We start from the raw sequence: 212,520 nt of genomic DNA, 5'->3' as shown, positions 1-212,520 counted from the left end.
GCGGCGATGGCGTCACCCACGCGACCCGAGTCGCGGTAGACGTGCGTGGTGGTGCCCGGGCCCACCACGAACGGCGGGTTGCTCACCACCAGGTCGAACCGCCGGCCGGCCACCGGCGCGACCATGTCGCCGCGCAGCAGCTCCCAGTCCTGGCCGTTGAGGGCGGCGTTGGTGGCGGCGAAGCGTAGGGCCCGCTCGGAGAGGTCCGTGGCGGTCACCGTGTCGGCATGGGTGGCCAGGTGCAGGGCCTGGACGCCGGAGCCGGTGCCCAGGTCCAGTGCGGCACCGACCGGCCGGCGTACGGTCGCCCCGATCAGGGTGTGGGTGGCGCCGCCGATGCCGAGCACGTGCTCGGCGTGCAGGGGTCGGCCCGGTCGGGCGGAGGCCGGCACGTCGGCGAGTACCCACCAGTCGTCGCCGTACGGTTCCAGGTCGACTCCGGCGCGCAGACCGTCGCCGTGCCGCTCGACGAGCCCGCCGGCCAGTGCGTCCGCCACGCCCAGCGGGGCCAGCGCGGCGGCGACGTTCGCCTCCGACTCGGTCTGGTCGCAGATGAACACCCGGATCAGCGTGGCGAGGGGATCGCGGTCCTCGGTGGCGCGCAGCGCGGCCCGATAGTCGTTGCGCCCGACCGAGGCGGTGGCCTGTGGGCCGAGCCGTTCGGCGATGCCGTTGCTGGTGAACCCGGCCCGGGTCAGCGCGGTCCGCAGCGCGTCGACGCCGGCGGGGGAGAGCAGCATGTCGTGTTCGTCCACCCCGACATCCTGCCCCGCGTCGCGTCCCCGGGTCGGCGGCACCCGCCGGTAGACGTCGGAGCGTCGGTGTCCGGCCGGGTCGGTGCGCGGGGCAGGATGGTGGCCATGACGCTCGTGCTCCCCATCGACCCCGAGGCCAACCGGCTGCTGGAGCGCAGCCCGCTGGCCCTGCTCATCGGCATGACCCTGGACCAACAGGTGCCGATGGAGAAGGCGTTCTCCTCGCCGTACGTGCTGGCGCAGCGGCTGGGCCACGACCTGGACGCGGCCGAGTTGGCCGGCTACGACACCGAGGCGCTGGTCGCGCTCTTCGCCCAGCCGCCGGCGCTGCACCGGTTCCCGAAGGCGATGGCGGCCCGGGTGCAGGAGGTCTGCCGGGCGCTGGTGGAGCGCTACGACGGCGACGCGGCGCTGCTGTGGTCGGACGTCGCCGACGGGCCGGAGCTGCTGCGCCGGGTCGCCGCGCTGCCCGGCTTCGGCAAGCAGAAGGCGCAGATCTTCGTGGCGCTGCTGGGCAAGCGTTTCGGGGTGACCCCGCAGGACTGGCGGACGGCGGCCGGCGGGTACGGCGATCCCGGCGCGTACCGGTCGGTGGCCGACGTCACCGACGCCGACTCGCTGCGCCGGGTGCGGGATTACAAGCAGCAGATGAAGGCGGCGGCGAAGGCCGAGAAGGGCTGACGCTCAGGCGGCGGTGGGGTGCGCCAGGGAGGCCAGCGCGCGCCGGACGTCGGCCAGCGAGACGGTGGCCGAGTCGTCCAGGTCGGCGAGGCCGGCCTCGATCCACTGCCGCATGAGCGTGGTGACGCCGATGCCCCGGGCGTCGGCGGCGGCGCGGACCCGCTCGTAGGTCTCCAGCGGCAGCCGGACCGACCGGCTCACCATGGGCACGTCGGTGTCGGGTGTCGGCAGGTCCACCGCCGGGCTCTCGTCGATCAGCTCGGCGAGCCGGTCGTCGCCGCTGTGGAACTGCTTCGTCGCGTCGTTGCGGTGCATCGTCACGGCTCCCCTCATCGGCGATCCCTCCGCACGGCCTCGTCGTAGCGCTTGGACTCGACGTCGCTCAGCTCGCGGGCGGAGAGGATGTCCCAGTCGTTGTCGGTGCCATCGGCCTCGGCGAGCAGCACCGCCAGGCGGCGACCCCGGCGGGCGGCGGCGTAGACCACCATCACGTCGTCGCCCAGGTGGCGGATGACCCGTCGTGCGCTGTGCAACGCCTCCCAGACTTCCCCGGGCGTGACGTCGTAGACCCTCAGGTTGGCCAACGCCTCGTCGGTGAAGCTGAACCTGCTGCCCACGACGCGCAGCGTACCACGCGCGTAACACGTACCGGGATGAGTCGATTTTCGCTGATCACGGCTTCGTGGTGACAGGATGGGGCGTAATCCCCTCGAGGAGGTCCATGGTGAAGCGTCAGGCGTACCAGCCGATTCTGATCACCGATGCCTCGCGCAGCCAGAACGATCAGCTCACCAGCCGTCAGCGCCGCTACGTCCTCATGATGGGCATCCGGGTGGCCTGCATCGTCGTCGGAGCGATCCTGGTCGGCGTGCAGGCTCCACTGCTCGGGCTCTGGCTGCCGCTGTGCGCCCTCGGCATGGTGCTCATCCCGTGGCTGGCCGTGCTGCTGGCCAACGACCGGCCACCCAAGGAGGAGCACCGGCTGGCCAACCGGTTCCACCCTCGGCAGCGGGACGACACCCCGCCGATGAGCCTCACCGCCGACGAGCGCCCGCACAAGGTCATCGACGTCGAGCCCTGACCCGCGCCGTGCGGGTCAGGGCTCGATCGGTCAGGCCGGTGGTCGGGCGCCGACGTTGGAGACGGCCAGCGCCCCCAACTCGGTCGCGCGGTCCAGGGCCGCGGTCGGGGTGGCCCCGCCGAGCCAGGCGGTCAGCAGGCCGGCCGCGAACGCGTCACCAGCTCCGGTGACGTCCACCACCGCCACCCGCCGGGCCGCCGCCACGCTGACCGTTGCCGTGCGTCCCTCGACCCAGACCGCGCCGGCCGCGCCACGTTTGACCACCACCCGCCGGGCCGTCGCCGACAACACCCGCCCCTGCGCCGCCGGGTCCAGACCGCCGGCCAGCACCGTGGCCTCGTCCGCGTTGACCAGGAGCAGGTCGACATCGCGTACCCAACCCAGGAAGGTCCGCGCGCCCTCCCGCCGCAGCGGCGCCGCGGAGGCCGCGTCGACGCTGGTGGTGAGCCCGCGCTCGCGGGCGGCGGCCAACGCCCGCAACCCCGCGTCGCGCGACGAGGCGTCCAACAGGGTGTACGCGGACAGGTGCAGATGCCCCGCGTCGGGCGCGGCCGCGACGGCCTTCTCGACGTGCTCGGCGCTCAACCGCAGGTTCGCTCCCCGCGACGTGACCATGGTCCGCTCGCCGTCGGCGGCCAGCACGATCACCGTTCCGGTGGGCGCGCCCGGCACCCGCTCGACGGCGCAGTCCACGCCCGCCCGGGTCAGCTCGGCCACCCGGTCGCGCCCCGCGTCGTCGTCGCCGACCGCGCCGACGAGCGTGACGGCGACCCCCTGCGCGGCCACCCAGGCGGCGGTGTTGGCCGCCTGACCGCCGCCGCCCAGGGTGATCTCGGCAGCGGTGTCCGTGCCGGCCGCGAGTGGACCGGAGAGCACCGCGACCACGTCGGTGATCACGTCTCCGACGACGACCACACGGGTCGGACGGGTCATGCCGGGACGGCGGAGGCGCGGGCTACCGCGGCTACCGCGATGCGGGCGGCCAGGTCGGCGTTGCGCAGGATGATCCGGACGTTCACCGTGAGGCTCGCGCCCTCGGTGGCCGAGTGGAAGTGCGCCAGCAGGTACGGCGTCACCGCCTTGCCGGTCACCCCGTCCCGTTCCAGCAGCGCCAGGCCCTCGGTCAGGGTCCGGTCGTGCAGCTCGGGGTCGAGCTGCTCGTCGACCGGTAGCGGGTTGGCGACGAGCAGGCCGCCGGTGTGCACGGCGTGCTCGTCCCGGGCGGCGAGCACGGCCGCGACCTCTTCCGGCGAGTCCACCGACCAGTCCAGGTCGAAGCCGGCGTCGGTGAGATAGAAGCCGGGGAACCGACGGGTGCGGTAACCGAGCACGGCGACCCCGAGGGTCTCGAGACGCTCCAGCGTCGCGCCCACGTCGAGGATCGACTTGACCCCGGCGCAGACCACGGTGATCGGCGTCTGGGCCAGGGTGACCAGGTCCGCCGACTCGTCGAAGGTGTGCGCCGCCTCCCGGTGCACACCGCCGAGCCCGCCGGTCGCGAACACGCCGATCCCGGCCGCGGCGGCGACCGCGCTGGTCGCGGCCACGGTGGTCGCGCCGTCCGCGCCGGTCGCCGCCGCCACGGCCAGGTCGCGCACGGAGAGCTTCGTCACACCATCGACGGTGGCGAGTCGGGTCAGCTGCGCGTCGTCCAGACCGACCACCAGCTCGCCGCCGATCATGCCGATCGTCGCCGGCACCGCCCCGGCGTCCCGGACCGCCTGCTCGATCTCCCGCGCCACCCGCAGGTTCTGTGGGCGAGGCAGGCCGTGCGAGACGATGGTGCTCTCCAGGGCGACGACCGGTCGGCCGTCGCGCAGGGCTTCGGCGACCTCGGTGCCGTAGCTGATGCGAAAGTCAGTCACACGGGCACCGTACGGGGTCCGGCCCCGGCCGGCCTCAAGTGGACCCGGCCGTGATGACCTGCCAAACTTGTCCGTTGGAGGTGCAGACGTGAGCACAGAGGTTCTCGAGCGTCCGGAGCTGAAGGACGCCGACACCGGTCCGGAAATGTTCCACTACGTCCGCAAGGAGAAGATCGCCGAGAGTGCCGTCATGGGCACCTTCGTCGTCGCCCTCTGCGGCGAGACCTTCCCGGTCACCAAGGCGGCCAAGCCGGGCTCCCCGGTCTGCCCCAAGTGCAAGGAGATCTACGACTCGTACCGCGAGTGAACGCGGTTCGGCCCTCCGGCCGGCGACGTAGCCTGCGGCGGTGACCACCTCCACCGCCCTGCTCCTCGCCGACCTGACCGGGGTCGCGGTGTTCGCCGCCTCCGGGGCCTCGGCCGCGGTGGCCAAACGGCTCGACCTCTTCGGCGTCGCGTTCGTCGGCTTCGTGGCCGCGCTCGGCGGCGGCATCTTGCGCGACCTGGTCATCGACGAGGTGCCGCCGCTGGCCTTCGCCGACTGGCGGTACGCCACGACCGCCGCGGTCACCGCGCTCGCCGTCTTCTGGCTGCACCCCCAACTCGCCCGGTTGCGCACCACAGTGCTGGTGCTCGACGCGGCGGGTCTCGCGCTGTTCACCGTCACCGGCACGCTCAAGGCGCTCGACGCCCGGGTGCCGGCCGTCGGCGCCTGCCTGATCGGCATGCTGACCGCGATCGGGGGCGGTCTCGGCCGGGACCTGCTGACCGCGGAGATCCCGGTGGTGCTGCGCCGGGAGATCTACGCGGTGGCGGCGCTGGCCGGCTCGGTCCTGGTGGTGCTGCTGTACGTCACCGGCCAGACCGGCCCGGTGCCGCTCACCGCCGCCGCCGTCCTGGTCTTCGGGCTGCGCCTGATCGCGCTGCGGCGACGCTGGTCCGCGCCGGTGGCGACGCTGCGGCCGCCACACAGCGGCGAACCGTGGTGAGAACCGCCGTGCCGAGGTGGCGGATGTGACAGGCGTGGCGTCGCCTGGGCCCACGGGCGCGCGCTGGTTATGCTGAGTCGGCCTTCGCGGCAGCTTCTGCGCGAGGGCGTTTTCATGGGCGGCGGTACTCGTGGCCCTCGCCCGGTGTCCGCCGTCGTGCGGTCGGAGAGGAGCTTTCGCGTGGCAGCCCGGACGCCGGTGCTCGAGACGTTCCCGGCACTGCGTGCGTGGCAGCGCAAAGCCCTGGTGGAGTACCTGCGCCGACGTACCGACGACTTCACCGCGGTCGCCACGCCGGGCGCCGGCAAGACCACCTTCGCCCTGCGCATCGCGGCCGAACTGCTCGCCGACGGGACCATCGAGGCGGTCACCGTTGTCGCGCCGACCGAGCACCTGAAGACCCAGTGGGCCGAGGCCGCGGCCCGGGTGGGCATCCAGCTCGACGCCGCGTTCCGCAACGCCGACGTGCACTCGGCCGCCGACTTCCACGGTGCGGTGATCACGTACGCCCAGGTGGGCATGGCGCCGCAGGTGCACCGTCGACGCACCATGATCCGTCGCACCCTGGTCATCCTCGACGAGATCCACCACGCCGGCGACTCCCGTACCTGGGGTGACGGGGTCAAGGCGGCCTTCGAGCCGGCCGTACGACGGCTGATGCTCACCGGGACGCCGTTCCGCTCCGACGACAACCCGATCCCGTTCGTCAGCTACGAGCGGGGCGGTGACGGGCTGCTGCGCTCCCACGCCGACTCGGTGTACGGCTACGCCGACGCGCTCCGCGACGGGGTCGTCCGGCCGGTGCTCTTCCTGGCGTACTCGGGGGAGACCCGGTGGCGCACCAACGCGGGGGACGAGTTGGCGGCACGCCTCGGCGAGCCGATGACCCAGGATCTGGTGGCGCAGGCGTGGCGTACCGCCCTGGACCCGGCGGGGGACTGGATGCCGCAGGTGCTGCGCGCCGCCGACGCCCGTCTCACCGTGCTGCGCAACGCCGGGATGCCCGACGCCGGTGGTCTGATCATCGCCACCGACCAGCAGACCGCCCGCTCGTACGCCAAGCTGATCGAGCAGGTGACCGGTGAGAAGGCCGCCGTGGTCCTCTCCGACGACCAGGGCGCGTCCGCGCGGATTGCGACGTTCGGGGCGTCCGACCAGCGGTGGCTGGTCGCGGTGCGGATGGTGTCCGAGGGCGTCGACATCCCCCGACTGGCGGTGGGTGTCTACGCCACCAGCGCCAGCACGCCGCTCTACTTCGCCCAGGCGATCGGCCGGTTCGTGCGGGCCCGCCGCCCCGGCGAGACCGCCTCGGTCTTCCTGCCCAGCGTGCCCCACCTGCTCGGGCTGGCCAGCGAGATGGAGAACGAGCGGGACCACGTCCTGGGCAAACCCAAGGACTCCGACGGCCTCGACGACGACCTGCTGGAACGCGCGCAGCGCGACGAGCAGGCCAGCGGGGAGTTGGAGAAGCGCTTCGCCGCCCTCTCCGCCACCGCCGAACTGGATCAGGTGATCTTCGACGGCGCATCCTTCGGGACCGCCGCCCAGGCCGGCACCCCCGAGGAGGAGGAATACCTCGGACTGCCCGGTCTGCTCACCGCCGACCAGGTTTCCCTACTGCTCACCAAGCGGCAGGCCGACCAACTCGCCGCCCAGCGGCGCCGTACCGCCGAGCGGGCCGCTCAGCCGGCCGCTGCGCCCTCGGCAGCGCCGCCGGTACCCATGAGCGCCGCCCAGCGCCGTGTGGCGCTCCGGCGCCAACTCAACGCTCTGGTGGCCGCCCGGCACCACCGCTCCGGCCAACCGCACGGCAAGATCCACGCCGAGCTGCGCCGGCTCTGTGGCGGACCGCCGAGCGCCCAGGCCACCATCGAGCAGCTCGAGGAACGCATCGCCACCATCCAGACCCTCTAGCCCCACGCGCCCCAGGGCCCCCGGGAGATCTTGGGGGCGGCGGGTTGGAGATCCGCACAACTTCGGGGATGTTGCTGCTTCCGGAGCACGGGGAGGCAGCGACATCCCCGAAGATGCGCGGATCTTGCCGGCCCCTCCGAGGGCAGGTGGGCGCGGCGCAGGCCGGGCAGGAAAAAGCCGACCGGAGGCACCCCGTGGGGTACCTCCGGTCGGCTATGTCGGTTTGCGGACTTAGTTCGCCATCAGATCGGCGCCACGCCAGCTGAACTCGGGGTCCGTCGCGAACCGAACGGTGATCTTCACGAGATCCTCCGCGTACTTGTTCGCGTGGTGCCCACAGAACACCAACTCGCTCCCACCCGAGAGAGTGATCCGGAGCTTGCCGGCAGCATTGCAGCGGTCGCACCGTTCATCGGCGGCTGGGGGAGCCACCGTCTCGGGCGGCGGCGTGAGGGTCGGGGTCATCGCCTTCCTCCTCTGGTCGTCACCGATGAACAATCTCTTCGGTCGTTGCTCACCTATCGTGCAACACCCGTGCTGGGCCTTGCCTTCCCTGTGTGCCCGCGGGGGACCGAGGTCACACCTGGCAGGGACAGTGTGCCGTGAACCCAGGGTGCCACGTCAACGATCACATTCGTGCATCCGGACGATCACCATCTGGCGTTGCACACCAGGTGGTCAAAACGACACGCTCGGTTGACGAAACAGGCTCAGTCCAGGTAATCCCGGAGAACCTGTGACCGCGACGGGTGCCGCAGCTTCGACATCGTCTTGGACTCGATCTGGCGGATCCGCTCCCGGGTCACCCCGTAGACCTGACCGATCTCGTCCAGCGTCCGCGGCTGACCGTCGGTCAGGCCGAAGCGCAGGCGTACGACGCCCGCCTCCCGCTCGGAGAGCGTCTGCAGCACCTGCTGGAGCTGGTCCTGCAGGAGCGAGAACGAGACGGCGTCGACGGCGACAACAGCCTCGGAGTCCTCGATGAAGTCACCGAGCTGGCTGTCACCCTCGTCACCGATGGTCTGGTCCAGCGAGATGGGCTCCCGAGCGTACTGCTGGATCTCCAGCACCTTCTCGGGTGTGATGTCCATCTCCTTGGCCAGCTCCTCGGGAGTGGGCTCGCGGCCCAGGTCCTGGAGCAGCTCACGCTGTATGCGGCCGAGCTTGTTGATGACCTCCACCATGTGCACCGGGATGCGGATGGTGCGGGCCTGGTCGGCCATGGCGCGGGTGATGGCCTGCCGGATCCACCAGGTGGCGTACGTGGAGAACTTGTAGCCCTTGGTGTAGTCGAACTTCTCGACCGCCCGGATGAGGCCGAGGTTGCCCTCCTGGATCAGGTCGAGGAAGGCCATGCCGCGCCCGGTGTACCGCTTGGCCAGGGACACGACGAGACGGAGGTTCGCCTCGAGCAGGTGGTTCTTGGCGCGCTCGCCGTCGCGGGAGATCCAGCCCAGGTCGCGGACCATCTCCCGGGCGAGCTTGTCCTCGCTCTCGTCGGCCGCGCGCAGCTGCTCGGCGGCGTAGAGCCCGGCCTCGATCCGCTTGGCCAGCTCCACCTCCTGCTCGGCGTTGAGCAGCGGGACCTTGCCGATCTGCTTCAGGTACGCCCGGACGGAGTCGGCGGAGGCCGTCAGCTCGGCGTCGCGCCGGGCCTGCTTGAGGGCCTCGGACTCCTCGTCGTCCCACTCGAAGTCGTTGTCGGTGGCCGACGCGGCGGCGTCCGTCTCGGCGGCCTGGGCCAGCTCGGCCGGCTCCTCCACCACCACGTCCTCGATGGTGGCGGCGAGTTCCTCCGGGTCGATCTCGCCGTCGGCGGCCTCGCCCTCACCCTTGGCCTTGCCGCCGGCCTTGACCGACTTGGCGCCGGCCGCCGCGGCGACCGTCGCCTTGGTCGCGCGGGTGGACTTCGTCGCCTTGGCCGGGGTGGCCGCGGCGGCGGCGACCTCGGCGGTGCTGCCGGCGGCCTTGCGGGCGGCCACCTTGCGGGGAGCCGGCGTCGACGGCGCGTCGTCGGAGGCGGGCGCCTGCTTCGGGGCGGGAGCGGCGGCCTTCTTGGTCGTCTTGGCGGTGGTGGCTCGGGACGCGGGGGTCGTCGAGCGAGCCGCGGCGACCCGGCGGCGGGTGCTCGCCGAGCCGTCCACCACCACGGTCACTCCCGCCTCGGAGAGCGCCCGCAGGATCTTCTTGGCCTGGGCCGGAGTCACCTCGGCGGTCTCGACGGTGCGCGCGAGCTGAGCCGACGTGAGCTGACCGCCAGCGCTCTGCGCGTGGGCGATCAGGGTGTCGGTGAGCGAGCGAACGTCGGCGCCGGGCTGGCGGGGTTCTGTCACGAATGACCTTCCGGAGGCGAAGAGCGGGCACGGCCGGGTCGTCCGGCATGGCGTGGGGCAGCCGGGCCGGGCGATGTGGTTGAGGAACCCCCGTGTCCCGGGCCGGCCGGTGTCTCGGCGGCCCGTGGCGCGTGGGCAGGGGTGAATTGTAACGCCGTCTGCGGCGATCATCCTGCGCCGCACGGCGTAACGGCGGCGGGACCGCCGATTCGACGTAGATGTGGACTTTGTAAGGATGATACTCGCGCATGGCCCGCAACGCCTCGGTCGTGCGGGAAGGGGACCCTGGAATGGACCGTTCGGCACCGCCTTCGCGGGAATTGTTGTCGATCGCGATCGAGGTGGCGCGGGACGCCGCGGCGACCGCGTACCGGATGCGGGTCGAGGGCGTCTCGGTGGCAGCGACCAAGAGCACGGTCACCGACGTGGTCACGGCCGCGGACCGGGCCGTCGAGCGGCAGGTCCTCGACGCGCTGCGCCGGCTCCGACCAGGGGACGCCGTCCTGGGCGAGGAGTACGGCACCAGCGACACCGGTCCGGTGGCGCCGGGCGGCGTGCGATGGATCGTCGACCCGATCGACGGCACCGTGAACTACCTCTACGGGTTGCCGTACAGCGCGGTGTCGCTGGCCGCCGAGGTGGACGGGGTGGTGGTCGCCGGCGTGGTGCGCAACGTGCACACCGGTGAGGAGTGGACCGCCACGGCCGGTGGCGGGGCGTGGCGCGACGGCGTCCGGCTGCGCTGTTCCGGGGAGACCGACCTGGGGCAGGCGCTGGTCGGCACCGGCTTCGGCTATGACGCCGGCCGGCGAGCCCACCAGGCGTCGGTGGTGGCCGGGCTGATCGCGTCGGTACGCGACATCCGCCGCCTCGGGGCCGCCGCCCTGGACCTCTGCATGGTGGCGGAGGGGCGACTGGACGCGTACTTCGAGAAGGGGCTGTCGGCCTGGGACCAGGCCGCCGGCGGGCTGGTCGCCGCCGAGGCGGGCGCGCGGGTCGCCGGCCTGGCCGGTCGCCCGGCCGGTCCGGACCTGGTCATCGCGGCCCCACCGGCCCTCTTCGCCGGGCTGCACGACCGGCTGGCCGCCCTGGACGCCTCCGGCGGCCCCTGACCCCGCAGGGCAGGAGCCGCCGGTCAGGCCGTCACTTCTTGGCGGCGGGGGACGGGCAGGAGCCGGCTGGCGCGACCGGCGGGCCCAGGTCACCGAGGGACTGGTTGACCTCGGTGGTGGTGGCGAGCTGCTGGAAGCCGTTGCCCAGCACGACGTCCACGGTGTCGTCGGTCCGCTTCTCGTCGTAGACCGGCTCGGCGTTGTTGAGGAAGTACGCCTTCAGCAGGTGGGCGGAGCTGACGCCCTTCGGGCCGAACTTCAGCACGGCGACGTCGTCGATGCCCTTGGGTGCGTTGCCGACCTTCTTGACCTGGAACTTGCGGTTGCGGAAGTCGTCGGCGACAGCGCCCGCCCGGCCCGGCTCGTCGGTCGCGTTCAACACGTTGATCTTGACGTCCTTGGGTTCGTGCAGGGTGACGTCGGCCAGCGGCCAACCGTCCGGGCAGCCGCCCGCGGCGCCGGCCTCGCCCTGGGTGTCACGGACGATCGCGGTGATCACGAACGCCAGCGCCAGGACCCCCAGCAGGCCGACGACGACGAGTGCTCGCACTCGCGCAAAACTCATCTGGGCGCTCCCGGGACTTCAGGTGGGTGGTGGCGGCCGCCAACGATCGCACTGACCGCCGGCCGTCGAATACGCCGCTGAGGTTAACGGTTGTCCGGCCGTCGCGTGGAAACAGTCCGACATGCCGGCGCGCCGACCGGGAACCGGGTACTACTACCCCTATCTTCGTGTCGCCTGAATCACATTGGGAACAACTTCGCGTGCGGGGGCGTACATCTCAGCCGCAAGGGCGGTATACATGCCTCGCCCAAGGGGGGGTAAGGTTCCGCGCTCGCAGGGGAGTGGCCCCAGCGGTCCCGACCCGTACGGTCCCGCGGGTCGGGTGCCCGACACAAGTGGTTGCCGGCCAGCGGAACCGAAACAGCGTCGTCCGGCGTTACAACCGGAAGCGACAACATCGATATGGGAGAGTGACATCCGATGGCCACCGACTACGACGCCCCGCGTCGCGACGAGGTCGACCTCGGCGAGGACAGCCTGGAAGAGCTCAAGGCCCGACGCGTCGACTCACAGTCGGGCGCGGTGGACGTCGACGAGGCCGAGGTCGCCGAGAGCTTCGAGCTGCCCGGTGCCGACCTGGCCGACGAGGAGCTCACTGTCAAGGTGCTACCGATGCAGCAGGACGAGTTCCGGTGCGCCCGCTGCTTCCTGGTCCACCATCGCAGCCAGCTGGCGGTCGAGCGCAACGGCGAGCTGATCTGCCGAGAGTGCGTCTGACACTCGCGACACCGGCGGCGGCCTCCTGATCGGGGCCGCCGCTACCGGTGTAGGCGTGCGACGCCGGTGGGTACCTGCTTGACTCGTAGCGGGTAAACCACAGCACCGGGAGGTTCCACCCATGAGCGATCGAGGCGACACCACCGACGGCGGCGCGGACGACCTCGGCGCTACCGTCGCGGCGTTGACCGAGGACGACATCGCGCCGGCCCGGCGACGCCAACTGCTCACCCGGATGGTGTCCCAGGCCCGCAGCCGGGGCATCTCCGACCTGTTCAAGCCCCGTGCCGCCGTGCGCTGGATGGTCGACACGGTGGCCGAGATAGCTCCGCACGTGCCGGTGCGGGACCTGGCCACGCTGCGCCGACACTTCCCCGGCCTGGACGACGCCGCCCTGGCCGAGCGACTGATCCGCAACGCCTCCCGCACCACGGCCGGGATCGGCGCGGCCGGCGGGGGAGTCGCCGCCGTCGAGTGGGCGGTCACGCCCACCCTGCTCACCGCGCCCGTGCTGCTCGCCGCCGAGACCGTCGCCGTCGTGGCGGTGGAGCTGAAGCTGATCGGCGAGCTGCACGAGATCCACGGCGTGGCGCTGCCCGACACCGGTGGCCAGCGGGCGGCGGCCCTGGTGCATGCCTGGGCCACTCAGCGCGGCGTCAACCCGATGGTGCCCGGCGTGGGCGTCGGCGCGGTGCTCGGCACCGCCGCCCGCAAGGAGATGCGGGACATGCTGCTGCGCCGTCTCGGGCGCAACCTCACCACCCTCGGACCGTTCCTCACCGGCGCGGCGGTGGCCAGCTTCCTCAACCGTCGGGCCACCCGGCAGATGGCCGACCAGCTCCAGACGGACCTGCGCCGTCGCGGCATCGCCCGCCCGGCGCCACCGACAGCCCTGCCCGGCCCGCCGACGGGCACCTGAGGCGGACCTCCGGCGTCGGTCAGCCCGGCTCGCCGGCCGTACGGTCGGTGGGTCGGGCGGCGTCCCGCGCGGTCAGCACCGCCTCGGCCAGCTCGACCGGATGCCTGCTGCTCACCACCCAGAACGGCGTGGGGTCGGCCGGGTCGTCGAGCACGACCTGCACGGCGCCGCCGACCCAGGGTCGCTGCACCACGAAGGCGAGCGGGTCCGCGCCGACCCCGAGCACCTCGCGGCGGCCGGACGAGTCCAACGGGACCACGTCGGCCACGAAGCGCGCCGGCAGCCGGGCGTCGTCCACCCGCAGCTCGCCGTCGACGACCGCCACCCGGATCCGACCCAGCCACCACAGCCCGACGGCGGTGACCGGGAGCAGCACCACGAAGGGCAGCCAGGCGCGGGCGCCGGGGCCGCCCATCCAGATCTCGACGGCCAGCAGCGCGGCGGCGACCAGCCCGGTCAGCCACAGCCACCAGGGCAGGTCCAGCCGTTCGGCGTACGCCGGACGGGCCGGGACCGGCGGCCGATCGGCAGACGGGGAGGGCGACATGCTCACTCCTGCGAGGGTACGGCGCACGGCGGGCCGGCCAACCGGCAGGATGGCAGGGTCACCGGAGACAACCGGACCGAAGAGGGGACCCGTGACCGACGTCGTACCCGTGCCCGTACGGCTGCTCGACACCGAGCTGCCGCTGCCCACGTACGCCCATCCTGGCGATGCCGGGGCCGACCTGGTGGCCGCCGCGGACGTGGAGCTGCCACCCGGCGGCCGGGCCCTGGTGCCCACCGGCGTCGCCGTCGCCCTGCCGGACGGGTACGTGGGCCTGGTCCACCCCCGGTCCGGCCTGGCGGCCAGGCTCGGCGTGACGGTGCTCAACGCGCCCGGTACGGTCGACGCCGGCTATCGGGGTGAGATCATGGTCAACCTGATCAACCATGATCGGGAAACGCCCGCGAAGATCTCCCGCGGCGACCGGATCGCCCAGCTCGTGGTCCAGCGGGTGGCGCGGGCGCGGTTCGAGCCGGTGGCCGAACTGCCCGGGTCCGCGCGCGGGACCGGCGGGCACGGCTCGACCGGCGGGCACGCTCAGCTGGTGCCGTCGCCGGTCGGCCAGGAGTGGGCCGACCAGCGACCGGACGAGCCGGGCCGCGGGCAGACGGAAGAGATGGCAGGGTGATTGTGAACAGCGGAGGGTGGGCGCAGTGATCTTCTCCCGAAAGCGGGCCGATGCCGGACGGCACACCCGCGACGAGCGGGCCACCGATGTCCTCGGCGAGGGCGCGGCGGCGCCGGCGCTGGTGCGTGGGCCGTACGACATCTCCGAGGTCGACGACGAGGTGCAGCGCCTCGACCTGGGCAGCCTGCACATCCCGGCGGTCGCCGAGGTGGAGGTGCGGGTGCAGGCCGACCCGCAGGGCGTGGTCCAGCAGGTCGTGCTGGTGCACGGGGACAACGCGTTGCAGCTCGGCGTCTTCGCGGCCCCCCGCTCCGAGGGCATCTGGGACGAGGTGCGCGAGGAGATCCGGCAGTCGCTGGTGAACGACGGCGCCTCCGCCCAGGAGGTCGACGGCGAGTACGGCCCGGAGCTGCACGCCCAGGTGCGGACCCCGGACGGCCCGACCAACCTGCGGTTCGTCGGCGTCGACGGGCCGCGCTGGATGGTCCGTGGCGTCTTCCAGGGCCCGGTGGCCATCGATCCGGCCAGCTCGGTCCCGCTCACCGAGTGCCTGGAAGGCCTGGTGGTCGACCGTGGCCAGGAGGCGAAGCCGGTCCGTGAGCCGCTGCCGCTGCGCCTGCCCCGGGAGATCGCCGACCAGGCCGGGGACGCGTCCGCCGACTCCGAGACCCGCCAGGTCTGACCGACCGCGCACCGGAGCGCCGGAACCGGCCCTGTCGGCGTACGCTGGCGGGACGGTTCCGGCGTCGCCGGAGCTGGGCCGGTCCCGGCGCGAGCCGGCGAGCGTGGAGAGGGTGACGCGGAGGTCATGACGACCGACGAGAGCAAGGTGTCGCTGCGGCGCATCCTGCAACGGTTCACCGCCAGCGAGGCCGAGATCGACGCGCAGGAGCTGCGCCAGGAGAGCGCCGAGTGCGGCGGAGTCCTGGCCCAGCAGTGCTCCCGGGGCCAGCTGGTCTCGGTCGCCGGTCGGCTGCGCACCGTCGTCTACACGCCCCGCACCAACCTGCCCACGCTGGAGGCCGACCTCTACGACGGCAGCGATGTCGTCACCCTGGTCTGGCTGGGTCGGCGGCACATCTCCGGTATCGAGCCGGGGCGGCACCTGACCGCGCGTGGCCGGGTGGCGGTGCGCGACGACCGCAAGGTCATCTACAACCCGTACTACGAGCTGGACTCGCCGAAGTGACGGCGCCGCAGACGGAAGGCCGGCCATGACGACGGGACAGCACCGGGCGGCACAGCCGGAGACGGGCCCGGAGGACGACGAGGCGCTGCCGACGATCGCCGAGCAGATGGCCGACCAGCTCGGCGGTTGGCGCGGGTTGGTCGAGTCCAGCATCCCGGTGGTCGTCTTCGTACTCGCCAACATCATCGGTGACCTGCGGCCCGCCGTGATCGCCTCGGTGGCCGTCGCGCTGGTGATCGCCGGGTTGCGGCTGGCCCAGCGCCGGCCGGTCCGGCACGCGGTCAACGGGCTGTTCGGCGTCGGCATCGGCGCCGCCATCGCGTGGCGCACCGGTGACGAGCGGGACTTCTACCTGCCCGGCATCCTCTACGGCATCGGCTACGGCATCGCGCTGCTGATCTCGGCGGTCGTCCGGCAGCCCCTCGTCGGGTGGATCTGGTCGGTGCTGGTCGCCAAGGGTCGCTCCGAGTGGCGGGCCGACCCGAAGCTGGTACGCGTCTTCACCCGGCTGACCGTGCTCTGGGGCGTGGTGTGGCTCGCCAAGGTGGGCGTACAGGCCGGGCTCTACCTGGCCCACCAGGACACGGCGCTGGGCGTGGCCCGGCTGGCCCTGGGCTATCCGCCATACGCGCTGCTGCTGCTCATCACCGTCTGGACGGTGCGCCGGGTCACCCGGGAGCCGCAACCCACCCCGCTGCCCGGCGCCTGAGAGTCCGCGCCGGGCGTACCGGCCCTCTCAGCGCGAGCCGCGGGTCCGCTCGACGCTGTCCGGGCCGAGGATGACAGCCCGGACCTGGTCCTCCACCTCGGCGGTGCACACGAAGATCAACTCGTCGCCGGCCTCGATCGGGTCGTCCGGGCTGGGCACCAGGACACGCTTGCCGCGCAGGATCGCCACCAGGGCGGAGTCGCGGGGCAGCGGCACGGCGTGCAGTGGCTGACCGACGTACGGGGCAGTCGGCGGGAGGGTGATCTCGACGAGGTTGGCCTCGCCCTGCCGGAAGGTCATCAGCCGGACCAGGTCGCCGACGGTGACCGCCTCCTCGACCAGGGCGGCCATCACCCGGGGCTTGCTCACCGCGACGTCGACGCCCCACTGCTCGGTGAAGAGCCACTCGTTCTCCGCCCGGTTGACCCGGGCGACCACGCGGGGCACCGCGAACTCGGTCTTGGCCAGCAGCGACAGCACCAGGTTGGTCTTGTCGTCGCCGGTGGCCGCGACCACCACGTCGCAGCCGGCGACGTTGGCCTCCTCCAGGCTGGCGACCTCGCACGCGTCGGCCAGCACCCACTCGGCGGCGGGCACCCGGTCCGGTCGGAGCATCTTCGGTTGACGCTCGATCAGCATCACCTGGTGGCCGTTCTCGATCAGCTCCTGGGCGATCGAGCGACCCACGTTGCCGGCGCCCGCGATGGCGATCCGCATGGCTCAGTGCCCTCCTTCCGGCGGCGTCGCCGCCACCGCCGTGACCGTCGCCACGATGTCGTCGCTGACCAGCATGAACACCTGGTCACCCTCCTGCACGAGGGTGGACGCGGTGGGCAGCGTGCCGATGCCGAAGCGGATCAGATAGGCCACCCGCGCACCCGACGCCTCCTCCAGCACACGCACCGGACGGCCGATCCACTCCTTGTGCACGGGGACCTCGACGATCGACACGGTGCTGGTCGGGTCGCGGAAGATCTCCACGTTGCCCTCGGGCACGAGGTGCCGCAGCATGCGGTCGGCCGTCCACCGCACCGTCGCCACGGTGGGGATGCCGAGACGCTCGTAGACCTGCGCCCGGCGCTGGTCGTAGATCCGGGCGGCCACCCGGGACACGCCGAAGGTCTCCCGGGCCAGTCGCGCCGAGATGATGTTGGAGTTGTCGCCGCTGGAGACGGCCGCGAAGGCGTCCGCCCGCTCGATGCCGGCCTGGCGCAGCACCTCGCCGTCGAAGCCCGCCCCGGTCACCGTGATCCCGGCGAAGTCGGGGCCGAGCCGGCGGAAGGCGTCGGCGTCCTGGTCGATCACCGCCACCGAGTGCCCCCGGGACTCCAGGCTGTGGGCGAGGGTCGATCCGACCCGCCCACAACCCATGATCACGACGTGCACGCTGTCCCTCCCAAGGTGCGTACCATCCCGCTGCCGGTGGCTTCGAGTGCGAGCCTGCCACGTCCCGATCGCGAGCGGGGACCGACCGTACCCCGCCGCCGCGAGACGCCGTGATCGCCCACCCCCGCGTTCTCACCGTGGTGGTCGTACTCTTGGCGTTCGTGGCCAGTCCCACCTCGCTGCTGAAGCGCCTGCTCCTCGGTCGACCGTTCCGGTCCGACCGCCTGCAGCACACCCTCCTGCCGAAGCGCATCGCGCTGCCCGTTTTCGCCTCCGACGCGCTGTCCAGCGTCGCGTACGCGCCTGACGAGATCCTGCTGACCCTGTCCATCGCCGGGGCGTCGGCGTTCCTGTTCTCCCCGTGGATCGCCTTCGCGGTCGTCGTGGTGATGCTCACGGTGGTCGCCAGCTACCGGCAGAACGTGCACGCCTACCCCTCCGGCGGCGGCGACTACGAGGTGGCCACGGTCAACCTCGGCCCGAAGTTCGGCGTCGGGGTGGCCAGCGCCCTGCTGGTCGACTACGTGCTCACGGTGGCCGTGTCGGTCTCCTCCGGCGTGGCCAACCTCGGCTCGGTGGTCCCGTTCGTGGCCACCCACAAGGTCATGATCGCGGTCGTCGCAGTGGTCCTGCTGACGGCGGTCAACCTGCGCGGGCTGCGCGAGTCGGGCACCGCGTTCGCCATCCCCACCTACGGCTTCGTGATCGTCATGGGCGGAATGCTGCTCACCGGTCTGTTCCGCGTCTTCGTCCTGGGTGACGACCTCCGTGCGCCCAGCGCCGACCTGGTCATCCAGGCCGAGCACAGCGTGACCGGCTTCGCGCTGGTCTTCCTGCTGCTGCGCACGTTCAGCTCAGGCGCCGCCGCGCTCACCGGCGTGGAGGCGATCTCCAACGGTGTACCCGCGTTCAAGGCGCCGAAGAGCCGCAACGCCGCCACCACGCTGCTGCTGCTGGGCGCGATCGCGGTGAGCCTGCTCGTCGGGATCATCTGGCTGGCCCGGCTGACGCACCTGCAGTTCGTCGAGGACCCGGCCCTGCAGATCGTCTCCGGCCCCGACGGGTACGTGCAGAAGACGGTCACCACCCAGCTCGGCGAGACGGTCTTCGGCGCCGGCTCGTTCCTGCTCTACGTGGTGGCCGGGATGACCGCGCTCATCCTCTTCCTGGCGGCGAACACCGCGTTCAACGGCTTCCCGGTGCTGGGCTCGATCCTCGCCCAGGACCGCTACCTGCCCCGCCAGTTCCACACCCGGGGCGACCGGCTGGCCTTCTCCAACGGCATCACCTTCCTCGCCCTCTTCGCGATCGTGTTGATCGTCGGGTTCCAGGCCGAGGTGACCCGGCTCATCCAGCTCTACATCGTCGGGGTGTTCGTCTCGTTCACCGTCTCCCAGGCTGGCATGATCCGGCACTGGAACCGGCGGCTGCGCACCGAGCGCGATCCGGAGGCCCGCAAGCGGATGCACCGCTCCCGGGCCATCAACACGTTCGGCATGGCGCTGACCGGCACGGTGCTGGTGATCGTCCTGATCACCAAGTTCCTGCTCGGCGCGTGGATCGCCATCGCCGCGATGGCGGTGATCTACGTGCTGATGCTGGCCATCCGCCGGCACTACGACCAGGTCGCCGCCGAGCTGACCCCGCCGGCCGAGAGCCGGGCCGTGCTGCCCGCGCGCAACCACGCGATCGTGCTGGTCAGCAAGCTGCACCAGCCGACGCTGCGGGCCATCGCGTACGCCCGGGCAACCCGCCCGGACACGCTGACCGCGGTGACCGTCAACGTGGACGAGAAGGACACCCGCGACCTACAGGCCGACTGGGAGCGGCGGGAGATGGCGATCCCGCTCACGGTTGTCGACTCGCCGTACCGGGAGATCACCCGGCCGATCCTGGACTTCGTCGCCTCCACCCGCCGTACGTCGCCGCGCGACGTGGTCACCGTCTTCATCCCCGAGTACGTGGTGGGGCGCTGGTGGGAGAACCTGCTGCACAACCAGAGCGCGCTGCGCCTCAAGGGCCGGCTGCTCTTCGAGCCGGGGGTGATGGTGGTCAGCGTGCCGTGGCAGCTCGCCTCGACCGCGAGCAAGAACCTGGACCGGCTGGACGCCACGCTCTCCAACACACCGGCGCGCGGGCCCCGGGGCACCGTGCCGGCGGCGGCGGCCGCGCCAGCGCCCGGCGAGGCCGGCCCGGTGGACAGCGAGACGGGGGGGAACGGCCGTGACTGAGCGTGCGGCTGCTGCGGCTGCTGCGTCGACGGCCTCGGCATCGGCGTTGGCGTTGGCCGCCGAACGTGGCCTCGGCGAGGCGGAGCGGGTCGAGCTGACCGTCGACGCGGTGGCACCCGGCGGGCACTGCGTCGCCCGGGTGGACGGGCAGGTGGTGTTCGTCCGCCACGCGCTGCCCGGAGAACGGGTGATCGCCGAGGTCACCGAGGTGCACCGGGGGTTCGTCCGCGCCGACGCCGTGACCGTGCTGGACCCCTCGCCGGACCGGGTGGAGCCACCCTGTCCGTACGCGAAGCCGGGCGCCTGCGGTGGCTGCGACCTGCAACACGTCGCCCCGGACGCGCAGCTGGCCTGGAAGACCACCGTGGTGCGCGAGCAGCTGACCCGCCTCGGCGGCCTCACCGACGCCGAACTGGACCGGCTCGGCGTCCGGGTCGAGGCGCTGCCGGGTGGGCTGCTCGGCTGGCGTACGCGGGTCCGCTACGCGGTCGACGCCGCCGACCGCGCCGGCCTGCTCAAGCACCGTTCGCACGAGGTCGTGCCGATCGACAGGTGCCGGATCGCGCACCCGGCCATCCAGCAGCTTGCGGTGCTCAGCCCGACCGGCGCGCGCTGGCCGGCGGCCGAGGCGGTGGAGACCGTCGCCAGCAGCGGCGCGGACGTGAGCGTCGCCGAGGTCCGCGACGGGGTCGCCACCCCGGTGAGCGGGCCGACCGAGGTGCGCGAGGTGGCCGCCGGGCGGGACTGGGCGCTGCCCGCGTCCGCCTTCTGGCAGGTGCACCCGGCCGCGGCCGACACACTGAACACGGCCGTGCTGGAGCTGCTCGACCCCCGACCGGGCGAGGTCGCCTGGGACCTCTACGGCGGTGCCGGACTGTTCGCCGCCGGGCTGGCCACCCGCGTTGGCGCAACCGGTCGGGTGACGCTGGTGGAGTCCTCCACGCAGGGCGTCGCCGCCGCCCGGGAGAACCTGGCCGACCTGCCCCGCGTCGAGGTGGTGTCGGCCCGGGTGGAGATCGCGCTGGCCCGTCGACGGATCACCGGCCCGGTCGACGTGGTGGTGCTCGATCCACCGCGCTCCGGCGCCGGCGCCCCGGTGGTGCGCGCGCTGGCCGCCGCCGGCCCGCGGGCGGTCGCGTACGTGGCGTGTGACCCGGCGGCGTTCGCCCGGGACGTGCGCACCTTCGCCGAGCTGGGCTGGCGCCTGGCTGCGCTGCGCGGTTTCGACCTGTTCCCGATGACGCAGCACGTGGAGCTTGTGGCACTGCTGGTCAGGGGGTCGGATTCGGCTTCTACCAGCACAGACACCTAATTGATGTTGGCCCGACGATCGCTGAAGAGCGGGGACGGCGCAAGATCATGACGCACGTGCGACGCATGCGTCACCGCGCCCGGTTCCACCCCTGCTGACTGCCGTTCACCTTCTGGTTCAACCGGCGGCCCAGCTCAATCACCTCGGGATCTAGGCCGCGAACGTCCCCGTCATCCACAAGCTCTCCGGCGAACGCCAAGCGCGTCACCTCACGGATCGCCTTCACCTGCCGCCGGTGCTGGTCTTCGCGGATGCGGTCCACTTCGGCCCGGTGCTGGGCGGCGTCCCGCTCCCGCAGCCACGACAGGAGGGTAGCGACCGCGGCGAGCGCGCACGCCCCGCCGAGAGCTAGGAACGACCCGTAAGCGCGGCCGATGTCGGCGCCGGGGTCGTCGAGGCAGTCAACGAGAATGATCGTCCAGACGACGATGGCGGCAGATCCGGTGAGCATGGCCAGGTATCGGTAGACGGCTGGCGCGGTGGCCTTCTGTCGCCTGCGGACGATCTTTTCCAGTTCGTCTTTCTCGGCGTCGGCGCGGCGGATGGCCTGACTGTCCTCTTGGCTTGGTGTGCACATGAGCGGCGGTGCTCCGTCTTCGTCTTGGGGAGGGGTTCGGAGACGCCGGCGTGTGGTGGTGGTGGCGTCTCCCCGCCGCGATCGTCCCGACCGGTGGGGTGCGGCGGTTGGCTCGTGCACGGTGAGGTTGCACGTGCCTGGGGGTGGGCTGTGGGTCAGCCTGGTGGTGCGGTGTGCAGCAGGAGGCGTGGCCTTCGTCTGGACTGCGGTGGTGGTGGCATGGCGTCCCCCCATGGATGCCGGTGGTGATGTCTCGTTCACATTGGCGAATAGTTGCGGCGGTAACTATCCGGTGACCGGGTGTGCGGTTTGCGTCGAAGATCGCGTTAGCGGCATCCGTTCGGTTGACCCCCAAAAGGGGGACACGGGCCGTCTGGGCTGCGACGTTGAGTAGTTGATGTTGCCCGGTTGAGTAGTCGATCGTCCCCGAATCGACGCAGCAGGCAACGTCCACGTGTACGGACATGCTCATGGTGAAAAGGTTGCGCGAACGCATATCCCGCCGACGGGACTACTCGTTAGCGTGGCTCACGAACCCTGCGCAGGTCCCGGCAACATCCACCGATCCCCCGGCAGCAACTCCGGCAAGTCCACACCCGAACGCCACACGACGAACACCGGGACGCCGTCGCCCATGCCGTCCGGCAGCACGTCGTCCAACTGTTCCCGCTCCGGCGCCGTCGGCATGCGCGTCTCAACCCGCACCACACCGGTGAGGTCAATCGGCTGCTTGTCGTACACGGGCCGCACCCTCGAAGTGTGGCCCTGACGGGTGACAACCAAGCCCTCATTGCGGAGGGTGGCGACAGCGAGGCGCACCAGGGCGCGGGACACGCTGTGGGTTTCGCGGAGCCACCGTTCGGAGGGGACACGAGCGCCGGGCGCTAGCTCGCCGGACAGGATCTGGTCACGCAGAGCCCCGGCCAGCTTCTCTGAGCTGATCTCCGGGGGCTCTTGCCGTGCCACGGCGCGATTGTTGGCTAACCACCCAGCGGGGCAGCGGCCGGGCATGTCCGGACAAGTTGCCGCAGCTCATCGGTCAGAAGTCAGCGTGCCGGGCGATCTGGTCACCCGGCACGGATCGCACGACGAGGTCGGTCACTCCCGTGCCTCGGTCAGCAACTCGACCTCTTCGGGAGTGAGCGGGTCCATGCCCGCCAAGGCGAACAGGAGCGCGGTGCGGATGTCGTCGCAGCCCCCGCCCGCTTCGACCTTCGCAACGGGCTGACCGTCGCTCTCGTCGATGTCGAACCGGATGAGGACGTAGGGCTCCATGCCCAACAGGTGCTGGGTGATGGTGATCGTCTGGGTGTGCGCCTCGTTGCCGGCAGTGGTCATCTCGATCTCCTTCGTTGTGATCGTCTCGGTGTCTGTGGACGTCGTTAAATGGGAGGCATTAGGTGCCGGCTTCGGCGCGGCGGTGTCCCTCGGCCACGAGGCCGAACAGCCTCTGCGCGGACTCCCTTGATGGAGTGGTCGTGTTGCCACTGGCGGGGCAGCCCCTCGCGGTGCAGTGCCACGACAGGTACCAGCCGCGCTTGCGCTGCTCGTCGCGGACGATCTCCATGGCGTGGTCGCCCGGCTGCGGCACGGCGGCGGGGGCGGTCACGGCTGGGTCGTCTCATGGCCGCAGTTGTGTTCGCAGGTGCGGTCGGTGCACTCACCGCAGTTGCCGGCCCAGCACGAGCCGGACAGGTAGCGGCGGGCATCGTCGCGGTCGGAGTCGACCGGGCAGTCGTGCCAGCAGGCACCGCCCTCGCATTCGTTGCAGCGCCACTGCTTGCACGGATCGCACGTCAAACCGTCATCTGGCTCGTCGACCGCAACTGACGGCACGTAGAGGGTGCCGTCCCAGTGGCAGATAGGGCACCATCCGGCCGGTTGTGTCGGATGGCCCGGAATCGTGCACGGCTCCCGGCCGACCATCAGCGCGGCAACGATGTGCGGCGGGTAGATGGTTGATGGCGCGTCGCACGGTGACGCCAACCCGAGCACGTCGTGCCGTGGGACGGAGCCGTCCGGCTGGATGACGTCAGGTCGACCGCACGAATGACAAGAGTTCGGACCTTGGCCCTGATCGTCGGAGATGGTGGTCACGCTGTCACCGCCGCGTGGGCGGCGTAGCAGGCGATCGTGTGCAGCCGGTGGGCGACACTGTCCACCTGCGCCCGCAGCGGGTCGCCGTGCCGGTACGGGCGGACGGCAGCCTGCCATGAGCCCTGCGCGTCCCGGGCGGCGTCAATGCCGGCCTGCGCTTCATGCCAGGTGATCACACCGGCCCGCCGGCATGCGGACAGGATCATCGGCTGCACGACTGTCACCGCAGCGGTGAGGCCAGCCACGTCAGTGATGGGAGGCAGGGCGCGAACGGCGTCGGCTTCGGCGCTCATGCCCGCCTTGTGTAGCCAGTCGGCGGTGATGTCGGCGAGTTGCAACAGGTGATGGGTGGTGTCCGGCTTCAGGGTGCTCACGGGGTGTCCTCGCTGTAGTCGATGCCCGGGTCTGATGGGGTCCGTGCCCACTTCGGATTGACGCGGGCCGGCTCCACAAGTTGGGCGTACACGGCGTCGTAGATCGGCTTCCCGGCGATCGGGTTGAAGCCCAAGGCCAGCACGATCGTGACATCGCCGAACGAGACGGTGTGGGCGCGGCGGACCTTCGCGGCGATGGCCGCGAACATGGCCCGGTCGTGGGCATTGCTCAGAGGGAGATGCCGGAGGGCGCGGGCGAGTGCGGTGTTGAGTAGCTTGCCGCCTTGCCAGATGACCCAGCCGCCGACGGCGAGAGCGGGGATCGTGGCAAGGCCGAACCAGTAGGCGGCGGTCACCGGCGTCGCCTCGGCCGGGTGGCGTACACGTGCATGGACAGGGCCGCACCGAACAGCACAGCGAACATGATCAGGGCGATGGCGTAGTCAGGCATCGGGACCTCCTTCCGTTGGTCTGAAGGGCTACCGCTCGCGTCGGAACCGCGTCCCGACACGGCGGTACGCCCCTCAGTTCAGGTCGGCGCGAACCTTCTCGAACTCGGCGGTGGGCATCCAGTCCTCGCCCTGACCGCCCGGGTCCATGAACTTGAACACCTCGCCCACCTCGTCGTCGTGGCCGAGTTCCAGGACGGTGACGGTGAACGGGACGCCGGGCATCTGCACCCGATCGTTGATCTCAAACTTGGGCATTGGGCTGCTCCTGTACGTGTTGGCAGGTCAGGGAAGTGGTGTGGCGCTGATCGTCTTGCCGGTCTTGCGCCACCTGTCGAGCAGCCCGATGGCCTGGTCAAGGGCGTCGCGCATGGCCTGCGCGTCCGGGTCGTCGACCTTCGGTTTGGCGAAGTCGATGTCGTCCTTGTCGCGGGGCTCGTCGCACAGTTGGTATTCGGTGGGCTGGTCGAGGCGGGCGCGGGCGGTCTCCGCGCGGGACAGGACGGTGCGGACCTCCGTCAACGCTTTCGACGCGTCGCGGCCACGACTGGTCATGCGGCGTTCCCGTTCGGCGAGGGCGTCTCGACCTCGGGTTGGTCCTTCGGCAGTACCGCCCCGTCCGCATTACGCGCTTCGAGAATCTTCCCGATCTTGATCAGGTCGTCCATTCCCGGACGAACCTTGACCTTGACCGTCAACCGGTTGACCTTGACGACCTCATGCCAGCCGATATCGGTACGGATGTACCGCACCCCGGCCAACGTCGACGCGTCGTGCTGAACTGCCGACTCGCGCGTCCGAGCGCCCTGGATGCGCAGGGCTTGCAACTCCCGCTCGATCCGCCGCACGTCAGCGCCGAGATTCGCCGCCCGCCTGATCTGCGCGTCGAGCCGAACCCCGAAACTCTTCCGCCGTGAAGACCCGCCCACCGGGCGGTCGCATTCGGCGGCGAACGCTTCCCGCGCCCGCGCTAGCTCAGCTTCCTTCGCGGCGATCTGCGCTGTCTGGTCGCTCCCGGCCAGTAGGGACTCCGTCATGGTCAGTCCCAGCTCTCGCCGTACACCTCGGCGGCAGCTTTGTGCCCGGCGACCTCGGCAGCGTGCACGTCCGGCGCGTCCACGACCCGCTCCCAGCGGTGCGTCAGCATCGACTCGTACCGGCCGTGCACCGTGTGCTCCCCGGCGACAACCGCACGCACGTCGTGGGTGGCGCAGACACCGTTGGTGGCGGTGCCGATGACCGTCCATCGGTCGGCGGCGATCGGCGAATCCATGGGGCCGCAGTTGGGGGCGATGTTGCCGGCGATGCGGAACGCCTCGCGGACCAAGTCGAACGCGGTGTCAGGCGTCTCGGCGTTGACGGTGGCGGTGTGGATGCCGAATCCGGCGACGTCGGCCCGGCCTTCGATGGCGGCAAACGGGTGGCCGGTGCAGGCGTCGTCGAGACCGCCGAGGCGTTCGACGGTGGAGATCACGGTCCAGGTGGGCATGGTCAGCGCTCTCCGTTCGAGACCAGCGCCTCTTTGAGCATGGTGAACGCACCCCGGGACTGCGGCATGGTCGCCATGTACGCCGCCCGATCCTCGTGCGACTTCAACGCCGCCTCGTACGAGCGGGGGTCAACGTCGGGGTTGCGGTTGATGGTGGCCGGGTCACGCCGGGCTGCGGCGGTGATGTGGCTGAGCCGGGGGTCGCCGTCGATCGCGGCGATGATCTCGGCGTCGGACATGTCGCGTGCCTGCTTCATGGATGTCTCCCGCTCGCGTCAGCTTCGTTTGTGTACACCAGTGTACACTGAGGGCCAACAGATAACATCCGTGCCATGGCAAAGAGGGCTAAGTTGACCGCCACCGAAAAGAGCGTCCGAGACACGCGAGAGCACCTAGCCGACGTGCTCTACGACGCCGCCGGGGGGAAGGTCACTTACGTCACCAGCAGGGGTCGGCGCATCGCCGCCGTCGTTCCCCTGACTGTTGCTGACGAGGCGGTTAATGAGCCCAGCGACGACGCTCAGTCGCCCACCTGACACCGCGACATCCGGTCGGCGGGTGCCCAAACACGCGCACCCCTCACCACCATGTGTCGGTGAGCAAACTCAACCAGAAGCAGAAGGTAGGCCTCGGGGCTGCCGCGATCGTCGCCCTGTGCTGCTGCGGCTCCGGCATCGGCAACGCCCTCGGCGGCAACGACCCAGGCGACCCGAAACCCTCGCCGACAGTGCAAGTCGACCAGGTCGTCGGCGACCCCACGGCGGCGGATGAGCAGAAGGACGAGCAGCCCGAGACGGTGGCGAAGCCGACGACAGCGGCACCGCGCAAACCCGCACCCAAGCCGTCACCGCCGAAAGAGCCGTACTACAAGAACTGCGACGCGGTACGCGATGCTGGCGCCGACCCCCTGTACCCGAGTGACCCGGGCTTCCGGCCCGAGCTGGACCGCGACGGGGATGGGGAGGCGTGCGAAACGGACGGCGGCAACGGCGACACCGGACCCGAACCCGAGGGTGACGTCTACTACGCGAACTGCACAGCGGTGAGGGCGGCCGGCGCGGCACCCATCCGCAAAGGCGACCCGGGCTATTCGCGCAAGCTGGACCGTGACGGCGACGGGGTGGGCTGCGAATAGCTCCACCGGATGTCGCCAAGCCACCGAGGCGAACGCTAGAATGTGCAGGTACACCCCCGGGCCGGCCTCTGCTGCACGCCGCCGGGGGTAAGCCTTTCTCCAGGGCGGCTAAGACACGACAGAGCCCCAGGCGGTCGAGTCGGTACGCCTGGGGCTCTACGGGATCAAACGACGGGCATTGCTCCCGAGGTGCGGAGTGCCGGCCGCAGATACGACGAAACCCCGACCTGATCGAGGTCGGGGTTTCGCTTCGCTCACATGCTGGTGGTTGGCTGCCCGCTACCCGGACACGTCGCCCGGCTGCGTTCCGGCTGATGCATCGGGCACGGCTTGCCCGGCATCACACCGACGCGGGCACCGCAATGGCTGCACTTGCTCTGTGGCGCCACTCTCGAACCTCCTGAGGGATCACGTACCCCGGGCACGGGTCTTCCTTCGGCTCAGCCGCACCACCACGAGGCCCGGACGCCGCGGTGGCCCTCAGATAGGCGACAGTGCCGTCGGCGCCGGTGATGCGGATCGCGGACGGGCTCACTCCGTGTTCGGGCCAGCCAACACCGCCGGCCGAGCACAGCTCCCAGCGGGTGAACTCGGCAGGCTGGGCGGCGTCGAGTAGCCGCAGGGTGAGCCGCAACGTGCGACCGGGCATGGAGGTGACCATCGCGTCGCTGGCGTCGGCCGGGCGGGCGTCGTGGGGCTGTTCGGCGGCCCACAGCATCGACCGGGAGCCGGACAGGTGGGTGGCGCTCACGCCGGCCGGGGACTGGCCGCCGGGCATGCTGTCGCGGCCGTAGCGGTAGACGTCGGTGTAGTCGGGGTGCTGGGCTGCGATGAGCAGGGCTTCGACCACGTCCAGAACGTGCGCGTTGGGCATCGGTTTCGCCATCACTCACCATCCCGTGCGCCGGGGCGGACATAACCGCCGTTGAACGTTTTCCTGAGCCCGGCGGTGATCACACCGGAGCGGGGGTGCCCGCTGGGGGTGCGGGTGTCAACCCCGCACGCCTCCGCGAACTCGTACACGTCCATGTTCGGGTCGTTGTATCCGAGCACCTGCGCGGCCACCCACATCACATTCATCCGGACCGTGTCCGTTTCCCGTGGTGCGAGTTGCGGCAGGTGCGGGTAGTTGCGGGCGTCGTCGGCCCGGTTGTGTCCTGCCCGGTCGGCCCGGTAGGGGGCGTCGGACCAGTCGTGTTGGCGGATTTCGTCGGCGAACTGCTGCGCCAACCTGCTCAACGGCATGCGGTGTTCTCCCTCCGATAGGGGTGTTGCGGTGCGCCGCCCCCGACGGGCGGGCATGGTGGCCAGCCTACCTTGCGGGCCTGACCTGGGCAGATTCGTGAGGGGGCGTGTTCAGCAGTGCTCCATCGGCAACTGGTCGTCGGTGTCTTGCGGCCAGACAAGGGTGACGTGAACCTCCGGCTCACCGTCGGCTCGCAGGCGCTTACGGCGGGCGGCGATCCGGGCGTTACGCAGCACGGTCGCCTTCTGCCGACCCCACACCCAACCGGACACGGTGTAGCTGAACTCGCGAGCTTCCGTCGTCGTCCCCATAGACAGATTGTGCCGTCACTCTGAGTCGCTTGTCTATTTCTTCACGGCGACAGCGGCAGGCTATTGAAGCGGTCAGGCGGTGATCCGCATGTGCCGCAGTTGCACGTCCGGTCGAATCAACGTCGTCTCCCCGACCTGGAACCAGCCGCCCCACAGGCCGCCGCCGTGGTGTTCACCCATGCAGGAGCAATCGCAGTCGGGGCCTTCCGCATTGCGGCAACGGGTGTCGCACTTCTGGGTCAGTGAGAACTCAACGGACACGTCCACCTGCCCGAACCGTTCCAGCAACGCGTCCACGAGAACGGTGAAGTGGTTGCGGGCGATCAACCACCGTCTGGACGGCTTGTCGTAGATGGGTTGGATGCGAACACCGAGGGTGTCGTGGAGCCAGGGCCGGTTGGAGCCGCCGTCGTAGGGCATCCACATGCGCATCCTGTCGGGTTGCAAGGGGCGGTAGACGTGAGGGCTGCGCGCGGTGGGGGTGGTCATGGTGGCCTCCATGCGTGAGGGGTGACGACTACCTAATGGGCCATCGGCGCCCACGGTGTTCAGGGTCTGCCGTGCCGGTCAGTCGTCAGCGGCGGGCACCTCAATGTCCCGCCACCGCTGGTGTTCGAGCACCAGGCCGAGAATCTGCACGGCCTTCCACACGCCGATGCCGGTGGCGGTGGCTGCTGCGGTAACGGGAATGGCCCAGTACACCCCGTGGAACGCGGGGTACAGGCCAGCGAGGATGACGACAACGCCACCACCCCACCCGATGCCGGTCTGAACTGGCTTGTCGGCGGCGCGGGCCATCAGGTGTCTCCTCACGTTGGGAAACGCTCCGGAGACACACCGTAGGTGGTGGGTGCTCGCGAACAGGTCAGCGACTTGGCCACGTCTCGCCGCCGCCGGGTTTGATCACGGCGTCGGGTGCGGTGCTGCCGGCTCGATCGGCCGGTGAAGGTCGGGCCGATCGCAGCACACATCCCATCCGGAGTGGGCGGGGCAGCATTCGGTCTGACCCGAGGTGGGGCAGTGATACGGGGTGCACGGCTTCCGGGTCAGGTCGCCAGCGGCGCGGATCGCGTCACCGATAGCAGTGACGGCCCGGCCGAGGGTGCTAGCGACGGCGGCGATGGCCAGGGCGTCGCGAGGGGATTCAGCCACGGCGCACCGGCTCGTGCGCCCGGTCGCCTCCGCAGGTTCGCCACAGCCATCGGTCCACCCATTTGCCCCACACGTCGGTGTAGATGCTCTCGCCGCATCGGCTGCATGTCGTCACTGGCCCCACCTCGCAACAGCCCGCATCGGCTCAGGTGCGCTCACGCCGTCCGGTCGCGGGCCCAGCCAGTCCGGCCAACGCGGCGGATCCCACTGGCTTAGAACGGCGTCCAGGCGGGGCGCGTGCTGGGCCAGGGTGAGTAGGTCGTGCGCGATCTGCGGTGCCGGGACACCCCGAGTCCGGCAGTCTTCGATGAGTTGTTTCAGTTGGTCGGCGGTGATGGGTCGCCGCTCCACGAGTCGCCGGTTGTCGTCGAAGAATTCGAGCACTGCGGCGGTGGGTTCGGTCATTGTGCGTCTCCGTTCGATTGGTCGTTGTGTGGTTCGCGGCGCAGGTCCCGCTTCAACTGCAACCTCACCTGCTTGTCGGATCGTTCCCGCGATGGACAGTCACGACCAGGCGGTTTGTGGCAGGTCGGGCACCACGGCGGGTGTGCCCTGCCGGGCATGCGCGCCAGGTTCGCCACGGTGTCTCCGATCGGTCAGGCGCGCTCGGCGGCGGGCGGTGTGATCGTGTACCCGGCGTCCCGCAGAGCGTCCAACGCGACGTGCGCAGCCACCCACGCCGTCGTGTGCCCCAACGACCCCGGCATCATCCCAGCGGCATCCCAGCCGTAGAACGCCGCCGCCAGCGGGCGGACACCCGGGCGGTCGTGGAAGCCTTCCGCCGGCTCCGACCAGCCGGGCAACACAGTCGGATGATGCTTGACGTGGCAGTCGGTGTCCTCGCAGGTGCTGCCCGGGTAGGTGACCCGGTGGTCGCCCCACGATTCGGTGCGGTCGGTGGGGGACAGGTAGGGGCCGCAACGTTGCCGGTCGATTTCGGGGCGCTCCTCGTGGGTGCGGCCCAGCTCGAAATCCCACCCGGTGGTTGACCGGTCGTAGGCGGCGGTCACCGCCGCGCCTCCGTCCGATCATGGGTGCGGTGGAACAGCAGAAACGTCTTCCGGTCTTCGATGAGTGTCGTGTACCGGCCCGGCGCCCGACACAGGCGGACCGGGGTTCGTGCCTCCCACCAACGGCGCAGCACGCTCACGCGCTCTTCCCAGTCGGCTGCGGTGGCGTCGGGCAGCCACGCTGTGATGGAAGCCGTGTTGGCGCGGGAATCGGGGTCGCCGGGCGGAGCCTCGTGCGCCGTGCCGGTGTCGTCGACGAACCGGCCGAACCCGTCGACCAGGTCCACGGTGAGGCTGCGGGTGTTCGCGTCCACCCCAACCCGGGTGACGGTGAGGCCGTCAACGTCTGCGTCAAGGTCGGGGTCGCCGGGCATCGCCAGCAGGGCGGTGGCAGGGTGGCGGGTCACGGTCGTGTCTCCGCGTACCGGCGCAACGCCAACTCGAACGGGACGTCGTCCTCTTCGCTGTCGTGGTCGGGAAAGTCCACGTCCGGGTGCCCGTCTGCTGTCAGTTCGATCGTCAACCCGGCTTTCTCCGCGACGGCCAGCGCCACCGACGCTGGCGCGGCCACCCGCTCAACACCCAGGTCGTACACGTGGCGGGAGTCCCGGCCGTGCGGGTCGTCGACCGTGTTGAGGAACCAGCCCCGGTCCTCAGTCCACCCGACGTTGACCTCGTCGTGCGACCAGATGGGCTGCCCGTCGATCGTGCCCTGCCGGTCCAGGTCCAACGAGATGTTGCCGTTGCGTGGGGCGTTCGGCTCGGCGTCCCACGATTCGACCGGGAAGCCGGCCGCTTCGAGGGTCTTCGCGACCGCCCGCATGTATGGCTCGTGCGCCTGGAACCAGGTCGGGCCTTCGCCGTACAGGTTGTTCATGGTCGGTAGTGCGTCGGTCATGGTCGTCTCCTTCGGGTCAGCCGTGCGAGACGGCGGGGGAAAGGTCGGCGATCTTTACGCAGGCACGGCAGCCCACCGCCACGGTGTCCCGCATGACCAGGATCAGATCCGGCCCACGAGTGCCGAGCACAACACCGCACAGGGCAGCGATCGGTGGTGCGACCACCCGGCAGTCGCACCCAAGCACTGACGCCGCACGAATGATCCCGCTGGGAACATCGGCGTAGTGGCTTCGACCGGAGCCGAGGTTGCGAACCTTCAGGCGGGCAACGTCGGTCACCGCTGTGCCCCCGTCCACGGGATTGCGGTACGCCCACCCAGCCACAGCGTGTCGCCCACCAACATTCGGCGGGGGCCATACACGCGCACCTTGCCGCTGCCGCCACTGGCGGTCATCTGCAACCAGGTGCCGTTCGTGGAGCCGAGGTCTTCCACCCACACCCCGCCGGCCTCATCGACGCTGACGCGTGCGTGACGGGATGAAACGTACGGGTCGTCGTGGACGCGCACGTCGCAGTCAGCGGCAGTGCCGACGGTGAACGTCTGCACGGGGGTCACCGCTGCACCTCCGCCCACTCCTGAAAGAGCAGCCGCGCCGACAGTCGCCGCACAACCGGAGGGTTGCCGGACAGGTTTTGCACCGTGTCAAAGGCACCCTCGCGGTCGTCGCACTCCCACACCGCGCCGGACTTGGAGTCCGGGTTGTGGAGGCGAACACCCCAGTCGCGGTCGGCTTCGAACAACACCTGAACAGCGTCGGCGAGCCGTCCGTAGTAGTCCCACTGCTCCGGCGGGTGCACCTCCGACTTGCAGCCGCAGTCCCCATCGTGAAGGCGCTTGATGATCAGGTTGTGCATCTCGGCTTCGGCGGCCTCGCGGTCGCGGCGGATCTCGTCCTCAACAGTGGTCATGGTGTTCTCCGTTCGTCGGTGCTGGCAGGTGCTGGCACTTGCTGTGGCGTTTGCTATCGGGTTGCTACGGGGTTGCTGTGCCCGGTTCAGATCGTCGGGCGGTACTCGGCGGACGGCCGGACCGTCACCTCGATCGTTCCGTCCTCATCGGTCAGCGTCAGCACGGCGGGCAGGTTCGGGTCCGCCCAGTCCTCAACCCCGGTCCACCCCCGGTCTTTGACCTTTTCCGCGAGGTAAGACAGCCACACTCGCGTTGCCGTCTTGCGGGTCGCACGCCAATCCTGCTCGGTCATGGTGATCTCCAATCCGGGTCAGCCGCGAGACACGGCGGGGGTGAGCAAGTCCATGCGGCCATGCTCGATCAGGTACGCCACCAGACGCTGGCGGGCCTCCGGGGTGTCGTTGTGCTGGTGGTTGAACAGGGGGCGGTGCTGCTCGATCGCGGACTTCTCGGCGGACTCCGCCTCGGGGCGCGACGGGAATCGGCGGATCTTCGAGTGGTCGGCAAACTCCGACCACGACGACTTCTTAGCGTGGCTGGATTGGCGGGTGGCCAAGTCGCCGGTGATGCCGATGTACAGAAGGACGTCGGCCGCGTCATACCAGAAGTAGAGGGCGGTCTCTTCGCGGCGAAGGTCAACAACGAAGTCCATCAGCAGGTCGAGCTGCATCCAAAGCGGGTCGGGGTCGCTGCCTCGCGATTGCTGAGCGTTGCGGCTGAGCTGATCCAGCAGAGCATCAAGGTCACCGTCGGTGTCCACCCCTTGCAGGCTGCTAGCCACGGACGAAGGCGTCACATCTACCTGTCCGGCCCGCAGCTTGACCATGGACTCGAAGATCGTGCGTCTGCCTCCATCGAAGTAGTGGGCACGGACGTTCGGGCCTGCTTCGTCCATCAAGGCGTTGCCGCCCCGGAGCAGTAGGGACAGGGCGCAGAACTCAAAGGTCTTGCGGAGTCTCTGATGCAACGGGTTCGCTGGGTCAAGCGGCACATCGGGAAGGACAAGCATCGGAGGCTCAGCGGTTAGCTCGGTCATCGGCGAATCTCCGATCGTGCCGCCGCTTCGCGAAGCGGAGCGGGAGAGGTCTTATGAGTGATCTCATGAGTGGTTCTATGAGTGTTGGGCGGAAGTGACTTCCGGTACCGCCGGAACTGACTTCCGGTACATGGCGGAACTGACTTCCGGTATACGCGGAACTGAGTTCCTATACCGGAAGTGACTTCCGGTATCTCGGCGACCGTCACCACTCGTCTGCCCTCGCTCGACGGAACAGCTTCCACGCATCGTTCGGGCCGTGCTCGCCGTACAACCTCTCACCGCAAGCGCGCTGCGAGGCATCCCACTCAAGGTGGCAGTCCACGGCGTCGCGTCCTCGCTTCGCCCGAGGGGCCGGACAGAACGAGAGCTTGCGCAAGTTGTAGGTCACTAGCTCCTGCCCGCCCTTGATGGTGACAGTGCAGTTGCCCTGCGGGGTGAACTGCTTCTCGCAGTACAGGCACCGGAAGTCCCGCACGTGAGGCCCGTAGGTGGGCAACCCCCGCCAGTTCTCGGGAATCATCAGGCGGTACTCGTCCGCCAGACGGCGGTGAGGCGAACCGAAGGCAACGCGCTCAGCCATGCCCATGCCCCGCAGCGCCTGCCATGCGGTGCGGACCGCCCGGTCACTCAGGCCCGTTTCTCGCTCGATGCGCTTGTTGCTGGGGTGACAGCTCGTCCCGTCGTCGAAGTCTCCGAAGTCCATGGCTGAGCGCGCCACGGTCTTCACGGATGGATCCACGAGCAGGACGCGGGTCAGCACGTTCCACCGGGCGATGAACGGCTTCTCATCGTCGTCGGGCGCGTGAAGGCGACTCACGGGCGGGCCTGCCGTGATCGCACACCAGTACGCCAAGTAGCTTGCATGTAGCGGGGTACCTCCCGTTAGGGGCTGGGGTTCAGGCGTTGGCGCGCCTCCCGGCCCCGACTTAGTTGCGGGTCCTGTTGGCCCGTCGATTCCGCAGGCGCTCGGCCTCGGCCCTCTTGAACGCTTCGCGCTGCTCATCGGTCATCGCGTCACGCCGCAGCATCTCCCGTGTGCGGTCGATGGCCGCTGCGATCTTCACTTGAGGCACCCCGTCAGCGATGGCGGCCCGCAGCGTCTCGCGGTACCGCTCCTCAGCTCGGGCGATGTCGTTCCACGCGTCGATCACATCTTGCAAGTTGGTCACCTCCCCATCGTCTTGCCTGCCTACTGTCGTTCGCAACTCTGGCTATGATCGTATGCCTGAATTACTTGACATGCAAGTCGGCAGCGACTACGTTCGTAGACATAAGGAACACGGCACCGGGAAGCGCGCCAACGCCGAACGGGGCCCCAATCGGGAGGTACCCCGAGATGAGCACCACTGTTCTCAGCACGCCCGGCCAGCAGGTCGTCTACACGACCCCGAACGGCCGAATCACCATCACGCTCCAGTACGTCCGCGAGAACGCCTACACCGTCACCACGATGCAGGGCACCCTCCGCATCACGGAGAACTGCGGCAGCTACGACAGCGAGACCACGGCCCGCCTGATCGCCCGGGGTTACGCGGAGATGTACCGCAACGAGAACCCCGCCGAGCCGACCACCACGGTCCGCCGCCGGCAGGTCCCCCCAACGATGGCCGGGGCGCACCTCACCAACCCGTCGGACGCCGGCAACCGTGTTCTGCGCGCCGCCGCCAACAACGGTGGCACCGTCAACCGGTCGGCTGCGGCGACGGTCGTGCAGCTCAAGTCGCTGGCCCGCAAGGGTCTGGTCACCCTCAACTACGCGTCGGGTACCGGCCTCCGCAAGGTCGTCGCGTCGGCGACGCTGACCGAGCGTGGCCGTAAGGCGGTGGCCTGAGATGGCCACGCTGACGCTGTCGAACCCGGAGGACCGGGACGCCGTCACCAACGCGGGTGACGTCGAGCAGGTGATGGCGACGCTGATTCGTCTCGCCAACGACTACCGGGGCCGCGCCGGCTACGAGGGTCGGGTTGCCGAGCTGGACGCCGCGATGGATGCGGTGGACACGGTCACGGCCGCCGACCTGAACGAGCTGACCACGCACGTGCGGACGGGGGCCTCTCGATGACCGGGCAGGCGAACGACAACACACCGAAGGCGCAGATCACTCGGGTGCGCCGCCGCAACAACACGCTGCGGGTGACGTACACGGACGGCCGGAAGGTGACTGTTCCGCAGGCGGTGAACGGCCCGTTCGCGTCGCGGGTGTCGTACGGGTTCGGCCCTGGCCGGGCGATCAACGTCCAGGCGGTGACCCGGTGACTCGGCTGCGCCGCATCTTCGGCACGCACGGTCAGCACCGGCCCGGTTTCGTCCGGCCGCTGTCGGACGCACATCCGGCGTCGGACCCGTGGGCGAAGGCTGAAGCGGACGATCCGCTGACCGACACGATGCAACTGGCGGTGATCTTGTGAGCTTCTTCGACAAGATCCGCCCCGGGCACGGCTCCCGCAACGACGGCCCCGCCTTCCACGACCTCAAGCCGCAGGCACTGCCCGCCGACTACGGGACGCACCCCGACTGGTGCCGTCAGGGCCACGACGGGCCGTGTTCCATCTCGTTCGCGGTCACCGACCCCAACGGGGTGCGGGTGAAGTTGACCGTCGGCTACAACGACGCCGACTGCGACACCACCCTGACCGTCGAAGTTGGGGGACGGGCGGCACGGCTGGACGGGGACAACGCCCGCCGCAGCCTTCTCCGGCTCACCGGCTGGCTGACCCCGACCACCCGCAGGCGACCCAAGGCGAAGCAGTGACCGCCCGGGTGGTTCGCCTGGACGACCGGCGGCCGGAGCAGCGCCGCCGCGACGACCAGGTGTTCAACACGGTCAACGAGGTGCGCGCCGACCTGAGCAAGCCGACGCAGCGCACGAGCAAGCAGCGCAACCGCAAGTAGCACCGCCGGCCCCGTCGAGGGGCGGGGGCGGCGCACCCATCCACGCCTGTTTCATCCTGATTCGAGGAGATCACCATGTACGCCAGCGCCACGATCGCCCACACCACCCGCGAGGTTCGCCGCCCCATCACCGTCGACTCCGGGGACGGGCAGCGCACCATCCGCGTTCGCACGGGTCGCAGCACCGCCCGCCGTGCCGCCATCAACGCCTCCTACGGGTACGGCCGCTGACCGCCTGCCGGTAAGCCTGCCGGGCTCGGCCACCCGTCCGAGCCCGCGCAGGGTCACCGCAGACCATCAGACGACAGCAGGAGAAGCCAATGACGAATCGCTCCGAGTCCGTGATCCCGTCCGTCACCGAAACCCTCCGCGCCCAGGACCGGGAGCAGCGAGACAAGCAGGCCGGCGTCGAAACACCGATCTCCCGCCGTACCGCGCGGAAGATCGCCGAGCAGAACAGCAAGCGCTGACCGTCCGGTTGGCCGACATCGAAGGAGCACCAATGCAGATCGCCGAAACGAAGACCACCCACCCCATCGACGGATCGCCCCGCTGGATCGTCGCCGGACCCGCCGGGCAGGTCATCTACGACGTCCTCGGTAACCACCTGGCGCTGATCTACCCCGACGGGGAGGTGGACGCGATGGGCAAGGAGTACGCCGATGAGGCCCGCAACGTCTCCGAGTACTTCGACGACAACACGGTGTTCCGGCTGCTCGGCGACCACTACGACAAGGTGCTGTCGCGGCGGGGCGAGAACCGCTGACCGCCTGCAAGTGAGCCTCCCGGGCTCGGCCATCACGTCCGAGCCCGGGTGCGGGGTCACCGCAGACCAGCCAACGCACACCGGAGGGCCAACATGCGCTACCGCTACTTCATCTCCTACGCCCATCAAAGCGGGTACGGCAACACCGAACTGCACCGCGACCAGCCCATCAGCAACCACGACGATGTCGCTGCTATCGGCACCCGGATCGCCGCCCGTAACAACCTCCCGTGGGCGTGCGTCCTCAACTTCCAGCGGTACGAGGAGCCCCGGACGGCGTTCAATGAGTGACACCGCCGACGACTACACGCAGCCCGCCGCGCGCCAACCCTACGACCTGGAAACCGACACCCTCGCGCAGGACTGCTGGACGAACAACCCGCCCGAGCTGGCCGTGCTCGAAGGCGCCTACTTCGGCTACCGGATGGGCGACCACATGACCGGTGAGCTGCTGGCCGCAACGAATCAGGCGTTCGCTGCCGGGCTGCTGCGGGAGAACCCTCATAGGCACGGATGGTTGGTCACCAAGCCGGGGGAGCTGCGTCTCGCCGAACTGTGGGGCGTCAACCGGGTGCCACCCGGCGGGGGTGGGCACGTGTCCTGCTGGGTGCACGGCACCTACGTGGTTGCACCGGGTGACCTGTGGACGTGCCCCGACTGCCCCACGACCGACGACAAGTCGCTGTCGCAGGTGCAAGCCGACGACGACCCGATCGTCGCCGGGGTGCTCGCCGAACTGCGGGCCGCCGACATTCGCCGCATCCACGACGGTGACCTGACCGCCGACGAAGCCGCGGTGCTCGCCTCCATCTACGACGGCGCTGTGGTGCGCCGCGATGGCCGGTGGGTGACATCAGTCAACTACACGGCCGGACTGCTGGCCGACGCCGGCATGGCGTGGGTGCAGGTCGACCCGGACGGTGTGGAGCATTTGACGCCCACCGTTGAGGGTGAGATCGCGCTACGGCAGCAACCCGACCAGCCCGACGTTCCGGTCGTGCGCGTGTGGCCTGCCTGGCTGCTGTGGCTGGCCGGCGCACTGTGTGTGCTCGGTGCCGTCTCTGGTGTGGCCTTGTGGATGGCGCGCTGATGGGCGCGCAGTGGTGGTCGTGGGCGTTGACCCTGATCGGCCTCACCGGATGGTGGCTCACCGGCCGCCGACTCTGGCAGGGCTGGGCTGTCAGCCTCGCCGTGCAGGCCCTCTGGTTGGCGTACGCGCTGACCACCCGGCAGTACGGGTTCATCGCCGCCAGCGTCGCCTACGGGGCGATGGCGTCACTCAACCTGCGGCGGTGGCGCAACGACGCGCGCACCGCACACCAGTCACCTGACGAAAGGAATCGACCATGAGTAAGCAGCAGAACACCCAGCAATCCAGCGTGTACGGGGACCTGTCCGTGCGCACCCGCCAGCAGGTGGCCGTGAGCAAGGCGACGGCAGCCAGCGAGATCAAGCCGAACAAGAAGTAGTTCCGCACGGGGGCGGCCCCAGCCCTAGACAAGCGTGGCCGCCCCCACCGATCCCGATCACGGAATCCACCCGGCCAAGGAGCACCCACTCAACGGCCGGGCCGACCAACCCATCCCGAAGGAGCGTCAGCCATGGCCAAGCCTAGTAAGCCGCAGTACGACATGCCGAACATGCAGGCGGTGCGTAACGAGACTCGCCGCCTCAACGACCCGAAGGCCACCTACCACCTCGCCGAGGTTGCCCGCCGCGCCCAAGCCGAGGGTGCCGCGAGGCGCGGCAAGTGACCGCCCCGCAGCGTGTCAACCCGGCGCGCATCCGCAAAGCCAACCAGGCGCGACTGGTTGCCGCAGTGGCCCTGTGCGTGAACCTCGCGGCGTCGTTCATGCTGCTTGCCGGACTGCTCGCCCACCTGGACGTCATCGCCGACCGGTGGCAGGTGCTCGCCCCGGCAGGCGTGATCGTGCTGATGGTCGCCTTCCCGATCAGTCTCGCCGCCGGGCAGCTCGCCGACCGGTACCGGCAGCCGGCGGGCGGCGACCAGTGAGCGCGCCGCAGCGTCCCGACCCGGTCGAGGTGAACCGCAAGGCGTCCGCCGTGTTCGGGGCGATGGCCGCGGGCGCGTCCGGACGCCGATCCACCTACGACGGGCGGGACGGCACGTGGACCACCGAGCACGGCCGCGACAGCGGCGAGACGGGCCGGACGTGAGCCGCGAGCAGGCGGGGGCGGACGTCAACGCCCGTCCCCGCGCCACCCGCCCCGTCGACTACGAGTCGACGACCACCATCTGCCCTGCGTGTCTCACCGACCAGCAGACCGACGTGTGCCCCACCGACTGCCCAACCCGAGAGGAACGCCGATGATCCCGCCCCTGCTCAACACGGTCCGACCCACCATCCACCGCCGGCGCTTGCCCGCCACCGTCGGCCGCGTGAAGCCTGCCCAGCCCACCACCGCTGCCACCGTCAAGGAGAACCGATGAGCGCGAACACCCTGACCCGGCTGCCCGTCGACCCGCGTGACGCGGCGTTCGGGGTGCAGGTCGGTGACCCGCTGATGGTGGACGTCGACGGGCACGGCTCCGGCTGGGCGATCATCGCCGTCCACTCGGACGCCTACGACCTGTACCGGGACGGCCGTGACCTGTACGCGGTGCCGCACCACCTCGTGCACCAGGTCCGCTAGGGAGGCGGCAGACGACGACGGCTGGCAGGGCGGGCATGCATCCCCCTGCCAGCCGTCTCTGCGTGCCGATCTAGCGCATTGGCTTGCCGAGGTGCCGGTAGACGGTCTTCCGCTGGACCTGGGCGGTGTCGGCGATCCAGGAAACGGGGATGCCTTGCCCGTCGGCCTTGGCCATGAGTTCGTCGGCTTCCCTGTCGAGCCGCTTGCGTCGTCGAGCAAGCCGGGCGAGCGCGTCGAGTGTGACGCGTTGCGCTTCGTCGGGAGTGAACGTGGGCCGTGGCATGAGGCAAGAGTAACTGTTCCCCTTGACACACTCAACCTGGGCCCGTTACTGTTTACATACACCCACTAACGAGGAGTCAGGATGCGCCGCACGATCACCGACACCGCCAACCGGCTCCGCAACACCGACACCCTGACGGTCGACGGCAAGCCGCAGCTCATCCTCGACATCGCCGACGCCCCGACCCGTGCCCGGCCCGCCCGGCTCGCCATCACCGTTTGCGACCCGAACGGCTCCCTCGCCGACATGGACGCCAGCCACGTCATCCACCTCAACGCGGGCGACACCGTCACCTTCGAGCCCGGCAGCATGCACCTCGCCGACGTGGCCGGGCGACGTCCCGGCGGCCCGACCGACAGCCAGATCGCCGGGATCCTCGCGTTTGAGGCCGCCAACCCGAACGGTCGGATCACCCCCTACACCCTGTTCTCCGGCGAGGCCATCGAGCAGCGGCGTGCGGAACTGTTCGCCGAGCGGGCCGCGAACCCGGTGACCAACGAGAGCATCCGCGCGATGCTCGCCAACCTGCACCGCTGACCACAACACCAGAGCGTGGCCCCGCTCCCGTAGGGATCGGCCGACTGAGAGGTCACAGCCTCGAAAGCGCCGGCAAGACTGCGGGCTTCCGAAGTTCCCTTGGGGAGCGGGGCCACCCAACGCACCGAGGGAGTCGAGATGCAGGCCATGCCGAAGCTTTCCAAAGCCGCCATCCGCGCACTTCAGGCCGCCGCAGACGGCACCCTCGGCCGCAACAACAGCGGCGACGTCACCATCAACCTCGGCGGCGCCACCGTCAAAGACCTCCACGTCCAGCAGCTCACCGACCTCGGCTACATCACCGACGGGGCCACCACCCGCTACCGGCAAATGTTTGCCATCACCACCGACGGCATCGCCGCGCTCCCCGCCGCCGACGTCGTCTGCCCCGGTTGCAACACCCCCCTGGGTGCCCCCGGCGTAACCCCCAGCCGCAAGCAGCAGGGCTGGTGCGACATGTGCGCCCCCGACCACACCACTCACCTGATGCTCGCCGGTGATTTCACGATGTTCTGCGGCACACCGATGCGCGACATCACCACGGACCCGGACGCCGACGCCACCGTCTACGACGCGCTGTTCGGCTCGAACACCACCAACTGCCTCGACTGCGCCCGCGTCCTGCGGGACCGCAACAAGCGCAACCGCTGACAGGAGAACCGAGATGAGCGAGGACGCCGCGTTGGGTGAGGCGGAAGTCAGCAAGGCCGACGCGCTGGCCGTGATCGGCAAGGTGTGGGCCGGCAACTGCGGCAACGAGCTGTGGCGAGCGTTCTGGGCTGGTGACTACGCGAAGGCGCGCGACATCGCCGCCCGCAAGGTCGCCGCGCAGGATGAGGCGAGCGCCAACAACTGAGCACCCCGCCGGTCGGCCGCAGGAGGCCGCAAGCCCGGACGTCATGTTCCGGACCGAATTAAGGAGCCGCACGTGAGCGATCTGATTCCCTACGGCGAAGTGCTCGACGGAGAAATTGTCGATGACACCTGCCAGCGGTGCGGCGACCCGGGGACATGGCAGATCGATCCGTACGCGGCCGAGATCGAGAACGAGGAAGTCATGATCTGCCTGTGCGGTGACTGCTTGCAGGAGCGGTACGACGCGATCTGAAGCCCTCGCCCGGCCGCGATGGTGCTGGTTCCAAACCAGCCGAGGGCACAACACCGAACCCCCAACCAGCAGCAGGGAGCAAGCCCATGTCGACGAACTACTATCTGCGGACCGCCGACACGGCCGCCGACTCGGAGGGCGTCCACCTCGGGCAGTACGCCGCCGGAGGATTCACGTTCCGCGCGCACCCCGACCGGGGCGTTACCGACTACTCGACGTGGCGAGCCCAGCTCGACAGCGGCGAGATCGTCAGCGAATCCGGCGGGACCATCACTCGCGGCGAGATGATCCTGATCGCCGCCGAGCAGAGTCGCATCCCGTCGTGGGTGGAGCGCGGCACCACCCATTCGGGCGGCGCTGGCTTCTACGACATGGACGGACGGCGCTGGCTGACCGTCGAGTTCTGCTGACCCCTTCCCCGACAACTCACCCGACCAGCAGCAGGGAGAGCCTGATGAGCAACCCGACCGCCACCGACGACCCGGCTATCGCCCTCCGCCCGCAGGCGGTCACCGCCGTACGGCAGGCGCAGGCCGAGCGGCCCGACAACTTCAAGATCTGGGCGACGAAGCTGCTCCGCGACGCCACCGGCTGCTACCTGGGCGACGGGGCGCGGGCCGTGGAGTGGGCCATCGACCACGTGGCGGCAATGCGCCTTGACGGGCACCGGGTGCCGACCACCAGTGGGTGGCGGTACGAGTTCCCCAACGGGCAGACCGCCAGCGTGGTCAACGAACTGACCATGTGCGGTTGCATCGGCCACACGGTCTGCGGCTACCACACGCAGGTCATCGCCGACCTCATCGAACGGCTCGACGAAGCCGAGGCCGACGGTGACACCCTCGCAGCGGCTGGGTCCGCCGCAATCTCACCGAGCGGAGCAACTGACATGACCAGAGTTACCGACAACAACGGCCGGGGTGCACGCGCCGCCGGCAGCAAGCGGAAGCCCGGCGGACTGGCCGCGCAACTGCTCGCCGCCGTGGAGTTGTTCGGGGTGGATGACACCCGGGCGGCGCTGCGTGAGATCCGCGACCGCGACGCAGCGAAGGAGAACTGAGATGCTGGCTCGACTTCGCACGATCGACACCGACCTCAAGCGCGCCGCGTTCGTCGTCGCCGGCATGTGCGCCCTCATGTTCGTCGCCGGCATCGTCCTGTTCGTTGTCACCGGGGACGCCGGTCTGATGGCTGCCGCCGTGGCGGTGTTCAGCCTGATCTTTGGTGGCGTGGCGATCCTCGCCGGGTTGTGGCAGGTATCCGTCCGCATCTTCCCCAGCCAGAAAGAGGACTGACCATGCCCACCCCGAAGCTGTCCCGCGAGTTGATCGCCGAGCTGCGGCGGTTCGCCGACGAGTACGAGCAGGCCCACCGGGAGGGGCCGTACACGGAGTCAACGGTTCGTTCGCGGGTGGGTCACGCGAACCGGTTCATTGACTTCTTGGAGGGCCGGTACGACCCGACGGCGGACTACGGGAAGCGGATCGTGCCGTGAGTGGCGGTGGGGCCCGGTCGCCTTCGGGTGGCCGGCTCTTTTTAGTGGTGGCACAAGTCGATGGTTGCTAGCGTGTGGCTAGTGCGCTAGCATATGGTTAGTAGACGTGATGTAGACGAAGGAGCGCCACCCATGACCGAGCGCACCGACCCCGTAGTCATCGAACTCAACTGCGAGGCGAACCCATCGACCGACACCGTCGAAATCGACCGGGCCGAGTGGGATGCGATGACGCCGAGCGATCGAGCCGTGATGCTCAACGACATGGTCGACGAGCACATCAGCACCTCAGGTGGCGGTGGGTGGTACATCGCCGACACTGACGACGAGGCGTCCGTCGGAACCACGCCGACCAAGGTCGCTCTGCCGCTCGCCGACAACGCAGCCGTGCTCGACGCCGTTGAGAAGTGGCTCATCGGTCGCGGTTTGGGCTACGAGGCCCGCGACCTGCTCGCCCGCATCGACGCCGCCATCACCGGCAAGGAGGCGTGATCTCCATGTCGAAGCTCAAGACGTACGCCGTCGGCATCAACACCCACGTGCACTCGGACATCTTCGCCATGCTCGACCAGCCCAGCCACATCCGGCAGGCGAGAGTCCTCGTCGTCGCCCCCACCAAGGCTGCGGCAATCAGCTACCCGAGCACGGTCCCCGGCCGCTGGGTCGGCACCCCGTTCACCTCGGAGGTGCGCGTAGCGTCCGGCAACGACGTGGATGCGCTGGCTGTTGCCGGCGTCCTCGACACCCCGGCCGTATTCGTCATCCCGCACGGTGGGTGGTCCGGCAACGGCGTGGTGCGAGTCGACGAAAACGGTCCGAAGTTGATCGGGCATTTCAACCGCGCCGACGGGACGGTGCAGTTCGAGCCGGTCGGTACGGTCACCGTCAAGTTCAGCCCCACCGCAGTGTCGGCCCTCGCCGCCCTGCTCGGGCTCGTGTACTACGACGACCTCGCGCAGTCGTGGCGGGACATGCTGCCTGGTGATCTGCTGGACGCAATGAAGTCTGTGGCGGAGGCCCAGTGACCGCGAAGGATAAGGCCTTGTCCGCTCTGGCCGCGCACCGGGACCGCGCCGCCAAGCTGCGCGCCCAACTCGATGACAAGGACGTGGAGATGGTGGCCGCGTGCCGGAACGCCGGGGTGACGTGGCGGGAGATCGGCGCAGTGTTCGGTGTCACCGAAGTGACCGTGATCAAGAAGTACAACAAGAAGCTGACCATCGAGACGCGAGTACGGCCCAAGACCAGCAGCAGCGAGGAGAAGCCATGACCACCTGCCCCGTGCACGCCATCACCATCGTCGGCTGCCCCCACCCCAACCCCGCCGACACCTACCGGGACAACACCCGCGACCGGGTGAACGCCTACCTCAACCATCTGCGGGACAGCCACCCGGACGCCACCGTCGACCAAGCCGTCCAGTGGCTGCCGGAGGGTGTGCGCAGCAACCTGGCCCAGCAGTACGTGCGCGGGCAGTTCGCCACCAGCAACCAGGAGACGTCATGACCGTTCAGCGCATGACCTTCGGGCGGGCCGTCCTGGCAGCCCTCGCCGACCCGGTCCGCTACCTTGGCGGCGGCCCCACCACCGGCACCACCAACACGTACACGGTCACCGACGCGCCCGCCATGCTGCTCTCCAACGGCGGCGGGAAACTCACCTTCCGCCCCACCAAGGTTGTCGTCGACTACCGCAACGGGCGCTTCCACCGGATGCGGATCTCCGGACCAGCCCCCGGACACGCCGGCTACAAGGTGGTCCGCCGGTTCGACCGAGAGCGGGACGTGCCCGAGTGGGCGCACAAGTACCTCGGCGAAAACATCTGACCGCAAGGGAGACATCGTGCCGACCCTCGAAGAGAACGCCCGCACCCGCGCCGCAGCCGTCGAAGCCGCCAAAAAGGCAATCCGTGACGACATCGGCAACCTCGATGCGACCGCCGTGGACGCCGCCGCGCAACACATCGTCGACCACCTGTACCAGCTGCGGCAGCGACGTGGCCTCGCCGCTGTCCGCACCCTCACCAACTCCGTCAAGGTGTCTAACTTCCGCCACAAGGAGGTGGAGCGTGCGCCGGGAAAGCCTTCCGCGCCGCTGGGGCATTACGCGTTCTTCAGTGCGGTATTTGCCGCTCGAACGGTGATCGTGGAAGCGAACGAGCGCGGTTGAGGCGGCGGCTTCGTCGTTTCCCGCTACTCGCACCCGTCGACCGCGCCCCGCCCATCGGCCTCGCAGCAGTCCGCCCGGTGCCCGTACACCGGCAACTCCTTGCCCCGGTGGTCTGCCTTCTGCCCGGTCCGCTCGTACAGGCACGCGCCGCGCACCACCGTTTCACCGCCGCCATTGATCACACGACCATCGGCGGGACCACCCCTGAGCAGCACCTTCACGTGGGTGAGGGTAGCTCGCTGGCGGCAGGCGTCACCCAGGCCGGTCGACCTTGAGGTAAACCATCGGCTCCCCGTCGGGTAGGCGCACCAGACCATCCGCGTCGGCAGTCACGACGGCCGCAGGCTCTGTTTCGCCGGGGTCCGAGTACAGAAGCACTCGCGTGCCCTCCGGGACCGGCGTGCCGATCGGCTCTGGTCGCGGCGGTTCTGGTGCCTCGGCGGCAGTGACCGCATCCCGCAGCGCGTCCCGCACCTCATCCCACGCCTCGCCGGGGAGGTTGGTGGCATCGGTGAGCATCGAGCGAAGAGTGCCAGCTTCGAACCGGGACTCGAACGCGGCGGCAAGGTCGTTGAGCCGGTCGCGTGGATGGTGCGGCGTGGGCGTGTAGACGGTGCCATCAAAATTCACTCGGGTCATGCCTTCATCCTGCCTGCTCCGGCAGGCTGAACCCCTCGCGCAGCAGCCAGTTGTCCAACGCGTCCCCACCTTGCTTGTCGAGCAGCGACGCGACATAGCTCCCTGGGCGGTCGATCGGGTTCTCTTGCCGTTGGCGCAGTGCGTCGTAGACAGCGTTGGTGGGGAATGTGCCTCGGTTCCAGTTCTTGACGCCCTGCGACATGATCCGTTCGCCGAGGGTGGCTCGGAAGTCGTCGCGGTCGTTGAGGTACCAGTTGCCTCGTTGCTGCGGGATCGAAGGTTGATCGTCAACGGCAGCAGGTTGTGAATCGAAGTCACCCGCCCCGGAGGGAGCGAAGCGAGTGGAGGGGGAGCGATTCTCTTCTGTGCAGGGTCGATCTAGTTCACCTTGATCTAGTTGTGGTTCTTCTAGTTCGTGTGCGCTCTGGCTCACTAGGGTGGTGTGCTCTGGCATACCAGGGGTGGTGTGCTGTGGAGCACTACCCCTGGCGCTGTTCTTCTCCGGCCAAGACACGAGCAGCAGCGTGTACCGGTTGGTGTCGTTAACGTTGCGTAGCTCGTTGCGGCGGCACTCTTTCTCAACCAACCCGTTGCCGATCAACTCCGCGATGTACCGGTCAACCGCGCGGGCGTTCTTGAGGCTCATCCGCTTCGCCAGGTTGGACCGGGACGGCCATACGTGTGCGCCGCCCCGCTGATAGTTGATGTGCGTCAACAGCAGCGCGTAGAGGTAGGCGGCATTGACGGTCAGTTTGCCGGCCGCAACGAGGTCGAGCAGTTCAACGGGGAGCCGGACGTGTAGGTCCGGGGGAGAGGTGGCGGTCATCGCACACCACCGGGTCGCACAGACGTGCGGGCAAGGTAGACTTGTACCTTGAGCATCGGGTCGCCTCCACGGGGCGATCAAGGGTCCGGCCAGCGCTCCAACGCTGCGATTCCGGACCCGCTTTTATTTGTCGTCCTTGATCCTACCTTGTGTCCGGATCTTGCTGACCTGGGCCGATGCCTGATCTGACGGCCGGTATGATCGATGTGCAGGGCGCTCCCGGGATGTGCGCTCCGCAACGCCTTAGGGCCTCGCCACGAGCGGGGCCCTTCGTGCATCCCCGGGCAGCAACTCGATTTGGCATTCGGCTCGGCTTGCCAAGGGTGACCCTCGCCGTGTTGGCAAAGAAAGCCCCGGCCGTCTGCCAAGGTTCGACATCCCGGCAACCTTCAACCCAGAGTTGAGAGTTGGCCGCTGAGCAGCACGTCCCCACCGTCAAGCAGGCTGAGGCGGCTCGCCCGATGGTTGTCGCGTCTTGCCTTTGCGCCAACCGTGGCCCGGCCGCTCCCTGAGCCAGGCGTCCACGCTCGCCACCGCCCATAGCGGGGTTCGACCCACGTATTGGTCGGGCTCAGGAATGTCGCCACGTGTGCGGTAGCGGTGCACGCTGCTGCGCTGGATGCCGAGGCGGGCCGCGAGTTCGTCGCTGGTGAGGAAGCCTTCCATGCCACTCAAGATACGTTGTCCTGTTGGGCTTGACAAGCAACTCCGGACCGGCTTAACGTTGTCCATGTCAACGCGACAACAACCCCGGAGGCAGCAATGGCCGACACCACGCTCACCCTGCCCGCCATCGGCACCCCCACCCGACTCACCGTCCGCTACGGCGACAACCAGACCGCGCACCACACCGGCACCCTCGCCGACGTCAGCGACACGGACGTGACCCTGACCATCGACAACGGACCCCGCCGCCGCCCCGGTGCCGGCTACTTCCGCCTCGCCGACGTCGTGAACGTCGAGACGATCTGACCCCGCCCGCACCTGACACGACGAAGCCCCGGCCGTCACCGGTCCGGGGCTTCGCTCACCAGCGGTACTTCGGAAGGCGTCCAGTCTAGGGCGGCAGTGGGTGTCACTGGCCGCGTGGATCGGATCAAGCCGCCTGTGGCCACTGTCCCCACTGCTCGCCTGGAGGCGGGCCGAACACTTCGTCGAATGGCCGTGGCATCCCGGCGGGGAAGGACACGTAACCGCCAGCCTCACCCACCGACGGCAGGCGGCAGAACTGCAACACCTCCGCCGGAGTCGCGACCCCCATGTTGGCGAACACGTAGTAGATCGGCAGGTCCCGCTCGGCCCACATCCGCACGTGCGCCCGCAGCGCCTTTCGGGACACCGTGAAGGTGTGGGCGGCCTCGCCCCGCATGGAGCACTTCCCGTCGATCAGTACCAGCGTAGAGCCCTGGCAGGCCACAAGGTCGGGATCCCATCGCATCTGCGAATCGGTGGTGCCGAGCGCCCGCCGGATCGACTCGGGCAGCACGCCTTGCCCGTAAGGGGCAACGGTCCACAGTCGTAGCTCCAGCTCACGAGCGATGCGGTGTTCGTGGTCGTCGCCGACGGCCTTGCGCGCTGCCCATTGGTTACTGCCGTTGCCCATCGTCATCTTCACACCTACCGTGTAGTACGTTCGACACTGCCCGACGTACTACACGGTAGGAGAATGGCACCCATGGACCTAGTCCCAGACCCGTACCAATTTCGTCCCACGCTGTGGCCGGGCGGTCTGGTGGATCCGTTCCCGCTCTGGCCGGTTCAGGACGTGGTGGTCGACGGCGATTGGATTCGGTGGCCAGAGCAGAGTGGCTGGCCCGACGAAGACGAGCCGGTGCACCTGCCGGTCGACTTCTGCATCCGAGAGTTCCTGGAGGCGGATCCGGACGACCTCCACGTCGTTGCCGAGTGGATGCGTCAGTACGGACGCCTGATGTCGTTGCAGCGGGATGACCTGCCGTTTATGACCGCCTTCGACATCGCAAGAGTTCCAGCCGATCCGCCGCTTATCCGTGGCAGCGAACCTGCGGCCAGCTTGCCGCTGCCACGGATGACGGTACTTCACGGCGGTGGCGGTTTCCACCGCGACGTTGTCAAGGCATGGCTATCTAACGCTCAGCAGAGCGTGCGCATCTGGCTCGTGTCTCGCCATCCATGCGGGCTCGAAGCCCTGGCGTTTGCCAAGACGGAAGATGTCGGACTGATCGACCACCAGGTTCCGATTGACATCGACGACCTTGTTTTGACGATGAACGCTGCCCTTCGGCCGATGAGCGTCCGAATCAGCGCTGATTTCGAATCAGACATGCCCGTCCTGGGCACAATCAATACCAACGTATTCGTGCAGATATACAACTATATGTCAGAGGAAGTCTCACTGAAGCGCTGCGCCAACCAAAACTGCGGAAGGGCGTTCATTCGGCAGCGGGGTCGCGCCAAGTACGGGCAGCATCGTGCAAACGGAGTGGTCTACTGCTCGCGAGAGTGCGCGCGGGCTCAGGCGCAGCGCGAGTTGCGTCGCCGCCGGACGCCTTAGCTGCTCCCGTCGCTCGGCAGCAGCACGTGTCGCCACTGCCACGCCAGTTCAAGGCACCCGGCCCCGGCAGGCGCGACCTTCCCCGAGTCCAACAGCGACCGCACCCCGTCCTCTGTGAACGGGAACCGCTCGGCCACCACCTGGCCCTCATCGTTGCGATCAACGAAGTCAGCAGCGAGGGAGTCGAACACGTCGGCATCCACAACAAGCACGGTCAGGATCTCGCCGACGAGGGTCAGCGCATCCAACGCCACCCCCAGGCAGTGCACCCGCAACCGACCCGACGCCCGCGCCTCATCCAGCACCGCGAACGGACCCGATCCGTAGTCGACCGGTTGGCCGTGCCCGTCCGCCTCCGCCAACCCCAACAGTTCCTCCGAGAACTCGCGTTGGATGTTGCGCCACAAGTCGAAGTCGGCGGCACGCGCGGCAGGCAGCAGCGACGACGGTTGGAAAATCCCCGACGGAATGACCTGCAACATGCCGCCGGCGGCAGTGACAGCCCGAGGATCACGCCGGTGCATCAGGAACTCGGCCCGGTCCCCATCCCGGCGGATCGTCAGCGTGGAGATCGCGGGCATGACCGGGCGACGCGACAAGTCGAACGGGGAACCCACCAGCCGCCGGTACGGCAAATCCCGCAACGCTGGTGCCGACGCCGGCAAGCCGTCCGCGTCCAGGGCCACGTACGCCAGCTCGTGGGCGACCGCCTCGAAAACGTCGGCGCACCCGAAGTACGTGGTGTCGCCGAACCCGATTCGTTGCTGCGACCAGTCGACGTCCAACAGCCGCCACGCGTGCCGGTCCTCGAACAGCCGCGGTGGCATCAGATCCCGGATCGCCCGCGTGTACCTCGGATACGTGCGCATCAGCGTCTCGTCCGGCAACACCCGGGCCGCCTCACGCTCCGAGCCGTCACACAGGGGTGGCGCCGCATCCGGTAGTTCCGCGATCGTGACGTCCGCCAGGTCGACGGGCGCGTCGGGAATCCATCCCGGACCGGCGATCAGGCCCGTGGAGGTGACCGCGGTCGACCCGTACAAACCGGCGGACGTCTGCGCCAACGCGTGCCGGTTGGCGTTCAACAGGCGGCGCACCCGACGCCACTCATCCTGCGACGCCTGCACCCGGGGATCCTGCTCATCGCCCATGAACCACTCGTCCTCTGCGCTCGACCGCTGACGGGGAAGCGGCGCCGACGGAATCCCGAGCTGGGCGACCTTCACCCCGAACACGTCCGCCAGCGCACGCCGAAACAGTGGCAGCGGAGCCACACCGCGCTCCCACCGCGACACCGTCCCCGCCGTCGTCGATACCTGTCCGCCGGAGCGGGTGGTGATGGCGTCGGCGACTTCCTGCTGAGACATGCCGGCGGCTTCGCGTAGCTCACGGAGCCGGTTCGGTGGTGCTGCCTGACTCATGGTGCCCGCCCCTGGGTGCGCATCGGTACGGCTTCCACTGGTCAGCGTATGGGCCGTGGTGTGGCGACGCCCAGCGGCAGCCCAGTCGCGGCCGGATAGGAGCCGTTCCATGCGGCTGCGCGGCGGAACACGCTGGGGTCATGAACGCGGCAGGCGGTCATCGGGAGGTGGGGGAGTGCGTCAGGTCGGATCTTCGGAGTCGCCGCGGAAGGCGCGGCGCCGCTCGTCGAATAGCCGGAGCACGTCAACCGGGTTGCATTCGCGCTGCGGCTTCTGCGGTGCGCCGGGGATCTTGCGGTGCCCGATGACGCCCGACTTCACCAGCGTGTGGACCTTCGTGCGGCCCATGCCGAGCAGCGTGGCAACGGAACCGGTTTTCAACCACTCACCGGCGCGTGCCCGGCGTTCAAGGTCGGCGACCTCGTCCTCTGGGTGCTTGGCCCGCTGCTCGTCCCCCATCACCACTGCTCTCAGCCGCTGGAATTTGCGGTGAGCGTACCCACTGTTCCAGGTGTTCGCGATCACCGCCGTGGCCATTGATGCCCTTCCGCTTCGATCGTGCTAGTGTTCAATCTGTTCGCACTGGTCTAACTGTTCGCAAGTCTGACACAGGAAAGCCCGGAACGCGAACAGCCGAAACGCCAACCAGAGGAGGTGCCGCCGGTGATCGCCAACGCCGCCACGTTCATTCCCGACCCGGGGGAGTCGGTCTCCACGACCGTGCCCAGCACCCCGGCGCCGGAGGCGAACGGCTGGCTCGGCCACATCACCGCCTGGACCGACACCATCCCCAGCAGCACCTGGGCGATCACCCTCGCCGCACTCACCCTCTTCACCCTCGTGTCCCTGCCCTGGGCGCGCGCCCAGTCCTACAAGGCCGGGCAGCGGGCCAGTGGCAGCAACACCACCCGCAAGGGAACCGCCCTGTTCGTGGCCGCGATGGTGCCCGCCGCGTTCTTCTGGCTCGCTGTCCTCGCCGGCTCCTTCCGTGGCCTCGCCGGGTTCGGCACCGACACCCTCAAGTGGAAAGACGGCTGGGAATACCTGGTCCCGCTGACCCTCGACGGCATCGCCATCAGCTTCGGTTTCCTGGCGTTCCGTGCGGTCAGCGCCAGCCGCTCCCCGGAGCGCGCCAACCGGGTTGTCATGGCCACCGCCGCCGCGTCTGCGCTCATCAATTACGGGCACGAGGTGTCCAACGGCGGGTCGAAGCTCGGCGGCGGCTACCTCGCGCTGCTGTCCGTCCTCGGGATGCTGATCTTCCACGAGTTCCTGGACCAGTTCACCGAGGGCACCGCCTACATCCAGCGGGTCAACCCCAAGTTCGGGCTGCGGTGGATCACGTGGCCGTCGAACACGGTGTGCGCGTGGATCGCGTGGCGGAACTACCCGCCGACGCCGCTCGCCGCGAACCCTTCTGATGGGCAGAAGCGGTGGTGGGGTTCTGTCAATCATGCGGTCGCCCACCTGAACACGGTTCGCCGCGCGAAGCGGGTCGCCCAGTTCGACACCGACCGGCAAACCCGGCTCGTTGACGCGCCCGCCTGGCTGGTGAAGGTCCCGGCGGTCCGGAAGCTCACCGCCACCCTCACCGTCCATCGGGCGGAGACGGCGGAGATGGCCGCGCGCCTCGACAAGGTGGCCGCCGACTTCGCTGCCGAACAGACCCGCGCCGAAGCGGCGGTGCAGCGCGCGGAGGATCAGGCCCGCAACGCCGCTCGCGCCCTGTCGGAGAAGGCCACCGCCGACGGCAGGGCGGCTGACGCGCTCCGCCAGGCAGAGAAGGCGCGAACCGACGCCGCCGCGACCGTGCACCGCACGGAGAGCATCGCCGACCGTCGGGTCACCGCTGCGCAGGCGGAGCTGGCGCACACCGCCGCCCGACTCGACCGGATGGAGCAGCAGTGGATCGCCGCGAAGCAGGAAGCCGCGGTTCTCGCCGGCAAGCTCGCCGACGCGCAGTCGGATGCGCATACCGCCCGGCTCTCCGCTGACCGGGCGGAGAAGACGGCGGCGGCTCTCCGGTCGGCTCTCACCGACGCGGCGGAGAAGCACACCGCTGAACTCGCCGACACGACGAACCGGCTCCGCGCCCAGATGGCGGAGAACGAAGCTCGCATTCGGGCGGAGGTGAGCACGGTGAACCTCACCGAATACCGCACCGGAGAGCGGAGGAAGTCCGCCGCCGGGCAGCGGAGCAAGGCTGCGGAGAAGAACACCGCCCCGTCGAACGCGGCGCGGATGAGCGACGACGAGGCAGTTCAGGCGCTGTTCTCCGCCGACATGAACCCGGGCCGCGTCTGGAAGCAGGACGAGGTTCGCAGCGTCACCGGTGCGGGCTTCGGGCGCATCCCCCGTCTCCTCGCCGCGCTCGCGGAGTTCCACCGCACCGACGAGGCGGAGCGCCTGCGGAGCGCCGCGAGGCGGTCGACGGCGGAGAGCGCGGAGATGCCCGCAGAGAACGCGAGTGGAGAGGGGGCGGAGATTGCTCGATCCGTCGCACATGCCGGATGAGATTCGCCGGGACGCGCTCGCCTATCTGCGGTCGCTGTGACCGGAGTACCCGAAGACGATGCCCCACCTGATCACCGAACCGGAGGAGGAACCCGATGACCATTGAGACCCTGCCCGCCGTCATCCGACGCGCGGCCACCGCAACGCCCGCCGCTGCGCCTGCGCCCCGCCACGCCGTTCACACCGTCAGCAAGGGCGACACCAGCCTCAGCAAAGTGTTGGGCGTGTTCGCCGCCGCGAACGCGGTCGCCGGTGCCGCCGGCTACGCGCTGATGCAAATCACCACCTGACCTGCGCAAACACCGAAGGAGACAGTCAGATGCCGTCGAAGTTTTACGAGCTGCGAGTGTTCAAGGGGGACCGGCCGGTCCGCACCGCGCAGCGCCTGCTGGAACCCCTCGACCTCGCCGACCCCGACGGCACGAAAGACCTGCTCACCCGGCACCTGTACGCCGCCGCCGAGCGCGACGGACGCAGCCGACGCGAGGCGCACCTATACCACTTCGACGTGCACGAGGTGCGTGGCGAGCACGTGCAGCGGGAGTGGATGTTCCAGTTCAGCATCCCGGTGGGTGCCTGATGCTCAACCTTCCCAGTGCCGAACAGGTCCGGGAGCAGCGCAAACAGCGCGCCACGGCTGCGCGTCGCCGGGAGCACTACACGGGTCGGATCGCCGCCGCGTCGACCGTGAGGCAGCGGCTCAACGAGGCGATCGACTACCTGCGGGCGACGTTGGCCCGGCAGCCCGAAGACAAGACGAACGAGGCGGTCGCTGAGCTGATCGCGATGGCCGATGAGGCGGGAGGTGTCCGATGACGGCGATGACGGAACGTGTTGTGGCACTGCCACATGGCAGTGCATCTGCGGGGGTCGACAGCCCGCCTGCACGTCGCACGCGTGTGCGCGCGATGGTAGCTGCTACTCCGCGTAGTCACAAGGCGCGTGCTGTGGCGGGCCGCGCGCGGCGTGGTTTTCGGTCTGCGGTGGAGGTCGTGTACCTCGACGCGGCCGATTCGTTCCTGCTGAACGAGCGGTCACAGACGGTCCGGCAGGTGTGGAACACCAACTACGCGGACGCCTCCCCGATCGACTCGCCGACGTACCGGGCGTGGTGCCGGGTGTGGAAGCCCGTTGCCGTTGCGTCGGCGTCGGCGTGCGACTCGGCCAAGTTCTTTCTGATCCATCCGGTGCGCGGCCCCCTGGCTGTCACCGCCACGGTCGTCGGCATCGCCGTCGCCACCCACTAGCCCCTTGAGGAGGGCCGAATCATGATGAAACTTCTTGCCTGGGTCGGGTTCTTCGTTGCGATCATCGGCGGCACCGGCCTGGTGGGCGAAGGACTCGCCTCCGCTGTGCTGATCATCGCCGCGCTCGGCGCGTTCGTGCTGATTTGCATCGACTGCGCCAAGAACCGCCTTCCCGACATGTACGCGTACGTGGGCGCATTCGTGCTCCCATCGCTGATCGTCAAGATCGGCGGACCGTTCCCCGCGTGGATCGACCGGCAGCTCAACCGGCTGTGGGATTGGGCGTCGGGTCACATGGGCGACTGGGTGGCGACTAGCACCGTCGGCCTGGCCCTCGCCGCTGTTGTCATCTCGTTCCTGGTGGCTTCGCGGACGTCTCCGTCGTCGCGGATCGGTATCCGATGATCGAGATGATGCTCGGGGCGATGATCCTCGCCCTGTGGGTGAAGGTCGGCGCGGAGACTGCCGGCGACCTGGTGACCACGTTGCGGGCGTCGAAGGCCGGCGAATGGTCGCTGATCGACAAGCAGCGTGACCGTAAGGCCGCCAAGTCGCAGTCGCGCCGTGAGGCCATGTCGAAGGCGTGGCAGGCCACCCGGTCGGCCCGAAACCGGAAGGCGGGTGGCACCGGTCAGTACCGGCCGGGTATGGCCGCGTACCTGGGCGACGTGTACCACGGCGTGTGGGAAGACCAGTTGGAGAAGCGGAAGGCGAAGCGCGCTGCCCGCCCGCAGGTCGGCCCGGACGGGAAGCGTCCCGCCCCGTCGCGGATGGACCGTGCGGTCGAGGGCAAGGTCGACGCCCAGCGGGCAAAGACCGGCTACACCGGTCGGATTAAGCAGGCGGGGCGGCTGCTGATCGACCCGGTGGGGGAGAACCGTCAGTCGTCGGGGGTCATGCCACCGCCGGCCAGCCCGCCGCCCGCACCCGCCGCTGACGGTCCGCGTACCGCTTGCCCCGTGTGCGGGGACAGCCTCACCGAACGCGACGGGTCATGGTCGCACCCGGCGGAGTCGACGTGCGAGACAGCCCGACGCTCCGATGGGGGCCACCACGTGCCGCAGCGGGTCGCCGAGCAGGCCACCGACCTGTACCGGCTCAACCGGGCCGAGGGTCGCAGCGGCGCCCTCGGTGAGACGCAGACCGCCCGGGACCTGCGGGGCATGTTCGGTGACACCTACCCGCAGCACGTGTACGACCAGGCCGCCGCCGACGCCACCAAGACCGAGCCGCTGAACGGTACGTGGATGCCGAATCACGACCTGATGGTCCAGATGGCCCTGGCGGCACTCGCCGAGGCGGACCCGGACCAGATGCGGCGCGCACGGAACATGGACGACGCCCATGAGGCGATGTACCGGAAGTTCCCGAACATCCATCCGGAAGCCATCAACGAGATCGTTGCGCTTGCCGACCGTGCGCCGGGCTGCAACTCGTGCGGTCAGCGGCGCGGCGCGAAGCCGCCGTGTGTGCACCAGCAGGCTGCCGCGAACCGGCTGCGGCAAGCGCGGGCTCGGGCGAACGCGGCCATGAGCGCGTCGAAGACCAGCACCACCAACGATTCGAGCAACACCAGTAATGGAGGAACCACCATGAGCACAGGAACCGTCGACCTGGTCGACTACAACACTGCCGTCGCCGAGCACGAGCGCGCCCTCGAAACCCTGCGGGAGCAGTACGCGCAGGCCGTCGCCTTCGAGCAGCACGCCGCCGCGGTGCTGGCCGCTGTGGAGGCCATGGACGGCATCCGGGGGGAGGTTGTCAACGCCCTCGCGCCTCTCGCCGAGGGGATGGAGGTCAGCCGGTTTGGGGCGGACTCCACCCAGGGTTCCGCCGAGGCGACGTCCACGCTGACCGCCGGGACGATCGCCGAGGTGCAGGAACACGTCGAGGCCGCGGCCGACCGGAATCAGCAGTGGAAGGCGGAGCTGGCGGCGTCTATTGAGGGTGTGCAGGGCTCGTTGCAGCACATCAAGTCGCAGTACGGGGAGCTGGCGGCCGGTGTGCAGGAGACGGGCATCGACCCGAACGCGTTGGCGGAGCACTGAGCTTCCGACGCCATCGGTGCGGGCTGGGCTGCGGCCCGGCCCGTGCCGTGAACGCCGGAGGTTCGGCCTTGAGGGGAGATGACGACCGTGACGTTGAAGACTGAGGTGAGGCCGACCCCACTGCCGAACCGTTCGGGGTTCGCTGTTGGTGGGCGTGTGCCGCCGCCAGAGGGTGCCGCTGGTTGGGCGAAGGTGTGGTTGGATGCGCGCAGCGTGCCGCAAGCCACTCATTATCCGGTCCCGGTTGACGCCGACAATCGGCGCACCGCTCATGAGAGGTACACCTGCTCTCGGGGAAAGATCGAGACAGTGGTTGATCCGGAGAACGGACTGCCGCCGATCAAGAAAGTGCTGCCCTGCGATCGGACGATGTGGCTGCTTCCCGGAGCCAAGACCCAATTCTGCCCCGACCACGGCTGCGAGATGACCGCCGACGAGGAATCGAAGCCCCGTGGCACGGCACCGTGGGGGCAGGTACTCAAAGCCGCCGATGAGCGCCTGCGGGTCGCTGCGGCCACGGCTGCCGTCGGTGTGGTTGGCGCGGTGGATGACGTCGCGGACCTGCCGTGGTGGGGTGACGCCGCCGAGTTCGCAGCCATGCCAGCGGTGGTGTGGTCGTCGTGGTGGCTGACCCGCTGGTGGCTGTTCCGTGTGGAGGCGAAGAAGCCCGGGTTCGACCCGGACGACCAGGTGGCGGGGGTGAGGCGGCGGCGGAAGATCGACCGCCGCGCCCGGATCGCCGCCTACGTGACGGGCGCTGCTGTCGGGTGGGAGCGCATCGCCGATCTGGTGGACTGGACGACCACGTCCGGTCGGGCCGTGGTCGGCATAGCTGCCCTCGCCGGCCTGGGTGTGGTGTGCTCCCGCCCCTACCGGGCGTACGTGGACGGCCACCGCGCAACCACACCGACCGTTGCGGAGACCCCCGCCGAGGAACCTGCGGCGCCGAGCACCCCGCCGGGAATCCGCGCGGCGGCACGGTGGGTTGCGGACGACCCGAATGGGGCGGTACCGAACACGATCCTGCTGCCCGAGTCGTACCGCAAGGTGGTCGGCGGGTGGGGGATCATCATCCGCGCCACCAAGCCGGGCGCGGTCGCCATTGACATGCTCACTGACCAGTCCGCGAAGGGCCGGCTGCGGGTCATCGCCGGCACGTTCGGCGTCAACCGCAAGTACTTCAACTTCGTGGAGCAGGACGATCCGAACGATGTGCTGATGCTGGTGCAGCCGAACCCGCCGCTCGCTCAGGCGAAGGTGTGGGCGGGGCCGGAGTCGATCGACGTCGACAAGGGTGTCGCCCTAACGGGTTACTACATCGACGGCAGCCCCATGTACGAGCCGTTCTACAAGTACGGGTGGGGTGCCCCGCCGAAAATCGTCACCGGCACCACCGGCTCAGGTAAGTCGGAGAACCTGCGCAAGCAACTCGTCATTGAACGCTACTTCGCGTACACCGACCCCGAGACGGGCGAGAAGCGCGGCCTGTACGCGAGCTTCCTGCACGACTTCAAGCAGTTCGAGTCGTACGGGGAGTTCCGGCGGGCGGTGCACGCCGCCGGGTCGACTGTCGAAGACGCGTACATCATGCGGGACGCCCTCATCCGGGAGATGAACCGCCGCTACGACATGCTGGCCTCGCACCAGTGGACCGACAAGAAGGGCCGCCAGCGCGAGGGCGGCATCAGTTGGGATCCGCGCGTCCACGGCCCGATCCTGTCGTGGACGATCGACGAGTTCCACGAGATCGCCAAGGACAAAGAGTTCATCGGCCCGCTGGAACTGTTGGCCCGCAAGATGCGTGCCTGCGGTATCCGTGTCGTCGTCGGCACACACATGGGCACCCTCGGGGACACCGGGTCGCGGGGGTTCCGGGACATGCTGGCCGGCGGGTACGCACTGTACGGCCGCACCACCGACGCCCTTACCTCCGTCGTCACCGGCGGCACCCTGACCGCCGATCCGCGGCAACTCCCGAAGCTGCCCGGCATGTGCCTGGTGGCCGACGGCGAGCAGCACACGATGCACGCCCGGCAGTCGTACATCCCGTCAGACGAGGACGCCTCGGTCAACGTGTATGACCTGCTCTTCGACGACAACAACGAGCCGATCGGCTTCCCGGCGGTGCTGCCGCCGGAGACGTTGGAGGCGTTCGGCCCGGAATGGGTGGCGTGGGCTGAGGCGGGCAAGCAGTTGGGTGGTCGCCCTGCCGGCAATTGGGCCTCCGGTGCCACGGCTGAGGCGGTGCAGACGGCCACGGCGGGTGACGCGGATGTGAAGGGCGCGAAGGAGGCGGTGGCGTCGATCCTGCTCGCCAACGGCGGCCCGATGGACATTGACGCAATCGACGAGGCTTTGAAGCCGATGCGGGCGCGGGGTGTGAAGTGTTCGACGTCGATGGCGCGGAAGGTGCTGCGGGAGCTGGTGGAGAAGGACAAGTACGCGTTCAAGCCGAAGCACGGCTCCTACCAGATCGTGGAGCACGTGCAGGAGGATCTGCTGTCGCAGGCTGCTGAGGCGGCTGAGGACGTCGAGCAGTGACCGCCCTGCCTTCGACGTCGGGCACGGATCAGCGCGACTGCGCCCTGTACCGCTTCTGGGTGCGTCACCCCACCACAGGCCGCATCGTGCTCGGATATGTGGGTGAGACGGTCAGGCTGCCGTTCACCCGGCTGATGGAACACATCTACGACCAGCCGTGGTCGGACACGATCGTCCGGTGGGAAGTCGACACGACCACGTATGCCGGTAAGCAGGCTGTACTGGCCGCCGAGAAGGCCGCGATCGAGTCGGAACGTCCGCTGTACAACGTCGAGTGGAACATGGGGAATCCGCTGCGGATCAAACCGTGGGAGGCGGTGGCTCAGCGGCAGGCCCGTGAGCCGGGCTGGCAGCCACCAGTTCGGGGCACGCGTGTTCCCCGGCAGCGCCGCACCGCCACGGCGGCGAGCCCCCCGACGGCTGCTGCGGGCTGGGCGTGGGAGTGGACACCGGAGCGGATCAAGGTCGCGGCGTGGGCGGCCGGGTGGCTGCTCATTGCCGTCGTGGTCGGCTGGCAGGCCGCATCCGGTCCGATAGCCACCGCCAGCGATGGCCTCGCCTACGGGGCTGGTGTCGCCACGATCGCGGTCGGCTTGCTGCTGCCGGGGAAGCGTCGACGGCGCCGCAGGTTCCGCCGGTGACGACGTGGCGGTGGGAGGCGTTCAGCCCCGACGGTGACCGGATGATCGCCGACACGCTGACCGACCCGTTCGCCGGCACCGTCGGTGAGGCCGCGGACATGGCGATGGCCCAGTTGGTGGTGCGCGCCTGGCCCGAGTTTCGGCGGCTGGCGGGGTGGCGGGTGCGGGCATGGTCGGGCGAGGTTGAGGCGTGGGCGGTCGCCGACGAGTGGCTGCCCGCCATGGTGGCTGCGGCGGGTTAGCCTGCGGTTATGCGAACGCCGCACCCGTTGACGCCCGGCGTGACATGGGTGATCACCCGGCACCTGGGGCCGTTCAAACGCTGCGCGTGGGGGATGGTCGACCTGGCGGATGCGGCGCGGCTGTCAGCGGCGCTCGACCGGCGGCAGTTGCGGTGAAACCCCGGCGAGGCTGGCGGCAGTCGCCCGCGACCCCGGGTAGCGTTGACTTCGGCGGGCCGTCGGGGTAGAGGCCGACTGCCCGCCCCCGATCTCTACCGGGAGCCTCCAATGACAGGCAGAAAAGCCGCCAAGCAGACCATCGGCGAGAAACTGAAGCGTCACCGCAAAGCCAACCGGCTCACCCAGCAACAGTTGGCCGAACGCGCGGACCTCAGCATCGAAATCGTGCGGAAGCTGGAACAGAACGTGCGCCGCTCAACCAGCCTCGCCACCCTCCACGCGCTCGCCCGTGCCCTCAACGTGCCCACCACCGCGCTCATGGGTGACGCCGCCGAAGCCGCCGCCCGCGCCGAACCGGACCACCGGCCGCTGTCCCTGGCGGCCATCCGCCGCGTCGTCGCCCCCGTACGCGGACTCAACGGCACACTGCTCACCGCGCCGGTCGGCGACCCACCCACCCTCGACGTGCTCACCGGCCGGCTACGCGCCGTCGACCGCACCTACCAGCGCAACAACTACGCCGAGGCGCTGTCGGTCCTGCCGCCGCTGCTCGCCGACGTGCGCGCCGCCGTCGACATCGCCAACGACCGGCACCGTCCGGACGCGTATACGCTGCTGGCCCGCACCCAACACCTGACCGGGAACCTGCTCATCCAACTGCGTGCGGGTGACCTCGCGCAGACCGCGCTGACCGGGGCGCTCGACGCCGCCCGCCAATCCGGCAATGAGGACGTCGCCGCGACCGTCGTGCAGGGCATGTGCTGGCTGCTGATGCGGCAGGGTCGACTGGCTGAAGCCGCCGAGCTGGCCACCGCCACCGCCGACCAGGTGGAGCCCCGGTTCTCCCGGGCCACCCCGGCGCAGTTGGCGGCGTGGGGGTGGCTGCTGGTGGCCGGTTCCGCCGCGTACGCCCGCGACAATCAGCCCGATGTGGCTGCGGACCTGGTCGACGCGGCGCAGGCCGCCGCCGTTCGGATCGGCGAGCGGGCACCGGAGGCGGGGCATCTGATGATGGTCGGCGGGTTCGACTCGGGCAGGGTGCAGATGGCGCGGGTGGAGAACGCGGCGGTGGCCGGCGACCCGGGCCGGGTGTTGGATTTGGCGCGGCTGGTTCCGTCGGGGCCAACACCGGTGGGGTCGAGTTGGCAGCGGCACCGTCTCGATGTGGCGTGGGCGTATGCGCAGCGCCGCGAGCACCAGGACGCGACGGGCGTGTTGGTGGAGTTGCGGCACCTTGCGCCGGCGTGGCTGCGGCAGCAGCGGTACGCGCGGGACATCGTGGACACGATCGCTGACGGGCGGCGCCGGGCCATGACGGAGGATTTGGCGGATCTCGCGTCGGTGGTCGGCTACACGCCTTGAGGTCGCACGCTGTGTACCACTCTGGCTGCTGAGGGTGGTTAGCGGTACGTGGGGTACCTCCCTTTTGCTCGGTCTGACGGTCATCATCAACATGTCAGTACATGTTGCTGACCGAATGGCGCAGCCGCCCGCAGACGTGTCGTCGGGGGTGGTTGTAGCCGACCCGAGGTGTGGCGGCCGGGGCAGACCCCCCAGCCTGACCGGCCGCCACCCCACCCATCAGGGGGCGTGTCGTGAACGTGTGGCGGATGCACAACGGCAGGGCGGTGCGCGGCACCGATCCGACGCCGAGAGGGCCGGGCGCGAACAGCCGCCTGGACGCCGAGCACCTGTTTGCGTCCGGCACGGCGTGGGTGGCACGCAACCGTGGGCACCGCTATCCGAGGCGGCTCCGGTGATCGTCGAAGCGGATGTGCCGCGCGGCACCCGACTGATTCTGCTCGCGCACGAGATCGAACCCAATCCGACGAACCGTGATGAGGTGGTGTGGGCTGTGGCCGTGCACCGCAGCACCGGAGGGTGGGCGACACTTCACGGGCACGTGTGCGGCCCGGACGGCGACTGCGCCGGGGGTTGGTGTTTCGAGGCGCAGGTGACAGTGGCGGCGATCCGCGCGAACCTCGATGGTGCCCGGTGAGCGCGCCCACCCGGGAGCAGATCGCCCGGTGGTGGCGGACCCTCACCGAACATCAGCAGCGGTACGGCAAGTGCCCAATCTGCGGCACCCGCTCCCGGTGTTGGCTGCGGGCGGACGCCTTCGGTCAGCTCGTCGCCTACGACTTGTTCTTCCTCGGCGCGTTCGATTCCACCCCCGTGGATGCGTCCGGCGGCAACCCGACCGTCGGCGAAGTTGAGGGAGCAGATCGTGAGACAACCCAAGGGTGTGTGGTTCAAGTCCAGCAAGTCCGGGCCGAACTGCGATAACTGTGTGGAGGTCCGTGACGGCCGGGTGGTCGACGTGCGGGACACGAAGGATCGTGGCGGTCCGGTGTTGACGTTCGCCCCGGCCTCGTTCGCGGCGTTCGCGTCGGCTGCCGCTGGGGGACAGTTCGGCCGCTGAGCTTTCATCTGCCACCCGACGGGCCGGCCTCACCTCATCCAGGGGTGGGGCCGGGCCTGTTTTTGGACTGTCCTGGAAAGCGCATTCCTAACTGTCGACGGTTGGTGCGTTGTTGCGGCGGCGGTGGGCGGTGATGCGGCGGCGGACTTCGTGGACGGTGACGCCTGCCGCTTCTGCGACTTCGTGTTCGCCGGTGGTGGCGCGGGCGTCGGCGATGGCGTGGTCTTGGGCTGCGGCGATGGCGGCTTTGAGTTGGGGGGCGAGGTCGCGGAGGGCTTGGTACTGGTTCAGGGGTGTGGGCAGGTGGGGGATGGCGGCGAGGCGGGCCGCGAGGTCCGTGAGGTCGTCCATGCGAAGAATTCTACACCAGACTATTGCCACAGATTCTAGGGCAGTGTAGAATTTAGATATAAGGGAGAGCGGCAGAAGGAGACAGAAAATGAACACCGAGACGATCGCCACCGAGATCCGCACCGCCTACGACACCTACACCACCCAGAACGGGCAGGGCGTCTGGATGCCGATCGCCGAACTGGTCAATCGGGTGGACCTCAACCCCGAGCAGATCGCCGCCGGCGTCAAGCACCTCAACCGCACCGACCGCGCCTTCGCCGCCGCCGGCAAGCCTGACCAATGGTCGATCACCGACATGGACCGCGCCTACGCCGTCACCCTCGGCGGGCAGGCCAACCACGTCATCACCTGGAGCTGACCCCGCAGGTCGGGGGCCGGGCAACTGACCCCCGACGTCGCCCGCCTGCTGCCAGGAAACCGCTTACCTCTCCCGCTCCCGACAACCGGCCCCCACCCTCAGAAGGAGAGCCCGACATGACCGCTCTGACGATCCTCCCGACAACCCTCACCCACACCACCCCGATCACCGACATCGACGCCACCGGATGGCTGATCTCCACCATCACGATCACCGTCACCGACGACCAGGACGGCAACATCACCTTCACGGCCGAGGTGACCGGCTACGACGTGGCCACCAAGAAAGACGAGACCCTGACTTTCACCACGTACGAGGCCATCGAGCAGTTCGGCGACGACCTGGCGGACGTTGTCAGCGACCTGGTGGGTGAACTGGCCGCCCAACTCTGACCCCAGACGCAACAAAGCGCCCCAGCCCGGCCCTAAGGCCAAGCAGGGGGCGCTTTGCGTAGTGCCTACCGCGACGACAATGGTTGCTCCGTCCGCAGGGCTCTCGGTTTGACTCGGGCACTGTTTCAGCCCGCACGCAGGAGTGTCCACCTGGCGACTCCACCACCGAAAGGGTGCCCACAGTCTACGTTGCGGCACCGATATCCGCCCCGACCCTGAACGCGAAAAAGGGGCCGCCCTCCCGCTCCGGCCCGCACGACGGCAGGCAAGGAGTGGGAGGGCGGCCGGTGGCGTCGCCTGCTGGGGAGGTAGGCAGGACGCCAGATCGTGGAAGCGGATGGTCAGACGCGGTCCGGCCAGTGCCAAGTGCCGCCCGCGTCGGGGTGGTCGATGTCCTGACAGCCGGGGCCCTGCTTGCATCCGCCGCCGTCGGCCAGCGGGTAGAAAAACAGGCCAGTCGGGTTCGCGACCATGAGGCCAACGCGGTTCAGGTCCGCGTCGGCACCGTCCGGGTCGCTGACCTCGGTGACAGTGGCGGCCCGGCACTTCTTCGGGAACCTGCCGTCCGCACTTCCCCGCGCCACGTAGTGGACCGCACGGTTCACACTCGGGCGCTGCATCAGACCACCGCATCCGGGCGCGGGTCCGCCTTCGGCGTCGACTGCGGGCGGATCACCAGCGCGGTCAGCAGCGCCACCGAAGCTGCGGCGATCGACCCCACCTGCGACTGGGACAGCTCGTACCCGTACGCGGCGAGTAGCGTCGCCCCCGTCGTGATCACACCGACGAGCAGGGTCGGGGCGACCGGGCGGACCTTCACCGCGATCCACACCGCAGCCAGCGCAGTCAGGAGCGCCTCCACCGCGCCGGCCTGCTTGGCGGTGAGGAAGTCGAATCCGAAGGCAACGAGCACGGCGGCGACGGACACGACACCGCCGATGATCACGGCGGGCTCGCGGCCAAGCACGGTGCCCTTGGTGGGCGTTGAGACGTCAGGCATGACCCCTCCCGGGGATCTCGAAGTGGTGGACGGGAAGCCGCCCTACGCTGGGCGGCATGACGGACGACGGCGAGCGCGTAGACCCGTGGCTGCTCGCCGGCCTGCGACGGCTACGCCGTTGGCAGCACGGGCACGCAGCCGGATACGGTGCCCGGCATGTCACGCTCGGGCAGATGGCTGATGGCCGGTGGCTGGTCGAAGACTCCGACACCGCGCGCGAATCCCGTGCCTACCCCAGCCGGGAGCGCGCCGAACGGCAGCTCACCGAACAGATGTGGGACGGCGACTGGCAGGAAGTGCCCGCCGTCATCGACGGCCGAGGGCACGCCGACGGGTGGGTCCGGCGCGGCGGCGCATGGATGCGCGACGATCAGCCGCAGCGTTGAGACGGCGGCGCCGGCAACGGGTTCGCCTGCCGAGTTGCGTTCGCCTGCTCGCGTGACTCGTTGTACTGCCGCAACGCGTCAATGCCCGACCGGGGCTGCTCCGCGATCGACCGGAACAGGATGTCCTGCGCCCGCCGGTCCTGCTCAGCCGCCGCATACCGGGCCGCCTGCGACCTGTTGTTGGCGTCGTTGTACTCGGCGAGGCACTGGGTGAACTGCCGCTGCTGCACACCGATGTACACCGACAGCGTCAACGCCACCACCGCGATGACCTTCACCGCCGTGTCGGCCGCCGAACTGTTGAGTGCGCGAACCACGGGACTCACCGATCATCACCGCCGATCTTGTTGAGTAGGGGTCGCAGGGCCAGGCCGAGGCCGGCTGCGACCGCGAGGGACAGCAGGACTTGCAGGCCGTAGCTCACGAGGTGGACTCCTCAACGGGGGTGGGTGTGGTGTCGGTGCCGCCGCGGCGGCCGGGCAGTTTCGGTGGGGCAAGGGCCAGCACCAGGAACGCGGGTACACCGAGCAGCGCCGCGTCGGGCAGTTTGCCCTGAGCCAGATAGGCGATGACCACACCAACCCATGTACCCAGCCCCACCAGCATTACCAGATTGCGGAGCCACGTCGACATGATGCACCCCGTTGGTGGTGTTGGTTGATCAGCCTTGCAGTCGCTTGGCCAGTTCGTCGGCGACGGCCTTCACCTGGGCAGGCGGGATCGCGGCGGCGATCTTCTCCGGCGTCAACGACGCCAGCACGCCCTGCACGATCGCCGCTTCGTCGGTGAAGTCTTTACCGGCCAGCCCCGTCAGCAGGGTTTGTACGGCGGTGAGTTGCTTGCCGAGCGCCGTCAGCGACGGGAACGTCTGCGCGTGCTTGCTGCCCAGCACCGCGTCCGTGCCGTCGGTGATCCGCGTGTACACCTGCCCGATCGGGTTCCGGCCGTCCATGACCGTCAGGTTCTTGTGCACCGTCTCAAGCCACTTGTGCTCTTCCGGGGTCATGTCGATGCCTCCTCGAATCCGGGCCACCGGGTCGTACCCGGCGCCGATCGTGCTGCTGTCGAAGCCTGTCAGCGCGGACAGGTGAATGTGCCCCCGGTCGGTGGACGACCGGCGGGCGTAGGTGGGCTTCCACGAGTCCTGGTGGCAGGTGCCGCCGTTGTTCCGCTGCGGCTCCCAGTTCATGTACTTCAACCAGCGAATGCCTGCCACACCGTCGTTGCGGTCGGTGAGTAGTTGCGCACCCAACTGTTGCAACGACGGCAGCGGCAGGCCGTCGACCTTGGAGCGGGCACCCGACGCGGGCGGCATGATGTCGATGGCGTAGCCGACGCCGTACGTCGCCTTCCCCGGGTAGCCGGTCTCCGAGTACGGGGTGTGGTCCTCCGGCGGTTCGTGTTCCATGTGGTCTTCGTTGCCGATGTCGTAGACGACGTAGCCGTGCGCCCGGAGCTTGGTCTTGAGGTCTTGCGCCGGGGTCATCAGGCGGAACGGTGCCCCGGCTTTCTTCCAGTTCGAATAAGCTTGGCGTCCCACGCGTCCCCCGTTCGAATAATGTGACGACGATCGCTGCTGGTAGTGCGTTTCTTTACCCGAATTTGCTAAATATTTGGGACAATGGAGTATGGTCGGATTGAATCCCGCAACTCGCAGGTCAGGGCCGCCGCCTCGGTCGCTTCGGGAACGTATCCTTAGCTCCGTCAAGATTGACGAGAATAGCTGCTGGCGCTGGCAGAAGTACGTCAAGCCGAATGGCTACGGGCAGATCGGAGTCCCTGGGCAGTCGTCCCAGTACGTTCACCGCGTCGCGTACCTGACCTTCGTGGGTCCGATACCGGACGGATTGCAGATTGACCACCTGTGCCGCGTTCGGGACTGCTGCAACCCCGACCATCTTGAGCCCGTAAAAGCGCGGACTAACGTGCTTCGTGGTGTGGGTTTCGCGGCGGAACACGCGCGGGTCGAGAGGTGTCCCGCTGGACATCCTTACGACAACGTCAACACGTACGTCCGCGCTGACCGTCAAGGTCGCGGCTGCCGAACGTGCAGACTCGAATCATCTCAGCGGTCACAGAGCCGAAGGGCTGAACAGTTCCGTCGCTCGCCTGAGGTGCCCGTGGACAAGCGGACACCGGTCGGGGGCAACGGAAAGACGCACTGCCCATCCGGCCACCCGTACGCAGGTGCCAACCTGTACGTGGACACCCACGGAAGGAGGCAATGTCGGACGTGCAGGCGGGCCGCTCAGGTGCGGGCAACTAAACGCCGCTCCGGGCTTGCCGTCTAACGAGTTCGCCCGGTGCGGCGGCACAGTTCGTCGCCGAGCCAGTCAATTTCGTCGGTGACGATCTCCCGCGTCCAGTACGACTCGGCCTGCAACTGGGCGTACGTGGCCATCGACGTCCCCTCTCAGCCGTTGATGTTCATCTGCTGGCAGGGCGTCCAGTTGGGCACGACACCGCCGGGCCGTCGTCCGGTCAGGCCGCACGGCAGCTTGGCGGTCGGCACGGTCACCAGGTAGGGGGCGATGGTGTTGTAGACGATGCGGCCCATCACGTCGTAGCCGCCCGGCGTCGGATGCACCCCGCACTCGTCGAGGTAGCCCTCGGGGATGGACTGGTAGTCGATCCAGCCCGGGATGCGCCGCCCGAACTCAGCATGGATCTTGATGCTGCGGTAGATGGCGTCGTCAACCTTCGCCTCGCTGGCCGGCAGCCATGACGGCGACGGACCTGGCGGGGTGGTGCATCCGGTCGACGGGCGGCCGGCGCTGTACTGCACCCAGGCGGGCCACGCGAGCACGTCCGGGTCGGAGTCCATCACCACGTCGAACAGCGACCGGTAGGTGGCCTCGAACCCGGCGATCGTGTCCGAGCTGGCGTTGTCGAGCCGGTTGTTCGTCCCACAGTTGATCAACACGACGTCGGGGTGGTGCGTGGACATCAGCCCTGCGATCCGCGACGACCAATACCCGCACGTCGTCCCACCGAGAGCGGCCGACACCATCTGATGCGGGATGCACGCCTCCGTCAGGAGCCGGCTCAACTCCGCACGGTACGACGGGCTCGCCGACCCCTGCATCGTCGCACCCTCAGTGATGCTGTCACCGATCGTCAGGATCGTCTTCGGGGCGGCGGACGGCTGCGGGCACTCGGCGGCAGCCTGCGCCCCACCCGCCGCCGTCGGCGCGAACAACACACTGCCAGCGAGGACCACGAGTAGCGCCACCACACCAGCCGCCGCCCAACGACGCATCACGGCACCTCCGGCAGGCGTGTAACCGTCGTCGCCTGCGCCAGCAACGACGGATGGGGATCGCCGGTACTTAGCGACCGATCCCAGCCCTCATCTCGCCGCTCCCACCAGTCCTCCGGCACACCGTGCTGGGCGCTGCCTTCGTCAACGGCTGCTGCCTGCGCGTCAGCGTCACCATCACCGAGTTGGTAGAGGTGCAGCTCGCCGGGCGTTCTGATGATCAGCCACCAGTGGTTCACGGACGCTCCCAGGTGATCGAGACTGTGGACATCTCGTCGTTCGTGACACGGGTATCGAGGTTGCCGCCGGACGACTGGTACACGCGCAACTCCAGGTAGTCGCCCTCGGCGAGGTAGATGAGGTCGCCACGGGCCGCCATGCGGGTCGTGTTGCCGGACACGGCGGTGGACAGCACGTCGGACCCGGCGACGTTCGTGCCATTGACCGCCCAACTCGCCAAGCGCACCCCGGTCGAGTTGGACACGAACGAGACTCCGCCGCCCACCCGGTACCAGCCTGGGTAGCGGGCCGTGTATCGGCTGGTGTTGCTGCTCGTTGAGTGCCCGCCGATCCCGTCCGGGTCGGTGTCCAAGTCCTCAACGTTGAGTGTCAGCGCGGTAGGTGTGTTGTTTGTCAGGGTCTGCGCGACGGTCTGCCGCAGCTTCGCCGCCGGGGCCTGCCCGAAGGCGAACACGATCCGTGGCACCGTTAGTCGGGAGCCGGCGGCGAGGGTGGCCACTGCTGGCACGGATGCCTCCTACAGGCTGCGGCAGAATTGGTTGCATGGGTGAGCAGACCGGCGAGCCGGCAAGGTGAGCGCCGTGGATGACTTCGTGATCTGGCTGCGCGTCCAGCTCGACGACGACGAGCGGGTGGCGAAGATCGCCGCCGACCGTTACCCGCATTGGGCCACTACCGACGAGGGGGACGTCGTCCAGGTCGGCACTGGCGGAAGTGGGTACCTCGCCAACGGGCCATGGGGCACTTCCCTCTTCGAGGTGGGAGAGCACATCGCCCGCCACGACCCGGCCCGCGTGCTGGCCGAGGTGGACGCCAAGCGGCGCATCCTCGACATCCACCACGACGACGGTCACGGCGACTGCGACGGGTGCGGGCTCGATGCGATCGGGTTACATGTGCACCAGCTCGACGAGTGCCCGACGCTGCTCGCGCTCGCCCTGGCGTACGCCGACCGGCCCGGCTACCGCGATGAGTGGCGGTCCTGACCAGAGAGGCCACTCCCTACAGGGGTGAGATCGCGGGAGACCAGACGTCCACCGTTGTTCCCGCAGGCCACGACCGGCTGACACCATTGACAGCGCGGGCAGAGACCGTCGCCGTTTGAGGGCTGCCTGTTCCGCTGATCGCCGACACCCGCACCTGCTCACCACCCACCACAAGGTCAAGCGGGAAGTCGGTCGGGTCGGTGGTGAACCCCACCCCCGACGATCTGCTGATAGACAGGCTGGTTGCGGACGCCGACACGGTCGACGTCAACGACGCCCCATCCGCGGCCGGGCGTTGCGCCGGGTCGTCGGCGACCGCGACATCCCACGGCACTGCCGGACCGGGCACCACCTGCACCAGCCACGAGCGGGGGCCGATCGTCTCCGACCAGCCCATGACGATCCGGTCCAACGGTCCCGGACGGTGCTGGGCGGGTGGGTTGATGCGGACGATCCGCGACCCCACCTGACACGACAGCCACCCGTCCAGCAAGGTCGGATTCGCGGCCAGATCGACCGGGAACGTGGACTCGCGTAGGTCCGGGTCAGCGTCCAGGTGCACCCGCCACGCCGCCTGATGCGGCAGTTGAGCATCCGAATCGAGGTTGAGGCGGATCGAGTCGTCGTACAGGCCGCGCCGCTGACTCGCCACATCATCGGCGACGGCGAACGACCCCTCGGCACGTTCGACGGTCCACCTGTTGCGTACGTCCTGGTCGTCGTAGATCGGGGTCAACGGGTCGTCGGCGTCGGACTCCGACACCGCGTATGTGGCGAGGTCGACGGTCAGGTCGGTAGGCCGGTTGTACCGTGCCGCCCGGGTCAGGTAGGCAAGGCGGAACCCTTGCTCTTGCAAGATGCCGCCGTCGGCGTCCTCACACTCGCGATACAAGTCGAGGGCGGTACCTACGGCCTGCCATCCCATGCGCTGAACGGCGTCGCCCGGGGGCAGGACCGTGTCGACGGTGATGCCGTCCTCTGCGGCCAGTCGGACCAGCCGCGCGACCGCCGTTTCACCCAGCCACGACCGTCGCGCCTCCCGCACAACGCCGCCGTAGCTGTCGATGAACGCCGCGCGGGTTACCGGTAGGGCACCTGTCGCCCATACGGCGATGTGCCCGGCGGGCATGTCCGACGTCGATGAGCTGCCGGTCGGGTTCACCGCAACCGACGTGACGCCGCCGATGCTGCCGGCGAACGTCGTTGAGGGTGCCGATGAGTCCCGATACAGCCGGACCGTGACTGTGCCCGCGGACACGCTCGCCGACACGGCGTAGTGCACGAACGCGGGTGTGGCTGACGCGTCGTCGATCAGCGTGGTGGCGGCACCTCCGGCGGTGATCGCAATGACTTGCGTGCGCAGGCTGGTGGTGACCTGTAGCCGCCATCGGGTGTAGGTGCCGCCATTGGTGGTCCACTCCAACACGACCACGTCACCGGACAGGACCGACAGGGTGTCGACCTGCGCGGTGGTACCCACCGTCCACACGGCCGCGGTCGCCGCTGTCGCGTCGGCGGTAAGGCGGGCGTGCAGGCTTCCCCCGGATTTCAGGTTTGCCAGCGCCGTGGTGCCGTACCGGGTGGTGTTAGATCCGGCGAACGCCGTGTAGTCCTGCACGGGCGTGAAGTCGACGACACCGTCCACAACTAGCGGTGCCGCCCCAGCGGTCGCCGATCCGGCTTGGCTTGACAGGATGCCGTCCTCGCCCGGCCAGTAGGCGACGGGCGATGAGCCGCCGATCGTACGGCGCAGGGCCGACTTGGAGGGTGGGGTGCCCTGCTGTAGGCGGCGAAGAATGCCCGACGCGGTGATCCGCATCGCGGATTCCATCTGCCCCACCTCGCCGGTCGGCAGGTAGGTGGGCTGCCACTGGTCAGCGGTACCGGAGAAGCGGTCGACGCGCAGCGTGTAGTTCTTGTGCAGTGCGGCCACGGGCAGCGTGTTCGTGTTTCCGCTGACCAGCCATGATTGGCAGCCGACCTGACCGGGTCGGATGATGGTGCCGTCGGTGGCGGTGAGGTGCCACCCCGGCGGTTCGGTGCCCGCCGCAGGCCACACCTTGAGGGCAAGGGTGGTGCCTTGAACGGACGCCCGCGCCCGCAGGTATGTGTTCGCCGCGTAGGTGAGCGCCGGCACTGACGGCATCGACGCAAGGTCGACCCACCCGCCGGACGGGGAGTATCGGCTGATCTTCAACGCGACTGTCGTAGCGGAGTGGTTGAACTCCACCCGCAGCCAGTAGAAGGCACCCCCGGAGTATCGGGCCACGAACCCTGTGACTAGCGCGCCGCCGGTCAGCAGCGCCGACGTGGCGATGTCGGCGACCTGCTCGCTGTCGGTCAACGACACGGGCAGGACCGACAGTCGCAGGTTGTTGACGTCGCTGTGGGAGTGCCGGGCGACACCGGCGGTGACCGATTGGCCTGTCCCGGCGACCGCCCACGTCTCGCCGGAGTCGGCTTTGCCCCACGTGTTGCCGCTGGTCGTGCGCCCGAACGCATCCTGGGCGCGGCGCAGACGTACCCGCAGGGGTGTGCCCAGCTCGACGTTCGGCCAGTACGGGGACATGGGGTGCAGGGGGGTGAGTGCCCCATCGGAGTTGCGCAGCGTCACCGTGCACGAGCCGGGGGACACTCGCCCGTCGGCGGACGACGCTCCCGCCCGCAGGGCGATGGCAGTGGATGTGAGCCGGTCGGACAGGTCCGTCCACGTCCACGTGCCCGGGTCGGCGGTGACATCTGCCCCGAATGCGGCTTCCACCTCCAACGGCAGGGTTTCGTCAGGCCACCGCACGGTCACCTCCCAGAGGCGAGTTGGGCGGTGGGCGCACGGCCGAACGCCTGGTTGGCGTCGCCGCCGTAGCTGATCCGCACGTTGTCCTTCACCCAGCGCATGAACGAGCCGGGTGCGTCGCCGACGAACTCCAACCTTGTGGTGTTGGCGGTTTGGGCCGGGGCGTTGAGGGTGGCACCTGCGGCCCCGTACGGGTCAACGACGGGGGTGATGTTCAACGCGTACGCGTCGGACACGTCGGGGATCGCGGCGGCGATCATCCGATCCCGCGCCGCCTCCACCGACCCGATCGCCTGATCCATGCCGTTGGCGAGGCCCGGGGGCAGCCAGCGGCCGACCTCATTGGCCATGCGCCGTGACGGCGAGTGCGAGTCGAACCCAATCTTGAAACTGTTGATGACCGATGACGCAAAGTTGTAGATCTTGCTGCGCAGCCACCCGCTCAGCGCGGCGATGCCATCCCACAGCCCGTAGACGACGTTCAGGCCGACGTTGTACATCTGCCCGCGCAGTCCGCCGAGGGTCGACGCGATCCGCGAGCCGAGCCCCGCCACGGCGGCGGCGCCGCGCGTCGGCAGCGTCGCCAGTGAGGTGATCGCCCGGCCGACGGACGTGTTCATCAGCCCCGACACAACCCCCGGCACCGACGACAACGCCTGCTGCACCCGACCACGCAGGGCAGCGAAGTGCTGCTGCACCCGACCACGCAGGGCAGCGAAGTGCTGCTGCACCACACCCAGCCCGGCCGACACGATCCGCCGCGCGTTGTCGAGCGCCGCCGTGAAGCCGAACGACACGACCGGACCGATCGCGCCGACCGCCCCGCCGATCTGGCCGGGCAGCGCGCCGAACTTCAACGCCGCGCCACCCACGAAATCGGACACTGCCCGCTTCACCGAGTCGAACGCACCGGTGATCGCATCACCGGCAGCGCGGACCTTGTCCGGTATCGACCCGAACCAGAACACGACCTTCGCGATCGGTGGGATCACGTCCTCGATGAGGATCCGGCCGAACTCCTTGAGTGACGCCACGAACTCGGCCAACTGCCGCCGGTTCTCCGGATCGTTGAGGTAGTCGGCCAGCGACTCCAAGGTGTCGACGACGCCCGAGTCTTTGCCGTTGTCCTCCGCCCCGAACAAGATCACCGTGAGGCTTTTGAAGATCGATGCGACAGCGCGGCCGACACGGAAGAAGTCGTGCAGGTAACCGCTCGTCTTCTCGAAGAACTCCTGCAACTTGCCCGACTCGTCGGCGGATTTCACCCACTGCGAGAAATCCCGCACAAGGTCGCTGAACTCGTCGCCGAACGCGTCCACGAACGGCTTCGCCGCCCGCGACAGCCGCCCAAAAGCGTCCACCAGTGGACCCGAAACCGCATCGCCGATCTTCTCCAACGCCTGGCGGCCCGTCTCGGCCGAGGCGGCGATGTCGTCGATGAACTTCGGCTTGGTGATGCTCGACCCGAGGTTGCGGAAGAACCCGTTGAACGTGTCCGCGTACGACCCGAGGGTCGTCTTCAACTGGGGCAGCCACGCCGTACCGACCTGCCGGACCGTCTTGTCCAGGCCGTTGAACAGGCGTTGCTGCACGTCAAGGCGCAGGTTCTCGAACGCCGGCTTCATGTCCTTGATCGCCTGCACGAACCGTTCCGCCGCCGGCGCAAGCTTGATCATTTCTTTGGCCGCGCCGCCCGCCGAAGCTCCCGTCTTCTCCTGCGCCGCAGCCAGGGACTCGTTCGCCGCCGTCAACGACTCCTGCGCCGACTTCAACCCGTCCGCTGCCGCCAACAACTGGTCGTTCGCGGCCCGCTGCCGGTCAAGAGCGGCGACGACCTCCTCAGAGCCTTCGATGCCACGCCGGTCCGCGTCAGCCTTCGCGACGGCGGCGTCCTTCGACGCCTGAATGGCGTCCTCGGCGGCGAGCTGGGCTTGCTCCAACTCGATCTGCGCCCGTTCCATCTCCAGCGGATTCCGGTCCCGGAACGCCTCCCGCAGCGCCAATTCCGCTTCCTTGACCCGCAGTGCGGCTTCCTTCTCGTTCACGGTCGCGCCGCGAACCGCCCGGCCAAGATCCTGGATCCGTCGAGCGGCGACCTTGCGGGCGTCGTCGATGGCACGCTGCGCGCGTAGCGACTCGGCCAGAGCGTTGCGGTAAGCCCGCTCGCTGGCAATCAGGCCGCGCTGTGCCTGCGCGATGCCCCGCTGCGCAGCGGCGATCTGCCGGGCACCCGCCGCCGCCGACTGCCCACCCCCACCAGCGGCCTTGCCGGTGGACTTGAACGCATCGCCCAGCCCACGCAGGCCCAACGCGAGGGCACCGATGACGGCGCCGCCGCCGACCGCGAACGCGGGGATCGACGCGATAGCACCTGCGAGAACACCGATCGCCCCCGCCGCCGCCGACGCGGCAGGGCCGATGAGCAGCAGCCCTGCGGCCGTCACACCAATCGCAGCCGCCGCCAGTACCGCCGGGTTGACCATGCTCGTCAACGCGGTAGCCGCGGCACCGATCGCCTGCGTGACCGTCGTGCCAGCAGTGTTCGCCGCGTCACCCAGACGCTGGAACGCCCCCGCCACACCGGGTGGCAGGCTCGACGCCAACCCGGCCACGGCACGCTGAAACCGGTTGTGATCCACATCGACCGGAATTGACACCCGGATCGTGCGGGACACCTCGGCGACCATCGCCCGCAACTTCGCCTCGTAGGCGAGCCGGCTGCCGGGCTCGGTGGGGATCTCCGCCTTCAACGTCCGCTGGATCGCCGCCAGCTCAACGGCGATGTCCTGGCGCACCCCGGCCGTGTCCGCGCGCACCGGGATTCGAGTGTTCGCCTGCCGGGACAGCGCGGACACCTGCCGCTGAATATCGGCCTGGAACTCCCGGGTCAGCGGATCCGCTTTCACCTTCACTGCGACCGGCGGGACACTGCGACCGACACGGGCGGTGACATCGGCGATCTGTGCCCTCAACGACCGCTCATAGTCGCCCCGGCCACCCGCCGTGGTTGGTACCTCCACCTTGACGGCGCGCTCCACCGCCGCGATACGGCCCGCCAGGTCGGCGCGCAAGCTGTCGCTGTCGGCGCTGACGGGGATGCGGATGGCTTGCCGGGACAGGTCACGGATCTGCCGCTGCACGTCGGCTTGGAAAGCACGCAGCACCGCGTCCGGGTCGGTGACCCGCTCCTTCGGCGTGCCCGTGCGGGGTGCTGGCGTGGGCAAGGTCTTCGGGAGCGACTTCTTGTCGAAGTCCGGCTCAACCGGCACCTTGATGGTGCGCTTGCCGATCGCGTCAGCGAGCGCCTTGTCGAACCCGGCGGACTTGAACTCGGCCACCACCGCTTCGCGGAGCTTCTTTGCGAAGCCGCGGGCGGACGCGGTGACCTCAACAGCGGCGTGACCGACAACGACGGGGGAGGTCATGGTTGACCTCCCCCGTCACGTGTTGTTGGCGTCGCCGGGTGGGATGAGCCCCAAGTTGCGCAAGCGTTGCGCCACCTCGCCGCCGTTCACCTGCTGCGGCTTGGTCGACACAGTCGGCGGGTCGCCGGGCAGGGGCACCGGTTCGGGGCGTTTGCCCTTACCGCCGCCGCGCTGCCAGTTCGCCCCCGACAGTCGCAGTTCGATGCGCCGCAGCAGGTATGTGTCGACGCTGACGTCCGCCGACGCGCCCAACACGGCCCGGCGGAACGCCGACCCGGGCGGAAGGTGCTCGATGTAGCAGATCAGCTCCGAGACCGGGACGCGCGCTTGCGGGGGGCCGAAGAGGGCTTCGCGGAGGCTGATCCGGTGGTAGTGGTGGAGGTCGGCGGCGATGGCTCCTCCGTGCTCTCGGAGGAGTCGTCGGAGCCCAGCGCTTCCCCCGGCATCATACCGGAATGCGCCAACCACTGGTCGTACAGCTTGAACATCGCCGGGACGGGTTGCGTCACCCGCTCCCACTCTTCGGCCCGCTCACCCATACCGGTGCGCAGCAGCTTCTGAATGGCGGGCAGGTCCATGCTGTCGGCGTCGGCAACCTGCCGCCAGTCGACGATCTCGCTCAGGTGTGGCACTTCCCAGCGCACGCCCGCCCAACGGAACCGGAACGGTTCGCGTCGCTCCTCAGCCCACGCGGCGTCAAGGTCGAACTCGTCGTCGATCGGCTGCTCAGCCACGACCGGCCTCCGACTCCAGCTCGGCGAAACCTTCGGGCAGCGCGACGTCAGGGTTCAGCGGCACAGCGACGCGTTCCTGCTTCACGCATGTCGGGCAGTGCTCACACAGCGGCCACCCGGGAAATGCCTGCCACGTGTGCAACCACATGCTGCCGTCGGCGTGTTCACGCACCTGGATCGAGTTCCCGACGACCGCCAACATCGGGTCGAGGCCCTGGCGTTGCAGGTAGCCACTGATCTTCTCCCGGGTGCTTTCGGCCCGGTGCATCTCCTCAGTGGTGTGCAGCTCGTAGACGAGCCGCCCCTCAGGCTGCTCAGGCATCGCGCACCTCCGGCGTGCCTTCCGGCTCCCAGCCGGGAAGGCCGTGGCGCGGGTCCACCGGCGCCGGCTGCCACACCTGACGGCGGCCGTTACGCGTCGCAGCGGCCGGTGATGCCGGCTGGGCTGCCCCCACCGTCACCGTGTCCGCCGCGAACGTCACCGTCACCTGCGGTCCCGTCTCGCCCGACGTCACCTCGTACGCCAGGACGTGCGCCTCCACTGGCACCCCCGCCACGGTTACGTCGAACCCCACCAGCATGTCAGCGGAAGGTCCACCCGCCGGAGGGTCGATCATTCCCAGGCCGGCGAGCCGGTCAACGGCTTCCGCCCGATCCTGCTGTACACCCGGCGGCGCCGGGACGCGGCGTTCCGTGATAGCGACGGTGACGCCCGTCGCAGCGTTCGTTGACATGCGGGTCTCCAATGCGGGTCTATGCGGGTCGACAGGTAGGGATGAGGTGCTGGCGGGCGACCCGCACGGACTCCCGCCAGCACCAGAACAGGGACCGATCAGGGCAGAGCCAAGGCGCTGTCTACGAAATAGCGGTAGGCCACGTTGCCGGAGCCGTCGATGAAACACTTCACCGTCCACTGGTAGACGGTGACGTCTTGCGACGACCACACCACGTCTCCGCGCTCGCTGATCTGGCCGAGCGGGATGACGATCCGCTGACCCTTCGTGCCGTCGAGACCGTGCAGAATCCACGTGCGCGGGTCACGCACCGGCGGCTTCTCGGCGACTGTCACACCCTCGGCCGTCTGGGTGATCGTCGAGCCGGGGAACTGCAACCCGAGGGTCACCAGCGACGTCTCCATCGCCGCGAACTGGAACGTCTTCGTGTAATCACCGGGCAGCGACGCAGCGAGCGCGTTGCCCTGCCACATGAAGATGTCGTTCGTGTCCTGCGAGGTGGCCTCGGTGATGCCGTCCGAGGTGATCGCGCCAACCTCGGTGTAGATGGCGGCGTTGAGGGTGGTGGTGCCGTTCGTGGGCAGCGTCGGGTTCGTGACGCCGTAGCCGCTGACCGCGACCAGGCCATTCTGGAAAGCCCGAATCGCGGCGGTGTTGACCCCCATGGGTCACTCCTTTGCGCATGGTGACGGCCCGGCCGACGGCCGGGTGCGGACGTGTGCGGGTCCGTGTGACCTGGGGGTTACGGCATGCGGATCGGGGTGAACTTGAGTTCCGCGTTGTCGCCTGACAACTGAAGCTGCGAGCCGTAGTTGACGACCTCGTACGGTCCGAGGATCTTGCTCGCGCCGGCCGGGATGCTGATGGCGCGGGCGGCGGGAGCGAAGCCGTCGATGGTGCCGACGAGGGTGATCGTCACCGTCCGCGCGGTGGAAGCGCCATTCGCGTTACGCGCTAACACGAGGGTTTTTCCGTCGTTGGGCACGTAGTTGCCGTTCGCGACGTCTGCGGCGACCTCGGCGGGCATCGTGGTCCCCGCCTTGCTCGTGTCAACGACGGGAATCAAGGTGCGAGCCATTGTTCCTCCGGGCATGCAGAGCAGCCCCCGGAGGAATCCGAGGGCTGCGTGTTGGTTAGGTCTGCGCGGTTTGCTAGCCGATCAGGAGAAGCTGCTCTCCCTGTGGGATGCAGCCGTTGTTCTTGCGGAGATTGCACACGAGGTGGGTCGCCTTCACGTTCGCGCGAACGTGTGCGCCGCCTCGGGAGACGGGGATGACGTGATCCAGGCTTGCGCTGCGCGGATGTGGCCAAGCAAGCCGGCGGTTGATCCGCGTACGGCACAGGTGGCAAATCCAACGGTCGCGTTCGAATATCTCCACGTCGGTGAAGTGCTCCACGTCGCGTGACTGGATTCGCGCTCGGCGCACATGTGCGCCCTTGCGGCCGATCTCCTTGCGTTTCTCAGGGTTGGCCGCCGCCCACTCCACCTTCTGCCTGTCGGTGTGTGCCTTCAAGCACGGTTTGCACCTCACCGGAGTGCCGCCGCTCGAACGGCGGCATCGAATCGGCTCACTACAGTCACGGCACGCTGTCCACCTGCCGTGGAGGGCGTACTCAGCGCGCTTCGCCGCGTCACGCTCGGCATTCTTGCGACGCATTTCGGCCCGATTGTGCGCCAGCGTGCAGGCCGGGCAGCGCCTGGGTGCGGCTCCCCGAACACCCGTGCGCTCGAAGGTGGCGCGACAATCCGCGCAGGTGGCACTGGCGGGCGGCTTGGGGGTTAGCCGCTGCGCAGCACGACGACGGCGGTCGCAGACCTTCTGCCTTCGTCGCCGGTCAAGAATTCGGCAGCCTGCACACCGCTTCGGCGGATGCCCCACCTTGCTGGTGCGATTAATGGGCGTCCCACACTCAAGGCAGCGCAACTCGGGCATGCTAGTTTCGGCCATGTCGGCTCCCGCTCAGATCGGGTTGTCGGCGGCCCCGGCGGTGTTAGCGCACCGGCCGGGGCATCTTCGTATGTGTGTCCGATTTTACCGTGATGCCGCAGCTCAACCGCCCTCAGGGCTAGCCGGGCAGCTTCCCGTGGAAGGTGATGTGCCAGGCATGAGCGGTCAGCGACACGTCTGGAGCCCGAAGCTCGTTGAGTGATACGGCGGCCAGGCCCGTCGCCGATAGCTGACCCGCACCCTCGGGGGGACTTCGTTCGTGCTGAACACCTACGAGCACACCACCGATCGACCGGATCGCTCCCGACAACCCGATCGCCCTTTTGACCGGACGCTGCGCGGATGGCTGCCCCTACTGCTGGCCGCGGGATGGATGCTGGCCACCTTCGGCATGTTCTGGACCGGGGGCATGGCGTCTGAAGTTCCCAACCCGCTGCGACTCACTGGATTTGTGCTCGCCGCAACTGGGGCGTTCGCCCTCGGCTACGCGATTCGGATCGGCAGGCGCAGGCGACCGCGCCAAGTGTCCGCGGTGGGCCGCACGGCAAGTCGGCGGCGGATCACGCGCCTCGTTGTCGCCGGGGCCATCTATCACATAGCGTTAGGTCTCGCGCTGCTCGGCGAATACGGGGCGACCGGCCCCGCCAGCATTTGGGCTAGCCTTCAAGACCCAGCTGGCGCGTATGTGAGCAAATTTGCCGTCTACGAACAGCAGCAAGACGCAGGCAGGGTGAACCCGGCAATCCAGATGCTGACCCTTCTGGGTGTGCTTGGGACGGTGCTAGTCCCACTGCTGGTTGTTCATTGGAGCCGCTTGTCCAGGGCTACCCGGTTCATAGGGGTCACCGGAATGGCAACCTATGGCCTGTTCTTCCTTTTCATCGGCACGTTGAAAGGCCTCGGCGACATTGCAATCATGGTCGGCGGTGGGCTGCTGGTCACCTCTGCGACCGTCGTGCGTCGAACCAGCCGCGTCGAACGAGCGAAACGTCGCCGGCTGCTGGCGTTAGCTGGCACGATCGGCATCCTGTTCTGCGGTTATATGGTGACCAGCCAAGCTGATCGCATCGACCGCTTCGGGATTCAGGACCGGGTTCCTCCGAATCGGACGGTGGAAGCGGTTGCTGGCACGCACCTCGCGACCGGCGTGGCCGCCCTCGTTCACTACCCGACACACGGCTATCTCGGGTTGGCGTACAACCTCGAAACTCCCTTCGAGTGGTCGCACGGCTTAGGAAGTACACCAGCCGTGGCCTCCTACGCCCAGCAGTACTTTGGCACGGACATCGCCGAATATCCGTCGTACCCTGTGCGCACCGAGAGCCGCACCGGCTGGCCCGCAGGCTTGTACTGGTCAACTATCTACCCGTGGCTGGCGTCGGACCTCACGTATCCGGGGGTGGTCGTCTTCATGGCCGCACTGGGCTGGCTGTTCGCTGCAACGTGGGTCGGTGCCGTACAGGCCCGCCGCACCTTGCCCCTTCTGCTGTTTGTGCAACTGTGCGTACTCGTCGCCTACATACCTGCGAACAACCAACTGGGGATGTCGCGTCCCTCGATGATCGGACTGGTTGCCCTGGCCGGCTGGTGGTTGGCGACTCAAGTCGCGGCGGTTGACGCGGGGCTACGCGACGTTGGTCCTCAACCGTGGGTGCTCACCCAGGCAGCAGGCCGTGCAGAACGACCCGGTAGGCCGCCGATCGGCGGTACACAGCCGGGTCCGGCGACCAAAACGGGGCCGCTACCGTGGTGACACCGCTGACGGTCACGCCCGACTCCCAGGTGTGTCCGGGTAGGTTCAGCCGCAGTTCGGTGCGGGCACGCTCGGCCGCCTGCCGGGCGTGGTCGGCGTTCTTGGCGTAGAAGTCGACGTCGAGCAACGCCACGTCGAGGGTGAGGACGCTGTCGCCCTCGCCCTGGCCGCGCTGCACATGACCGAGTGGGGCCGTGAACTCCCAATCCGAGGGCAGGCGAGGATCCGCCCACATCTTGCAGCTCATGCGCTCATGCAGCCAGTCCGCGACCAGCCGTTCCGGGTCCGCGTAGCCGCCCATCAGTCCCCAGCCCCGGCGATCAACGCGTTCCGCAGGATGTGCATGGCGGGCGTTCCAGGGTGGTGAACCCGCTTCACCGGGTGGGCTACTCCCGGCCACGCCAGCGCCTGTTTGCGGCGGGGCTCGATGATGTGCGGCCGGCTGCCTTGCTCCAAGATCAGGGAGTGGTCGGCGCGGGCCACCACACGAACAGTTGCGGTGCGGGCACTCTCCACCCGCTCCCGGCCGATCCTTGAGCGGTACTCGTACGAACGGACCGGCGCCGTGACCCTCGCCCGGACGATGACCCGGTCGGCGCGGCGCTCCAACTCCCGGTACATCCACTCCTGGCGGAGCATACGGGCGATGCCAGCCCGGTCGGCACGGAACTTCACTTTCACCGGCACGCGACCCACCCCCCAGTCACAGGTACGAGTCGCCCCACGCGACAGGAGCCGGGAACGAGTAGGCCAGCATCAGCTTGTCGGCGTCACCGGGCTCCCCATCGCCGCCGTTCGCCCGGTCATTTGCCGAGACCAGCGCAACCAGCATGTCCGCCATGCGCTTCTCCATGTCGTTGGCCCGCTGCAACGATTGATCATCGTTAGGCCAGCTTCGCTCGACTGCGGCAGCCGCATACAAGGTGGCGATCACCGCCGCTGTCGCCTGCAACGAGACGTGCAACGGTGACACCTGACCAGTGATGTAGGCGATGCCATCCCCGATCAGCCGATCAACAGCCCACCCGGTCGGCCGAGTGTCCGAATCGAACGTCAGGTAGTACACGTCCTCGCCCGCCGTGGTGGTGGATTCCCGACGGGCGAGGGTGCGGTGCGGCACGTAGTCGGCGACGTTCTCGCGCAGCGGCGCCCACTCCGGCGCTTCGCGGCTGGGTAGACCCCCAACACCGGGCACAACGCCTCCTCACGCATGGGTGTGGGCTTCGTCAGCTCATGAGCGCCAAAGGCACCTCGGCCGGACCTCAGTAGTAGCGCCGGAAAATGACCGCGTTCAGCGTCGTCGTCAGGCTGATCGGCGACGCGGTCAGGTTCGCAAAGACGACCATGATCGTGTTGGTGGCGCTGACATAGGCATGGGAAAGCGCAACGCCTGTTTGCAGAGGGCTCAGCGGTGTCACCAAGACGTGATCGTTGACAGCCGCGTCGGTGAGCGTGAACGTCGTCGCAGTGGTCGTGTTAGCCGCGCACGACAGCGATGTGACGCTGATCAAGCTCGGTGACCGGCGGGACGACGGAATCTCGAACACCAAGTCGCCGGGGCGCTGAACGGCCAACGCTCCGCCGGAGCTGAACAGCCTGCTCAGCTCCGTCCGCCCGGCCGCGAACAACACGCCCCGGTCCGACAGGGCCGATGTCCACCCATCGGGGTCCTCAACGGGGTTGACCGACGGTGGGTACGCCGCGAACCCGGGTCGGACGGTGCCGCTATATCGGTTACGCACCCGGTACTGCGGCAAGTCCTCTTCAAGGTAGTTGTCGTACACCTGCGACTGGCCAGAACGGATCGCGTTGCCGGAATGTTGAGCGCCGGTGATCTGCAAATCAAGATGCCGGTTCGGCACCCCAGGCTGGATGATCGTGTTATTGAAACTCGACGTTGCGCTCGCGTCGATCAGCACCCGCTGCGGCCTGAACCAGAGCACAGACGCGCCCGCCGAACTTGGTGTGAACGCCGGCCCGGCCTTGGCCCGTGACACCTGAAACGTGTCCGCTGTCGGAACAGCCACGACGTAGTAGGGGGACAGCACAGCCATTCCGCCCGGCATGGACCCTGACGAAAACAGCACGCAGTCGCCGACGTTCAGGCCATGCGCGGTCGAGGTGAACGTTGAACCCGAAACCGTCACGGACGCCCCGGCGGTGCCCTGCTCATGGCGGCAGCCCAAGAACGTGTTGTCGTAGGTGCCGCGCATCTCGATCACATACTCGGAGACGTCACCCTCAAACGACACGCCGACGAAGGTGTTGCCGTTCACGGTGTTGATGCTGGCGTAGTCCAGCAGCACATGCCGCCAACCAGCCAGTCGCAGTCCGCCAGCAAACCCGGCCGACTGCTGGATGCCGCCCGACACGAACGTGCACTGGTTGACCCAGCCGCCCGCCAACGGCCGCAACATGAGACCGACCTTCGTGTACGAGATCCAACCAATGTGAAACTCGCAGTAGGCGGTGCCCTGACCTAAGCCTGTGAAGTGCAAACCTGTCTCGAAGTAGGCGGTACGCCCGAACATCGCCTTCGAATTGGCCAAGTTCTGCACGCGCACGCCGACACTACCCGCCACCAGCGCAGTGCCGGTCGGCTTCACAACATCCGGCAGGTTGACGTTGGCGATCTGCAACAGCTTCCCGTCGCCAGCACCCACCAGCACGGCCACACCTGCGTAGGCGGCCGGGACGACGAAGGCGGCACCGCTGGATATCACATTGCAAGACACGACGATCGGCGTTGACAGCGTCGACAGCTTGTAGGTACCCCGCAGGATGACGGTAGCGCCAGGCACCAGCAGCGACGCGCTCAACCCTTGATTGACCAGAGCGTTCGCGGCGTCGAACGCCGCCCGCACCGCAGCAGTGTCGTCGGCGATGCCGTTCCCGACCGCGCCGTAGTCCTTCGGGTCGATCAGCTGCTCACCGCGGCCAACCTTGCCGTTCAGCGCCGTCTGCTGTGCGGTGGAGATGGGCTTATTCGCGTCGCTGGTGTTGTTGACATTGCCGAGCCCGACGGTTCCTGCCGTTACGGCACCGGGGGCGATGGCAGCGGAGGTAACGGAACCAACGGCCAGCGTTGGGGCGTCGGCGGTGCCGCTGAGCGCCCCGGTGAGCGCGATGATGCCCTTGCTGGCACCGGTCGCATCGGATGGCACTTCGGCTTGAATGCTGTCGAGCCGCCGGTTGTAGTCGGCTGACACCAGCGTTGCCACACCGTATACAACGATCCATAGTTGCGTCGCGCCGCTGACCGGCCCCCAGTAGTCGCGCTGCGCGCCGTAGGCGTCGAGCTGAAACGACACCCGCCCGTCGGCGTCGGGCTGAATCAAGGTGCCCTTGACACCGTCCGCGTCGTGGTACACCTCGGCGGGTTGGGTTAGCTCCCGGTCGGCGTACACGTAGGCGCGGGCGTTGACGGCGGGCTTGCCGGACAGCAGCACCACCACTCGGCTACCCGAGTCGGGGAACAGCAGGGATGTCATGACGCTCCCCTTCGATTGCCTGTGGCGGGCGGCCCGAGGCGACGAGCATTCGCAGTTGCGTGCAGTGCCGGCGCAGAGCGTTGACCTGCGCAATGTCCGACGCGCGCCAGCGCCACTTACGGCGAAGCCGGCCGTGCATCGTCAGGACATTCGTACGGCGATCTTCCAAACACAGGTTGTGAGAGAGATGTCCGTGTAGCTGGACGGCAGGTCGGAAAGCCCGATGAGTCGCCCCGACTGCCGCGGCGGCAGCGACAAGAAAGCCGCAGACACGGTGTTCCCGGAGTGAACAAGCCCCTGATGGGTGGGCATCGAACTGGCGCTCACCACCAGCAGCCCCACGGCGTAGCGACGCCGAGCAACCTTGTTAAAGGTCGCCGTGAGGGACTTCTGATATTCGGTGTTCGTCGCGGCGAACAGGGTGGTGTCGTTAGCGGTGGCGGCCACAAGCGTTCCAGCGCCGTCGGCGGCAATCTCGTAGACGCCGAAGCGGATCAGTGTGGGGGTCGCTGCTGCCGCCGCAGCGCCCGCCCAAGCGGTGACCGTGTTGATGGCCTCAGTTCTTTGAGCGGTGAAGTAGACGAGGCTGAGATTGCCGCTCGGTCCACCAGCGAGGGCGCTGATGATGTTTTCGCGGGCGGGAGTGATCTCACCTGCGGCGAGGGCTTCGGAGCCCGCTGCTGTGACGCCGCCGCCGTAGAACGCTCGGGTGGTCACCAGACACGCACCGACACGCGTGGGGTGCCCGCAGAGATGAGCCGCACGTTGGTGTCACCCGTCGACTCGTCGGCGACTTCGAGGCTGTTCACGACCGCTGGCAGTAGGTGGCAGTTCGTGCCGCCAACGGTGGGGTTGACCCCGTCGGCGCGGAAGTACACGTCGGCGGCGCCGTCGGCGTTCAACACTTCCACCCGTCCGCCGTTGGTGGCGAAGGTGAGGCTTGTGACGGTGTTGGCGACAAGCGTTGCGTGTTGCACGTTCGCCACGGCGGGCGCCTCCAATCGAAGGGGTGGGTCCGGCCGCCCGCGCCAAGGGTTCACGGGCGGCCGGGGTTCACGACCGGATCAGGACTGGCGGGACTTCGCGAGGTCGATCAGAACCTGCTTGTCCTGCTCTTTCGACACCTGGGCGTAGTCGTAGCCTTGGCCGACCAGGTACTCCACCCACACGTCGATGCCATGGCTGGACTTCGGGGCCGAACCGTCCGCCGGGAGCTTCGCCCGCGCGGCGGCGCGCTTCTGCTCCACCTCCGGGTCGACGCCCGGCGCGACCGCAGCCTTGTCGATGCTGCCCTCATCGATCGCCACGGCGGCGACCTGCTCGGACACGTCCGACGACGGACGCTCATCCTCGGCCGGCTTCTCGCCGCGCAGCACGTCCGGGGTCACCGAATCCGCGCCCGAACGGGGGTCCTGCTCAACCGCGGCGTTCGGGGCGACAGGCGTGTCGCCCTCTTCGGCGACGAACCCGCCGTCGAGAAGGAACGTCAGCCGCTCCGGTTCCACGTCGTCGGGCAGGAACGCGCCCTTGTACAGCAGCACCTGCGACCGCACGCCCGTCGTGGAGGTGGTGACGTGCGCGCATTCGGCCACAACCTGATAGCGCTTGGCCATGTCAGGTACCCGAAATCTTCCGACCGGCCAGCGGGTCTGTGACCACCGGGACGGTGATACGCCGCGCCCACATGTGCCACACGTCGCGCTCGGCGACACGGCGGGTCTGCACCTGCACACCGTTCTGCGATGTCGCGTACCCGGGGTCCACCTCGGTCTCGTCGGCCATGCCGCCGAGGGCCTGCGAGTCGAGCACGTACACGTCGTCGGCCTGGCCGGGCATGTTCGCCACCGGCGTGGTGATGACCTTCAGGCCGGCGATCGTCTCGATCTCACCCCCGTACACGGGGTTGTCGGAGGTTTCCCGCTTGCGCAGGGTGGCGATCTTGTCGTCGGACACCATGTACGCGTACTTGGTGTTCGTCATCAGGACCGTGTCGGCCTTGTAGCCCATCTCCTGGCCGTCCACGGCTGCCTTCGCCAGCTCGATGTCCCGCAGGATCGTCGCCGACGAACTCCACGCCGCACCAGCGGCGATCGGCGTCGAGTTGATCGCCGACGCGACGGCGGCGATGGCCAGACGGTCGATCTTCTGCACCACCGTGTTGATGACGATGCGCAGCGCCCAGTCCACCGCCGAACCCATCGGAACGGACCGCTTGATCCGCTCGTCGGTGAGTTCGGTGGCCTGACCCCACTTGGAGACGTTCGCCAGGGCGGCAGTGCCCGACTGCGGGAGGGCGCGCGGGTACTCGGAGCCCGGCGACACGGCCGTCACGGACCGGTTGGTGAACAGCGGCTGGTCGTTGATCTCGTAGGAAACCGCGCCACCCGACGTGCGGTACTTGGCGAGCAGCAGCCGGTCGGCGATGAACTGGATGTTCGACAGCTGCCGCAGCCGCCGCTGGATGACCGCCGGGTTGGCGAGCATCCGGTTGATGGTGACCAGGTCACCCGACAGGGTCGCCGGGGCCGGTGGGTACGTCTGGAGAGGCATCAGCCTGTCCCCTTTCGCCCTGCGTGGGCACGAAAAAACCCCGCACGCAGGGCGCCGGGGAGACTGTGGTGAGGGTGGTGTTGTTCAGGTGTTGCGGTGGGGTGCGGTTAGCACTCCATCCACGTGACGAGGGCCGTGTCGGCGGCGGTGGTGAGGGCGATGCCGATGTTCCCGACACCGGCGGTGGCCGAGGCGACGTTGCCGGACGCGGCCGAGTTCAGCCGGGCGGCGGCGGTGATCGCACCCGCGGCCACGGACACGTGCACCTGACCGCGAGCGTGGTAGGTGACGTTCGTGCCCGACGCGGCGTCGAACGCGGCGATACCGACGACAGCGTTGGAGTCGGCGGTGGCGGTGGAGATGGTGCCGTTGCCGTTGACCATGACGGCCTTGCCGCCGACGATGGCGCCGTTGGCGACACCGGTGATGATGTCGCCGGGCATGTAGAGCGGGGCGTAGTCAGCCATGATCAGGCACCAGCCTTCTCGCCGAAGAACTTGGCGTAGTCCTTGTCGAACGGGTCGGTGCCGGTGGCCTCGTTGTTGCCGGTGTAGCCGGACGCGTTGACCGGGACAGCAGTTCCGGGGGCGATGGACGCCAGCACGCGGGTGATCGGGCCGGGGGCCTCGTCGTAGTCCTTGGCCCACTGCTCACGGTCGGCGGGCGTGAACTTGCCGAGGCGCAGCGCCTCGTCGAGGACAGACGCCTTGACGGTGGCGTTCTGCTCGGCCTTCTTCGCGGCCAGCTCGGCGGAAATCGTCTCCACCTGAGAGGCGAGAACCTTGACCTGCTTGTCGAGCCCGTCGCGTTCCTCGGCGGACGCGGCGATCTGCTCGGGGGTGGGGGCGGTGTCGGCCTTCGACTTCAGCTCAACGAGCGCGGCCAGAACCGCGTTGTCCTTGGCGTCGTCCGCGAGGCCGAGCCACGAGCGCACATCAGTGCTCAGAGTGGACACAGGGTCCTCTCCTTCCGGTTCGGTTGATGGTGAGGGCTCCGGCTCGGCGGCCGGGAGTTCGGGGGTCGGCTCCGTGGGGGCCGGTTCGGTGGTCGCAGGCGCGGCCAGAACAGTCGGGTCACCGGCGGGCACCTCCGGGTCCACCTCGGGGGCGGGGGCTGCGGTTGGCGACGGATCGGCAGGGGGTGCGGTGAAAGGCCGGGACTCCTCGGCGGACGCGAACACCATCCGCGAAGCCGCCACCGGCTCATCAGCGGGCACGTACGCGGGACGCACCCGCTGCGGCTCACCGAAGCTGATCGTGTCGCCGTTGACCGTCACCGGCACCCGCGCAAGCGAGCGGTCGGTGTTGTCCATGACGATGACCTCATCGTCGGCGGCCTCAACGATCCACTGCTGCTGCGGCGGATTCGAGGCGTTCCACGCTGCGTGAATCCGCTCCGTGAGGCTCGGGTCGGGGTTAGGCATCTCATCTCCGTCCGTTGCGGCTTTCACGCCCCTGTGCTGCTTCGAGCCGGGCCAGAAACCGAACACGTCGTGGAACCATTCCGAGGCGATCCGCTTGGCGCGCTCATCGCCGACGTGCTTGCTCAGGTGGTGGTAGAGGGCCGTCCACGGGTGCGGCTTGTCCCGCCACTTCGCCAAACCCTCAGCAGTCTTCGTCCAGTAGTGCTTGAGCTGGTTGTCGTCGTCGGCGGCAACAACGGACGCGGCGATCCGCACCTCATCCGGGCCAGGCTGTCCCGACGACGCGGCCAGCCCGAACAGGGCCTTCACGTCGTCGAGTTTGTTCAGTGGGGTCAGAGTCGACACCCCAGGTGGGGTGACACCCAGCAGCGATACCGCTGTCAACACGAACGGGTGCGTGTGCCCGAGTCCACACCGCTTGTTGTAGGTGCCCTCCACCGACCGGTTCGGCCACGCTGCCGCCTGCACGTCAGTCAGCCACGAGGGGGCCACCTGATCGCCGACGAGGGTGTGCCCGCCGTCGGCGACACGCAGGTTGTCGTACCAGCCGATCGCCGGCTCCCCATCGCCGGGCGTGAACCGCTTGTCCGTGTGCCCGATCTTCACGATCGGCTTTTGGATGGCCGGGCACGACAAGGCAGCGACGGCGGCGGCCAGATCCTCACGGGCGGCGGTCCACTGCCCGGCGGAGATGTCCCATCGGCCGGTGCGGACCAGCTCGACGCCTTCGCGGCGGGCGAGCACGGCAGCGTCAGGCATTAGGCGCCCCCTTCCGCGATCGGATAGAAGAAGCCCCGGCATCGGTCCCGGCCTTCACACTTCGGGTGACGTCCGGTCGGTCGGGCTTTCAGCGCGGCTGCCAGCGACGGGAACTCGGCCCCGTCCGCGTCACGGCAGGGTCCGCACCGCGCTTGGTCGTTGATCTCGGACGTTCGGAAGCGGGTGCCTGCGGGTAGTCGGTAGAACACGTCCTCACGGCCCACACCCTGCGCGGTACCCACAGCGGCGGACACGTTCCCCGCCACCAGCCCGGCCGTCTTCGCCTGCGACAGGTCGGCGAGCGCATCCGCTACCGCCGACTTCACCTGCTTGGCGTTCCCGCCGGCCAAACCGAGCGCGACCCGCGATGCCGCCGACTGGTAGCCGGCGACGATCAGATCCGTCGTCGCGCGACCCAGGTCGGCGAGCCGGTCCCGGGCGTCGTTGCTGAGCTGATTCGCCACCAGTGCGATGCCGGCCGCTTCGACTGCGGCACGACGCGCCGCCTTCTCCGCGACGTCTATCAGCCCGGCCGTCACCACACCCGCGAGGGCTGACACCGCCGCAGCAGGCACCGCCAGCCCAGTGAGGCCGGCAAGCGCACCACCAGCGACCTCGGCGGCCACCGCAGCAGACAGGGCGGCAACCAGCGGGCCGGACGCGCCGGCCCAACCCTCGGTGACCTCGGTGACCGTGTCCGCCTGGTCGGCGGCAAGTCCTTGCGCGTCCACGCCCGCAGGCGGGGCCGCAGCGGCAGCGGCAACCTCGGATGGCTCCGGTTGGCGTGGCGAACCACCCCGGGCTGTCGGCGCCGGGGCCGGGGAGCCTTCACGCTCCGGTAGCCGGTATTCGCGGCGCACCCACGCCTCAAGCCCCGGATCCGCAGCGAGCGCGCCCGAGCTGAGCAGCAGTTGCAGCGACTCGGCTGTCACCTCACGCCGTGACCCGATCCCCGACACGACCACACGGGGGACAGGTTCGTTCTCGCCCCAGTTCCAGTCGACGATCCGCGCCGCGCCCTGCCGGGTGATCGTGTCCGCGATCGACTCGGCCTCCGACTCCAACGCCAAAGTCCACGAGTCGAGGAACACGGTTCCGAGCGCCCGCGACCCTGTCTCCGTGTTACCCAAGTCGAGGTGCGGCATCAGCGCCGACTGGGCGATCTCCTGGTTCAGGAACCGGATGAAACCCAACGTGTCGGGGATGCTGCCGGACAGGCCAACGATGTCCAGCCGGAACCCGGGCGGCATCGACGCGCCCGCCTGATCCCCGGCACGGGCCGCCGACGCGAGGCGCTGCGCTTCCTGCATCTGCCCCTGCGTCGGGTTCGTGCCCGGCAGCGCCTGCGCGACCGGCACGCCGGCACCCCACCGACGGTTCGAGATCGCGGCGACGCGCAGCATTTCACGCTTGAGTAGCCACGGGGCGTACGCGGCGCGGATCAGGGAGGTGCCCTGCCAGCCGTTACCCTCCCGGTTACGGGAGTAGAAAACCAGCCGGTCCGCCTCGATCTGCGGCGTCTTGTCCCGCGCGGTGATCAACTGGTCGATGCCGAGCAGCGCGCCCGTCTTCGGGTCCGCGTGGATCGTCGTGATCGTCGCCGGAATCCGTTCCGCCAGGGTGGTCAGGCGGGCACGGCCGCCGGAGTCGATGACGGCTTCCATCTCGAAGCCGTAATGCCCCCACACCTGGCTGAGGAGCGCAGAACGGAGGTGGTCATTCCACGACACGCCCCGACGGCGGGCACCCGACGCCTTGTCCACCCCGACCACGTTCAAGCCCAGGCAGTCCGCAACGAACTGGGTCACCTCAGGCCGGCAACCCGACCCGTCCAACTGCCACTGCGCCCGCCGCAACTGCAACCCGTAGCCGTCGAGGATCGCCGTCAGTCGAGAGTCACGGCGCATCTCCGCATACACCTGCACCGAATTCGGATACAGCAAGGCCGGAATGTGCTCGTACACGTCGGTGACGATCGACCCGAACTGGTAGTCGTTGACCGAACCGACAAGACTGGTGGGGGCAGTCATCATCCACCCCCGGCCAGCTACAGCGGCACCGACTCCAAGTCGACTTCATCGACATCGTGTGCAGGCGGCGGAGACGACAGCAGTGGCGCCGACTGTGTGATCGCCACCCGCACCGCCATCGACCCCGTATCCACGGTGTCATCGTGGGCGGCGGCCGGGAACGACGCGTGCTCACCTAGCCACACGTCTAGCCACATCGCACCAGCAGGCAGCCACACCCGGCCCGACGCCACCCACGCCGAATACGGCAGCGCCCGAGAGAACTTGTCCTGCTCGGCCTGGATCGCGGTGATCGGCACACCCGAGTTGGCGGCCTCACGCACGAGCGTCGTTCCGTACTGGGAACCCTCCACGAACACGGTGTCGAGCTTCCACCGCTCCACCAGCGGGCGGGCGTGGGCGAAATGCTGCTCCCCGCCGATCTTCGCCCGCACCATGTCCAACAGGACGAGGTCGCCAGAGATAGTGCGCGCCCACGCGGCAATCACCGTGAAGTCGGCAGACGTGCGTGTCGAGTTGGCGAGGTCGATGGTGGCGAAGCGCCAACAGTCCCGCAGGTCGTACGTGGAACTGCCGAGGGTGACGCGGTCACTGTGGCGGGTGAAATACCGCCACCAGAGCCGCTTGAACAGCCCACCCTCGGCGGGTGCTGGCCGCCCCTGGTAGAGGCTCGCCCACACGTACGGGCCGACGGACTTCTTGGTGCTTTCCCAGTCGCGGGCACCGCGTGCGGAAATCATGTACTCGCCGGGCTGCCGGCCGAGCGGGTCGGGCTCGCCCTGTTCGGCCTGGGCGGGGATGTTGATGACGGTCCAGCGTCCGCCGTTTTCCTTGCGGCCTTCGTGTTGCAGCAGCCAGCCGGCGGCATCTTCTTCATGCCAGCGTGTCTGCACCAACACCACGCGGGCTCCGGGGCCAAGGCGGGGAACGGCGACGCCCTGCCAGAACCGTTGGAAACGTTCGCGGTAGATCGGTGACTGCGCCTGCTCAAGATCCTTGATCGGATCATCGATGATGATCACCTCGGCGGGGCGTCCGGTCACGCTGCCTGCAACGCCGGATGCGAAGGCACCACCACGTCCGCCCTCAACCTGCCAACGTCCCGCCGCCCGCGAATCCGAACGCAGGCGCACGCCGAGGTCGACCGCCCCGTCCTCGCCATTGAACGTCTCAAAGTCCCGCTTGATCTCCGCGCCCCAGCGCCGCGCGATGTCATCGCTGTAGCTGATGATCAGAATGCGAAGATCCGAATCGACCTGCGACAACAGCCACTCCGGGTACCAGCGCGACACCGTCGTCGACTTGGCTTCCTGTGGGGGCATGCTCACCATCAGGCGGTCGATCCCGCCGTGGGCGAGTTCCACCAACGCGCTGTTGATCAGGTCGAGGGCGGGGGTGCGGACCACCGTGCGATCCAACACCTGCGCCATGTCCAGTGGCGAAGCCCACCGCCGAGGCCGGCTGGCCCGCTCCCGCCGGTCCGCCTCAGCCTTCAGGCTGTGCAGTTGCCTCAACTGACGAAGCTTCGCCAACTTCACCTGAGCCAAGCTCGGCGGTGAGCCGTCGGATTTCAGCATCGACGGCATCCAACGTCACCACCTCATGCCGCTGTGGCGCATCCAAGCCGAGGAACTTCGCCCGGCGCTCCTGAATCTTCAACACCCGGTCGATCGCCGCCAACACAGGGCCGTCATCAAGCAGCGGCTCATCGGTGCCCTCATCACGGATCACCCGGCCGTGCGACACGGTTACGTGCTGCCGGCGAAGCACACGCCACGCTTCTTCCATCAGCAGGTCGAGGCGTTGTAGTTCCTCTTCCCGGTATGCCTCAACGGCGCGGGTCTGTTCGGCGACGCTCGCCTCAAGCGCCCGACCCACGTCTTGGCATGCGGCTCCGCGCGAGTTGTAGCCGAGTTTGTCGGCGATCTGCTGGAAACTGGCCCCGGTGAGGCGCATGGCTACGGCGTCGGCGCGGCGTTTCGCGATGGCGACGCTTTGCGCTTTGGTTGGCCGGGCCATGGGTCACGTTCCTCCTGGGTTCACGTTGGCGTGTCGCCGCCTGTGGGGCGGAGAAGTGGCTCAGGCAGGTGAAGTGACCCGGTGGCCCCGGGTGGCGCGCTGGGGACGCTGCCTACTCGGGGCCGGTCTGCCGGTCAGCGGAAGGTGTCGGTGCCCGGCTCGGTGGGCGGGGTGTCGGAGCCGTCGGCGTCGCCCACGCGCTCGTCGGCGGAGGCGACGGCGGCCTTCAGCTCGTCGAAGACGACCTGAGCGTCCGGGGTCAGGTTGCCCTGCGCCTCCAGAAGCTGGTTGAGTTTGGCGTCAACATCCGAGCTGAAGTCGGTGAAGGCGGTCTTGAGTTCGGTGAGCTGGTCCTTGGCGGAAACCATGTGGTGCTCCAATCGGGTAATGCGGGCGGGGGCCTGAACCCAGTCGCGGGCCCAGGTGTTGAGGCGGGACAGCATCGGGTTGCCTCCCGGTCGGTTGGTGGGGCGGGCGGCGGCGGTGCGGCGCTTCCGGTTGGTCGTGGTCAGCTGACCCATGCGTCGGCGTGGGATGGCTTCCGGTCGAGGGCATCCCAGTCGCGGACAGCGCACGGTTTGCGGAATGAGCGCGGGGACTGACGGGTCGCGGCTTCCGCTTTGGCCCCGTCGAGGTACCGGAACAGGCGGTGGCCTTTCCAGTTGCGTCCCGCCTCGGGCAGGTAGACGCGCTCCCCGTTGGTGAGGTAGCCGTCGGTGTGCCACGTGTTGACGAGTTGCGGTGTCACGTTGAGCGCGAGGGCGAGTTGCGCGGCGGTGAGCTTCGCGTCGGGGTTGGCTCCGGGGCGCATTGTCACCCCCTGTCGGGTACACGGGAAAGCCCCGCGCCGTGTGGGCTGCGGGGCTTCCTGGGGTGCTTGTGGGCAGACTTCGCCGGCCCCAATGCTAAAGCCTGCCGATCAAGATGACCAGTGGGGGTGCATGACACGCCGGTCACACGACTGCGGACTGCCGCTGTCGCCTGGCGGTGGGGGCGATTTCTTTCAAATGGTCCCGGTATTGGCCCGGGGTGAGGATGCGCCGGCAGTCCGGGTTTTGGCATTCGATGTCACCGGTGCCGTCCTGGCGGCGGTACAGCATGCGCAGGGTGCAGGCGGGGCAGTCGACTCCATCGCACAGTTCGGCCTGGGGGTCGAAGTCGCCGAGCGCGCCCATGAGGGCGCCGCGGGTGCTGCTGAGCATGTCGGCGAACGCGTCGATGCCCGGATAGTTGTCGCACGCCCAGTCGAGGCGTTTGCCAAGCCAGTCGACGAGGCTGGGAATGGTGGGGGTGGGCCGGTGTTGACTGCCGGGTGCTCCGGCGTCCGCCCACGCCCGCATTTCTTGGTCGAGGATCTGCGCGACGGGGATGGCGCCGATCTGGTCCCCTGCGGGGATCATCACCTTGTAGCCGTTGGGGTCGCGGCGGGCCTGCCGGTCGATGACGGTGAGCTGTTCGCAGTGGTGGCGGAAGTCGCGGTGAAAGGTGACCGCGAGCGTGCCGTCTTCGCGTTCGGTTTCTTCGCGCCGCTCGGTGACTTCGAAGCGGGTGTGGTTGACGGGCACTGGGGTGAGTCTGCTGGCGGGAATCCAGTTGTCGCCGGTGACGTCGATGGGTCGGCCGCCGTCGCGGATGACGGGGCCGAGTAGGTCGTGAGCGTGTAGGTCGAGGGGTACGGGTGCTTCGTGTCCGCCGCCGGTGACGATGATGTCGGGGGCGATGGACGGGGCGGGGCCGGCGGTGCGGCGGATGAGGTGGCGTGCGGTCCAGCCGCCGTGCCATTTGCCGCTGGGGGAGTGGTCGTGTTCGGGGTGGCCGGGGTGTCGGGGGGTGTGGCCGGCGGGCACGGTGAGATGGCAGGTGCGGCAGACGAGCACGGCTGCGGTGGTGCTGTCGTCGGCGGGGATGAGCTGGTCTTGAAGCCGTCCGGCGAGTTCGAGCAAGCTGGCGAGGGCGACGGGTAGCCAGCGTCGGCAGGGTTCGCAGACCAGCCCGTATTCGGGGTCGCGTTTGTGGCAGGCGTTGCACGCGCCGTCGGCGGTATCGGTGTGGTCGTGCATGTGGTGGGTCTCCGATCGGCGCGGTTACGCTGGCGAAAGACCTCGTGGGATGTCGGGGTGGTGGGATTGGCGGCGGCCGGGTTGTGGGACCTGGCCGCCGCTGCCGTCAGAACCGGACTCGCTGCATTGCCTGTCGGGTGGCGGCCTCCATCGCGTTGGGGTCAACCATCCAAATCTGGTTGTCGGGCATGTACGGCGAAGCCTGTATCTCGTGGAAACCGCCCATGCCCAGCTCGACAAGTTTGCGGTTAACCGCGTCGACCATGGCGGGTGGGCAGATGAGGATGCGGCGCTGCTCCTCAATCACCGTGGCCCAGAAGCGAACGTCGTCGAGGATGCTCATGGTGCCTCCCGGTGGTCGGGTGCGGTGAGTTCGTCTACCTCGCTGCGCCAGTCAGCTTCCCGGCATCGGGGGCACGGCGGCACGAACCGTAGCCGCTGGCACTGGACGCGGGCGAACAACTGTTGGGCACCGCAGAACCCGCACCAGTGGGGGTGAGTGGTTCGCGGGTCGTCGCATCCGCCGCCGGGCTGGCCGCTCACACGTCACCATCCCGCAGCGTAGTGAGCAGGTTGTCGAACCGGTTGTAGCCCTCGAAGACGCGCACTTGCCACTGCCCGGCCCGCTCTGACAGGAAGAAGCCGTCTGCGGTGACGTCCGCCAAGTCTTGCGGGTTGAGTTCGGTTGCCTGCGTTGTGGGCGGTTCGAGCTGCGTCCACTCGCCGCCCTCCACAACGTCGATGACGACCGTGTACCAGGACGGTTCGCGTGTCACTTCCAGCCTCCGAACCGGCAGTCAGGCACTTCGCATCCGTCGTCCCGTAGATCCCGGGCAATCGCGGTGACGTGGGCGGCATAGCCGAAGTCGTGTGACTCCCACCCGCAGACGGCGGTGACATGCCAGTCGAGTTCGTGCGGGTCGACGCCCGTTGCGGCAGCGTTGGTGATGACGGCCAAGTCGAGGGGTTCGCCGTGGCACATGACGTCCGTCGCGGTGATGTTCGCCCATGGGTCCCCGACGCAGCAGCGGGTGGCGACGTTGCCGGCAGCACACCGGGCGGCATCGCTCACAGCGTCCCCCATTCAGGTCGGTAGCCGGGACGGTCGGCGTACTCGTCGAACATCAGCCGCACCGTCGAGCACGTGTCGCCTTTCAGCAGCCAAGCGCAGTTGAACACCTCGCCGTCGGGGCCGTCGAACACGGAGCATTCGTGGTCGCGGTCGTGCAGTTCGAGGGTGCGGCGGTCGCGCTCAATCCGGCGTAGCACGCGGGCCGGGTCGTGGCGGGCGATGTGATCTGCCTGATCCGACGTGGGTTCACCCTCGCCGTAGACGATCAGCTTGTTGTCGGCGTCCACGACGCAACTGATGCTGCCGTCACGCGTCCAGTGTCCATGCGGACCGTTCCGCCCACCGGCATCATGCGCCAACTGCTCGTCATCGTCGATTTGCGCGGTCAGCCACGCGATCCGGTCGTCGGTCACGATGGCTGCCCCTCGGTGATGCACTCAGGGCAGTCCACCTCACCCCGGCCGGGGATCTCGTTGCGGGCAGCAGGGCAACCGCGCTTGCCGCACCGCGTCAGCACCTGCGATAGGCTGCCGTGCCCGTCCGGCCAGATGACGTGCGTGTACTGGTCGTACCAGTTCCAAGCAGTCAACGGCGTGTTTGCGGGGCGCTCAACGATGCCGCCTTGGTAGTCGTACCACCGGCGGGGTTGCGCATCAGCGTCGGTCACGGCTTCCACTCTTCCCGGTAGTCGGGGTGGGCTGCGTCGGGGTCACCGAACCGTGGTGACCGCCATCCGGGGCCGATGGTGTCGGGGTGGTACGCGCCGCATGGCACGCACTGCGCCCGCCGTGACCAGCCGCCGTCGAGGGACACGGACATCCATCGTGGGGAGCCGCAACGCGGGCACGTCGGCTTCCCCGCAACGGGTGACAGTGCGTCACTTGTTACCGTCTGGTTCGGGTGCTGGGCCGGGGGATCGGCTGCCACTAGCCCTCCTCTGATGACGCTGCGTACATCATTCACGATCACCTGCACCACCGGCCGACCTGCCGTGCCCGCAGCCTGCGCCGGTACAGCCGCCGATGCCAGTTGACGATCACGGCGTGCCGCCACCGGGCCGCCTCGTCCCGCTCACCCACCGGTCAACCCCCGTCGCTGCTGGGCCGCCCGCACGGCTTCGTGTTCGTCGTCGGTGCGCTGCCGGCACACCACGTCCCCCGGTGACCCGATCACGGCACGTTCCTTCCGATGCGACTGGTTGAGGATGTCGAGCAGATTCGGCCCGTCCTGCCCGTCGTAGCCGGTCACTCGGGGCGTGGCGGGCGGAAGCAGGCCGACGTCCCGGGCGCACTTCTCCCCGAGCCCGTCGTAGAGGCGGCCGGTGGGGACCTTGTGCCCGCAGTTGCGGCACTCGGCGGGCGGTGCGTCCGGCAGCAGCGGCAGGGTCACGGCTCGACCGGCTCGATCTCGTGCTCGGGAATGCCGAGCATCGCCGCGATGTCCTCCCCAGCGGCTTCGATTCCGCGCGCGAACGCCCGATGCATGGCGGCGTGCCGTTCGTTTCGGGGGTCGCCTGACTTGGCGAGTTCCTGCGCCCGCTGGTAGGCGTTGGCGTTCCGGTATCCAGTGGCGTGCTCGCGCAGCTTCCAGTAGGCGGCGCGGAGGGTGGCGGTGTAGGCGGCATCAGTGGCAGCATCGAATGCCTCACCGGTGCCGAGTCCTTCGCGGTCGGTGTACGCGTCGCGGGTGGCAGACCGGATAACGTCGGACGCGCTCATGGCTGGCTCCTCTGGTTGGGGGTCTTCGGCTTCAGATTTTGACGTGGCCGGACTTGGCGAACTCCACCCGCCATCGGGCACGCCGCAACGCCCGGAACAGGCGCAGACGGTCCGCCCCGTCACGGTTGGACATCAGGTGACCGCCAGCCACAACACAGTCGTCAGCGCGAACACCGCCGCGAGGGCAAGCGGCACGAGCGGCACCCACCATCCCTTTGGCCGGGAGGTATCCACGGTTATAAACCCGGTGGGTTGCGGTACGCCCGCGTCTGGGTAGCCGAGAATCCGGGCCGTGAGCTCGCTCCGCGACATGATGCCCTCGTCGAACGGCACGCCCATGTTCTGCCGCGCCAACCAGTGGTTGTGCACGTCGGCGATGTGCTCGGCCACCTCGCGGGTCATTACCAGATCAGCGGCCATCCTGCCCCCGTCGCACGAGCCGAGGCTGTTGGTGGTGACAGCCCAACCGCCGATCTCATCGTTGACCACAGCAGCCCACCGAGCGGTGAGGGCTGTCGTGTTGTAGTCGCTGGTTGCGTCGGTCACCGGTCGAGCCCTCTCGTCACCAGCCACACCGGCAGGGCGAACAGCGCCACGGCGGCGTAGACGGGCCACAGGAGCGCAGTGAAGCCCAGGGCAATCGGCCTCAGAAGGGCGTCGTCGGCGTGACTGCTCAACGGTCCGTAGGCAAAGTCCGGCACGTAGCGGGCCAGCACCCAGCAGGCGGGTAGCCAGCCAACGACGTAAACGGCCCACGGGATCCAGGTGGTCACGACTTCTCCTCAATGGTTGCCCACGGGGTGGTGTGCTGGTGGCGATGGATCAGTTCGGCCGAGCCACGCCAGTCAGGATTGGCAGCACGGTGCGCTTCATGGCTTTGGACCATGATCTGTGCCTGCTCTCGCGTGACCGGCTCCTCTGATATCACCACGCCGTTGCGGCGAATGCGGATGCCCGGCTGCTCGACCGTCTTCGTGCCTGCGGGCAGAATGGCCCCGACGGAGAGCCGGTCGGCGAGGTCTCGCAGGGCTTCGCGGATGGCGGGCACGTCCTCGGCGGTGGCGGCCAGGTGCGAGTGCAGCAGCTCGTGATCCTCGTGGTCGAGGCGCAGCAGGCGGGCCGCGAAGTTGAGCGCGGCCGACTCAGGTGTGAACGGGTGTGCGACGACCACGCGCCGGGTGTCGGTCAAGGGGTCACCTCCGCGCTGCGGCTCACCGGTTCTGGGGCTGTTCGCAGTTCGTAGCGGGCGTGGGTCGGCTCGATGAAGTTCGGGAACTCGTGCGCCGGCTGAGGCCACGACCCGTCGGCGTACCGGCCCTCCTGGATCAGCTCAACCTCGGGGAACAGGTTCATCACCTCGGCGGCGATCCGCGACCCCAGGTGCTCGGAGTGGGCAACGGTGCCGATGTTCGTGATGCTGTCGTCGTACTCCCGCTGCGCGGCGGCGGCAATCATCTGATGCAGGCGGTCGCGGGGTGTCTCAGGCGTGTCGGTCACCGTGCCACCGGCCCCTTCGGGGCGATCTGGTCGGCGGTCGCCCGCAGAATGTCCCCCGCCAACTGCGGCAGCACCGTCGCGGAGATGACGTCGACAGGGACAGCAGCGTCGGCGTGCCGGTCCCGCACGCTCGGGTGGACGTCGTGCTTCACGATGGTGATCTCGTAGTAGGGCTCACTCATGGTCGTCTCCTCGAAGTCGGGGTTGTTCGGCTGGTACCGCTCGCAGCGACCGTCCACGTGATCGGGCTCGGACTGGCCGCAGAAGAAGCAGGGGCGGGCCGCTCACGACTGCACTCGCCCCTCGAAGTCGTCCGCGCTGTACGCCGGGTCGATGTGCCCCGGGTTCACCCCGTACCGCACCAGCACGTCGACAAGCCACTCCTCCCACTCGCCGTTCAACGCGCCCAGCTCGGGGGACAGGTCCCAGATCAGCTCGGGTGCGTCGCTGGTCGGCTCGGTGAGCGCCACAGCGGCAGCGGTCGCCGACGTGGCGGCGAGGATCAGGTAGCCGATGTCCGGGCGAGAGCCGGGAGCCGGGTTGTGGGGGAGAGTGCTGATCTCGGCGCGGAATTTGGCGTGCGCTGCGAGGGCTTCGGCTGCGTAGTGCCGGATCCACGCCTCACGGGTGGCAGCCTCCCGAGTCTTCGGGGCCGGAGCGAGGTTCGCGGACGCGTGGAACGGGTCAATGATCGTGTCGGTCATGGCTGTCCTCCCGGTCAGGCGTTGGCGGGGACGAAGAGGGACAGGCTGCACTGGTCGTCGCCGCTGTCGAAGTCGACCGGGTAGACGCCACCGGGCAACTCCAGATCCCCGGCGGCCTCGTCGAGCCCGTCGTTGTCACGGACGAAGCACGTCTCGGTGCGGACCATCCACCGGTCGTCGATGCGCCGGTGCTCCACGCCGTGCACGACGTGCCGCCACTCGTTCTCGTCAAGGTCGTAGTCAAGCTCCTTGTCCTGCATGCACTCGATCCACATGCGGCAGCGGTCGGTGACGCCAGGACACTCGACGGAGTACTCCTGCTCGGTGACGCCGTGCTCGACGGTCTCGGTGATTGTCAGGGTGTGCGGGGTTGGTGTGGGCATGGGTTGCCTCCTCAGGCTTCGATCAACGGTTGGGGTCGGTTCGGGTACAGCAGGTCGGCCAGCCGGTCACGGGACGGCACCGTCGTCGTTTGGGCTTCCGGGTTGACGAGGATCACCGGCAGGCGCAGTTGGTGGGCTTTCTTGAGCGCCGAGAACGTGCCCCCGTCACGCTTGCTGGGCTTCCACACCGCCAACACCGCACCGCCCGCCTGCTCGGTGGCGGTGAGCATCCCGTCGTTTCGCTCGTGCAGCAGCTTCACCACCACCCGTTTACGGGCGTGCTCGGCCAAGCCTGCGAGATCCCCGTACGGCACCACCTTCGCGGCCAGGGCGCGCAGACGATGCCACTCAGCCACCGCCCCCGGGTTGAACTCTCGCCACGGGTCCGGTTGCTGCGGGAACGGAATGTGCGCCACGAACGGAACCCCCGCCCGGTGCAGCGAGTCCGCCCACCACATGTCCGAACCCAACGCCATGCCGGTAATGCCAGTGGTCATGCCACGCTCGTCACGCAACCACACCGCAGCCGCGGTGAGCCTTTCCCGCACCCATCCGTGAGCGTCAGCGGGGATGTCCTGGGGGCGGTGGCCAGTCACCATCACCGTTGGCCATGCCGGGGCGGTCATCGCCAACCCCCGTCCAGCACCCGCAGCGTCGGACGCGCCGACACCACCGGCTCCGAGGCGGGCTCATCATCCACGACCAACGTCAACGTGGGCCGCTCAAACTGGCGACCCTCCGGCGGCGGTGCCCACGTCTTGTCCACCGCACGCCACACCTTCCACCAGTCGACCTCCGGAAGGTGCCGCTCCAACACACCGCCCGTGTTCGCGGGCGGCTCCGGGGCAGGGTGGGCGGCCAGCTCGGCGCGGTTGCGGTCCAGCAGGTCCGTGAACCACTGCTTGCAGGCAGGCTGCGAACACGAACCAACCCAGCGGCGCTGCCCGGTCGCAGGGTCAGTTAGGCGGCGGGCGTTCGACGACGCGGACCGGCCGCACAAGCCTTCGCGGCGCACCATCGGCCGCCCGCAGGTGACGTTCGCCCACGAACGGTCGCCGTCCACGTCAGGGCTGTACCGGCGCCGGTCGGCAAAGAACACATCCCGGATGCGCCGGTTCGGTCGGTGATCCCCTCGGTCGGAGAGGTGGGTGGTGCCGAGCAGGTTGCCGGGGAGGCGACGGTTGCCGTAGATGGCGGCGGCGATCACCTTCATCGGCATGGAACCGGTGTCGCCCCATGGCGGATCACCCAGGTCGACGCAGCGGGCCATGCCGATCCCGACCAGCAGCAGCTCCCCGACACACTCCGGGTCGGCGAGCATCCCGGTGATGCGCTGGTTGTGGGCGCGCAGGGTGGCGTACGACGGCTCGATAGTCACGACGCCTCCCCGTCGTACAGGGCCAGCGCCGTCCGCGCTGCCTCACCGTGGGCAACGTCCTCCAACAACACCCGCCGTACCTTCGCCAACATCTCCGCGAACTCGGGCGCGGTCGGATCGGTTGGCACCGGCCACCAACCCTCATCCGTTCCCGGACGGGCCATCCGCACAGCACCGCGGCGGGGGGCGTACACGGTGAACCCGGCAGCTTCGAGGGCCGCCACCATCCGCAGGCCGTCGTTCATCGGGGCGGTCACCACGCACCCGCCGACTCGTGCGGGGCGTGCTCCTGCGCCAGGCGGTGCACGAACGCCACCCAGTTCGTCGCGTCGAACCACGACTTGTCGTACAGGTGCGCCTGCCACCGCAGCAACGCCGTGAACGTCGAAACCTGACTGAGGCTGATCTCGTAGCAGCCGCCGCAGTCGTGACTGCTCAGGCACCCATCACACGACACCTGCCATTGCGCGAGGTGAGGCATCATCAACACGTCGGCCACGTTGAATGCCTCATCGGCCGGATGGTCCGCATCCCAAGCCTTCGCGGCCTGCTCGGCAGCGTGCACCTGCTGGTGGTTGATGTGCAGCACCCCGGCGCGTGCAGGCAGGTCGCACTGGTGGCAGCGCCACGTGATCGCGCTGGTCGTGAACGTCCGGGAGGCGGTCACGACGCCAACCGCATGTTCGCCGCACGGGTGACGGCGTCGTAGATCTGCCCGATCGCCACCTCGTACGCCTGCTGCGACGCCATGCGGGCGTCGTCAGGGCCGACGACTACGACCGCGACAACCCAGGCGAAGCGCTGCTGCACGGGGCTGGGCTGAGATACCGCCGGCGTCCGTCCGCGTCGCCACCCCACCAGAGCGCCCACGTACGGCTTAGCGTCGGCGTAGACGCGGTCGGGAATGGCACCCTTCCGCACGGCCTCAGCGGCCACGCTTTCCAGTTCGGCCAAGCGTGGGTCAACCTCGCAGATGAACTCCCAAGTCAGCATGTCGACCTCACTCCTCATTGCTGGCCATGTCGACGAAGCGGGACAGGTGCAACTGGGCGGCCATCGTGACCGTGCCCGTCTCCCCGTTCCGGTTCTTGGCGATCACGAAATCCACCTCGCCTCGGCGGGGAGATTCCTTGTCGTAGTAGTCGGGTCGGTGCAGCAGGATCACCACGTTCGAGTCCTGCTCGATCGACGAGGAACCCTTGAGGTCCGTCAGCTCGGGTGTCTTGTCCGGGCGGGACGACGGGCCACGGTTGAGCTGGGCGGCGGCCACAACCGGCACGTCCAGTTCCATGCCGAGCAGCTTCAACGCCGGGCTGACATCAGCCATGATCGCCGTGCGGTCGACGATGCGCGGGCTCGACGGGTGCGTCAGGTGCATGTGGTCCACGAACACCACATCCAGGCCGGGGCCGTCCTGCTGGCGCATGCAGTGCCCGCGAATATCCACCACCCGCATCGGCGCTTTGTCGGTGAGAAACAAGGGGGCGTTCGACATCGGGCCGATCTTGCTGTTGATGCGACGCCAGTCCTCCTGGTCGAGCAACCCGTCACGGATCAGCCGGTGGGGCACCTTCGCCTGCGCGGCGAGGATCCGGTCGAACACCTCGTTGTTCGACATCTCGAAGGTGAAGAACGCGACCTTCAACCGGGATGTGATGGCGATGTGCCGGGCCATGTCCACCAGAGCGATGCTCTTGCCCATGCCTGTCGCGCCTGCCACGGTGACGAGCTGCTTGGGTCGCAGGCCGCCGAGGATGGCGTCAACCATGCTGTAGCCGGTACTGATGCCCGGGGGGCGGGTCGCACGTGCCTCAATGTCGTCGAGGCCAGGGTTGATGAGTGACCCCAACTGGGTCATTTCCAGCTTGCGCCGACGGGGCTGCGCCTTCTCAACGAGGCTGCGCGCCAGGTCGGCGAGGTCGCCCACGTCGCGGCCGGGGGAGGTGGCGGCCTGCGCCAACTTGACCCCGGTCGCCTCGATGGTGCGACGCTGCGCACAGTCGGTGACCCGCCGGATGTAGTAGCTGAGGTGAGCGACCGACGGCACCAGGGCCACGCATTCGTGCAGGAACGGCCCCCCGCCCAGCCGGTTGAGGTCACCCCGGTCGGCAAGGATTCCTGCGATGGCGACCGGCTCGGTGGGGATACCGTTGCTGGCCGCGTCCATGATCGTGCGGAACAGGTCGGTGTGCTTCGGGCTGTAGAAGTCCTCGTCGGTGATCAGATCCGCTGCGGCGCGCGGGGCGGCAGGGTCGGTGAGCAGGATTCCGAGGATCACCTTTTCGGCATCGACGTCGCAGGCTGGTGCCCGGTCGCGCTGCTCGGTGTCGCTGGTGTGGTGCATCAGTGGTCCTCTCGGGTGGCGGCGGCAAACAGGCCAACGCCGGTACGGGCTGCGCTGTGCGCGAGGGTCGTGAGCTGTTCGGGGGTGGCGCCTGCGGTGTGCAGCGCCTCGGCTTCTTGCGCGAGGCGAATCCGGTCCATGACGGTGAGGTAGCCGGTGTAGTCACTGCTGTAGGCGTTGAGGGCGGCGGCGACGGCGGGATGGGTGGTGGGTCCGTCGGGTTCGGCGGGAATCCCCGCCCGGCATTGGGGGCAGAGCATGATGCCGTGGGTGGGGTGCAGTTCGGTGCCGGCGAGGGTGCCGTGAGCGCAGGCCGGCTTGGTGCGCTCCAGGCGCTTGATCTGCTCGTCAACGACTTTGGCGCGCTGCTCGCGGACCTTGAGGTAGAAGCCGGTGAAGCCGCTGCCGGTGGCGATGCCCCGCAGGTAGCCGATGCCCTTGCTGGGGTGGACCTGGCGGACCATCTTGTCGACGGCTTTGGCGTCGGCGGGGGTGGCTTCCGGCCAGTCGTCGGAGTGGAGGGCGTCGAGGATGATCCGTTCGCGGTCTGTGATCTTCACGTCGGTCTTGGCGAACAGGGCTCTCTGCGGGCCGGTGCGGGGCGGGTTGATGGCGGGGGGACGTGACCGTGACGGATCGTTAGTGGTGGCCCAATCCAGCACGTCGGCGGTCGGACGCTGTGACGGGACGGGTGAGTTCGTCCGGGCCGGGTCGGGGTTGGTCAAGGTAAAAGAACTACTAATAGGAGAAGGGTCGGCCTCTGGTCCGCTGAGCGGACTACTTTGGTCCGCTGAGCGGACTACCTCTGGTCCGCTGAGCGGACTACTACCGGCCGTAGGGTGGTCCGCTGAGCGGACTACCTCACCCTCGATGTCCGTTAAATGGGCTTGCGGGTCCGGTGACTCTGCGTCCACCTCTGGTCCGCTGAGCGGACTACCGGCTGCCGCCCTTTTAGCCCTCGACTCGCGCTTCGGCAGCACCACAGACGGGGCGCCGACAGCCAGTTGGTAGCCGGACTTGACGTTCGCGACGCTGGATGTCCGGCACGCCCAGCCAGTCGCGGCCAGTACTTTCATCCACTCTGCGACTGCCGAGCGGGAGTAGCCGGTCACTGCCGCGAGCTGATCGAAGGTGGGGGCGTGCTGAACCGGGATTTCGGCGGTCGCGATGACGCTGCGGGTCAGCAGGCGCAGCATGATGTGCCGTCCCGCCGGGTCCATGTTCACCGTCTCCAAGGCGTTTTCCACCTCCCACCGGGTTGTCACAGACTTGCCTCCACGTGCTGCCGTTGATCGGGATAACACTACACTATGACGTGATGTAGGATCACTGCATGGATACGTTAACTACTGAGTCAAGAGGATCACGGCATCGCACCGCGTCCCAAGGTCGTGATGTCGGGCGTGGCACAATCCGTCTCATGCCGCGCTCCATCAGGAAGGTCACGGACACGCCGCAACTCCGCGTGTTCGATGCGACCGTGCGCGAGTACAACCAGGTCGAAGAGCGCCTGTATAAGCTGCGGGACAAGCTGGTTGAGGACGCCATCGCGGCGATCCGCGCGGGCCTGTCGATCGCCGAGGCCGCGCGCCGCTCCGGATACTCCCGTGAGCACCTGAGCCGGCTGTACGCGGACGCGAACAAGCGCGACGGCTGGGTTAAGCCGCCCGAGCAGACCGACTAGCCCTCTCACGCCACATCACCCGGCCCCGTCACGGTGTCGGGCTTTCGTGCTGCTCCCGGAGCGTGCCCGTCGCACCTCCACCCGCACGCGTACAGGCGGGCAGGCTCAGCCCCGCACGGCGTCACCCCGGCAGCGCACGGCTTGGTAGGTGGGGCCGGTCGGACGGCGGCAGTCCGGCGGCGTGAGTTCAGGTCGATCACCTTCGCGGTCACACTGTCACCGCCTGACGTCGCGCCGCCTTACGCAGCCGGTCCCGCTCCCGTTCCACCGGCGCACACAGCTCGCACGGCCGCTCACCGCGGCTCCGATGCCGCCGCGCCGCCGCCGGTGTCCCACACGGCTGCACCTCACGCCGGTTGTTGCGACGGTCCGGACGCTGCCTAACCGCTTGGCGGGGCGTCTCGTGTTCCAACCACCACCGCAGGCACTCGCGGCGGGCCACCTGCAACCGCCCGCTGAACGCCGACAAGCTGATGCCCAGCGAGCAGGCGGCAGCGTCCCGGTCCGTGTGCCCCGACCACCGTCGCCCACAATGCCCGCAGTCATGTTCGGTGACCTGCCGCACGTGTTCGTTGCCGGCGTGCGCGGCCAACGCGACGATCGCCTGCCGGTACGGATCACCCAGGGCGGCCAGCAGCCGGGGCAGGGTTTCCTGCTCCACGATCGGCCCCTCCGGGCTGGGCGTTACTTGCCGCTGCCCGAGCCAGTAGGCGCAGAAGCGGGGCGCCGACGCCACACCCGCATCCCACTCGCGGTCCCGGTAGCCGTAGACGGTGCGGTGGGCGCGCACGATCGCCCAGATGGCGGCGCGGCCGGCGGCCAGCAGGTCATGTTCGGAGGGCCAATGTTCGGCGGTGTAGATGTGTTCGGCGATGGCCGACCAAGCAGCGTCGTGCAGGTCGCGGTGGTCGGCGGCCATAGTGCGGTTGGTGCCGGCGGACTGCCGGGCGAGGCGGGCAATGTCGGACAGCCGCCACCCGTGGGCTAGTTCGTGGTCGTGCATCAGGCCACCTCCGGTAGGTGCACGTCGTTGATGGGCCGTCCCTGGTAGGTGGGGCCGGTGGGTTCGCCCGGGGTGGCGTTGACGTCGAGCGGGTTGGCGGACGAGTCCGCGCACTGCTGGTGGTCGGTGCACCAGTGCACGCCGGCGAACGTGATACCGCCAGGCTGGAATGCGGCGGCGGCGAGGGCCCGCGCGAGGGCGTTGAACACCTGCGCCGCCTCGCCTTTCTTCTTGCTGCCGAACTGCAACGTGTCGCCCCGGTGGGCGATCTCGTCTACGCCCTTTGCGGCCCACCGCTGTCGGATGCTGTCGCGTACGCGGGCGGGAAGCTGGGCGAGGTTGAGGATGTGCAGGGGCACGGCGGCTTCGAGTGCGGCGGTGAGTAGGGGTCCGGGGTCGGTGCTCATCACGCCGCCGCCCGCGTCGGCTCGGGCATGTCGAACAGGGGACGCTGCACGACGACGATGGCCGGGATGGCCTCGCACGCCGGCTCGATGTGCCGCTGCTCGCGGCAGGTGCGGGCGATCAAGTCCTGGTTGAACTTGATCGTCGCCCGCCATTCCTCGAAGCGGCTGCGCCGCCGATCACGCACGCCTGCCGTGCTCACGTCGTAGGGGGTGCCGGAGTCGTAGGCGATGCCGAAGGTTCGGGGGAGCCGGTAGTCGAGCCACCTGGCATGTTGGGCGCTGCACGGCTCGCAGAGCGGCCTGAGGTCAACCGTGCTGCGGGTGGGTGCGGGCGGGGTGTCTGTTGCCATGGGGTCACCTCCGGGCGGGGTAGTGGGGTGGCCTACCCCCTCGATAGGCCACACCCGAGATCAGGCGGCCTCTTGGCCTTCGTTGATCGGCATGATCGCGCCCGCGAAGCGCTTACCGATCGCCACGTGGGCGATGGTCTTCGAGCCGGTGAACGACATCTGCATGGGTGCCCGCGGCCGGACCTTCCCGAAGTCGGCCAGGAACTTGGCGTTGAACGCCAGCCCCGCCACCGACTCCACCCGGTCGGAGTCGGCGAGCAGTTTCCGCACGTCGGGGAACTCGGCCAACTGGTCGGGGATGTCCAGCCGCAGGGCCGTGTACCCGGTGTCCCGGTCCCGCCGGACGGTGACTTGCCCGTTGGCGAAGTCGACGCTGAGGGGCACCCGCTGCTCCTTGAGTGGCAGCTTGAACACCTTCACGAGTTCTTTGGCGTCATCGAGCGTGATGGTTGCCGACCACGGGTCGTCGGCCCCACCCCACGTGGTGAACAGGTCGTCTTGGGTGTCCATGTCGGGGTCGTCGTCGGGGTGCCATGACGCCCAGGCGATGCGGTACCGGTCAGTGGACAGGGCGTGGAGCATGGACCCGTCCCATTCGATGCGTACACAGTTGAGGGCGGGCAGGTCGTCGTCGGGGAAGGTGAACGGAATGACGTCGGCGAGGGCGCCGGTCAGTTCACCGGTGGGAATGAGGATCATTGGCTGGCTCCTGTCGTGGCGTCTTCTCGGGCTTGGCGCATGTCAGCAGATCGGTTGTTGTGCGCGACCCGGCACGCCTCGTCCACGGGCTCGTTGCGCCGCTTGTGCCGGCGGTAGGCGGCGTAGGTGCCGCACGGCTTCACTTCGCTGTCGGGCCGGTTCCGCCCGCCGCCGTTGGTCCACGCGCTGGGAATGTTGTGCCGCTCCCGACACGTCTTGACCTTCCCGACCGACCAGTTGAGCCGTTCGCCGATCTGCCGGTCGGTCAGGCCATCGCCGGCCATGCGGGCGATGGCGTCCCGGTCGTCGTTGATGTCGCGGCCGTCGGGGCTGGTGGTGCATCGGTCGCAGCGGGCGTGGTGCGGCTGGTCGGGTACGCAGTCGAAGCCGCAGGATCGGCAGGCGCGAGGTGTGCGGCCAGCGGCGATGCGCCGCCGCTCGGTCTCGGTGTAGCCGCCCCACAAGCCCCACGGTTCGTCTGTTTCGAGGGCGAGGGCGAGGCAGTTACCCCGGGCCGGACACCCTTTGCATCCGGCTTTGGCGTCGGCTTCGCGGCTGCCGTCGTACCACAACTCCGGGTCGGCAGCGCACGGCAGAACAACTACCCGGCGGGACGGTATGAGGGTGACGGCTACGGCGGTCATCGCTGAACTCGGATCGGCATGATGAGGTACCGGTGCCCGTCGACCGGCTGCGCGTCGTCGGCGCCGGAGATGACGGCGGGTTTGAATGCGTCGACGAACCCGATGTGGGCGTGTTGGGTGCCGAGACTGTGCAGCCCGTCGATCAGGTACTGCGGGTTGAAACCGACCGTCAGCGTGTCCTGACCGGTGTACGAGCTGATGCCGAGGGCTTCCGACGCGCGGGCTTCCTCCACTCCGCCGGCTTCGACGGTCAGCGTGTCCGACCCGTTGGTGAAGGTGAGCAGCACGGGTGTGGTGCGTTCAGCCACCAAGGCGACCCGCTTCACCGTCTCGATCAGGGAGGCGACGGGCACGACCGCGGCCGATGGGAACGCGTCGGGGAACAGGGATCGCACGGGCGGATAGTTGCCGCCGTCGAGCAGCCGGGATGTGGTTTTGCGGTAGCCGATGGTGAACCCGATCAGCCCGTCAGCGCCCGCGTTGAGGCTCACCTCGACGGTGCCCGCACCCCACGTTTTCGCCGTCTCGGTGAGGGTCTTCGCCGGTACCAGGACATCCACGGTCAGGTCAGGGTTGGTGGGCGCGATCGTGATGTCGCGGTGGGCGAGCCGGTACCGGTCGGTGGACAGCAGCGACAGGACGTCGCCCCGGAATTCGAGGCGAACCCCGGTCATCATCGGCAGCGTCTCGTCCCGACCAGCAGCCACACCGACCTGCGTGACCGCCTGGGCGAGCAGCCCAGCGTCCACGGTGGCGATGGTGGCGGGCAGTCCGGGCAGGGTCGGGTAGTCCTCCACCGGCATCGTCGGGAGGGTGAACCGGGCGGAGCCGCACACCAGTTCCAGATGGGTGCCGACAGACGCGAGGTTGACCGGCTTGTTCGGCAGCGACTTCGTGATCTCCGCTAGGAGTCGGGCGGCGACCACGACAGTGCCCGGGTCGGTGACGGTGCCCCGCGCCCAACCCTGGTGGGACACGTCGTAGTCGAACCCGGACACGGTCACACCGTTGTCGGCGGCGACCAGTTTCACCCCGGCGAGGATCGGCACGGACGGCCGCTGCTGGGCGGCTTTTGCGGCGGTGGTGACAGCCTCAACGAGGGCGTCACGTTCGGCGGTCAGTTTCATGCGGCGGCTCCTTGCCAGGCGTGGACAACAGTCAGGTCGAGCACCCCGCCGAGGGCGCGGGTGTGGCGTTGCAGGGTCGAGACGAGCGGTCGGCCCGGGTCGGACTCACGCCGGGATACCGCCGACTCGGAGCAGCCCATTCGCAGGCCAACGTCGGCCAGGTTGAGGTTCGAGGCGCGGCGGATGCGGGTCAGGTTGTTGACGACGATCAGCAACTCAAGGTGGTCTTCGGCGGCCTCACTGTCGGGCTGCGACGCGCGTCGTACAAGGCGGCCAGCGGGTCGCCGTCGTCCGGCACGGTCAACCCGGCGATCGTGAACGCGAGCCGATACCCGTAGATGCGGGCCATGGCTTGCACGGTGGGCACATGCCACGTGCGTCGCCGCTCCAACTGGGAGAACGCGTACTTGTCGCACCCGTACCGTTCGGCGGCCTCAGCCTGGGTGATGTTGCGGCCTTCCCGGATGGCACGCAGCCGCTCGCCGAGGGCGTGGCGGGCCACAGCGTCGTCGGGGTGCAGGTCGGGGATGGTGCGCATCAGGCAGCCTGCCCGCCGTTGGTACCGAACGGGTCGGCGAGCGCACGCCGCGCTTTGCTGGTGTCACCGGTGCGACGCCGGGGCCGGTCCCGCCACTCCTGCCCGGCCTTCGTCACCACGACGCTGCCGTCGGCGAACAGCTCCACCCAGCCGAGGTCATCCAGCTCGTACAGGGTGTCGGTGACGTCGCGGGTTTCGTTGCGGTCGTCTCCGTATGCGAAGGTGCGCGGGTTGCGGCTGATGTGCCCGCCGTTGATGGAGTCGATCAGCCGTTCGTGCTTGTGCTTGTACGTCATGTGCTGTGGTTCCTGGTTCTGGGTCGTGGGGCCCGCCCCGGTGGTGGGGCCCGCCCCGGTGGTGGGGCGGGCCGTGGTGCTGGTGGTCATTGGTGGGCTCGCAGGACACGGAGGCCGCGGCGGCGCTTGACGCCGCGGCGTTCCTCCTCGGACATTCCGCCCCAGACGCCTGCGTCTTGGCCGGTGTCGAGGGCCCATTTCAGGCACTGGTCGGTGACCTCGCAGCGGCGGCAAACGGCCTTGGCCTGCTCGACCTGCAACAGCGCGGGGCCGCTGGTGCCGACAGCAAAGAACAACTCCGGATCTTCGTCACGGCAAACCGCGAAATGTCGCCAGTCGGTCATGGGAGGTGCCTCCAAATCTGCCGAGCACGAATCCTGCGGATGTGAGTGTCCGAAACGCCGTACTCAGCGGCGAGATCCTTGAGCAGCCCTCGGTATTTGTCGGGCCGCCGGATCGCTCGCACGTCGTCCTCAGTAAGCCGCGCGTAGTAGTGGTCGACTCCGCGAGCCCGCTCGGCTCGTCCCTTGGCGAACATGTCGTAGGCGTTGTCGGACTGAGTGCCGAGGAAGAGATGGTCAGGGCGCACGCACGGCGGGTTGTCGCAGTGGTGGCAGACACTCATTCCTGCCGGAATCGGGCCATGGGTGATCGCGTAACTCACGGCGTGGGCGCCATAGAAAACGCCCTTGCTCACCGTGAACTGGCCGTAGCCCCGATTGTTGCAGTGGGCAGTCCATTCCCAGCAACCTGACGGGACAGGATGGACCTTGGACCAGAACCGCCCATTGAACCGTTCGTCGGTCCGCCCGCTGAGGTCGAGTCCACGCCAACGCCGAAACCGCTGCTGCACGCCCGTCACGGCGCGATCACCCGCTGCGGGCTGTGCTCGCTGCACGGCTCCGACTCCACCGGCATCCCGCAGATCCCGCCCGGCATGCCAGCCATCGGCACCGCGCAAACAAACCCGCCCGGCGGCACCGACGGGTCGAACGTCACCGGCGGGTCAGCCTCGACGCACGTCGGGTTGTGCTCCTCACGGATCGAACCGCAGCACGACCACGGCACACACTTTCCGCAGAACCCGAACCCGACCGGCTCGCCCCGGCGGTGACCGGAGAACCAGCACCGCCACACGTCCCGGGGCACACCCAGGACGTACGAGCTGTTGCCCGTCATCCGCCCGAAGGTGACACAACCGTCGTGGCCGTCGCCTCGGGTGATGCTGCCGCCAGAGGACACGCCCAGGGCGTACAGCTTGAGCGACAGCCACCAGGTGGCCTTCCACGTGCGCCACGGCCAGTGGCGGCACTGCCGGGCCTGCCGGTCCCGCTCCTCCTGCGCCAGATGCATGCACACGTAGCAGGGCACCCCGTAGTCGTCCCGGTCGTGCGCCCACAGCAGGTGGCGGGGTTCGGCGTCGCAGTCGACCAGACGCAGCCCGGGAACGTCGTTCGGGGCGTGGTCGGCGCACGGCGTCTCGTCGACCGGCTTGCCGCAGATGTTGCAGGCGAAGGCGGTGCCGGCGGGGCCGGTGTACTCGTCGTCGACGAGCACGAACCGTTCCTGGTAGGCGAGCGTGGTGTCAGCAGCCATGGTTGGCCTCCGTTCGGGTTGTGTGGTTGGGGTTGCCGCCCGCCCGCAGCTCGCCAACATCGGTGGCGGCGCGGGCTAGGGCAGCGGACAGTTCCAGGGCCGACGATCCGGTGATCTCCCGGGATGTCAGGAAGATGCGCCCCCGGAACACGGTGACGGTTTCGCCTTCCGGCGACACGTACGGCAGGGCGGGGCGGGCGGCGATGATGTCCGCCACCGTCAGGTCAGCCACCGGACACTGCCGATGTGACACCCGGGCGAACCCGGATCGCCTCAAGTTGGGCGTGAATCAGGCCGGCTCGCCAGTCCTTCGGCCGCCACACACCCACATCGGTGCCGGCACGCTCGAACGCGGCCAGCCACAACCGCTGATCGGGCGTCGGGTACTTTCCGTCGTCCTTCAACTCACGGACCATCACCCGCGTGCCCGCCAACGTGAGGTCGGGGTAGCCCTTCCCGTCACCTTGCACGGCGGTCACCCACCGGCCCGCCTGGGTCATGCCAGCCCGGAAGTGAGCGGTGCGGATGTTGTAGCGCTGGCACAGTTCGAGGACGTCACGCAACAGCGCCTCTTCGGGCTTGAACGCCTTCACTGGGCCACCTGCCCGAGCTGAGCCAGCACCAGGGCGGTGACGTCCTCCGGCGGCGTCCACAAGCCGAGCGCACCCCGGCACGGCACCGGACGGGGCAGGCGGCGGACGCGGGCGAGCCGCCAGTGGTACTGCCCGGCCATCGCCCACCGACCGCACCGGCACGGAGCCCACGTCTCGCCGTCGCCGAACTCGTCCATCTCGTTGGAGCACACCGAGGCGATTTCCGCGACACCTACGATTCCGGTCGGGTGGTCATCGCGGGACGTTGGCAGACCAACGAGAGCGTCAGGGGCGACCATGTCCGCGAACGCGAGGGCTTCGGACTTCCACGACTGGGCGGCGTGAAGCAGGAACAGGCCACGGTGGCGGGTGTTCCAGGTGCGGTTCTCCACGTCCTTGCCCCGGAGGATCAGTTCAACCCACGGGCGGGTGATCGACAGAGCCTTCACGGCCGCACCGCCTTGCGGGCTTCCTCGATCGCCTCGGCCCACACGCCGCCGCCCTCGTACCAGCCGATCGACTCCGCGTGTGCCTCGATGGCGTTGGCTGCTGCCTTCACCCCGGCGTTGAACGCGTCGGTCACGGCCGGGTCGTCGGCCCGGTACAGGCGCACCACCTGCGAGCCCTTCGCGGCGGCCAGGGACAGCACGTCCTCCCACCGGTACGGGCACTCGTCGGCGACGCCGTACCACTGCTCACCGAGCGCCGTCGTGCAGGTTTCGTCGCGCTCGAACACGAGGGGGATGAGGTCGTTGGTGGGGTCGAACAGGCCAACCAACGCACGGTCCGGGGGCTCCGGCATCATCTCGGCGGTCATCGTGCGCTCACCTGCTCGTTGCGCTCACCCTCCGGCACGAAACCGGCGGTGCCCTTGACGGCGTCAACCAGCGCAGCCAACGCCTTGCCGGCCTCTTCCGGCCGCAACGCCGCCCACGTCTCGGCTTCCCCGGCAGACTCCGCTAGGGCGGCAAGATACCCGCGCAGACGGGCGTTCTCAGCCGCGAACGCCCGGTTGGCCCGGCGCAGCGACTCGTTGTCACCACGGACACGGCCAGCCTGAACACACGTCAGGTTCTCGGCGGGGGAGGTCATGCCGGCTCCCCTGCGCCCTGCTCGGCGGCCTCCACAACTTCACGGGCCGCGTGCCACTCCGACAGCTTTCGCCGGTCCCACGTGCACTCACCGTCCGGCTCCGTCGGGTACAACGCCCACACCGTGCCGTCGTGCTCGAACACACCCGGCGTCGCCAAGAACCAGCGCAGATCCTCACCGTGCTTGCAGAACCGGGGCAGACCGTTCGCCTCCAACACGGCGCGCATGTCCGGCGGCTGATGCGCCTCCAGCCACTGGCGTGCAGGGTCGCCCGGCTTTCCCCGGCGCGGCACCAAATGCCCCTCGGCCTTCGAGTACCGCCAGCCCTGCGGCGGCTTCTCCGGGTCATCGGCGGACAGCCCGACCACCTCGGGCGCGGACGTGCGCCGCTTGACGATCAGGGCACCCTTGTTGTTGCCCAGCTTCTCTGCGTCCTCGCGGGCACGGCGGCCCATGTCGGCGAACGCTGCGGCCGTGGACCTGAAGGCGGCGGCGATCTCGGGGTTGCTGGTGGAGTACACGTGCTCAGTCATGGGAGCCTCCTCAGGCCGTGGTGAGGTCGTGGTTGGGGGAGAGGAAAGTCATTGAGCCGTCGTCGGCCAGCAGCACCAGACGACCGCGATACAAGGCAGGGCACTCGGCCGGGCGCTGCCACTCCTCAAGCGCCCACCCCACGTTCGGGGCCTTCGACGCCTCGGGGTTGTCGGTCACGAAGTCGTGGCAGCGGCGGCACGCCCACATCAAGTTCGACAGCCGGTCATGCCGGGTCTTCGCCTCACCGTGCCGGCCACCCGCCTTCTGGCTGATGCGGTGGCTCGGATCGGTGCCCTGCCCGAGGCAGCCGGGACGCTGGATCTCGCAGAACCCGCCAGCACGCTCAGCCAAGGCGTCGCGGACGGTCGGGGGGACAGCGGGGCGCTTACGCGACGGCTTCGGCGGCTTCCGGTCCAGCGCGGACATCCGGCCACCAGCGGCACGGTTCAGCGGCGCCCCAGCCGGCAGCGTGGAGAACGGGTTGGTGTCACCGGCAGCGGCGCGCTTCTGACGCTGCTTCTCCGACATGTGGTTGATGGGCCGCTTGCGCTCCAACATCAGCGCGCCCCGACCATGTTGAATGCCGCCTGAACGTTCTTGTTCAACGACGCCAACACCACCGACTGCTTGTCCAACACCCGCAGGTGGTCGGCCGCAGCTTCTCGGGTTGCCGTGGCGATCTCGTACGCCTGCCGCTGCTCGACCGTTGCCCGCTCGATGTGCGCCTCACGGTCCGCGACCGTGTACCCGCCTCGCTCGGGCTTCGGGCAGTCCGGGGCGAAGAACGCCGCCCGCTTGGCCGACTCGAACGCGTGTTTCGCATCCACCTCGGCCATGCGCGCGTCCTTCAACTGCTGCTGGGTGTCGTGCATCGCCCGCAGCACCCAGCGCATGGCGTTCTCAGCGTCGACCGGCGTCCACGCCTCGTACGTCGCCGACTCCCACTCGTAGGTCACGCGATGGCCCCGCTGTTCACTTCGGCAAGGAACGTCGCCATGTGGAAGCCGTTGATCTCATCGGACGCTTTGCTGAACCGGGCAGTGATGCGCTCCTCAAGGGCCGCCGCGTTCCACTTCCGCTGGCCCGCGACCGCCTGGATTTGCACCCACAGGGCGTCCGGGTTCGGCTCCACCTCGGCGTCGACCGGCTCACCGGCAGGCGGGGGCGGAGGCGTAGCAGCCGGCGCGGGCGTGGACTCGACGGGAGCGGCAGGCTTCGGCGAGTCCAGCACGGCAGCCCGAGCCTTCAACGCATCCTTCGCGGCCTCCGTCAGCGCACCGTCCTTACCGGCGGTGTTCCACAACTCCTGCAACTGCGGGATCGTCGACACCCGACCGGCGGCGTCAAGAACCTGCGCCTCGGTCAACTTCTCCGGGTCGGGAGCCTGCTCCGGTGCGGCGCCGATCGCCGCCAGGTGCTGGGCGACCATCGCCTGACGGGCGGCCTGCCCGATCTGACCGCCGAACGCCTGCGCCGGAGTGACGAACTCGAAGTGCAGCACCGGCACCATGAACGTCCGCGACTCGATCTGCTCGTTCTGCGGCCTGCCGGGGTGGAACAGCTTCTTCTCCCGGTGCTGCAACTCCAACCGGGCGGGGATCGGCTGCGCGGCGGTGGCGATCGACTCGGCCAGCATCGGCAGCTCGGCGGCGGCGTTCCAACCGTGCGACTCAAGTTTCCAGGTACCGAGCGACGGAATCTCGGCAAGCATTAGCGACATGCGCGTGGTCGGCTTGCACACGTCGCCCGGCTTCACATCCCTGCCGGCGGCCTGAGCGGCAGCCCGGACCGGGGCGCACAGGCACGACTGGTTGCGGATCTTCTCGGTCTCCCCGTCGCAGTGCCGCGACTTGAACCCGTTACCCCACAGCTCGTAGTTCGGGTCGATCTGCTGCGGCGGCACCAGCACGGGGATCGTCTTCGCGTCCGTGACCACCTCGAACTGCGGGCCCGTCGTGTGCTGCCACGGCTTCACCTCACCGCCGTACTTCGCGGCCACCGCCTCGATCAGCGACCGCGCCGGGGACGTGAACCGCAGCGTTTCCAGCTTCGCCGGGTACTCCTTGCCGCGCTGCGACAGCCGCTTCTCACCCAGGCGGATCACACCGACCTGAGTGAGCCGTCGTTGCAGGGTCTTTATGGGCATGAGATGTCTCCTCAGATTCAGGCGGCGGCCGGGGCCGGCTCAGCAGTAGAAGCGGGTGCGGCGTCCTTCTCGGCCTTGCGCTTGCGGGCGGCGATCGTCTCCGGCAACACGAACGTGTGCGACGACACCGCGGCCGGCCCCTCTTCGATCAGCCACTTCGTCAAGCCCAGCGCGTACAGGAACCCGCGCCGGTAAGTCCGCTCGGTGGTCACCGCGAGACGGGTGCTGACACCGTCCGGGCGAAGCTGCACCAACATGCCGCCGTCGGTGGGCAGCATCGGGTGCTCAATGTCGGAGTTCTTCAACCGCAGAATCGGGGCGTGGCGGTAGCCGGTGAGCTGCAACGCCTGCTCCGGGTAGAACTGCGGCCCCTCACCCTCGCGGGACTTGAAGTCGACGACCAGGTCCACGGTCAGGCCCAGCTTGTCGGCCTTCTTCCACGGGATCAGCGTCACCCGCGACACGAGCTTCGCGGCAGCCTGCGTGGCGTCGGCGCGGAACCGCACCACCCCATCCGTGGTACCCGCATACCCGGCGCCCCGGTTCACGACCAGCGCCTCAGACAACAGGAACGATTCCGGGGTCAACCCGTACTCGGCGACGAACGCCTGGAACGCCTGGACGTACGGGGCGATGTCCTGGTCGTGGGGCTTGATCTCACCCGTCAGCGACCACCACTCGGCCACATCGTGAGCGCGGGTGCCCTCATCGGCGCGGCGGGCCGTATTCGCCTTGTGCCGGTCGGCCAGCCATCGGCCCACGCACGCCTTGCATTCGATGCACGGGCACCGGTCACACCGCTCGGTGCGGTCGTGGTCGCACCGGCTGTACGTGTTCCCGCACGGCTTGATGCGGGAGGCGATGACGATCGCCGGCAGTTCGGCGAACACCCCCTGCACGGCCTGGTTGGCGGCGTACTGCATTAGGGCGTCTTTGGCGATGACACCGGTGGCAGTGGTGGTGGAGATGAGCCGGTGGTCGCCGATCAGGTAGAAGCGACGGTCGTCGGTTTCCTCCACCCCGTGGAAGGCGGGTCCGGTGCGCTCGGCGGTCTGAATGCTCACAGGTCGTCGCACCTCGCGTCGATGGCGGCGTCGTAGTCCAGGTCCGCGCGCAGGCACTCCGGCGTCGCCCAGCAGGCGGCCAGCAGCGACCCCACGGGGTTGCCGCACGTCGGGCACGTGGCCTGCTGGCGGGGGAGAGTCGGGTTCGGGCTGGGCGCGGGGAACGGGTTGCCGGGCTGCGGGGCCGGGAAGTTGGGCCGGGCGAGAGCAGTGGTCATCGGCCCACCTCGTCGACCAGGAACCCGCACGGCGGCAGGTCGCACGTCACGCAGCCGTCCGTGTTGCGGGCACCATCCGGGTCGATCGTGCAGGCGCAACCCGGCTCGGCGGTCGGCCGTGCAGCCCCACCCACGACGGCACGGGCAACAGTCGCCGCCTCCGCGAGCGTCGATGAGGTGATGCGCAACCGCCAACCGTCCGGCACCTTCCCTTCAGCGCGGCCGACGGACTCGTGAAGGTTCGCCTCGGCGTCCAGCCAATCGGCCAGCGCCCCGTCCATGTCGGGTCGCGCCCACGGGTTCGGGTTGCCGTCAACGGCCTGCGCACGTAGCCGACGGGCGGCCTCACGCAGCAACTCCACCTCGGCGGACATCAGCGCTCACCGCCCTGGCGTTCCGCCTTGCAGTCGTCGCACATCGGGCCAGTCGCCTGCGCCGACTCGCAGCCGGGGCACTCCAACGCCAGCGCCGCAGCCTCAGCCTCTTGATCCCGAAGTAGGGCGATCTGCTGCGCTTCGCCGACCAACCCCAGGAACAGGCGGGCGGCCTCAAGCTCGTCGCTTGCCGCGTCGTAGGACGACTGCGGGAGGGTGCCCAAGTCGACTAGGTGCTTGATGTGGTCGATACCCCGACCAGCGTTGCCGGTCCGGATCTGCGCGCGATGCTCGGCAATCCGCAGGTCCGACGAAGTCAGCGTGTCGAGATGCAGCCGGAGGGCTTCGGCGACCGATTCGGCGGCCAGTGCGCGGGTCTGCGCGGCAGCCTCGGCGGCGGCTCGCTCGTCCATCTTCTGCTGGCAGAAGGGGCAGAGGCCGGACTTGGCGAGGACGGGACTGCCGAGGACAACACCGCAGACCATGCAGAAGTAGTCAGGCTGCGGGGCGGCGATCAGGTCGAAGTCGGGCATGAGTCAGCTCCGCTCAAGGTTGGTGGTGGCGACCGAGCTGGTCGGTGCGAGCGAGCCGTGATTGGCGATGCGGCGCACCGCCCGGTCCCACGCGTAGCCCCAGCCCTTCTGGGTGAGGCGTGCCGATGTGGCCTCCTGATCGCCGCGAGTGTTCGTGCCGTAGGTGGAGTGCTTCGGCCGCACCAACCCGGCTTTGATCGCCTCCGCGTACGGCTCGTTACGGCGCAAGCTGCCCGCGCGGATGATCAGGCCGATGTCGCCGAGAAAGTCGCGGATGTCGTCGTGGCGCAGCTTCACCCGGTGGTTCTCGTGGGCCCACAGTTGAAGGTCGTTACAAAAGCTGGCGACAGCGGCCAGGCCATCGGCGGCCCGGAAGTGGTCGGCCTGCTGGGCGCGGGGTTCAAGCTCGGCGATGGCGGTCTGCTGCCGCTCGATCTCGCGCGCCTGGTTCGCGGCCAGTTGGAGAGCGTCGGCGAACGACTGTGGGATCTGCTGGCGCGGCGTGTTGGCGTCGCGCACCTCGGCTTCCCGGGTGCGAACGGCGAAGTACATCTGCGCGGTGGCGATCTCCGGCTTACGTGCGTCGCCGTTCATGGCGATCAGGTAGGCGGCGTACCGGGTGAGCCGGTAGTTGACGCTGGGGCGGCCGGACCCTTCTTCCCGGAGCCGGGAAAAAGCCTGGGACACATCGTGGCCGGTGGCCTGCGCGGAGGCGGTGGCGCGTTCGATGGCGTCGGTGAACCGCTCCCACTTGGTGTAGCCGAGCAGGGGCATGAGTTCGCGGGCGGACCACCACTCGGTGCCGTCGCCGTCCGTGTGCCGGATGGCGTCGAACGGGCTGCCGTCGTTGAGGTGCATCGGCAGGGCTACTTGAGTCACGCGAACTCCTGTTTCTTGCAGGTCCGGCGTATTGCTAGTTCCACCTGAATCTTACAGAACTTACGGGCGGTATGCTACCCACATGGCTGACAGTCGTGGGGAAACTGACGGAACGGCGGACGTGTTCACCGCCGAGGAAGCACGCAAGAGGTGGGCCGAGCTCATCGGCCGGGCGCAACACGCCCAGCGGCACTCGACCATCACCCGAAGCGGGAAGCGCGCAGCGATCGTCGTGGACCCCGACTGGTACGACCGAGCTGAAATCGCGCTGGCCAAACTCGCCGCAGACGACGCCTGACGCGTTCACCGCGCACCCGCCATCTCCGCAGCCCACCCGGCCAGCAGCCCACGCCGCTCCGCCAACCTGCCCACACACGCCGGACACCACGACAGGCCATCCGGCGGCACCAACGGCATCGGATCCAAGACGATCGGCCCCGATCGGCGGCCAGCCCAACCACCCGTGCCGCACAAGCCTTGCCGGCCCGCGAACGCGCCGTCCTCACGCATCACGTGCAGGCGAGTGACACGCCGCGAGCGGTAGCCCCGGTAGAAGGCGCGGGTCATGACTGCTCACCCGACCCGGCCGCAGCAGCCCGCACGATCTCTTCCGCATCCCGCAGCGCCTGGAAAAGCGGGTACAGCTCATCGAACGGCGGGTCATAGTCGCTGTCCCCGCAGTGATCACACGACCGGCGTCGCGCCCGGATTCCGTCCCGGCTGGCGTCGTGCCAGTCGTCCCACTGGTGCCCGGTCGTCTCGCACGTCGCCTTCTCCGCGCATGTGCGGCACAACGCGCGCTGGTCGGTGATCAGCCACCCGTCGCCCCGGGCGTACTCGACGGCCTCATCTTGGGTATCGAAGTGGGGCGTGCCGTCTTCCCACGCGTCGTTGCAGCCGCCGTCGCAGACGATCTCGAAGCAGGTCTTCGGCAGGAAACTCACGACGACTCACCCCGCCCGCGCCCCGCCCGCCATGCCGCGAGCAGCCCAGACAGTGCCGTGCCCAACCCGAACCCAACCAACGCGCCCGGCATCGGCCAGCCGACGACAGCAGCAGCCACGCCGAACGCGATGAGCGCCCCACCGACTACCAGCCGATCGGTGGCGTTCACCGCAGCTCACCCCGCCAGCGCCGAACCCGTTCCTCACGGCGGCGGCGGGCAGCCTCACGACGCGCCACCCGCTCCGGGTCCGCAGCGTCCGCCTCAGCCTCAGCGCGCAGTGCCGCCGCAACAACGTCGAGCATCGCCCGCCGGAACGGTTCATCCATCGGCCCGGACATGCGCACCGACGCGACCACCTGGCCGTCGTCATCGACCAGTGGCACACACCGCTCCCGGTCAGCCACGGCGCACCTCACGAAGGCGTTTCGCCGCCTGCGTCTTGCAGTCCAGGTAGCCGGCCCGCCAACCGAACTGACTCGCCGCCTCACGAGCACAGGCGAAACTGGCGACAACTAGGAACCAGAAGAGGGTGTCGTACCCGAACAGCGCGAACGGAAGGGCAGCAGCAAGGCAGCAGTAGCCGCGCCACCGCCAGCGGTCGCCGGTCTTCCCCGCACCTGCCGGGGTTCGCGCCTCAGCCACGGCCATCAGCGCCGGGCTTCTCGGCAGCTCGCCGCCCAACACGCTCGACGCACCAATTGAAGGCAGCCCGCCAGCGCGCCTCAGCCTCCACCGCTTCGTCGGCCGTCAGGGTGCGCTGGCACACCCAGCAGACGACAGCAGGACGGGTGCGCCACGGTGCCCACCAAATGCGCCGGGCAACTTTGTCGGCTGGACCGCAGCCGTCGCGACGACACGGGCCGAATCGGGACAGTGAGTTAGCCACGGCGCACCGCCCGCTGCCGGGGAACACGCGACATGACCACGGTCGCGTCGGGTTCGTCCACGCGGAGCGTGAACAGCTCCGTCACCGGCTCCGGGCGAGGCTCACCCAACGACGGATGCCACGGCTGCGGAACCCGCGCCACACCCGACGCCGAGGCGATCTCAGTCGCCCGTTCGGCGTCAACGCGACGCCCCGACAGCAGCAGCCACACCAGCGCGACCGCGCACACGATCAGCACACCGCCGGCCACAAACCCGACCGCACCCGGATCGATCCACTGCACGGCGGCGGTCACCGGCGTGTCTCCGCAGGCTTGATGACCACCGTGTCGTCGTCCGAACGGCGGTACTGCGGGGCGTGAATCGTCGGCGCGGTCCGCAAACCCGGACGTCGGGCAGGCAGTTCAACCGTCTTCGCGGCCTCCGGCGAATCCGTCTCCACCTGCTGCGGCTCAGGCTGGTCCAGCGACGGCCGCAGCAGCAACACTGCGACCCCCACCGCCAGCAAGGTCAGACCGAACCACGACGCCAGCGCTACCAGATAGTCGGCGGCGGTGATCGTGGCCACCTCGATCGGCGTGGCAGCGAACATCTCAACGGGCACGGCTGGCCTCCTCAGGCTGGGTCGGGAAAGTGGGGGAGAGTGCGGCGCGCAGGTCGGCGGCCAAGTCGTCGGGCAGGCGGTCGGCGAACTCGTGGCCCTTGCGCAGCCGGTGCGCCATCGTGTTGCTCCACGCCCGCTCCCGCTGGATTGCGTCGTGGCGTTCCTCGTTCGCCGCGTGCAGCGACTCGGCTTCGCGACGCAGGGCGGCCACGTCGGCGCGATGCATGTCCGCCTCAAGCTCCCGGCAGGCCCGCTCCCGGCGCAGCAGCGCAGCGAGCCGATCCCGCTCGGACTCCGCCTCAAACAGCAGCGACGCCGACGTGACCTGGTTGGACAGGAACGCCCGCAGCCACCGCCACCACCTCATCGGACACCACCCGGGGTGACCGTCGGCAACACCTGCGTCTGATCGCCCGGAACGTCAGAGCTGACCATCCAGTGCAGCGCGTCGTTGCGGACACGGATCTGCTCGTCGAACGGCAACGGCACCTCCGCCGACCCCTTCGCCCGATCCACCACATCCCACGGCAGACGGGCCGGCATCACCCCCGGGTCGGCAGCAGCAGCCGACCACGCCGCCTCAAACCGGTCCCGCACCACCCGGTCGGCGACATCCACCACAATCCGATCCACCTTGTCCTGCGACAGGTGGGCGCGGGCCGCCAAATGCCGGGCCACCTCAGCCGGCGACCACCCCAGCGTCGGCGCGCGCTTCCCACCCGGCTCGGCGACACGACCACCCCGACCGACCCGCACCATCAGACGGTCGACGGCGACCCGGCCCGCCCACACCCCACGCCGCCACCACACCGACAGCCGCGACGGTCGGCGTGGATGCGACGCCGGGAACACGGTGCTGCCAGCACCGCACGACTCCTGCCACGCCTGCGTCGCCCGCACCGGCCCCGGATGCTCGTCACCGATCCGCTCATTGGCGGCCCGATGCTCCCGGCCGTGCAACACGAACTCGCGGGCGGCGAACACCGCGAACCCCGCCAGCGCGACCAGCCAGGATGTGTACCCGGCGATCTCCCACCCGCTCACCGCGCCGCCCCCGACTGCCGGTGCTCGGCCCCGATCTGGGCCGCCTCGCCGGCCACATCCGCCAGGCCGGCGACAATGCCCAACCACACGCGCATCTCGGCGTCGATGGCGTACGCGCCCTCCCGCCCATCCGGGTAGTCGAACCGCTCCTGCAACGGACGACCCGACGGCAAACCCAGCAGGTCGACGTGCGTCGCCGACCAGACGGCACGGAGACGGGCGAGCAGCGGGGCAGGGTTGGTGAACAGGACGGCCGCGGTGACGATCAGCAGCCCCAGCAGCAGCGCGTACACGACCAGATCGGCCATCTCAGGCCACCTGCTGGCGGGCGAACCGGGCCGGCACCTGGTTGACGTCCGGTGTCCGATGCCGACCCACCCGGGGTGTGTACCGGCGGCCGTCGTTCACACCCGGCTCACCCACCCGGGGCAGACGGACGGTAGGGCCGTCGACATCGCGGACGCGGGGGATACGTACAGCAGCCCGGCCGGCGGCCATGGGTAGCACGTTCGCAGGCATCGCCGGGGCGGACGCGACGGAGGCTCGGATTGCGTTGTGCAACTTGCCGGCCAAACGAGACAACAGGTTCACGAGGTCTCCCATCAGGGACGGGTCAGGGATTCGAAACAGCGGCAGGCAGTGAGGTGCCCGCCGTGGAGACGTCAGGTTTGCGGTCGAGCGACGCCCAGTCCGGGCGGTCGCCGACGTCAGGCAGCAGCGGCGTGCCATCGGCGTAGCGGCCCACGTGCTGGCAGTCGTAGTGAAAGATCAGATGGTCTTCGAGGGCGGCGATTCGGGCGGCCTGGCGCTCGACAACGTCACTCGACGGTGGCGCCGGGGCGGGCCGACGTCGCGACGCCAGCCACGCGCCCACGATCAGCGACTGCGGCAGGAACACGGCAGCCAGCCCGGCCGTCACCGCCAACGACGCATCCCAACGCACGGCCGCGATCGACGCCGTGGCCAAGGCGAACACCACCCCGGCCACCGCTGCGGCGACCAGCGCGACCAGCAGACGGCGCAACGCCCGCACGCGGCGGCTCACAACGCGACCCCAGCCCGCAGGCGCTCCACCCCGACCGGATCACGCAACACCGACAGCTCCGCAACCTCGGCGACCGTCGACACCTGCTCACGCGTCAACGGGTTGACGCAGTGCAGCCGGTTCGGGGTGTGCAACCAGCGGGACACCCCACTGCCGCCGTCGGCCTGCAAGCGCACCACCGGTTCCCGGCAGTGCTGGCAGGCGCGAGGGATGACCTCATGGCGGGCGCGCATCACGAGGCAGCCCCCCACGCGTCAAACAAGGAAGGCTTCGCACTCAGGGGCCGATTCGACCACAACACCTCAGTGCGCGACTTCGCACCGTCGCGCCCGTTGCCCGTCATCGTCGGCAGGTCCAGCCGATGCCACCCGGCATACAACTCGTCGTAGAGGGCGGACGTGTAGCCAGACAGAACAACAGCCGCCCGGCAGTCGTTCAGAACCTCCGCCAGTTCCCGATGCTCGGCGTCCGACTTCATCTCATGCCGGTACAGCACCCCACGCGTTGAACCCAAATACGGAGGATCAACGTAGAGAAGCACCTCTTCGTCAACGCCGTACTTGACGATCAAGTCCAGCGCCGGCATGCACTCCAACGACACCGCGTGAAGCCGCTCTGACACCGCTTCCATGCGCGCCACATAGCCGTCCTGGTAGGCGGGCATGCCGATCGACGACCCGCGCGGCTGCACGAAATGCCGCCAACCGGTCAGCGATCCGAGCGTCCCGCCGCGGCCCTGGGTGAGCAGCACCCAGACTCGGCGGGCAACCTCAATCTCGTCGCCGACGATCGGAGACGTCCGCAGATCCACATACTCGGCGCGGGAATGCGGGGTCAGCTTGCAGGCGCGAGCCAACTCCTTCGGTCGGTCGCGCAGCACCCGGAAGAACGTCACCACGTCGTGGTCGAGGTCGTTGACTGTCTCCATCCGCACCGGCGGCTTCGCCAACAACACCGCCAAGGAACCGGCGTACGGCTCCACGTAGTGCACGTGCTCCGGCAACAGCGAGACGATCCGATCGGCGATCGCGCCTTTAGCCCCGGCGTACGGGAACGGCGGCTTCACCGCACATCACCTTCAGCGGGCACGATCTCCACCCGACGTCGACCCGACCGCACCGACTCCTCAACCGCGAACCGGTCCCGCAACCGCACCGCCGCCTGCACGTCGTCCGGGCCGAACGGCACCAGCCTCGGACCCGACGCGCGCTCAATCCGCAACACCCCGGTCACCGCACCTCACCGCCCGACAACGCGAGCAGCGCCGACACCAACACCGCGGCGGCCAGCACCCGGCAGGCGGCAATCAACCGCCACGTGCGGCGGGACTGCAACCGGCGCCACTCCTCACGGGACGCGTGGGCCTCCGACTCTGGCATCGACGGCACCGAGTGCCGGTTGAAGTCGCTCATGCGGCCACCTCCGCCCCGGTGGGGGCAATCAGACGGCCGATGAGTTCGGCAACGGAGGGCACGACTGCGTTGCCGAGGGCGCGGTTTCGGTCCACCCGTCGGGGAACCCCATCAGCCACTCGGTGTGGTTCGGGTTGCGCCGCCCAGTGATGTACGTGCCGTTGCGCTTCGCCTTCGGCAGGCCGCTCGACCCCCCCGCAGCTGCTGGAGCCGTTCGCCCGCGGGGTAGGCCAGAACGAACAGTCGCTCACGTGTGTGTGGCGCACCCATGGCGCACGCGGATAGCACTGACCACTGCGCATCGAACCCGAGCTGGGCCAGGTCACCGAGCAGCCATCCGAAGGCGTCGGCGTCGTCAAGGAGAGCTGCGACGTTTTCCACGAGGACGTACTGGGGTCGTACTGCGCGAACGACGGCAGCCATCCAGGGCCATCCCCAACGTTCGTCGGCAATGCCGCGGCGGAGGCCCGCTTCCGAGAAGGGCTGACAGGGGAAGCCTCCGGCAACCAGTCGAACAGGTGGCCTTGGTCTAGCAGTCCACCAGCTGGGGGCAGTGCGGACGTCGTCATGCTTGGGAACCTCCGGCCAGTGCTTGTCGAGTACGGAGCGGCAGAACGGGTCACGTTCGACTTGGCCGACGCAGTTCATGCCGGCGCGGTCCAACCCGAGGTCGATCCCGCCAATGCCGGTGAACAGCGACAGGTAGGTGAATGCGTCCACTACGCGCCCACCTCGTGCGGGACGGGCGACATCCGGGCGTCCTCGATCCACGTCAGCTCACTGCCGGGGTTCCGGTAGGCGACCCCCGCACCCGCACACTCCCCGTACGGGCAGGCGTGCTGCGGCACCGGGTGGGCCAGGGTGTGCGCGACCTCGTCGACCGTTGTGCAGGCCAGGTCGGCAACGAGGGGGAGGGTCCATGCCTGCGAATCCGACGGGCCGGGCAGAACGCGGGCGGTATCGGCCGTACGGGTGAGGTGGTCTATCGTGTCTGTAGTCATCAGGGCCGATTTCCTCTCGTGCAGGGATCGGGTCAGGTGGCGGAGCATCGAGCGCCTGCCGGTGGGCCCCGGCGGGCGCTCTGCTTGTTCAGGGGGAGTGGAAGTCGTCGCCTGCGGGGACCGTTGGCGCGGTCACCACTTCGCGCGCCCCATTCGCAGTGGGGACGGCAAGGCCGGGCGTCGGCACCTCACCCGACGGGAGGATGCGGGTGGTCTTCGCGGCAGCCCGCGCATCGAGCACGTCGTAGGCGCGTTCACGGGTGGGCGTCCACGTCGGGAACTGGTCGCCCATGTCGACGACCCAGCCGCCGGAAAACGCAGGCCGCGCGGTGCCGGCAGCGTGAGTGAGCGAGGTAGCGCTCATACGGCGGCACCTCGGCTACCCCGGCGAAGCCAGTGGGCGCGAGTGGAAACCCATGCCTCAAGGAGCCCTTGCCGCTCCTCCTCCGAACCCGCTTCGGCCAACACCTGCTTGATGAAGGCGTTCAGGGGTGGCGTCGTCTCGTCGGAACGCCAGATCAGATCGACATTCGTTCGGTAGCCCGCCGGATCTTCGCCCTTGGCGGCCCGACGCTCCGCCGCCTTGCGCGCAAGAACTGCGCCACCAGGGTTGGTGTAGGTCAGGAACGGTGCCCGCTCGACCAGCGCGTCGTAGTCGACGCCCTGGAACCATTCACGCCCCACCACGCTGGCACACACCTGCATTGCCGCTGCGATGACGTCCGTCTCAGCCTCAATGTGTCCGACGAACGATCGGGATACCCAGAACCGTGTGAGCGAGAGGCCGAAGTTGGCTGCCGCGACTTGGTGGGTGCGGATCCGAACACTCGGGTTGGTCGTAGATCCAACCTTCACTGTCCCGTTGTTGAACAGCAGGATGTAGACGTGGCCGCCCGACCGTGCGCGTCCGGGCAGCTCTGCCAGGTCGTAGCACTTGCGGGCGTTCATGCGGCGCTCCGCAAGGGCTTGCGGGTTTGCTTGGTCAGGTACTCCTTGACCGCTGACGCCGGCACGCGGGTCTTCGCGCGACTGTTGGTGAGATCAACGGACCGCAGCTTCCCGTCGGAGATGAGGTCGTAGATGAAGTTCTTGGAGCAGCGCCACGCCTTGGCCAGTTCGGCGACCGTGTGCATCTCTTCGGCGACCATCAGGCGGCCTCGGCCATTGCGGGCACGACCTCGAACAGTTCATCAAGGCTAGGGGTGAAGCCGTGGCGGCGCAGGGTTGCGGCGTGGCAACTCAGGGCGGTCACGGCGTTGGCCATGAACTTTTCGCCGATCTGCACCTCCGGGTTGCCGCCGAAGTGGTGGGCGGCGGCATTGGCGCGGAGCCGGGCGATGGTCTTGGTGCTCACGCCGAACAGGGCGGCGTGAGCAACGTCGGTGTCGATGCCGAGGGCACGGGTCATGGCGAACAGGACGGGGGTGTCGCCAGCTCTGCGGAGTCGCACGGTGGCGCGCGTGTCCTTGTAGCGGACATGTACGTCGTGACTCATGCGTCGACCATAGCAGACATGCACGTCTGCATGGTGGTCCGAACGGGTGATGTGTTGAAATCAAGACGGGTGTGAATGTCACTCACGGGGCGCGTTTGTGTGCGCAGCGTCTCCGGGTCGGCGTTCGCTGGGGAGCAACCTACGGAAAGTCGAGCCGGGGATGGACATACAAGTCCGCTATCGTGACCGCGTGGCCGACCGAACCAGCATCGACAGGGCAGCCTGGGCGGCGCTCGTCAGCGCACTGATCGACTCCACAGCCCGGGGTAACCAGGCTGAGTTCTCCCGCAAAATCAACGTCTCATCGCGAACCATTACTCGGTGGCTCAAGCAAGAAAACTCGGTCAACTCCGACAATATTCGCGACATCGCGCGAGCGCTCAACCAAAGCCCCGTCGATCTGCTCGTGGCTGTCGGATACCTTCGCAACGACGAGACCGAAGCCACGCAAGCAGGCGGGTACGACCCGGACATCCTTGCGCTCATGAGCAAGCTCGCCGACCCCAAAACCAGCCCAAGTGTCAAGCGGTGGATCCGCCAGCAAATGCGTTCACTGGTCGACATGCCGCAAGACGAGGCGGCCGGCGGCAGCGAGGCCGCAGGGTAGGAGGAAAGTCGCATGCCCTACATCCGCAAGCTGCCCTCCGGCAAGTGGCAGGGCACTGTGCGTGCACCCAACGGCAAGCGGCTCACCCGCACAGACTTCATCAAGAAGGTCGTCAAGGACTGGGCGAACGAAGAAGAAACCAAGATCGCCCGGGGGATGTGGCGTGACCCGCGCGCCGGCCGCAGCACCGTGCAGGAGTTCTCCGACAAGTGGTTCCCCGCCCGCGTCGTCGAGGAGGAAACCCGCCGCTCCGACGAGGGGATGATGCGCAACCACATCCTCAAACACTGGGCGGACTGGCCGATGAACTCGATCACCCCGCTGGACGTGCAGACGTGGGTGCGGCAGATGCAGAAGGCCGGGGTGGGGGCGTTCGCCATCCGGCGGGCATACAACCTCCTCTCCACCCTGTGCGGGGATGCCGTCACCGCCGGGATGCTCGCCGAGACGCCCTGCCGGAAGATCGACCTGCCGGCCACGCCGCCGAAGCTGCCCGCCTGGTTCAGCCGCGCCGAAGTGGATGCGATCCGCGCCGAACTGGACGAGCGGAACCGGGGGCACTCGGTGATGACCGAACTGATGTGCGTCGTCGGCCCCCGGTGGGGTGAAGCGGCGGCGGTGTGCGCAGGGGAGCGGGAAGACGGCAACCCGATCGACTGGCTGCGAGGGCGCATCAAGATCGTGGGTGCGCTCACCCAGTCGGGGAAGTGGAAGTCGTACCCGAAGTCGTCGAAGTCCCGGCGGGAAGTTCCGGTGCCGCGTTACCTGCTCGACCTCATGGCCCCACTGGTTGATGGACGTACAACAGATGCACGAGTCTTCGTCACCAACCGGGGTGCCAAGAACTTGTCTGGGGCGAACTGGCGGGCTGTCTGGTACGCGGCGATCGACCGGGCGAACGCGGAGATCGCGGCGCGGAACCGGAAACTGCCGGAGGGGCAGCGGGCGCCGCTGATTCAGCGCCTGGATCCGCACGATTGCAGGCACACGGCGGCGTCGTGGTTGATCCAGGACGGGGTGCCGATCGCGGATATTCAGAAGCTGCTCGGGCATGAGAGTTCACAGACCACGGCTCGTTACAGTCACTTGGCCCCCGACGCACATGGGTCGGTGGAGGCGGCGTGGAAGCGGATCCTGCCGCATCAGACGCACGTGCGACGCACGGTGGTGGACTTCCCGAGTGCTTAGCATGGTTGACCTGCGCTCGCTCAAGATCCATGCGATCCCGATGACGCAGCACGTCGAGTGCGTCGGACTGCTGCTTCCGCCGGCCGCCGCGTAGCGACCGGCGGCGGATTCGCCCCTGACCAGGCGCTCAGCCGGCCGGCTCGACGCGAGCGGCTCGGGCCAGGCTGCGGAGTACCGGGCGGCCGATAGACTCTCCGGTCATGAGCGTTGAAGAGGACACGGCCAACCACGGTCGGCTGCTGGGGACGGTACGCGGTCCACAGGACGTCAAGCGGATGTCGGGCGAGGAGCTGGAAGTGCTCGCCGCCGAGATCCGGGACTTCCTGATCGCCAAGGTCTCCCGCACCGGCGGGCACGTCGGGCCCAACCTCGGTGTGGTCGAGCTGACGCTGGCCATGCACCGCGTCTTCGACTCCCCCCGGGACCGGCTCCTGTTCGACACCGGCCACCAGGCGTACGTGCACAAGATCCTCACCGGGCGTCAGGCCGGCTTCGACAAGCTCCGGCAGCGCGGCGGCCTCTCCGGCTACCCCAGCCAGGCCGAGAGCGAGCACGACCTCATCGAGAACTCGCACGCCTCCACCGCCCTCTCCTACGCCGACGGCCTCGCCAAGGCGTACGCCCTGCGTGGTGAGCAGCGCAGCGTCGTGGCCGTGGTCGGCGACGGCGCGCTCACCGGCGGCATGTGCTGGGAGGCGCTGAACAACATCGCCACCGCCGGCAACTCGCTGGTGATCGTGGTCAACGACAACGGCCGCTCCTACTCGCCGACCATCGGCGGCCTGGCCGACCACCTCTCCTCGCTGCGGCTCAACCCGGGCTACGAGAAGGTCCTCGACACCGTCAAGGACGCCCTCGGCTCCACCCCGCTCGTCGGCAAGCCGATGTACGAGGTGCTGCACGCGGTCAAGAAGGGCATCAAGGACGCCGTCGCCCCGCAGGCCATGTTCGAGGACCTGGGCATCAAGTACGTCGGCCCGGTCGACGGGCACGACGTGGCGGCCGTCGAGTCGGCCCTGCGCGCGGCGAAGAACTTCGGCGGCCCGGTGATCGTGCACGCCGTCACCCGCAAGGGGTACGGCTACCGCCCGGCCGAGGAGGACGAGGCGGACTGCCTGCACGGCCCGAGCAGCGCCTTCGACGTGGAGACCGGCACGCTGCTGGCTGCCCCGTCGGTGAAGTGGACCCACGTCTTCTCGGACGAGCTGCTGGCCGTCGCCGACGAACGCCCCGACGTGGTGGGCATCACCGCCGCCATGGCCGAGCCGACCGGCATCGCCAAGTTGGCCCGCAAGTACCCCGAGCGGGTGTACGACGTGGGCATCGCCGAGCAGCACGCCGCCACCTCGGCGGCCGGCCTGGCACTCGGTGGCCTGCACCCGGTCGTCGCCGTCTATGCGACCTTCCTCAACCGCGCCTTCGACCAGGTCCTGCTGGACGTGGCGATGCACAAGCTGCCGGTGACCTTCGTGCTGGACCGGGCGGGCATCACCGGCCCCGACGGCCCCAGCCACTACGGCATCTGGGACATGTCGGTCTTCGGGGTGGTGCCCGGCCTGCGGATCGCGGCACCCCGTGACGCCGCCACGCTCCGGGAGGAGCTGCGGGAGGCGGTGGCCACCGACGACGGCCCGACCGTCCTGCGCTTCCCGACCGGCTCGGTCGCCACCGACCTGCCCGCGCTGCGCCGGGTCGGCACCGTCGACGTACTGGCCGAGTCGGCACGTACCGACGTGCTGCTCGTCGCCGTCGGTGCCTTCGGCCAGATGGGCATGGAGGTCGCCGCCCGGGTCGCCGAGCACGGCTACGGCGTCACCGTCGTCGACCCCCGCTGGGTGCGCCCCGTGCCGGCCGAGCTGGTCGACATGGCCGCCCGCCACCGGCTCGTGGTCAGCATCGAGGACGGGGTCCGCGTCGGGGGTGTCGGTGACGCTCTCGGCCAGGCGATGCGCGACGCCGACGTCCGCGTGCCGCTCAAGGACCTGGGCGTACCGGCCGACTGGCACCCGCACGGCACCCGCGCGCAGATCCTCGCCGACCTCGGCCTCACCGCGCAGGACGTGGCCCGCGACGTCACCGGCTGGATCTCCCGCCTGGACGCCACCCCGGACCACCTGACCCCCGCCAGCAAGACGGCAGCCCAGAACTAACCCCCGGAACCTCACGACGGCGGGCAGCCCCCCGAGGGCTGCCCGCCGTCCTGCGCCTCCCGGGCCCCTCTCTCCGCGCGCCTCCGGGCCCCTCTCTCCGCGCGCCTCCCGGCCTCCCTCCGCGCGCCTCCCGGCCTCTCTCCGCGCGCCGATCTTGCACTTTCGGTTGTTGTAATGCACATGTTCGTGCCTTTTGTCGCAACAGAAAGTGCAAGATCGCTGGGGCTGGGGCTGGGGCTGGGGCTGGGGCTGGGGGCTGGGGCTCGGGCTGGGGCTCGGGGAAAGGTAACGGGGTTAGCGGCGGGGGCTTACTGAGCGGTAGTGGGTCTTGTCGGTGTTGGCGAGGCTGTAGGTCTGGGTGCGGGATGGCTCGGGCACGACCACCAGGCCGGGGCGTTCCACCAGCAGTGGGGTGCCCGGCGGCACCGAGAGCGAGCTGTCCCGGGTGGCCCGCCAGCTGAGTACGAGCAGAGGTTGGCCGGGGACCGGGAGCTGGTACGTCTGCAGTGGGGTGGCCCGGTCGGCCGGCGAGACCACCGGGGCGCTCCCGTTCGCCGGGCGGTAGACGACAGCGGTCATGGTGCCGGCGTCGGTGTCCCAGCTGAGCTGCTGCAACTCGGCCGGCTCGCCGCCGCCGAGCGCCACCTCGCCGAGTGAACGGACCGAGAGCTTCGCCATCGGCCAGGACGTCGGCACCGACTTCGGCGCGTCCCGGTCGCCGATCCGGCGCGGGATGCTGCCGAACGGACCCCGCTCACCCGCCAGCACGCAGGTGTCGAGGCCGGTGAGCGCCCGCCGCCCCGCGCCGGACTCGTCCCGGACCAGCGGATAGCGCGGGTCGGTCGTGCCGGTGCCCAGGTCGAGCAGGCGGTCGGCGGCCCGTCCCCGAGGCAGAGACTCGGTGGCCCGGAGGGTTGCCGTCACGCCCACCGCCATGCAGGCCGGCACGTCGACCGGGGCGCTGAGACCGTCGGCGACGACCAACGCCCGTCCCTGCGGTCCGAGGAGCTGCTGCACCCGCGCCGAGACCAGGTAGCGTCGGCCGCCGGCAGTCTGCACCGGAAGCACGTCGGAGTAGACCAGGTAGCCGGGGTCGGTGTACTCGGTGGCGCGGGTGATGGCGTACCGGCCGCCGTCGCCGGTGAGTTGCAGCAGCCAGGACGCGCTCTCGCCGGGCACGTCGGCCGCGACCAGGGCCACCGGGGCACCGTCGACGCGACCGGAGAAGAGGATGCCGGACGAGGGCAGGTGCGCACGGTCGTCGGCTGGCGAGCGCCACTCGCGCACCGCCTCGGTGACCGCCCTCGTCACCGCCGTGTCGCCGGACAGGTCACCCCGCGGTGGCCACACGGCCAGTGTGCCGTCGAGGCTGTCGTACCCCACCCGCAGATCACGGGGCGCTCGGTCCGCGACGGGACCGCACGCGGCGGCGGTCAACAGCGCGGCGAGCAGGACAGCGAACGTCCTGCCGTGCCGGCGGCCCGGAGTCACCTGATCCGCCCCCGATCGCCTCGCCGTCGTTCCCGGAAAGCGCCATAGTACGAGATGTCCGACGCGACGCCGCCGCTGGTCGGTTCCGCACCCACCACAATGGACGCCACCGCGGCTTTAGTGCCCTTTCGTCACTCGGGTAGACTCCGCCGACTGTGACGCCTGCCGAGTCCCGCGCCCTCGCTTCCCGGGCCAGGTCCGTCGGGGCGCCCGGCGACTCCGCCGCTCCGACCGACCGCGTCGACACCGCCCCGGCCCCGACAGCGTCCCCAACCTCGGCCGCGTCGACCTCACCCGCGTCGGAAGCGTCCGTGTCGACCTCGACCGTGCCGGACGGGTCCGCGCCCGCGATGAGTGCCCAGACCTCGACCGTGCCGGACGCGTCCGCGCCCGCGACGAGTGCCCAGACCTCGACCGTGCCGGACGAGTCCGCGCCGGCACCGACCGCGCCGGACGAGACGGTTGCGGCGTCCGGGTCGAGCCGGAGCCGTTGGTCGGGCTGGACCCGGCGACGACAGCACCTGGCGGTCGGCGCGCTGTTCCTGCTCGCCGCACTCTGGGTGACCAGCCGGATCTGGCTGGACCCGGCCGGCCGGGTGGCGTCGCTCTACACCGGTGATCCCGCCCAGGTGCAGTTCTTCCTCGCCCATTCGGTGCGGGTGGTGCTGCACGGGGAGTATCCGTTCTACACCGAGCAGTTCAACTACCCCGACGGCGTCAACCTGATGGCCAACACGGCGGTGCTGGCGCTGGGCATCCCGATGGTGCCGGTGACCCTGCTGTTCGGCCCTGCGGTGTCCTTCGTCATGTTGGTGACGCTCGGCCTCGCCGGCACCGCCCTGGCCTGGTACTTCGTGCTCCGTCGTCACATCGTGCGTACGCCGCTCGCGGCTGCGGCCGGCGGCTGGTTCTGCGGCTTCTCCCCGGCGATGCTCTCGCACGCCAGTTGGCACCCGAACATCATCAGCCAGTTCCTGCTGCCGTTCATCGTCTGGCGGGTTTTGGTGCTCACCCGTTCGCGCCGGCCGGTCCGCGACGGCGTCCTGCTGGCGTTGCTCGTCACCGCCCAGGCGTTCATCAACGAGGAGATTCTGCTCTTCACGGCGATGGCCTGCGGGATCTTCCTGCTCGCGGTGGTGGCCCAGGAGCCGGCCCGCTGGTCGGCGGCGTGGCGACCGCTGGCCGCCGGTCTCGCCGCCTGCGCGCTGGTGGCCGGGGCGCTGCTGGCGTACCCGCTGTACGTGCAGTTCGCCGGGCCGATGGCGTACCACGGGCTCAGCGACGCGGTGCAGGACTACGGCAACGACATCGCCTCCTTCTTCGCGCCCGGCTCGGCCACGCTCGGCGGCAACCAGCGGGCCAACGTCAACCTGGCGCCGAACTACTCGGAGGAGAACGCCTTCTTCGGCTGGAGCCTGTCGCTGCTGGCCGTCGGCGTCGTGGTCTGGCTGCGTCGGGAGATGGTCGTGCGGGCGCTCGCCAGTACCGGCGCGTTCTTCGCCCTGCTGTCGCTCGGCGAGCAGATCTCCTGGTGGGACCGGGACCTGATCGCGGGGCCGTGGGAGCTGCTGGTGCACCTGCCCCTGCTGGACGCGGTGGTGCCGACCCGCTTCGGTCTGATCACCACGGTCGTCATCGGCCTGCTGCTCGCGCTCGCCGTCGAGCGGGCCTGGGCGCTGCGTCCGGCCGAGCGGCGTACCGTCCGGACGCTGACCGCCGCCGGCCTGGCGTTCGCGCTGCTGCCGATCGCTCCGATGCCGCTGCGGATGGTCTCCCGGCCGCCGGTGCCGGAGTTCATCACCGCCGACCGCTGGCGGGCGTACGTCGGTCCGGACCAGACGCTCGTGCCGATCCCGGTGCCCAGCATGGGCAACACGCACGGCATGCGCTGGGCGGCGGCCACCAACCTCGACTTCAAGATCCCGGGTGGTTACTTCCTCGCCCCCCGCAACGGCAACACCGGCGACCCGGGCCGGTTCGGCGGCCGACCGAGCGGGGTCAGCCAACTGCTGGAGGAGGTGGCGACCACCGGTCGTACCTCCAAGCTGGACGACCGGCAGCGCCGGCGCTTCACGGACGAGTTGCGGCACTGGCGGGCGGCGATCCTCGTGCTCCCGGTCCGGCAGCAGAACGCCGAGCCGCTGCGGCGTACCGTCGAGGAGCTGGTCGGTCCCGGTCGGCAGGAGCTGGACGTCTGGGTGTGGGACGTCCGGACGCTGACCGACCGCTCGGTCTGACGACCACCCGGAACGGCGCCGCTCGGGGTGCCGCCCGCGCGCCCACCACGGGACGTCCGGCCCCTGGTGGGCTGATCAGCCCACCAGGGCGCGGACGTCCCAGACCCAGACGTCGTCGACCCGCTGCGGCGGTCCGATCAGCGCGGTGACCAGCTCGCGGAGCACCGCCTCGCGCGGGTGCGCTCCGAGCACCACCACCGACGCTCGCCAGAACCGCAGATCCTCGACGGCCTGCCGCCGGTTCTCGTCGGTGAGCGCCGGCAGGACGCCCGCGTCCATCGTGGAGTAGATGAGGCTGCTCGTGGGCCGGTTCGGGGCGCCGAAGACGCCCTCGCCCAACTCGTTCGGGCCGATGAAGTAGCCGCCCGGGATGGGGAACTCCTGCCTGGTGAGGGCACTCCAGCGCAGCGTCGGCAGGCCGTGCACGTTGCTCGGGATCGGTACCGGGACGAGGGTCCGGCCCGCCGGCACGTACGGTCGCCAGCCGCCCGCGGTGATGAAGTGCGGCGGCGGGTCGATCTGCTGCGCCGGCAGTGGCCGGGGGAACAGCGGCAGCAGGGCGAGGGCGACCGCCGCGTACCCCAGCGGGCGCAGCCACCGTCGGCGCGCCGCGACCGGCGCGGCGGCCGGCTCACCGGCGCGCGGGGCCGGCGCGAGGGCCGGGCGGCCGTGGCGGGCCGCCGCGTCCCAGAACAGCGCCAGCAGTACGCCCACCGCGGCGGCGACCACCAGCGCCAGGCGCGTGGGCATCATCATCTCGACCAGCGGCAGCTCGTCCGACACGTACGACCACGGGCCGGGGATGTCGGTCTCGACCCCGTCGAAGCGCACCCACGGCCCGATCGCGGCCACGGTGAACACCACGACGAGCACCGCGACGATCCGGGCGGCCAGCGAGCGGCGTACGAGCAGCGCCAGGGCCACCAGCGAGAGCAGTACCAGCGGCCAGCCGAACCAGGTGTTCTGCTCGGTCAGCCCGATGGTCTTCTCGATCGCCGGGTCACCCGCCCAGGTGTCCCGGGCGAAGGATACGAAGGCGACCAGGTCCTCGCCCCAGTTGTGGAAGACGCCACCCTGGAGGCCCCGGTAGGACTGGGGGCCGTCGAACTGGAACCAGATCGGGTACGCGGTGAGCACCAGGGTGAGCCCGCCGGCCACACCCATGCTGGCCAGGAACGTCCCGGCCATGGCGCGGGTGGCCCGTGGTCGCTGCACCGCGTACGCCACCACGACGACGAGGCAGGCCAGTGCGGTGAGCAGCAGCATCTCCTCGTTGATGAAGATCTGGTACGTCACCAGCGCGCCGAGCACCAGCCCGTTGCGCCGCCACCGGCCCGGCTCGCCCAACCGCAGCACCCGCACCACGATCAACGGGAGCAGGAAGTTGGAGACGAAGTTGGGCTGACCGTTGGCGTGGTGGATGATGCCCGGCGCGAAGCCGAGGAAGGCCCCGCCGACGGAGGCCGCGGCCCGGGAGCGCACCAGGTGCCGCGAGAGCATCCAGTACGCGGTGCCGGCGGTGGCGGCCAGCGCCCCACCCAGGTAGAGCGCGTACATCACCTGCGGGCCGAGCAGCATGGTCAGCGGGGCCAGCGGCAGGGTCACCCCGAGCAGCGAGGTGTTGGCCATCATGTTCACCCCGTCCGGGGCGTTCTGCCGGGCGGTGAACAGCGGGTTCTCCAGGTGCCGCACGGAGTACGCGCCGTGCGCGAACAGCCACTCGAACCAGCTGTGGTCGGTGGGCAGGTGCGACGAGACCCGACCCGTCACGTCCCCCCAGTAGTTGAGGCAGACGAAGACGCCCAGCACCACATAGGCTCCGAGGGCCAACAGGTCGGCTCGGCTCGGGCGGCGTCGAGGCCGCCGTGTCGGCTCGACCTCGGCCAGCTCGGCGTCGGTCACGGGATTCAGCGAGGGGTCTACCACCGGCACAGCCACGACGCGCCATCGTACAGGCGAGGATGCGTCGCTTTTGCCGGGCCGGTACGGTCACGGCCGGTTTGCCGGGCCGCCCCCGGTCGGATCCACCGGCGATGGAGGGACGATCGTTGCCGATCATCGAGCTGGGCGAGGTCCGGGGCGAGCCGGTGGCGCAGCCGACGGCTCGTCCGCCGCGCGCCGTGGGCCGTCCCCTGCGGACCGCTGCGGTGCTGCTGCTCGCCCTCGTCGCGCTCACCGGCGCGACGGCGGTACGGCACCGCACCGTGACGTCCGTGCCGACCGCGCCCGGCGCGTCGGCGTACCTCACCGAGGACGCGATCGTGGTGGTCGACGCGTCCACGCCCAGCGGGGACCGGTACCTGACCGTCTACGACCAACCCGGGCCGACGGGCGGTGACAACGTGCGGCGTCGGTGGCGTGCGCCGCTGGAGCGCAGCGGAGACTACGTTTCCGCGTGGATGCAACGCGGGATGCTGCTGGCGGTGGGCGTCAGCACCGCCGATGGGGTGTTGGAGACCACCGCCTTCGACGCCGAGACGGGTCAGCGGCGTTGGCGCAACCCGGGGATCGTCCAGCGGGCGACCGACGGGGGCATGCTCCTCGTCAACGACACGGAGGACGGGTTGGGCTCGGTGAGCCGGGTGACGCCCGACACCGGGCGGGTGCTCTGGTCGGTGCCCGCGCCGTTCGGTGGCACCGACTTCCACCGGCAGGGCGACCAGGTCGACCAGGTCGTGTTCGTCCAGCCGACCGGGGAGGTGCAGGTGTACGACGCCGACACCGGAGACCTGCGGCACAGCGTCGACACCCTGCCTGGCGCCCGGTCGGCGTTCCAACGGGTGCAGGTCGCGGACGACCTGGTGCTGCTCGTCCCACCCGGCAGCACCGAACTTGTCGCCTTCCGGCTGCCCGCGATGGCGCCGGCCTGGAGGTCCCCGGTGCCACTGGTCGCCTGGGCGGTACCGTGCGCGGATCTGCTGTGCGCGGTCCAGCAGACCGGCGGTATCCAGATGATCGACCCCGCCACCGGTGCCGTCCGCTGGTCGGACCGGGGGCCGGACATGCTCGTCGACGTCCGCCGGGACAGGTTGCTGGTGGCCACGTCCGAGCAGCGGTATGCGGTCCGCGACGCGCGGACCGGACGGGAACGCGCCGAGCTGGGCCGGTGGCAGTTGGTGAACCAGGTGCGCCGCGAGGACACGCTGCTCGGCGTACGCCCGACACCCGACGGTCGGCTCGTCGTCGCCGAGCTGGACCTCGCCGCCGGGCGGACGCGGATTCTCGATGTCCTGCCGGGCGTGGTGGGCGGATGCCAGGCCGCGCAGCCCGTCCTGCTCTGTCGACGGCTCGACGGCTCGACGGCTCTCTGGCGGTTGCCCCGGTGACCGGCCCGGTGATCGACCTCGGTGAACTGCGCCAGGGGCCGGACCTCGACACCGCCCGGCTGCCCCGTCCGCCGGCGGCCCGTGGGCGACCCCTGCGCGGCGTGCTGGTCCTGGTGCTGGTGCTGGTCGGCCTCGCCGGGTCGGTGCCGCTCACCCCGCGCGAGATGGTGACGCTGCCAGCGGCGAACAACGCGGACGCGATCCTCTTCGACGACATGATCTTCCTCGTCGAGCAGCTCGGGGCGACGGGACAGCGCACGTTGACCGCCACCCGCCTGCCCGACGGTGAGCAGGCCTGGCGTACGTCGCTGCCGGTCGAGGGCCGGTACTGGGGCGTCGCGCGGCAGGGCGGAACGCTGCTGGCCGTCGGGTACGAGAGCGGCACGGACCACTCCGGGACGATCACGATCGCCCTGGATCCCGAGACGGGCGCGTACCTCTGGCAGCAGCCGGGACGACCCGTTGCCCTGCCCGACGGCGGGATCCTGCTGTGGTCCGGCGAGGACGAGGCCGCGGGCGCCCTGCGCGCCGTCGACGCGTGCTGCGGCACCGTTCGCTGGCAGGCGTCCGTCGAGGCGGGTGCCGACCTCACCCCCCGCGACGGTGAGCGATGGGTGGACCGGCTGGTGCTCCTGCGCGGGAACGCGCAGGTCGAGGTCCGCGATACGACCACCGGAACGGTGCTGACGCGCGCCCACCTGCCCGCGCCGCGCGGCGAAACGCCCCGCGTCCTGCATGTGGTGGACGACCTGCTGGTCACCATCGACGGATCACCGTCCGTCATCTCGGCGTACGGCCTGGACCACCTGGACCGGCGTTGGCAGATCCCTGCCGTCGGGGAGACGTACGTCTCCGCCTGCGGCGTCCTCCTGTGCCTGCAGAGCCAGTCCGGCGGGATGCGGACGATCGACGCCGCGACAGGTGAGCCGCGGTGGGCCGACGACCGTTGGGGGTGGGTCTGGCCGTACGCCGACCGATTGCTGGCCACCGCGGTGAGCAGCGCCGGGCCGGGATCCGAGGATCTCGTCGTCCTCGATCCGCCGACCGGCCGGGTGCTGGTGGGGCTGGGTCGCTGGGAGATCGTCCGGTACGACGTCGACAAACCGCTGATCGGGGTACGCCCCCACCCCGACGGCGGCCTGGTCGTCGCCGAGTTGGACGTCCGGGGCGGCACGGTGCGGGTGCTGGACGTGTTGCCGGACGCCTCGGGGGACTGCCGGGCCGCCACCGGGTGGCTGCTCTGTCGCCGTCAGGACGCCGCGTTCGGGGTGTGGCGGTTGACCCGCTGACCGTCGGCGGGTCCCGGCGGTCGGCGAGGGAGGATGGTTGCCGGCCGGCACTAGGTTGTCGGTGGTCAGCAGCGAGGAGGCCGGCATGCGGGTACTGGTGGTCGAGGACGAACGCAACCTCGCCGACGCGATCGCGCGCGGGTTGCGCAAGCGGGGCATGGCGGTCGACGTCGCGTACGACGGCGACGCCGGCCACGAGGCGGCGTTCGTCACCCGGTACGACGTGGTGGTGCTCGACCGCGACCTGCCCGGTGTGCACGGCGACCAGATCTGTGCCGACCTTGCCGCCTCGGGGGCGCTGACCCGGGTGCTGATGCTGACCGCGAGCGGCACCGTCGCCGATCGGGTGGAAGGGCTTCAACTCGGCGCGGACGACTACCTGCCGAAGCCGTTCGCGTTCGACGAGTTGGTCGCCCGGGTGCAGGCGCTGGGCCGGCGGGCCACCCCGGCCGCGCCGCCGGTGCTCGAACTGGCCGACCTGGTGCTGGACCCGGCACGGCGGGTCGCCACCCGCGCCGGGATGCCGATGGACCTGACGAACAAGGAGTTCGGGGTGCTCAGCGAGCTGCTCAAGGCTCGTGGCGCGGTGGTGTCCAGCGAGGAGCTGTTGGAACGGGTCTGGGACGCCAACACCGACCCGTTCACCACGATCGTCCGGGTGACCGTCATGACGTTGCGAAAGAAGCTCGGCGATCCGCCGTTGATCGAGACGGTGGTGGGCGCGGGCTACCGCACGGCCGAGGTCCAGCCGTGAAGCGCCCGTTGCGGCCCACCCTGCGGTTGCGGTTGACCCTGCTCAACGGTGTGCTGCTGGTCGGCGCGGGCGCGATCCTGGTGCTGCTGGCCTGGCTGCTGGTCCGCGACGCGCTGCGGCCCACCGACGAGCTGCTGCCCGGCACGACGGTGCTGCTCTCCGACGGCGGCACGATGGACGCCGCCCAGTGGCAACGTGAACTGGTCGACTCCGCCTCGGGGGAGTTGCTGGCCAAGGGCCTGGTCGCGCTGTTGGCGATCAGCGTGGTCGGGGTCGCCGGCGCGTACGCGGTGGCGGGGCGGGCGCTGCGGCCCCTGCACCAGGTCACGGCAACCGCACAGCGGCTCGGCGAGGCGACGCTGGACCAGCGCATCGGCTACTCGGGCGCGGACGACGAGGTGGCCGAGCTGGCCAAGACGTTCGACGCGATGCTGGACCGGATCGCGTCCGCGTTCGAGGCGCAGAAGCGCTTCGTGGCGAACGCCTCGCACGAGCTGCGGACTCCACTCGCCGTCATGCGGACCGAGATCGACGTGACGCTCAGCGACGACGACGCGGACGCCGCCGAGTACCGCCGGATGGCCACCGTGGTCCGCGACGCCTCGGAGCGGGCGAACGGGCTGGTCGACGCGCTGCTCGTGCTGGCCCGCAGCGAAGCGCAGGCCGGACGGCGGCTGGGCCGGCGTACCGAGTGCGACCTCGCCACCGGCACCGCCAACGCGCTGTCGGCGATGCGCCGCGAGGTGGAGCGCATCGGCTTGCGCGTGCAGACGTCGCTGGAGTCCGCGCCGGTGGTCGGCGATCCCGGGCTGCTCGACCGGCTGGCCGGCAACCTGATCGAGAACGCGGTGCGCTACAACCACCTGCACGGGCGGCTCTGGGTGCGTACCGGCACCGACGGCGACCGCTCGTGGCTGGTGGTGGGCAACACCGGTTTCGAGGTGGACCAGGCCGACGTGCCGGGACTGTTCGAGCCGTTCCGACGCGGCGGCCGGGAACGGACCGGCGCGCGCGGCTCCGGCCTGGGGCTGTCCATCGTCCGCGCGGTCTGCCAGGCACACGGCGGTACCGTCCGGGTGGTCGCCCAGCCCGGCGGCGGCTTGGAGGTGACGGTCACCCTGCCGGCGGTGGACGCCCCGGCGGTGCCCGGCCCGGTGGCCATCAGTGGGTGAGCGGTCGGCGCGGTCGAAAGGGTTGCGTACGGCGCTCCTCCGCTGGCAAGATCACCCACGTCAGCTCGAGAACGAAGGGGGGTGCGTCGATGTCCACCAGTCAGGGCTCCGCACCCCGGGTCTTCGCCGGCTGACCCCGGGCAGCGGAGCGTACCCATCCGAACGTGGAGGGACCACCCGTGTATCCACGGATCCGCAACATCAGTTTCGATTGCCACGACACGTACTCCCTGGCCGGCTTCTGGTCGGCGGTGCTCGGCTACGCCCGGCACGACGAGGACGTCCCGGGTGATCCGGAGGCGGTCCTGCTGCCGCCGGACGAGGCCACCCCGAACCTGTTCTTCCAAGCGGTGCCGGACGACAAGGTGACCAAGAACCGGCAGCACATCTGCCTGGAACCTGTCGACCGGACCCGCGACGAGGAAGTCGAGCGGGTGCTCGGCCTCGGCGCCACGATGGTCGCCGACCGGCGGCATGCCGACGGGACGGGTTGGGCGGTGCTGGCCGACCCGGAGGGAAATGAGTTCTGCGTGCTGCGCAGCGCCGGGGAACGTGTCGTCACCACGACTGTGAAGGACCAACCGTGAGTTCGACGATCCACAACATCAGCTTCGACTGTCGCGACACGTACGCCCTGGCCGGCTTCTGGTCACAGGTCTTCGACTGCCCCATGCAGCCGGACGACTTCCCCGGCGACCCGGAGGCGATGCTGCTGCCGCCGGGTGGCCCGGAGGTGCTCTTCATCGCCGTGCCCGAGGACAAGGCGGTGAAGAACCGACTGCACCTCGATCTGCAACCCGCCGACCGGACCCGGGCCGAGGAGGTCGAGCGGCTGCTCGGCATCGGCGCGGTGCACGTCGCCGACCAGATCCGGCCGGACGGCTCCGGCTGGGTCGTGCTCGCCGACCCGGAGGGCAACGAGTTCTGCGTGCTGCGTAGCGCGGCCGAGCGGGCGGCGTCACCGGCGCGGCCGGACGCCCCGGCGGCCTAGGGTCTGCGTACGGCGGGACGCCGCCACTGCGGCGTCCCGCCGTACCTACGCCCGCGCGTCAGCGGCGGGGCACCGAGAAGTCCTCGGTCGGAGTGGTGTCGCTGGTGCCGTCCGTGCTCGCGTGCACGCCCATGCCACGGGCCGCGAAGACCCGCCAGATGTCCCGCTGCCCGCGGCCGTGGTTCACGACCCGGTCGGCCAGCAGGATCGAGTCGCGCATGTCCAGATAGGACGGATCCGCCGGTGAGAGTTCCATCGCCCGGGTGACCAGGGAGCGGGCCAGGCGGCTCCCGATCGCCGCGCGCAGGTCCCAGAGCGTCTGCGCCCAGATCTCACCGTCGGCGTGGATCTCCGGCTCGGTGGTCCCCGGCACGGTCGACGAATTGCGGATCTTGCCGTAGTCGCCGTAGGTGTAACCGCCCACACCTGCGGCGGGGTTGCCGGCACACACCGGCTCGGTGCTGTTCACCGGGCAGTCCATCGCCTCGCTGCGCACCGAACGGCCGCCCAGGATGTAGTCGCCTTCGCGAACGTCACCGTCGACGGCGTCGTCCTGCTCGAGGCCGCTGTCGACCAGATAGTCCAGGCCGTACCAGTCGCTCCACGCCTCGTACATCGCCTGCGCCTGGGCGCTGATCAGGGTCGAGTTGCCGCTGGCGTCGACCACCAGGCGGTCGGACAGTCCGTGGGTGTACTCGTGGTAGAGGATGTCCGCCGTGTCACCGGAGTTACCGGCGAGAACACTCGCCGACTTGACGAACAGGTACATCTGCATGCGCGGCGCCATGCCGTCCGGCGGAGTCGTCATGTTGGCGTTGTTGTCGTGGTCGCTGTCCGGCAGGCCGTTGGCGGTGTCCGCGCCGTCCATCGCCTCGGCGATCACCCCATCGCCGTCGACAGCCTCGAAGTTGCCCGCCGCCCGAGTGAAGCCGATCGGTGCGGCCGCGAGATGGTCATGCCAGGTTCCCAGGAAGGCGAAGAGCTGCGCCGCGTTCTGCTTGCGGTTGCTCTGCCAGGAATACGGCACCGCCGGATCCCACGAGCACTGCCGTTGCGCCGAACACGGGGCACCGACCTGGTTGGAGAAATCCGTGAACGGGAAGTCGAAGCTGCTCGTGGCGTCTGGCTCGACCTCCTCCGACGCCTGCGGGGCGTTGTCGGCGTTCACGTCGGAGTAGACGTGCCCGACGTTGCCCTCCAGCCTGCCCGCGTTCGCCGGCAACCACCTGTTCAGGTCGACCGTGCGCTGGCGTCCGCCGACCGGGGCGCCCGGGTAGTTCTGCCACGTCGTCGCGTGGTGTTCGGCGACCATGCTCCGCTGGAAGAGGATCGCGCCGTTGGCCGCATCCACCACGCTGAGATGACCCTCGTCCATGTCGATCACCTCCCACGCCAGTTTCGGACCCGCCGGCGTGTTGAAGACGACCTGGCGGGCGCGGCCGCCGTCGGAGAAGGTCACGGACGCCGTGGTTCGGGAGCGGACCGTCGCCGTCGCGGTGCCCGACACGTTGCGTACCGCGGTCCTGCGGGCGGCGACCGCGTCCACGCTCGCGGAGCCGAGCGTGGTGGGCAGCCCGGCGAGCGGTGCGCCGTCGACAGCGATCAGCCGGCCGTCCCTGGTGATGTGCGCCTTGATGCCGTTACCGACGACGTCGACTCCGTTCACGCGCTGCACGAAGCTGAGGTGGTGGGTGCCCTCGATGTCGACGTAGTCCTTGCGCAGCCGCAGGGCGGCGATCTCGGCGACGGTCAGGCCGACGACCGACCGGTGGGCCGCCAGATAGTCGCGGGCGATCCGCTCGGGCGCGGCAGCGCTCGGCCCGGTCAGGTAACCGTCGAGCCGAGCCAGCCGCCGCAGCGTCGCGGTGTCGCGGTCGATCTCGACGACACCCTGCGCGCCAAGACTCGCTCGCAGCGAGTTCGCCGCCTCGGCGACCCGGGAACCGGGCGGCTCGGCCCGCGCGTTCGTCGGCAGCAGCGCGGACGCGAGCAGGATGCCCGCCGCCGCGGCGACGCCGCGCCTGATGATTGTTGAGCCCACTGTCGCACTCCAATACTCGATTCAGGCAGTACTGACACGACAGACGCTAAAGGTCCCTAATGGACACCTTCTGGATCAGCGGGCTGAGCAGCTCGGCAGAGGCCGCGCTGGGCGAGGGACTGTCGCCGTGGTCCATGAACGCGGGCCCCGGTCACCCTGAGGTGACCGGGGCCCGATGGTGTCCGGGTCAGGAACGCTGCTCGATCTGACCACGGATGGTGACGAACTCCGCCTTCGTCTGCTCGGCGGTCTTGAAGTACATGACCGTCAGGCCCACGCTGCCCCGGTCGGCCCAGATGCAGACGCCGAGCGGTACGCCTTCGGCCTTGCCGTCGCCGCAGCGGGCGTCACCGCCGAGCGGCCCCGCGTCGACCGCCGCCATGTTGGTCACCGACAGCTCGCTGGAGAGCCCGGTGACCGCCTCGTCCAGCTCCTTCTTCGGGTCGGCCATCACGCCGGACACCGCGGCGATCATGAGGAGGTCCTGCTTGGTCGGGTCGCCGTAGAACGCACCGACAGTGCTGGTCTCGTTCTTCACCTCGGACTTCATGGAGGCGACCATCTGGTCGGCGACCGTCTGCAACTGCGGGTCGGTGTTCTTGGCCCGGCCGGCGAGGGTGGCCGGCGCGACGACGCGGGTCTTGGTGGCGTCGACGACGTCGCCCACCTCGTCCTTGACCGTGAACCAGATGGCCGCCGCGCCACCGAGGCAGAGCACCAGCAGTACGGCCAGCGCGATCAGGATGATCTTGCCAACGTTCGACTTCTTCGGCGGTGGACCGGCCAGGTGCGGGCCGCCGTACGGCTGGCCCGGCTGCGGCGGAAAGCCCTGCTGCTGCGGCCAGTCGCCGGGCTGCTGCGCGGGCGGGAAGCCCTGCTGCTGCGGCCAACCGGGCTGCTGCGGTGGACCCGGCTGCTGCGGCACGGCCGGCTGGCCCTGCTGCTGCGGCGGAGTGGGGGAATCGTGCGGCGGGCCGAAGGGATTGGCCGGCGGCTGGGACATCAGTCAGCTCCAGGATGGGGTGCGAAGCGCGTGATCGTAACCCGGCGCGCGCCCCGACGCGGTAACCGTCCGGGTCCCACCAGCGGTGCGAACGAGCGCGGTGGCCGGCAAGTCCACGAGGGACGAGCCGGCCACCGCGACGGTGGAGCCGAACGGTCAGGCGGGCAGGCTCGCCGCCCCGCGCGGCAGGAACCGCCGGCCGGTGACCCGCTCGGAGGTGCCGGTGCGGTCCAGGTACGGGGTGACGCCGCCCAGGTGGAACGGCCAACCGGCGCCCAGGATCATGCACAGGTCGATGTCCTGCGCCTCGGCGACCACGCCCTCGTCCAGCATGAGCCGGATCTCCTGCGCGAGCGCGTCGAGCGCGTTCTGTCGTACCTGCTCGGCGGTCAACGGCTGGTCACCGACGACGAGCAGCTTGGCGACCTCCTCGTTGACCTGGTCGTCGACCACGATCGGCTGACCCGAGTCCGCGATCCGCTTGAGGTTCTCGCTGACGCCGAACCGGTCCGGGTAGGCGGCGTGCAGGGTGCCCCCCACGTGGTACGCGACGGCCGGCCCGACGAGTTGGAGCAGGGCGAGCGGGCGCATCGGCAGGCCCAGCGGGTCCAGGGCGCTGTCCGCGACGTCCAGCGGAGTGCCGGCGTCGACGGCGGCGAAGACCGTGCCCAGGAAGCGGGTGAGCAGCCGGTTCACCACGAACGCCGGGGCGTCCTTGACCAGCACGCTCGACTTCTTGAGCTGCTTGCCGACCGCGAACGCGGTCGCGAGGGTGGCGTCGTCGGTGCGTTCGCCACGGACGATCTCCAGCAGTGGCAGCACGGCCACCGGGTTGAAGAAGTGGAAGCCGACCACCCGCTCCGGGTGCTCCAACTCCGCCGCCATCTCGGTGATCGACAGCGAGCTGGTGTTGGTGGCGAGCACCGCCTCCGGGGAGACGATCTTCTCCAGCTCGGCCCAGACCTGCTTCTTGACGCCCAGGTCCTCGAAGACCGCCTCGATGACGAAATCGGCGTCAGCGAACGCGCTCTTGTCGACAGTGCCGCTGACCAGGCCGTACAGCTTCGCGGCCGTACGCTTGTCCATCCGGCCCTTGGTGACGGCCTTCTCTATCTGGGTGTGCACGTAGCCGACGCCCTTGTCCACCCGGGCCTGGTCCAGGTCGGTCATGACGACCGGCACCTGGAGACGGCGGGCGAACAGCAACGCCAACTGACTGGCCATCAGGCCGGCGCCGACGATGCCGACCTTGGTGATCGTGCGGGCCAGGCCCTTGTCCGGTGCGCCGGCCGGCCGCTTGGCCCGCCGCTGCACCAGGTCGAAGGCGTACAGGCCGCTGCGCAGCTCCTCGGAGAAGACCAGGTCCGCCAGGGCCTCGTCCTCGGCGGCGGTACCGGCCGCGAAGTCGGCGTCCTTGGCGGTCTCCAGCAGGTCCAACGCCTTGTACGCGGCCGGGACCGCGCCGTGCAGCCGCTGGTTCAGCGTCTCCCGGGCGAAGTAGAGCACGCCCGCCCACATGTCCTTGTCGACCTCGGGCCGGGTCACCGTCACCTGACCGCGCACCACCCCGGCGGCCCACTCGAGCGAGCGCTCCAGGAAGTCGGCCGGTTCCAGCAGGACGTCCGCGATGCCCAGCTCGGCGGCCTGCTTCGGCTTGAGCATCTTGTTCTGCATGAGCGGGTTCTGGATGATCACCTGGGTGGCGGCGGGGATGCCGATCAGGTTCGGCAGCAGCTGGGTGCCGCCCCAGCCGGGCACCAGGCCGAGGGACACCTCGGGCAGGGCGAGAGCCGCCGCGCCACCGGAGAGCGTCCGGTAGTGGCAGTGCAGTGCCAGCTCCAGGCCGCCGCCCATCGCCGCGCCGTTGACGAACGCGAAGGTGGGGACCGTGCTGTCCTTGAGGCGGGCGAAGACCCGGTGGCCGAGCCGGCCGATCTCCAGCGCCTGGGCGCGGTCGGCGAGCTGCGGCAGGCCGACGATGTCCGCGCCCACGCAGAAGATGTACGGCTTGCCGGTGATCGCGATGAACGCCGGGTCGGCGGCGAGCGCGGCGGTGATCGCCTCGTCCAGGCTCGCCAGCCCGCCCGGGCCGAAGGTGTTCGGCTTGGTGTGGTCGAAGCCGTTGTCCAGGGTGATCAGCGCGGCGGGGCGGTCCAGCCCCGGCACGTTCACCCGGCGCAGCAGCGCCTTCGTGACGACCTCGCTCGGCGCGGTGACTGCGCTCACTTGTCGCCCTCCGTCCAGTGCGGGTTCTCCCAGATGACCGTGCCGCCCATGCCGATGCCGATGCACATGGCGGTCACGCCGTAGCGGACCTCGGGGTGCTCGGCGAACTGGCGGGCCAGTTGCGTCATCAGCCGTACGCCGGAGGACGCGAGGGGGTGACCGATGGCGATCGCGCCGCCCCACGGGTTGACCCGCGGGTCGTCGTCGGCGATGCCGAAGTGGTCGAGGAAGGCGAGCACCTGTACGGCGAACGCCTCGTTCAGCTCGAACAGGCCGATGTCGTCGATGCTGAGCCCGGCCAGGCGCAGGGCCTTCTCCGTCGACGGGATCGGTCCGACGCCCATCACCTCGGGCTCCACCCCGACGAAACCGAACGACACGAGCCGCATGGCGATCGGCAGACCCAGCTCGCGGGCGGTGGCCTCGTCGGCGAGCAGACTGGCGGTCGCGCCGTCGTTCAGGCCGGCCGCGTTGCCGGCGGTGACCTTGCCGTGCGGGCGGAACGGGGTCTTCAGAGTGGCGAGCTTCTCCAGCGAGGTGTCCCGGGGAGCCTCGTCCACAGTGGCCAGACCCCAGCCGCCCTCGGCGTCGCGGATCGACATCGGCACCAGGTCGTCCTGGAGCTTGCCGTTGGCGTACGCCTTGGCGGTCTTCTGCTGCGAGGCGAGCGCGAACGCGTCGGTGCGCTCCTTGGTGATGTGCGGGACCAGGTCGTGCAGGTTCTCCGCGGTCGCGCCCATGACCAGCGCGGACGGGTCCACCAGCTTCTCGGCGATGATGCGCGGGTTGGGGTCGACGCCCTCACCCATTGGGTGGTGGCCCATGTGCTCGACGCCGCCGGCGATGGCGACGTCGTACGCGCCCATCGCGATGCCGCTGGCCACGGTCGTCACGGCGGTCATCGCGCCGGCGCACATCCGGTCGATGGCGAAACCGGGCACGGTCTTGGGCAGACCGGCCAGCAGCGCGGCGGTACGGCCGATGGTGAGGCCCTGGTCGCCGATCTGGGTGGTGGCCGCGACGGCGACCTCCTCGACCCGCTCCGGGGGTAGCTGCGGGTTGCGGCGCAGGAGCTCACGGATACAGCGGATCACCAGGTCGTCGGCGCGGGTGTTGGCGTACATGCCACCCGCCTTGCCGAATGGGGTACGGACGCCGTCGACGAAGACGACATCCCGAACTTCACGGGGCACTTGAGCCTCCTACTCGACCATTATTCGGCCTCCGCGCCGCCAGACGGCGCTCCGGACCGAACAGGGGTCGGCCGGGCGGGGCACGTCACCCAGAATGCTACTCGCCAGTAACCAGCCCCGTCCCCACCGCCCCACTGTGGCCCACCCCACAACACCCACCCCCAGCGCCCCACCCACCCCACCCCCACCCACCCCCAACCCACCCCCACCCACCCCAGCGCCCGGTGATCATGAAGTTGTTGCCCGGACACGCCGGCGCCGGTGGCAATAACTTCATGATCAACGGGGTGGGCGGGGGCGGGGGCGGGGGCAGGGGGCAGGGCGGGGCGGGGCGGGTGGGGTGGGGTGTGGTGGGGACTACGGGATGGGGTTGGGGGAGAGGGCTTCTGTCAGGTGTGGGTTCAGCAGGGCGATCTGCCACTCGCGGGCGTTGAAGCCGCGCAGGGCCTCTGCCACCGTGGACTCGGTGATCTCATCCGGCGGGCTCCAGGCCAGGCGACGTACCGAATCCGGGGTGATCAGGTTTTCCGGGGGCAGGTTGTGTTCGGCCGCGATGCGGACCACCACCTCCCGGCAACGGGCCAGGCGGCCGGCCGCCACCGGGTCCCGCTCGGCCCAGCGGTGCGGTGGGGGTGGGCCCTCGACCGCCGGGGTGACCGGAAGCGCGTCGTCCGGCAGTTCCCGGGCGTCGTCGAGCGCGGCCAGCCAGGTGCGGGCCAGGCGACGGACCGACCGGCCACCGAAACCGGGCAGCGTCAGCAGCGTCTTCTCGTCCTTCGGGTCCAGCTCGGCCGCGGCGACGATGGCCGAGTCGGGCAGCACCCGACCGGGCGCGGCGTCCCGCCGGGAGGCGATCTGGTCGCGGGCGTACCAGAGCGAGCGGACCCGGGCCTGGGCCCGCGCACCGCGTACGCGGTGGATGCCGGACGTACGCCGCCAGGGTTCCGCGCGTACCCGGGGTGGCCGGGCGCCGGTGCGGACCAGGGCGGCGAACTCCTCGGCGGCCCAGGCCGACTTGCCCTGTCGTGCCAGTTCGGCGTCGAGCGCGTCGCGCAGATCGGTGAGCATCTCCACGTCGAGCGCGGCGTAGGTCAGCCACGACTCGGGCAGTGGGCGACTGGACCAGTCGGCCGCCGAGTGGTGCTTCTCCAGGGTGAAACCGAGTAGCTGCTCGGTCAGCGCGGCCAGGCCGACCCGCTCGAACCCAGCCAACCGAGCGGCCAGTTCCGTGTCGAACAGCCGGCGTGGCCGCAGCCCCACCTCGGCGAGGCACGGCAGGTCCTGGCTGGCGGCGTGGAGCACCCACTCGGCATCGCCGATCACCGCGTCGAGCGCGCTGAGGTCGGGCAGCGGCAGTGGGTCGATCAACGCCGTGCCGGCGCCGGCACGGCGTAGCTGGACGAGGTACGCGCGCTGGCTGTAGCGGTAGCCCGAGGCGCGCTCGGCGTCCAGGGCAACCGGGCCGGTGCCGGCCGCGAACCGGGCCACGACCTCGGCGAGTTCGGCCGGGGTGGCCACTGGGTCGGGGGTGCCGTCACGCGGAGCGGTCAGCGGAACGGGCCCACCGTCGGTCGGGTCGGGCCCCTCGCCCGCCGGCTGCGGCTGGGCCGACGGCGGGTGCTGGGGTGCGTGTCCCGGAGGTTCTGCGGTGGGCCGACGGCGCAGGGGTGGTTCGTCGGTCACCTGCCAACCCTAGTGCGCGCGCCGATCCGGCGTGTGCAGCCGGTCCGGCGTGTGTCGGCCGGGTGTTCGCAAGGTGTCCTTTCGGATGCCGGACATCGGGGGAGACAAAGCCCGTTCGCGCAGGTACGGTCCATCGAGCCGTCGGCCCGATCGCGTGACATCCGGCACGACGGCCGCACGGGGAGACCACGGGGAAAGGCACGACGATCATGACGGCTGGCTTCGGTGCGGGCGACGGACGACCGATGGGCGGCGCCGAGCCGGACGGTGTGAGCGGTTCATCCGCCGAACGACCCGGCCCCCTGCCCCCGCGCATCGAACCGCATCCACAGGTCGGCGCCACCTGGCCCGGCACGCCGGGCGGCACCGAGCCGACCGCGGCCGTTCCGGCACCCCGTACCGGGTGGTCGGCACCGCCCAACAGCGGGCAGTGGAGCCAGGGCCCCGCCCCGGCCGCCGTACCGCCGGGGCAGGGAACCGGTGCCTACCCGTCGGCGCCCTACGGCGCCGCGCCGTATGCCCCGGCGTCGCACGGCGCCGCGCCGTACGCCCCGGCGTCGCACGGCGGCGGCTACCCGCCCACCGGGGACCTGTCCAGCGCGCCACCGTTCCCTGCCGGCCAGCCCGCGTGGCCGGGTGTCACCCCGCCGCCCGTCCGACCCAGCCGCCGCCGTTGGCCGGTCGTGCTCGCCGCCCTGCTCGTCGTGGCGCTCGCCGCCGTGGCCGGCCTTCAGGCGTACCAGCTGGACCGGCTCGGCGACCGTCTCGCCGCCACCGACCGCCGGTTGGCGCAGGCCCAGGACGGCGACGGCACACGCCTCGACGGCCTGGAGAAGCGCGCAGACGCCCTGGAGAAGCAGGCCGGGGCCGCGTTCAACCCGGAGGCGGTGGCGAGCGCGGTGCTGCCGAGCGTGTTCCGGGTTCGGGCCGGGCAGTTCACCGGCAGCGCGTTCGCGGTGGGCAAGCCGGCGGCCGGCGGTGGCACCAACCTGTTCACCAACTTCCACGTGGTCGAGTCGGTGTGGGAGGCCGGTGGACGCGAGGTCTTCCTGGAGCGCACGGACCAGCGTTTCCCGGCCACCATCGTCAAGGTCGACAAGACCAACGACGTGGCGCACCTGCGGACCACCGGCAAGTTCACCGGCCTGGTCACCGCGCCCACCGCCGTGAAGTCCGGCCAGCAGATCGTCGTCGTCGGCGCTCCGCTCGGCCTGGAGGACAGCGTCACCACAGGCGTGGTGAGCGCGCTGCGCGCCGCACAGGGTGGCTCCGGACCGGCCATCCAGTTCGACGCCCCCATCAACCCCGGCAACTCCGGCGGTCCGGTGATCAACGGCAGCAAGCAGGTGGTCGGCATCGCCACCGCCAAGGCTCGCGACGCCGAGGGCATCGGGCTGGCCGTACCGATCAAGGTCGCCTGCGACGGTTTCAAGATCTGCTGACCCGCGGCTCCGGCCGCTCGCGCCAACCACGGCCCTAGCGGTCGTTCCCGAGGTCTCCGGGTCCTCGGCCCCGGACGAACCTGCCGCTGCATCCGGTCCGTCGCGCCCACCGGCGGAGGACCTGCTCACCCTGGAGGAAGAACATGTCCCAGCCACCGACCGGCCCGGAGGGCCTCCCGCCCACCACCCCGCCGCCGCCCGGCTCGCCCGAGGCCGACGCGACGGTGCCGCACGCGACGCTGCCGTCCGCGCCGGGCACCGACCCGACCGTGCGGTACCCGGCCGGTCAGCCCGCGCCGCAGCAGTACGCGCCGGGCCAGCCCACCCCGGGTCAGCCCACGCCGGGTCAGCCCACGCCGGGCCAGCCCACCCCGGGCCAGCCCACGCCGCCGCAGCAGTACGCGCCCGGCCAGGCCGCCCCGCCGTACGGCGCACCGCAGACGTCGGCCTACCCGGCCAGCGCCCCGCCGTACGGCCAGCCGATGTCGGCGCCGCCGGTCTCCGGCCCGGCGTACGGGCAGCCCATGTCGGCGCCGCCGGTCTCCGGTCCCGCGTACGGCCAGCCGATGTCGGGCCCGCCCGGTATGACGCCGTACGGCGCTGCGCCGGCTCCTCGGCGCGGTCGCGCGGTGCTGGTGCTGGCCCTGGTGGCCGCTCTGCTCTTCGTCGTGAGCGGGGTGATGACCGGGCTGTTCGTGACCAAGAACAACGAGCTGAACCGGACCGAGAAGCGTCTCACCGCCCAGGTCAGCGAGCGCGACGGCACCATCGCCGCCAACACCAGCGAGATCGGCAAGCTCAAGACCGAGCTTCAGGTCATGCAGGACAAGCTGGACAACACCGAGCAGGATCTGACCGGTACCCGTAACGACCGTGACGAGCAGACCCGGCAGAAGAAGGTCATCGCGAGTTGCCTGGACAAGCTGACGACTGCGCTGGGCGCGGCGGCGGCCGGCAACAAGGGCGCGTACGACGCGGCGATGAAGGGCCTCGACAAGGTCTGCGACGAGGCCGAGAACTACCTCTGATCCGCCGCGCCGCCCGTCGTCGCCACAGTGTTCAGGCGGTGGCGGCGGGGCGGCGGTCGGAGAGAGCGGTGACCCCGGGCGGGGGCAGGCCGGCCGTCGAGGCGAGCAGGGTGCACCAGCCGAGCAGGTGGGGGGCGAGGTCGTCGTCGACAGGTGTCCACGAGGCGCGGATCTCGATGTCGCCGGCCGTCGGTGGGCCCGCGAGGTCACCGAACCGGGTCGACATGGTCTGGGTGACCGTCCCGCCGATCGCCCGGTGACCGGCGTCCTGGGTGTCCAGGGCGTCGGTCAGCCACGTCCAGCCCACCCCGGGCAGCAGCGGGTCGGCGGCGAGGTCGACCTCCAACTCGGCCGTCACGTAGGTGACCAGTCGCAGCGTGCCCTGCCACGCCTCGTGCCCGGCCGGATCGTGCAGCAGGATCAGCCGGCCGGTGGCCACCTCGTCGCCGTCGCGCAGCACCGTCGCGGAGAGCGCGAACGTGAACGGCGCGAGCCGTTGGGGCGCGCCGACCTCCTCCAGGGTGATCTCCGGCCGGGGCACCGGCGACCGCAGCCCGGCGACCGCGCGGACGAAGGTCTCCGGGAGCGCGATCGGGGGGGCCATGTCGGCAGCCTATGCCGCCGTTGGTCCGCCCGCTTCGACGGCGCGCCGACACGCCCCTCCGCCGCCGTGTCGCGGTCTCGGCGTTAGGTACGTCCCTTCCGTTCACCCCCGGCGGGTCGGAGGCGAGGGGCGTGGCACGATTGCGGCGATGACCACGGATACCACGGGCACTGCCGCCCGAGACGGACACCCGCGCCCCGGCGGCCCGGCCGACTCGCCCTTCATCCGGGCCTGTCGGCGTCGGCCCGTCCCGCACACCCCGGTCTGGTTCATGCGCCAGGCGGGCCGCTCCCTCCCGGAGTACCGGGAGATCCGGGCCAACGTGCCGATGTTGGAGTCCTGCCGCCGTCCGGAGCTGGTCACCGAGATCACCCTCCAACCGGTGCGCCGGCACGGGGTGGACGCGGCCATCCTGTTCAGCGACATCGTGGTCCCCGTCGCGGCGGCCGGGATCGACCTGGACATCGTGCCGGGCACCGGACCGGTGGTCGCCGAGCCGGTCCGTACCGCCGCCGACGTCGACCGGATCCGCCCGATCACCCGCGACGACGTGTCGTACGTCGACGAGGCCGTCCGCCAGCTCGTGGTCGAGCTGGGCGACACCCCGCTGATCGGCTTCGCCGGCGCGCCGTTCACGCTGGCCAGCTACCTCGTCGAGGGCGGGCCGTCGCGGACCCATGCCAAGACCAAGGCTCTGATGTACGGCGACCCCGAGCTGTGGCACGCGCTCTGCGGCCGGCTCGCCGACGTGACGCTTGCCTTCCTGCGGGTGCAGATCGAGGCGGGCGTCTCTGCCGTGCAGTTGTTCGACTCGTGGGCCGGCGCGCTCTCCGAGGCCGACTACCGCCGCTACGTGCTGCCGCACTCGACCGCCGTGCTGAGCGGGCTGGTTGACTCCGGTGTGCCGCGCATCCACTTCGGTGTGGGCACCGCCGAGCTGCTGGGCGCGATGGGGGAGGCCGGCGCGGACGTGGTCGGCGTCGACTGGCGTACGCCGCTGGACGTGGCCACCCGCCGGATCGGGTCGGACAAGGCGGTGCAGGGCAACCTGGACCCGTGTGTCCTGCTCGCGCCGTGGCCCGTGGTGGAGGCCGAGGTGCGCCGCATCCTGGAGCAGGGCCGGGCGGCCCCCGGACACGTGTTCAACCTCGGTCACGGTGTGCTGCCGGAGACCGACCCGGAGGTGCTGACCCGGGTGGTCGCGCTGGTGCACGAGGTGTCCAGCCGTCGGGCCGAGCGGGGCTGACACGGCGATGCGGCAGCCCTGGCGGGTGGCGGTGGTCGGCGGCGGAATCGCCGGGCTGGCCGCCGCGGTCCGCTTGCGCGACCGCGCGCCGGAGGGCACCGAGATCACGGTGTACGAGCAGTCCGGCGCCCTGGGCGGCAAGTTGCGCACCGGTGCGCTGGCCGGCGGACCGGTGGAGTTCGGCGCCGAGTCCTTCCTGATGCGGGACCCCACCGGGGCCGAGAGCGCGGCGGTGGTGCTGGCCCGCCGGCTCGGGCTGGCCGAGAAGATCGTCCACCCCACCGTCGGGCAGGCCGCGCTTGTCGTCGACGGAGGGCTGCGCCCCATTCCGGGCGGGACGCTGGTCGGCGTACCCGGGGATCTGGATCAGGTGGCGACGGTCGCGCGCCCGGCGACGGACGCCGACCTGGACGACGGCCGGCCGTTGGTCGGGCCCGACGCGGACGTCTCGGTGGGCGCGCTGGTCCGGTCCCGTTTCGGTGATGAGGTGGTCGACCGGCTGGTCGACCCGATGCTGGGCGGCGTGTACGCGGGCCGCGCCGACGACCTGTCCCTGGTCACGACCATGCCGGCCCTGGCCCGTACCGCCCGGGTCGAGCACACACTGGTCGGCGCGGTCCGGGCCGCGCAGGCCGCCGCCCCCCGCGCGCCCGGCGCCCCGGTCTTCGGCACCCTGGCCGGCGGGCTGGGCACCCTGGTCGAGGCGGCGGTGACGGCCAGCGGCGCGACGATCCGGCGGGACGCCGCCGTGCGCGAGGTGACCCGGACCGGCACCGGCTGGCGGCTCACGGTCGGTCCGACGCGTGACCCTGTGAGCGTCGACGTGGACGCCGTGGTGCTGGCGGTGCCGGCCCGACCGGCGGCGCGCCTGCTCGGCGGTCCGGCCCCGGAGGCCGCCTCGGCCGTCGGCGAGTTGGACTACGCCAGCGTCGCACTGGTCACGCTGGCGTTGCCGCAGCCACCGCTGCCCGAGCTGTCCGGCTTCCTGGTGCCGAGCACCGAGGGGCTGTTGATCAAGGCGGCCACGTTCTTCACCACGAAGTGGGGGCACCTGCGGCGGCCCGACGGGTTGGCCCTCGTGCGTGCCTCGGTGGGCCGCTACGGCGAGGAGGCGCAGCTCCAGCGCCCGGACGCCGACGTGGCCGCGACAGTGCACCGGGAACTGTCGGCGGTGCTCGACACCCCGCTGCCCGCCCCGGTCGACGGGCACGTGCAGCGGTGGGGCGGCGCGCTGCCCCAGTACGCCCCGGGGCACGCCGACCGGGTCGCCGCCGCGCGGACGGCGCTGCGGGCCGCGCAGCCCACCCTGGTCCTGGCCGGCGCCGGCTACGACGGTGTCGGCATACCGGTCTGCGTCCGCTCCGGCGAGACGGCGGCCGACGAGATCATCACAGCACTGGGAGGATCGGCGAGATGACCGAGCAGACCAACGCGGCCCGGCTGCGGGAGCTGAACGACAGCATCCGCTACACGATGTGGTCGGTGTTCCGGGCCAGCGGCCCGCTGCCGTCGCTGCGGGACAACGTCACCGGCGAGGTCGAGTCCCTCTTCGACGAGCTGGCCGGCAAGGACGTGGTGGTCCGGGGCGTGTACGACGTGGCCGGGCTACGCGCCGACGCGGACGTGATGATCTGGTGGCACTCGACGTCGAGCGACGCGCTCCAGGACGCGTACCTGCGGTTCCGGCGTACGACGCTGGGTCGGGCGCTGACCCCGGTGTGGTCGCAGATGGCGCTGCACCGGCCCGCGGAGTTCAACAAGAGCCACATCCCGGCGTTCCTGGCCGGTGAGGAGGCGCGCGGATACCTGTGCGTCTACCCGTTCGTGCGCTCGTACGAGTGGTACCTGCTGCCCGACGCCGAGCGGCGTGAGCTGCTGGCCGAGCACGGGAAGATGGCGCGCGGCTACCCGGACGTACGCGCCAACACCGTCGCCTCGTTCGCGCTGGGCGACTACGAGTGGATGCTCGCGTTCGAGGCCGACGAGCTGCACCGGATCGTCGACCTGATGCGTGACCTGCGCGCCTCCGGGGCCCGCCGGCACGTCCGCGAGGAGGTTCCGTTCTACACGGGCCGCCGCCGCTCGGTCGCCGAGATCGTCAACTGCCTGGTCTGACCCGCCCCGCCCCGCCCCGCCCCCGCCCCCGCCCCCGCCCCCGCCCCCGCCCCGCCCCGCCCCGCCCCGCCCCCGCGATCTTGCACTTTCTGTCGCGACGAAAGGGGCATAGGCCGCGATGTGGCAACCGAAAGTGCAAGATCGCCGCACCTGCTGCCGGGGCGGCGCGGGGACGACGGGAATCTCGCTTAGTGCGACGTCGTGAGGTGGAGGGGGCGGAGCATGATCTGTTCTCGGCGTACGCCGTCGGGCACGAGATCACTTGGCTCGTGGGTCAAGCGGAAGCCGGCGCGGTGGTAGAGGGCCTTGGCGCGCGCGTTGTCCACCCTGACGCATAGCCGTAGCCGCTCGGCGCCGCGCTTCTGGGCCCAGTGCGCCACCTCGTTCACCAGGCGGTCGCCGACACCGCTGCCGCGAGCGTCAGGGTGCACCCACATCGAGATCAGGTCCCGCGTCAGCGGGTCCGACGTGGGTACGCCGCTCGACATGCCGACCGGACGCCCGGCCAGGACGGCCACCAGGTTGAGTGAGCCGGGGATGCTCAACCGGTCACGCCAGCGCTGCTCGCGATCGCCGTCGCCCTGCCAGTCGGCGAGCCGTGAGCCGAACGCTTCCGGTGCCTCGGCGAGGGCGGCCAGCCGCAGCTCCCGCCAGGTGGGCCAGTCGTCGGGGGAGAGCACCAAGATGTCGATCATGCGGAGATGGTGCCCGGACGGATCGCCGGGCACCACCGCATTCCCGCCGGCCGGCGCCGCGCCCCCGCCCGGGTGCGGCGCCGGCCGGGGGTCAACTGGTCGCCGTGCAGGAGACCAGCGGAACCGGGTTGCTGCCGTTCCACGAGCCGAGCAGACCGAATGTCGTACTCGCCCCGGCAGCCAGCGTGCCGTTGTAGTTGACGTTGCGCGCGGTGACCAGCGAGCCGTTCGTGGTGACGGTGGCGCTCCACGACGAGGCGACCTGCTGGCCGTTGTTGTAGTTCCAGCTCACCGACCAGCCTCTGGTGGGTGAGCCCCCGGCGGTGACCTTCACTTCCGCCTGGAATCCGCCGCTCCACTGACCCGTGATCTGGTACGTCGCCGTGCAGGCGCCGGCCGGCGGCGGGGTGGTGGGCGGCGGGGTCGTGGGCGGGGGAGTGGTGGGCGGCGGGGTCGTCGGCGGAGGAGTGGTCGGCGGAGGAGTGGTCGGCGGCGGGGTCGTGGGCGGCGGGGTCGTGGGCGGCGGGGTCGATCCACCACCGAAGTCGACGTCACTGCACAGGTAGTACGACTGGTCCAGGTGACTCGCCTGCCAGATGGTGTAGACGATGTGCCGTCCGGTCCGTCCCGTCGCGTTGACCGGGATCTGGATGGAGACGCCACCGGTGTCCTTGTCCCACTGCGACGCCGGGGTGTTGCCGATCTGGCCGGCCAACTCGAGGTCGTTCCAGCCCAGCGGCTGGGTGGTCGAGTTGAAGCCCTGCTTCGTCACGTACACCCGGATGTAGTCGGCGCCGTGGCTGGCCTGGTCGAAGAAGCGCAGCCGGAAGTTGTTCGACACCGAGGTGGTCTTCCACGCGCCGACCGTGTCCATGGCGTTGTAGCGACCGTTCTGGGTGCGTCCGCCGCTGCACAGTTGACCGTTCGGGATAGCGCCCTGGTGGTTGCCGGCCACGCCCTCGCGGAACAGGCCGTTCCAGTTCCACATGGCCTGCGGGTCGGCCTGCCAGGCCTGCCAGCACATCGGGTCCTCGGTGGCCATGCGCGGGTTCTGGAAGTCACCGCCCCAGCGCTGCCAGCAGCTGTAGCTGCGCGAGGGCGGGTCGACGACCGAACCGTGCGCGGAGGCGGGTGGGACCAGCGCGACGCTCAGCGCGGTGGTCAACATGAGCGTGGCGGCTGCCGCGACGGCGAGCGGCCGGAGCACGCGTGGTGATCGGGCGATTGTGGACATGGAGCCCCCGGGGGGATGAGGTCGGACGACGACACCCGGACTGCCGGGAGTTGCCCACTCCCGTGCCTACTCGCTGGCTCCTGCGATGGCTCTACCCAGCACGATGCCAGGTCGATCGTCAGACGTCAATGACCTTGCGCCGCATCGGGGTGTGCGGGATGCCGTCCTCGACGTAGTCGGGGCCGCTGACCGTGAAGCCGTACCTGGAGTAGAACGCGACCAGGTGCGACTGGGCCTCCAGCACGCAGGTCCGGTCACCCACCACCTCCAGCGCCGCGGTCATCAGCCGACCGGCGTGCCCACCGCCGCGCGCCCCGGGGGCCACCACCACCCGACCGATCCGGGCGACATCGTCCGGGTCGGCCAGAATCCGCAGGTACGCCAGCGGCGCGCCGCCGTCGGTGAGCCAGAGGTGCCGGGTCCCCTCCTCGACGTCACGCCCGTCGAGTTCCGGGTACGGGCAGTTCTGCTCCACCACGAACACGTCGATGCGCAGCTTGAGCAGGTCGTGAAGGGTGCGGGCGTCCAGGTCGGCGATGAAGGCGGTCCGGATCTCGGTGGTCTGCTGGGGCACGCACCGATGGTAGGCCGGGCGGCCCGGAGAGCTCACGTGCCGGGGTGCGTCAGGCCGGGCGTGCGCCGACGGCGTCGCGGATCTCGGCACCCTCGGCGCCCTCGACCGCGCGGGCGCAGTGCCCACAGCAGAAGAACCGGCCGTTGACCTCGACACCGTGCCCGACGATCTTGACCTGGCAGTGTTCGCAGATGGGTGCCATGCGGTGGATGGCGCACTCGAAGGAGTCGAAGGTGTGTACGTCGCCGCTGACCGTGTGCACCTCGAACGCCATCCAGTAGTCGTTTCCGCAGACCTCGCAGCTCGCCATGGGAACCCCCCGTATCAGGACATGTGACCTCAGAGTGACCCAGTGCGGGGTTGTCGGGGGCGAATTGCCGTCGTCCGGTCGGCATGGGCGGCGTGTCGGCGTCGGCGTGTCGTCCGTTAGGCCTGGTGGACCGCCGTGACCCCGGAGGATCGCCATGATCAGACGAAACAAGCTCTTCGGCAGCCAGACCCGGGTGACCTTCTGCCTCCCACGGGACGCGCCACCCGGTCCGGTGAGTGTGGTGGGGTCGTTCAACGACTGGGAGCCCGGCCGGCACGAGTTGGTGACCCGCCGTGACGGCACCCGGACGGTCACCGTGAAGCTCGGCCCGGGGGAGTACCGGTTCCGCTACCTCGCCAGCGGCGGCGTCTGGCTCGACGACGAGACGGCCGACGGCGTCGACGACAGCGGCAGCCTGCTGCGACTCTGAGAGATCAACTCGTCACCATCGATGTATTTATCGATGCAGCTCTTTACTGTTAATAAAGTTTAAATTACCTTGGGGGCACCTCACCGCACCTGCAGAAGGAGCTGCCCCCATGCGTCGAAGAATCACCGTCCCGCTGGTGGCGGCGGGCGCTGTCGCCGCCACCCTCACCGTCGCCGCGCCCGCCCAGGCGCACGGCTACGTCTCCGCCCCGCCAAGCCGGCAGGCGCTCTGCGCGCAGGGCAAGGTGCCCGACTGCGGGCAGATCAAGTACGAGCCGCAGAGCGTCGAGGGCCCCAAGGGTCTCAAGAGCTGCAACGCCGGCATCACCCAGTTCGCCGTCCTCAACGACGACAGCCGGGGCTGGCCGGCCACCTCGGTCGGCAGCTCGCTGACCTTCACCTGGTTCAACACGGCCCGGCACGCCACCAGCAACTGGGAGTACTGGATCGGCAACACCCGCGTCGGCGTGGTCAACGGCAACGGGCAGCAGCCCGGCGCGACGGTCTCGCACACCGTCAACCTGGGCGGTTTCTCCGGGCGGCAGAAGATCCTCGCCGTGTGGAACATCTCCGACACCGCGAACGCCTTCTACTCCTGCATCGACGTGCAGATCGGCGGCGGCGGGTCGACACCCACCCCTACACCGACCAGCTCACCCACGCCGCGCCCGACCACCAGCCCCACCGCCGCGCCGACGACCCCGCCCCCGACGGGTGGCAGTTGGACGGCGGGCCGGGCGTACCAGGTCGGTGACCAGGTCACCTACGGCGGACTGACGTACCGCTGCCGGCAGGCCCACACGGCGATCTCCGGCTGGGAGCCGCCGAACGTACCGGCACTCTGGCAACAGGTCTGACCGCACGGGTGCGGCTCCGGCCGCACCCGTGTCGCCGCCCCACCCGATCGGAGCCCGGCATGCCCCGCGCAACCCACCTGGCGTGGTTGGTCGCCGCGTCGCTGCTCGCCGCCTGCGCCGGGCCGTCAGCGCGTCCACCGACCACCGCCTCTCCGGGGGTGGTCGACTCCGCGCCGGCCGCCGCCGACCTGAGCGGCATCGACGTGGTGTTCCTCAGCACGATGGTCGGGCACAGCGAACGTACCCTGCAGATCGTCCGGCTCGCCCGGGACCGACTGCGCGACGACGCGCTGCGCACCCTGGCCGCCGCCATCGAGGTGACCGAGGCCGACGAACTGTCGACCATGCGCGGGTGGCTGCCGACGACCGGGCCGGGCGCCAACGCCGCCGGGCACGACCACGCCGGGCACGGCGACGACGCCGCGCTCGACCGGCTGCGGGCCGCGCCGGACACCGACGTCGACCTGGTGCTACGCGAGGTCCTCGCCGATCACCAGCGGGCCGCCGCCGACCTGGCCCGGGCCCAGGTCGGCGTCGGCCGCGACGAGCGGGTCCGCGACCTGGCCCGGCGGATCGAACAGTCCCGGACCGCCGAGGTCGACCTGCTCAGTGGGTACGACGCTCAGGTCAGCGAGGCTCCAGGCGGACCGAGATCGAGTTGACGCAGTGCCGGGTGTCCTTCGGCGTGAAACCCTCGCCGTGGAACACGTGTCCCAGGTGGCTGTCGCAGCGGGCGCAGCGGATCTCCGTACGCGCCATGCCGAGGCTCCGGTCCTCGATCTCCTTGACCCGACCCGGAATGGCGTCGTCGAAGCTCGGCCACCCGCAGTGCGAGTCGAACTTCGTGTCGCTGGAGAAGAGTTCCAGGCCGCAGGCCCGGCAGTGGTAGACCCCCTGGGTCTTGGTGTCCACGTACTCGCCGGTCCACGGGCGTTCGGTGCCGTGCTCCCGCAGGACGTGGAACTCCTCCGGGGTCAGGCGGACACGCCACTCGTCCTCGGTCTTGGGCAGGTTGTTGTCGTCAAGACTCACCCGTCAACGGTACGTCGAACGTCGGGGGCGTGGCATAAGGTCGCGGGATGGGTGGCACCAAGGCAGCGGTCGCCGAGGTCGAGGTGGCCGGGCACACCGTACGGCTCAGCAGCCCCGACCGGGTGATCTTCCCGCAGCGGGGCTTCACCAAGGCGGACGTCTTCCACTACTACCTGGCCGTCGGCGACGGGATCATGCGCGCCCTGCGGGACCGGCCCACCACGCTGCAACGCTTCCCGGAGGGCGTCGAGGGCGAGGCGTTCTTCCAGAAGCGGGTGCCGACCCGGGGCGTGCCGCCCTGGATCACCACCGCCCAGATCACCTTCCCGAGCGGTCGCGGCGCGGCCGAGCTGTGCCCGGCCGACCTGGCGCACGTGGCCTGGGCGGCGCAGATGGGCACCATCGTGTTCCACCCGTGGCCGGTGCGCGCCGCTGACGTGGACCGCCCCGACGAACTGCGCATCGACCTCGACCCGCAGCCCGGCACCGACTTCGCCGACGCCGCCCGGGCCGCCGCGGAGGTCCGCGCGGTCCTCGACGAGCTGGGCGCGACCGGCTGGCCGAAGACCTCCGGTGGGCGTGGCGTGCACGTCTACCTACGCATCCAACCCCGCTGGACGTTCACCGAGGTGCGTCGGGCCACCATCGCCCTGGCCCGCGAGGTCGAGCGCCGCAATCCCGACCTGGTGACCACGGCCTGGTGGAAGGAGGAGCGGGGCCGCCGGGTCTTCGTCGACTACAACCAGATGGCCCGGGACCGGACGATCGCCTGCGCGTACTCGCTGCGCGCCAACGCCCGGGCCACCGTCTCCACCCCGGTCACCTGGGCCGAGCTGCCGGACGTCGACCCGGACGACTTCGACCTGCGTACCGTGCCGGCCCGCCTGACCGAGATCGGCGACCCGCACGCCGGCATCGACGACGCGCCGTGGGACATCACGCCCCTGCTGGAGTGGGCCGAGCGCGACGCCGCCGCCGGCCAGGGCGACCTGCCGTACCCGCCGGACCACCCCAAGATGCCCGGCGAACCCAAGCGGGTCCAGCCCAGCCGCGCCAAGCGCACCCCGTAGGTTTGCCTCACTCGGGCGGCCGGGCCGTCCACACCACGAACCTGTCGAACAGCTCCCGAGGGTCGGGTACCGCGTCCGGGTTCAGCGTGAGCAGGTCGGCCGTCGCCTCGAACAACTGGCTCGCCAGATAGACCGACAACCCCACCCGGTCGGCTTCGTACTGCACGCGCAGCAGCATCCGGGCGCCCGCGCACGGCCAGGTCGCGGCGCATATCCGGCAGAGCCAGGTCGGCCGGCGCGGTAGGTGCTGGTGCACCGGATGCAGGCCGGTCAGTGGCCCGCCCGCGGGCGGCATTCGGTTCGACGTGGACATGCCCCTAACGGTGACCGGTAAGTTGACCCGGGTCAAGGAGCCGGGTCACCTGTTTACCGTCGGCCACATGGACCTGGTAGGCGCTGCGGAAATTCGCGCGATGCTCGGCGGCATCAGTAAGCAGCGTGTTTACGTGATCACCAGCCACCGGAATTTCCCGGAGCCCGTTGCTGATCTCGTGCAGGGCAAGGTCTGGCGAAAGTCGGACGTGATGGCCTGGATTCGAGAGCACCGTCCGGAGTTGGTCGAGGGCTGATCCCCGGGCTCAGGCCTGCGGGCAACCTGTTCTTGTCGTACACCTGTTCTAGAATTTGTTCGTGATCGATGAGTTGGCGCGGGCGGACCGGGCGGTGGCGGAGTGTGCCGGCACCGCCGTCTGGCCCCTCGCCGAGCACGATCTGATCGCGATCCTCGATGCCACGCACCGGTTGCAGCAACGGCTGGCGGCGGTGCAGTTGGCGGCGATCCGCGAGCTGGACGGGCGGGGCACGGCGGTCGCGCAGGGCGCGGTCTCAACGGCGGTGTGGCTGCGCCACCGCCTGCGGCTCGACGTCGCCGCCGCGCGCCGACGGGTCGCCCTCGCGGCCTCGCTCGACGTCGCGCCACCCGGTGTGCGCGCGGCGCTGGCGGACGGCACGGTCAATGTGGAGCAGGCCCGCGTCATCGCCGACACGGCTGCCACCGTGAGCGCCTCCGCTGGCGGCGAGGTGGCCGACAAGGCGGTCGGCGTGCTCGTCGAGTGGGCGGGGCAGTTCGACCCGACGTTGCTGCGGCGGATGGGCGCCCGCATTCTCGACCACGTCGCCCCCGACCTCGCCGACGCCGCCGATGCGGCCGCCCTGGCCGCCGAGGCCGCCCGCGCGGCCCGCGACCGGCACGTCACCGTCTCTGAGCAGACCGGTGGGCGACTCCGGCTCAGCGGTGTCCTCGACGCGGAGGCCGCCGCGCTGCTGCGCGCCGCCATCGACCCGTTGAGTGCACCTTCCGGGCCGGACGACACCCGATGCGCCGGCCAGCGCCGCCATGACGCCCTCGCGGACGTGTGCCGGCTGGCGCTGCGCACCGGCGAACTGCCCGAGGCCGGCGGTGATCCGGCCCAACTCGTCGTGACCACCAGTTACGACGGACTGAGGAGGCAGTTGGGCCCCGGCACGCTCGACGTCGGCCTGCGGCTCACGCCCGACGCGGTGCGCCGGCTCGCCTGCGACGCCGCCGTCCTGCCCGCCGTGCTGGGCGGTGCTGGCCAGGTTCTCGATGTCGGCCGACAGCGCCGTCTCATCTCTGGTCCGCTGCGTCGCGCCCTGGTTCTTCGAGACGGCGGCTGCGCGTTCCCGGGCTGCGACCGGCCGCCGCGCTGGTGCGCCGCCCACCACATCCGGCACTGGACCGACGGCGGCCCGACCAACCTCGACAACGCCGTCCTGCTCTGCGGCCACCACCACCGACACGTCCACCGGAGTGACTGGGGCGTCCGCCTCGGCGGCGACGGCCATCCGGAATTCGTGCCGCCGGCCTGGCTCGACCCGGAGCAACTGCCGCGCCGCAACCACTACCACCGACGGACGTGAGCAGGAGGGTCCGTGACGGTGACGGTGACGGTGACGGTGTGCCGGTGTCAATGAATGGGGCGGCAACCCACCCGCACGATAAGCCGACAGCTATCGCTGGCGCAGAGGCGACATACTGTCGATGCCTCGCGTCACCACGACCAAGTGCCGGGGCTGGTGTTGGTAACCAGGACGCCGATACCGTAGTCGCTGATGACAACGGCGGTGTGGCGGTCTTTGTCGTACACGTTGAGTTTGTATTTGTCGCCCTTCTCCGACCACTGCCAGTAGTCGTTCACGCCGGACTGCGGCGAGAAGCTCTGCAGCTCGGACATGGTGGCGGGTGCCAGACCGTTGACGTCTACGCTCTCGGATCTGCTCCCGCCGGTCCAGGTGACATTTCCCGTCAGCGTTTCACTGGAGATGTTGACGACGAAGAAGTCGAACGATCCACCGCCGGCCATGGGCCCCTTGTCCGCGCCCTCTGATTCATCCACCGTATCGGTCCCCCGTCTCAGCCCCGGCGCCAATCGACCGGGCACAAATTCAGGCTACGGTGACGAACACGACGGTGGAGCGGAATCACCCGCTGGTCCACGCAGTCGAATATGCCGGCCGGATGTCCGAGATCGGCACGACCCCGACGCCGAGCGCAAGATCGGCGAGGTGTGTCGCACGCTGGCCCGCCATGCGGTCACCCACCCGCGCGTCGAGCCGGTGCCCGGGCGGACGCCGCCGCGCGTGGAAGCAGACGTCCTCGACCGATTGACTTCGATAGGTAAAAGGCGAAACTCGATGGATGGTTGTTGCACGTCGAGCGGCAGCCGTTCCTGGTGTCTTCCGCGATACCTCGTAAGGCGCTGGCCGGGGGAGAGGTGGCTGATGCTCGAGGACGTCACGTCGGTCCGGGTGCTCGCCTACTTCCCGTGTCAGTTCTCCGCGCCGGCCGGGTTCGAGGGTGACGTGCCCGCGGGGTGGAGCGTCACCGACGGTCTCGACGACCTTGCGTTGCAGCCCTACGGCCAACGGCTCCTCGACGAGCTGTTGGGCAGCATGCCCCGGCCGACGATGGAGATCAGCGGTGGCCCGGAGATCCTGCGGGCGGCCGACCAGGACGTCGATCCCGCGCTGGTGCCCAGCACGGAGTCCGGCGCGTGGCAGGTGGTCTCGGCCCGGATCAGCCTCTGGAACGTCGACTGTGGTCTGGTGTGCGTCACCTACCACCTGCCGGACGGCATCGTCAGCGGGGCCGCCGACGTGGTTGCCGAGGTCGCCCCGCCGGTGCAGCGGATGGTGCCCGCGGTGACGCGGCTCCTGCGCGCCGTCCTGCCGGTGCCGGACGGCGCGGACGAGGTGTTCGTCCTCTGGGCCAACACCACCTTCGCCGTACGGGTGGACCCGGACTGCGACCCGGCGCGCCGACGTGCCATCGCCGAGCAGTTCACCCCCGACGGCGTGGACTGCACGCCCGGTGGCCTCGGCGGTGGTGTGCTGCGGGTCGGCACGCACACCACGGCGGTGGTCGGTGACTTCGGGTCGCGCCCGGCCCTGCTGCTGGCGCGGTTGACCGGGGTGCACCACGTCTGCTGGGCTGCGGCCCTGCGCTACGACGCGGTGCTCTCGGCGGAGCTGTCCCAGATCGAACCGGGGCGGGGCGGCCTCTCGATGAGCGCTCTCGAAGACCAGGCCAAGCGGATACTCAGCGGATACCACCGCATCCGCCTGTTCCGGCTCGGGTACTCGTCAGTGGAGGCGCACCTCGACGCGGCCGGCGGCACCGTCTGGAACGCGTTGGAACAGCAGTGGAAGTTCCGGCTCGTCCTCACCACCCTCGACGAGCGGCTCGATTTCGTCCGGACGCTGCACCAGCAACTGGTCGGTCGACTCCAGGACCGGCGGTCCCGCCTGCTCAACGAACTGGTGCTGGCCTTCACCTTCCTCAACATCTTCGCCATCGTGCTCGCCGCCCTGACCTTCGTGGCACTGCCGAGCCTCGACGTGGGACTCCTGGCCTCGATGATCGGGTTGGGGTTGCTGCTGGCCAACCTGACCGCGTACCTCGCGTTCCGTCGCCAGATCAACGACCCGGGCCGGGCCTCGGGCGGGTGACCAGGTGAGGCCCGGACGTCACTCGCTTCTCGATAGCATCGCGGCCATGGCGACGCGACTTGTGCAGATCAACATGAAGGCTCGGGACGAGGTGGCACTCGGCGCATTCTGGGCCGAGGTGCTCGGCTGGGAGATGTCCAGCGAAGGCCCCGGTGTGACGAACCTCGAACCGAAGGATTTCGTCTATCCCGATCCCGTCGCCGTCTGCATCGACATCGTCGTCTCCACCGAGCCCAAGACGGTGAAGAACCCGGTGCACATCGACCTGGCCACCACCTCGGCGGCTCACCAGGCCCAGGTCGTCGCACGTCTGAAGGATCTTGGCGCGACACCCGCCGACGTGGGGCAGGGGGACGTGCCGTGGGTCGTCCTGGCCGACCCGGAGGGCAACGAGTTCTGCGTGCTCGACTGGCACGACTCGGACCAGGACACGGGTCCCATCGCCTCCGTCGTGGTCGACTGCGCGGACCCGAGGGGCATGGCCCGTTTCTGGGGTGAGGTGACGGACTGGACCGTGCACAAGGTGACCGACGACAACGCGGTCCTGCGCTCGTCCCGGGGCGTGGGTCCGTACCTGCAGTTTCTGCGGACGCCCGACGTGAAGACGGGGTGGAACCGCGTCCACCTCGACGTCCGCCCGTATCCGGGGGACGACATGGAGACCGAGGCGACGCGACTGCGGGCCCTGGGCGCCACGCCGATCGACCTGGGTGACAGCACGATCCCGTGGAAGGTCTTCGCCGACCCGGAGGGCAACGAGTTCTGTCTCCTCACCCCGAAGTGACCCACGCCGCGCGACGAGACGCAGCGCCGACGAACGCGCCGAGGGCCGACCGGTGTACCGATTGACTTTCGATAGTTAGCGAGCGAAACTCGATGCATGGTTGTTGAACGTCGAGCGGTGTCCGCTCTCCGAGTGTTTCTCGTGGTGTTGTTCGGGATCCTGGTCCTGTTCCAGACCCTCTCGCTGCCGGGGCAGTTCGCGCACATGGCGCAGGAGTCGCCACAGGACGCGTACCTCCGGTGGCCGGCGACGATCGTGACGGTCTTCTGGGTGCTGTGCGTCCAGGTGGTGATCGTCGCGACATGGCAACTGCTCAGCCTGGTCAAGAACGACCGCATCTTCACCGAGGCGTCGCTGAAGTGGGTCGACGCCATCGTCTGGGCCATCGCCGCCGCGTGGCTGGTGCTGGTGGGCGTCTTCCTCTACGTGGGGTTCAACGCGGGCGACCCCGGGCTGCCGCTCCTGCTGTTCCTGCTGACGGTGGGCGTCACCGTGCTGGGGCTCCTCATGGTGGTCATGCGCGCCCTGCTGCGGCAGGCCACCACGCTGCGGACCGACATGGAAGCGGTGATCTGATGCCCATCGTCGTCCGGATCGACGTCGAGCTGGCCAAGCGCAAGATGAGCGTCGGCGAGTTCGCCGAGCGCGTCGGGCTCACCCCGGCGAACGTGGCGGTGCTCAAGAACGGCCGCGCCAAGGCGGTCCGCTTCAGCACCCTCGAAGCGATGTGCCGGGTGCTCGAATGCCAGCCCGGAGACCTGCTCGAATGGGTCGAGGAGGAGACAGCATGAGATATCTCGTCGCCATCGCGGCCGTCGCCCTCGGCGTCGCCGCCGTCGTGTACGGAGGGGCCGACGACTCGCCGGGCCTGCAACTCATCGGCGCGCTGCTCGTCGTGGGCGCGATCGCCTTCGCCGTACGGACGGCTCGACGCGGTACGTGACGCCGCCGACCGTTCCCGTAATAACGATCATGTAACGGGCGCGAACCTTTCCCCATAGGTGACCTGTCTTGAAGGTCGTCGGCCCACCAGGGCCAGGGGAGGCGTCGGATGAAGCTGGTGTGGAGGCGGGCCCGCGAGGCGCGGGGACTGCTGGTTGCCGCGGTGATCGCCGCCCTGGTCGCCGTAGCGTTGGTCACCGGTCTGTCGGACTACAACCGACGTGCGGTGGACGCCGGGCAGCGCGCGTTGGTCGCGGCGTCGCCGGCCGAGGAGCGCGGCCTGCTCGTCAGCGGCTCCGGAGGTCGAGACGCCGCTGAGTTCGCCACCCGCGACCAGGCGGCGCGGGCCCAGTTCGCCGACGGGCTCGGCGGGGCGCCGGTAACCGTCTCCGTGGCGCGCTACGGCACCGGCCGGGAACTGACCGACGATCTCGGCTCGGTGCCGCGCACCGGCGACGACCCGATCTTCGCCAACCTGGCCACCCTCGACGACCTGACCGCGCACGCCGAGCTGACCGGCGGCGCGTGGCCCCGCCCCGGGGCGAAGCCAACCCAGGTGAGCCTGCCGGAGCGGGTCGCCACGACACTCGGCCTGACCGTCGGCGACCGGATTCCACTGCGGGACCGCGCCACCGAGAAGGCCAGCGAGGTGGTGCTCGCCGGCACCTGGCGACCCCGCGACCCGACCGAGGCGTACTGGCTGCTGGCACCCGGGGTGGGGACCGGCAGCGCGGGCTCGGCCACCTCGTACGGGCCGTTCGTGCTCGATCCGGCCGACTTCACGACAGCCTTCCCGGGCTCGGTGACGGCGTCCTGGCTGGCCGAACCGGACCTCGGCGGCGTCGACGCCGGTGACCTGCCCGCCGTCCGGGCCGCCGTGACCACGGCCGTGGCGGCGGTGCCCGAGGCCGCCCAACTGGGCTCCTCGGGGCAGACCTCGACGAAGATGGACCGCCTGCTGGACCGGATCGCGCGCGCCGACCTGGTGGGCCGCTCCGCGCTGGCCACCCCGCTGCTGCTCATCCTGGTGCTCGGCGGGTACGCGCTGGTGCTGGTCGCCGCACTGCTGCACGAGGACCGTCGCCCACAGACCGCGCTGCTGCGTGCCCGTGGCGCCGCCCGCCGCCAACTGGCCGGCCTGGCCGCCCGGGAGGCGACCCTGGTGGTGGCTCCGGCGGCACTGCTCGGGCCGGTGATCGCCGGCGAGGCGCTGCGATTCGTCCGCCCCGGCGGTGCGGCGGAGCTGTCCACCGCCGGCGGCAACACCACGCTGGTCTGGGCGGCAGCCGCGGCGACGGCGGCCGGCTGCCTGGTGGCCATGGTCGCGCCGACGCTGCGCGGCTCCGGCACGTACGTCGCCGACATGGCCGCGCGGTCCCGCCCGAACCGGTCGGCGAGCGTCCAACGCGCGAGCGTCGACCTGGTACTTGTCGCCCTCGCCGTGATCGCCTGGGTGCAGCTGCGCCGGTACGCCTCTCCGCTCGCCGGCTCGAACGGCCGGCTCGGTCTGGACCCGCTGCTCATCGCCGCCCCAACCCTCGGCGTGCTGGCCGGGGCCGTGCTGGCACTGCGGGTGCTTCCGCCGCTCACCCGGTTCGCCGAGCGGTTCGTCGACCGACGGCCGTGGACGGCCACCATGCTGGGGATGTGGCAGGCGGGCCGCCGTCCCCACGCCGGGCCCGTGCTGCTGCTCGCGCTCGCCGTCGGCGGCAGCACGCTCGCCTGGTCCCTGGTCAGTACCGGGGAACGGTCCCAGGTCGAGCAGGCCGGCCACACGGTCGGCGCCGACCTGCGGTTGACCGAGCGGGCCGGACTGGCTCCGGCGACCCGGGCCGGCGAGCTCGCCGCGCTGCCGGGCGTGCGCCGGGCGCTGCCGGTGTGGCGCGACGAGGTACGGGTCGGCCGGGGGGACCTGCCCGTCACCGTGATCGGCTTCGACCCGGCCGGCGCGCCCGGCGTCGTCCGGCTCGCCGACCGGCTGAGCGACGAGCCGGTGTCGACGCAGTACCAACGGATGATCGGGGCCCGGGGTGCACCCACCGGCGTCGAACTGCCCGCCGGCACCCGCGCCATCACCGGTACGGCTCGCACCCCCGTCGAGAGGGCCTTCCGCTCACTGGAAGTCGCTGTGTCGTTGCTGGTCACCAGCAGCGACGGCTCGGCCTTCCGGCTGCCGGCGGTCAACGCCACCAGCGACGGACGGGCCACGCCGTTCACCGTGCAACTGCCTGACGTGGGGGACGCGCGACTGCGGTTGGCCGGATTCGAGGCCGACGGTGGGGCGGCGGCCGGGAACGCGTACCGGCTCCAGGTGGACGGGCTGACGCTCGTCGGCGCGGACGGCACCAGACGGCCCGCCGAGGTGACCGGGGGCTGGAGCACCACGGCCGGCGGTAAGCCGGCCGCCACGGCACAGTCCAGCACGAGCGGCGTCTCCGCCAGCTTCCCGGTGGAGGTCATTCCCGGCGGACAGTTCGCCTACCAACCACCCACCCGGTTCGCCATCGTGCCCGCCGGGCAGATCACCCCCGTTCCGGTCCTGATGACGCCCGGGGTGCGCGACGCGTTGAGCCTGCACACCGGCGACACCCTCACCCTGGCCCTCTCCGGCGCGTCCGTGCCGGCCCGGTTGGTCGGTGAGCTGGACTCCGTGCCGACCACCGCCGGCGACGGCGTGCTGCTCGACCTGCCCACGGCGGTCGACGCGCTGATCCGCGCCGGCGGAACCGTTCGAGGCGTACCCGAGTGGTGGGTGGGCGCCGACGACCCGGCGGCCGCCGCACGCGCCGCCGGCGAACTGACCGGCGTCACCGTCCTCGACAGGCGTGCCGCGATCGAGGCCGCCGCCGACGACCCGTACTGGCGGGGGGCGCGCACCGGGATGCTCGCCGCCGCCCTCGGCGCGGTGCTGCTCGCCCTGGTCGGCCTCATGGTCGACGTGTGGGCGACCGCCCGACGCCGGATGAGCGAGTTCGCGGTGCTGACCACCCTCGGCGCGACGCCCCGACTGCTGGCCCGGGCTCTGCTCGCCGAGCAGACCTTCCTGGCCGGCATCGGCGTCGGGGTCGGTCTGCTGCTCGGTGCCACGGTCGGAGCCACCATGGCTCCACTCGTCATCCTCACTCCGGCCGCCGGCCGGCCGGTACCCCCGGCGGCGTTCGCGCTGCCCTGGGTGCCCATCGGCCTGACCGCGGTCGGCCTGCTGCTGGCGGCGCTCGCCTTCAGCGCGTTCATCGCCACCGGCATCCGTCAGCGGGTGGCGGCGGTGCAGCTGCGAATCGGGGGAGAACGATGAGCGTCGGCGCGGCCGCCCGCCGGGTCCGGGCGTACGGCGGGCAGTTCCTGCTGCTGGCGGTGTTGACCCTGGTGGTCACGCTGCTGGTCAGTGGAGTGCCCCGACTGGTCAACCGGCTCGCCGAAGAGGGCCTGCGAGCGTTGCTCAACAGCGAGCAGGCCGACCGCCGGGATCTCAACTACGCCACCGGGGAGGTCGTGACCGGTGCCGCGCCGGTCATGCCCGGCGCTCGGGAACAGTTCGACAGCCTGGTCGAGGGGATGCCGCCGCAGATTCGCTCCGCCGTCACCGAACGATGGCTCAGCGTGGACACCACGCCGAACCGGGTGGTCGGTCCCGACCTCAAGGCCCGCAACCTGCTGGTCAACCTCGGTCTGCGTGCCATGCCCGGCATCCAGCAGGAGAGCAACCTCGTCGAGGGCGCCTGGCCGAACGAGACCTACGTCGCCGGCCGGCCCATCGAGCTGGCCCTCGACACGGACGTGGCGCGCAAGCTCAACCTGCGCGTCGGCAGCCGGCTCGATCTGCGTCAGCTCGCCGACGATGGCAAACCGACACCGATGGTCGTGGTCGGGCTGTTCCGACCCGTCGACCGGGCGGACGGCGCCTGGGGCGGGTTGCCGCAGGTGCTCCAGGTCGTCGAACCGGAGGGCGACGGCCAGCCCTTCATCGGCGTCGGCGTGGTCGCCCCGGTGGTCCTCGACAAGGGCGCCGCGGCCGGCTGGCCGGTGCGCACGCAGTGGCGCTACCGCCTTGGCGTGGACCGGATCGACGCACGCCAGCTCGACCAGGTGATCGAGAACCTGCAACAGTTGCAGCGTCACGTCCCGCCCGGTCTCACGCTGACCCAGGCCGTCGACATCCCGCTGCGCGCGTTCGCCGCCCAGGTGAACTCCGCCCGGACCCTGCTCGCGGTGGTCGGGGCAGGAATCCTGGCCACGCTGGCCGGGCTGATCCTGCTCGCGGCGACCCTGTCCACCCGCCGACGCCGCTCCGAGTTCGCGCTGATCCGGGCCCGTGGTGGCGCGGCCACCGCCGGTGCCCGCCGCAGCCTCGCCGAGTCACTGCTGGTGGTGCCGGTCGCCGCGGCGCTCGGTTGGTGGCTGGGCACCCTGTTCCCCGGTACGCCCGACCCGACCGCGCCGTACGCCGCCGCGGCGACTCTGCTGGTCACCCTGGCACTGCCGCTGGCGACGCTCGCGGTGCAGGGTGCCGGCGCGGCCCGCCAGGATCTGGTCCGGATACGTCCGTCGACACGGCGGCTGACCGTCGAGGTCTTCCTGCTGTTGCTGGCCGGGCTCGCCGCCGTACTGCTGCGCCGGCGCGGGCTCACCCTCGGCGAGGTCGACCCGCTGCTCGTGTCGGTGCCGGTGCTGATCGCGGTCGCCGCGGCGGTGCTCGCGCTGCGCGCGTACCCCTGGCCGTTGTTGCTCGTCAGTCGGCTCGCCGCGCGGACCCGCGGGAGCGTGACCTTCCTCGGCACCGCGCGGGCCGGGCGCTCGACGGTCGCCGCGCCGCTGGTCGTCGTGGTGCTGGCCATCGGTACAGCGGCCTTCTGCGCGGTCGTCGCCGCCGGCGTCGACGCGAGCCGGGGCCGGGCCGCCGAGCAGGTCGTCCCCGCCGACGCGCTGATCCGGGGGGAACGCTTCGCCCCGGACACGGTCGACGCGCTGGACCGTCTGCCCGGCGTCGATGCCGCGACGCCGGTGCTGATCGAGCCGGACCAGCGGCTGGCGAGGGACGAGGTCGGCACCGACGCGCGGATCGGGCAGACCACGGTGCTGCTTGTCGACGGCCCCGGGTTGGCCAGGGTGACCGGCGAGTCCGGGGTGGACGTCACGGTGCCGGACGCGTTGCGCTCCGCCCGCGCCGAACCGGGGGCCGTGCCGGCGATCGTGTCACCGGCCGTCGCCGCCGACCTGGCGCGGACGGATCTGCGGGACTCGGCGTTCGTCGCCGTGCAGGGGCAGCGGTACGAGTTCCGGGTTGCCGGCTCGCAGGACAGCTTCCCCCTGCTGGCGGCGACCACCGGTCGGTTCGTGATCCTGCCCTGGCAGGCGTTACCGGCGCGGACCACCACGCCGGCGCCGACCAGCCTGCTCGTCGCCGGTGACCGGATCGACGCGGAGGCGCTGCGGCAGGCCGGTGACCAGGGTCAGTTGCGCTACCAGAAGCAGGGGGCGGTCACCGGCCGGGAACGGCCGCTGGGCGTCACCGTCGACACCCGAGTGGGCGTACGACACCAGCTCGGTGACGGCGGCGCGAACGGCGTCCTGGCCTTCGGGTTCCTGGGGGGCGCTGCCGGCGGCACGGTCCTCGGCCTGCTGGCCATCGCGTTCACCGTGCTGGCCGGCGCGCGGGCCCGCGGGCAGGTGCTGTCCCGGCTGCGAACCCTCGGCCTGTCCCGCCGCCAGTGGCGAGGGCTGCTGCTGGTCGAGCTGACCCCGCTGGTCGGGATGTCGGTGCTGACCGGAGCACTCGTCGGCGCGGTGCTCCCACTGGTGCTCAATCCGGTGCTCGGCCTGTCCGCGTTCACCGGCGGGGTGCCGGTCCGGGTGGCGTTCGAACCCGGGCTGGTCGTCGCGGTGGTCGCGCTCGGGGCGATCGCCCTCGGCTTCGCGGTCGCCGTCGAGGCCCTGAACAACCGCCGGCTGCGCCTCGGTGAGGTGCTGCGGCTCGGAGAGGAGAGCTGAGATGACCGCTACCGCCCAGAGTGCCCTGGTGCCCGACCTGGCTTCCCTGCAGCAGCGGGCGGCGCAACGTGCCGCCGAGCGAGCCGGCGGACAGGACCGTCTACGCGGACACATCGTCTGCGACGGCCTGGTACGCATCTTCAAGACCGAGGGGGTCGAGGTGGTCGCCCTACAGGGGCTCGACCTGGTCATCGACCGGGGTGAGCTGGTGGCGATCGTCGGTGCGTCCGGCTCGGGCAAGTCGACCCTGCTCAACATCCTCTCCGGCCTGGACACGCCGACCGCCGGCATCGCACGGGTGGCCGACTACGACCTGCTCTCGCTCTCCGCGAAGCGCCGGCTGAGCTACCGCCGGCAGCTCGTCGGGTTCGTCTGGCAACAGACCGGCCGCAACCTGCTGCCGTACCTCACCGCGCTGGAGAACGTGGAGCTGCCGATGCAGCTGGCCGGCACGCGCTCCGGGCGGGCCCGCCGCGAGCGCGCGCGGGAACTGCTCGACCTGGTCGGCGTGGGCTACGGCGCGGACCGGCGGCCCGGTCAGCTCAGCGGGGGCGAGCAGCAGCGGGTCGCGGTGGCGGTGGCCGTCGCCAACGACCCCGAGGTGCTCTTCGCCGACGAGCCCACCGGCGAGCTGGACGAGGCCACCGGCGCGGAGGTCTTCGGGGCGCTGCGCACCATCAACGCCGAACTGGGCGTGACCATCGTGATCGTCACCCACGACCATGCCGTCGCCACGCAGGTCCGCCGGACCGTCGCGATCCGCGACGGTCGAACCGCCTCCGAGGTACGTCGGACCGCGCGCGTCGGGGCGGACGGCAACACCGAACTGGTCAGCGAGGAGTACGCGGTGCTGGACCGTAACGGTCGGATGCAGCTACCGGCCGCGTTCGTCGACGCGCTGTCGCTGAAGGAGCGGGTCCGGCTCGATCTGGAGCCCGACCACGTGCAGGTACGGCCCGGTGACCGGGTCTCTCAGGAGCGGGAGGCGCAGGCGTGAGCTTTCACGACATGGCGGTGGCGGGAACGGCGTCCACCGGTGGCGGGCCGGGCGTGCCACCCGTCGAGGTGGTCCGGGTCAGCGGGGTGAGCCGGACCTTCGGCCGCGGTGAGCACGCCGTGCAGGCGGTGCGGGACGTCTCGTTCACCGCCGACCGCGGTGAGCTGGTCGCCGTCCGGGGGCGCTCCGGGGCCGGCAAGACCACGTTGCTGAACGTCATCGGCGGGCTGGACCGGCCGGACAGCGGCCAGGTGGTGGTGGCCGGGCACGACGTGACCTCGGCCGGGGAGGCCGAGCTGCTACGGCTGCGTCGGGGCACTGTCGGGTTCGTGTTCCAGACCTTCGGGCTGGTGCCGATCCTCTCCGCCGCCGAGAACGTGGGCGTGCCGTTGCGATTGGCGCAGGTGCCGGCCGCCGAGCGGGAGGAGCGCGTCGCGGTGCTGCTCGAGCTGGTGGGCCTCGGTGGGCACGCGGCCCAGCGCCCGTACGAGCTCTCCGGCGGCCAGCAGCAGCGCGTCGCCGTGGCCCGCGCGCTCGCCAACGAGCCGGACCTGCTCATCGCCGACGAACCCACCGGCCAGCTCGACTCGGAGACGGGACGGTCGATCATGAACCTGCTGCGTGCGGTGGTGCACGCCCGAGGGATGACGGCCCTGGTCGCCACCCACGACCCGGCCCTGATCGACCTCGCCGACCGGGTGCTCGTCCTGCGCGACGGCCGCCTCGTCGACGACTGACCGGCGCCCGCCGCCCGCGCTGGCCTGGTGGCCTGTGGGCGGCGGCTTGTGGTGGCGGCCCGTGGCCTGTGGGCGGCGGCCCTCCGGGTCGGCCCTACCGGCGGGCTGGCGTCTCGGGCGGGTCAGAGCGGGAGCTTCATGCCCTCGTGACTGGCCACGAAGCCGAGGCTCAGGTAGAAGCGGTGCGCGTCGGTGCGGGACTTGTCCGTGGTGAGCTGGACCAGGGCGCAACCTCGCTGCCGGGCCTGGTCGATTGCCCAGGCCATCAACTCCCGGCCGAGCCCCTGGCCGCGCCGGTCGGAGCGGACCCGGACCGACTCGACCAGGGCTCGCTCGGCGCCGTGCCGGCCGAGCCCCGGGATGTACGTGACCTGTAGGCAGCCGACCAGCTCGCCGGCCTGCTCGGCGACGATCAGGACGTTCCGCGGGTCGGCGCTGATGTCGGCGAACGCCCGTTCGTACGCCTCGTCGACCTGGGTGAAGTCACGAGCCTTGCCCAGCACGTCGTCGGCGAGCAGGGCGATGACGGCGGGCAGGTCCGCGCGAACCGCCTCCCGGAAGATCATGTCGCTCATGCCGGTCAGCCTGGCACAACTGTCACTTGGCCGGGCAGCGCAGGCCCTCGACGGGGACGGTCAGGTCGATCAGGTACGCGTCGACGGCCCGGGTGATGCAGGAGGTCTGCGGGTAGGCGGTGTGCCCCTCACCCTCCCAGGTGAGCACCCGACCCACACCCAACATCGAGGCGAGCCGGCCGGTCTGCTCGTAGGGCGTGGCGGGGTCGCCGGTCGTGCCGACCACCACGATCGGCGGCGCGCCGTTGGCCCGGCCGGTCGGGTACGGGTCCCGGCCACCCGGCCACTCGACGCAGCTCAACATGCCCACCGCCAGCGCCGGACCGAACAGCGGGTACTTCGTGCGCCACTGCGACTGCAACTGGCGGATCTGCTCCCGGCTCGGCTTCTCGGTCTCGTCGGCGCAGTTGACGGCGAGGTTGGCGTCGAACAGGTTCGAGTAGTGCCCGTCGCTCTCCCGGCCGGCGTACGAGTCGGCGAGCCGGAACACGTCCTTCGGATCGCCCTCGGCCAGCCGGTCGATGGCCCGGGCCAGCTCCTGCCAGCCGGACTCGGTGTAGAGCGACGAGATGACCGCGTAGAAGACCCAGCCCGCCGTGGCCTCCCGCCCGTCGTCGCCCCGGACCGGGGAGACCTTGGCCTTGTCGATGGCCGAGGTCACGGCGGCGCGGGCGTCCGGAGCGATCGGGCAGCGCGCGGCGTTGGCGGTGCACCAGCGGGTGAAGTTGTCGAACGCCCGCTCGAACCCGCGGGCCTGACTCTCCGAGCCGGCGATCAGCCGCTGCTGCGGGTCGACGGCACCGTCGAGCACCAGCGCGCGTACCCGCTGCGGGTAGAGCTGGGCGTAGACCGCGCCGAGCAGCGTGCCGTAGGAGTAACCCAGGTAGGTGAGCTTGTCGTCGCCGACAGCGGCGCGGACGGCGTCCATGTCCCGGGCGGCCTGCTCACTGCCGTACAGGGGCAACTGGTCGCCGTAGCGGTCCCCGCAACCGCGCCCGATCCGCTGGCTCAGTCCGGCGAAACCGTCGAACGCCGCCTGGCTCGCCGGGTCCGGATCGTAGCCGAAGCTCGCGTCCAGGTCGGCGTCGGAGATGCACTTGACCGGACTGGACCGGGAGACACCGCGCGGGTCGAAGCCGACGATGTCGAAGCGCTCGGTGACGGAGGCGGGCAGCCCACCGAACTGGGTGCCGAACGAGAGGTAGACGGCGGTGTCCACACCGGAGCCCCCCGGGCCGCCGGGGTTGACCACCAGGGAGCCGATGCGGTCGCGCTGCTTGCTGGACCTGGCCCGCAGCAGAGCGATCTCGAAGGTCTGCCCGGCGCCCGGCCCGGCCGTCGCCCCGCCACCGGTGCCCCAGTCTCTCGGCACCGCGATCCGCGCGCACTCGTAGCGCATGTCCGGCGCGCCCCGCCCCACCAGATCCTCGGCCACCTCCGGGCAGGGCCGCCAGGTGGCCGACGAGCCGGCCGGTGCCGCCTCACCCTGCACCTCGGTGCGTGGCGCGAACGCCGGAAGCGTGCAACCGGCGGTGAGCAGCGCAGCCGTGGCGAAGGCGACGAGACTGCGACGGACCCGGCGACCGGGTGTCATCCGGGGGTGGTCGGCGGTGCGGCTCACATGATCCTCCGGTGTCGGGTCGACGGCCAGGCTACGCCGGACCCGTGGCGGCCCGGTCGAGGGTGACCGTCGGATCACCGCGCAGCACCTGGTCCACGTCGAAGCGGATCGGGCGGTCGAGTTGGTCGTAGCGGCACGAGCGGGGATCGCGGTCGGGCCGCCACCTGACGAACTGGGCGGTGTGCCGGAAGCGCTCACCCTCCATCGCGTCGTAACCCACCTCGACCACCAGCTCCGGGCGCAGCGGCTCCCACTCCAGGTTCTTGGTGCCGGTCCACCGGCTCACCCCACCCGGGATGCGCTGACCGCGCTCGTGGTCGCCGTGCACCCACGGGTGCTCGCCGCCGATGTCCCGGTAGGGGGCCAGCTCGTCGAGCAGCTCGGCCCGACGGGCCATGCTGAACGACGCGCTCACCCCGACGTGGTGCAGAACGCCCGCGTCGTCGTAGAGGCCGAGCAGCAGCGAGCCCACCACCGGGCCGGACTTGTGCCAGCGGAAGCCGGCCACCACCGCGTCGGCGGTGCGGGCGTGCTTGACCTTGAACATCAACCGCTTGCCCGGCTCGTACGGCAGGTCGGCCGGCTTGACGATCAGCCCGTCCAGCCCCGCGCCCTCGAAGACGTCGAACCAGCGGCGTGCCGTCTCCGGATCGGTGGTGACCTGGGTGACGTGCACCGGTGGACGTACGTCGGCCAGTGCCTGGACCAGCCGCTCCCGGCGGCGCGGGTACGGCTGGTCGAGCAGCGCCTCGTCGCCGATGGCCAGCAGGTCGAACGCGACGAAGTCGGCGGGCGTGGTCTCGGCCAGCATCGTGACCCGGGACGCCGCCGGGTGGATGCGCTGGGCCAGCAGCTCGAAGTCCAGCCGCGGCTGGCCGGACGGCCCGTCCCGCCGGATCACGATCAACTCGCCGTCGACGGCGCACCGCCCGGGCAGCTGCCGGCGGGCCTGCTCGACCACCTCGGGGAAGTAGCGGGTCATCGACTTGCCGCCCCGGCTGGCCAGCTCGACCTCGTCGCCGTCGCGGAACACGATGCACCGGAACCCGTCCCACTTGGGCTCGTACGTCACACCGGGCGTGGTGGGCAGCTTCGGGACGCTCTTGGCCAGCATCGGCTCGACCGGAGGGTTGATCGGCAGGTCCACGGCGACCAGTCAATCAGACGGGGCCGACAGTCGTGAGCCAGATCACCGCCGGTGCGGCGGCGACGTGTCCGCCCGCGCGACGCTCGTCCTGCCTGGGCGAATCAGATAACCGCAGGTCAGAGCTAGTTTCGCGGAATGGCCGAGTGGGTCTGCGACTGCTGCGGGCGGTGGCGGGTGAGCGTGGAGCTGATCCGGGGCCGCTACCGCTACCGGCTGACCCGTCGATATCCGCAGCGGTTCGGTGGCGGCCGCGACGTGCTCGGCGAGGTCGGCTCGGTGACGGAGCTGGAGGAGCTGCTGCGTCGGCGTACCCCGTTGAGCCTGGCCGACCTGCGCGAAGCCGCCTGATCCCGCGCGGCCGGCGGACCCACGGCCCGATCGACGATCGGACCGGCCGGTGGATGCCGTAGTCACGATCCGCCGGGCAGCGTCGTCGGCAGGAGGTGGCAGTGCCGGACGGCGCCGCCGGGGGAGGGGACGCGATGCGGTTCGAAGCGGACACGGAGATCGGCGCGGACGCCGAGCGGGTGTGGGCGGTACTTGTCGACGTCGAGCGGTGGCCGGAGTGGACGGCCTCGGTGACCCGGGCCGAGCGGGGCGAGCCGGGCCCCCTCGCGGTCGGCGCGACCGCCCGCCTGACCCAGCCGAAACTGCGCCCGGCCGTGTGGCGGGTCGTCGAACTGACCGAGGGGCGGGAGTTCACCTGGGCCTCCGACGTGTCGGGCGTGCACACCCGGGGCGAGCACCGGCTGCTGCCGCTGCCCGACGGACGTACCCGGGTCGACGTGGCCATCGACCAGGCCGGACCGCTCGCCGGTCTGATCGGCCGGCTGTACGGCGGCCTGCTGCGCCGCTACGTCCGGCTGGAGGCCGACGGGCTCAGGCGTCGCTGCGAGCGGAGCTGACGGCCGGTTTCTCCAGCACGGCCAACGGGGTGCCGTTCGGGTCCGGGCGGTGTGCCACGATCCGGTAGCCGTACCGCTGGTACAGCGCGATGTTGCGGGCGCTGTCCGCGCCGGTGAAGAGGCTGAACCGGGCGGCGCGGCCGGCGCAGGCCTCCTCGATCGCGGCGAGCAGCCGCGCTCCGACACCTCGCCCCTGCTGGTCCGGGGCGACCGCGAGGCGCCCGACATGTGCGGTGTCACCGGCCAGGCGCGCGCGTACCGACCCGACCAGCCGGTGCCCCGAACGGGCGACGAGCACGATGTCCGGGCCGGCCAGCACGGCCGCGACCTCGTCCAGGGTCTCGGTCAGCGGCGGCAGGAAGGGCTCGGCGTAGTGCTGCGCCTCGCTGAGGTAGGCGGCGCGCTGCACGGTCAGGATCTCGCCGGCGTCCGCGACGACCGCCGGGACGATGCTCACCTCGACGCTCATCCGGGCAGCACACCACAGTCGGCGTCGCCCACCACGGGCGGCCCGGCCGCCGCCCGTCAGCCGGGAAGGGCTCAGAACCGGGCGAACGAGCGGATCGGGGCGCGGGGACCGTACTTCGGCGCCTGGATGCCGGCGGCCTCCAGCAGCAGGCACACCCGCCCCCGATGCCCCCGGAACGGCTCCAGCAGGGTCAGCATCCGCGCGTCGTCGCCGCGTGGCTCACCGGCGAGCGCCCAGGCCACGGTGTTCGGGATGTGGTAGTCGCCGACGCTTACCGCGTCCGGGTCGCCGTACGCGATCCGCACCACCTCGGCGGCCGTCCACGGTCCGATGCCGGCGATGGCGGTCAGCCGGCGGGTGGCCTCGGTCGCGTCGACGCAGCGCTCCAGCCGGTCGGCGAGCGCGGCGGCGCGGCGTAGCGTGTCGGCCCGGCGCTGCTCCACGCCGAACGGGTGGAACACCCAGTACGGGGTGGCGGCCACCGCGGCGGCCTCGGGCGGCAGCAGGAGCGGCTGTAGCGGGCCGGGCGCCGGCTCGCGGAAGTGCCGCACGGTCGCCGCGTACGCCCGATACGCCTCCTTGCCGGTGACCTTCTGCTCGAAGACCGCCCGCAGCAGACGGGGGAAGACCTGCCCGGTGCTGGGCATGCGCAGCCCCCGGTGTTCCCGGGCCAGCCGGGCGACGAGCGGGTGTGCCATCGCCAGTTCGGCGAAGCCCGTCAGGTCGTCGTGCAGCCCGGCGATCCGGTCCGCGTGGGCCACGACGTGCTCGGCGCCCGGTCCGTAACCCTCGGCGAGCAGGTCACCGCCGGCCGGCCGCAGCGCGAGGGTGGCCGGTCCCTGCGGGGTGCGGGTCGCCCACCAGAACGTGCCGGCGGCGATGCGCGCGCACGGGTCGTACGGGCTGAAGGTCAGCGCGCGGACCGACGCGGCCAGCCGGTACCCGGCCGGCGGGTGCAGCACCCTGCTCGCGGCGGGCTCGGTCTCGGTCACCCCTGCCACTCTGCCAGGTCACGCCGCGGTGCCGCTCCCCGCCGTCGCCGACGCGCTCGAGCACACGACGGGGCCGGTCGCGCCCTCCTCGGCTGCGACCGGCCCCCGTCGTGTCCTGGCGGTAGGGATCAGTACGAGTAGCCCGATCCACCGGCGTCGCTCGACCCGCTGTCGGCCGGCGGGGCGACCGCCTTCGGCGTGGAGGTGGGCAGGCAGCTCAGGTTCTTCTTGCCGTCGGGCTGGACCACGAACCAGGTGCCACCGACGGCCTGGCCCTTCCACTGGCCGGGCTTCTTGTCACCGATGTAGCGGTACACCGGCCAGCCGCCGACGGTGAGCTGGCGGGTGCCGTCCTGCCGGGTCACACTGCCGACCTTGTCGTCGGAGACGCCGGTGAGCTGCGGGTTCCCGTCGGTCAGCGCCGGAGGCCAGACCTCCGCGCACTTGTCGACGCAGTTCGACGCGGGCGGGTCGGCGGTGTCCTTGTCGAAGCGGTACAGGATCCAGCCGTCCTGGTCGGTGACGACCTTGCCCATCCGGGCCACGTTCTTACCGATCAACTGCTCGGTCAGATCGACGTTCGCGGGCGGCGCGTCGGCGGCCGGCGTCTCCGCCGATGCCGACGCCTCGGGTTCCGCCGACGCGCTGGGTTCGGCCGCGGCGACGGCGACCGGCTCAGCCGCGCCCGAGTTCGCCCCGTCGTAACCCGCGGGAGCGCAGGCCGTTAGTGCGACCATCGCGCTCGCGACGATGACGGTCCGCTTCATCTGTGCCACGTGCCCTCCTCATTCTTGGCAGTTCACCCATAGGTACGGCGGGCGGGCTGTCAAGGTTGAAGAAGTAACAGTGGTCAATTTCACGCAATTTGATTGAACCGGAACGCGCGTTCATCCGTATGGCCCTGCGCAGAGGCTTGACCAGGAAAAACGCATCGACGCCAGCCATTGGAACAATGGCCGGCGTCGACGATGGTACGCGACCCTACATGGGCACGGTGACCAGCGGACTAGCGACACCGTTACGGTCGACCGACTGCACCTGGAGTTGCTTGATGTCGCTCGTCAACGCCGAGGTCGACGCGCTCAGCTCCAAACCCTGCGGGCGGTTGTTCGTCCCGTAGCCACCGTCCGGCACCGACCACGTCGAAATGACCTCCGTGCTGGAGTTCTTGCGCACCACCACCAACCGGCAGGTACGCGGGCCGGGCAGTTTCCGCAGACTGAAGTTGATACGGGTGCCGTACTCCCGCTGGACCAGGAACATGGTCGTCTGGACGCCGGTCGTCGGGTCGGTGGCGTCGACCTGGTCGCCCTCCTCCTCGTTACCGCCGACACCCGGGCCACTCGGCGGCGCGGTCGGGGCGCTCGTCGGCGGGTCGTTGACGGCGGCGCTCGTCGACGGGTCGGCAAGAGCCCCCGGCCCCTCGTCCCCGGCCACACTCACGAAGCCGTAACCCGTCAACCCGCCGAAGACCACCACCGCCGCGGCGGTCGCGAGCATCTGACGAAACCTGGTACGCCGTCGATCGGCCCGGACCGCGACCAGCGTCCGGTCCAGCAGCGCCGGGTCGGTGGCGGTCTGCTCCAGGGCCATCATCGTCTCGCCGTCGATGCCGGAGAGCAGGCCCACCACCGGCACCATCGTCTCCAGCTCGGCCGCGCACGCCCAGCAGGCGGCGAGATGCTCCTCGAACCGCTCGGTGTCCTGCTCGTCGAGCACGCCGAGCGCGTACGCGGCGACGTCCATGTGGTCTGGCCGGCTCATTCTGTCACCCCCCGCTCCTGCAGAGCCGTGCGCAAGGCGCGCAGCGCGTAGTAGACCCGCGACTTGGCGGTGCCCAACGGCAGCCCCAACTCCTCGGCCGCCTCCGGCACCGTCCGCCCCCGGAAGTACGTCGCGATCAGGATCTCCCGATGCGACTGACTCAGCGTACGCAGAGCGTCCGCCACGGTCATCGTGCGCAGCACCCGGTCGGTGCTGTCCGCCTCGGCGAACGCGGTCAGGTCCCGGTCGTACGTCTCCGGCGGCCGGGCCTCCTGGCTGCGGTGTTCGTCGATGGCGATCCGACGCGCCACGGTGACCAGCCACGGCCGCAGCGAACCCTGCCCCTGCGCGCCGAGACGGTGCGCGTTGCGCCAGGCCCGCAGCAGCGTCTCCTGGACGATGTCCTCCGCGCGCTGCCGGTCCCCCCCGGTGAGCCGCATGACGAACATCAGCAACGGGCCGGCGTGCTCGGCGTAGAGCAGCCGGATCAACTGGTCGGAGTGGCTGGCCTCGGTTGTCGTCGCCTGGTGGCGCCCGGGCGCCGGTCGGGGCGTCACCGGACCATTTTGGCGAGACGTGGCTCGGGCGTCGACCCCCCGGGCAGACGAGGTCGACCGCGACGACGACCGCGCGGACAACCAGTCCGCGCCAACCGCGTCGCCATGCCAACCGGCCGCCACCGCATGCATGCAGACCTCCGGGATGTTCGTGACCAACGCCGACCCACGAGGTGGGCCGCCCGGTGGTACGCACTGACGCCCCGAGCGGATCAACGAACCGCGAAAAAAGTTCCACCCGAGCCGCCAGCGGGCCGAGTGAACCGGTCAGCGGCGTACCGAGAACAGCCCCGGCGGGGGCGGATCCGACCCCGTGGCGTCGGCGTCGCGCACCACCGCCGCCCCACCCGCGAAACGGTCCAACTCGTCGTCGGCCACCACCCGGCCTGGGAACCAGTCGCCGGCAGCCCGCCGGGTCAACGCGGGCACCGGGGGAGCGGACCGTCCGGCCATCAGCACCAGATTGCCGTACCGGCGACCACGCAGTACCGCCGCGTCGCCGACCAGGCACGCCTGGGGCAGCACCGAGCGCACCGTGGCGACCTGGCTGCGGGCGTACCGCAGCGGCGGGCCGTCGGCCAGGTTCGCCAACAACCAACCCGCCGGACGGAGCACCCGTGCCACCTCGGCGGCGTACTCCACCGACGTGAGATGCGCCGGTGTGCGGGCACCGGCGAAGACGTCCGCGACCACCACGTCGTAGCTGGCGTCCCGCGTCGAGGCCAGCACCGCCCGCGCGTCCTGCACGCGGACCCGCAGCCGGTTGTCCGTGGGCCAGGGCAGCACGCGGCGCACCAACTCGACCAGCGCACCGTCCACCTCGGACACCCGCTGGGTCGAACCGGGCCGCGTCGCCGACACGTACCGGGGCAGGGTCAACGCACCGCCGCCGAGGTGCAGCACCCGCAGCGGCTCTCCGGGAGGCGCGACCAAATCCAGTGCCGCGGCCAGCCGCCGGACGTACTCGAACTCCAGGTGCGTAGGGTCGTCCAGGTCGACGTGCGACTGCGGCGCGCCGTCCAGCAGCAGCGTCCACGAACCGGCCCGGTCCGGCGACGGCACCAGCTCGGCCCGCCCGGTGTCCACCTGCTCGACCACCCGGTCGTCCGTCCGTTTGCGCCCCATCGCGACCCGCCCGCTCAGCGGCCGGCACGCGCCGCGGCGGTCAACGCGCGGTGCAGCAGCCGGGAGTCGCCGAGCAGCGCCCGCAGGCGGCGCTCCAGACCGGCGATCGGAATCAGGTTCTGCGGTGCCCGCGGATCCTTGTACGGCGTCGACGCGAACCGGGGCAGCGTGACAAGTGACAGGTCGGCCAGGTCGATCGCCGCCTCGACGGACAGTTCGGTCGAGCACTCCACCCGGACGATGCCGGCCCACGGCGCGCCCACGGCAACCGGCAGCCGCAGATACCACGACCAGCCACCCCAGGGCGTACCGAGCCGGAACACCGGCGAGCGCTCGCCGGGCGCCAGGCCGGTCACCACCGCCGTCAGTCGGGCGTCCAGGTACTGGCTGTGCTGGGTCTTGATGTAGCCCAGTGTGCGCGGCAGGTGGCGGCGACTGCGCAGCGGACCGTCCACCACCAACAGGTCCCCGTCGACCCGGACGGCGTCGGACACCGCCACCTCCAACGCGGTCAGCGGAGCCTGGACGGCCGCCGGCAACTTCGCCAGTTCGCCCGTGCCACCCACCCGGTGCACCGGATAGCGGATCGCGCCCGCCACCACGTCCTGCGCCGACGGGCTCGCCGTGAACAGACCCCGGCCCACCTGCGTACCGGCCAACTGCGCCGCGCCCCGACCCAGGTCGCAGCGCACCACCCCGGCCGCGTACGAAGCGGCCAGCCCCGGAAACGACCCGCCGTCGTCCTCCGCCGTCCAGATGCTCGCGTCGATCCGACGGACCCCGTCGACCATGAGCACCACGTCCGGCGCCCGGACGTCGTCGCGTACGCCGATCGCCCGCCAGTCGACGGCCGGCAGCTCCACGTCGACCTCGACCTGGGCGCTGCTGGGGTTGGCCGGACCGGTGGCGGACGCCTCGAACGACGCACCGTACGCCGGGTCCCAGGAGTCGACGAAGAACGCCGCGTCGCTCACCGGCCGGACCTTTCGTTCGCGACTGCGGGGCTCCGCTGCGCTGCACTCCTCGCGCTCACCGGCCGGTCCGTTCGACGCGCGCCGAGCGGGCGTCCTTGCGCACCTCGAAGCGGACCGGAATCCGCTCGGCCAGCGCTGCCACGTGAGTGACCACGCCGACCATCCGGTCACCCCGGGCGGCCAGGTTCTCCAGCGTCGCGGCCACCGTGTCCAGCGTGGCCGCGTCCAGCGTGCCGAAGCCCTCGTCCAGGACTATCGACTCCAGACTCGCCGCGGTCGTCGACATGCCGGCCAACTGCTCGGACAGCGCCAGCGCCAATGCCAGCGACGCCTGGAACGTCTCCCCACCGGAGAGGGTCCGTACGCCCCGGCGCAACCCGGCGTCGTGGTGGTCGACCACGAAGAACTCGCCCTTGTCGTGTACCAGCTCGTACTGGCCGGAGGACAGCTCCCGCAGGATCCCCGACGCGCCGTCGACCAGCAGGTCCAACGCCTCGGCCAGCAGCCACCGCTCGAAGTTGTTGGCCCGCAGGTGTCCCGCGAGGGCCCGCGCCACCTGTGCCTCACGCTCGTGCCCGGCCCGCTGCTCGCGCAACGTGCCGGCCTGCTCGCGGCGCTCGTGCAGTCGACGCCGGTCGGCCTCGGCACGCTCCACGGCGATCGTCGCGGCGTGCACCGGATCGTCGCCGACCGGCACGTCGGCGGCGGCGAAGATCCCGGCGATCCGCTGCTGCACCGCGTCGGCCGCCGCCTCGGCCTCGGCGACGACTGTCGCCCGGCCGGCCCGGTCGGCGCGGCGACGCTCCGCCTCGGCGGTCGCCCAGTCGGTAAGCGCCGCCCACGAGGCCGCCACGTCGTCCCGGTCCGCGGCCGGCGGACCGAACCGGGCCAGACCGTCGCGGGCGGTGTCGAAGCCCCGCCAGGTGGCCCGCAGCCGCTCCTGCGCCGCCTCCACACCCGCCCGGGCCTGGCGAGCGCTGTCCCGGCCCGCCCGCACGGCGGTCGCCGCCTCGTCCAGGGCGCGACGCAGCCGGGCGTGCTCGGCCAACTCCCGGCGCAGCACCGCCGGCTCGGCCGCGCCCGTGAGCTGGCCGTTCAGCTCGGCCAGCCGGGCGTCCACCTGCTCCTGGCGGGCGCGTGCCTGCACCAGCAGCCGCTCCAGGTCACGCGCTGCGGCGTCGCGTTGCTGCACCGCCGCCTGCGCGGCCTTCGTGGCGGCCCGCGCCGCCTTTCCGGCCGCCGTAGCGGCGGCCACCGCCGAATCCGCCGGTACCGCCGGCACCCGGGCCACCGGCTGCTCGCACACCGGGCAGGGCGCGCCCGGATGCAGATGCGTCCGCAGACCGACCGCCAGGTCGGTGGCCTTCGCCTCCTCGTGCGCCTGGAAGGCCGCCTCCAACTCGGCGTCGGCCCGCTCGGCGTCCACGCGGGCGGCGGCCAGCGCCGCCACCGCCGCCGAATGCTCCTCGTCCGCCGCGCGCACCGCCGCGCGGACCGTGTCGGCCTCGCCGGTCAGCCGATCCCGATCGTCGTACGCCCGCAGTTGCAGCCGCAGCGCGCTCTCGTCGCCCGCGCCGGCCAGCTCACCACGAAGCTTCTCCTCCCGTTCCTCGGCCAGCGACACGGCCGAGGCCGCCGCGTCGGCGTCCACCCGGGCCGCGGTCACCGCGCGCGCCACCTCGGCCACTCCGCTCGGGGCACGAACCCCGGACAGCACGCTCAGCTCGTCGTCGAGCGCGGTCAGGGCGGCCGCCGCCTCCCGCGCGCGGAGTCGGGCCTCTGCCAGCTCCGGCATGGCCCCGGTCACCGCGCCGGCCAGCTCGACCATCCGGTCGACGAGGGCGTCGGCCTCGACCAACGCGTCGTCGTCCACCCCCGTCAGGCCGGCGAGGACCTGGTCGACCGCGTCCAGCCTGGCTTCCGCCTGCGCCGCGCGGGTCGTGGCCCTCTTCTGTACGTCCTCGTAGACGCCGAGGCCCAGCAGGTTGACCAGGATCTGCTGCCGGGTCGCCGGTTTGGCGTGCAGGAAGTCGGCGAACTGCCCCTGCGGCAGCACCACACAACTGGTGAACTGCTCGTACGGCAGCCCGACCGCCTCCAGTACCGCCTGCTCCATCTCGGCCGGCGTGCCGGCGACCACCTCACCGAGGTCGTCCGGGCTCAACCCGGTGTCGAGCTTTGTCACGTCGAAGCCGGCCGGCATCACCTGCAACCCGGCGTTCGCCGTCTTGACGTTGCCCCGGCCGTCCCGGCGCACCACCCGGGTCGCCACGTACCGGGCGCCACCGGACTCGAAGACCAGCCGGACCCGGGCCTCGGTCGCCGACGGCGCGAGGGCGTTGGCCAACCCCCGCGCGCCACCCCAGCGGGGCACCGTGCCGTAGAGGGCGAAGCAGATGGCGTCCAGCACTGTCGACTTACCCGAACCGGTGGGCCCGATCAGTGCGAAGAAGTCGGCGTCGGTGAAGTCGACGGTCGTGGAGTCCCGGAAGACCGTGAACCCGGCCATGTCGAGCCGCATCGGTCGCATCAGTGATCGACCTCCTCGAAGAGTTCGTCGAAGAGTTCCCGAACGCCCTCGTCGTCGTGGCCCCGGCTGTCCAGGTAGTCGCCGAACAGCTCCCGGGGAGAACGCCCCGACCGCTGCGCGATCCGCGTGCCGCTGCCCGGCGTCGCCAGCAACTCCGGGTCGATCCGGATCTCCAACGCCCGGGGCAGCAGCTCCTGGACCTCCTCGCGCAGGCCCGCGCGGGGGTGCTCCCGCACGAACACCCGCAGCCAGGCGTCCGGCGCCTCGATCTCGGCGAGCTGCGCCAGCGTGCCGCGTATCGTCCGCAGCGCGCTCGCCGCGGTCACCGGCACCTCCCGCACCCGGGCGGCCGTGCTGGCGGTCACCTCGACGACCGTCACCGACGGCACGTTCTCCTGCTCGCCGAAGTCGACGGCGAGCGGGCTGCCGCTGTACCGGACCGGGCAGGGGCCCTCGACGCGCTGCGCCCGGTGCAGGTGGCCCAGCGCCACGTAGTGCGCCGTCGCCGGGAAGACGGTGGCCGGCACCGCGTAGCCGAGCACCGTGTGCGCGTCCCGCTCGCCGCCGCCGGCCGCCGCGCCGATCACCGTCAGGTGGGCGGTGACCAGGTGCACACGCTCCGGCTCCGAGAAACCCTCGGTGAGCCGGCCCAGCACCCGACCCAGGTGGTCGGCGTACGTCTGGTTGGCCTCGGCGGCGGTCAGCTCGTACATCTCCAGCGCGCGGATCGCGTACCGCTGAGACAGGAACGGCAGCGCGGCGAGCTGCCACCGCTCACCGCCGGCCGTGGTGCCGTCGATGACGTGCTCGGCCGGATTCTCGCGTACCCCGCCGCGCAGCGTGATGCCCGCGGCCTCGGCCCACGGGCGCAGCGCGTCCAGCGCGGGCCCGTTGTCGTGGTTGCCGCCGATCGCGACCACGTCCGCGCCGGTACGACGCAGCGCGGTCAACGCCCGGGTGACGAGCCGGGTCGCCTCCGAGGTCGGTGCGGCCGTGTCGTAGAGGTCACCGGCGACGATCACCAGGTCGGGCTGTTCGGCGCGGGCGATGTCGATCACCCCGGCCAGCACGGCCGTGTGCTCCTCGGCCCGGGACTGCCCCTTGAGCACCTTGCCCACGTGCCAGTCGGAGGTGTGCAGGATCTTCATGGGTGCCGGCCCTCAGCTAGAACGGGATGTCGTCGTCGGTGCCGCCGCCGGAGCCCACCACGGCGAACGGGTCGGCGGACTGGGTGATCGAGCGCAGCGTCTCGGAGGGGGCGCGGCCCGCCTCGGACACCCGGGTGGCCCAGGCCGGGAACGGGAACTCCAGGCAGAGCGGCACCGGAATGTCCGGCTGGTTGACGAACATGGTGCCCGGCTTGGCGAGCAGCGCCCGCTGCCGCTGCGCCGGTGGTAGGAAGCCGTACTCCGGACGGGACGCCTCGGCGGGGTCGAGCCGGCCGACCACGCGGATCGCCGAGTTGGTGACGATGCGTCGTTCGACCTCGCTCGCCGTCTGCTGGGCGCCGATCAGGATGACCCCGAGCGACCGACCCCGCTCGGCGATGTCGAGCAGCACCTCCTTGATGGGGGAGGATCCCTCGCGGGGCGCGTACTTGTTGAGCTCGTCGAGGACGACGAAGAGCAGCGGCTTGGCCGTGCCGGCCTTCTCCTTGCGCTCGAACTCGCTCTTGAGCGTCACACCCACCACGAACCGCTGGGCCCGATCGGGGAGGTTGTGCAGGTCGACGACTGTCACCTGCGCCGACTCGCTGGTGTTGATCGAGTGCGGGCGGCGGGTCGCGAGGTCACCACGGATCAGCCGGGCCAGATCCTTCTTGCTGCCGATCAGCCGGCGGGCGAACGCGTTGACGGTGCCCAGACCGACCGCGCTACCCGCCCAGTCGGAGCGGGTCTCGTCGTCGTTGAGCGCCTCGACGATGTGGTCGACCAGGTCGCCGTAGGACCCGAGTCGGACCCCGTCGATGCTCACCCCACCGTCGGCGGGCTGGGCGTACCGGGCCAGGTGCGCGGCGACCGAGTGCACGACCATCGTGTACTGCTGGCGCTCGTCGTCGGCGTCGGCGAAGACGTACGGCAGCAGGCGGTCGGAGCAGAACTCGCTCAACGTCCAGTAGAAGGCGTCCACGCCGGTCAGCCGACTGCTCACGTCCGGCGTGCCGGCCGCGTCACCGACCCGGGGCGGGGCGTACACCCGGACGTCGGGGAAGGCGCCGGCGCTCAGGCCCAGCTTGGCGTACGCGGCTCGGGTCGGCTCGTCGAGGCGCGTGTTGGGGTGGTCGAGGAACAGCAGGTCCTCGCCCTTGACGTTGAAGATCAGCGCCTTGGCGTTGACGGCGTCGCCGCCCAGGACGCCGGAGCGGAACACCGAGTAGAGCAGGAAGGTGGCGAAGCTGGTCTTGGTGGCCACGCCGGAGATGCCGGAGATCGAGACGTGCGCGCCCCGACTGCCGTCGAGGAAGTCGGCGTTGAGGTAGACCGGCACGCCGTCGCGGCCCATGCCCATCGGGATGCGCCGTTCCATCCGGTCGAAGTGCAGCGCGCGGGCCCGCGCGTCGCCCTCGGCGCGGTGCACCACGGCCCCCGGAGTCGGCGGCACGTACAGCTCCGGGTCGACCCGGGTGGTGGTGATCTCGGCCGCCTCCTGCACCTGGGCGGGCAGCGTGCCGTCGGCGATGGCGAAGACGTCCGAGTCGAACTGGGCGCCCTCGTGCCGGGCCCGGACCTGGGTGACCACCCCGGCGATCGTCACCGGCTCGCGGTTGGGCAGCTCACGACGGGTGACCACCACGTCGTCGAGCTGGAGGTAGCTGCCGGGTGCCACGGCCGTCCAGAACTGCAACGGCGTGGCGTCGGCGGTGCCCAGCACCCGGCCGACCAGCTCGCCCGGGCCGTCGAGGTCGGCGTCGGTCATCGGGCGACTCGGGTCGGTCGGGCGGCACGGTCGGGAAGCATGATGTGCATCCTGCCCGAGGAGTACGACAGGTCGCCACGCGACGCGGCGGAGGACACGATGCCGGCTCGCGCCCCACGACGCTGGGTGTGTGACCGGGCGACGGTTCGTCACCCTCGGGCGTGGCGGAGCAGGAGGACGCCGTCGTCGGCGGCGAGCACGTGCCGCAGCGGCAGATGCCGGGGTGGGGTGGCGGCGCCGGCGGTGATCCGCCCCGGTCCCGGCCCGGCGAGCAGCGGCGCGACCGTGAGACACAGCTCGTCCACCAGGTCGGCGGCGGCGAGCGCGCCGAAGAGGTGCGGGCCACCCTCGCAGAGCAACTGGGTCAGCCCCCGCCCGTGCAGCGCGCCCAGGGCGGCGGCGAGGTCGACCCGGCCGGTGCCGCAGCGCAGCACGTCGGCGACGTCGGTGAGGCCGGGTGGCGGGTCGGCGTCGGCATGGGTGAGCACGATCGGTCGGACCGGCGCGTCGGCGAACGCGGACTGCGCCGGGTCGAGGTCGAGGGTGCCGGACACGACCACGAGCGTCGGGTACGCGGCCAGCCCGTTCGCCTGCCGCCAGGCGCGACGGCGTTCGTCCAGGCGCACGGCCCGGTACCCCTCGTGGCGCAGGGTGCCGGCGGCCACCACGAGGGCGTCGCAGACCATCCGCAGCAGGCCGAAGACCCGCTTGTCCGGCTCGCCCGACAGCCCGGCGGAGTAGCCCTCGACGGTGACCGCGCCGTCCAGGCTGGAGACGAAGTTGACCCGCAGTCGGGGCTGGTCGGCGCGGCCGTAGAGAGCGGTCAGCGTGGCGTCGTCGAGCGGCTCGGCGGACGGCTCGGGCCAGAGCCGCCGGATCGGAATTCCGACCGTCATTCGCCGGCCGGACCAGTGACCGGAGGGGTCCGTTCGGCGGTACGGTGCTGGCAGTCGCACCAGTTCCGGCCCGGGCAGTCGTCGTGCCGCCGGGCCCGGCACGCTCGGCAGATCATGCTCGCAGCCTAAGCCGCGGGAGGAGCAGGACAGCATGCCGCGTCAGATCTTCCAGCTGAAGATGTCCCTCGGCGGCGTCCGCCCGCCGGTGTGGCGACGGGTGCTCGTCCCGGCTGCCTACACGCTGGACCGGCTGCACCGCGTCGCCCAGCACGCCATGGGCTGGCGGGACTGCCACCTGCACTCGTTCGACATCGACGCGGTGGCGTACGGCGAACCCGACCCCGACGAGGGCCTGGCGCTGCACGACGAGCTGGACGTCCGGCTGGACGCGGTGCTCGGCAAGGGCAGCAGGTTCTCCTACACCTACGACTTCGGCGACTGGTGGGAGCACGACCTGGTCGTCGAGGACGCGCTGACCGCCGACCACGACGAGCGGTACCCGCTCTGCCTGGACGGGGAGCGCGCGTGCCCGCCGGAGGGCATCGGTGGACCGGTGGGCTACCAGGCGCTGCTGGCGGCCCTGGCCGATCCGGCTCATCCGGAGCGGGCGCTGCTGGCGGGCTGGGTCACCGATCGCTTCGACCCGGCGTTCTTCGATCCCGCCGTCGCGACCACGCTGCTGCGTCGCTTCTGCTGAACGGGCCGGTCAGGCCCACGTCGATACCCCGTGTGCCGGCCTGAAACAGGGCGGTAACGATCTGGGAACGCTCCCAATGGTCTATTGACACCCTGGTAGCGCCCCGGCAATCTCATGGGAGCGCTCCCGGGGGAGTGGCGGAAGTCTCCTTCACAGCTCTCCCCGGACGTCCACGGCCACCGGCCGAGCGGCGCGGGGCGCTACAGCACCCCCCACCACGTACGACACACCAAGCCTCACCACTTGAGAGGGGTCAGGATGAGCGTCACCTCACGTCGCCGCTTTGCGGCGATCGCGCTCGCGTCCGTCGCCGTGCTCGCCGCGGCAACCGCCTGCGGCGACGGCGACTCGTCGTCCGATTCGGACGGCGGCAAGGTCACTCTGGTCGTCGACGTCTTCGGCGACCAGGGCTTCGGCTACGAAGATCTCTACAAGCAGTACCAGACGGAGCACCCGAACGTCACGATCCAGGAGCGCGGCAAGGGCCTCGGCCTCGGCGACTACAACACCCGGCTGACGCAGCAGATCACCGCCGGTGCCGGTGCCGGCGACGTCGTCGCCCTCGAAGAGGGCACGATCGTGCAGTTCTTCGCGCAGGCCGACAAGTTCGTGAACCTGGCCGACCACGGCGCCAACGACCTCAAGGGCAACTTCCTGCCCTGGAAGTGGGAGGGTGGCCTCACGCCGGACGGCAAGGTGCTCGGTCTCGGCACCGACGTCGGCGGCATGGCCGTCTGCTACCGCAGCGACCTCTTCAAGGCCGCTGGCCTGCCGACCGACCGCGAGCAGGTCGGCGCCCTCTGGCCGACGTGGGACGCCTTCATCGAGCAGGGTCAGAAGTTCGCCGCCGCCGACAAGAAGCACAAGTTCGTCGACTCGGCCACCAACTTCTACAACATCGTGCTGATGCAGACGGCGGGCGCGGGCAACGGCTACACCTACTTCGACAAGAGCAACAAGCTCGTCGTCGGCGAGAACCAGGACGTGCAGTCCGCGTTCCAGCAGACCACCAAGATGATCAGCGCGGGTCTGTCGAACAACCTGCGTAGCTTCTCGAACGAGTGGAACGCCGGTTTCAAGAACGGCAGCTTCGCCACCATCGGTTGCCCGGCCTGGATGACCGGTGTCATCAAGGGTCAGGCCGGTGACGCGGCGGCCGGCAAGTGGGACGTCGCCAAGGCGCCGGGCAACGGCGGTAACTGGGGCGGTTCGTGGCTGGCCGTGCCGAAGTCCAGCAAGCACCAGAAGGAAGCCGCCGAGCTGGCCAAGTACCTGACCACCGCCAAGAGCCAGACCGAGGCGTTCAAGAAGGTCGGTAACCTGCCCTCGTCGCCGCAGGCTCTGGAGGACCCGGCCGTGCTCGCCGCGACCAACGAGTACTTCAGCGGCGCGCCGATCGGCAAGATCTTCGCCGCTGGCGCCAAGGAGCTGAAGCCGGTCTACCTCGGCCCGAAGAACCAGGCGGTCCGGGACGCGGTCGAGAACGCGCTGCGCAGCATCGAGCAGGGCAAGGCCGCTGACGCCGCATGGCAGGACGCGGTGAAGAACGGCCAGGCAGCAGGCAAGTAACGGCTGTGACGCGCTCACGGGTGGTGCCGCTGCGGCACCACCCGTGAACCCGCGTCAAACGCCCTGCCGCGGCGCCCCACGATGGCGCCGCCGAGTGTGAAGGACCGCTCATGAGCTCCCTGAAGACCCCCGCGCCACCGGGCGCGTCGGCCCGCGGGCCACGCCCGGCGCCACGGCACTCAACGGCGCGCCGCCGGCAGTTGAACCGGCTGGACCTGCGCTTCACCCCGTACGTCTTCGTCCTGCCGTTCTTCGTGCTCTTCGCGATCTTCGGCGTCTACCCGATCGTCTACACGTTCTGGATCGCGATGACCGACCGGTCACCGATGAACGCGACGATCAGCTTCGTCGGTCTGGACAACTTCGTCGAGCTGTTCACGAACGACCCGCAGTTCTGGAACGCGGTCGTGAACACCTTCGGGATGTTCGCGCTCTCCACCATCCCGCAGCTGATCATCGCGCTGCTGCTGGCGAACGCGCTGAACCGGCGCATCCGCGGCCAGATGTTCTTCCGACTGGCCATCGCGATGCCGATCATCACCTCGACCGCCGTGGTGGCGCTCATCTTCTCGATGATCTACGCCCGCGACTTCGGCCTGATGAACTGGCTGCTCGACCTGGTCGGCGTCGGCCCCATCGACTGGCGGGCCAACCGCTTCGCCTCCTGGTTCGCCATCGCCACGATGGTCGACTGGCGGTGGGTGGGCTACAACGCCCTGATCTACCTCGCGGCGATGCAGTCGATCAGCAAGGACGTCTACGAGGCGGCCGCTCTCGACGGCGCGTCGCAGCGCCGCCAGTTCTGGTCGATCACCATCCCGCAGCTGCGTCCCACCATCATCTTCACGCTGATCATCTCGACCATCGGTGGCCTGCAGCTCTTCACCGAGCCGCTGATGTTCACCAGTGGCTCGGGCGCGCTCTCCGGCGGCACGGAGGGGCAGTTCCAGACGATCACGATGTACCTGCTGGACGTCATGAACCAGCGGTTCCGGTGGGGTTACGCGGGCGCCGTCGCCCTGGTGCTGTTCCTGCTGATCGCGTCCGTCTCGTTCCTCAACTACCTGCTGGCCCGCCGCATCAGCTCCGACAAGTGAGGGTGGCCCTCCCATGACCAGTACCACTCTGCGACCGCCGCCGGTCCGGCCACCGGCCGATCGCGCCGGCATCCGCCACCGGGCGGAGAAACTCTGGACGGCCAGCCCACTGACCTGGTTCGGGCTCGTCCTCGGCGTCATCCTGTCGCTCTTCCCGTTCTACTGGATGATCGTCATCGCCTCGCGCACCAGCGACGCGGCGAACTCCTGGCCGCCGCCGTTCCTGCCGGGCGGCAAGCTGGGCGAGAACATCCAGCGGGTGCTCGACAACGGCGACGCCAACATCGTCAAGGGCCTGATGAACTCGTTCCTGGTGTCGGGCACGATCACGGTGGCGACCGTGTTCTTCGGCTCGCTCGCCGGGTTCGCCTTCGCGAAGCTGCGCTTCCGCGGCAAGAACGCGCTGTTGCTCATCATCCTGGCCTCGATGATGATTCCGATTCAGCTCGGCGTGCTTCCGCTGTACATCCTGATGGCGAAGCTGGAATGGCTGAACACGATGCCGTCGGTGACGGTGCCGTTCCTGATCGGCGGCTTCGGCATCTTCATGATGCGTCAGTACGCCGAGCAGGCGGTGCCCAACGAGCTGATCGAGGCGGCACGCGTCGACGGCTGCTCCACCTGGCGTGTCTACTGGCACGTGGTGGTGCCGGCGCTGCGACCGGCGGCGGCGGTGCTCGGGCTGCTCACCTTCATGGAGCAGTGGAACCAGTTCTTCTGGCCCTTCGTGGTGCTCGCCGACCCGGCCAACCCGACCGTGCAGATCTCGCTGCGCAGTCTGAACACCGCATATTTCGCGGACAATTCTCAGATTTTCGCGGGTACGCTCATCGCGACCCTTCCGCTGTTCATCGTCTTCGTTCTGTTCGGCCGCCAGATCATTGGCGGGATCATGGAAGGTGCCGTCAAGTCGTGAGCAACACCGCCAGCCCATCCGCCGTCGACCTCCTCGACGAGCGTTCCGGGCTGACCTTTCCGCCCGGCTTCCTGTGGGGAGCCGCGACCGCGGCCTACCAGATCGAGGGGGCGGCGGCCGAGGACGGCCGCACCCCGTCGATCTGGGACACCTTCAGCCACACCGAGGGCCGGGTGGTCAACGGGCACACCGGCGACGTGGCCTGCGACCACTACCACCGGCTCGGTGACGACGTCGCGTTGATGGCCGAGCTGGGCCTGAAGTCGTACCGTTTCTCGGTCTCCTGGCCCCGGGTACAGCCCGGTGGCACGGGCGCGGCCAACCCGCAGGGCCTGGACTTCTACCGGCGGCTCGTCGACGACCTGCTGGCCCACGACATCGAGCCGTGGCTCACCCTCTACCACTGGGACCTGCCCCAGGAGCTGGAGGACGCCGGCGGCTGGCCGTCGCGGGACACCGCCGCCCGCTTCGCCGACTACACCACGCTCGTCGCCGACGCGCTCGGCGACCGGGTGCGCTACTGGACGACGCTGAACGAGCCGTGGTGCTCGGCGTTCCTCGGGTACGGCTCCGGCGTGCACGCCCCCGGGCGGTCGAACGGTGCGGACTCGGTCCGCGCCGGTCACCACCTGATGCTCGGGCACGGCCTGGCCGTGCAGGCGCTGCGGGCCGTCCGGCCCACGGCCGAGGTGGGCGTGACCGTCAACCTGTACCCGGTCGACGCGGCCACCGACGCCCCCGCCGACGTCGATGCGGCCCGCCGGATCGACGGGCTGGCCAACCGCTTCTTCCTCGACCCGCTGCTGCGCGGGTCGTACCCGGAGGACCTGGTGGCCGACCTGCGCACGGTCACCGACTTCGACCACGTCCGCGACGGCGACCTGGCGACCATCTCCACGCCGCTGGACCTGGTCGGGATCAACTACTACAGCCGGCACGTGGTCGCCGCGCCGATCGAGGGCGCCGAGCCCGAGCCGTACTGGCGGGCACCCTCCTGCTGGCCGGGCAGCGAGGACGTCCGGTTCGTCACCCGGGGCGTCCCGGTCACCGACATGAACTGGGAGATCGACGCCCCGGGCCTGGTGGAGACGCTCCAGCGGGTGCACGAGGAGTACACCGACCTGCCCCTGTACGTCACCGAGAACGGTTCCGCGTTCGTCGACACCGTCGTCGACGGGCAGGTCGACGACGTCGACCGGCTGGCCTACTTCGATGCCCACCTGCGGGCCTGCCACGAGGCGATCAACGCCGGAGTACCCCTGCGGGGATACTTCGCCTGGTCACTGATGGATAATTTCGAGTGGGCCTGGGGTTACACCAAGCGCTTCGGCATGATCCACGTGGACTACGACAGCCAGCTTCGCATCCCCAAGTCCAGCGCCAGGTGGTACGCCTCGGTGATCCGACGCAACGGTCTGGCCGCACAATAGGCTCGGGCCAGCCATCAGGGCGGTCCCGGCGTCCATCCTCGGGTGGGGCCGGGTCCGCCCGCCGTCGGAGGAGCAGACGATGACAACGCAGCGCACCCGCTCGCTCGGGCGCCCGACCCTCGACGCGGTCGCGGCGCGCGCCGGCGTGGGTCGGGGCACGGTCTCGCGCGTGGTCAACGGCTCGCCCCAGGTCAGCCCGGAGGCCCGGGCCGCGGTCCAGCAGGCCATCGCCGAGCTGGGGTACGTGCCGAACCGCGCCGCCCGAGCGCTGGTCACCCAGCGGACCGACTCCGTCGCCCTGGTGGTGTCCGAATCCGGGGAGCGGGTCTTCACCGAGCCGTTCTTCGCGGCGATCGTGCGGGGGATCAGCTCCGGTCTGCTGGAGACGCCCATGCAGCTCTGGCTGGCGATGGCCCAGTCGCCGGTCGAGCGGGAGCGCGTCGAGCACCACCTCACCAACCAGCACGTCGACGGCGTACTGCTGCTGTCGCTGCACGACTCCGACCCGCTGCCCACCCTTCTGGAGGAGCGCGGCCTGCCCGCGGTGCTCGGTGGTCGACCGGCCCGGATGCTGCAACCCGGTGCCCAGCCGGCGTGGTTCGTCGACGTGGACAACGTTGGCGGCGCGCGGCAGGCGGTGGAGTACCTGACCGGCCAGGGCCGGCGGCGGATCGCCACCATCGCCGGTCCGCAGGACATGGGCGCCGGCCTGGCCCGACTGGCCGGCTACACCGAGGCCGTCAAGGCCACCGGCGTCGGCGTCAACCCCGACCTGATCGCGTACGGCGACTTCAGCGAGGGCAGCGGGGCGACCGCCATGCGTCGGCTGCTGGACGCCTGCCCGGACCTGGACGCCGTCTTCGTCGCGTCCGACCTGATGGCGTTCGGTGCGTTGCGTACCCTGCGCGACGCCGGTCGGCGTGTTCCGCAGGACGTCGCCGTGATCGGTTTCGACGACGCGCCGATCGCCCGGCAGGCGGAGCCACCCCTGACCTCGGTGTACCAGCCGGTGGAGGAGATGGGCCGGCAGATGGCCCGACTGCTGGTCGCCCGCATCCGCGGCGACGACCTGCCCGCCCCCCACATCCTCCTGGACACCCAGTTGGTCCACCGCGCCAGCGCCTAACCCCCACCCCACCCCACCCCCACCCCACCCCACCCCCGTCGATACTCCCGCCCCCACCCCCGTCGATCTTGCACTTGCTGTGGCGACATAACGGGCAATCCCCGCGACCCGTCGACAGAAAGTGCAAGATCGACGTGGGGTGGGGCGGGGGCCCGGGAGGGGCGGGGGGTGAGGGGTGGGGGGTGGGGTTAGGGGAGCCAGCGGCGGAGTTCGCGTTTGGCCAGGGAGTTGCGGTGGACCTCGTCGGGGCCGTCGGCGAGGCGGAGGGTGCGGGTCTGCGCCCAGAGGGCGGCCAGGGGCGTGTCCTGGCTGACGCCCGCGCCGCCGTACCCCTGGATGGCCTTGTCGATCACCCACTCGGCCATCGCCGGCGTGCCGATCTTGATGGCCTGGATCTCGGTGTGTGCGCCCTTGTTGCCGACGGTGTCCATCAGCCACGCGGTCTTGAGCACCAGCAGGCGGGCCTGTTCGATGCGGACCCGGGACTCGGCGATCCACTCCCGGACCACGCCCTGCTCGGCGAGCGGTCGGCCGAACGCGATCCGTTCGTTCGCGCGGCGGCAGAGTAGCTCCAATGCCCGCTCGGCCATTCCGATCAACCGCATGCAGTGGTGGATGCGGCCCGGGCCGAGCCGGGCCTGGGCGATGGCGAAGCCGGTGCCCTCGGCGCCGATGAGATTGTCCGCCGGCACCCGTACGTCGGTGAAGTCGATCTCGGCATGCCCGCCGTGTGAGCCGTCGGTGTAGCCGAAGACGGTCATGCCCCGGCGGACGGTCACCCCGGGGGTGTCGCGGGGGACGAGCACCATGCTCTGCTGGCGGTGCCGGTCGGCGTCCGGGTCGGTCTTGCCCATCACGATGAAGATCTCGCACCGCGGGTCCATCGCGCCGGACGACCACCACTTGCGGCCGTTGATGACGTACTCGTCGCCGTCGCGGGTGATCCGGGTGGCGATGTTGGTGGCGTCGGAGGAGGCGACCTCCGGCTCGGTCATGCAGAAGGCGGAGCGGATCTCCCCCTCCAGCAACGGCATGAGCCACCGCTCGCGCTGGGCGTCCGAGCCGAACTCGGCCAACAGCTCCATGTTGCCCGTGTCCGGTGCCGCGCAGTTGACGGCCTCGGGCGCGAGGTGCGGGCTGCGCCCGGTCAGCTCGGCGAGCGGGGCGTACTGGAGGTTGGTCAGGCCGGCGCCGTAGCGCGGGTCGGGCAGGAACAGGTTCCACAGGCCGCGCTTGCGGGCCTCGGCCTTCAGTTCGGCCAACACCGGGGTACGCGACCACGGGTCACCCACGGCGACCTGCTCGGCGTGCACCGGCTCGGCCGGGTAGACGTGCTCGGTCAGGAACCGGGTCAGCTCCTCGCGCAGCTCCTCGGTCCGGGCGTCGTACGCGAAGTCCATCACCGCTCCCTGGCGGCGGTCAGTCCGTACGCGACCAGCGGTGCCACCATCTCGCCGATCCGGTCGAAGCCCTCGCCGAGCGTCTGCCCGAGCGTGTGGCGGTAGTGGATGCCCTCGCAGATGACCGCGAGCTTGAAGCAGCCCAGCGCGACGTGCCAGTGCAGCGGCCCGACGTCGACGTCGCTGCGCCCGGCGTACCTGTCGATCAGCTCGGCGCCGGTGGGGAAGCCGGCGCGTGGGCCGAGGCCGTCGGCGACGGGGTTGCCGGCGGCGGTGTCGCTGTCACCCAGCACGTCCCAGTACGTCAGCAGCAGTCCCAGGTCGGCGAGGGGGTCGCCGAGGGTGGCCATCTCCCAGTCGAGGACGGCGTGCACGGCCACCGGGTCGGCGGAGGCGAGGAGGTTGTCGAGGCGGTAGTCGCCGTGCACGATGCGGCCCGCGTTGGCGCCCTCCGGGGCGGTCGCGGCGAGCCTGTCGCGCAGCTCGTCGATGCCGGGCAGGTCGCGGCTGCGCGAGCGGTCGAGCTGGCCGGCCCAGCGGCGGACCTGCCGGGCAAGGTAGCCCTCGGGGCGGCCGAAGTCGGCGAGCCCGACGGTGGCCGGGTCGACGGTGTGCAGCGCGGCCAGGGTGTCCATCATCGCCATGGCGAGGGCCCGGCGTCGCTCGTCCCCGAGTGGGTCGGTCTGGGCGCGGGTCCGGAACACCTCGCCGGGTACGCGTTCCATCAGGTAGAACGGTGCGCCGAGGACGTCGGTGTCGGTGCAGAGCAGCAGCGCGCCGGGCACCGGTACCTCGGTGGGCGCCAGCGCCGAGATGACCCGGAACTCGCGGGCCATGTCGTGCGCGGTGGCCAGCACGTGCCCGAGCGGTGGGCGGCGCAGCACGACCTCGCGGTCGCCGAGGCGCAGCAGGTAGGTGAGGTTGGACTTGCCGCCGGCGATCAACTGGGCCCGCATCGGCCCCGCGGCCAGCTCGGGGCGGTGCGTCGCCAGGTAGTCGGCGAGCCGGTCGAGGTCGACGCCGGCGGGGGCGGCCGGGACAGCGCCCGGCCGGAGCGCGCTGGCGGCCGGATCGGTCATCCGACTAGTTCATGGCAGCCCGCTCACGTTGTCAAGGTCAGATTTTCCCCTCGGGACATGCCTCTGCAACAGGGACGAAATGGTCAACCACCAGGCTGTTGTCAGCCTGCCGGCCGTCGCCGGCCCGCCGAGCGGAGGGACAGACATGTTGCTGCGAGTTCGGGTCACCCTGCCGGACCGTCCGGGCACCCTCGGCCAGGTCGCCCGCACGCTGGGTGTCTCCGGCGCGGACATCGTGCAGGTGGTGGTCCTGGAGCGTCTCGGCGGGCGCGCGGTGGACGACTTCACTGTGGTGTGGCCGGGCGCGGCCCGGGTGGAGCGCCTGCTGGCCGGCCTCGCGGCGATCCCGGGTGTACGGGTGGACGGGGTGTGGCGGGCGATCGGCGCGCCCACCACCACCGGTCAGGACGCGGAGCTGCTGGCCCAGGTCGCGGCCAACCCGGCCGATGGGCTGGCCACCCTTGTCGACGCCGTGCCGGGGCTGCTGGCGGCCGACTGGGCGGTCGCCGCGGTGGTCCCGGTGGACTGGGCGTCGCGCAGCGGGGGCGGCGGGGCGACGGTGGGTCACGCGAGCTGGCGCGCTCCCGTACCGCCGCGGTTGCCGGAGGTGACTCCGCTGCGCGGCCGGTCGATGACCACGCCCGACGGCACCCACCACGCGATCGCCCCGTTCGGCCGGGCGGGCCTGGTGCTGGTGGTCGCGCGCGAGCACAACGAGACCCTGTGCGCCGCGGGTTTCCACAGCACCGAGGTCGACCGGCTCACCCAACTCGTGCGGGCCAGCGCGGTGATCCTCGGCGACCGACTGGACCTGGTCGGCACGCCACCGGTGGTCGCCGGCCCCTCCTGACCAGCGCGAGGAGTTCCCGGGTCGACACCGGCGAGCAACCGGACGGCAACAGCCGCGGGCGAGGCTCTGGGGTGGGAAGGGAGCCAACCATGACGTTGTGGCGGATCCGAGCGACAGTGGACGACCGGCCGGGTTACCTGTCGGTCCTCACGGCGAGCCTCGCGCTGCGCGGGGTCAACATCCTCACCGTGCAGGTGCAGCCCACCGAGCAGGGCGCGGTGGACGACTTCCTGGTCGACGCGCCGGACGCGCTCGACGAGGCCGAACTGATCGCCGCCGTCGAGCGGGGTCGCGGGCGGGACTGCTGGGTGGCGCGCAGCGAGGCGCGCGGCCTGGCCGACCAGCCGACCCGCGTGCTCGGGCTGGCCAATCGGCTCGTGCGCGACCCGGACGCGACGGGTGAGGCACTGCGTACTTTGCTCGGCGCGGACTCGGTGAGCTGGCGACCGGCGGCGACCGGCGACGACCGGGGCATCGCCGACACGAGAATGCTCCTGGCCGATCCGGCGGGCGGTTCGTTCGCGCTGCGCCGGGCCGCGCCCGCCTTCACCCCGGCGGAGTACGCCCGGGCGCAGGCCCTGGTCGAGCTGGCGGCCACGGTCACCCGTCGAGCCGCCGAGCAGGTCACCCTGGTGCTGCCCGACGATGCCGAGGTGGCGGTGCGGCCGGCGAGCGCGGACGACCTGGCGGGTGTGCTGGAGCTGCACGAGGGCTGCTCCCCGCGCAGCCGGGAGCGGCGCTACCTGAGCGGGGCGGCACTGCCGCGGCAGGACCGGCTGCGCCGTCTGCTGGAGCCGACGCGAGGGCTCACCCTGGTCGCCACGACGACCGACGGGGACGGCACGGTGGTCGCCATGGCGAACCTGCTCGGTGAGGGCGACGAGGCCGAGGCGGCGCTTCTGGTACGCGACGACTGGCAGCGCCGTGGCCTGGGTTCGGCCCTGCTGCGCCGGCTGGTGTCACACGCCGACCGGGCCGGGTACGCGGCGCTGGTGCTGCACGTGCGGGCGGACAACGCACCGATGCTGCGGACGCTGCGCCGGCTGGACCGGCCCAGCTCGGTGCAGCGGGACGCCGGTCTGCTCACCCTGACCCTGCCGCTGGCGGTTGCCGTCCCGGCCGCGCGCCGGGGCGTCTTCCTGTCGCCGGCCGGATCGGAGGGTTCGCGGACGCCCGTGGACCAGGTGACGCGTTGATCGTGTGATCGGCGCGCGTGTCCCCGTCACGCCGGTAGGCGTGACGGGGTCGGGGTGCGGCATGGGCTTCCCAATCGACGAGGCGCACATTACATTGTCGGATATCCATGGGAGCGCTTCCACGGCCCATGGTCACACCGCCACCCCCGCTGTCGCCGGTGGCCGTGCCGCCCCACGCCGTCCCGCGTTGGTGCGACCGCCGGCGGCGCCTGGTGAACAGGAGCCGTTCATGCGCCACCTGACCCGGCCGTTGACCGGCCACCCCGGCCGGTCGCCCGCCGCCGACCAGCCCTGGCCCCGACGGTTGCTGGCCGCCGGCGTCGCCCTGCTCACCGGTGTGTCCCTCGCGGTCGCCGCGCCGACGCCCGGGCCCGCGTCCGCCGCGCCGTCCTTCAACTACGCCGAGGCGTTGCAGAAGTCGCTGCTGTTCTACGAGGCGCAGCAGTCCGGTGAGCTGCCCGACTGGAACCGGGTCTCCTGGCGCGGCGACAGCGCCCTCACCGACGGCGCCGGCACGGGCGTCGACCTCACCGGCGGCTGGTACGACGCCGGTGACCACGTGAAGTTCGGCTTCCCGATGGCGTTCAGCGCCACCATGCTCGCCTGGGGCGCGGTGGAGTACCGCAGCGGCTACAGCGCCTCCGGCCAGCTCCCGCACCTGCTCAACAACCTGCGCTTCGTCAACGACTACTTCATCAAGGCGCACCCGTCGGCGAACGTCCTCTACGGACAGGTCGGCAAGGGCGACGACGACCACAAGTGGTGGGGCCCGGCCGAGGTGCTGCCGATGGCGCGGCCCGCGTACAAGATCGATGCGAGCTGTGGCGGCGCGGACCTGGCGGGGGAGACGGCGGCCGCGATGGCCGCCTCGTCGATGGTGTTCCGGCCCACCGACGCGACCTACGCGGACAAACTGCTCACCCACGCGCGGCAGCTCTACACGTTCGCCGACACCGTGCGGAAGGCGTACAGCGAGTGCATCACCGACGCGGCCTCGTTCTACAAGTCGTGGAGCGGCTACCAGGACGAGCTGGTGTGGGCCGCCATCTGGCTCTACCGGGCCACCGGCGACGCGAGCTACCTGACCAAGGCCGAGAGTGAGTACGACAAGCTCGGCACCGAGCCGCAGTCCACGACCCGCTCTTACAAGTGGACGATCGCCTGGGACAACAAGCAGTTCGGCGCGTACGTGCTGCTGGCCAATCTGACCGGCAAGCAGAAGTACGTCGACGACGCCAACCGCTGGCTGGACTACTGGACCGTCGGCGTGAACGGCCAGCGGGTGCCGTACTCGCCCGGTGGGATGGCCGTGCTCGACTCCTGGGGCGCGCTGCGCTACGCGGCCAACACCTCCTTCGCCGCGCTTGTCTACAGCGACAAGACCACCGACACCACGCGCAAGGCGCGCTACCACGACTTCGCCGTCCGGCAGATCAACTACGCGCTCGGCGACAATCCGCGCAGCTCCAGCTACGTCATCGGGTTCGGCGCCAACGCACCGAAGAACCCGCACCACCGCACCGCGCACGGCTCGTGGTGGGACAGCCAGACCGTGCCCGTCGAGACCCGGCACACCCTCTACGGTGCGCTGGTCGGCGGCCCGTCCTCGGCCAACGACGCGTACAGCGACAGCCGGTCGGACTACGTCATGAACGAGGTGGCCACCGACTACAACGCCGGCTTCACGTCCGCGCTGGTCCGGCTGACCTCGGAGTACGGCGGCACCCCGCTGGCGAACTTCCCGGTCGCCGAGACGCCGGACATCGACGAGATGACCGTGGAGACCACCGTCATGCAGGCCGAGCCCCGGGCCACCGGGCTCAAGGCGGTCATCTACAACAAGTCGGCGTTCCCGGCCCGCGCGCTGACCACCGGAAAGTTCCGGTACTACTTCCGGCCCGACGGCAGCGGCCCGGTGCAGGTCACCTCCGGCTACACCCAGGGCTGCCCGTCCCCGACCACCGCCAAGCAGTTCAGCGGCGACATCTGGTACGTCGAGGTGGACTGCACCGGTTACACCATCGCCCCGGCAGGACAGTCGGCGCACCGGATGGAGGTCCAGTTCAAGATCGGCGTGCCGGAGGGCGGCACCTGGGACCCGACCAACGACCCGTCGTACCAGGCTACCGCCGGCCCGAACCGCAAGGTTCCGCTCTACGCCGGCAGCACCCGCGTCTGGGGTGACGAGCCGGGGCCGGTCGTGCCGGACACCACCGCGCCGAGCGTCCCGGGCAAGCCGGTGGCGTCCAACCTCGCGTCCCGCTCGGTCACCCTGACCTGGTCGGCGTCCACCGACACCGGTGGCAGCGGCCTGGCCGGGTACGACGTCCGCGAGGTGCAGGTCAACAGCGACACGGTCGTGGTCCGGCCGGTCACCGGCACGACGTTGACCATCACGACGCTGCTACCGGCGACGTCGTACGAGTTCACCGTCGTGGCCCGCGACGGCGCTGGCAACACGTCGGCGGCCTCACCGGCGCTCACCGTGACCACGCCGCCGACCGGCTCCACCGACACGACCGCGCCGAGCACGCCCGGCACACCTGTCGCCTCGGCGGTCACCGCCACCGGCCTCACCCTCGCCTGGACGCCGTCCACCGACAACGTGGGCGTCGCCGGTTACCGGGTCTACCGCGAGGCCGGCACGACCGACGCCCTCGTCGGCTCGCCGACCAGCAGCACTCTCGCCGTGACCGGGCTGACGGCCTCCACGGCGTACCAGTTCTACGTGGTGGCCGTCGACGCGGCCGGCAACACCTCCGCGGCGTCCGCGCCGGTCGCGGTGACGACGGCGGCACCGCCGGTCGGCGGCACCTGCTCGGTGGGGTACGCCACGACGGACTGGAACACCGGCTTCACCGCCACGGTGACGATCACCAACACCGGCACCGCCGCGATCAACGGCTGGACGCTGCGGTTCAGCTTCGCCAACGGGCAGACGATCAGCCAGGGCTGGTCGGCGACCGTCAGCCAGTCCGGCGCGGCGGTCACCGCGACGAACCTGTCCTACAACGGCACGATCGCGCCGGGCGCGTCGGTGAGCTTCGGCTTCAACGGCACGCACAGCGGCAGCAACCCGAAGCCGACGGCCTTCACCGTCAACACCACCACCTGCGCCGTCGCCTGAGTCGGTCGCGCATTGAGATCTTGGACAGTTACCGTTAGCTGGCCGGTAACTGTCCAAGATCCATGACGGCCGTACGCAGCCTGTCGTACTCGGAATGACGTCGCCGGGCCGACGCGGGCGGGGCCGTGTCGGGACAGGGTGGCGACATGACTGTTACCGCACGGATGTGCACCATCGCGGGCCTCCTCGTCGGCGCCGCAGGCATCGGCGTCATGTGGGCCGCCGGTGTCGAGTTCCCCGTCGCCGTACCGCCCGGCATGATCATCCTGCTGGCAGGCGCCATCTTCGTCACGTTCGCCCCGTGGCGCTGGTCGCCCGCAGTGGGTGCGCTGCTGGGTCTGTTTGTGGCCGTCGGGTTCGCGATCAGCCCCACCGGGGTGGACAACCTGCTCGGGCGGCACGGCACCGATGTGGCGACCGGGCAGGCGATCCAGTTGGTCGGGGTGCTGACCGCGCTGGTCGCCGGTGTCGTCGCCACGATTGCCAAGCGGCGCACGCCGCGACGTCGCTGACTCCGGTGGCGCAACGTCAGTCTGTGGCCTGGCGTCGCCGGTACCGCAGCCGGGCAACCGGCGATGCCGCGCCACTCCAACACATTTCCGAAACTTTTCCGAAACCTCCTCGCTCGGGCCGGAGGCGTGATATGAACATCGATTAGGTTAAATATTCAACTGAGACGTCCGGCCGTCCCGCCTCGGCGGCCCGGGTCCAGGCCAACAAGGAGGCCGAGATGGCAATAAGCCCATCCGTTCATCGTGGCGGTACTCGGCGACGGCGATCGCCCGTCGTCCGAGCGCTGCTCGCCGGCACTTTCAGCGTCGTGACCGTGGCCGCCGTCGCGGTGATGATGCCCTCGGCGAACGCCGCAGCGAGCACGCTCGGCGCGGCCGCCGCGCAGTCGGGCCGGTACTTCGGCACCGCCATCGCGGCGGGCCGGCTCAGCAACTCGACGTACAGCACGATCGCGGCGCGTGAGTTCGACATGATCACCGCTGAGAACGAGATGAAGCCGGACGCGACGGAGCCCCAGCGGGGCCAGTTCAACTTCACCTCCGGCGACCAGATCTACAACTGGGCGACCCAGCGTGGCCTGAAGGTCCGTGGGCACACCCTGGCCTGGCACGGGCAACAGCCGGGGTGGATGCAGAGCTTGAACGGCAGCAGCCTGCGTCAGGCGATGATCGACCACATCAACGGCGTGATGGGCCACTACCGGGGCAAGCTCGCCGCGTGGGACGTGGTCAACGAGGCGTTCAACGAGGACGGCAGCCGTCGCAGCTCGAACCTCCAGGGCACCGGCAACGACTGGATCGAGGTGGCGTTCCGCACCGCGCGGGCGGCCGACCCGTCGGTCAAGCTCTGCTACAACGACTACAACATCGAGAACTGGTCGTACGGCAAGACGCAGGGCGTCTACCGCATGATCCAGGACTTCAAGTCCCGCGGCGTGCCGATCGACTGCGTCGGTCTGCAGACCCACTTCACCGGCGGCAGCTCGCTGCCGAGCAACTTCCAGACCACGCTGTCCAGCTTCGCCGCGCTCGGCGTGGACGTGGCGCTGACCGAGGTCGACGTCACCAACTCGTCCACCACCCAGTACGCCGGGCTCACCCAGGCGTGCCTGAACGTGCCGCGCTGCATCGGCATCACCGTCTGGGGCGTACGCGACAGCGACTCCTGGCGCTCGAACGAGAGCCCGCTGCTCTTCGACGGCAACGGCAACAAGAAGGCCGCCTACACCTCCGTCCTCAATGCGCTCAACGCGGCCCCCCCGACCTCGGGACCGACCGTGAGCCCGACCGTCAGTCCGACGGTCAGCCCGACCGTGAGTCCGACCACGAGCCCGCCGCCGACTGGCGGTGCCGGCCGGATCGTCGGAGTGCAGTCGGGCCGGTGCATCGACGTGCCCAACTCCACGCAGACCAACGGCACCCGCGTCCAGCTCTACGACTGCAACAGTCAGTCGAACCAGCAGTGGACGTACACCTCCGGCAAGCAGTTGCGGGTCTACGGCAGCAAGTGTCTGGACGCGAACGGCGCGGCCACCGCCAACGGCACCGGAATCATCATCTGGGACTGCAACAGCGGGGCGAACCAGCAGTGGAACATCAACTCCAACGGCACCATCACAGGTGTGCAGTCCGGCCGCTGCCTGGACGTCTGGGGCACCGGCAACGGTCAGCAGGTCCAGCTGTACGACTGCCACGGGCAGACCAACCAGCAGTGGCGGACCGACTTCGGCGGCACCACGCCGACCACGCCGCCGCCGACGTCGGCCCCGCCGACCACGCCGCCGCCGACGTCGGCCCCGCCGACCACGCCGCCGCCGACGGGTGGCTGCGCGCTCCCGTCGACCTACCGGTGGTCGTCGACCGGCGCGCTGACGAGCCCGAAGAACGGCTGGCTCTCGCTCAAGGACTTCACGAACGTGGTCTACAACGGCCAGCACCTGGTCTACGGGTCGTACGTCAACAGCAGCGGCCAGTACAGCTCGATGAACTTCGGCACGTTCACAAACTGGTCCGACATGGCCTCGGCCAGCCAGAACGGGATGAGCCAGGGCACGGTGGCGCCCACGCTGCTGTACTTCGCCCCGAAGAACATCTGGGTGCTGGCGTACCAGTGGGGACCGACCTCGTTCAGCTACAAGACGTCGAGCGACCCGACCAACGCCAACGGCTGGTCCTCGGCGCAGACGCTGTCGACCGCCACCCTCTCGGACGCCCCGTACGGGGTGATCGACCAGACCCTCATCGGTGACGACCAGAACATGTACCTGTTCTTCGCCGGTGACAACGGCAAGATCTACCGGTCGAGCATGCCGCTGGGGAACTTCCCGGGCAGCTTCGGCTCGACCTACACGACGATCATGACCGACTCGACGAACAACCTGTTCGAGGGCGTCGAGGTCTACAAGGTGCAGGGCCAGAACCAGTACCTGATGATCGTGGAGGCGATCGGCAGCCAGGGACGCTACTTCCGGTCGTTCACGGCCACCAGCCTGGGCGGCTCGTGGACCCCGCAGGCCGCCAGCGAGAGCAACCCCTTCGCCGGCAAGGCCAACAGCGGCGCCACGTGGACCAACGACATCAGTCACGGTGACCTGGTCCGTACCAACCCCGACCAGACCAAGACCGTCGACGCCTGCAACCTCCAGTTGCTGTACCAGGGCAAGGACCCCGGTGCGGGCGGCGACTACAACCGGCTGCCGTGGCGGCCGGGTGTACTGACCCTCCAGCGCTAGGCGTCACTCCAAGAATGGAGAACCGAGGCGTGCCCGGCACCGTGCGGTGCCGGGCACGCCCGTTCGCCTCAGCCGGACAGGTCCTCGGCGAGCAGGTCCATCAGCAGGGCGTCGTGCCAGCGGCCATCCTCGCCCCGCTCGTAGCGGCGCAT

Annotated in this window: 296 protein-coding genes and 1 pseudogene (2 of these 297 cut by a window edge); 116 read left to right on the top strand and 181 right to left on the bottom strand. The window is 70.0% G+C overall.

Features of this window, described 5'->3' with window-relative positions:
* Positions 1-755, bottom strand: partial view of a methyltransferase gene (locus ABZU91_RS06090; protein WP_355234601.1) — the 5' portion only. 730 nt of this gene lie to the left of the window's left edge; only the first 755 of its 1,485 coding nucleotides appear in the window; the start codon lies at positions 753-755; the stop codon falls past the left edge of the window.
* A 96-nt stretch (positions 756-851) separates the two neighbouring features.
* On the opposite strand from ABZU91_RS06090, the gene ABZU91_RS06085 reads away from it, so the two are divergent.
* Positions 852-1,436: an HhH-GPD-type base excision DNA repair protein gene (locus tag ABZU91_RS06085; RefSeq protein WP_355234820.1), complete on the top strand. Its 585-nt coding sequence runs from the start codon at positions 852-854 to the stop codon at positions 1,434-1,436.
* 3 nt (positions 1,437-1,439) lie between these two features.
* Here ABZU91_RS06085 and ABZU91_RS06080 read toward each other — a convergent pair whose 3' ends face one another.
* A complete protein-coding gene (locus tag ABZU91_RS06080) occupies positions 1,440-1,769 on the bottom strand; it encodes a hypothetical protein (protein WP_355053271.1) in 330 nt (109 codons plus the stop codon).
* Positions 1,766-2,053 carry a hypothetical protein gene (locus ABZU91_RS06075; protein ID WP_124771959.1) on the bottom strand — a complete coding sequence of 96 codons (288 nt, stop codon included), beginning with the start codon at positions 2,051-2,053 and terminating at the stop codon, positions 1,766-1,768. Before ABZU91_RS06075 ends, ABZU91_RS06080 begins: the two co-directional genes overlap by 4 nt.
* 104 nt (positions 2,054-2,157) lie before the next feature.
* Here ABZU91_RS06075 and ABZU91_RS06070 point away from each other — a divergent pair, with 104 nt between their 5' ends.
* Positions 2,158-2,517 (top strand): DUF3099 domain-containing protein, encoded by a 360-nt coding sequence (locus ABZU91_RS06070; RefSeq protein WP_355234597.1) that lies wholly within the window; start codon positions 2,158-2,160, stop codon positions 2,515-2,517.
* Positions 2,518-2,547: 30 nt separating this feature from the next.
* Here ABZU91_RS06070 and ABZU91_RS06065 read toward each other — a convergent pair whose 3' ends face one another.
* Positions 2,548-3,450: a PfkB family carbohydrate kinase gene (locus ABZU91_RS06065; RefSeq protein ID WP_355234594.1), complete on the bottom strand. Its 903-nt coding sequence runs from the start codon at positions 3,448-3,450 to the stop codon at positions 2,548-2,550.
* Positions 3,447-4,382: a pseudouridine-5'-phosphate glycosidase gene (locus tag ABZU91_RS06060; protein ID WP_355234591.1), complete on the bottom strand. Its 936-nt coding sequence runs from the start codon at positions 4,380-4,382 to the stop codon at positions 3,447-3,449. Before ABZU91_RS06060 ends, ABZU91_RS06065 begins: the two co-directional genes overlap by 4 nt.
* Positions 4,383-4,470: 88 nt before the next feature.
* Here ABZU91_RS06060 and ABZU91_RS06055 point away from each other — a divergent pair, with 88 nt between their 5' ends.
* From ABZU91_RS06055 to ABZU91_RS06045, 3 genes are all read left to right on the top strand, one after another.
* Positions 4,471-4,689, top strand: a complete 219-nt coding sequence (locus tag ABZU91_RS06055; protein ID WP_007456912.1) for a DUF3039 domain-containing protein — start codon at positions 4,471-4,473, stop codon at positions 4,687-4,689.
* A gap of 40 nt (positions 4,690-4,729) precedes the next feature.
* A complete protein-coding gene (locus ABZU91_RS06050; protein WP_355234588.1) occupies positions 4,730-5,371 on the top strand; it encodes a trimeric intracellular cation channel family protein in 642 nt (213 codons plus the stop codon).
* 180 nt (positions 5,372-5,551) lie between these two features.
* The gene (locus ABZU91_RS06045; RefSeq protein ID WP_355234585.1) at positions 5,552-7,285 is read left to right on the top strand and encodes a DEAD/DEAH box helicase; all 1,734 of its coding nucleotides are present in this window, start codon (positions 5,552-5,554) and stop codon (positions 7,283-7,285) included.
* 231 nt (positions 7,286-7,516) lie between these two features.
* Here the strand turns inward: ABZU91_RS06045 and ABZU91_RS06040 are convergent, their stop codons facing one another.
* Positions 7,517-7,750: a hypothetical protein gene (locus tag ABZU91_RS06040; protein WP_355234582.1), complete on the bottom strand. Its 234-nt coding sequence runs from the start codon at positions 7,748-7,750 to the stop codon at positions 7,517-7,519.
* Between the two features lie 245 nt (positions 7,751-7,995).
* Entirely contained in the window at positions 7,996-9,618 is a 1,623-nt protein-coding gene (locus tag ABZU91_RS06035; RefSeq protein WP_355234579.1) for an RNA polymerase sigma factor, read from the bottom strand.
* Positions 9,619-9,908: 290 nt separating this feature from the next.
* Here ABZU91_RS06035 and ABZU91_RS06030 point away from each other — a divergent pair, with 290 nt between their 5' ends.
* Positions 9,909-10,730, top strand: coding sequence for an inositol monophosphatase family protein (locus tag ABZU91_RS06030; protein WP_355234818.1), 822 nt, complete (start codon positions 9,909-9,911; stop codon positions 10,728-10,730).
* A 31-nt stretch (positions 10,731-10,761) separates the two neighbouring features.
* Here the strand turns inward: ABZU91_RS06030 and ABZU91_RS06025 are convergent, their stop codons facing one another.
* Entirely contained in the window at positions 10,762-11,280 is a 519-nt protein-coding gene (locus tag ABZU91_RS06025) for a LytR C-terminal domain-containing protein (protein WP_355234815.1), read from the bottom strand.
* 435 nt (positions 11,281-11,715) lie between these two features.
* Between ABZU91_RS06025 and ABZU91_RS06020 the strand changes: the two genes are divergently transcribed.
* Both ABZU91_RS06020 and ABZU91_RS06015 read left to right on the top strand, forming a co-directional pair.
* On the top strand, positions 11,716-12,012 hold the full coding sequence (locus tag ABZU91_RS06020; protein WP_007075406.1) for a DUF4193 domain-containing protein: 297 nt from the start codon (positions 11,716-11,718) through the stop codon (positions 12,010-12,012).
* A gap of 121 nt (positions 12,013-12,133) precedes the next feature.
* Entirely contained in the window at positions 12,134-12,931 is a 798-nt protein-coding gene (locus ABZU91_RS06015; protein ID WP_355234576.1) for a hypothetical protein, read from the top strand.
* 19 nt (positions 12,932-12,950) lie between these two features.
* Here ABZU91_RS06015 and ABZU91_RS06010 read toward each other — a convergent pair whose 3' ends face one another.
* Entirely contained in the window at positions 12,951-13,478 is a 528-nt protein-coding gene (locus tag ABZU91_RS06010; protein ID WP_355234573.1) for a DUF3093 domain-containing protein, read from the bottom strand.
* A gap of 91 nt (positions 13,479-13,569) precedes the next feature.
* Here ABZU91_RS06010 and dut point away from each other — a divergent pair, with 91 nt between their 5' ends.
* The 4 genes from dut to ABZU91_RS05990 all read left to right on the top strand — a co-directional run bounded on the left by dut (position 13,570) and on the right by ABZU91_RS05990 (position 16,004).
* Complete coding sequence (gene dut / locus ABZU91_RS06005) at positions 13,570-14,106, top strand: dUTP diphosphatase (protein ID WP_355234570.1); 537 nt, start codon at positions 13,570-13,572, stop codon at positions 14,104-14,106.
* A gap of 25 nt (positions 14,107-14,131) precedes the next feature.
* Complete coding sequence (locus tag ABZU91_RS06000) at positions 14,132-14,788, top strand: DUF3710 domain-containing protein (protein WP_355234567.1); 657 nt, start codon at positions 14,132-14,134, stop codon at positions 14,786-14,788.
* A 126-nt stretch (positions 14,789-14,914) separates the two neighbouring features.
* Positions 14,915-15,295 carry an OB-fold nucleic acid binding domain-containing protein gene (locus ABZU91_RS05995; protein ID WP_355234564.1) on the top strand — a complete coding sequence of 127 codons (381 nt, stop codon included), beginning with the start codon at positions 14,915-14,917 and terminating at the stop codon, positions 15,293-15,295.
* Positions 15,296-15,320: 25 nt separating this feature from the next.
* A complete protein-coding gene (locus tag ABZU91_RS05990; protein ID WP_355234561.1) occupies positions 15,321-16,004 on the top strand; it encodes a DUF3159 domain-containing protein in 684 nt (227 codons plus the stop codon).
* 27 nt (positions 16,005-16,031) lie between these two features.
* Here the strand turns inward: ABZU91_RS05990 and ABZU91_RS05985 are convergent, their stop codons facing one another.
* Together ABZU91_RS05985 and ABZU91_RS05980 are read right to left on the bottom strand one after the other, a co-directional pair.
* Positions 16,032-16,721, bottom strand: a complete 690-nt coding sequence (locus ABZU91_RS05985; RefSeq protein WP_355234558.1) for a TrkA family potassium uptake protein — start codon at positions 16,719-16,721, stop codon at positions 16,032-16,034.
* A 3-nt stretch (positions 16,722-16,724) separates the two neighbouring features.
* Positions 16,725-17,390, bottom strand: coding sequence for a TrkA family potassium uptake protein (locus tag ABZU91_RS05980; RefSeq protein ID WP_355234555.1), 666 nt, complete (start codon positions 17,388-17,390; stop codon positions 16,725-16,727).
* A gap of 161 nt (positions 17,391-17,551) precedes the next feature.
* On the opposite strand from ABZU91_RS05980, the gene ABZU91_RS05975 reads away from it, so the two are divergent.
* Both ABZU91_RS05975 and ABZU91_RS05970 read left to right on the top strand, forming a co-directional pair.
* Entirely contained in the window at positions 17,552-19,621 is a 2,070-nt protein-coding gene (locus tag ABZU91_RS05975; protein WP_355234552.1) for an APC family permease, read from the top strand.
* Positions 19,622-19,673: 52 nt separating this feature from the next.
* On the top strand, positions 19,674-20,933 hold the full coding sequence (locus ABZU91_RS05970) for a class I SAM-dependent RNA methyltransferase (RefSeq protein WP_355234812.1): 1,260 nt from the start codon (positions 19,674-19,676) through the stop codon (positions 20,931-20,933).
* 70 nt (positions 20,934-21,003) lie between these two features.
* Here the strand turns inward: ABZU91_RS05970 and ABZU91_RS05965 are convergent, their stop codons facing one another.
* From ABZU91_RS05965 to ABZU91_RS05905, 13 genes and pseudogenes are all read right to left on the bottom strand, one after another.
* Positions 21,004-21,510: a hypothetical protein gene (locus ABZU91_RS05965; protein WP_355234549.1), complete on the bottom strand. Its 507-nt coding sequence runs from the start codon at positions 21,508-21,510 to the stop codon at positions 21,004-21,006.
* 528 nt (positions 21,511-22,038) lie between these two features.
* Positions 22,039-22,251, bottom strand: coding sequence for a hypothetical protein (locus ABZU91_RS05960; protein WP_355234829.1), 213 nt, complete (start codon positions 22,249-22,251; stop codon positions 22,039-22,041).
* A 21-nt stretch (positions 22,252-22,272) separates the two neighbouring features.
* Positions 22,273-22,521: pseudogene (locus tag ABZU91_RS05955) on the bottom strand (winged helix-turn-helix domain-containing protein); the annotation flags it as partial.
* Between the two features lie 87 nt (positions 22,522-22,608).
* Complete coding sequence (locus tag ABZU91_RS05950) at positions 22,609-22,848, bottom strand: hypothetical protein (RefSeq protein ID WP_355234546.1); 240 nt, start codon at positions 22,846-22,848, stop codon at positions 22,609-22,611.
* Between the two features lie 58 nt (positions 22,849-22,906).
* A complete protein-coding gene (locus tag ABZU91_RS05945; protein ID WP_355234543.1) occupies positions 22,907-23,119 on the bottom strand; it encodes a hypothetical protein in 213 nt (70 codons plus the stop codon).
* The gene (locus tag ABZU91_RS05940; RefSeq protein WP_355234540.1) at positions 23,116-23,607 is read right to left on the bottom strand and encodes a hypothetical protein; all 492 of its coding nucleotides are present in this window, start codon (positions 23,605-23,607) and stop codon (positions 23,116-23,118) included. The genes ABZU91_RS05945 and ABZU91_RS05940 overlap by 4 nt, the downstream gene beginning before the upstream one ends.
* The gene (locus ABZU91_RS05935) at positions 23,604-23,981 is read right to left on the bottom strand and encodes a hypothetical protein (protein WP_355234538.1); all 378 of its coding nucleotides are present in this window, start codon (positions 23,979-23,981) and stop codon (positions 23,604-23,606) included. The genes ABZU91_RS05940 and ABZU91_RS05935 overlap by 4 nt, the downstream gene beginning before the upstream one ends.
* The gene (locus ABZU91_RS05930; protein ID WP_355234535.1) at positions 23,978-24,337 is read right to left on the bottom strand and encodes a hypothetical protein; all 360 of its coding nucleotides are present in this window, start codon (positions 24,335-24,337) and stop codon (positions 23,978-23,980) included. The genes ABZU91_RS05935 and ABZU91_RS05930 overlap by 4 nt, the downstream gene beginning before the upstream one ends.
* 168 nt (positions 24,338-24,505) lie before the next feature.
* The gene (locus ABZU91_RS05925; RefSeq protein ID WP_355234533.1) at positions 24,506-24,688 is read right to left on the bottom strand and encodes a hypothetical protein; all 183 of its coding nucleotides are present in this window, start codon (positions 24,686-24,688) and stop codon (positions 24,506-24,508) included.
* Between the two features lie 27 nt (positions 24,689-24,715).
* A complete protein-coding gene (locus tag ABZU91_RS05920) occupies positions 24,716-24,985 on the bottom strand; it encodes a hypothetical protein (RefSeq protein WP_355234530.1) in 270 nt (89 codons plus the stop codon).
* Entirely contained in the window at positions 24,982-25,467 is a 486-nt protein-coding gene (locus ABZU91_RS05915; protein ID WP_355234527.1) for a hypothetical protein, read from the bottom strand. The genes ABZU91_RS05920 and ABZU91_RS05915 overlap by 4 nt, the downstream gene beginning before the upstream one ends.
* Before the next feature lie 2 nt (positions 25,468-25,469).
* Positions 25,470-25,919, bottom strand: a complete 450-nt coding sequence (locus tag ABZU91_RS05910) for a hypothetical protein (protein WP_355234524.1) — start codon at positions 25,917-25,919, stop codon at positions 25,470-25,472.
* Between the two features lie 2 nt (positions 25,920-25,921).
* Positions 25,922-26,176: a hypothetical protein gene (locus ABZU91_RS05905; RefSeq protein ID WP_355234521.1), complete on the bottom strand. Its 255-nt coding sequence runs from the start codon at positions 26,174-26,176 to the stop codon at positions 25,922-25,924.
* Between the two features lie 75 nt (positions 26,177-26,251).
* Between ABZU91_RS05905 and ABZU91_RS05900 the strand changes: the two genes are divergently transcribed.
* Positions 26,252-26,455 (top strand): hypothetical protein, encoded by a 204-nt coding sequence (locus tag ABZU91_RS05900; protein WP_355234518.1) that lies wholly within the window; start codon positions 26,252-26,254, stop codon positions 26,453-26,455.
* Positions 26,456-26,514: 59 nt separating this feature from the next.
* Positions 26,515-27,054 carry an excalibur calcium-binding domain-containing protein gene (locus ABZU91_RS05895; protein ID WP_355234515.1) on the top strand — a complete coding sequence of 180 codons (540 nt, stop codon included), beginning with the start codon at positions 26,515-26,517 and terminating at the stop codon, positions 27,052-27,054.
* 340 nt (positions 27,055-27,394) lie between these two features.
* Here the strand turns inward: ABZU91_RS05895 and ABZU91_RS05890 are convergent, their stop codons facing one another.
* The 16 genes from ABZU91_RS05890 to ABZU91_RS05815 form a co-directional block, all read right to left on the bottom strand.
* Entirely contained in the window at positions 27,395-27,940 is a 546-nt protein-coding gene (locus tag ABZU91_RS05890) for a hypothetical protein (RefSeq protein WP_355234512.1), read from the bottom strand.
* Complete coding sequence (locus ABZU91_RS05885) at positions 27,940-28,299, bottom strand: hypothetical protein (protein WP_355234510.1); 360 nt, start codon at positions 28,297-28,299, stop codon at positions 27,940-27,942. Before ABZU91_RS05885 ends, ABZU91_RS05890 begins: the two co-directional genes overlap by 1 nt.
* 111 nt (positions 28,300-28,410) lie before the next feature.
* Positions 28,411-28,611, bottom strand: a complete 201-nt coding sequence (locus tag ABZU91_RS05880) for a hypothetical protein (protein ID WP_355234507.1) — start codon at positions 28,609-28,611, stop codon at positions 28,411-28,413.
* A gap of 72 nt (positions 28,612-28,683) precedes the next feature.
* Positions 28,684-29,100 carry a hypothetical protein gene (locus ABZU91_RS05875; RefSeq protein ID WP_355234504.1) on the bottom strand — a complete coding sequence of 139 codons (417 nt, stop codon included), beginning with the start codon at positions 29,098-29,100 and terminating at the stop codon, positions 28,684-28,686.
* 78 nt (positions 29,101-29,178) lie between these two features.
* A complete protein-coding gene (locus ABZU91_RS05870; protein ID WP_355234501.1) occupies positions 29,179-29,409 on the bottom strand; it encodes a hypothetical protein in 231 nt (76 codons plus the stop codon).
* Positions 29,410-29,874: 465 nt separating this feature from the next.
* Positions 29,875-30,168, bottom strand: a complete 294-nt coding sequence (locus ABZU91_RS05865; RefSeq protein ID WP_355234498.1) for a hypothetical protein — start codon at positions 30,166-30,168, stop codon at positions 29,875-29,877.
* A gap of 191 nt (positions 30,169-30,359) precedes the next feature.
* Entirely contained in the window at positions 30,360-30,773 is a 414-nt protein-coding gene (locus tag ABZU91_RS05860) for a hypothetical protein (RefSeq protein ID WP_355234495.1), read from the bottom strand.
* Positions 30,770-31,180, bottom strand: coding sequence for a hypothetical protein (locus ABZU91_RS05855; protein ID WP_355234492.1), 411 nt, complete (start codon positions 31,178-31,180; stop codon positions 30,770-30,772). The genes ABZU91_RS05860 and ABZU91_RS05855 overlap by 4 nt, the downstream gene beginning before the upstream one ends.
* On the bottom strand, positions 31,177-31,671 hold the full coding sequence (locus ABZU91_RS05850) for a DUF6292 family protein (RefSeq protein WP_355234489.1): 495 nt from the start codon (positions 31,669-31,671) through the stop codon (positions 31,177-31,179). The genes ABZU91_RS05855 and ABZU91_RS05850 overlap by 4 nt, the downstream gene beginning before the upstream one ends.
* A 16-nt stretch (positions 31,672-31,687) precedes the next feature.
* Positions 31,688-31,951, bottom strand: a complete 264-nt coding sequence (locus tag ABZU91_RS05845) for a hypothetical protein (RefSeq protein WP_355234486.1) — start codon at positions 31,949-31,951, stop codon at positions 31,688-31,690.
* A complete protein-coding gene (locus tag ABZU91_RS05840) occupies positions 31,948-32,229 on the bottom strand; it encodes an FHA domain-containing protein (protein ID WP_355234483.1) in 282 nt (93 codons plus the stop codon). The genes ABZU91_RS05845 and ABZU91_RS05840 overlap by 4 nt, the downstream gene beginning before the upstream one ends.
* Positions 32,226-32,582 (bottom strand): hypothetical protein, encoded by a 357-nt coding sequence (locus tag ABZU91_RS05835; RefSeq protein ID WP_355234480.1) that lies wholly within the window; start codon positions 32,580-32,582, stop codon positions 32,226-32,228. The genes ABZU91_RS05840 and ABZU91_RS05835 overlap by 4 nt, the downstream gene beginning before the upstream one ends.
* An 86-nt stretch (positions 32,583-32,668) precedes the next feature.
* Positions 32,669-32,875 carry a hypothetical protein gene (locus ABZU91_RS05830; protein WP_355234477.1) on the bottom strand — a complete coding sequence of 69 codons (207 nt, stop codon included), beginning with the start codon at positions 32,873-32,875 and terminating at the stop codon, positions 32,669-32,671.
* An 18-nt stretch (positions 32,876-32,893) separates the two neighbouring features.
* Positions 32,894-33,619 (bottom strand): GIY-YIG nuclease family protein, encoded by a 726-nt coding sequence (locus ABZU91_RS05825; protein ID WP_355234474.1) that lies wholly within the window; start codon positions 33,617-33,619, stop codon positions 32,894-32,896.
* A gap of 205 nt (positions 33,620-33,824) precedes the next feature.
* Positions 33,825-34,439, bottom strand: coding sequence for a hypothetical protein (locus tag ABZU91_RS05820; protein ID WP_355234471.1), 615 nt, complete (start codon positions 34,437-34,439; stop codon positions 33,825-33,827).
* A 109-nt stretch (positions 34,440-34,548) separates the two neighbouring features.
* Positions 34,549-34,773, bottom strand: a complete 225-nt coding sequence (locus ABZU91_RS05815) for a hypothetical protein (protein WP_355234468.1) — start codon at positions 34,771-34,773, stop codon at positions 34,549-34,551.
* Positions 34,774-34,958: 185 nt separating this feature from the next.
* On the opposite strand from ABZU91_RS05815, the gene ABZU91_RS05810 reads away from it, so the two are divergent.
* From ABZU91_RS05810 to ABZU91_RS05720, 19 genes are all read left to right on the top strand, one after another.
* The gene (locus tag ABZU91_RS05810) at positions 34,959-35,453 is read left to right on the top strand and encodes a hypothetical protein (protein ID WP_355234465.1); all 495 of its coding nucleotides are present in this window, start codon (positions 34,959-34,961) and stop codon (positions 35,451-35,453) included.
* 1 nt (position 35,454) lies between these two features.
* Complete coding sequence (locus ABZU91_RS05805) at positions 35,455-35,685, top strand: hypothetical protein (protein WP_355234462.1); 231 nt, start codon at positions 35,455-35,457, stop codon at positions 35,683-35,685.
* Positions 35,682-35,879 carry a hypothetical protein gene (locus ABZU91_RS05800; protein ID WP_355234460.1) on the top strand — a complete coding sequence of 66 codons (198 nt, stop codon included), beginning with the start codon at positions 35,682-35,684 and terminating at the stop codon, positions 35,877-35,879. The genes ABZU91_RS05805 and ABZU91_RS05800 overlap by 4 nt, the downstream gene beginning before the upstream one ends.
* Positions 35,876-36,031, top strand: a complete 156-nt coding sequence (locus ABZU91_RS05795) for a hypothetical protein (RefSeq protein WP_355234457.1) — start codon at positions 35,876-35,878, stop codon at positions 36,029-36,031. Before ABZU91_RS05800 ends, ABZU91_RS05795 begins: the two co-directional genes overlap by 4 nt.
* A complete protein-coding gene (locus ABZU91_RS05790) occupies positions 36,028-36,375 on the top strand; it encodes a hypothetical protein (protein ID WP_355234454.1) in 348 nt (115 codons plus the stop codon). Before ABZU91_RS05795 ends, ABZU91_RS05790 begins: the two co-directional genes overlap by 4 nt.
* Positions 36,372-36,515, top strand: coding sequence for a hypothetical protein (locus ABZU91_RS05785; RefSeq protein WP_355234451.1), 144 nt, complete (start codon positions 36,372-36,374; stop codon positions 36,513-36,515). Before ABZU91_RS05790 ends, ABZU91_RS05785 begins: the two co-directional genes overlap by 4 nt.
* A 75-nt stretch (positions 36,516-36,590) precedes the next feature.
* On the top strand, positions 36,591-36,746 hold the full coding sequence (locus tag ABZU91_RS05780) for a hypothetical protein (protein ID WP_355234448.1): 156 nt from the start codon (positions 36,591-36,593) through the stop codon (positions 36,744-36,746).
* An 89-nt stretch (positions 36,747-36,835) separates the two neighbouring features.
* Positions 36,836-36,985 (top strand): hypothetical protein, encoded by a 150-nt coding sequence (locus tag ABZU91_RS05775; RefSeq protein ID WP_355234446.1) that lies wholly within the window; start codon positions 36,836-36,838, stop codon positions 36,983-36,985.
* Positions 36,986-37,017: 32 nt separating this feature from the next.
* On the top strand, positions 37,018-37,281 hold the full coding sequence (locus ABZU91_RS05770) for a hypothetical protein (protein WP_355234443.1): 264 nt from the start codon (positions 37,018-37,020) through the stop codon (positions 37,279-37,281).
* 93 nt (positions 37,282-37,374) lie between these two features.
* Complete coding sequence (locus tag ABZU91_RS05765) at positions 37,375-37,572, top strand: hypothetical protein (RefSeq protein ID WP_355234440.1); 198 nt, start codon at positions 37,375-37,377, stop codon at positions 37,570-37,572.
* A complete protein-coding gene (locus ABZU91_RS05760) occupies positions 37,565-38,371 on the top strand; it encodes a hypothetical protein (RefSeq protein ID WP_355234437.1) in 807 nt (268 codons plus the stop codon). The genes ABZU91_RS05765 and ABZU91_RS05760 overlap by 8 nt, the downstream gene beginning before the upstream one ends.
* Positions 38,356-38,631 carry a hypothetical protein gene (locus ABZU91_RS05755; protein ID WP_355234434.1) on the top strand — a complete coding sequence of 92 codons (276 nt, stop codon included), beginning with the start codon at positions 38,356-38,358 and terminating at the stop codon, positions 38,629-38,631. Before ABZU91_RS05760 ends, ABZU91_RS05755 begins: the two co-directional genes overlap by 16 nt.
* Positions 38,628-38,750, top strand: coding sequence for a hypothetical protein (locus ABZU91_RS05750; RefSeq protein ID WP_355234431.1), 123 nt, complete (start codon positions 38,628-38,630; stop codon positions 38,748-38,750). Before ABZU91_RS05755 ends, ABZU91_RS05750 begins: the two co-directional genes overlap by 4 nt.
* Positions 38,751-38,882: 132 nt before the next feature.
* Complete coding sequence (locus tag ABZU91_RS05745) at positions 38,883-39,035, top strand: hypothetical protein (RefSeq protein ID WP_355234428.1); 153 nt, start codon at positions 38,883-38,885, stop codon at positions 39,033-39,035.
* Complete coding sequence (locus ABZU91_RS05740; RefSeq protein WP_355234426.1) at positions 39,032-39,295, top strand: hypothetical protein; 264 nt, start codon at positions 39,032-39,034, stop codon at positions 39,293-39,295. Before ABZU91_RS05745 ends, ABZU91_RS05740 begins: the two co-directional genes overlap by 4 nt.
* Positions 39,292-39,459 (top strand): hypothetical protein, encoded by a 168-nt coding sequence (locus ABZU91_RS05735; RefSeq protein WP_355234423.1) that lies wholly within the window; start codon positions 39,292-39,294, stop codon positions 39,457-39,459. Before ABZU91_RS05740 ends, ABZU91_RS05735 begins: the two co-directional genes overlap by 4 nt.
* Positions 39,456-39,614, top strand: coding sequence for a hypothetical protein (locus tag ABZU91_RS05730; protein ID WP_355234420.1), 159 nt, complete (start codon positions 39,456-39,458; stop codon positions 39,612-39,614). The genes ABZU91_RS05735 and ABZU91_RS05730 overlap by 4 nt, the downstream gene beginning before the upstream one ends.
* Positions 39,611-39,733 (top strand): hypothetical protein, encoded by a 123-nt coding sequence (locus ABZU91_RS05725; RefSeq protein WP_355234417.1) that lies wholly within the window; start codon positions 39,611-39,613, stop codon positions 39,731-39,733. The genes ABZU91_RS05730 and ABZU91_RS05725 overlap by 4 nt, the downstream gene beginning before the upstream one ends.
* Positions 39,730-39,936, top strand: a complete 207-nt coding sequence (locus tag ABZU91_RS05720) for a hypothetical protein (protein ID WP_355234415.1) — start codon at positions 39,730-39,732, stop codon at positions 39,934-39,936. Before ABZU91_RS05725 ends, ABZU91_RS05720 begins: the two co-directional genes overlap by 4 nt.
* Positions 39,937-40,006: 70 nt before the next feature.
* Here ABZU91_RS05720 and ABZU91_RS05715 read toward each other — a convergent pair whose 3' ends face one another.
* Complete coding sequence (locus ABZU91_RS05715) at positions 40,007-40,219, bottom strand: hypothetical protein (RefSeq protein WP_355234412.1); 213 nt, start codon at positions 40,217-40,219, stop codon at positions 40,007-40,009.
* 81 nt (positions 40,220-40,300) lie between these two features.
* On the opposite strand from ABZU91_RS05715, the gene ABZU91_RS05710 reads away from it, so the two are divergent.
* The 14 genes from ABZU91_RS05710 to ABZU91_RS05645 all read left to right on the top strand — a co-directional run bounded on the left by ABZU91_RS05710 (position 40,301) and on the right by ABZU91_RS05645 (position 45,528).
* Entirely contained in the window at positions 40,301-40,756 is a 456-nt protein-coding gene (locus ABZU91_RS05710; RefSeq protein WP_355234409.1) for a hypothetical protein, read from the top strand.
* Between the two features lie 138 nt (positions 40,757-40,894).
* A complete protein-coding gene (locus tag ABZU91_RS05705; protein WP_355234406.1) occupies positions 40,895-41,407 on the top strand; it encodes a hypothetical protein in 513 nt (170 codons plus the stop codon).
* A gap of 13 nt (positions 41,408-41,420) precedes the next feature.
* Entirely contained in the window at positions 41,421-41,612 is a 192-nt protein-coding gene (locus ABZU91_RS05700; protein WP_355234404.1) for a hypothetical protein, read from the top strand.
* A gap of 72 nt (positions 41,613-41,684) precedes the next feature.
* Positions 41,685-41,864 (top strand): hypothetical protein, encoded by a 180-nt coding sequence (locus ABZU91_RS05695; protein ID WP_355234401.1) that lies wholly within the window; start codon positions 41,685-41,687, stop codon positions 41,862-41,864.
* An 86-nt stretch (positions 41,865-41,950) separates the two neighbouring features.
* The gene (locus ABZU91_RS05690; protein WP_355234398.1) at positions 41,951-42,274 is read left to right on the top strand and encodes a hypothetical protein; all 324 of its coding nucleotides are present in this window, start codon (positions 41,951-41,953) and stop codon (positions 42,272-42,274) included.
* A 44-nt stretch (positions 42,275-42,318) separates the two neighbouring features.
* Positions 42,319-42,924 (top strand): hypothetical protein, encoded by a 606-nt coding sequence (locus ABZU91_RS05685; RefSeq protein ID WP_355234395.1) that lies wholly within the window; start codon positions 42,319-42,321, stop codon positions 42,922-42,924.
* Position 42,925: 1 nt separating this feature from the next.
* Positions 42,926-43,159: a hypothetical protein gene (locus ABZU91_RS05680; protein ID WP_355234393.1), complete on the top strand. Its 234-nt coding sequence runs from the start codon at positions 42,926-42,928 to the stop codon at positions 43,157-43,159.
* Positions 43,160-43,161: 2 nt separating this feature from the next.
* The gene (locus ABZU91_RS05675; RefSeq protein ID WP_355234390.1) at positions 43,162-43,359 is read left to right on the top strand and encodes a hypothetical protein; all 198 of its coding nucleotides are present in this window, start codon (positions 43,162-43,164) and stop codon (positions 43,357-43,359) included.
* Positions 43,360-43,491: 132 nt separating this feature from the next.
* Positions 43,492-43,851 (top strand): hypothetical protein, encoded by a 360-nt coding sequence (locus ABZU91_RS05670; protein ID WP_355234387.1) that lies wholly within the window; start codon positions 43,492-43,494, stop codon positions 43,849-43,851.
* 5 nt (positions 43,852-43,856) lie between these two features.
* On the top strand, positions 43,857-44,384 hold the full coding sequence (locus ABZU91_RS05665) for a hypothetical protein (protein ID WP_355234385.1): 528 nt from the start codon (positions 43,857-43,859) through the stop codon (positions 44,382-44,384).
* Positions 44,385-44,401: 17 nt separating this feature from the next.
* Positions 44,402-44,629 carry a hypothetical protein gene (locus tag ABZU91_RS05660; protein WP_355234382.1) on the top strand — a complete coding sequence of 76 codons (228 nt, stop codon included), beginning with the start codon at positions 44,402-44,404 and terminating at the stop codon, positions 44,627-44,629.
* A complete protein-coding gene (locus ABZU91_RS05655) occupies positions 44,626-44,865 on the top strand; it encodes a hypothetical protein (RefSeq protein WP_355234380.1) in 240 nt (79 codons plus the stop codon). Before ABZU91_RS05660 ends, ABZU91_RS05655 begins: the two co-directional genes overlap by 4 nt.
* Entirely contained in the window at positions 44,862-45,185 is a 324-nt protein-coding gene (locus ABZU91_RS05650) for a hypothetical protein (RefSeq protein WP_355234377.1), read from the top strand. Before ABZU91_RS05655 ends, ABZU91_RS05650 begins: the two co-directional genes overlap by 4 nt.
* 16 nt (positions 45,186-45,201) lie before the next feature.
* Positions 45,202-45,528, top strand: a complete 327-nt coding sequence (locus ABZU91_RS05645; RefSeq protein ID WP_355234375.1) for a hypothetical protein — start codon at positions 45,202-45,204, stop codon at positions 45,526-45,528.
* Between the two features lie 23 nt (positions 45,529-45,551).
* Here ABZU91_RS05645 and ABZU91_RS05640 read toward each other — a convergent pair whose 3' ends face one another.
* The 4 genes from ABZU91_RS05640 to ABZU91_RS05625 form a co-directional block, all read right to left on the bottom strand.
* Positions 45,552-45,749, bottom strand: a complete 198-nt coding sequence (locus tag ABZU91_RS05640) for a hypothetical protein (RefSeq protein ID WP_355234373.1) — start codon at positions 45,747-45,749, stop codon at positions 45,552-45,554.
* A 31-nt stretch (positions 45,750-45,780) separates the two neighbouring features.
* A complete protein-coding gene (locus ABZU91_RS05635; RefSeq protein WP_355234370.1) occupies positions 45,781-46,167 on the bottom strand; it encodes a hypothetical protein in 387 nt (128 codons plus the stop codon).
* Between the two features lie 4 nt (positions 46,168-46,171).
* On the bottom strand, positions 46,172-46,993 hold the full coding sequence (locus ABZU91_RS05630) for a hypothetical protein (protein ID WP_355234367.1): 822 nt from the start codon (positions 46,991-46,993) through the stop codon (positions 46,172-46,174).
* 435 nt (positions 46,994-47,428) lie between these two features.
* Positions 47,429-47,659 (bottom strand): helix-turn-helix domain-containing protein, encoded by a 231-nt coding sequence (locus tag ABZU91_RS05625; RefSeq protein ID WP_355234364.1) that lies wholly within the window; start codon positions 47,657-47,659, stop codon positions 47,429-47,431.
* A 96-nt stretch (positions 47,660-47,755) separates the two neighbouring features.
* On the opposite strand from ABZU91_RS05625, the gene ABZU91_RS05620 reads away from it, so the two are divergent.
* Positions 47,756-47,965 (top strand): hypothetical protein, encoded by a 210-nt coding sequence (locus ABZU91_RS05620; RefSeq protein WP_355234361.1) that lies wholly within the window; start codon positions 47,756-47,758, stop codon positions 47,963-47,965.
* A gap of 124 nt (positions 47,966-48,089) precedes the next feature.
* On the opposite strand, the gene ABZU91_RS05615 is transcribed toward ABZU91_RS05620, so the two are convergent.
* Positions 48,090-48,602, bottom strand: a complete 513-nt coding sequence (locus tag ABZU91_RS05615; protein WP_355234358.1) for a hypothetical protein — start codon at positions 48,600-48,602, stop codon at positions 48,090-48,092.
* Positions 48,603-48,659: 57 nt separating this feature from the next.
* Between ABZU91_RS05615 and ABZU91_RS05610 the strand changes: the two genes are divergently transcribed.
* Complete coding sequence (locus ABZU91_RS05610) at positions 48,660-49,526, top strand: hypothetical protein (RefSeq protein WP_355234356.1); 867 nt, start codon at positions 48,660-48,662, stop codon at positions 49,524-49,526.
* Here ABZU91_RS05610 and ABZU91_RS05605 read toward each other — a convergent pair.
* Positions 49,523-50,947 carry a helix-turn-helix transcriptional regulator gene (locus tag ABZU91_RS05605; protein ID WP_355234354.1) on the bottom strand — a complete coding sequence of 475 codons (1,425 nt, stop codon included), beginning with the start codon at positions 50,945-50,947 and terminating at the stop codon, positions 49,523-49,525. The genes ABZU91_RS05610 and ABZU91_RS05605 overlap by 4 nt on opposite strands.
* 180 nt (positions 50,948-51,127) lie before the next feature.
* On the bottom strand, positions 51,128-51,484 hold the full coding sequence (locus ABZU91_RS05600; protein ID WP_355234351.1) for a hypothetical protein: 357 nt from the start codon (positions 51,482-51,484) through the stop codon (positions 51,128-51,130).
* Positions 51,485-51,610: 126 nt separating this feature from the next.
* Here ABZU91_RS05600 and ABZU91_RS05595 point away from each other — a divergent pair, with 126 nt between their 5' ends.
* From ABZU91_RS05595 to ABZU91_RS05530, 14 genes are all read left to right on the top strand, one after another.
* A complete protein-coding gene (locus tag ABZU91_RS05595; protein ID WP_355234349.1) occupies positions 51,611-53,461 on the top strand; it encodes a DUF2637 domain-containing protein in 1,851 nt (616 codons plus the stop codon).
* 95 nt (positions 53,462-53,556) lie between these two features.
* Positions 53,557-53,751, top strand: a complete 195-nt coding sequence (locus tag ABZU91_RS05590) for a hypothetical protein (protein ID WP_355234346.1) — start codon at positions 53,557-53,559, stop codon at positions 53,749-53,751.
* 29 nt (positions 53,752-53,780) lie between these two features.
* On the top strand, positions 53,781-54,041 hold the full coding sequence (locus tag ABZU91_RS05585; RefSeq protein ID WP_355234343.1) for a hypothetical protein: 261 nt from the start codon (positions 53,781-53,783) through the stop codon (positions 54,039-54,041).
* Complete coding sequence (locus tag ABZU91_RS05580) at positions 54,041-54,277, top strand: hypothetical protein (protein WP_355234340.1); 237 nt, start codon at positions 54,041-54,043, stop codon at positions 54,275-54,277. The genes ABZU91_RS05585 and ABZU91_RS05580 overlap by 1 nt, the downstream gene beginning before the upstream one ends.
* A gap of 167 nt (positions 54,278-54,444) precedes the next feature.
* Positions 54,445-54,708 carry a hypothetical protein gene (locus ABZU91_RS05575; protein WP_355234337.1) on the top strand — a complete coding sequence of 88 codons (264 nt, stop codon included), beginning with the start codon at positions 54,445-54,447 and terminating at the stop codon, positions 54,706-54,708.
* 21 nt (positions 54,709-54,729) lie between these two features.
* A complete protein-coding gene (locus tag ABZU91_RS05570) occupies positions 54,730-55,113 on the top strand; it encodes a hypothetical protein (protein WP_355234334.1) in 384 nt (127 codons plus the stop codon).
* A complete protein-coding gene (locus ABZU91_RS05565; RefSeq protein ID WP_355234331.1) occupies positions 55,110-56,756 on the top strand; it encodes a hypothetical protein in 1,647 nt (548 codons plus the stop codon). Before ABZU91_RS05570 ends, ABZU91_RS05565 begins: the two co-directional genes overlap by 4 nt.
* Before the next feature lie 309 nt (positions 56,757-57,065).
* The gene (locus ABZU91_RS05560; RefSeq protein WP_355234327.1) at positions 57,066-59,297 is read left to right on the top strand and encodes a hypothetical protein; all 2,232 of its coding nucleotides are present in this window, start codon (positions 57,066-57,068) and stop codon (positions 59,295-59,297) included.
* Positions 59,294-59,938: a hypothetical protein gene (locus ABZU91_RS05555; RefSeq protein ID WP_355234324.1), complete on the top strand. Its 645-nt coding sequence runs from the start codon at positions 59,294-59,296 to the stop codon at positions 59,936-59,938. The genes ABZU91_RS05560 and ABZU91_RS05555 overlap by 4 nt, the downstream gene beginning before the upstream one ends.
* Positions 59,935-60,180, top strand: a complete 246-nt coding sequence (locus ABZU91_RS05550; RefSeq protein WP_355234321.1) for a hypothetical protein — start codon at positions 59,935-59,937, stop codon at positions 60,178-60,180. The genes ABZU91_RS05555 and ABZU91_RS05550 overlap by 4 nt, the downstream gene beginning before the upstream one ends.
* Before the next feature lie 9 nt (positions 60,181-60,189).
* Positions 60,190-60,336, top strand: coding sequence for a hypothetical protein (locus ABZU91_RS05545; RefSeq protein ID WP_355234318.1), 147 nt, complete (start codon positions 60,190-60,192; stop codon positions 60,334-60,336).
* 111 nt (positions 60,337-60,447) lie between these two features.
* The gene (locus ABZU91_RS05540) at positions 60,448-61,701 is read left to right on the top strand and encodes a helix-turn-helix transcriptional regulator (RefSeq protein ID WP_355234315.1); all 1,254 of its coding nucleotides are present in this window, start codon (positions 60,448-60,450) and stop codon (positions 61,699-61,701) included.
* A 394-nt stretch (positions 61,702-62,095) separates the two neighbouring features.
* Complete coding sequence (locus ABZU91_RS05535) at positions 62,096-62,338, top strand: hypothetical protein (protein WP_355234312.1); 243 nt, start codon at positions 62,096-62,098, stop codon at positions 62,336-62,338.
* Between the two features lie 228 nt (positions 62,339-62,566).
* On the top strand, positions 62,567-62,761 hold the full coding sequence (locus ABZU91_RS05530) for a DUF397 domain-containing protein (RefSeq protein WP_355234309.1): 195 nt from the start codon (positions 62,567-62,569) through the stop codon (positions 62,759-62,761).
* Positions 62,762-62,848: 87 nt separating this feature from the next.
* On the opposite strand, the gene ABZU91_RS05525 is transcribed toward ABZU91_RS05530, so the two are convergent.
* Positions 62,849-63,112, bottom strand: a complete 264-nt coding sequence (locus tag ABZU91_RS05525; protein WP_355234306.1) for a hypothetical protein — start codon at positions 63,110-63,112, stop codon at positions 62,849-62,851.
* Between the two features lie 88 nt (positions 63,113-63,200).
* Here ABZU91_RS05525 and ABZU91_RS05520 point away from each other — a divergent pair, with 88 nt between their 5' ends.
* Together ABZU91_RS05520 and ABZU91_RS05515 are read left to right on the top strand one after the other, a co-directional pair.
* Positions 63,201-63,473, top strand: a complete 273-nt coding sequence (locus ABZU91_RS05520; RefSeq protein ID WP_355234303.1) for a hypothetical protein — start codon at positions 63,201-63,203, stop codon at positions 63,471-63,473.
* Between the two features lie 116 nt (positions 63,474-63,589).
* The gene (locus tag ABZU91_RS05515) at positions 63,590-63,865 is read left to right on the top strand and encodes a hypothetical protein (protein ID WP_355234300.1); all 276 of its coding nucleotides are present in this window, start codon (positions 63,590-63,592) and stop codon (positions 63,863-63,865) included.
* A gap of 341 nt (positions 63,866-64,206) precedes the next feature.
* Here the strand turns inward: ABZU91_RS05515 and ABZU91_RS05510 are convergent, their stop codons facing one another.
* Together ABZU91_RS05510 and ABZU91_RS05505 are read right to left on the bottom strand one after the other, a co-directional pair.
* Positions 64,207-64,485 (bottom strand): hypothetical protein, encoded by a 279-nt coding sequence (locus tag ABZU91_RS05510; RefSeq protein WP_355234298.1) that lies wholly within the window; start codon positions 64,483-64,485, stop codon positions 64,207-64,209.
* On the bottom strand, positions 64,485-64,865 hold the full coding sequence (locus tag ABZU91_RS05505; protein ID WP_355234295.1) for a hypothetical protein: 381 nt from the start codon (positions 64,863-64,865) through the stop codon (positions 64,485-64,487). The genes ABZU91_RS05510 and ABZU91_RS05505 overlap by 1 nt, the downstream gene beginning before the upstream one ends.
* Before the next feature lie 56 nt (positions 64,866-64,921).
* Here ABZU91_RS05505 and ABZU91_RS05500 point away from each other — a divergent pair, with 56 nt between their 5' ends.
* Positions 64,922-65,251 carry a hypothetical protein gene (locus tag ABZU91_RS05500; RefSeq protein ID WP_355234292.1) on the top strand — a complete coding sequence of 110 codons (330 nt, stop codon included), beginning with the start codon at positions 64,922-64,924 and terminating at the stop codon, positions 65,249-65,251.
* On the opposite strand, the gene ABZU91_RS05495 is transcribed toward ABZU91_RS05500, so the two are convergent.
* From ABZU91_RS05495 to ABZU91_RS05485, 3 genes are all read right to left on the bottom strand, one after another.
* Entirely contained in the window at positions 65,236-65,577 is a 342-nt protein-coding gene (locus ABZU91_RS05495; protein WP_355234289.1) for a hypothetical protein, read from the bottom strand. The two genes, ABZU91_RS05500 and ABZU91_RS05495, sit on opposite strands and share 16 nt — an antisense overlap.
* A 94-nt stretch (positions 65,578-65,671) precedes the next feature.
* A complete protein-coding gene (locus ABZU91_RS05490; RefSeq protein ID WP_355234286.1) occupies positions 65,672-65,884 on the bottom strand; it encodes a hypothetical protein in 213 nt (70 codons plus the stop codon).
* A gap of 28 nt (positions 65,885-65,912) precedes the next feature.
* Entirely contained in the window at positions 65,913-66,737 is an 825-nt protein-coding gene (locus ABZU91_RS05485) for a hypothetical protein (protein WP_355234283.1), read from the bottom strand.
* A 142-nt stretch (positions 66,738-66,879) separates the two neighbouring features.
* On the opposite strand from ABZU91_RS05485, the gene ABZU91_RS05480 reads away from it, so the two are divergent.
* A complete protein-coding gene (locus tag ABZU91_RS05480) occupies positions 66,880-67,542 on the top strand; it encodes an HNH endonuclease signature motif containing protein (RefSeq protein WP_355234280.1) in 663 nt (220 codons plus the stop codon).
* Between the two features lie 122 nt (positions 67,543-67,664).
* Here ABZU91_RS05480 and ABZU91_RS05475 read toward each other — a convergent pair whose 3' ends face one another.
* The 3 genes from ABZU91_RS05475 to ABZU91_RS05465 are packed head-to-tail and all read right to left on the bottom strand — an operon-like array spanning position 67,665 to position 69,258.
* The gene (locus ABZU91_RS05475; protein WP_355234277.1) at positions 67,665-68,510 is read right to left on the bottom strand and encodes an SGNH/GDSL hydrolase family protein; all 846 of its coding nucleotides are present in this window, start codon (positions 68,508-68,510) and stop codon (positions 67,665-67,667) included.
* Positions 68,510-68,749, bottom strand: a complete 240-nt coding sequence (locus tag ABZU91_RS05470; protein WP_355234274.1) for a hypothetical protein — start codon at positions 68,747-68,749, stop codon at positions 68,510-68,512. The genes ABZU91_RS05475 and ABZU91_RS05470 overlap by 1 nt, the downstream gene beginning before the upstream one ends.
* Complete coding sequence (locus ABZU91_RS05465; RefSeq protein WP_355234271.1) at positions 68,746-69,258, bottom strand: hypothetical protein; 513 nt, start codon at positions 69,256-69,258, stop codon at positions 68,746-68,748. The genes ABZU91_RS05470 and ABZU91_RS05465 overlap by 4 nt, the downstream gene beginning before the upstream one ends.
* Before the next feature lie 73 nt (positions 69,259-69,331).
* Between ABZU91_RS05465 and ABZU91_RS05460 the strand changes: the two genes are divergently transcribed.
* Complete coding sequence (locus tag ABZU91_RS05460; protein ID WP_355234268.1) at positions 69,332-69,736, top strand: DUF6221 family protein; 405 nt, start codon at positions 69,332-69,334, stop codon at positions 69,734-69,736.
* Between the two features lie 16 nt (positions 69,737-69,752).
* Here ABZU91_RS05460 and ABZU91_RS05455 read toward each other — a convergent pair whose 3' ends face one another.
* The 9 genes from ABZU91_RS05455 to ABZU91_RS05415 all read right to left on the bottom strand — a co-directional run bounded on the left by ABZU91_RS05455 (position 69,753) and on the right by ABZU91_RS05415 (position 78,937).
* Positions 69,753-72,530 carry a hypothetical protein gene (locus ABZU91_RS05455; RefSeq protein ID WP_355234265.1) on the bottom strand — a complete coding sequence of 926 codons (2,778 nt, stop codon included), beginning with the start codon at positions 72,528-72,530 and terminating at the stop codon, positions 69,753-69,755.
* Positions 72,531-72,532: 2 nt separating this feature from the next.
* Positions 72,533-75,955: a hypothetical protein gene (locus ABZU91_RS05450; protein ID WP_355234262.1), complete on the bottom strand. Its 3,423-nt coding sequence runs from the start codon at positions 75,953-75,955 to the stop codon at positions 72,533-72,535.
* 15 nt (positions 75,956-75,970) lie between these two features.
* A complete protein-coding gene (locus tag ABZU91_RS05445; protein WP_355234259.1) occupies positions 75,971-76,210 on the bottom strand; it encodes a hypothetical protein in 240 nt (79 codons plus the stop codon).
* Between the two features lie 47 nt (positions 76,211-76,257).
* Positions 76,258-76,689, bottom strand: a complete 432-nt coding sequence (locus ABZU91_RS05440) for a hypothetical protein (RefSeq protein ID WP_355234256.1) — start codon at positions 76,687-76,689, stop codon at positions 76,258-76,260.
* Positions 76,682-77,011 (bottom strand): hypothetical protein, encoded by a 330-nt coding sequence (locus ABZU91_RS05435; RefSeq protein ID WP_355234253.1) that lies wholly within the window; start codon positions 77,009-77,011, stop codon positions 76,682-76,684. Before ABZU91_RS05435 ends, ABZU91_RS05440 begins: the two co-directional genes overlap by 8 nt.
* The gene (locus ABZU91_RS05430) at positions 77,004-77,435 is read right to left on the bottom strand and encodes a hypothetical protein (RefSeq protein WP_355234250.1); all 432 of its coding nucleotides are present in this window, start codon (positions 77,433-77,435) and stop codon (positions 77,004-77,006) included. The genes ABZU91_RS05435 and ABZU91_RS05430 overlap by 8 nt, the downstream gene beginning before the upstream one ends.
* A gap of 86 nt (positions 77,436-77,521) precedes the next feature.
* Entirely contained in the window at positions 77,522-78,088 is a 567-nt protein-coding gene (locus tag ABZU91_RS05425) for a hypothetical protein (RefSeq protein WP_355234247.1), read from the bottom strand.
* Positions 78,089-78,165: 77 nt separating this feature from the next.
* Positions 78,166-78,501 carry a hypothetical protein gene (locus ABZU91_RS05420; RefSeq protein WP_355234244.1) on the bottom strand — a complete coding sequence of 112 codons (336 nt, stop codon included), beginning with the start codon at positions 78,499-78,501 and terminating at the stop codon, positions 78,166-78,168.
* Between the two features lie 73 nt (positions 78,502-78,574).
* Positions 78,575-78,937, bottom strand: a complete 363-nt coding sequence (locus ABZU91_RS05415; protein WP_355234241.1) for an HNH endonuclease — start codon at positions 78,935-78,937, stop codon at positions 78,575-78,577.
* A gap of 694 nt (positions 78,938-79,631) precedes the next feature.
* On the opposite strand from ABZU91_RS05415, the gene ABZU91_RS05410 reads away from it, so the two are divergent.
* Complete coding sequence (locus ABZU91_RS05410) at positions 79,632-81,125, top strand: hypothetical protein (protein ID WP_355234238.1); 1,494 nt, start codon at positions 79,632-79,634, stop codon at positions 81,123-81,125.
* Here the strand turns inward: ABZU91_RS05410 and ABZU91_RS05405 are convergent.
* The 37 genes from ABZU91_RS05405 to ABZU91_RS05225 all read right to left on the bottom strand — a co-directional run bounded on the left by ABZU91_RS05405 (position 81,028) and on the right by ABZU91_RS05225 (position 105,215).
* Positions 81,028-81,426, bottom strand: a complete 399-nt coding sequence (locus ABZU91_RS05405) for a hypothetical protein (protein ID WP_355234235.1) — start codon at positions 81,424-81,426, stop codon at positions 81,028-81,030. The two genes, ABZU91_RS05410 and ABZU91_RS05405, sit on opposite strands and share 98 nt — an antisense overlap.
* Positions 81,426-81,812 carry a hypothetical protein gene (locus ABZU91_RS05400; protein ID WP_355234232.1) on the bottom strand — a complete coding sequence of 129 codons (387 nt, stop codon included), beginning with the start codon at positions 81,810-81,812 and terminating at the stop codon, positions 81,426-81,428. The genes ABZU91_RS05405 and ABZU91_RS05400 overlap by 1 nt, the downstream gene beginning before the upstream one ends.
* Positions 81,813-81,828: 16 nt before the next feature.
* Entirely contained in the window at positions 81,829-82,320 is a 492-nt protein-coding gene (locus tag ABZU91_RS05395; RefSeq protein WP_355234229.1) for a hypothetical protein, read from the bottom strand.
* 67 nt (positions 82,321-82,387) lie between these two features.
* Positions 82,388-84,616, bottom strand: a complete 2,229-nt coding sequence (locus tag ABZU91_RS05390; protein ID WP_355234226.1) for a hypothetical protein — start codon at positions 84,614-84,616, stop codon at positions 82,388-82,390.
* A 141-nt stretch (positions 84,617-84,757) separates the two neighbouring features.
* Positions 84,758-85,333: a hypothetical protein gene (locus ABZU91_RS05385; protein WP_355234223.1), complete on the bottom strand. Its 576-nt coding sequence runs from the start codon at positions 85,331-85,333 to the stop codon at positions 84,758-84,760.
* A complete protein-coding gene (locus ABZU91_RS05380) occupies positions 85,330-85,602 on the bottom strand; it encodes a hypothetical protein (protein WP_355234220.1) in 273 nt (90 codons plus the stop codon). Before ABZU91_RS05380 ends, ABZU91_RS05385 begins: the two co-directional genes overlap by 4 nt.
* Positions 85,603-85,680: 78 nt before the next feature.
* On the bottom strand, positions 85,681-86,229 hold the full coding sequence (locus ABZU91_RS05375; RefSeq protein ID WP_355234217.1) for a hypothetical protein: 549 nt from the start codon (positions 86,227-86,229) through the stop codon (positions 85,681-85,683).
* A 1-nt stretch (position 86,230) separates the two neighbouring features.
* Positions 86,231-87,166: a hypothetical protein gene (locus ABZU91_RS05370; RefSeq protein ID WP_355234214.1), complete on the bottom strand. Its 936-nt coding sequence runs from the start codon at positions 87,164-87,166 to the stop codon at positions 86,231-86,233.
* 107 nt (positions 87,167-87,273) lie between these two features.
* Positions 87,274-87,633 carry a capsid cement protein gene (locus ABZU91_RS05365; protein ID WP_355234211.1) on the bottom strand — a complete coding sequence of 120 codons (360 nt, stop codon included), beginning with the start codon at positions 87,631-87,633 and terminating at the stop codon, positions 87,274-87,276.
* A 2-nt stretch (positions 87,634-87,635) separates the two neighbouring features.
* A complete protein-coding gene (locus tag ABZU91_RS05360; protein ID WP_355234208.1) occupies positions 87,636-89,348 on the bottom strand; it encodes a phage protease in 1,713 nt (570 codons plus the stop codon).
* Positions 89,348-91,378, bottom strand: coding sequence for a DUF935 family protein (locus ABZU91_RS05355; protein ID WP_355234205.1), 2,031 nt, complete (start codon positions 91,376-91,378; stop codon positions 89,348-89,350). The genes ABZU91_RS05360 and ABZU91_RS05355 overlap by 1 nt, the downstream gene beginning before the upstream one ends.
* A 17-nt stretch (positions 91,379-91,395) precedes the next feature.
* Positions 91,396-92,808 (bottom strand): phage terminase large subunit, encoded by a 1,413-nt coding sequence (gene terL, locus ABZU91_RS05350; protein WP_355234202.1) that lies wholly within the window; start codon positions 92,806-92,808, stop codon positions 91,396-91,398.
* A gap of 55 nt (positions 92,809-92,863) precedes the next feature.
* The gene (locus ABZU91_RS05345; protein ID WP_355234199.1) at positions 92,864-93,397 is read right to left on the bottom strand and encodes a hypothetical protein; all 534 of its coding nucleotides are present in this window, start codon (positions 93,395-93,397) and stop codon (positions 92,864-92,866) included.
* Between the two features lie 134 nt (positions 93,398-93,531).
* Positions 93,532-93,918, bottom strand: a complete 387-nt coding sequence (locus ABZU91_RS05340) for a hypothetical protein (protein WP_355234196.1) — start codon at positions 93,916-93,918, stop codon at positions 93,532-93,534.
* On the bottom strand, positions 93,906-94,208 hold the full coding sequence (locus tag ABZU91_RS05335) for a hypothetical protein (RefSeq protein ID WP_355234193.1): 303 nt from the start codon (positions 94,206-94,208) through the stop codon (positions 93,906-93,908). Before ABZU91_RS05335 ends, ABZU91_RS05340 begins: the two co-directional genes overlap by 13 nt.
* Before the next feature lie 142 nt (positions 94,209-94,350).
* A complete protein-coding gene (locus ABZU91_RS05330; RefSeq protein WP_355234190.1) occupies positions 94,351-95,457 on the bottom strand; it encodes a hypothetical protein in 1,107 nt (368 codons plus the stop codon).
* Between the two features lie 106 nt (positions 95,458-95,563).
* The gene (locus ABZU91_RS05325; protein ID WP_355234187.1) at positions 95,564-95,800 is read right to left on the bottom strand and encodes a hypothetical protein; all 237 of its coding nucleotides are present in this window, start codon (positions 95,798-95,800) and stop codon (positions 95,564-95,566) included.
* Positions 95,801-95,996: 196 nt separating this feature from the next.
* The gene (locus tag ABZU91_RS05320; RefSeq protein ID WP_355234185.1) at positions 95,997-96,233 is read right to left on the bottom strand and encodes a hypothetical protein; all 237 of its coding nucleotides are present in this window, start codon (positions 96,231-96,233) and stop codon (positions 95,997-95,999) included.
* The gene (locus ABZU91_RS05315; RefSeq protein ID WP_355234182.1) at positions 96,230-96,529 is read right to left on the bottom strand and encodes a hypothetical protein; all 300 of its coding nucleotides are present in this window, start codon (positions 96,527-96,529) and stop codon (positions 96,230-96,232) included. Before ABZU91_RS05315 ends, ABZU91_RS05320 begins: the two co-directional genes overlap by 4 nt.
* Positions 96,526-96,942: a DUF6221 family protein gene (locus ABZU91_RS05310; RefSeq protein ID WP_355234179.1), complete on the bottom strand. Its 417-nt coding sequence runs from the start codon at positions 96,940-96,942 to the stop codon at positions 96,526-96,528. Before ABZU91_RS05310 ends, ABZU91_RS05315 begins: the two co-directional genes overlap by 4 nt.
* Positions 96,939-97,196 carry a hypothetical protein gene (locus ABZU91_RS05305; protein ID WP_355234176.1) on the bottom strand — a complete coding sequence of 86 codons (258 nt, stop codon included), beginning with the start codon at positions 97,194-97,196 and terminating at the stop codon, positions 96,939-96,941. Before ABZU91_RS05305 ends, ABZU91_RS05310 begins: the two co-directional genes overlap by 4 nt.
* A 404-nt stretch (positions 97,197-97,600) precedes the next feature.
* Positions 97,601-97,918: a hypothetical protein gene (locus tag ABZU91_RS05300; RefSeq protein ID WP_355234173.1), complete on the bottom strand. Its 318-nt coding sequence runs from the start codon at positions 97,916-97,918 to the stop codon at positions 97,601-97,603.
* Positions 97,915-98,247 carry a hypothetical protein gene (locus tag ABZU91_RS05295; protein ID WP_355234170.1) on the bottom strand — a complete coding sequence of 111 codons (333 nt, stop codon included), beginning with the start codon at positions 98,245-98,247 and terminating at the stop codon, positions 97,915-97,917. The genes ABZU91_RS05300 and ABZU91_RS05295 overlap by 4 nt, the downstream gene beginning before the upstream one ends.
* Positions 98,248-98,379: 132 nt before the next feature.
* Entirely contained in the window at positions 98,380-98,793 is a 414-nt protein-coding gene (locus tag ABZU91_RS05290) for a hypothetical protein (RefSeq protein WP_355234167.1), read from the bottom strand.
* Positions 98,790-99,020, bottom strand: a complete 231-nt coding sequence (locus ABZU91_RS05285) for a hypothetical protein (protein ID WP_355234165.1) — start codon at positions 99,018-99,020, stop codon at positions 98,790-98,792. Before ABZU91_RS05285 ends, ABZU91_RS05290 begins: the two co-directional genes overlap by 4 nt.
* On the bottom strand, positions 99,017-99,436 hold the full coding sequence (locus ABZU91_RS05280; RefSeq protein ID WP_355234162.1) for a hypothetical protein: 420 nt from the start codon (positions 99,434-99,436) through the stop codon (positions 99,017-99,019). The genes ABZU91_RS05285 and ABZU91_RS05280 overlap by 4 nt, the downstream gene beginning before the upstream one ends.
* The gene (locus ABZU91_RS05275) at positions 99,433-99,744 is read right to left on the bottom strand and encodes a hypothetical protein (RefSeq protein ID WP_355234159.1); all 312 of its coding nucleotides are present in this window, start codon (positions 99,742-99,744) and stop codon (positions 99,433-99,435) included. Before ABZU91_RS05275 ends, ABZU91_RS05280 begins: the two co-directional genes overlap by 4 nt.
* A complete protein-coding gene (locus ABZU91_RS05270; protein ID WP_355234157.1) occupies positions 99,741-99,926 on the bottom strand; it encodes a hypothetical protein in 186 nt (61 codons plus the stop codon). The genes ABZU91_RS05275 and ABZU91_RS05270 overlap by 4 nt, the downstream gene beginning before the upstream one ends.
* Before the next feature lie 102 nt (positions 99,927-100,028).
* A complete protein-coding gene (locus tag ABZU91_RS05265) occupies positions 100,029-100,448 on the bottom strand; it encodes a hypothetical protein (RefSeq protein WP_355234155.1) in 420 nt (139 codons plus the stop codon).
* Positions 100,449-100,462: 14 nt separating this feature from the next.
* The gene (locus ABZU91_RS05260; RefSeq protein ID WP_355234152.1) at positions 100,463-100,831 is read right to left on the bottom strand and encodes a hypothetical protein; all 369 of its coding nucleotides are present in this window, start codon (positions 100,829-100,831) and stop codon (positions 100,463-100,465) included.
* Positions 100,832-100,842: 11 nt separating this feature from the next.
* On the bottom strand, positions 100,843-101,457 hold the full coding sequence (locus tag ABZU91_RS05255) for a hypothetical protein (protein ID WP_355234149.1): 615 nt from the start codon (positions 101,455-101,457) through the stop codon (positions 100,843-100,845).
* On the bottom strand, positions 101,454-102,209 hold the full coding sequence (locus ABZU91_RS05250) for a hypothetical protein (protein WP_355234146.1): 756 nt from the start codon (positions 102,207-102,209) through the stop codon (positions 101,454-101,456). Before ABZU91_RS05250 ends, ABZU91_RS05255 begins: the two co-directional genes overlap by 4 nt.
* Positions 102,206-102,454 carry a hypothetical protein gene (locus tag ABZU91_RS05245; protein ID WP_355234144.1) on the bottom strand — a complete coding sequence of 83 codons (249 nt, stop codon included), beginning with the start codon at positions 102,452-102,454 and terminating at the stop codon, positions 102,206-102,208. Before ABZU91_RS05245 ends, ABZU91_RS05250 begins: the two co-directional genes overlap by 4 nt.
* Before the next feature lie 8 nt (positions 102,455-102,462).
* Positions 102,463-102,876 (bottom strand): hypothetical protein, encoded by a 414-nt coding sequence (locus ABZU91_RS05240; RefSeq protein WP_355234141.1) that lies wholly within the window; start codon positions 102,874-102,876, stop codon positions 102,463-102,465.
* A complete protein-coding gene (locus ABZU91_RS05235; protein ID WP_355234137.1) occupies positions 102,873-103,202 on the bottom strand; it encodes a hypothetical protein in 330 nt (109 codons plus the stop codon). Before ABZU91_RS05235 ends, ABZU91_RS05240 begins: the two co-directional genes overlap by 4 nt.
* 7 nt (positions 103,203-103,209) lie before the next feature.
* Positions 103,210-104,553 (bottom strand): replicative DNA helicase, encoded by a 1,344-nt coding sequence (locus ABZU91_RS05230; protein ID WP_355234135.1) that lies wholly within the window; start codon positions 104,551-104,553, stop codon positions 103,210-103,212.
* Positions 104,553-105,215, bottom strand: a complete 663-nt coding sequence (locus ABZU91_RS05225) for a hypothetical protein (protein WP_355234132.1) — start codon at positions 105,213-105,215, stop codon at positions 104,553-104,555. The genes ABZU91_RS05230 and ABZU91_RS05225 overlap by 1 nt, the downstream gene beginning before the upstream one ends.
* 758 nt (positions 105,216-105,973) lie before the next feature.
* On the opposite strand from ABZU91_RS05225, the gene ABZU91_RS05220 reads away from it, so the two are divergent.
* Positions 105,974-106,237: a hypothetical protein gene (locus tag ABZU91_RS05220; protein WP_355234129.1), complete on the top strand. Its 264-nt coding sequence runs from the start codon at positions 105,974-105,976 to the stop codon at positions 106,235-106,237.
* A gap of 208 nt (positions 106,238-106,445) precedes the next feature.
* On the opposite strand, the gene ABZU91_RS05215 is transcribed toward ABZU91_RS05220, so the two are convergent.
* The 26 genes from ABZU91_RS05215 to ABZU91_RS05090 form a co-directional block, all read right to left on the bottom strand.
* A complete protein-coding gene (locus ABZU91_RS05215) occupies positions 106,446-107,240 on the bottom strand; it encodes a hypothetical protein (protein WP_355234126.1) in 795 nt (264 codons plus the stop codon).
* Positions 107,240-107,647, bottom strand: a complete 408-nt coding sequence (locus tag ABZU91_RS05210; protein ID WP_355234123.1) for a hypothetical protein — start codon at positions 107,645-107,647, stop codon at positions 107,240-107,242. The genes ABZU91_RS05215 and ABZU91_RS05210 overlap by 1 nt, the downstream gene beginning before the upstream one ends.
* Positions 107,647-107,997, bottom strand: coding sequence for a hypothetical protein (locus ABZU91_RS05205; RefSeq protein ID WP_355234120.1), 351 nt, complete (start codon positions 107,995-107,997; stop codon positions 107,647-107,649). The genes ABZU91_RS05210 and ABZU91_RS05205 overlap by 1 nt, the downstream gene beginning before the upstream one ends.
* A 60-nt stretch (positions 107,998-108,057) precedes the next feature.
* Positions 108,058-108,696: a hypothetical protein gene (locus ABZU91_RS05200; RefSeq protein WP_355234117.1), complete on the bottom strand. Its 639-nt coding sequence runs from the start codon at positions 108,694-108,696 to the stop codon at positions 108,058-108,060.
* On the bottom strand, positions 108,693-109,268 hold the full coding sequence (locus tag ABZU91_RS05195) for a WhiB family transcriptional regulator (RefSeq protein WP_355234115.1): 576 nt from the start codon (positions 109,266-109,268) through the stop codon (positions 108,693-108,695). The genes ABZU91_RS05200 and ABZU91_RS05195 overlap by 4 nt, the downstream gene beginning before the upstream one ends.
* A 68-nt stretch (positions 109,269-109,336) precedes the next feature.
* Positions 109,337-110,467 (bottom strand): DNA polymerase III subunit beta, encoded by a 1,131-nt coding sequence (dnaN, locus tag ABZU91_RS05190; protein ID WP_355234112.1) that lies wholly within the window; start codon positions 110,465-110,467, stop codon positions 109,337-109,339.
* The gene (locus tag ABZU91_RS05185) at positions 110,464-110,682 is read right to left on the bottom strand and encodes a helix-turn-helix transcriptional regulator (RefSeq protein ID WP_355234109.1); all 219 of its coding nucleotides are present in this window, start codon (positions 110,680-110,682) and stop codon (positions 110,464-110,466) included. The genes dnaN and ABZU91_RS05185 overlap by 4 nt, the downstream gene beginning before the upstream one ends.
* Positions 110,676-111,005: a helix-turn-helix transcriptional regulator gene (locus tag ABZU91_RS05180; protein WP_355234106.1), complete on the bottom strand. Its 330-nt coding sequence runs from the start codon at positions 111,003-111,005 to the stop codon at positions 110,676-110,678. Before ABZU91_RS05180 ends, ABZU91_RS05185 begins: the two co-directional genes overlap by 7 nt.
* Complete coding sequence (locus ABZU91_RS05175) at positions 111,005-111,391, bottom strand: hypothetical protein (RefSeq protein ID WP_355234103.1); 387 nt, start codon at positions 111,389-111,391, stop codon at positions 111,005-111,007. Before ABZU91_RS05175 ends, ABZU91_RS05180 begins: the two co-directional genes overlap by 1 nt.
* The gene (locus tag ABZU91_RS05170; RefSeq protein ID WP_355234100.1) at positions 111,388-111,645 is read right to left on the bottom strand and encodes a WhiB family transcriptional regulator; all 258 of its coding nucleotides are present in this window, start codon (positions 111,643-111,645) and stop codon (positions 111,388-111,390) included. Before ABZU91_RS05170 ends, ABZU91_RS05175 begins: the two co-directional genes overlap by 4 nt.
* On the bottom strand, positions 111,642-112,163 hold the full coding sequence (locus ABZU91_RS05165) for an HNH endonuclease signature motif containing protein (protein WP_355234097.1): 522 nt from the start codon (positions 112,161-112,163) through the stop codon (positions 111,642-111,644). The genes ABZU91_RS05170 and ABZU91_RS05165 overlap by 4 nt, the downstream gene beginning before the upstream one ends.
* Positions 112,160-112,897 (bottom strand): hypothetical protein, encoded by a 738-nt coding sequence (locus tag ABZU91_RS05160; protein ID WP_355234094.1) that lies wholly within the window; start codon positions 112,895-112,897, stop codon positions 112,160-112,162. The genes ABZU91_RS05165 and ABZU91_RS05160 overlap by 4 nt, the downstream gene beginning before the upstream one ends.
* Positions 112,887-113,129: a hypothetical protein gene (locus tag ABZU91_RS05155; RefSeq protein ID WP_355234091.1), complete on the bottom strand. Its 243-nt coding sequence runs from the start codon at positions 113,127-113,129 to the stop codon at positions 112,887-112,889. Before ABZU91_RS05155 ends, ABZU91_RS05160 begins: the two co-directional genes overlap by 11 nt.
* A complete protein-coding gene (locus ABZU91_RS05150; protein ID WP_355234088.1) occupies positions 113,122-113,490 on the bottom strand; it encodes a VRR-NUC domain-containing protein in 369 nt (122 codons plus the stop codon). Before ABZU91_RS05150 ends, ABZU91_RS05155 begins: the two co-directional genes overlap by 8 nt.
* Entirely contained in the window at positions 113,487-113,939 is a 453-nt protein-coding gene (locus ABZU91_RS05145; RefSeq protein ID WP_355234085.1) for a hypothetical protein, read from the bottom strand. The genes ABZU91_RS05150 and ABZU91_RS05145 overlap by 4 nt, the downstream gene beginning before the upstream one ends.
* Complete coding sequence (locus ABZU91_RS05140; protein WP_355234082.1) at positions 113,936-114,307, bottom strand: hypothetical protein; 372 nt, start codon at positions 114,305-114,307, stop codon at positions 113,936-113,938. Before ABZU91_RS05140 ends, ABZU91_RS05145 begins: the two co-directional genes overlap by 4 nt.
* Complete coding sequence (locus ABZU91_RS05135) at positions 114,304-114,582, bottom strand: hypothetical protein (protein WP_355234079.1); 279 nt, start codon at positions 114,580-114,582, stop codon at positions 114,304-114,306. The genes ABZU91_RS05140 and ABZU91_RS05135 overlap by 4 nt, the downstream gene beginning before the upstream one ends.
* Positions 114,579-115,115, bottom strand: a complete 537-nt coding sequence (locus tag ABZU91_RS05130; RefSeq protein ID WP_355234076.1) for a hypothetical protein — start codon at positions 115,113-115,115, stop codon at positions 114,579-114,581. Before ABZU91_RS05130 ends, ABZU91_RS05135 begins: the two co-directional genes overlap by 4 nt.
* A gap of 10 nt (positions 115,116-115,125) precedes the next feature.
* On the bottom strand, positions 115,126-115,674 hold the full coding sequence (locus tag ABZU91_RS05125; RefSeq protein WP_355234073.1) for a hypothetical protein: 549 nt from the start codon (positions 115,672-115,674) through the stop codon (positions 115,126-115,128).
* Positions 115,674-116,072, bottom strand: coding sequence for a hypothetical protein (locus ABZU91_RS05120; protein WP_355234071.1), 399 nt, complete (start codon positions 116,070-116,072; stop codon positions 115,674-115,676). The genes ABZU91_RS05125 and ABZU91_RS05120 overlap by 1 nt, the downstream gene beginning before the upstream one ends.
* On the bottom strand, positions 116,069-117,262 hold the full coding sequence (locus tag ABZU91_RS05115; RefSeq protein WP_355234069.1) for a hypothetical protein: 1,194 nt from the start codon (positions 117,260-117,262) through the stop codon (positions 116,069-116,071). The genes ABZU91_RS05120 and ABZU91_RS05115 overlap by 4 nt, the downstream gene beginning before the upstream one ends.
* 17 nt (positions 117,263-117,279) lie before the next feature.
* The gene (locus ABZU91_RS05110) at positions 117,280-118,326 is read right to left on the bottom strand and encodes a hypothetical protein (protein WP_355234066.1); all 1,047 of its coding nucleotides are present in this window, start codon (positions 118,324-118,326) and stop codon (positions 117,280-117,282) included.
* Complete coding sequence (locus ABZU91_RS05105) at positions 118,323-118,544, bottom strand: hypothetical protein (RefSeq protein WP_355234063.1); 222 nt, start codon at positions 118,542-118,544, stop codon at positions 118,323-118,325. The genes ABZU91_RS05110 and ABZU91_RS05105 overlap by 4 nt, the downstream gene beginning before the upstream one ends.
* Positions 118,541-118,918 (bottom strand): hypothetical protein, encoded by a 378-nt coding sequence (locus ABZU91_RS05100; RefSeq protein ID WP_355234060.1) that lies wholly within the window; start codon positions 118,916-118,918, stop codon positions 118,541-118,543. The genes ABZU91_RS05105 and ABZU91_RS05100 overlap by 4 nt, the downstream gene beginning before the upstream one ends.
* Positions 118,918-119,451, bottom strand: coding sequence for a hypothetical protein (locus ABZU91_RS05095; protein ID WP_355234058.1), 534 nt, complete (start codon positions 119,449-119,451; stop codon positions 118,918-118,920). Before ABZU91_RS05095 ends, ABZU91_RS05100 begins: the two co-directional genes overlap by 1 nt.
* A 3-nt stretch (positions 119,452-119,454) precedes the next feature.
* Positions 119,455-120,330, bottom strand: a complete 876-nt coding sequence (locus ABZU91_RS05090) for a phage antirepressor KilAC domain-containing protein (RefSeq protein WP_355234055.1) — start codon at positions 120,328-120,330, stop codon at positions 119,455-119,457.
* A gap of 82 nt (positions 120,331-120,412) precedes the next feature.
* Here ABZU91_RS05090 and ABZU91_RS05085 point away from each other — a divergent pair, with 82 nt between their 5' ends.
* A complete protein-coding gene (locus ABZU91_RS05085) occupies positions 120,413-120,628 on the top strand; it encodes a type II toxin-antitoxin system prevent-host-death family antitoxin (protein ID WP_355234052.1) in 216 nt (71 codons plus the stop codon).
* Between the two features lie 265 nt (positions 120,629-120,893).
* Here the strand turns inward: ABZU91_RS05085 and ABZU91_RS05080 are convergent, their stop codons facing one another.
* The 20 genes from ABZU91_RS05080 to ABZU91_RS04985 form a co-directional block, all read right to left on the bottom strand.
* Positions 120,894-121,274, bottom strand: a complete 381-nt coding sequence (locus ABZU91_RS05080; RefSeq protein WP_355234050.1) for a hypothetical protein — start codon at positions 121,272-121,274, stop codon at positions 120,894-120,896.
* A complete protein-coding gene (locus ABZU91_RS05075; RefSeq protein WP_355234048.1) occupies positions 121,271-121,444 on the bottom strand; it encodes a hypothetical protein in 174 nt (57 codons plus the stop codon). Before ABZU91_RS05075 ends, ABZU91_RS05080 begins: the two co-directional genes overlap by 4 nt.
* The gene (locus ABZU91_RS05070) at positions 121,441-121,659 is read right to left on the bottom strand and encodes a hypothetical protein (protein WP_355234046.1); all 219 of its coding nucleotides are present in this window, start codon (positions 121,657-121,659) and stop codon (positions 121,441-121,443) included. Before ABZU91_RS05070 ends, ABZU91_RS05075 begins: the two co-directional genes overlap by 4 nt.
* A 13-nt stretch (positions 121,660-121,672) precedes the next feature.
* Positions 121,673-121,924, bottom strand: a complete 252-nt coding sequence (locus ABZU91_RS05065) for a hypothetical protein (RefSeq protein ID WP_355234044.1) — start codon at positions 121,922-121,924, stop codon at positions 121,673-121,675.
* A 230-nt stretch (positions 121,925-122,154) separates the two neighbouring features.
* Positions 122,155-122,457: a hypothetical protein gene (locus ABZU91_RS05060; protein WP_355234042.1), complete on the bottom strand. Its 303-nt coding sequence runs from the start codon at positions 122,455-122,457 to the stop codon at positions 122,155-122,157.
* Entirely contained in the window at positions 122,454-122,729 is a 276-nt protein-coding gene (locus ABZU91_RS05055; RefSeq protein ID WP_355234040.1) for a hypothetical protein, read from the bottom strand. The genes ABZU91_RS05060 and ABZU91_RS05055 overlap by 4 nt, the downstream gene beginning before the upstream one ends.
* Before the next feature lie 25 nt (positions 122,730-122,754).
* On the bottom strand, positions 122,755-123,132 hold the full coding sequence (locus ABZU91_RS05050; protein WP_355234038.1) for a hypothetical protein: 378 nt from the start codon (positions 123,130-123,132) through the stop codon (positions 122,755-122,757).
* On the bottom strand, positions 123,129-123,809 hold the full coding sequence (locus ABZU91_RS05045; RefSeq protein WP_355234036.1) for a hypothetical protein: 681 nt from the start codon (positions 123,807-123,809) through the stop codon (positions 123,129-123,131). The genes ABZU91_RS05050 and ABZU91_RS05045 overlap by 4 nt, the downstream gene beginning before the upstream one ends.
* Complete coding sequence (locus ABZU91_RS05040) at positions 123,806-124,117, bottom strand: hypothetical protein (RefSeq protein ID WP_355234034.1); 312 nt, start codon at positions 124,115-124,117, stop codon at positions 123,806-123,808. Before ABZU91_RS05040 ends, ABZU91_RS05045 begins: the two co-directional genes overlap by 4 nt.
* A 305-nt stretch (positions 124,118-124,422) precedes the next feature.
* The gene (locus ABZU91_RS05035; RefSeq protein WP_355234032.1) at positions 124,423-124,854 is read right to left on the bottom strand and encodes a hypothetical protein; all 432 of its coding nucleotides are present in this window, start codon (positions 124,852-124,854) and stop codon (positions 124,423-124,425) included.
* Complete coding sequence (locus tag ABZU91_RS05030) at positions 124,851-125,087, bottom strand: hypothetical protein (RefSeq protein ID WP_355234030.1); 237 nt, start codon at positions 125,085-125,087, stop codon at positions 124,851-124,853. Before ABZU91_RS05030 ends, ABZU91_RS05035 begins: the two co-directional genes overlap by 4 nt.
* Positions 125,087-125,920, bottom strand: coding sequence for a DNA adenine methylase (locus ABZU91_RS05025; RefSeq protein WP_355234028.1), 834 nt, complete (start codon positions 125,918-125,920; stop codon positions 125,087-125,089). Before ABZU91_RS05025 ends, ABZU91_RS05030 begins: the two co-directional genes overlap by 1 nt.
* Positions 125,917-126,087, bottom strand: a complete 171-nt coding sequence (locus tag ABZU91_RS05020; RefSeq protein WP_355234026.1) for a hypothetical protein — start codon at positions 126,085-126,087, stop codon at positions 125,917-125,919. The genes ABZU91_RS05025 and ABZU91_RS05020 overlap by 4 nt, the downstream gene beginning before the upstream one ends.
* Entirely contained in the window at positions 126,084-126,266 is a 183-nt protein-coding gene (locus tag ABZU91_RS05015) for a hypothetical protein (RefSeq protein ID WP_355234024.1), read from the bottom strand. The genes ABZU91_RS05020 and ABZU91_RS05015 overlap by 4 nt, the downstream gene beginning before the upstream one ends.
* Before the next feature lie 111 nt (positions 126,267-126,377).
* On the bottom strand, positions 126,378-126,986 hold the full coding sequence (gene dcm / locus ABZU91_RS05010) for a DNA (cytosine-5-)-methyltransferase (protein WP_355234022.1): 609 nt from the start codon (positions 126,984-126,986) through the stop codon (positions 126,378-126,380).
* Complete coding sequence (locus tag ABZU91_RS05005) at positions 126,986-127,267, bottom strand: hypothetical protein (RefSeq protein WP_355234020.1); 282 nt, start codon at positions 127,265-127,267, stop codon at positions 126,986-126,988. The genes dcm and ABZU91_RS05005 overlap by 1 nt, the downstream gene beginning before the upstream one ends.
* Positions 127,268-127,355: 88 nt before the next feature.
* The gene (locus tag ABZU91_RS05000) at positions 127,356-127,631 is read right to left on the bottom strand and encodes a hypothetical protein (protein ID WP_355234018.1); all 276 of its coding nucleotides are present in this window, start codon (positions 127,629-127,631) and stop codon (positions 127,356-127,358) included.
* Complete coding sequence (locus tag ABZU91_RS04995; RefSeq protein WP_355234015.1) at positions 127,628-128,215, bottom strand: GIY-YIG nuclease family protein; 588 nt, start codon at positions 128,213-128,215, stop codon at positions 127,628-127,630. The genes ABZU91_RS05000 and ABZU91_RS04995 overlap by 4 nt, the downstream gene beginning before the upstream one ends.
* Positions 128,212-128,415, bottom strand: a complete 204-nt coding sequence (locus ABZU91_RS04990; RefSeq protein WP_355234013.1) for a helix-turn-helix domain-containing protein — start codon at positions 128,413-128,415, stop codon at positions 128,212-128,214. Before ABZU91_RS04990 ends, ABZU91_RS04995 begins: the two co-directional genes overlap by 4 nt.
* Positions 128,415-128,762: a hypothetical protein gene (locus ABZU91_RS04985; protein WP_355234011.1), complete on the bottom strand. Its 348-nt coding sequence runs from the start codon at positions 128,760-128,762 to the stop codon at positions 128,415-128,417. Before ABZU91_RS04985 ends, ABZU91_RS04990 begins: the two co-directional genes overlap by 1 nt.
* A gap of 190 nt (positions 128,763-128,952) precedes the next feature.
* Between ABZU91_RS04985 and ABZU91_RS04980 the strand changes: the two genes are divergently transcribed.
* The 3 genes from ABZU91_RS04980 to dxs all read left to right on the top strand — a co-directional run bounded on the left by ABZU91_RS04980 (position 128,953) and on the right by dxs (position 132,707).
* A complete protein-coding gene (locus tag ABZU91_RS04980) occupies positions 128,953-129,369 on the top strand; it encodes a helix-turn-helix transcriptional regulator (protein ID WP_355234009.1) in 417 nt (138 codons plus the stop codon).
* 12 nt (positions 129,370-129,381) lie between these two features.
* Positions 129,382-130,557, top strand: a complete 1,176-nt coding sequence (locus tag ABZU91_RS04975) for a tyrosine-type recombinase/integrase (protein WP_355234007.1) — start codon at positions 129,382-129,384, stop codon at positions 130,555-130,557.
* A 200-nt stretch (positions 130,558-130,757) separates the two neighbouring features.
* Positions 130,758-132,707 (top strand): 1-deoxy-D-xylulose-5-phosphate synthase, encoded by a 1,950-nt coding sequence (dxs, locus tag ABZU91_RS04970; RefSeq protein WP_355234005.1) that lies wholly within the window; start codon positions 130,758-130,760, stop codon positions 132,705-132,707.
* A gap of 294 nt (positions 132,708-133,001) precedes the next feature.
* Here dxs and ABZU91_RS04965 read toward each other — a convergent pair whose 3' ends face one another.
* On the bottom strand, positions 133,002-134,198 hold the full coding sequence (locus ABZU91_RS04965; protein ID WP_355234003.1) for a hypothetical protein: 1,197 nt from the start codon (positions 134,196-134,198) through the stop codon (positions 133,002-133,004).
* Positions 134,199-134,509: 311 nt separating this feature from the next.
* On the opposite strand from ABZU91_RS04965, the gene ABZU91_RS04960 reads away from it, so the two are divergent.
* On the top strand, positions 134,510-136,435 hold the full coding sequence (locus tag ABZU91_RS04960) for a hypothetical protein (protein WP_355234001.1): 1,926 nt from the start codon (positions 134,510-134,512) through the stop codon (positions 136,433-136,435).
* Positions 136,436-136,510: 75 nt separating this feature from the next.
* On the opposite strand, the gene ABZU91_RS04955 is transcribed toward ABZU91_RS04960, so the two are convergent.
* Positions 136,511-138,367, bottom strand: coding sequence for a hypothetical protein (locus tag ABZU91_RS04955; RefSeq protein WP_355234809.1), 1,857 nt, complete (start codon positions 138,365-138,367; stop codon positions 136,511-136,513).
* Between the two features lie 101 nt (positions 138,368-138,468).
* Between ABZU91_RS04955 and ABZU91_RS04950 the strand changes: the two genes are divergently transcribed.
* From ABZU91_RS04950 to ABZU91_RS04925, 6 genes are all read left to right on the top strand, one after another.
* Positions 138,469-139,761, top strand: a complete 1,293-nt coding sequence (locus tag ABZU91_RS04950; RefSeq protein WP_355233999.1) for a PQQ-binding-like beta-propeller repeat protein — start codon at positions 138,469-138,471, stop codon at positions 139,759-139,761.
* Positions 139,758-141,050 carry a PQQ-binding-like beta-propeller repeat protein gene (locus ABZU91_RS04945; RefSeq protein WP_355233997.1) on the top strand — a complete coding sequence of 431 codons (1,293 nt, stop codon included), beginning with the start codon at positions 139,758-139,760 and terminating at the stop codon, positions 141,048-141,050. The genes ABZU91_RS04950 and ABZU91_RS04945 overlap by 4 nt, the downstream gene beginning before the upstream one ends.
* Before the next feature lie 85 nt (positions 141,051-141,135).
* A complete protein-coding gene (locus tag ABZU91_RS04940; protein ID WP_355233995.1) occupies positions 141,136-141,804 on the top strand; it encodes a response regulator transcription factor in 669 nt (222 codons plus the stop codon).
* Positions 141,801-142,976, top strand: a complete 1,176-nt coding sequence (locus tag ABZU91_RS04935; protein ID WP_355233993.1) for a HAMP domain-containing sensor histidine kinase — start codon at positions 141,801-141,803, stop codon at positions 142,974-142,976. Before ABZU91_RS04940 ends, ABZU91_RS04935 begins: the two co-directional genes overlap by 4 nt.
* A 179-nt stretch (positions 142,977-143,155) precedes the next feature.
* Complete coding sequence (locus tag ABZU91_RS04930) at positions 143,156-143,563, top strand: VOC family protein (RefSeq protein ID WP_355233991.1); 408 nt, start codon at positions 143,156-143,158, stop codon at positions 143,561-143,563.
* Entirely contained in the window at positions 143,560-143,967 is a 408-nt protein-coding gene (locus ABZU91_RS04925; RefSeq protein ID WP_355233989.1) for a VOC family protein, read from the top strand. Before ABZU91_RS04930 ends, ABZU91_RS04925 begins: the two co-directional genes overlap by 4 nt.
* Positions 143,968-144,025: 58 nt before the next feature.
* On the opposite strand, the gene ABZU91_RS04920 is transcribed toward ABZU91_RS04925, so the two are convergent.
* From ABZU91_RS04920 to ABZU91_RS04900, 5 genes are all read right to left on the bottom strand, one after another.
* Positions 144,026-146,008, bottom strand: coding sequence for a M4 family metallopeptidase (locus tag ABZU91_RS04920; protein WP_355233987.1), 1,983 nt, complete (start codon positions 146,006-146,008; stop codon positions 144,026-144,028).
* Between the two features lie 187 nt (positions 146,009-146,195).
* A complete protein-coding gene (locus tag ABZU91_RS04915) occupies positions 146,196-147,011 on the bottom strand; it encodes a hypothetical protein (RefSeq protein WP_355233985.1) in 816 nt (271 codons plus the stop codon).
* A 156-nt stretch (positions 147,012-147,167) separates the two neighbouring features.
* Positions 147,168-149,237: a 3-hydroxyacyl-CoA dehydrogenase NAD-binding domain-containing protein gene (locus ABZU91_RS04910; protein WP_355233983.1), complete on the bottom strand. Its 2,070-nt coding sequence runs from the start codon at positions 149,235-149,237 to the stop codon at positions 147,168-147,170.
* Complete coding sequence (locus ABZU91_RS04905) at positions 149,234-150,430, bottom strand: thiolase family protein (RefSeq protein WP_355233981.1); 1,197 nt, start codon at positions 150,428-150,430, stop codon at positions 149,234-149,236. The genes ABZU91_RS04910 and ABZU91_RS04905 overlap by 4 nt, the downstream gene beginning before the upstream one ends.
* Positions 150,431-150,787: 357 nt before the next feature.
* Positions 150,788-152,113, bottom strand: coding sequence for a ribonuclease D (locus tag ABZU91_RS04900; protein WP_355233979.1), 1,326 nt, complete (start codon positions 152,111-152,113; stop codon positions 150,788-150,790).
* A gap of 209 nt (positions 152,114-152,322) precedes the next feature.
* On the opposite strand from ABZU91_RS04900, the gene ABZU91_RS04895 reads away from it, so the two are divergent.
* Positions 152,323-153,555 (top strand): trypsin-like peptidase domain-containing protein, encoded by a 1,233-nt coding sequence (locus ABZU91_RS04895; protein ID WP_355233977.1) that lies wholly within the window; start codon positions 152,323-152,325, stop codon positions 153,553-153,555.
* A 143-nt stretch (positions 153,556-153,698) separates the two neighbouring features.
* Positions 153,699-154,583 carry a hypothetical protein gene (locus ABZU91_RS04890; protein ID WP_355233975.1) on the top strand — a complete coding sequence of 295 codons (885 nt, stop codon included), beginning with the start codon at positions 153,699-153,701 and terminating at the stop codon, positions 154,581-154,583.
* A 31-nt stretch (positions 154,584-154,614) separates the two neighbouring features.
* On the opposite strand, the gene ABZU91_RS04885 is transcribed toward ABZU91_RS04890, so the two are convergent.
* Positions 154,615-155,187, bottom strand: coding sequence for a DUF3000 domain-containing protein (locus tag ABZU91_RS04885; RefSeq protein ID WP_355233974.1), 573 nt, complete (start codon positions 155,185-155,187; stop codon positions 154,615-154,617).
* 148 nt (positions 155,188-155,335) lie between these two features.
* On the opposite strand from ABZU91_RS04885, the gene hemE reads away from it, so the two are divergent.
* The 3 genes from hemE to hemQ are packed head-to-tail and all read left to right on the top strand — an operon-like array spanning position 155,336 to position 158,548.
* A complete protein-coding gene (gene hemE / locus ABZU91_RS04880; RefSeq protein ID WP_355233972.1) occupies positions 155,336-156,433 on the top strand; it encodes a uroporphyrinogen decarboxylase in 1,098 nt (365 codons plus the stop codon).
* Positions 156,434-156,440: 7 nt separating this feature from the next.
* Positions 156,441-157,850, top strand: a complete 1,410-nt coding sequence (gene hemG / locus ABZU91_RS04875; protein WP_355233970.1) for a protoporphyrinogen oxidase — start codon at positions 156,441-156,443, stop codon at positions 157,848-157,850.
* A complete protein-coding gene (gene hemQ, locus ABZU91_RS04870) occupies positions 157,847-158,548 on the top strand; it encodes a hydrogen peroxide-dependent heme synthase (protein WP_355233968.1) in 702 nt (233 codons plus the stop codon). The genes hemG and hemQ overlap by 4 nt, the downstream gene beginning before the upstream one ends.
* 188 nt (positions 158,549-158,736) lie before the next feature.
* Here hemQ and ABZU91_RS04865 read toward each other — a convergent pair whose 3' ends face one another.
* From ABZU91_RS04865 to ABZU91_RS04850, 4 genes are all read right to left on the bottom strand, one after another.
* Positions 158,737-159,243 carry a GNAT family N-acetyltransferase gene (locus ABZU91_RS04865; protein ID WP_355233966.1) on the bottom strand — a complete coding sequence of 169 codons (507 nt, stop codon included), beginning with the start codon at positions 159,241-159,243 and terminating at the stop codon, positions 158,737-158,739.
* Between the two features lie 91 nt (positions 159,244-159,334).
* Entirely contained in the window at positions 159,335-160,411 is a 1,077-nt protein-coding gene (locus ABZU91_RS04860) for a lytic polysaccharide monooxygenase (protein ID WP_355234806.1), read from the bottom strand.
* 184 nt (positions 160,412-160,595) lie between these two features.
* A complete protein-coding gene (locus ABZU91_RS04855; protein WP_355233964.1) occupies positions 160,596-161,051 on the bottom strand; it encodes a GNAT family N-acetyltransferase in 456 nt (151 codons plus the stop codon).
* Positions 161,052-161,100: 49 nt separating this feature from the next.
* Positions 161,101-161,361 (bottom strand): Prokaryotic metallothionein, encoded by a 261-nt coding sequence (locus ABZU91_RS04850; protein ID WP_355233962.1) that lies wholly within the window; start codon positions 161,359-161,361, stop codon positions 161,101-161,103.
* 154 nt (positions 161,362-161,515) lie between these two features.
* On the opposite strand from ABZU91_RS04850, the gene ABZU91_RS04845 reads away from it, so the two are divergent.
* The 3 genes from ABZU91_RS04845 to ABZU91_RS04835 all read left to right on the top strand — a co-directional run bounded on the left by ABZU91_RS04845 (position 161,516) and on the right by ABZU91_RS04835 (position 163,309).
* On the top strand, positions 161,516-161,791 hold the full coding sequence (locus ABZU91_RS04845) for an isoamylase early set domain-containing protein (protein ID WP_355233960.1): 276 nt from the start codon (positions 161,516-161,518) through the stop codon (positions 161,789-161,791).
* 109 nt (positions 161,792-161,900) lie between these two features.
* Positions 161,901-162,647, top strand: coding sequence for a lytic polysaccharide monooxygenase (locus ABZU91_RS04840; protein WP_355233958.1), 747 nt, complete (start codon positions 161,901-161,903; stop codon positions 162,645-162,647).
* Positions 162,648-162,706: 59 nt separating this feature from the next.
* Positions 162,707-163,309, top strand: coding sequence for a DUF305 domain-containing protein (locus ABZU91_RS04835; protein ID WP_355233956.1), 603 nt, complete (start codon positions 162,707-162,709; stop codon positions 163,307-163,309).
* Here ABZU91_RS04835 and msrB read toward each other — a convergent pair.
* Entirely contained in the window at positions 163,275-163,679 is a 405-nt protein-coding gene (msrB, locus tag ABZU91_RS04830; RefSeq protein WP_355233954.1) for a peptide-methionine (R)-S-oxide reductase MsrB, read from the bottom strand. The genes ABZU91_RS04835 and msrB overlap by 35 nt on opposite strands.
* A 47-nt stretch (positions 163,680-163,726) precedes the next feature.
* Here msrB and ligD point away from each other — a divergent pair, with 47 nt between their 5' ends.
* Entirely contained in the window at positions 163,727-164,749 is a 1,023-nt protein-coding gene (gene ligD, locus ABZU91_RS04825; protein ID WP_355233952.1) for a non-homologous end-joining DNA ligase, read from the top strand.
* Positions 164,750-164,756: 7 nt separating this feature from the next.
* Here ligD and ABZU91_RS04820 read toward each other — a convergent pair whose 3' ends face one another.
* On the bottom strand, positions 164,757-165,044 hold the full coding sequence (locus ABZU91_RS04820) for a hypothetical protein (RefSeq protein WP_355234803.1): 288 nt from the start codon (positions 165,042-165,044) through the stop codon (positions 164,757-164,759).
* Between the two features lie 85 nt (positions 165,045-165,129).
* On the opposite strand from ABZU91_RS04820, the gene ABZU91_RS04815 reads away from it, so the two are divergent.
* Positions 165,130-165,318 carry a hypothetical protein gene (locus tag ABZU91_RS04815; RefSeq protein ID WP_355233950.1) on the top strand — a complete coding sequence of 63 codons (189 nt, stop codon included), beginning with the start codon at positions 165,130-165,132 and terminating at the stop codon, positions 165,316-165,318.
* 61 nt (positions 165,319-165,379) lie between these two features.
* The gene (locus tag ABZU91_RS04810; RefSeq protein ID WP_355233948.1) at positions 165,380-166,630 is read left to right on the top strand and encodes a DUF222 domain-containing protein; all 1,251 of its coding nucleotides are present in this window, start codon (positions 165,380-165,382) and stop codon (positions 166,628-166,630) included.
* A gap of 131 nt (positions 166,631-166,761) precedes the next feature.
* Here ABZU91_RS04810 and ABZU91_RS04805 read toward each other — a convergent pair whose 3' ends face one another.
* On the bottom strand, positions 166,762-167,106 hold the full coding sequence (locus ABZU91_RS04805; RefSeq protein ID WP_355233946.1) for a hypothetical protein: 345 nt from the start codon (positions 167,104-167,106) through the stop codon (positions 166,762-166,764).
* Between the two features lie 385 nt (positions 167,107-167,491).
* Here ABZU91_RS04805 and ABZU91_RS04800 point away from each other — a divergent pair, with 385 nt between their 5' ends.
* From ABZU91_RS04800 to ABZU91_RS04760, 9 genes are all read left to right on the top strand, one after another.
* On the top strand, positions 167,492-168,718 hold the full coding sequence (locus tag ABZU91_RS04800; protein WP_355233944.1) for a hypothetical protein: 1,227 nt from the start codon (positions 167,492-167,494) through the stop codon (positions 168,716-168,718).
* A 46-nt stretch (positions 168,719-168,764) separates the two neighbouring features.
* The gene (locus ABZU91_RS04795; protein ID WP_355233942.1) at positions 168,765-169,502 is read left to right on the top strand and encodes a VOC family protein; all 738 of its coding nucleotides are present in this window, start codon (positions 168,765-168,767) and stop codon (positions 169,500-169,502) included.
* Between the two features lie 117 nt (positions 169,503-169,619).
* Positions 169,620-170,078: a DUF2975 domain-containing protein gene (locus ABZU91_RS04790; protein ID WP_355233940.1), complete on the top strand. Its 459-nt coding sequence runs from the start codon at positions 169,620-169,622 to the stop codon at positions 170,076-170,078.
* Complete coding sequence (locus ABZU91_RS04785) at positions 170,078-170,293, top strand: helix-turn-helix transcriptional regulator (RefSeq protein ID WP_355051732.1); 216 nt, start codon at positions 170,078-170,080, stop codon at positions 170,291-170,293. Before ABZU91_RS04790 ends, ABZU91_RS04785 begins: the two co-directional genes overlap by 1 nt.
* A complete protein-coding gene (locus tag ABZU91_RS04780) occupies positions 170,290-170,445 on the top strand; it encodes a hypothetical protein (RefSeq protein WP_355233938.1) in 156 nt (51 codons plus the stop codon). Before ABZU91_RS04785 ends, ABZU91_RS04780 begins: the two co-directional genes overlap by 4 nt.
* A 108-nt stretch (positions 170,446-170,553) precedes the next feature.
* Positions 170,554-173,739 carry an ABC transporter permease gene (locus ABZU91_RS04775; RefSeq protein WP_355233936.1) on the top strand — a complete coding sequence of 1,062 codons (3,186 nt, stop codon included), beginning with the start codon at positions 170,554-170,556 and terminating at the stop codon, positions 173,737-173,739.
* Positions 173,736-176,432, top strand: coding sequence for an FtsX-like permease family protein (locus ABZU91_RS04770; RefSeq protein WP_355233934.1), 2,697 nt, complete (start codon positions 173,736-173,738; stop codon positions 176,430-176,432). Before ABZU91_RS04775 ends, ABZU91_RS04770 begins: the two co-directional genes overlap by 4 nt.
* Before the next feature lies 1 nt (position 176,433).
* Positions 176,434-177,429 carry an ABC transporter ATP-binding protein gene (locus ABZU91_RS04765; RefSeq protein ID WP_355233932.1) on the top strand — a complete coding sequence of 332 codons (996 nt, stop codon included), beginning with the start codon at positions 176,434-176,436 and terminating at the stop codon, positions 177,427-177,429.
* Between the two features lie 11 nt (positions 177,430-177,440).
* On the top strand, positions 177,441-178,166 hold the full coding sequence (locus ABZU91_RS04760) for an ABC transporter ATP-binding protein (protein WP_355234800.1): 726 nt from the start codon (positions 177,441-177,443) through the stop codon (positions 178,164-178,166).
* A 122-nt stretch (positions 178,167-178,288) separates the two neighbouring features.
* On the opposite strand, the gene ABZU91_RS04755 is transcribed toward ABZU91_RS04760, so the two are convergent.
* The 3 genes from ABZU91_RS04755 to ABZU91_RS04745 are packed head-to-tail and all read right to left on the bottom strand — an operon-like array spanning position 178,289 to position 181,509.
* A complete protein-coding gene (locus tag ABZU91_RS04755) occupies positions 178,289-178,741 on the bottom strand; it encodes a GNAT family N-acetyltransferase (protein ID WP_355233930.1) in 453 nt (150 codons plus the stop codon).
* A 22-nt stretch (positions 178,742-178,763) separates the two neighbouring features.
* Positions 178,764-180,335, bottom strand: coding sequence for an alpha/beta hydrolase (locus tag ABZU91_RS04750; RefSeq protein ID WP_355234798.1), 1,572 nt, complete (start codon positions 180,333-180,335; stop codon positions 178,764-178,766).
* A 58-nt stretch (positions 180,336-180,393) separates the two neighbouring features.
* A complete protein-coding gene (locus ABZU91_RS04745) occupies positions 180,394-181,509 on the bottom strand; it encodes an ATP-dependent DNA ligase (protein ID WP_355233928.1) in 1,116 nt (371 codons plus the stop codon).
* Between the two features lie 135 nt (positions 181,510-181,644).
* On the opposite strand from ABZU91_RS04745, the gene ABZU91_RS04740 reads away from it, so the two are divergent.
* Together ABZU91_RS04740 and ABZU91_RS04735 are read left to right on the top strand one after the other, a co-directional pair.
* Positions 181,645-181,857, top strand: coding sequence for a hypothetical protein (locus ABZU91_RS04740; RefSeq protein ID WP_355233926.1), 213 nt, complete (start codon positions 181,645-181,647; stop codon positions 181,855-181,857).
* A gap of 134 nt (positions 181,858-181,991) precedes the next feature.
* A complete protein-coding gene (locus tag ABZU91_RS04735) occupies positions 181,992-182,414 on the top strand; it encodes an SRPBCC family protein (protein ID WP_355233924.1) in 423 nt (140 codons plus the stop codon).
* Here the strand turns inward: ABZU91_RS04735 and ABZU91_RS04730 are convergent.
* From ABZU91_RS04730 to ABZU91_RS04680, 11 genes are all read right to left on the bottom strand, one after another.
* Positions 182,389-182,883 carry a GNAT family N-acetyltransferase gene (locus ABZU91_RS04730; RefSeq protein WP_355233922.1) on the bottom strand — a complete coding sequence of 165 codons (495 nt, stop codon included), beginning with the start codon at positions 182,881-182,883 and terminating at the stop codon, positions 182,389-182,391. The two genes, ABZU91_RS04735 and ABZU91_RS04730, sit on opposite strands and share 26 nt — an antisense overlap.
* Before the next feature lie 71 nt (positions 182,884-182,954).
* Positions 182,955-183,875 carry a DNA-3-methyladenine glycosylase 2 family protein gene (locus ABZU91_RS04725; RefSeq protein WP_355233920.1) on the bottom strand — a complete coding sequence of 307 codons (921 nt, stop codon included), beginning with the start codon at positions 183,873-183,875 and terminating at the stop codon, positions 182,955-182,957.
* Positions 183,876-184,003: 128 nt separating this feature from the next.
* A complete protein-coding gene (locus ABZU91_RS04720; RefSeq protein WP_355233918.1) occupies positions 184,004-184,651 on the bottom strand; it encodes a hypothetical protein in 648 nt (215 codons plus the stop codon).
* 205 nt (positions 184,652-184,856) lie between these two features.
* Positions 184,857-185,639, bottom strand: a complete 783-nt coding sequence (locus ABZU91_RS04715; RefSeq protein ID WP_355233916.1) for a zf-HC2 domain-containing protein — start codon at positions 185,637-185,639, stop codon at positions 184,857-184,859.
* Positions 185,636-186,328 (bottom strand): sigma-70 family RNA polymerase sigma factor, encoded by a 693-nt coding sequence (locus ABZU91_RS04710; RefSeq protein WP_355051883.1) that lies wholly within the window; start codon positions 186,326-186,328, stop codon positions 185,636-185,638. The genes ABZU91_RS04715 and ABZU91_RS04710 overlap by 4 nt, the downstream gene beginning before the upstream one ends.
* 135 nt (positions 186,329-186,463) lie before the next feature.
* Positions 186,464-187,321 (bottom strand): fused MFS/spermidine synthase, encoded by an 858-nt coding sequence (locus tag ABZU91_RS04705; protein ID WP_355233914.1) that lies wholly within the window; start codon positions 187,319-187,321, stop codon positions 186,464-186,466.
* Positions 187,322-187,335: 14 nt separating this feature from the next.
* Entirely contained in the window at positions 187,336-188,295 is a 960-nt protein-coding gene (locus ABZU91_RS04700; RefSeq protein ID WP_355233912.1) for a hypothetical protein, read from the bottom strand.
* 55 nt (positions 188,296-188,350) lie between these two features.
* Positions 188,351-190,825: an SMC family ATPase gene (locus ABZU91_RS04695; RefSeq protein ID WP_355233910.1), complete on the bottom strand. Its 2,475-nt coding sequence runs from the start codon at positions 190,823-190,825 to the stop codon at positions 188,351-188,353.
* Positions 190,825-191,973, bottom strand: a complete 1,149-nt coding sequence (locus tag ABZU91_RS04690) for an exonuclease SbcCD subunit D (protein WP_355233908.1) — start codon at positions 191,971-191,973, stop codon at positions 190,825-190,827. The genes ABZU91_RS04695 and ABZU91_RS04690 overlap by 1 nt, the downstream gene beginning before the upstream one ends.
* A 16-nt stretch (positions 191,974-191,989) precedes the next feature.
* A complete protein-coding gene (locus ABZU91_RS04685) occupies positions 191,990-193,741 on the bottom strand; it encodes an ATP-binding protein (RefSeq protein WP_355233906.1) in 1,752 nt (583 codons plus the stop codon).
* A 149-nt stretch (positions 193,742-193,890) separates the two neighbouring features.
* Positions 193,891-194,637: a pyrimidine reductase family protein gene (locus ABZU91_RS04680; protein ID WP_355233904.1), complete on the bottom strand. Its 747-nt coding sequence runs from the start codon at positions 194,635-194,637 to the stop codon at positions 193,891-193,893.
* A gap of 151 nt (positions 194,638-194,788) precedes the next feature.
* On the opposite strand from ABZU91_RS04680, the gene ABZU91_RS04675 reads away from it, so the two are divergent.
* From ABZU91_RS04675 to ABZU91_RS04650, 6 genes are all read left to right on the top strand, one after another.
* A complete protein-coding gene (locus ABZU91_RS04675; RefSeq protein ID WP_355233902.1) occupies positions 194,789-195,334 on the top strand; it encodes a plasmid pRiA4b ORF-3 family protein in 546 nt (181 codons plus the stop codon).
* 258 nt (positions 195,335-195,592) lie between these two features.
* Positions 195,593-196,903: an extracellular solute-binding protein gene (locus tag ABZU91_RS04670; protein ID WP_355233900.1), complete on the top strand. Its 1,311-nt coding sequence runs from the start codon at positions 195,593-195,595 to the stop codon at positions 196,901-196,903.
* A gap of 110 nt (positions 196,904-197,013) precedes the next feature.
* Positions 197,014-198,000, top strand: a complete 987-nt coding sequence (locus ABZU91_RS04665; protein ID WP_355233898.1) for a sugar ABC transporter permease — start codon at positions 197,014-197,016, stop codon at positions 197,998-198,000.
* Positions 198,001-198,070: 70 nt separating this feature from the next.
* Positions 198,071-198,916 (top strand): carbohydrate ABC transporter permease, encoded by an 846-nt coding sequence (locus tag ABZU91_RS04660; RefSeq protein ID WP_234581704.1) that lies wholly within the window; start codon positions 198,071-198,073, stop codon positions 198,914-198,916.
* Positions 198,913-200,346: a GH1 family beta-glucosidase gene (locus ABZU91_RS04655; RefSeq protein WP_355233896.1), complete on the top strand. Its 1,434-nt coding sequence runs from the start codon at positions 198,913-198,915 to the stop codon at positions 200,344-200,346. Before ABZU91_RS04660 ends, ABZU91_RS04655 begins: the two co-directional genes overlap by 4 nt.
* Positions 200,347-200,425: 79 nt before the next feature.
* Positions 200,426-201,472 carry a LacI family DNA-binding transcriptional regulator gene (locus tag ABZU91_RS04650; RefSeq protein ID WP_355233894.1) on the top strand — a complete coding sequence of 349 codons (1,047 nt, stop codon included), beginning with the start codon at positions 200,426-200,428 and terminating at the stop codon, positions 201,470-201,472.
* 188 nt (positions 201,473-201,660) lie between these two features.
* Here the strand turns inward: ABZU91_RS04650 and ABZU91_RS04645 are convergent, their stop codons facing one another.
* Complete coding sequence (locus ABZU91_RS04645) at positions 201,661-202,872, bottom strand: acyl-CoA dehydrogenase family protein (RefSeq protein WP_355233892.1); 1,212 nt, start codon at positions 202,870-202,872, stop codon at positions 201,661-201,663.
* Positions 202,872-203,951, bottom strand: coding sequence for a phosphotransferase family protein (locus ABZU91_RS04640; RefSeq protein WP_355233890.1), 1,080 nt, complete (start codon positions 203,949-203,951; stop codon positions 202,872-202,874). Before ABZU91_RS04640 ends, ABZU91_RS04645 begins: the two co-directional genes overlap by 1 nt.
* A 145-nt stretch (positions 203,952-204,096) precedes the next feature.
* Between ABZU91_RS04640 and ABZU91_RS04635 the strand changes: the two genes are divergently transcribed.
* The 5 genes from ABZU91_RS04635 to ABZU91_RS04615 all read left to right on the top strand — a co-directional run bounded on the left by ABZU91_RS04635 (position 204,097) and on the right by ABZU91_RS04615 (position 212,368).
* Entirely contained in the window at positions 204,097-204,801 is a 705-nt protein-coding gene (locus tag ABZU91_RS04635; protein ID WP_355233888.1) for an amino acid-binding protein, read from the top strand.
* An 89-nt stretch (positions 204,802-204,890) separates the two neighbouring features.
* On the top strand, positions 204,891-205,997 hold the full coding sequence (locus ABZU91_RS04630; RefSeq protein WP_355233886.1) for a GNAT family N-acetyltransferase: 1,107 nt from the start codon (positions 204,891-204,893) through the stop codon (positions 205,995-205,997).
* 229 nt (positions 205,998-206,226) lie between these two features.
* Entirely contained in the window at positions 206,227-209,124 is a 2,898-nt protein-coding gene (locus tag ABZU91_RS04625) for a glycoside hydrolase family 9 protein (protein WP_355233884.1), read from the top strand.
* A gap of 146 nt (positions 209,125-209,270) precedes the next feature.
* On the top strand, positions 209,271-209,636 hold the full coding sequence (locus ABZU91_RS04620; protein ID WP_355233882.1) for a hypothetical protein: 366 nt from the start codon (positions 209,271-209,273) through the stop codon (positions 209,634-209,636).
* Positions 209,637-209,854: 218 nt separating this feature from the next.
* Complete coding sequence (locus tag ABZU91_RS04615) at positions 209,855-212,368, top strand: non-reducing end alpha-L-arabinofuranosidase family hydrolase (protein WP_355233880.1); 2,514 nt, start codon at positions 209,855-209,857, stop codon at positions 212,366-212,368.
* A 68-nt stretch (positions 212,369-212,436) separates the two neighbouring features.
* On the opposite strand, the gene ABZU91_RS04610 is transcribed toward ABZU91_RS04615, so the two are convergent.
* On the bottom strand, positions 212,437-212,520 hold the final stretch of the coding sequence (locus tag ABZU91_RS04610; protein ID WP_355233878.1) for a GNAT family protein. The gene runs 423 nt beyond the window's last position; the window shows 84 of its 507 coding nt (coding positions 424-507); its start codon lies off the right edge, out of view; its stop codon occupies positions 212,437-212,439.

The organism is Micromonospora sp. NPDC005174 (assembly GCF_040608495.1).
GTDB lineage: Bacteria > Actinomycetota > Actinomycetes > Mycobacteriales > Micromonosporaceae > Micromonospora.
This window is presented reverse-complemented; position numbering and strand designations above follow the sequence as displayed.

Bases quoted from the DNA above. Each gene is read 5' to 3' on its own strand.
- ABZU91_RS05605 (WP_355234354.1), bottom strand. From the start codon at position 50,947: ATGAGTCAGGCAGCACCACCGAACCGGCTCCGTGAGCTACGCGAAGCC.
- ABZU91_RS05745 (WP_355234428.1), top strand. From the start codon at position 38,883: ATGGCCAAGCCTAGTAAGCCGCAGTACGACATGCCGAACATGCAGGCG.
- ABZU91_RS05590 (WP_355234346.1), top strand. From the start codon at position 53,557: ATGACCATTGAGACCCTGCCCGCCGTCATCCGACGCGCGGCCACCGCA.
- ABZU91_RS05345 (WP_355234199.1), bottom strand. From the start codon at position 93,397: ATGGCCCGGCCAACCAAAGCGCAAAGCGTCGCCATCGCGAAACGCCGC.
- ABZU91_RS04705 (WP_355233914.1), bottom strand. From the start codon at position 187,321: ATGGGGCGCAAACGGACGGACGACCGGGTGGTCGAGCAGGTGGACACC.
- dxs (WP_355234005.1), top strand. From the start codon at position 130,758: ATGAGCGTTGAAGAGGACACGGCCAACCACGGTCGGCTGCTGGGGACG.
- ABZU91_RS05635 (WP_355234370.1), bottom strand. From the start codon at position 46,167: ATGACCCGAGTGAATTTTGATGGCACCGTCTACACGCCCACGCCGCAC.
- ABZU91_RS05340 (WP_355234196.1), bottom strand. From the start codon at position 93,918: ATGGGTCAGCTGACCACGACCAACCGGAAGCGCCGCACCGCCGCCGCC.
- ABZU91_RS05160 (WP_355234094.1), bottom strand. From the start codon at position 112,897: ATGGCTGCTGACACCACGCTCGCCTACCAGGAACGGTTCGTGCTCGTC.
- ABZU91_RS05105 (WP_355234063.1), bottom strand. From the start codon at position 118,544: ATGACCACTGCTCTCGCCCGGCCCAACTTCCCGGCCCCGCAGCCCGGC.
- ABZU91_RS05215 (WP_355234126.1), bottom strand. From the start codon at position 107,240: ATGCACGACCACGAACTAGCCCACGGGTGGCGGCTGTCCGACATTGCC.
- ABZU91_RS04820 (WP_355234803.1), bottom strand. From the start codon at position 165,044: ATGCCGCCCGCGGGCGGGCCACTGACCGGCCTGCATCCGGTGCACCAG.
- ABZU91_RS05125 (WP_355234073.1), bottom strand. From the start codon at position 115,674: ATGTTGGAGCGCAAGCGGCCCATCAACCACATGTCGGAGAAGCAGCGT.
- ABZU91_RS04815 (WP_355233950.1), top strand. From the start codon at position 165,130: ATGGACCTGGTAGGCGCTGCGGAAATTCGCGCGATGCTCGGCGGCATC.
- ABZU91_RS05435 (WP_355234253.1), bottom strand. From the start codon at position 77,011: ATGCCTGAGCAGCCTGAGGGGCGGCTCGTCTACGAGCTGCACACCACT.
- ABZU91_RS05540 (WP_355234315.1), top strand. From the start codon at position 60,448: ATGACAGGCAGAAAAGCCGCCAAGCAGACCATCGGCGAGAAACTGAAG.
- ABZU91_RS04630 (WP_355233886.1), top strand. From the start codon at position 204,891: ATGACGTTGTGGCGGATCCGAGCGACAGTGGACGACCGGCCGGGTTAC.
- ABZU91_RS05200 (WP_355234117.1), bottom strand. From the start codon at position 108,696: ATGATCCTCATTCCCACCGGTGAACTGACCGGCGCCCTCGCCGACGTC.
- ABZU91_RS05485 (WP_355234283.1), bottom strand. From the start codon at position 66,737: ATGACCCCGGCGCAAGACCTCAAGACCAAGCTCCGGGCGCACGGCTAC.
- ABZU91_RS05230 (WP_355234135.1), bottom strand. From the start codon at position 104,553: ATGCACCACACCAGCGACACCGAGCAGCGCGACCGGGCACCAGCCTGC.
- ABZU91_RS05515 (WP_355234300.1), top strand. From the start codon at position 63,590: ATGACCGCTCTGACGATCCTCCCGACAACCCTCACCCACACCACCCCG.
- ABZU91_RS05030 (WP_355234030.1), bottom strand. From the start codon at position 125,087: ATGCGCGCCCGCCATGAGGTCATCCCTCGCGCCTGCCAGCACTGCCGG.
- ABZU91_RS05615 (WP_355234358.1), bottom strand. From the start codon at position 48,602: ATGACGATGGGCAACGGCAGTAACCAATGGGCAGCGCGCAAGGCCGTC.
- ABZU91_RS05480 (WP_355234280.1), top strand. From the start codon at position 66,880: ATGGTCGGATTGAATCCCGCAACTCGCAGGTCAGGGCCGCCGCCTCGG.
- ABZU91_RS04795 (WP_355233942.1), top strand. From the start codon at position 168,765: ATGGCGACGCGACTTGTGCAGATCAACATGAAGGCTCGGGACGAGGTG.
- ABZU91_RS05700 (WP_355234404.1), top strand. From the start codon at position 41,421: ATGAGCGAGGACGCCGCGTTGGGTGAGGCGGAAGTCAGCAAGGCCGAC.
- ABZU91_RS04715 (WP_355233916.1), bottom strand. From the start codon at position 185,639: ATGAGCCGGCCAGACCACATGGACGTCGCCGCGTACGCGCTCGGCGTG.
- hemE (WP_355233972.1), top strand. From the start codon at position 155,336: ATGACCACGGATACCACGGGCACTGCCGCCCGAGACGGACACCCGCGC.
- ABZU91_RS04760 (WP_355234800.1), top strand. From the start codon at position 177,441: ATGGCGGTGGCGGGAACGGCGTCCACCGGTGGCGGGCCGGGCGTGCCA.
- ABZU91_RS04765 (WP_355233932.1), top strand. From the start codon at position 176,434: ATGACCGCTACCGCCCAGAGTGCCCTGGTGCCCGACCTGGCTTCCCTG.
- ABZU91_RS05130 (WP_355234076.1), bottom strand. From the start codon at position 115,115: ATGACTGAGCACGTGTACTCCACCAGCAACCCCGAGATCGCCGCCGCC.
- ABZU91_RS05365 (WP_355234211.1), bottom strand. From the start codon at position 87,633: ATGGCTGACTACGCCCCGCTCTACATGCCCGGCGACATCATCACCGGT.
- ABZU91_RS05765 (WP_355234440.1), top strand. From the start codon at position 37,375: ATGCGCTACCGCTACTTCATCTCCTACGCCCATCAAAGCGGGTACGGC.
- ABZU91_RS05750 (WP_355234431.1), top strand. From the start codon at position 38,628: ATGAGTAAGCAGCAGAACACCCAGCAATCCAGCGTGTACGGGGACCTG.
- ABZU91_RS04625 (WP_355233884.1), top strand. From the start codon at position 206,227: ATGCGCCACCTGACCCGGCCGTTGACCGGCCACCCCGGCCGGTCGCCC.
- ABZU91_RS04770 (WP_355233934.1), top strand. From the start codon at position 173,736: ATGAGCGTCGGCGCGGCCGCCCGCCGGGTCCGGGCGTACGGCGGGCAG.
- ABZU91_RS05585 (WP_355234343.1), top strand. From the start codon at position 53,781: ATGCCGTCGAAGTTTTACGAGCTGCGAGTGTTCAAGGGGGACCGGCCG.
- ABZU91_RS05580 (WP_355234340.1), top strand. From the start codon at position 54,041: ATGCTCAACCTTCCCAGTGCCGAACAGGTCCGGGAGCAGCGCAAACAG.
- ABZU91_RS04895 (WP_355233977.1), top strand. From the start codon at position 152,323: ATGACGGCTGGCTTCGGTGCGGGCGACGGACGACCGATGGGCGGCGCC.
- ABZU91_RS05095 (WP_355234058.1), bottom strand. From the start codon at position 119,451: ATGCCCGACTTCGACCTGATCGCCGCCCCGCAGCCTGACTACTTCTGC.
- ABZU91_RS05760 (WP_355234437.1), top strand. From the start codon at position 37,565: ATGAGTGACACCGCCGACGACTACACGCAGCCCGCCGCGCGCCAACCC.
- ABZU91_RS04975 (WP_355234007.1), top strand. From the start codon at position 129,382: ATGCCCTACATCCGCAAGCTGCCCTCCGGCAAGTGGCAGGGCACTGTG.
- ABZU91_RS04675 (WP_355233902.1), top strand. From the start codon at position 194,789: ATGCCGCGTCAGATCTTCCAGCTGAAGATGTCCCTCGGCGGCGTCCGC.
- ABZU91_RS05675 (WP_355234390.1), top strand. From the start codon at position 43,162: ATGCCCACCCCGAAGCTGTCCCGCGAGTTGATCGCCGAGCTGCGGCGG.
- ABZU91_RS04665 (WP_355233898.1), top strand. From the start codon at position 197,014: ATGAGCTCCCTGAAGACCCCCGCGCCACCGGGCGCGTCGGCCCGCGGG.
- ABZU91_RS05040 (WP_355234034.1), bottom strand. From the start codon at position 124,117: ATGGCCGATCTGGTCGTGTACGCGCTGCTGCTGGGGCTGCTGATCGTC.
- ABZU91_RS05325 (WP_355234187.1), bottom strand. From the start codon at position 95,800: ATGAGCATCCTCGACGACGTTCGCTTCTGGGCCACGGTGATTGAGGAG.
- ABZU91_RS05770 (WP_355234443.1), top strand. From the start codon at position 37,018: ATGCAGATCGCCGAAACGAAGACCACCCACCCCATCGACGGATCGCCC.
- ABZU91_RS05475 (WP_355234277.1), bottom strand. From the start codon at position 68,510: ATGCGTCGTTGGGCGGCGGCTGGTGTGGTGGCGCTACTCGTGGTCCTC.
- ABZU91_RS04850 (WP_355233962.1), bottom strand. From the start codon at position 161,361: ATGGCGAGCTGCGAGGTCTGCGGAAACGACTACTGGATGGCGTTCGAG.
- ABZU91_RS05390 (WP_355234226.1), bottom strand. From the start codon at position 84,616: ATGACATCCCTGCTGTTCCCCGACTCGGGTAGCCGAGTGGTGGTGCTG.
- ABZU91_RS06085 (WP_355234820.1), top strand. From the start codon at position 852: ATGGTGGCCATGACGCTCGTGCTCCCCATCGACCCCGAGGCCAACCGG.
- ABZU91_RS04860 (WP_355234806.1), bottom strand. From the start codon at position 160,411: ATGTTGACCACCGCGCTGAGCGTCGCGCTGGTCCCACCCGCCTCCGCG.
- ABZU91_RS05295 (WP_355234170.1), bottom strand. From the start codon at position 98,247: ATGAGCGCGTCCGACGTTATCCGGTCTGCCACCCGCGACGCGTACACC.
- ABZU91_RS05245 (WP_355234144.1), bottom strand. From the start codon at position 102,454: ATGAACGACGGCCTGCGGATGGTGGCGGCCCTCGAAGCTGCCGGGTTC.
- ABZU91_RS05655 (WP_355234380.1), top strand. From the start codon at position 44,626: ATGACCACCTGCCCCGTGCACGCCATCACCATCGTCGGCTGCCCCCAC.
- ABZU91_RS05210 (WP_355234123.1), bottom strand. From the start codon at position 107,647: ATGAGCACCGACCCCGGACCCCTACTCACCGCCGCACTCGAAGCCGCC.
- ABZU91_RS05235 (WP_355234137.1), bottom strand. From the start codon at position 103,202: ATGCTGACTTGGGAGTTCATCTGCGAGGTTGACCCACGCTTGGCCGAA.
- ABZU91_RS04680 (WP_355233904.1), bottom strand. From the start codon at position 194,637: ATGACGGTCGGAATTCCGATCCGGCGGCTCTGGCCCGAGCCGTCCGCC.
- ABZU91_RS04735 (WP_355233924.1), top strand. From the start codon at position 181,992: ATGCGGTTCGAAGCGGACACGGAGATCGGCGCGGACGCCGAGCGGGTG.
- ABZU91_RS05520 (WP_355234303.1), top strand. From the start codon at position 63,201: ATGAACACCGAGACGATCGCCACCGAGATCCGCACCGCCTACGACACC.
- ABZU91_RS05705 (WP_355234406.1), top strand. From the start codon at position 40,895: ATGCAGGCCATGCCGAAGCTTTCCAAAGCCGCCATCCGCGCACTTCAG.
- ABZU91_RS04685 (WP_355233906.1), bottom strand. From the start codon at position 193,741: ATGACCGACGCCGACCTCGACGGCCCGGGCGAGCTGGTCGGCCGGGTG.
- ABZU91_RS05085 (WP_355234052.1), top strand. From the start codon at position 120,413: ATGGCTGACAGTCGTGGGGAAACTGACGGAACGGCGGACGTGTTCACC.
- ABZU91_RS05910 (WP_355234524.1), bottom strand. From the start codon at position 25,919: ATGCCCACCTGGACCGTGATCTCCACCGTCGAACGCCTCGGCGGTCTC.
- ABZU91_RS05830 (WP_355234477.1), bottom strand. From the start codon at position 32,875: ATGACCGAGCAGGATTGGCGTGCGACCCGCAAGACGGCAACGCGAGTG.
- ABZU91_RS05870 (WP_355234501.1), bottom strand. From the start codon at position 29,409: ATGGCCCGCGCCGCCGACAAGCCAGTTCAGACCGGCATCGGGTGGGGT.
- ABZU91_RS06070 (WP_355234597.1), top strand. From the start codon at position 2,158: ATGGTGAAGCGTCAGGCGTACCAGCCGATTCTGATCACCGATGCCTCG.
- ABZU91_RS05135 (WP_355234079.1), bottom strand. From the start codon at position 114,582: ATGACCTCCCCCGCCGAGAACCTGACGTGTGTTCAGGCTGGCCGTGTC.
- ABZU91_RS05335 (WP_355234193.1), bottom strand. From the start codon at position 94,208: ATGCGCCCCGGAGCCAACCCCGACGCGAAGCTCACCGCCGCGCAACTC.
- ABZU91_RS05825 (WP_355234474.1), bottom strand. From the start codon at position 33,619: ATGACCGAGCTAACCGCTGAGCCTCCGATGCTTGTCCTTCCCGATGTG.
- ABZU91_RS05205 (WP_355234120.1), bottom strand. From the start codon at position 107,997: ATGGCAACAGACACCCCGCCCGCACCCACCCGCAGCACGGTTGACCTC.
- ABZU91_RS05450 (WP_355234262.1), bottom strand. From the start codon at position 75,955: ATGACCTCCCCCGTCGTTGTCGGTCACGCCGCTGTTGAGGTCACCGCG.
- ABZU91_RS04950 (WP_355233999.1), top strand. From the start codon at position 138,469: ATGGAGGGACGATCGTTGCCGATCATCGAGCTGGGCGAGGTCCGGGGC.
- ABZU91_RS05505 (WP_355234295.1), bottom strand. From the start codon at position 64,865: ATGCCTGACGTCTCAACGCCCACCAAGGGCACCGTGCTTGGCCGCGAG.
- ABZU91_RS04845 (WP_355233960.1), top strand. From the start codon at position 161,516: ATGATCAGACGAAACAAGCTCTTCGGCAGCCAGACCCGGGTGACCTTC.
- ABZU91_RS05420 (WP_355234244.1), bottom strand. From the start codon at position 78,501: ATGGCTCGCACCTTGATTCCCGTCGTTGACACGAGCAAGGCGGGGACC.
- ABZU91_RS05570 (WP_355234334.1), top strand. From the start codon at position 54,730: ATGATGAAACTTCTTGCCTGGGTCGGGTTCTTCGTTGCGATCATCGGC.
- ABZU91_RS04995 (WP_355234015.1), bottom strand. From the start codon at position 128,215: ATGAACGCCCGCAAGTGCTACGACCTGGCAGAGCTGCCCGGACGCGCA.
- ABZU91_RS05925 (WP_355234533.1), bottom strand. From the start codon at position 24,688: ATGCCCAAGTTTGAGATCAACGATCGGGTGCAGATGCCCGGCGTCCCG.
- ABZU91_RS06020 (WP_007075406.1), top strand. From the start codon at position 11,716: ATGGCCACCGACTACGACGCCCCGCGTCGCGACGAGGTCGACCTCGGC.
- hemQ (WP_355233968.1), top strand. From the start codon at position 157,847: ATGACCGAGCAGACCAACGCGGCCCGGCTGCGGGAGCTGAACGACAGC.
- ABZU91_RS05360 (WP_355234208.1), bottom strand. From the start codon at position 89,348: ATGCCTGACGCTGCCGTGCTCGCCCGCCGCGAAGGCGTCGAGCTGGTC.
- ABZU91_RS05355 (WP_355234205.1), bottom strand. From the start codon at position 91,378: ATGACTGCCCCCACCAGTCTTGTCGGTTCGGTCAACGACTACCAGTTC.
- ABZU91_RS05175 (WP_355234103.1), bottom strand. From the start codon at position 111,391: ATGACCACCAGCACCACGGCCCGCCCCACCACCGGGGCGGGCCCCACC.
- ABZU91_RS04885 (WP_355233974.1), bottom strand. From the start codon at position 155,187: ATGGCCCCCCCGATCGCGCTCCCGGAGACCTTCGTCCGCGCGGTCGCC.
- ABZU91_RS04730 (WP_355233922.1), bottom strand. From the start codon at position 182,883: ATGAGCGTCGAGGTGAGCATCGTCCCGGCGGTCGTCGCGGACGCCGGC.
- ABZU91_RS05680 (WP_355234393.1), top strand. From the start codon at position 42,926: ATGCTGGCTCGACTTCGCACGATCGACACCGACCTCAAGCGCGCCGCG.
- ABZU91_RS05990 (WP_355234561.1), top strand. From the start codon at position 15,321: ATGACGACGGGACAGCACCGGGCGGCACAGCCGGAGACGGGCCCGGAG.
- ABZU91_RS04670 (WP_355233900.1), top strand. From the start codon at position 195,593: ATGAGCGTCACCTCACGTCGCCGCTTTGCGGCGATCGCGCTCGCGTCC.
- ABZU91_RS04690 (WP_355233908.1), bottom strand. From the start codon at position 191,973: ATGAAGATCCTGCACACCTCCGACTGGCACGTGGGCAAGGTGCTCAAG.
- ABZU91_RS06065 (WP_355234594.1), bottom strand. From the start codon at position 3,450: ATGACCCGTCCGACCCGTGTGGTCGTCGTCGGAGACGTGATCACCGAC.
- ABZU91_RS05115 (WP_355234069.1), bottom strand. From the start codon at position 117,262: ATGCCCATAAAGACCCTGCAACGACGGCTCACTCAGGTCGGTGTGATC.
- ABZU91_RS04940 (WP_355233995.1), top strand. From the start codon at position 141,136: ATGCGGGTACTGGTGGTCGAGGACGAACGCAACCTCGCCGACGCGATC.
- ABZU91_RS04775 (WP_355233936.1), top strand. From the start codon at position 170,554: ATGAAGCTGGTGTGGAGGCGGGCCCGCGAGGCGCGGGGACTGCTGGTT.
- ABZU91_RS05510 (WP_355234298.1), bottom strand. From the start codon at position 64,485: ATGCAGCGCCCGAGTGTGAACCGTGCGGTCCACTACGTGGCGCGGGGA.
- ABZU91_RS05720 (WP_355234415.1), top strand. From the start codon at position 39,730: ATGAGCGCGAACACCCTGACCCGGCTGCCCGTCGACCCGCGTGACGCG.
- ABZU91_RS05265 (WP_355234155.1), bottom strand. From the start codon at position 100,448: ATGACCGACACGATCATTGACCCGTTCCACGCGTCCGCGAACCTCGCT.
- ABZU91_RS04780 (WP_355233938.1), top strand. From the start codon at position 170,290: ATGAGATATCTCGTCGCCATCGCGGCCGTCGCCCTCGGCGTCGCCGCC.
- ABZU91_RS05950 (WP_355234546.1), bottom strand. From the start codon at position 22,848: ATGACCACTGCCGGCAACGAGGCGCACACCCAGACGATCACCATCACC.
- ABZU91_RS04640 (WP_355233890.1), bottom strand. From the start codon at position 203,951: ATGACCGATCCGGCCGCCAGCGCGCTCCGGCCGGGCGCTGTCCCGGCC.
- ABZU91_RS05690 (WP_355234398.1), top strand. From the start codon at position 41,951: ATGTCGACGAACTACTATCTGCGGACCGCCGACACGGCCGCCGACTCG.
- ABZU91_RS05545 (WP_355234318.1), top strand. From the start codon at position 60,190: ATGCGAACGCCGCACCCGTTGACGCCCGGCGTGACATGGGTGATCACC.
- ABZU91_RS05140 (WP_355234082.1), bottom strand. From the start codon at position 114,307: ATGACCGCCGAGATGATGCCGGAGCCCCCGGACCGTGCGTTGGTTGGC.
- ABZU91_RS05985 (WP_355234558.1), bottom strand. From the start codon at position 16,721: ATGCGGATCGCCATCGCGGGCGCCGGCAACGTGGGTCGCTCGATCGCC.
- ABZU91_RS04915 (WP_355233985.1), bottom strand. From the start codon at position 147,011: ATGTCCCAGCCGCCGGCCAATCCCTTCGGCCCGCCGCACGATTCCCCC.
- ABZU91_RS04840 (WP_355233958.1), top strand. From the start codon at position 161,901: ATGCGTCGAAGAATCACCGTCCCGCTGGTGGCGGCGGGCGCTGTCGCC.
- ABZU91_RS05965 (WP_355234549.1), bottom strand. From the start codon at position 21,510: ATGTGCACACCAAGCCAAGAGGACAGTCAGGCCATCCGCCGCGCCGAC.
- ABZU91_RS05900 (WP_355234518.1), top strand. From the start codon at position 26,252: ATGGCAAAGAGGGCTAAGTTGACCGCCACCGAAAAGAGCGTCCGAGAC.
- ABZU91_RS05725 (WP_355234417.1), top strand. From the start codon at position 39,611: ATGATCCCGCCCCTGCTCAACACGGTCCGACCCACCATCCACCGCCGG.
- ABZU91_RS05670 (WP_355234387.1), top strand. From the start codon at position 43,492: ATGACCGAGCGCACCGACCCCGTAGTCATCGAACTCAACTGCGAGGCG.
- ABZU91_RS05665 (WP_355234385.1), top strand. From the start codon at position 43,857: ATGTCGAAGCTCAAGACGTACGCCGTCGGCATCAACACCCACGTGCAC.
- ABZU91_RS06080 (WP_355053271.1), bottom strand. From the start codon at position 1,769: ATGAGGGGAGCCGTGACGATGCACCGCAACGACGCGACGAAGCAGTTC.
- ABZU91_RS06015 (WP_355234576.1), top strand. From the start codon at position 12,134: ATGAGCGATCGAGGCGACACCACCGACGGCGGCGCGGACGACCTCGGC.
- ABZU91_RS04740 (WP_355233926.1), top strand. From the start codon at position 181,645: ATGGCCGAGTGGGTCTGCGACTGCTGCGGGCGGTGGCGGGTGAGCGTG.
- ABZU91_RS06040 (WP_355234582.1), bottom strand. From the start codon at position 7,750: ATGACCCCGACCCTCACGCCGCCGCCCGAGACGGTGGCTCCCCCAGCC.
- ABZU91_RS05800 (WP_355234460.1), top strand. From the start codon at position 35,682: ATGACCGGGCAGGCGAACGACAACACACCGAAGGCGCAGATCACTCGG.
- ABZU91_RS04650 (WP_355233894.1), top strand. From the start codon at position 200,426: ATGACAACGCAGCGCACCCGCTCGCTCGGGCGCCCGACCCTCGACGCG.
- ABZU91_RS05710 (WP_355234409.1), top strand. From the start codon at position 40,301: ATGCGCCGCACGATCACCGACACCGCCAACCGGCTCCGCAACACCGAC.
- ABZU91_RS05890 (WP_355234512.1), bottom strand. From the start codon at position 27,940: ATGGCGAAACCGATGCCCAACGCGCACGTTCTGGACGTGGTCGAAGCC.
- ABZU91_RS04755 (WP_355233930.1), bottom strand. From the start codon at position 178,741: ATGAGCGACATGATCTTCCGGGAGGCGGTTCGCGCGGACCTGCCCGCC.
- ABZU91_RS05780 (WP_355234448.1), top strand. From the start codon at position 36,591: ATGTACGCCAGCGCCACGATCGCCCACACCACCCGCGAGGTTCGCCGC.
- ABZU91_RS05875 (WP_355234504.1), bottom strand. From the start codon at position 29,100: ATGACCACCCCCACCGCGCGCAGCCCTCACGTCTACCGCCCCTTGCAA.
- ABZU91_RS05865 (WP_355234498.1), bottom strand. From the start codon at position 30,168: ATGACCGAACCCACCGCCGCAGTGCTCGAATTCTTCGACGACAACCGG.
- ABZU91_RS05715 (WP_355234412.1), bottom strand. From the start codon at position 40,219: ATGCCACGGCCCACGTTCACTCCCGACGAAGCGCAACGCGTCACACTC.
- ABZU91_RS05650 (WP_355234377.1), top strand. From the start codon at position 44,862: ATGACCGTTCAGCGCATGACCTTCGGGCGGGCCGTCCTGGCAGCCCTC.
- ABZU91_RS05255 (WP_355234149.1), bottom strand. From the start codon at position 101,457: ATGACCGCCCCGGCATGGCCAACGGTGATGGTGACTGGCCACCGCCCC.
- ABZU91_RS05270 (WP_355234157.1), bottom strand. From the start codon at position 99,926: ATGAGTGAGCCCTACTACGAGATCACCATCGTGAAGCACGACGTCCAC.
- ABZU91_RS05065 (WP_355234044.1), bottom strand. From the start codon at position 121,924: ATGGCCGTGGCTGAGGCGCGAACCCCGGCAGGTGCGGGGAAGACCGGC.
- dnaN (WP_355234112.1), bottom strand. From the start codon at position 110,467: ATGAAACTGACCGCCGAACGTGACGCCCTCGTTGAGGCTGTCACCACC.
- ABZU91_RS05905 (WP_355234521.1), bottom strand. From the start codon at position 26,176: ATGAAGCAGGCACGCGACATGTCCGACGCCGAGATCATCGCCGCGATC.
- hemG (WP_355233970.1), top strand. From the start codon at position 156,441: ATGCGGCAGCCCTGGCGGGTGGCGGTGGTCGGCGGCGGAATCGCCGGG.
- ABZU91_RS05850 (WP_355234489.1), bottom strand. From the start codon at position 31,671: ATGACCGACGCACTACCGACCATGAACAACCTGTACGGCGAAGGCCCG.
- ABZU91_RS05180 (WP_355234106.1), bottom strand. From the start codon at position 111,005: ATGCGCACCATCCCCGACCTGCACCCCGACGACGCTGTGGCCCGCCAC.
- ABZU91_RS05630 (WP_355234367.1), bottom strand. From the start codon at position 46,993: ATGACCGCCACCTCTCCCCCGGACCTACACGTCCGGCTCCCCGTTGAA.
- ABZU91_RS06030 (WP_355234818.1), top strand. From the start codon at position 9,909: ATGGACCGTTCGGCACCGCCTTCGCGGGAATTGTTGTCGATCGCGATC.
- ABZU91_RS05050 (WP_355234038.1), bottom strand. From the start codon at position 123,132: ATGAGGTGGTGGCGGTGGCTGCGGGCGTTCCTGTCCAACCAGGTCACG.
- ABZU91_RS05610 (WP_355234356.1), top strand. From the start codon at position 48,660: ATGGCACCCATGGACCTAGTCCCAGACCCGTACCAATTTCGTCCCACG.
- ABZU91_RS04835 (WP_355233956.1), top strand. From the start codon at position 162,707: ATGCCCCGCGCAACCCACCTGGCGTGGTTGGTCGCCGCGTCGCTGCTC.
- ABZU91_RS04865 (WP_355233966.1), bottom strand. From the start codon at position 159,243: ATGATCGACATCTTGGTGCTCTCCCCCGACGACTGGCCCACCTGGCGG.
- ABZU91_RS05220 (WP_355234129.1), top strand. From the start codon at position 105,974: ATGCCGCGCTCCATCAGGAAGGTCACGGACACGCCGCAACTCCGCGTG.
- ABZU91_RS05375 (WP_355234217.1), bottom strand. From the start codon at position 86,229: ATGGCCAAGCGCTATCAGGTTGTGGCCGAATGCGCGCACGTCACCACC.
- ABZU91_RS05100 (WP_355234060.1), bottom strand. From the start codon at position 118,918: ATGTCCGCCGAGGTGGAGTTGCTGCGTGAGGCCGCCCGTCGGCTACGT.
- ABZU91_RS05685 (WP_355234395.1), top strand. From the start codon at position 42,319: ATGAGCAACCCGACCGCCACCGACGACCCGGCTATCGCCCTCCGCCCG.
- ABZU91_RS05620 (WP_355234361.1), top strand. From the start codon at position 47,756: ATGGCCGACACCACGCTCACCCTGCCCGCCATCGGCACCCCCACCCGA.
- ABZU91_RS04695 (WP_355233910.1), bottom strand. From the start codon at position 190,825: ATGCGACCGATGCGGCTCGACATGGCCGGGTTCACGGTCTTCCGGGAC.
- ABZU91_RS04750 (WP_355234798.1), bottom strand. From the start codon at position 180,335: ATGACACCCGGTCGCCGGGTCCGTCGCAGTCTCGTCGCCTTCGCCACG.
- ABZU91_RS04710 (WP_355051883.1), bottom strand. From the start codon at position 186,328: ATGCATGCGGTGGCGGCCGGTTGGCATGGCGACGCGGTTGGCGCGGAC.
- ABZU91_RS05600 (WP_355234351.1), bottom strand. From the start codon at position 51,484: ATGGCCACGGCGGTGATCGCGAACACCTGGAACAGTGGGTACGCTCAC.
- ABZU91_RS05405 (WP_355234235.1), bottom strand. From the start codon at position 81,426: ATGGGCGGCTACGCGGACCCGGAACGGCTGGTCGCGGACTGGCTGCAT.
- ABZU91_RS05880 (WP_355234507.1), bottom strand. From the start codon at position 28,611: ATGGGGACGACGACGGAAGCTCGCGAGTTCAGCTACACCGTGTCCGGT.
- ABZU91_RS04800 (WP_355233944.1), top strand. From the start codon at position 167,492: ATGCTCGAGGACGTCACGTCGGTCCGGGTGCTCGCCTACTTCCCGTGT.
- ABZU91_RS04785 (WP_355051732.1), top strand. From the start codon at position 170,078: ATGCCCATCGTCGTCCGGATCGACGTCGAGCTGGCCAAGCGCAAGATG.
- ABZU91_RS05000 (WP_355234018.1), bottom strand. From the start codon at position 127,631: ATGAGCGCTACCTCGCTCACTCACGCTGCCGGCACCGCGCGGCCTGCG.
- terL (WP_355234202.1), bottom strand. From the start codon at position 92,808: ATGGCGCAGGTGTTGGATCGCACGGTGGTCCGCACCCCCGCCCTCGAC.
- ABZU91_RS04645 (WP_355233892.1), bottom strand. From the start codon at position 202,872: ATGGACTTCGCGTACGACGCCCGGACCGAGGAGCTGCGCGAGGAGCTG.
- ABZU91_RS04985 (WP_355234011.1), bottom strand. From the start codon at position 128,762: ATGAGTCACGACGTACATGTCCGCTACAAGGACACGCGCGCCACCGTG.
- ABZU91_RS05260 (WP_355234152.1), bottom strand. From the start codon at position 100,831: ATGCCCACACCAACCCCGCACACCCTGACAATCACCGAGACCGTCGAG.
- ABZU91_RS05565 (WP_355234331.1), top strand. From the start codon at position 55,110: ATGATCGAGATGATGCTCGGGGCGATGATCCTCGCCCTGTGGGTGAAG.
- ABZU91_RS05885 (WP_355234510.1), bottom strand. From the start codon at position 28,299: ATGCCGTTGAGCAGGTTGGCGCAGCAGTTCGCCGACGAAATCCGCCAA.
- ABZU91_RS05490 (WP_355234286.1), bottom strand. From the start codon at position 65,884: ATGTCGACGTGGCTCCGCAATCTGGTAATGCTGGTGGGGCTGGGTACA.
- ABZU91_RS04620 (WP_355233882.1), top strand. From the start codon at position 209,271: ATGACTGTTACCGCACGGATGTGCACCATCGCGGGCCTCCTCGTCGGC.
- ABZU91_RS05625 (WP_355234364.1), bottom strand. From the start codon at position 47,659: ATGGAAGGCTTCCTCACCAGCGACGAACTCGCGGCCCGCCTCGGCATC.
- ABZU91_RS04990 (WP_355234013.1), bottom strand. From the start codon at position 128,415: ATGGTCGCCGAAGAGATGCACACGGTCGCCGAACTGGCCAAGGCGTGG.
- ABZU91_RS06010 (WP_355234573.1), bottom strand. From the start codon at position 13,478: ATGTCGCCCTCCCCGTCTGCCGATCGGCCGCCGGTCCCGGCCCGTCCG.
- ABZU91_RS05775 (WP_355234446.1), top strand. From the start codon at position 36,836: ATGACGAATCGCTCCGAGTCCGTGATCCCGTCCGTCACCGAAACCCTC.
- ABZU91_RS04615 (WP_355233880.1), top strand. From the start codon at position 209,855: ATGGCAATAAGCCCATCCGTTCATCGTGGCGGTACTCGGCGACGGCGA.
- ABZU91_RS05170 (WP_355234100.1), bottom strand. From the start codon at position 111,645: ATGACCGACTGGCGACATTTCGCGGTTTGCCGTGACGAAGATCCGGAG.
- ABZU91_RS04890 (WP_355233975.1), top strand. From the start codon at position 153,699: ATGTCCCAGCCACCGACCGGCCCGGAGGGCCTCCCGCCCACCACCCCG.
- ABZU91_RS05915 (WP_355234527.1), bottom strand. From the start codon at position 25,467: ATGACGGAGTCCCTACTGGCCGGGAGCGACCAGACAGCGCAGATCGCC.
- ABZU91_RS05005 (WP_355234020.1), bottom strand. From the start codon at position 127,267: ATGACTACAGACACGATAGACCACCTCACCCGTACGGCCGATACCGCC.
- ABZU91_RS05500 (WP_355234292.1), top strand. From the start codon at position 64,922: ATGACGGACGACGGCGAGCGCGTAGACCCGTGGCTGCTCGCCGGCCTG.
- ABZU91_RS05805 (WP_355234462.1), top strand. From the start codon at position 35,455: ATGGCCACGCTGACGCTGTCGAACCCGGAGGACCGGGACGCCGTCACC.
- ligD (WP_355233952.1), top strand. From the start codon at position 163,727: ATGGGTGGCACCAAGGCAGCGGTCGCCGAGGTCGAGGTGGCCGGGCAC.
- ABZU91_RS05425 (WP_355234247.1), bottom strand. From the start codon at position 78,088: ATGGGGGTCAACACCGCCGCGATTCGGGCTTTCCAGAATGGCCTGGTC.
- ABZU91_RS05810 (WP_355234465.1), top strand. From the start codon at position 34,959: ATGAGCACCACTGTTCTCAGCACGCCCGGCCAGCAGGTCGTCTACACG.
- ABZU91_RS05330 (WP_355234190.1), bottom strand. From the start codon at position 95,457: ATGCACGACCACACCGATACCGCCGACGGCGCGTGCAACGCCTGCCAC.
- ABZU91_RS05835 (WP_355234480.1), bottom strand. From the start codon at position 32,582: ATGACCACTGTTGAGGACGAGATCCGCCGCGACCGCGAGGCCGCCGAA.
- ABZU91_RS05995 (WP_355234564.1), top strand. From the start codon at position 14,915: ATGACGACCGACGAGAGCAAGGTGTCGCTGCGGCGCATCCTGCAACGG.
- ABZU91_RS05920 (WP_355234530.1), bottom strand. From the start codon at position 24,985: ATGACCAGTCGTGGCCGCGACGCGTCGAAAGCGTTGACGGAGGTCCGC.
- ABZU91_RS04635 (WP_355233888.1), top strand. From the start codon at position 204,097: ATGTTGCTGCGAGTTCGGGTCACCCTGCCGGACCGTCCGGGCACCCTC.
- ABZU91_RS05525 (WP_355234306.1), bottom strand. From the start codon at position 63,112: ATGGACGACCTCACGGACCTCGCGGCCCGCCTCGCCGCCATCCCCCAC.
- ABZU91_RS05015 (WP_355234024.1), bottom strand. From the start codon at position 126,266: ATGAGCGACTTCAACCGGCACTCGGTGCCGTCGATGCCAGAGTCGGAG.
- ABZU91_RS05370 (WP_355234214.1), bottom strand. From the start codon at position 87,166: ATGCCTCTCCAGACGTACCCACCGGCCCCGGCGACCCTGTCGGGTGAC.